Annotated in this window: 226 protein-coding genes (2 of these 226 running past the window's edge); 118 read left to right on the forward strand and 108 right to left on the reverse strand. The window is 45.7% G+C overall.

Annotation, left to right across the window (positions count from 1 at the left end):
- The 3 genes from DOM22_RS12785 to DOM22_RS12795 form a co-directional block, all read right to left on the reverse strand.
- Positions 1-285: the beginning of a TIGR02147 family protein gene (locus DOM22_RS12785; RefSeq protein ID WP_142700748.1), read on the reverse strand. 483 nt of this gene lie to the left of the window's left edge; 285 of the gene's 768 nt are visible here — the first part of the coding sequence; it begins with the start codon at positions 283-285; the stop codon falls past the left edge of the window.
- Positions 286-545: 260 nt separating this feature from the next.
- Positions 546-941, reverse strand: a complete 396-nt coding sequence (locus DOM22_RS12790; protein ID WP_142700749.1) for a hypothetical protein — start codon at positions 939-941, stop codon at positions 546-548.
- 9 nt (positions 942-950) lie between these two features.
- Positions 951-2,024: an endonuclease/exonuclease/phosphatase family protein gene (locus DOM22_RS12795; RefSeq protein WP_168196651.1), complete on the reverse strand. Its 1,074-nt coding sequence runs from the start codon at positions 2,022-2,024 to the stop codon at positions 951-953.
- Between the two features lie 464 nt (positions 2,025-2,488).
- Between DOM22_RS12795 and DOM22_RS12800 the strand changes: the two genes are divergently transcribed.
- The 6 genes from DOM22_RS12800 (at position 2,489) to DOM22_RS12825 (ending at position 6,874) form a co-directional block, all read left to right on the forward strand.
- A complete protein-coding gene (locus DOM22_RS12800; protein ID WP_142700751.1) occupies positions 2,489-2,989 on the forward strand; it encodes a hypothetical protein in 501 nt (166 codons plus the stop codon).
- Between the two features lie 72 nt (positions 2,990-3,061).
- Positions 3,062-4,000, forward strand: coding sequence for a hypothetical protein (locus DOM22_RS12805; protein ID WP_142700752.1), 939 nt, complete (start codon positions 3,062-3,064; stop codon positions 3,998-4,000).
- Between the two features lie 9 nt (positions 4,001-4,009).
- Positions 4,010-4,948 (forward strand): hypothetical protein, encoded by a 939-nt coding sequence (locus DOM22_RS12810; protein WP_142700753.1) that lies wholly within the window; start codon positions 4,010-4,012, stop codon positions 4,946-4,948.
- Positions 4,949-4,958: 10 nt separating this feature from the next.
- A complete protein-coding gene (locus tag DOM22_RS12815) occupies positions 4,959-5,903 on the forward strand; it encodes a hypothetical protein (protein ID WP_142700754.1) in 945 nt (314 codons plus the stop codon).
- Positions 5,904-5,940: 37 nt separating this feature from the next.
- The gene (locus DOM22_RS12820; RefSeq protein WP_142700755.1) at positions 5,941-6,354 is read left to right on the forward strand and encodes a hypothetical protein; all 414 of its coding nucleotides are present in this window, start codon (positions 5,941-5,943) and stop codon (positions 6,352-6,354) included.
- Between the two features lie 16 nt (positions 6,355-6,370).
- Complete coding sequence (locus DOM22_RS12825) at positions 6,371-6,874, forward strand: hypothetical protein (protein ID WP_142700756.1); 504 nt, start codon at positions 6,371-6,373, stop codon at positions 6,872-6,874.
- Between the two features lie 2 nt (positions 6,875-6,876).
- Here DOM22_RS12825 and DOM22_RS12830 read toward each other — a convergent pair whose 3' ends face one another.
- Positions 6,877-7,434, reverse strand: a complete 558-nt coding sequence (locus tag DOM22_RS12830; RefSeq protein WP_246845950.1) for a hypothetical protein — start codon at positions 7,432-7,434, stop codon at positions 6,877-6,879.
- A gap of 85 nt (positions 7,435-7,519) precedes the next feature.
- Positions 7,520-8,554: a SurA N-terminal domain-containing protein gene (locus DOM22_RS12835; protein WP_142700758.1), complete on the reverse strand. Its 1,035-nt coding sequence runs from the start codon at positions 8,552-8,554 to the stop codon at positions 7,520-7,522.
- A gap of 132 nt (positions 8,555-8,686) precedes the next feature.
- Between DOM22_RS12835 and mreC the strand changes: the two genes are divergently transcribed.
- From mreC to rodA, 4 genes are read left to right on the forward strand one after another with little or no spacing between them, the layout of a single operon-like run.
- The gene (gene mreC, locus DOM22_RS12840) at positions 8,687-9,745 is read left to right on the forward strand and encodes a rod shape-determining protein MreC (RefSeq protein ID WP_142700759.1); all 1,059 of its coding nucleotides are present in this window, start codon (positions 8,687-8,689) and stop codon (positions 9,743-9,745) included.
- On the forward strand, positions 9,745-10,284 hold the full coding sequence (locus DOM22_RS12845; RefSeq protein WP_142700760.1) for a hypothetical protein: 540 nt from the start codon (positions 9,745-9,747) through the stop codon (positions 10,282-10,284). Before mreC ends, DOM22_RS12845 begins: the two co-directional genes overlap by 1 nt.
- Positions 10,281-12,275 carry a penicillin-binding protein 2 gene (gene mrdA / locus DOM22_RS12850; RefSeq protein WP_142700761.1) on the forward strand — a complete coding sequence of 665 codons (1,995 nt, stop codon included), beginning with the start codon at positions 10,281-10,283 and terminating at the stop codon, positions 12,273-12,275. The genes DOM22_RS12845 and mrdA overlap by 4 nt, the downstream gene beginning before the upstream one ends.
- A gap of 2 nt (positions 12,276-12,277) precedes the next feature.
- Positions 12,278-13,402: a rod shape-determining protein RodA gene (rodA, locus tag DOM22_RS12855; protein WP_142700762.1), complete on the forward strand. Its 1,125-nt coding sequence runs from the start codon at positions 12,278-12,280 to the stop codon at positions 13,400-13,402.
- Between the two features lie 96 nt (positions 13,403-13,498).
- On the opposite strand, the gene DOM22_RS12860 is transcribed toward rodA, so the two are convergent.
- Positions 13,499-13,735 (reverse strand): hypothetical protein, encoded by a 237-nt coding sequence (locus DOM22_RS12860; protein ID WP_142700763.1) that lies wholly within the window; start codon positions 13,733-13,735, stop codon positions 13,499-13,501.
- Positions 13,736-13,866: 131 nt separating this feature from the next.
- Here DOM22_RS12860 and DOM22_RS12865 point away from each other — a divergent pair, with 131 nt between their 5' ends.
- A complete protein-coding gene (locus tag DOM22_RS12865; protein WP_142700764.1) occupies positions 13,867-14,172 on the forward strand; it encodes a hypothetical protein in 306 nt (101 codons plus the stop codon).
- 9 nt (positions 14,173-14,181) lie between these two features.
- Here DOM22_RS12865 and DOM22_RS12870 read toward each other — a convergent pair whose 3' ends face one another.
- From DOM22_RS12870 to DOM22_RS12885, 4 genes are all read right to left on the reverse strand, one after another.
- Positions 14,182-14,364: a hypothetical protein gene (locus DOM22_RS12870; RefSeq protein ID WP_142700765.1), complete on the reverse strand. Its 183-nt coding sequence runs from the start codon at positions 14,362-14,364 to the stop codon at positions 14,182-14,184.
- A 170-nt stretch (positions 14,365-14,534) separates the two neighbouring features.
- The gene (locus tag DOM22_RS12875) at positions 14,535-14,918 is read right to left on the reverse strand and encodes a hypothetical protein (protein WP_142700766.1); all 384 of its coding nucleotides are present in this window, start codon (positions 14,916-14,918) and stop codon (positions 14,535-14,537) included.
- Positions 14,919-15,008: 90 nt separating this feature from the next.
- Positions 15,009-15,392, reverse strand: coding sequence for a hypothetical protein (locus DOM22_RS12880; protein ID WP_142700767.1), 384 nt, complete (start codon positions 15,390-15,392; stop codon positions 15,009-15,011).
- A 142-nt stretch (positions 15,393-15,534) separates the two neighbouring features.
- A complete protein-coding gene (locus DOM22_RS12885; protein ID WP_142700768.1) occupies positions 15,535-17,025 on the reverse strand; it encodes a MerR family transcriptional regulator in 1,491 nt (496 codons plus the stop codon).
- Positions 17,026-17,604: 579 nt separating this feature from the next.
- Between DOM22_RS12885 and DOM22_RS12890 the strand changes: the two genes are divergently transcribed.
- Positions 17,605-18,333, forward strand: coding sequence for a lytic transglycosylase domain-containing protein (locus tag DOM22_RS12890; protein ID WP_142700769.1), 729 nt, complete (start codon positions 17,605-17,607; stop codon positions 18,331-18,333).
- Positions 18,334-18,407: 74 nt separating this feature from the next.
- On the opposite strand, the gene DOM22_RS12895 is transcribed toward DOM22_RS12890, so the two are convergent.
- The 4 genes from DOM22_RS12895 to DOM22_RS12910 all read right to left on the reverse strand — a co-directional run bounded on the left by DOM22_RS12895 (position 18,408) and on the right by DOM22_RS12910 (position 21,459).
- Positions 18,408-19,127, reverse strand: a complete 720-nt coding sequence (locus tag DOM22_RS12895; protein ID WP_142700770.1) for a hypothetical protein — start codon at positions 19,125-19,127, stop codon at positions 18,408-18,410.
- Between the two features lie 74 nt (positions 19,128-19,201).
- Positions 19,202-19,873 carry a hypothetical protein gene (locus DOM22_RS12900; protein WP_142700771.1) on the reverse strand — a complete coding sequence of 224 codons (672 nt, stop codon included), beginning with the start codon at positions 19,871-19,873 and terminating at the stop codon, positions 19,202-19,204.
- A 115-nt stretch (positions 19,874-19,988) separates the two neighbouring features.
- The gene (gene trxA / locus DOM22_RS12905; protein ID WP_142700772.1) at positions 19,989-20,315 is read right to left on the reverse strand and encodes a thioredoxin; all 327 of its coding nucleotides are present in this window, start codon (positions 20,313-20,315) and stop codon (positions 19,989-19,991) included.
- Between the two features lie 79 nt (positions 20,316-20,394).
- Positions 20,395-21,459: a hypothetical protein gene (locus DOM22_RS12910; RefSeq protein WP_142700773.1), complete on the reverse strand. Its 1,065-nt coding sequence runs from the start codon at positions 21,457-21,459 to the stop codon at positions 20,395-20,397.
- 97 nt (positions 21,460-21,556) lie between these two features.
- On the opposite strand from DOM22_RS12910, the gene lptF reads away from it, so the two are divergent.
- On the forward strand, positions 21,557-22,663 hold the full coding sequence (lptF, locus tag DOM22_RS12915) for an LPS export ABC transporter permease LptF (protein ID WP_142700774.1): 1,107 nt from the start codon (positions 21,557-21,559) through the stop codon (positions 22,661-22,663).
- Between the two features lie 203 nt (positions 22,664-22,866).
- On the opposite strand, the gene DOM22_RS12920 is transcribed toward lptF, so the two are convergent.
- From DOM22_RS12920 to DOM22_RS12930, 3 genes are read right to left on the reverse strand one after another with little or no spacing between them, the layout of a single operon-like run.
- Positions 22,867-23,808, reverse strand: a complete 942-nt coding sequence (locus DOM22_RS12920) for a DNA-processing protein DprA (RefSeq protein ID WP_142700775.1) — start codon at positions 23,806-23,808, stop codon at positions 22,867-22,869.
- Between the two features lie 40 nt (positions 23,809-23,848).
- On the reverse strand, positions 23,849-25,498 hold the full coding sequence (locus DOM22_RS12925) for a LysM peptidoglycan-binding domain-containing protein (RefSeq protein WP_371715235.1): 1,650 nt from the start codon (positions 25,496-25,498) through the stop codon (positions 23,849-23,851).
- 21 nt (positions 25,499-25,519) lie between these two features.
- Positions 25,520-26,044, reverse strand: coding sequence for a tol-pal system YbgF family protein (locus tag DOM22_RS12930; protein WP_142700777.1), 525 nt, complete (start codon positions 26,042-26,044; stop codon positions 25,520-25,522).
- Between the two features lie 314 nt (positions 26,045-26,358).
- On the opposite strand from DOM22_RS12930, the gene DOM22_RS12935 reads away from it, so the two are divergent.
- Positions 26,359-27,273, forward strand: a complete 915-nt coding sequence (locus DOM22_RS12935; protein ID WP_142700778.1) for a ComEC/Rec2 family competence protein — start codon at positions 26,359-26,361, stop codon at positions 27,271-27,273.
- Positions 27,258-28,016: a ComEC/Rec2 family competence protein gene (locus DOM22_RS12940; protein ID WP_246845628.1), complete on the forward strand. Its 759-nt coding sequence runs from the start codon at positions 27,258-27,260 to the stop codon at positions 28,014-28,016. The genes DOM22_RS12935 and DOM22_RS12940 overlap by 16 nt, the downstream gene beginning before the upstream one ends.
- Before the next feature lie 41 nt (positions 28,017-28,057).
- Here DOM22_RS12940 and DOM22_RS12945 read toward each other — a convergent pair whose 3' ends face one another.
- The 8 genes from DOM22_RS12945 to DOM22_RS12980 form a co-directional block, all read right to left on the reverse strand.
- A complete protein-coding gene (locus DOM22_RS12945; protein WP_142700779.1) occupies positions 28,058-28,522 on the reverse strand; it encodes a hypothetical protein in 465 nt (154 codons plus the stop codon).
- A gap of 149 nt (positions 28,523-28,671) precedes the next feature.
- The gene (locus tag DOM22_RS12950; RefSeq protein WP_142700780.1) at positions 28,672-30,753 is read right to left on the reverse strand and encodes a TonB-dependent receptor; all 2,082 of its coding nucleotides are present in this window, start codon (positions 30,751-30,753) and stop codon (positions 28,672-28,674) included.
- 24 nt (positions 30,754-30,777) lie between these two features.
- A complete protein-coding gene (locus DOM22_RS12955; protein WP_142700781.1) occupies positions 30,778-32,055 on the reverse strand; it encodes a lysine N(6)-hydroxylase/L-ornithine N(5)-oxygenase family protein in 1,278 nt (425 codons plus the stop codon).
- A 1-nt stretch (position 32,056) separates the two neighbouring features.
- On the reverse strand, positions 32,057-33,835 hold the full coding sequence (locus tag DOM22_RS12960) for an IucA/IucC family siderophore biosynthesis protein (protein ID WP_246845629.1): 1,779 nt from the start codon (positions 33,833-33,835) through the stop codon (positions 32,057-32,059).
- Positions 33,832-34,761, reverse strand: coding sequence for a GNAT family N-acetyltransferase (locus tag DOM22_RS12965; protein WP_142700783.1), 930 nt, complete (start codon positions 34,759-34,761; stop codon positions 33,832-33,834). Before DOM22_RS12965 ends, DOM22_RS12960 begins: the two co-directional genes overlap by 4 nt.
- 8 nt (positions 34,762-34,769) lie before the next feature.
- A complete protein-coding gene (locus tag DOM22_RS12970) occupies positions 34,770-36,548 on the reverse strand; it encodes an IucA/IucC family siderophore biosynthesis protein (protein WP_142700784.1) in 1,779 nt (592 codons plus the stop codon).
- A gap of 1 nt (position 36,549) precedes the next feature.
- Entirely contained in the window at positions 36,550-37,752 is a 1,203-nt protein-coding gene (locus DOM22_RS12975) for an MFS transporter (protein ID WP_246845630.1), read from the reverse strand.
- Positions 37,749-39,071, reverse strand: a complete 1,323-nt coding sequence (locus DOM22_RS12980; protein WP_142700786.1) for a PepSY domain-containing protein — start codon at positions 39,069-39,071, stop codon at positions 37,749-37,751. The genes DOM22_RS12975 and DOM22_RS12980 overlap by 4 nt, the downstream gene beginning before the upstream one ends.
- A 162-nt stretch (positions 39,072-39,233) precedes the next feature.
- Between DOM22_RS12980 and DOM22_RS12985 the strand changes: the two genes are divergently transcribed.
- The 3 genes from DOM22_RS12985 (at position 39,234) to DOM22_RS12995 (ending at position 42,885) form a co-directional block, all read left to right on the forward strand.
- Entirely contained in the window at positions 39,234-39,875 is a 642-nt protein-coding gene (locus tag DOM22_RS12985) for a hypothetical protein (protein ID WP_142700787.1), read from the forward strand.
- Between the two features lie 123 nt (positions 39,876-39,998).
- A complete protein-coding gene (locus DOM22_RS12990; protein WP_142700788.1) occupies positions 39,999-41,657 on the forward strand; it encodes a hypothetical protein in 1,659 nt (552 codons plus the stop codon).
- A 436-nt stretch (positions 41,658-42,093) separates the two neighbouring features.
- Positions 42,094-42,885, forward strand: coding sequence for a murein L,D-transpeptidase catalytic domain family protein (locus DOM22_RS12995; protein ID WP_246845632.1), 792 nt, complete (start codon positions 42,094-42,096; stop codon positions 42,883-42,885).
- A 90-nt stretch (positions 42,886-42,975) separates the two neighbouring features.
- Here DOM22_RS12995 and lpxC read toward each other — a convergent pair whose 3' ends face one another.
- Genes lpxC through ruvC form a run of 5 tightly spaced genes read right to left on the reverse strand, consistent with a single transcriptional unit; the run spans position 42,976 to position 47,028 of the window.
- Positions 42,976-43,887 (reverse strand): UDP-3-O-acyl-N-acetylglucosamine deacetylase, encoded by a 912-nt coding sequence (gene lpxC, locus DOM22_RS13000; RefSeq protein WP_142700789.1) that lies wholly within the window; start codon positions 43,885-43,887, stop codon positions 42,976-42,978.
- A gap of 19 nt (positions 43,888-43,906) precedes the next feature.
- Positions 43,907-44,911, reverse strand: coding sequence for an asparaginase (locus tag DOM22_RS13005; RefSeq protein ID WP_142700790.1), 1,005 nt, complete (start codon positions 44,909-44,911; stop codon positions 43,907-43,909).
- A 1-nt stretch (position 44,912) separates the two neighbouring features.
- Positions 44,913-45,947 carry a Holliday junction branch migration DNA helicase RuvB gene (gene ruvB, locus DOM22_RS13010; protein WP_142700791.1) on the reverse strand — a complete coding sequence of 345 codons (1,035 nt, stop codon included), beginning with the start codon at positions 45,945-45,947 and terminating at the stop codon, positions 44,913-44,915.
- Entirely contained in the window at positions 45,944-46,525 is a 582-nt protein-coding gene (ruvA, locus tag DOM22_RS13015) for a Holliday junction branch migration protein RuvA (RefSeq protein WP_142700792.1), read from the reverse strand. Before ruvA ends, ruvB begins: the two co-directional genes overlap by 4 nt.
- Entirely contained in the window at positions 46,522-47,028 is a 507-nt protein-coding gene (gene ruvC / locus DOM22_RS13020; RefSeq protein ID WP_142700793.1) for a crossover junction endodeoxyribonuclease RuvC, read from the reverse strand. The genes ruvA and ruvC overlap by 4 nt, the downstream gene beginning before the upstream one ends.
- Before the next feature lie 60 nt (positions 47,029-47,088).
- On the opposite strand from ruvC, the gene DOM22_RS13025 reads away from it, so the two are divergent.
- From DOM22_RS13025 to DOM22_RS13045, 5 genes are all read left to right on the forward strand, one after another.
- Positions 47,089-47,919 carry a tetratricopeptide repeat protein gene (locus DOM22_RS13025; RefSeq protein WP_142700794.1) on the forward strand — a complete coding sequence of 277 codons (831 nt, stop codon included), beginning with the start codon at positions 47,089-47,091 and terminating at the stop codon, positions 47,917-47,919.
- Between the two features lie 172 nt (positions 47,920-48,091).
- A complete protein-coding gene (gene efp, locus DOM22_RS13030; protein ID WP_142700795.1) occupies positions 48,092-48,658 on the forward strand; it encodes an elongation factor P in 567 nt (188 codons plus the stop codon).
- 91 nt (positions 48,659-48,749) lie between these two features.
- Positions 48,750-49,802: a hypothetical protein gene (locus DOM22_RS13035; protein ID WP_142700796.1), complete on the forward strand. Its 1,053-nt coding sequence runs from the start codon at positions 48,750-48,752 to the stop codon at positions 49,800-49,802.
- Positions 49,799-53,761, forward strand: coding sequence for a translocation/assembly module TamB domain-containing protein (locus DOM22_RS13040; protein ID WP_142700797.1), 3,963 nt, complete (start codon positions 49,799-49,801; stop codon positions 53,759-53,761). Before DOM22_RS13035 ends, DOM22_RS13040 begins: the two co-directional genes overlap by 4 nt.
- A 14-nt stretch (positions 53,762-53,775) precedes the next feature.
- Positions 53,776-56,559 (forward strand): outer membrane protein assembly factor, encoded by a 2,784-nt coding sequence (locus DOM22_RS13045; RefSeq protein ID WP_246845634.1) that lies wholly within the window; start codon positions 53,776-53,778, stop codon positions 56,557-56,559.
- 74 nt (positions 56,560-56,633) lie between these two features.
- Here the strand turns inward: DOM22_RS13045 and DOM22_RS13050 are convergent, their stop codons facing one another.
- Positions 56,634-56,912, reverse strand: coding sequence for a helix-turn-helix domain-containing protein (locus DOM22_RS13050; RefSeq protein ID WP_142700799.1), 279 nt, complete (start codon positions 56,910-56,912; stop codon positions 56,634-56,636).
- 185 nt (positions 56,913-57,097) lie between these two features.
- Here DOM22_RS13050 and DOM22_RS13055 point away from each other — a divergent pair, with 185 nt between their 5' ends.
- The 4 genes from DOM22_RS13055 (at position 57,098) to prpB (ending at position 61,281) form a co-directional block, all read left to right on the forward strand.
- Positions 57,098-57,856: an acyl-[acyl-carrier-protein] thioesterase gene (locus tag DOM22_RS13055; RefSeq protein WP_142700800.1), complete on the forward strand. Its 759-nt coding sequence runs from the start codon at positions 57,098-57,100 to the stop codon at positions 57,854-57,856.
- Positions 57,856-58,395: a DOMON-like domain-containing protein gene (locus DOM22_RS13060; RefSeq protein WP_142700801.1), complete on the forward strand. Its 540-nt coding sequence runs from the start codon at positions 57,856-57,858 to the stop codon at positions 58,393-58,395. Before DOM22_RS13055 ends, DOM22_RS13060 begins: the two co-directional genes overlap by 1 nt.
- Positions 58,396-58,499: 104 nt before the next feature.
- On the forward strand, positions 58,500-60,008 hold the full coding sequence (locus DOM22_RS13065) for an MmgE/PrpD family protein (protein ID WP_142700802.1): 1,509 nt from the start codon (positions 58,500-58,502) through the stop codon (positions 60,006-60,008).
- Positions 60,009-60,381: 373 nt separating this feature from the next.
- Positions 60,382-61,281 (forward strand): methylisocitrate lyase, encoded by a 900-nt coding sequence (gene prpB, locus DOM22_RS13070; RefSeq protein WP_142700803.1) that lies wholly within the window; start codon positions 60,382-60,384, stop codon positions 61,279-61,281.
- A 56-nt stretch (positions 61,282-61,337) separates the two neighbouring features.
- On the opposite strand, the gene DOM22_RS13075 is transcribed toward prpB, so the two are convergent.
- From DOM22_RS13075 to DOM22_RS13085, 3 genes are all read right to left on the reverse strand, one after another.
- Positions 61,338-61,880 carry a nucleotidyl transferase AbiEii/AbiGii toxin family protein gene (locus DOM22_RS13075; protein ID WP_142700804.1) on the reverse strand — a complete coding sequence of 181 codons (543 nt, stop codon included), beginning with the start codon at positions 61,878-61,880 and terminating at the stop codon, positions 61,338-61,340.
- 2 nt (positions 61,881-61,882) lie between these two features.
- Entirely contained in the window at positions 61,883-62,212 is a 330-nt protein-coding gene (locus DOM22_RS13080; protein ID WP_142700805.1) for a winged helix-turn-helix domain-containing protein, read from the reverse strand.
- A 148-nt stretch (positions 62,213-62,360) separates the two neighbouring features.
- Positions 62,361-62,609 (reverse strand): hypothetical protein, encoded by a 249-nt coding sequence (locus DOM22_RS13085; RefSeq protein WP_210415622.1) that lies wholly within the window; start codon positions 62,607-62,609, stop codon positions 62,361-62,363.
- 104 nt (positions 62,610-62,713) lie between these two features.
- Between DOM22_RS13085 and DOM22_RS13090 the strand changes: the two genes are divergently transcribed.
- Positions 62,714-63,160: an Lrp/AsnC family transcriptional regulator gene (locus DOM22_RS13090; protein WP_142700807.1), complete on the forward strand. Its 447-nt coding sequence runs from the start codon at positions 62,714-62,716 to the stop codon at positions 63,158-63,160.
- A gap of 56 nt (positions 63,161-63,216) precedes the next feature.
- On the opposite strand, the gene DOM22_RS13095 is transcribed toward DOM22_RS13090, so the two are convergent.
- Both DOM22_RS13095 and DOM22_RS13100 read right to left on the reverse strand, forming a co-directional pair.
- Positions 63,217-63,600: a DUF333 domain-containing protein gene (locus DOM22_RS13095; protein ID WP_142700808.1), complete on the reverse strand. Its 384-nt coding sequence runs from the start codon at positions 63,598-63,600 to the stop codon at positions 63,217-63,219.
- Entirely contained in the window at positions 63,600-64,820 is a 1,221-nt protein-coding gene (locus DOM22_RS13100) for a hypothetical protein (protein WP_210415623.1), read from the reverse strand. Before DOM22_RS13100 ends, DOM22_RS13095 begins: the two co-directional genes overlap by 1 nt.
- A 29-nt stretch (positions 64,821-64,849) precedes the next feature.
- Between DOM22_RS13100 and DOM22_RS13105 the strand changes: the two genes are divergently transcribed.
- Complete coding sequence (locus tag DOM22_RS13105) at positions 64,850-66,850, forward strand: hypothetical protein (protein WP_168196652.1); 2,001 nt, start codon at positions 64,850-64,852, stop codon at positions 66,848-66,850.
- A 271-nt stretch (positions 66,851-67,121) separates the two neighbouring features.
- Positions 67,122-68,384 (forward strand): hypothetical protein, encoded by a 1,263-nt coding sequence (locus DOM22_RS13110; protein WP_142700811.1) that lies wholly within the window; start codon positions 67,122-67,124, stop codon positions 68,382-68,384.
- A 121-nt stretch (positions 68,385-68,505) separates the two neighbouring features.
- Here the strand turns inward: DOM22_RS13110 and DOM22_RS13115 are convergent, their stop codons facing one another.
- The 4 genes from DOM22_RS13115 to DOM22_RS13130 form a co-directional block, all read right to left on the reverse strand.
- Positions 68,506-69,606, reverse strand: coding sequence for a hypothetical protein (locus DOM22_RS13115; protein WP_142700812.1), 1,101 nt, complete (start codon positions 69,604-69,606; stop codon positions 68,506-68,508).
- Positions 69,603-70,076 carry a hypothetical protein gene (locus DOM22_RS13120; protein ID WP_142700813.1) on the reverse strand — a complete coding sequence of 158 codons (474 nt, stop codon included), beginning with the start codon at positions 70,074-70,076 and terminating at the stop codon, positions 69,603-69,605. The genes DOM22_RS13115 and DOM22_RS13120 overlap by 4 nt, the downstream gene beginning before the upstream one ends.
- 152 nt (positions 70,077-70,228) lie before the next feature.
- Positions 70,229-71,941: a glutamine--tRNA ligase/YqeY domain fusion protein gene (locus tag DOM22_RS13125; protein WP_142700814.1), complete on the reverse strand. Its 1,713-nt coding sequence runs from the start codon at positions 71,939-71,941 to the stop codon at positions 70,229-70,231.
- A 127-nt stretch (positions 71,942-72,068) separates the two neighbouring features.
- On the reverse strand, positions 72,069-74,144 hold the full coding sequence (locus tag DOM22_RS13130) for an AarF/UbiB family protein (protein WP_246845635.1): 2,076 nt from the start codon (positions 74,142-74,144) through the stop codon (positions 72,069-72,071).
- Positions 74,145-74,370: 226 nt separating this feature from the next.
- On the opposite strand from DOM22_RS13130, the gene DOM22_RS13135 reads away from it, so the two are divergent.
- On the forward strand, positions 74,371-75,504 hold the full coding sequence (locus DOM22_RS13135; protein ID WP_142700815.1) for a DUF3943 domain-containing protein: 1,134 nt from the start codon (positions 74,371-74,373) through the stop codon (positions 75,502-75,504).
- A 51-nt stretch (positions 75,505-75,555) separates the two neighbouring features.
- Here DOM22_RS13135 and DOM22_RS13140 read toward each other — a convergent pair whose 3' ends face one another.
- The 3 genes from DOM22_RS13140 to DOM22_RS13150 all read right to left on the reverse strand — a co-directional run bounded on the left by DOM22_RS13140 (position 75,556) and on the right by DOM22_RS13150 (position 83,756).
- On the reverse strand, positions 75,556-78,075 hold the full coding sequence (locus DOM22_RS13140; RefSeq protein WP_142700816.1) for a hypothetical protein: 2,520 nt from the start codon (positions 78,073-78,075) through the stop codon (positions 75,556-75,558).
- Positions 78,072-80,576, reverse strand: coding sequence for a fibronectin type III domain-containing protein (locus DOM22_RS13145; protein ID WP_142700817.1), 2,505 nt, complete (start codon positions 80,574-80,576; stop codon positions 78,072-78,074). The genes DOM22_RS13140 and DOM22_RS13145 overlap by 4 nt, the downstream gene beginning before the upstream one ends.
- A 138-nt stretch (positions 80,577-80,714) precedes the next feature.
- Complete coding sequence (locus tag DOM22_RS13150; RefSeq protein WP_142700818.1) at positions 80,715-83,756, reverse strand: putative Ig domain-containing protein; 3,042 nt, start codon at positions 83,754-83,756, stop codon at positions 80,715-80,717.
- Positions 83,757-83,900: 144 nt separating this feature from the next.
- On the opposite strand from DOM22_RS13150, the gene DOM22_RS13155 reads away from it, so the two are divergent.
- Together DOM22_RS13155 and DOM22_RS13160 are read left to right on the forward strand one after the other, a co-directional pair.
- The gene (locus DOM22_RS13155; RefSeq protein ID WP_210415624.1) at positions 83,901-84,962 is read left to right on the forward strand and encodes a hypothetical protein; all 1,062 of its coding nucleotides are present in this window, start codon (positions 83,901-83,903) and stop codon (positions 84,960-84,962) included.
- Positions 84,962-86,332 carry a vWA domain-containing protein gene (locus DOM22_RS13160; protein WP_142700820.1) on the forward strand — a complete coding sequence of 457 codons (1,371 nt, stop codon included), beginning with the start codon at positions 84,962-84,964 and terminating at the stop codon, positions 86,330-86,332. The genes DOM22_RS13155 and DOM22_RS13160 overlap by 1 nt, the downstream gene beginning before the upstream one ends.
- Here DOM22_RS13160 and DOM22_RS13165 read toward each other — a convergent pair.
- Entirely contained in the window at positions 86,329-88,050 is a 1,722-nt protein-coding gene (locus tag DOM22_RS13165) for a PP2C family protein-serine/threonine phosphatase (RefSeq protein ID WP_142700821.1), read from the reverse strand. The genes DOM22_RS13160 and DOM22_RS13165 overlap by 4 nt on opposite strands.
- A 49-nt stretch (positions 88,051-88,099) precedes the next feature.
- Between DOM22_RS13165 and DOM22_RS13170 the strand changes: the two genes are divergently transcribed.
- The 6 genes from DOM22_RS13170 (at position 88,100) to DOM22_RS13195 (ending at position 93,633) form a co-directional block, all read left to right on the forward strand.
- A complete protein-coding gene (locus tag DOM22_RS13170; protein WP_142700822.1) occupies positions 88,100-88,873 on the forward strand; it encodes a hypothetical protein in 774 nt (257 codons plus the stop codon).
- A gap of 171 nt (positions 88,874-89,044) precedes the next feature.
- Positions 89,045-89,653 carry a lipopolysaccharide assembly protein LapB gene (locus DOM22_RS13175; RefSeq protein WP_142700823.1) on the forward strand — a complete coding sequence of 203 codons (609 nt, stop codon included), beginning with the start codon at positions 89,045-89,047 and terminating at the stop codon, positions 89,651-89,653.
- Positions 89,650-91,500 (forward strand): hypothetical protein, encoded by a 1,851-nt coding sequence (locus DOM22_RS13180; protein WP_142700824.1) that lies wholly within the window; start codon positions 89,650-89,652, stop codon positions 91,498-91,500. The genes DOM22_RS13175 and DOM22_RS13180 overlap by 4 nt, the downstream gene beginning before the upstream one ends.
- Positions 91,490-92,068, forward strand: coding sequence for a hypothetical protein (locus DOM22_RS13185; RefSeq protein WP_142700825.1), 579 nt, complete (start codon positions 91,490-91,492; stop codon positions 92,066-92,068). Before DOM22_RS13180 ends, DOM22_RS13185 begins: the two co-directional genes overlap by 11 nt.
- A 15-nt stretch (positions 92,069-92,083) precedes the next feature.
- Complete coding sequence (locus tag DOM22_RS13190; RefSeq protein WP_142700826.1) at positions 92,084-92,872, forward strand: motility protein A; 789 nt, start codon at positions 92,084-92,086, stop codon at positions 92,870-92,872.
- A gap of 2 nt (positions 92,873-92,874) precedes the next feature.
- The gene (locus DOM22_RS13195; protein WP_142700827.1) at positions 92,875-93,633 is read left to right on the forward strand and encodes a flagellar motor protein MotB; all 759 of its coding nucleotides are present in this window, start codon (positions 92,875-92,877) and stop codon (positions 93,631-93,633) included.
- A 41-nt stretch (positions 93,634-93,674) separates the two neighbouring features.
- On the opposite strand, the gene DOM22_RS13200 is transcribed toward DOM22_RS13195, so the two are convergent.
- Positions 93,675-94,091 carry a hypothetical protein gene (locus DOM22_RS13200; protein WP_142700828.1) on the reverse strand — a complete coding sequence of 139 codons (417 nt, stop codon included), beginning with the start codon at positions 94,089-94,091 and terminating at the stop codon, positions 93,675-93,677.
- A 182-nt stretch (positions 94,092-94,273) separates the two neighbouring features.
- On the opposite strand from DOM22_RS13200, the gene DOM22_RS13205 reads away from it, so the two are divergent.
- The 3 genes from DOM22_RS13205 to DOM22_RS13215 all read left to right on the forward strand — a co-directional run bounded on the left by DOM22_RS13205 (position 94,274) and on the right by DOM22_RS13215 (position 97,219).
- Positions 94,274-95,095 (forward strand): intradiol ring-cleavage dioxygenase, encoded by an 822-nt coding sequence (locus tag DOM22_RS13205; RefSeq protein ID WP_142700829.1) that lies wholly within the window; start codon positions 94,274-94,276, stop codon positions 95,093-95,095.
- A 166-nt stretch (positions 95,096-95,261) separates the two neighbouring features.
- A complete protein-coding gene (locus DOM22_RS13210; protein WP_142700830.1) occupies positions 95,262-96,428 on the forward strand; it encodes a bifunctional 2-methylcitrate synthase/citrate synthase in 1,167 nt (388 codons plus the stop codon).
- 545 nt (positions 96,429-96,973) lie between these two features.
- On the forward strand, positions 96,974-97,219 hold the full coding sequence (locus tag DOM22_RS13215; RefSeq protein ID WP_142700831.1) for a hypothetical protein: 246 nt from the start codon (positions 96,974-96,976) through the stop codon (positions 97,217-97,219).
- 51 nt (positions 97,220-97,270) lie between these two features.
- Here DOM22_RS13215 and DOM22_RS13220 read toward each other — a convergent pair whose 3' ends face one another.
- From DOM22_RS13220 to DOM22_RS13245, 6 genes are all read right to left on the reverse strand, one after another.
- Complete coding sequence (locus DOM22_RS13220) at positions 97,271-97,744, reverse strand: hypothetical protein (RefSeq protein ID WP_142700832.1); 474 nt, start codon at positions 97,742-97,744, stop codon at positions 97,271-97,273.
- Positions 97,741-98,844, reverse strand: coding sequence for a hypothetical protein (locus DOM22_RS13225; RefSeq protein WP_210415625.1), 1,104 nt, complete (start codon positions 98,842-98,844; stop codon positions 97,741-97,743). The genes DOM22_RS13220 and DOM22_RS13225 overlap by 4 nt, the downstream gene beginning before the upstream one ends.
- A gap of 108 nt (positions 98,845-98,952) precedes the next feature.
- Positions 98,953-99,513, reverse strand: coding sequence for a hypothetical protein (locus DOM22_RS13230; RefSeq protein WP_210415626.1), 561 nt, complete (start codon positions 99,511-99,513; stop codon positions 98,953-98,955).
- A gap of 73 nt (positions 99,514-99,586) precedes the next feature.
- Positions 99,587-100,174, reverse strand: a complete 588-nt coding sequence (locus DOM22_RS13235) for a S9 family peptidase (protein ID WP_142700835.1) — start codon at positions 100,172-100,174, stop codon at positions 99,587-99,589.
- A 98-nt stretch (positions 100,175-100,272) separates the two neighbouring features.
- A complete protein-coding gene (locus DOM22_RS13240; protein WP_142700836.1) occupies positions 100,273-102,429 on the reverse strand; it encodes an FUSC family protein in 2,157 nt (718 codons plus the stop codon).
- A gap of 72 nt (positions 102,430-102,501) precedes the next feature.
- Positions 102,502-102,858 (reverse strand): VOC family protein, encoded by a 357-nt coding sequence (locus DOM22_RS13245; protein WP_142700837.1) that lies wholly within the window; start codon positions 102,856-102,858, stop codon positions 102,502-102,504.
- Positions 102,859-102,884: 26 nt separating this feature from the next.
- On the opposite strand from DOM22_RS13245, the gene pepN reads away from it, so the two are divergent.
- The gene (pepN, locus tag DOM22_RS13250; protein WP_142700838.1) at positions 102,885-105,500 is read left to right on the forward strand and encodes an aminopeptidase N; all 2,616 of its coding nucleotides are present in this window, start codon (positions 102,885-102,887) and stop codon (positions 105,498-105,500) included.
- A gap of 86 nt (positions 105,501-105,586) precedes the next feature.
- Positions 105,587-106,768 carry a DUF2252 family protein gene (locus DOM22_RS13255; protein WP_142700839.1) on the forward strand — a complete coding sequence of 394 codons (1,182 nt, stop codon included), beginning with the start codon at positions 105,587-105,589 and terminating at the stop codon, positions 106,766-106,768.
- Here DOM22_RS13255 and DOM22_RS13260 read toward each other — a convergent pair.
- From DOM22_RS13260 to DOM22_RS13270, 3 genes are all read right to left on the reverse strand, one after another.
- Positions 106,765-107,421, reverse strand: coding sequence for a hypothetical protein (locus DOM22_RS13260; protein WP_142700840.1), 657 nt, complete (start codon positions 107,419-107,421; stop codon positions 106,765-106,767). The genes DOM22_RS13255 and DOM22_RS13260 overlap by 4 nt on opposite strands.
- A gap of 166 nt (positions 107,422-107,587) precedes the next feature.
- Positions 107,588-108,310, reverse strand: a complete 723-nt coding sequence (gene folE, locus DOM22_RS13265; protein ID WP_142700841.1) for a GTP cyclohydrolase I FolE — start codon at positions 108,308-108,310, stop codon at positions 107,588-107,590.
- A 61-nt stretch (positions 108,311-108,371) separates the two neighbouring features.
- Entirely contained in the window at positions 108,372-109,046 is a 675-nt protein-coding gene (locus DOM22_RS13270; protein ID WP_168196653.1) for a PilZ domain-containing protein, read from the reverse strand.
- A gap of 80 nt (positions 109,047-109,126) precedes the next feature.
- Between DOM22_RS13270 and DOM22_RS13275 the strand changes: the two genes are divergently transcribed.
- Together DOM22_RS13275 and DOM22_RS13280 are read left to right on the forward strand one after the other, a co-directional pair.
- Positions 109,127-110,299: a hypothetical protein gene (locus DOM22_RS13275; protein ID WP_246845636.1), complete on the forward strand. Its 1,173-nt coding sequence runs from the start codon at positions 109,127-109,129 to the stop codon at positions 110,297-110,299.
- Positions 110,300-110,307: 8 nt separating this feature from the next.
- On the forward strand, positions 110,308-111,099 hold the full coding sequence (locus tag DOM22_RS13280; RefSeq protein WP_142700843.1) for a hypothetical protein: 792 nt from the start codon (positions 110,308-110,310) through the stop codon (positions 111,097-111,099).
- Positions 111,100-111,101: 2 nt separating this feature from the next.
- Here DOM22_RS13280 and DOM22_RS13285 read toward each other — a convergent pair whose 3' ends face one another.
- From DOM22_RS13285 to DOM22_RS13305, 5 genes are read right to left on the reverse strand one after another with little or no spacing between them, the layout of a single operon-like run.
- Positions 111,102-111,617: a YceI family protein gene (locus DOM22_RS13285; RefSeq protein WP_142700844.1), complete on the reverse strand. Its 516-nt coding sequence runs from the start codon at positions 111,615-111,617 to the stop codon at positions 111,102-111,104.
- A 21-nt stretch (positions 111,618-111,638) separates the two neighbouring features.
- Entirely contained in the window at positions 111,639-112,637 is a 999-nt protein-coding gene (locus DOM22_RS13290; protein ID WP_142700845.1) for a cytochrome c, read from the reverse strand.
- Positions 112,634-113,317 (reverse strand): hypothetical protein, encoded by a 684-nt coding sequence (locus DOM22_RS13295; protein ID WP_142700846.1) that lies wholly within the window; start codon positions 113,315-113,317, stop codon positions 112,634-112,636. Before DOM22_RS13295 ends, DOM22_RS13290 begins: the two co-directional genes overlap by 4 nt.
- Before the next feature lie 6 nt (positions 113,318-113,323).
- Complete coding sequence (locus tag DOM22_RS13300) at positions 113,324-115,048, reverse strand: hypothetical protein (RefSeq protein WP_142700847.1); 1,725 nt, start codon at positions 115,046-115,048, stop codon at positions 113,324-113,326.
- Complete coding sequence (locus tag DOM22_RS13305) at positions 115,045-116,469, reverse strand: hypothetical protein (protein WP_142700848.1); 1,425 nt, start codon at positions 116,467-116,469, stop codon at positions 115,045-115,047. The genes DOM22_RS13300 and DOM22_RS13305 overlap by 4 nt, the downstream gene beginning before the upstream one ends.
- Before the next feature lie 133 nt (positions 116,470-116,602).
- On the opposite strand from DOM22_RS13305, the gene DOM22_RS13310 reads away from it, so the two are divergent.
- A complete protein-coding gene (locus DOM22_RS13310; protein ID WP_142700849.1) occupies positions 116,603-117,466 on the forward strand; it encodes a hypothetical protein in 864 nt (287 codons plus the stop codon).
- Positions 117,467-117,674: 208 nt separating this feature from the next.
- On the opposite strand, the gene DOM22_RS13315 is transcribed toward DOM22_RS13310, so the two are convergent.
- A complete protein-coding gene (locus tag DOM22_RS13315; protein ID WP_142700850.1) occupies positions 117,675-118,232 on the reverse strand; it encodes a transposase in 558 nt (185 codons plus the stop codon).
- A 724-nt stretch (positions 118,233-118,956) separates the two neighbouring features.
- On the opposite strand from DOM22_RS13315, the gene DOM22_RS13320 reads away from it, so the two are divergent.
- Both DOM22_RS13320 and DOM22_RS13325 read left to right on the forward strand, forming a co-directional pair.
- Positions 118,957-120,663: a DUF2785 domain-containing protein gene (locus tag DOM22_RS13320; RefSeq protein ID WP_246845637.1), complete on the forward strand. Its 1,707-nt coding sequence runs from the start codon at positions 118,957-118,959 to the stop codon at positions 120,661-120,663.
- A gap of 1 nt (position 120,664) precedes the next feature.
- Positions 120,665-121,174: a hypothetical protein gene (locus DOM22_RS13325; RefSeq protein WP_142700852.1), complete on the forward strand. Its 510-nt coding sequence runs from the start codon at positions 120,665-120,667 to the stop codon at positions 121,172-121,174.
- Here DOM22_RS13325 and DOM22_RS13330 read toward each other — a convergent pair.
- A complete protein-coding gene (locus DOM22_RS13330) occupies positions 121,171-122,670 on the reverse strand; it encodes an NAD(P)/FAD-dependent oxidoreductase (RefSeq protein ID WP_246845639.1) in 1,500 nt (499 codons plus the stop codon). The two genes, DOM22_RS13325 and DOM22_RS13330, sit on opposite strands and share 4 nt — an antisense overlap.
- Before the next feature lie 31 nt (positions 122,671-122,701).
- Here DOM22_RS13330 and DOM22_RS13335 point away from each other — a divergent pair, with 31 nt between their 5' ends.
- From DOM22_RS13335 to mgtE, 4 genes are all read left to right on the forward strand, one after another.
- Positions 122,702-123,328: a 2OG-Fe(II) oxygenase gene (locus tag DOM22_RS13335; RefSeq protein WP_142700854.1), complete on the forward strand. Its 627-nt coding sequence runs from the start codon at positions 122,702-122,704 to the stop codon at positions 123,326-123,328.
- The gene (locus DOM22_RS13340; protein WP_142700855.1) at positions 123,325-125,112 is read left to right on the forward strand and encodes an ABC transporter ATP-binding protein; all 1,788 of its coding nucleotides are present in this window, start codon (positions 123,325-123,327) and stop codon (positions 125,110-125,112) included. The genes DOM22_RS13335 and DOM22_RS13340 overlap by 4 nt, the downstream gene beginning before the upstream one ends.
- Positions 125,105-126,982: an ABC transporter ATP-binding protein gene (locus DOM22_RS13345; protein ID WP_246845640.1), complete on the forward strand. Its 1,878-nt coding sequence runs from the start codon at positions 125,105-125,107 to the stop codon at positions 126,980-126,982. The genes DOM22_RS13340 and DOM22_RS13345 overlap by 8 nt, the downstream gene beginning before the upstream one ends.
- 98 nt (positions 126,983-127,080) lie before the next feature.
- Positions 127,081-128,418 carry a magnesium transporter gene (mgtE, locus tag DOM22_RS13350; RefSeq protein ID WP_142700856.1) on the forward strand — a complete coding sequence of 446 codons (1,338 nt, stop codon included), beginning with the start codon at positions 127,081-127,083 and terminating at the stop codon, positions 128,416-128,418.
- 77 nt (positions 128,419-128,495) lie between these two features.
- On the opposite strand, the gene DOM22_RS13355 is transcribed toward mgtE, so the two are convergent.
- The 3 genes from DOM22_RS13355 to DOM22_RS13365 all read right to left on the reverse strand — a co-directional run bounded on the left by DOM22_RS13355 (position 128,496) and on the right by DOM22_RS13365 (position 132,360).
- Entirely contained in the window at positions 128,496-129,401 is a 906-nt protein-coding gene (locus DOM22_RS13355) for a hypothetical protein (protein ID WP_142700857.1), read from the reverse strand.
- Positions 129,402-129,562: 161 nt separating this feature from the next.
- Positions 129,563-130,342, reverse strand: a complete 780-nt coding sequence (locus DOM22_RS13360) for an SDR family oxidoreductase (protein ID WP_142700858.1) — start codon at positions 130,340-130,342, stop codon at positions 129,563-129,565.
- A gap of 113 nt (positions 130,343-130,455) precedes the next feature.
- Complete coding sequence (locus DOM22_RS13365) at positions 130,456-132,360, reverse strand: S8 family serine peptidase (RefSeq protein WP_142700859.1); 1,905 nt, start codon at positions 132,358-132,360, stop codon at positions 130,456-130,458.
- Between the two features lie 176 nt (positions 132,361-132,536).
- Between DOM22_RS13365 and DOM22_RS13370 the strand changes: the two genes are divergently transcribed.
- Together DOM22_RS13370 and DOM22_RS13375 are read left to right on the forward strand one after the other, a co-directional pair.
- Complete coding sequence (locus DOM22_RS13370) at positions 132,537-133,145, forward strand: DUF502 domain-containing protein (RefSeq protein WP_142700860.1); 609 nt, start codon at positions 132,537-132,539, stop codon at positions 133,143-133,145.
- Entirely contained in the window at positions 133,142-134,551 is a 1,410-nt protein-coding gene (locus tag DOM22_RS13375) for a hypothetical protein (RefSeq protein ID WP_142700861.1), read from the forward strand. The genes DOM22_RS13370 and DOM22_RS13375 overlap by 4 nt, the downstream gene beginning before the upstream one ends.
- Positions 134,552-135,232: 681 nt before the next feature.
- Here the strand turns inward: DOM22_RS13375 and DOM22_RS13380 are convergent.
- Positions 135,233-135,604, reverse strand: a complete 372-nt coding sequence (locus tag DOM22_RS13380) for a MarR family winged helix-turn-helix transcriptional regulator (RefSeq protein WP_210415628.1) — start codon at positions 135,602-135,604, stop codon at positions 135,233-135,235.
- Positions 135,605-135,783: 179 nt separating this feature from the next.
- On the opposite strand from DOM22_RS13380, the gene DOM22_RS13385 reads away from it, so the two are divergent.
- Positions 135,784-136,308 carry a biotin transporter BioY gene (locus DOM22_RS13385; protein WP_142700863.1) on the forward strand — a complete coding sequence of 175 codons (525 nt, stop codon included), beginning with the start codon at positions 135,784-135,786 and terminating at the stop codon, positions 136,306-136,308.
- A 104-nt stretch (positions 136,309-136,412) separates the two neighbouring features.
- The gene (locus DOM22_RS13390) at positions 136,413-136,757 is read left to right on the forward strand and encodes a hypothetical protein (protein WP_142700864.1); all 345 of its coding nucleotides are present in this window, start codon (positions 136,413-136,415) and stop codon (positions 136,755-136,757) included.
- A 133-nt stretch (positions 136,758-136,890) separates the two neighbouring features.
- Here the strand turns inward: DOM22_RS13390 and DOM22_RS13395 are convergent, their stop codons facing one another.
- Complete coding sequence (locus DOM22_RS13395) at positions 136,891-137,454, reverse strand: HEAT repeat domain-containing protein (RefSeq protein WP_142700865.1); 564 nt, start codon at positions 137,452-137,454, stop codon at positions 136,891-136,893.
- Positions 137,455-137,692: 238 nt separating this feature from the next.
- Positions 137,693-139,231 (reverse strand): leucyl aminopeptidase family protein, encoded by a 1,539-nt coding sequence (locus tag DOM22_RS13400; RefSeq protein ID WP_142700866.1) that lies wholly within the window; start codon positions 139,229-139,231, stop codon positions 137,693-137,695.
- A 54-nt stretch (positions 139,232-139,285) separates the two neighbouring features.
- Between DOM22_RS13400 and DOM22_RS13405 the strand changes: the two genes are divergently transcribed.
- Both DOM22_RS13405 and apaG read left to right on the forward strand, forming a co-directional pair.
- The gene (locus tag DOM22_RS13405) at positions 139,286-140,317 is read left to right on the forward strand and encodes a hypothetical protein (protein ID WP_142700867.1); all 1,032 of its coding nucleotides are present in this window, start codon (positions 139,286-139,288) and stop codon (positions 140,315-140,317) included.
- 55 nt (positions 140,318-140,372) lie between these two features.
- Positions 140,373-140,762 carry a Co2+/Mg2+ efflux protein ApaG gene (gene apaG, locus DOM22_RS13410; RefSeq protein WP_142700868.1) on the forward strand — a complete coding sequence of 130 codons (390 nt, stop codon included), beginning with the start codon at positions 140,373-140,375 and terminating at the stop codon, positions 140,760-140,762.
- Between the two features lie 7 nt (positions 140,763-140,769).
- On the opposite strand, the gene DOM22_RS13415 is transcribed toward apaG, so the two are convergent.
- On the reverse strand, positions 140,770-141,309 hold the full coding sequence (locus DOM22_RS13415; protein ID WP_142700869.1) for a hypothetical protein: 540 nt from the start codon (positions 141,307-141,309) through the stop codon (positions 140,770-140,772).
- A 200-nt stretch (positions 141,310-141,509) separates the two neighbouring features.
- On the opposite strand from DOM22_RS13415, the gene DOM22_RS13420 reads away from it, so the two are divergent.
- From DOM22_RS13420 to DOM22_RS13435, 4 genes are all read left to right on the forward strand, one after another.
- Positions 141,510-141,818 (forward strand): hypothetical protein, encoded by a 309-nt coding sequence (locus DOM22_RS13420; protein ID WP_142700870.1) that lies wholly within the window; start codon positions 141,510-141,512, stop codon positions 141,816-141,818.
- Positions 141,790-142,389, forward strand: a complete 600-nt coding sequence (locus DOM22_RS13425; RefSeq protein WP_142700871.1) for a GNAT family N-acetyltransferase — start codon at positions 141,790-141,792, stop codon at positions 142,387-142,389. The genes DOM22_RS13420 and DOM22_RS13425 overlap by 29 nt, the downstream gene beginning before the upstream one ends.
- 136 nt (positions 142,390-142,525) lie before the next feature.
- Positions 142,526-142,738, forward strand: coding sequence for a YqjD family protein (locus DOM22_RS13430; RefSeq protein WP_168196654.1), 213 nt, complete (start codon positions 142,526-142,528; stop codon positions 142,736-142,738).
- Between the two features lie 117 nt (positions 142,739-142,855).
- A complete protein-coding gene (locus DOM22_RS13435) occupies positions 142,856-143,461 on the forward strand; it encodes a hypothetical protein (protein ID WP_142700873.1) in 606 nt (201 codons plus the stop codon).
- Here the strand turns inward: DOM22_RS13435 and DOM22_RS13440 are convergent.
- From DOM22_RS13440 to DOM22_RS13490, 11 genes are all read right to left on the reverse strand, one after another.
- Complete coding sequence (locus DOM22_RS13440; protein WP_142700874.1) at positions 143,458-144,414, reverse strand: hypothetical protein; 957 nt, start codon at positions 144,412-144,414, stop codon at positions 143,458-143,460. The two genes, DOM22_RS13435 and DOM22_RS13440, sit on opposite strands and share 4 nt — an antisense overlap.
- Positions 144,415-144,445: 31 nt before the next feature.
- Positions 144,446-145,285, reverse strand: coding sequence for a type II secretion system protein J (locus tag DOM22_RS13445; protein ID WP_142700875.1), 840 nt, complete (start codon positions 145,283-145,285; stop codon positions 144,446-144,448).
- Positions 145,286-145,288: 3 nt separating this feature from the next.
- Positions 145,289-146,110 carry a hypothetical protein gene (locus tag DOM22_RS13450; protein WP_142700876.1) on the reverse strand — a complete coding sequence of 274 codons (822 nt, stop codon included), beginning with the start codon at positions 146,108-146,110 and terminating at the stop codon, positions 145,289-145,291.
- 9 nt (positions 146,111-146,119) lie between these two features.
- On the reverse strand, positions 146,120-146,791 hold the full coding sequence (locus DOM22_RS13455) for a PilW family protein (protein ID WP_142700877.1): 672 nt from the start codon (positions 146,789-146,791) through the stop codon (positions 146,120-146,122).
- A 25-nt stretch (positions 146,792-146,816) separates the two neighbouring features.
- Complete coding sequence (locus DOM22_RS13460) at positions 146,817-148,130, reverse strand: PQQ-binding-like beta-propeller repeat protein (protein ID WP_142700878.1); 1,314 nt, start codon at positions 148,128-148,130, stop codon at positions 146,817-146,819.
- Positions 148,124-149,329, reverse strand: a complete 1,206-nt coding sequence (locus DOM22_RS13465; RefSeq protein WP_142700879.1) for a hypothetical protein — start codon at positions 149,327-149,329, stop codon at positions 148,124-148,126. The genes DOM22_RS13460 and DOM22_RS13465 overlap by 7 nt, the downstream gene beginning before the upstream one ends.
- Positions 149,326-149,919 carry a pentapeptide repeat-containing protein gene (locus DOM22_RS13470; RefSeq protein WP_142700880.1) on the reverse strand — a complete coding sequence of 198 codons (594 nt, stop codon included), beginning with the start codon at positions 149,917-149,919 and terminating at the stop codon, positions 149,326-149,328. The genes DOM22_RS13465 and DOM22_RS13470 overlap by 4 nt, the downstream gene beginning before the upstream one ends.
- Positions 149,920-150,059: 140 nt before the next feature.
- A complete protein-coding gene (locus DOM22_RS13475) occupies positions 150,060-150,368 on the reverse strand; it encodes a hypothetical protein (RefSeq protein WP_142700881.1) in 309 nt (102 codons plus the stop codon).
- A complete protein-coding gene (gene pdxH / locus DOM22_RS13480) occupies positions 150,365-150,955 on the reverse strand; it encodes a pyridoxamine 5'-phosphate oxidase (protein WP_142700882.1) in 591 nt (196 codons plus the stop codon). The genes DOM22_RS13475 and pdxH overlap by 4 nt, the downstream gene beginning before the upstream one ends.
- 5 nt (positions 150,956-150,960) lie before the next feature.
- Positions 150,961-151,662 (reverse strand): FKBP-type peptidyl-prolyl cis-trans isomerase, encoded by a 702-nt coding sequence (locus DOM22_RS13485; protein WP_142700883.1) that lies wholly within the window; start codon positions 151,660-151,662, stop codon positions 150,961-150,963.
- Between the two features lie 138 nt (positions 151,663-151,800).
- The gene (locus DOM22_RS13490) at positions 151,801-152,187 is read right to left on the reverse strand and encodes a response regulator (protein ID WP_142700884.1); all 387 of its coding nucleotides are present in this window, start codon (positions 152,185-152,187) and stop codon (positions 151,801-151,803) included.
- A gap of 267 nt (positions 152,188-152,454) precedes the next feature.
- Between DOM22_RS13490 and DOM22_RS13495 the strand changes: the two genes are divergently transcribed.
- The 4 genes from DOM22_RS13495 to DOM22_RS13510 all read left to right on the forward strand — a co-directional run bounded on the left by DOM22_RS13495 (position 152,455) and on the right by DOM22_RS13510 (position 155,341).
- A complete protein-coding gene (locus DOM22_RS13495) occupies positions 152,455-152,859 on the forward strand; it encodes a hypothetical protein (protein ID WP_142700885.1) in 405 nt (134 codons plus the stop codon).
- A 48-nt stretch (positions 152,860-152,907) separates the two neighbouring features.
- Positions 152,908-153,597 carry a response regulator transcription factor gene (locus DOM22_RS13500; protein WP_142700886.1) on the forward strand — a complete coding sequence of 230 codons (690 nt, stop codon included), beginning with the start codon at positions 152,908-152,910 and terminating at the stop codon, positions 153,595-153,597.
- Entirely contained in the window at positions 153,575-155,032 is a 1,458-nt protein-coding gene (locus tag DOM22_RS13505; protein ID WP_142700887.1) for a HAMP domain-containing sensor histidine kinase, read from the forward strand. Before DOM22_RS13500 ends, DOM22_RS13505 begins: the two co-directional genes overlap by 23 nt.
- 87 nt (positions 155,033-155,119) lie before the next feature.
- Positions 155,120-155,341, forward strand: a complete 222-nt coding sequence (locus tag DOM22_RS13510) for a hypothetical protein (RefSeq protein ID WP_142700888.1) — start codon at positions 155,120-155,122, stop codon at positions 155,339-155,341.
- A gap of 192 nt (positions 155,342-155,533) precedes the next feature.
- Here DOM22_RS13510 and DOM22_RS13515 read toward each other — a convergent pair whose 3' ends face one another.
- The 3 genes from DOM22_RS13515 to DOM22_RS13525 all read right to left on the reverse strand — a co-directional run bounded on the left by DOM22_RS13515 (position 155,534) and on the right by DOM22_RS13525 (position 158,725).
- Positions 155,534-156,820: a putative Na+/H+ antiporter gene (locus tag DOM22_RS13515; RefSeq protein ID WP_142700889.1), complete on the reverse strand. Its 1,287-nt coding sequence runs from the start codon at positions 156,818-156,820 to the stop codon at positions 155,534-155,536.
- Between the two features lie 23 nt (positions 156,821-156,843).
- Positions 156,844-157,752: an ADP-ribosylglycohydrolase family protein gene (locus tag DOM22_RS13520; protein WP_142700890.1), complete on the reverse strand. Its 909-nt coding sequence runs from the start codon at positions 157,750-157,752 to the stop codon at positions 156,844-156,846.
- Between the two features lie 109 nt (positions 157,753-157,861).
- A complete protein-coding gene (locus tag DOM22_RS13525) occupies positions 157,862-158,725 on the reverse strand; it encodes an HNH endonuclease family protein (protein WP_142700891.1) in 864 nt (287 codons plus the stop codon).
- 140 nt (positions 158,726-158,865) lie between these two features.
- Between DOM22_RS13525 and DOM22_RS13530 the strand changes: the two genes are divergently transcribed.
- The 4 genes from DOM22_RS13530 to DOM22_RS13545 all read left to right on the forward strand — a co-directional run bounded on the left by DOM22_RS13530 (position 158,866) and on the right by DOM22_RS13545 (position 162,383).
- On the forward strand, positions 158,866-159,885 hold the full coding sequence (locus tag DOM22_RS13530) for a hypothetical protein (protein ID WP_142700892.1): 1,020 nt from the start codon (positions 158,866-158,868) through the stop codon (positions 159,883-159,885).
- A gap of 2 nt (positions 159,886-159,887) precedes the next feature.
- The gene (locus DOM22_RS13535; RefSeq protein ID WP_142700893.1) at positions 159,888-160,499 is read left to right on the forward strand and encodes a Crp/Fnr family transcriptional regulator; all 612 of its coding nucleotides are present in this window, start codon (positions 159,888-159,890) and stop codon (positions 160,497-160,499) included.
- A 231-nt stretch (positions 160,500-160,730) separates the two neighbouring features.
- Positions 160,731-162,068 carry an OmpA family protein gene (locus DOM22_RS13540; protein WP_142700894.1) on the forward strand — a complete coding sequence of 446 codons (1,338 nt, stop codon included), beginning with the start codon at positions 160,731-160,733 and terminating at the stop codon, positions 162,066-162,068.
- Positions 162,069-162,071: 3 nt separating this feature from the next.
- Positions 162,072-162,383, forward strand: coding sequence for a transcriptional regulator (locus DOM22_RS13545; protein WP_246845643.1), 312 nt, complete (start codon positions 162,072-162,074; stop codon positions 162,381-162,383).
- Position 162,384: 1 nt separating this feature from the next.
- On the opposite strand, the gene DOM22_RS13550 is transcribed toward DOM22_RS13545, so the two are convergent.
- Positions 162,385-163,047, reverse strand: coding sequence for a protein-L-isoaspartate O-methyltransferase (locus tag DOM22_RS13550; protein WP_142700895.1), 663 nt, complete (start codon positions 163,045-163,047; stop codon positions 162,385-162,387).
- 54 nt (positions 163,048-163,101) lie between these two features.
- On the opposite strand from DOM22_RS13550, the gene DOM22_RS13555 reads away from it, so the two are divergent.
- Positions 163,102-164,055 carry a hydrogen peroxide-inducible genes activator gene (locus DOM22_RS13555; protein ID WP_142700896.1) on the forward strand — a complete coding sequence of 318 codons (954 nt, stop codon included), beginning with the start codon at positions 163,102-163,104 and terminating at the stop codon, positions 164,053-164,055.
- Between the two features lie 119 nt (positions 164,056-164,174).
- Complete coding sequence (locus DOM22_RS13560; RefSeq protein ID WP_142700897.1) at positions 164,175-164,702, forward strand: DNA starvation/stationary phase protection protein; 528 nt, start codon at positions 164,175-164,177, stop codon at positions 164,700-164,702.
- 77 nt (positions 164,703-164,779) lie between these two features.
- On the opposite strand, the gene DOM22_RS13565 is transcribed toward DOM22_RS13560, so the two are convergent.
- The gene (locus DOM22_RS13565) at positions 164,780-165,049 is read right to left on the reverse strand and encodes a KH domain-containing protein (RefSeq protein ID WP_246845644.1); all 270 of its coding nucleotides are present in this window, start codon (positions 165,047-165,049) and stop codon (positions 164,780-164,782) included.
- Between the two features lie 247 nt (positions 165,050-165,296).
- Here DOM22_RS13565 and DOM22_RS13570 point away from each other — a divergent pair, with 247 nt between their 5' ends.
- The 4 genes from DOM22_RS13570 to DOM22_RS13585 all read left to right on the forward strand — a co-directional run bounded on the left by DOM22_RS13570 (position 165,297) and on the right by DOM22_RS13585 (position 170,095).
- Positions 165,297-165,731 carry a Spy/CpxP family protein refolding chaperone gene (locus DOM22_RS13570; RefSeq protein WP_142700898.1) on the forward strand — a complete coding sequence of 145 codons (435 nt, stop codon included), beginning with the start codon at positions 165,297-165,299 and terminating at the stop codon, positions 165,729-165,731.
- A gap of 172 nt (positions 165,732-165,903) precedes the next feature.
- Entirely contained in the window at positions 165,904-166,584 is a 681-nt protein-coding gene (locus DOM22_RS13575) for a response regulator transcription factor (protein ID WP_142700899.1), read from the forward strand.
- Positions 166,581-168,131, forward strand: coding sequence for a HAMP domain-containing sensor histidine kinase (locus DOM22_RS13580; RefSeq protein WP_142700900.1), 1,551 nt, complete (start codon positions 166,581-166,583; stop codon positions 168,129-168,131). Before DOM22_RS13575 ends, DOM22_RS13580 begins: the two co-directional genes overlap by 4 nt.
- Positions 168,132-168,187: 56 nt before the next feature.
- On the forward strand, positions 168,188-170,095 hold the full coding sequence (locus DOM22_RS13585) for a hypothetical protein (protein WP_142700901.1): 1,908 nt from the start codon (positions 168,188-168,190) through the stop codon (positions 170,093-170,095).
- A gap of 233 nt (positions 170,096-170,328) precedes the next feature.
- Here DOM22_RS13585 and DOM22_RS13590 read toward each other — a convergent pair whose 3' ends face one another.
- Complete coding sequence (locus DOM22_RS13590) at positions 170,329-171,345, reverse strand: HNH endonuclease (RefSeq protein ID WP_142700902.1); 1,017 nt, start codon at positions 171,343-171,345, stop codon at positions 170,329-170,331.
- Positions 171,346-171,712: 367 nt separating this feature from the next.
- Positions 171,713-172,423, reverse strand: coding sequence for a hypothetical protein (locus DOM22_RS13595; RefSeq protein ID WP_142700903.1), 711 nt, complete (start codon positions 172,421-172,423; stop codon positions 171,713-171,715).
- A 277-nt stretch (positions 172,424-172,700) separates the two neighbouring features.
- Here DOM22_RS13595 and DOM22_RS13600 point away from each other — a divergent pair, with 277 nt between their 5' ends.
- Entirely contained in the window at positions 172,701-173,009 is a 309-nt protein-coding gene (locus DOM22_RS13600; RefSeq protein WP_142700904.1) for a hypothetical protein, read from the forward strand.
- A gap of 195 nt (positions 173,010-173,204) precedes the next feature.
- On the opposite strand, the gene DOM22_RS13605 is transcribed toward DOM22_RS13600, so the two are convergent.
- Genes DOM22_RS13605 through DOM22_RS13615 form a run of 3 tightly spaced genes read right to left on the reverse strand, consistent with a single transcriptional unit; the run spans position 173,205 to position 176,189 of the window.
- The gene (locus DOM22_RS13605) at positions 173,205-174,956 is read right to left on the reverse strand and encodes a S8 family serine peptidase (protein ID WP_142700905.1); all 1,752 of its coding nucleotides are present in this window, start codon (positions 174,954-174,956) and stop codon (positions 173,205-173,207) included.
- On the reverse strand, positions 174,943-175,713 hold the full coding sequence (locus tag DOM22_RS13610) for a hypothetical protein (protein WP_142700906.1): 771 nt from the start codon (positions 175,711-175,713) through the stop codon (positions 174,943-174,945). Before DOM22_RS13610 ends, DOM22_RS13605 begins: the two co-directional genes overlap by 14 nt.
- A gap of 35 nt (positions 175,714-175,748) precedes the next feature.
- The gene (locus DOM22_RS13615; protein WP_142700907.1) at positions 175,749-176,189 is read right to left on the reverse strand and encodes a MarR family winged helix-turn-helix transcriptional regulator; all 441 of its coding nucleotides are present in this window, start codon (positions 176,187-176,189) and stop codon (positions 175,749-175,751) included.
- 226 nt (positions 176,190-176,415) lie between these two features.
- On the opposite strand from DOM22_RS13615, the gene DOM22_RS13620 reads away from it, so the two are divergent.
- Positions 176,416-176,856, forward strand: a complete 441-nt coding sequence (locus DOM22_RS13620) for a hypothetical protein (protein WP_142700908.1) — start codon at positions 176,416-176,418, stop codon at positions 176,854-176,856.
- Positions 176,857-177,052: 196 nt separating this feature from the next.
- Positions 177,053-177,463, forward strand: a complete 411-nt coding sequence (locus DOM22_RS13625) for a hypothetical protein (protein ID WP_142700909.1) — start codon at positions 177,053-177,055, stop codon at positions 177,461-177,463.
- Here the strand turns inward: DOM22_RS13625 and DOM22_RS13630 are convergent.
- Positions 177,426-177,875, reverse strand: a complete 450-nt coding sequence (locus tag DOM22_RS13630; protein ID WP_142700910.1) for a DUF2127 domain-containing protein — start codon at positions 177,873-177,875, stop codon at positions 177,426-177,428. The two genes, DOM22_RS13625 and DOM22_RS13630, sit on opposite strands and share 38 nt — an antisense overlap.
- 91 nt (positions 177,876-177,966) lie before the next feature.
- On the opposite strand from DOM22_RS13630, the gene DOM22_RS13635 reads away from it, so the two are divergent.
- From DOM22_RS13635 to DOM22_RS13645, 3 genes are read left to right on the forward strand one after another with little or no spacing between them, the layout of a single operon-like run.
- Entirely contained in the window at positions 177,967-178,971 is a 1,005-nt protein-coding gene (locus DOM22_RS13635; RefSeq protein WP_142700911.1) for a hypothetical protein, read from the forward strand.
- A gap of 8 nt (positions 178,972-178,979) precedes the next feature.
- Positions 178,980-179,693, forward strand: a complete 714-nt coding sequence (locus DOM22_RS13640; RefSeq protein WP_142700912.1) for a DUF481 domain-containing protein — start codon at positions 178,980-178,982, stop codon at positions 179,691-179,693.
- Positions 179,694-179,747: 54 nt separating this feature from the next.
- Complete coding sequence (locus DOM22_RS13645; protein WP_142700913.1) at positions 179,748-180,293, forward strand: DUF924 family protein; 546 nt, start codon at positions 179,748-179,750, stop codon at positions 180,291-180,293.
- On the opposite strand, the gene DOM22_RS13650 is transcribed toward DOM22_RS13645, so the two are convergent.
- The gene (locus tag DOM22_RS13650) at positions 180,290-181,747 is read right to left on the reverse strand and encodes a cache domain-containing protein (protein ID WP_142700914.1); all 1,458 of its coding nucleotides are present in this window, start codon (positions 181,745-181,747) and stop codon (positions 180,290-180,292) included. The two genes, DOM22_RS13645 and DOM22_RS13650, sit on opposite strands and share 4 nt — an antisense overlap.
- A gap of 151 nt (positions 181,748-181,898) precedes the next feature.
- Here DOM22_RS13650 and DOM22_RS13655 point away from each other — a divergent pair, with 151 nt between their 5' ends.
- From DOM22_RS13655 to DOM22_RS13685, 7 genes are all read left to right on the forward strand, one after another.
- Positions 181,899-182,228: a DUF1904 domain-containing protein gene (locus DOM22_RS13655; protein ID WP_142700915.1), complete on the forward strand. Its 330-nt coding sequence runs from the start codon at positions 181,899-181,901 to the stop codon at positions 182,226-182,228.
- A 93-nt stretch (positions 182,229-182,321) separates the two neighbouring features.
- Positions 182,322-183,797 (forward strand): aldehyde dehydrogenase family protein, encoded by a 1,476-nt coding sequence (locus DOM22_RS13660; protein ID WP_142700916.1) that lies wholly within the window; start codon positions 182,322-182,324, stop codon positions 183,795-183,797.
- Position 183,798: 1 nt separating this feature from the next.
- Positions 183,799-185,061, forward strand: coding sequence for a GTP cyclohydrolase II (locus tag DOM22_RS13665; protein WP_142700917.1), 1,263 nt, complete (start codon positions 183,799-183,801; stop codon positions 185,059-185,061).
- Positions 185,048-186,262: a URC4/urg3 family protein gene (locus DOM22_RS13670; RefSeq protein WP_142700918.1), complete on the forward strand. Its 1,215-nt coding sequence runs from the start codon at positions 185,048-185,050 to the stop codon at positions 186,260-186,262. Before DOM22_RS13665 ends, DOM22_RS13670 begins: the two co-directional genes overlap by 14 nt.
- Positions 186,263-186,285: 23 nt before the next feature.
- Complete coding sequence (gene upp / locus DOM22_RS13675; RefSeq protein WP_142700919.1) at positions 186,286-186,918, forward strand: uracil phosphoribosyltransferase; 633 nt, start codon at positions 186,286-186,288, stop codon at positions 186,916-186,918.
- Positions 186,919-186,924: 6 nt separating this feature from the next.
- On the forward strand, positions 186,925-187,557 hold the full coding sequence (udk, locus tag DOM22_RS13680) for a uridine kinase (RefSeq protein ID WP_142700920.1): 633 nt from the start codon (positions 186,925-186,927) through the stop codon (positions 187,555-187,557).
- 11 nt (positions 187,558-187,568) lie between these two features.
- Entirely contained in the window at positions 187,569-188,933 is a 1,365-nt protein-coding gene (locus tag DOM22_RS13685; protein ID WP_142700921.1) for an APC family permease, read from the forward strand.
- A gap of 3 nt (positions 188,934-188,936) precedes the next feature.
- Here the strand turns inward: DOM22_RS13685 and DOM22_RS13690 are convergent, their stop codons facing one another.
- A complete protein-coding gene (locus DOM22_RS13690) occupies positions 188,937-189,344 on the reverse strand; it encodes a group II truncated hemoglobin (RefSeq protein ID WP_142700922.1) in 408 nt (135 codons plus the stop codon).
- Between the two features lie 194 nt (positions 189,345-189,538).
- A complete protein-coding gene (locus DOM22_RS13695; RefSeq protein ID WP_142700923.1) occupies positions 189,539-190,000 on the reverse strand; it encodes a hypothetical protein in 462 nt (153 codons plus the stop codon).
- Positions 190,001-190,131: 131 nt separating this feature from the next.
- Here DOM22_RS13695 and DOM22_RS13700 point away from each other — a divergent pair, with 131 nt between their 5' ends.
- On the forward strand, positions 190,132-190,494 hold the full coding sequence (locus tag DOM22_RS13700; RefSeq protein ID WP_142700924.1) for a zinc ribbon domain-containing protein YjdM: 363 nt from the start codon (positions 190,132-190,134) through the stop codon (positions 190,492-190,494).
- Between the two features lie 2 nt (positions 190,495-190,496).
- On the opposite strand, the gene DOM22_RS13705 is transcribed toward DOM22_RS13700, so the two are convergent.
- Together DOM22_RS13705 and DOM22_RS13710 are read right to left on the reverse strand one after the other, a co-directional pair.
- Entirely contained in the window at positions 190,497-191,219 is a 723-nt protein-coding gene (locus tag DOM22_RS13705; protein ID WP_142700925.1) for a hypothetical protein, read from the reverse strand.
- Between the two features lie 105 nt (positions 191,220-191,324).
- Complete coding sequence (locus DOM22_RS13710; protein WP_168196656.1) at positions 191,325-191,774, reverse strand: LEA type 2 family protein; 450 nt, start codon at positions 191,772-191,774, stop codon at positions 191,325-191,327.
- A gap of 128 nt (positions 191,775-191,902) precedes the next feature.
- Between DOM22_RS13710 and DOM22_RS13715 the strand changes: the two genes are divergently transcribed.
- Positions 191,903-192,142 carry a hypothetical protein gene (locus tag DOM22_RS13715; RefSeq protein WP_142700927.1) on the forward strand — a complete coding sequence of 80 codons (240 nt, stop codon included), beginning with the start codon at positions 191,903-191,905 and terminating at the stop codon, positions 192,140-192,142.
- Positions 192,143-192,249: 107 nt separating this feature from the next.
- Here the strand turns inward: DOM22_RS13715 and DOM22_RS13720 are convergent, their stop codons facing one another.
- Positions 192,250-192,462 carry a hypothetical protein gene (locus DOM22_RS13720; RefSeq protein WP_142700928.1) on the reverse strand — a complete coding sequence of 71 codons (213 nt, stop codon included), beginning with the start codon at positions 192,460-192,462 and terminating at the stop codon, positions 192,250-192,252.
- Positions 192,463-192,651: 189 nt separating this feature from the next.
- On the opposite strand from DOM22_RS13720, the gene DOM22_RS13725 reads away from it, so the two are divergent.
- Positions 192,652-192,990: a hypothetical protein gene (locus tag DOM22_RS13725; protein ID WP_142700929.1), complete on the forward strand. Its 339-nt coding sequence runs from the start codon at positions 192,652-192,654 to the stop codon at positions 192,988-192,990.
- Between the two features lie 40 nt (positions 192,991-193,030).
- Here the strand turns inward: DOM22_RS13725 and dnaJ are convergent, their stop codons facing one another.
- The 3 genes from dnaJ to DOM22_RS20205 form a co-directional block, all read right to left on the reverse strand.
- On the reverse strand, positions 193,031-194,137 hold the full coding sequence (dnaJ, locus tag DOM22_RS13730) for a molecular chaperone DnaJ (RefSeq protein ID WP_142700930.1): 1,107 nt from the start codon (positions 194,135-194,137) through the stop codon (positions 193,031-193,033).
- A 155-nt stretch (positions 194,138-194,292) separates the two neighbouring features.
- On the reverse strand, positions 194,293-194,997 hold the full coding sequence (locus DOM22_RS13735; RefSeq protein ID WP_246845645.1) for a lipopolysaccharide assembly protein LapB: 705 nt from the start codon (positions 194,995-194,997) through the stop codon (positions 194,293-194,295).
- Between the two features lie 9 nt (positions 194,998-195,006).
- Positions 195,007-195,573, reverse strand: coding sequence for a type IV pilin protein (locus DOM22_RS20205; RefSeq protein ID WP_142700931.1), 567 nt, complete (start codon positions 195,571-195,573; stop codon positions 195,007-195,009).
- Positions 195,574-195,834: 261 nt separating this feature from the next.
- Here DOM22_RS20205 and clpS point away from each other — a divergent pair, with 261 nt between their 5' ends.
- From clpS to DOM22_RS13760, 4 genes are all read left to right on the forward strand, one after another.
- Positions 195,835-196,179: an ATP-dependent Clp protease adapter ClpS gene (gene clpS / locus DOM22_RS13745; protein WP_142700932.1), complete on the forward strand. Its 345-nt coding sequence runs from the start codon at positions 195,835-195,837 to the stop codon at positions 196,177-196,179.
- The gene (clpA, locus tag DOM22_RS13750; RefSeq protein ID WP_142700933.1) at positions 196,176-198,506 is read left to right on the forward strand and encodes an ATP-dependent Clp protease ATP-binding subunit ClpA; all 2,331 of its coding nucleotides are present in this window, start codon (positions 196,176-196,178) and stop codon (positions 198,504-198,506) included. Before clpS ends, clpA begins: the two co-directional genes overlap by 4 nt.
- Before the next feature lie 99 nt (positions 198,507-198,605).
- On the forward strand, positions 198,606-199,505 hold the full coding sequence (gene htpX, locus DOM22_RS13755) for a protease HtpX (RefSeq protein ID WP_142700934.1): 900 nt from the start codon (positions 198,606-198,608) through the stop codon (positions 199,503-199,505).
- Positions 199,506-199,553: 48 nt separating this feature from the next.
- Positions 199,554-201,641, forward strand: coding sequence for a lytic transglycosylase domain-containing protein (locus DOM22_RS13760; protein WP_142700935.1), 2,088 nt, complete (start codon positions 199,554-199,556; stop codon positions 201,639-201,641).
- A gap of 9 nt (positions 201,642-201,650) precedes the next feature.
- Here DOM22_RS13760 and DOM22_RS13765 read toward each other — a convergent pair whose 3' ends face one another.
- Complete coding sequence (locus DOM22_RS13765; RefSeq protein WP_142700936.1) at positions 201,651-202,160, reverse strand: hypothetical protein; 510 nt, start codon at positions 202,158-202,160, stop codon at positions 201,651-201,653.
- Positions 202,161-202,276: 116 nt separating this feature from the next.
- Here DOM22_RS13765 and DOM22_RS13770 point away from each other — a divergent pair, with 116 nt between their 5' ends.
- The 4 genes from DOM22_RS13770 (at position 202,277) to DOM22_RS13780 (ending at position 206,538) form a co-directional block, all read left to right on the forward strand.
- The gene (locus tag DOM22_RS13770) at positions 202,277-203,644 is read left to right on the forward strand and encodes a S8 family peptidase (RefSeq protein ID WP_142700937.1); all 1,368 of its coding nucleotides are present in this window, start codon (positions 202,277-202,279) and stop codon (positions 203,642-203,644) included.
- A 68-nt stretch (positions 203,645-203,712) separates the two neighbouring features.
- Positions 203,713-204,444 (forward strand): glycosyltransferase family 2 protein, encoded by a 732-nt coding sequence (locus DOM22_RS13775; protein ID WP_142700938.1) that lies wholly within the window; start codon positions 203,713-203,715, stop codon positions 204,442-204,444.
- Positions 204,441-205,913 (forward strand): hypothetical protein, encoded by a 1,473-nt coding sequence (locus tag DOM22_RS19940; protein ID WP_168196657.1) that lies wholly within the window; start codon positions 204,441-204,443, stop codon positions 205,911-205,913. Before DOM22_RS13775 ends, DOM22_RS19940 begins: the two co-directional genes overlap by 4 nt.
- Positions 205,885-206,538, forward strand: a complete 654-nt coding sequence (locus DOM22_RS13780) for a UDP-N-acetylglucosamine acyltransferase (protein ID WP_168196658.1) — start codon at positions 205,885-205,887, stop codon at positions 206,536-206,538. Before DOM22_RS19940 ends, DOM22_RS13780 begins: the two co-directional genes overlap by 29 nt.
- A gap of 33 nt (positions 206,539-206,571) precedes the next feature.
- On the opposite strand, the gene DOM22_RS13785 is transcribed toward DOM22_RS13780, so the two are convergent.
- A complete protein-coding gene (locus DOM22_RS13785) occupies positions 206,572-207,423 on the reverse strand; it encodes a hypothetical protein (protein ID WP_142700940.1) in 852 nt (283 codons plus the stop codon).
- A gap of 33 nt (positions 207,424-207,456) precedes the next feature.
- On the opposite strand from DOM22_RS13785, the gene lnt reads away from it, so the two are divergent.
- The 7 genes from lnt to DOM22_RS13820 all read left to right on the forward strand — a co-directional run bounded on the left by lnt (position 207,457) and on the right by DOM22_RS13820 (position 218,040).
- Entirely contained in the window at positions 207,457-209,070 is a 1,614-nt protein-coding gene (lnt, locus tag DOM22_RS13790; RefSeq protein WP_246845647.1) for an apolipoprotein N-acyltransferase, read from the forward strand.
- Entirely contained in the window at positions 209,048-211,381 is a 2,334-nt protein-coding gene (locus tag DOM22_RS13795) for a Smr/MutS family protein (protein ID WP_142700942.1), read from the forward strand. The genes lnt and DOM22_RS13795 overlap by 23 nt, the downstream gene beginning before the upstream one ends.
- Positions 211,382-211,398: 17 nt before the next feature.
- Positions 211,399-212,835, forward strand: coding sequence for a lipase maturation factor family protein (locus DOM22_RS13800; RefSeq protein ID WP_142700943.1), 1,437 nt, complete (start codon positions 211,399-211,401; stop codon positions 212,833-212,835).
- Between the two features lie 205 nt (positions 212,836-213,040).
- Entirely contained in the window at positions 213,041-213,544 is a 504-nt protein-coding gene (locus tag DOM22_RS20110; protein ID WP_246845648.1) for a hypothetical protein, read from the forward strand.
- 91 nt (positions 213,545-213,635) lie between these two features.
- Positions 213,636-215,384, forward strand: a complete 1,749-nt coding sequence (locus DOM22_RS13810; RefSeq protein WP_142700944.1) for a hypothetical protein — start codon at positions 213,636-213,638, stop codon at positions 215,382-215,384.
- A 311-nt stretch (positions 215,385-215,695) separates the two neighbouring features.
- Positions 215,696-216,739, forward strand: coding sequence for a hypothetical protein (locus tag DOM22_RS13815; RefSeq protein ID WP_142700945.1), 1,044 nt, complete (start codon positions 215,696-215,698; stop codon positions 216,737-216,739).
- A 545-nt stretch (positions 216,740-217,284) separates the two neighbouring features.
- Positions 217,285-218,040, forward strand: coding sequence for a hypothetical protein (locus tag DOM22_RS13820; RefSeq protein WP_246845650.1), 756 nt, complete (start codon positions 217,285-217,287; stop codon positions 218,038-218,040).
- Between the two features lie 74 nt (positions 218,041-218,114).
- Here the strand turns inward: DOM22_RS13820 and DOM22_RS13825 are convergent, their stop codons facing one another.
- Both DOM22_RS13825 and DOM22_RS13830 read right to left on the reverse strand, forming a co-directional pair.
- The gene (locus DOM22_RS13825; protein ID WP_142700947.1) at positions 218,115-219,284 is read right to left on the reverse strand and encodes a sugar MFS transporter; all 1,170 of its coding nucleotides are present in this window, start codon (positions 219,282-219,284) and stop codon (positions 218,115-218,117) included.
- Between the two features lie 3 nt (positions 219,285-219,287).
- On the reverse strand, positions 219,288-220,145 hold the full coding sequence (locus tag DOM22_RS13830) for a PBECR2 nuclease fold domain-containing protein (protein WP_142700948.1): 858 nt from the start codon (positions 220,143-220,145) through the stop codon (positions 219,288-219,290).
- 183 nt (positions 220,146-220,328) lie between these two features.
- Between DOM22_RS13830 and DOM22_RS13835 the strand changes: the two genes are divergently transcribed.
- From DOM22_RS13835 to DOM22_RS13845, 3 genes are all read left to right on the forward strand, one after another.
- A complete protein-coding gene (locus DOM22_RS13835) occupies positions 220,329-220,646 on the forward strand; it encodes a hypothetical protein (protein WP_246845652.1) in 318 nt (105 codons plus the stop codon).
- A gap of 396 nt (positions 220,647-221,042) precedes the next feature.
- On the forward strand, positions 221,043-221,354 hold the full coding sequence (locus tag DOM22_RS13840) for a hypothetical protein (RefSeq protein WP_142700949.1): 312 nt from the start codon (positions 221,043-221,045) through the stop codon (positions 221,352-221,354).
- Positions 221,355-221,386: 32 nt separating this feature from the next.
- Positions 221,387-222,670, forward strand: a complete 1,284-nt coding sequence (locus DOM22_RS13845) for a hypothetical protein (RefSeq protein ID WP_142700950.1) — start codon at positions 221,387-221,389, stop codon at positions 222,668-222,670.
- Between the two features lie 39 nt (positions 222,671-222,709).
- On the opposite strand, the gene DOM22_RS13850 is transcribed toward DOM22_RS13845, so the two are convergent.
- From DOM22_RS13850 to DOM22_RS13860, 3 genes are all read right to left on the reverse strand, one after another.
- A complete protein-coding gene (locus DOM22_RS13850; RefSeq protein WP_246845653.1) occupies positions 222,710-223,009 on the reverse strand; it encodes a helix-turn-helix transcriptional regulator in 300 nt (99 codons plus the stop codon).
- A gap of 122 nt (positions 223,010-223,131) precedes the next feature.
- Entirely contained in the window at positions 223,132-223,374 is a 243-nt protein-coding gene (locus DOM22_RS13855) for a hypothetical protein (protein ID WP_142700951.1), read from the reverse strand.
- Positions 223,375-223,485: 111 nt separating this feature from the next.
- Positions 223,486-224,094, reverse strand: a complete 609-nt coding sequence (locus DOM22_RS13860) for a matrixin family metalloprotease (RefSeq protein ID WP_142700952.1) — start codon at positions 224,092-224,094, stop codon at positions 223,486-223,488.
- A 309-nt stretch (positions 224,095-224,403) separates the two neighbouring features.
- On the opposite strand from DOM22_RS13860, the gene DOM22_RS13865 reads away from it, so the two are divergent.
- From DOM22_RS13865 to DOM22_RS20120, 4 genes are all read left to right on the forward strand, one after another.
- On the forward strand, positions 224,404-225,399 hold the full coding sequence (locus DOM22_RS13865) for an isocitrate/isopropylmalate dehydrogenase family protein (RefSeq protein ID WP_142700953.1): 996 nt from the start codon (positions 224,404-224,406) through the stop codon (positions 225,397-225,399).
- A 100-nt stretch (positions 225,400-225,499) separates the two neighbouring features.
- The gene (locus DOM22_RS13870) at positions 225,500-225,964 is read left to right on the forward strand and encodes a hypothetical protein (protein WP_142700954.1); all 465 of its coding nucleotides are present in this window, start codon (positions 225,500-225,502) and stop codon (positions 225,962-225,964) included.
- Complete coding sequence (locus DOM22_RS20115; RefSeq protein WP_246845654.1) at positions 225,964-226,431, forward strand: hypothetical protein; 468 nt, start codon at positions 225,964-225,966, stop codon at positions 226,429-226,431. The genes DOM22_RS13870 and DOM22_RS20115 overlap by 1 nt, the downstream gene beginning before the upstream one ends.
- The gene (locus DOM22_RS20120) at positions 226,409-226,882 is read left to right on the forward strand and encodes a hypothetical protein (protein WP_246845655.1); all 474 of its coding nucleotides are present in this window, start codon (positions 226,409-226,411) and stop codon (positions 226,880-226,882) included. Before DOM22_RS20115 ends, DOM22_RS20120 begins: the two co-directional genes overlap by 23 nt.
- Here DOM22_RS20120 and DOM22_RS13880 read toward each other — a convergent pair.
- Both DOM22_RS13880 and DOM22_RS13885 read right to left on the reverse strand, forming a co-directional pair.
- Positions 226,879-228,075, reverse strand: a complete 1,197-nt coding sequence (locus tag DOM22_RS13880; protein ID WP_168196659.1) for a HAMP domain-containing sensor histidine kinase — start codon at positions 228,073-228,075, stop codon at positions 226,879-226,881. The genes DOM22_RS20120 and DOM22_RS13880 overlap by 4 nt on opposite strands.
- Positions 228,076-228,232: 157 nt before the next feature.
- Entirely contained in the window at positions 228,233-229,132 is a 900-nt protein-coding gene (locus tag DOM22_RS13885; protein ID WP_142700956.1) for an Hsp33 family molecular chaperone HslO, read from the reverse strand.
- Positions 229,133-229,218: 86 nt separating this feature from the next.
- On the opposite strand from DOM22_RS13885, the gene DOM22_RS13890 reads away from it, so the two are divergent.
- The 3 genes from DOM22_RS13890 to pruA all read left to right on the forward strand — a co-directional run.
- Positions 229,219-229,710, forward strand: coding sequence for a phosphoglycerate mutase family protein (locus tag DOM22_RS13890; protein WP_142700957.1), 492 nt, complete (start codon positions 229,219-229,221; stop codon positions 229,708-229,710).
- A complete protein-coding gene (locus DOM22_RS13895; protein WP_142700958.1) occupies positions 229,707-230,294 on the forward strand; it encodes a fumarylacetoacetate hydrolase family protein in 588 nt (195 codons plus the stop codon). The genes DOM22_RS13890 and DOM22_RS13895 overlap by 4 nt, the downstream gene beginning before the upstream one ends.
- Before the next feature lie 113 nt (positions 230,295-230,407).
- Positions 230,408-230,686: the 5' end (the start) of an L-glutamate gamma-semialdehyde dehydrogenase gene (gene pruA, locus DOM22_RS13900; RefSeq protein WP_142700959.1), read on the forward strand. It continues 2,673 nt past the right edge of the window; only the first 279 of its 2,952 coding nucleotides appear in the window; the start codon lies at positions 230,408-230,410; its stop codon lies beyond the right edge, outside the window.

Raw genomic sequence — 230,686 nt, forward strand, 5'->3', positions numbered from 1 at the left:
ATCAGAATAAGCTTGAGGAGTTTCTTCGGCACCCAGAACACCCATTAAAAGTTTTTGCACTTGCAAGGGTTCATGGATCTCCAGACGGTCGATAATCTTCATCGCCATCTTGGTGGTCATGGGACGTTTGCCGCGCAAAAGAGCTGACAACGTGGAAGAATCCAAATCCAAAGACTTGGCAAAGGCGCGAAGCGAGTAAGATGGATTCTTACGACTGCGTTCAGCGAACACGGTCTGCAAATGATTGATGAGCATGGGGATGCTTTTAGTAGCGATTTGATTCATTTTCCACTTATTTTGCCGCAAGATGCGGCATTTCTGCCGCACATGTATTTTTTAGCCAGTAGGACTAACATGCCCCCACAGGAAAGGGGCACATATCGTTTCCGCTCGGAAATCACCTTCACAAGCTGAAACGATATGCACGTTTCCATACAGAATATGTATCAACAGATTTTGGTGGATGACTAACTTTGGAGCCGCAAAGTGCGGCAAAACTGCCGCAAGGACAAGGCAGGAATGGCGCCCGATCGACGCCACAAGAATTAAGGAACTAAGTCACAGCCACCGTAAACAATAACTTGGTCTTTGGCTGTTTTCAAAAGGCCTGCGTTTTCATAGGTGCGGCCGGTGTTTTCATCGCGGCCTGGTTTTCCAAACGCCACTTCCAGGATCACGTCGTCTTCAGCGATATCGGAAACCTTCATCGACAGGGCACCGTCTTTAATAAAGGATTCAGTGACGTATCCCATCACTCCCGGAGTTGTATAGTGCTCGTAAGTCACCATGTCGCCTACTTGGCCTATTTTTTCACCTTTAGCTAAAACCACCATACGAATTGTGGGATCAGTAAAAAGACAAATCAAAGTAGGCTTGCCAGCCTGGGCTGACAGACAAAACAAGGAGATCATCAAAGATGCTGCAACAGAAGTCAGTTTCACTGTGAACGCCTATCTATATAAAGAGAAGTATTTAAAGAACACGCCTTGCTGAGTAGCCATCTGATTCTTTAAAGTTTTAAGAGCCGCGATATAGTCTTTTAGATCGCGCTCGTCATTTTCATCGACCAGAATCTGCGTCGCTTGAGTCAAAAGCATCATCACGCTTTCACGGCGTTGATACATTTGCTCGGCCGTCAAAGTGCTGCCACCCTGTTCAAGATTGAACTGCACGCGCAAGCCATAGTGATCTGACAGTGGATCACGCAAAGGACCGCGCATATTGATTTCACCCGCTGTCGCCTTGATACGAGTGTCTGCCCCGCCTGTATTGGATACAAATATATAGTCTAAGATATGATCACCGGGAAGCCAGCTGTATGGGTTGTTTGCGCAGTAAGTGCAGTATCCTTTTGGGTAAGCTCCGCCCAACGTTTCTTGATAAGAATCGTGCAACCCCATCACCGCCATCATCAGCTGTCTTTCAAAGGAATTTTCATCCGCATTGAAATCGCCTGACATCAGCATCTTTAAATTCGGGTTCTGTAAACGCCAGTTTAAGATATCCAGAATTTGCGTGATGCGGATTGCAGAACTTGTGGGATGCAAGTGAGCATTGACGAAGTAAAAGTCCTCACCCATTTCAGGCAAGCGAGCTTGCACCACGTGAAAGGCCTTTTTAACGCCGAAGGTTTCGCGCACTTCATCCAGGAGGCCCCCCAGATTGTTGATGTTAAACTGATAAGTCCATGTGCCTTTGATCTCGCCGTCGAACATCGACATCACACCGATTTTATTGTCACGATTTGGCGAACTGATGGCGTAGTTATATTTTAGGGCGTTTTCAATTTGATCAATATTGGAATCATTCCAGACTTCTTGAAGCTGAATCACTCCACAACGAGGTGCCGCTTGCAGCAAAGAGCCGATCCAATCCATGCGCTCAGTGGTGTTAGGAGCATAAAGTGGTCCATAGGCATTGAAGTTCTGCATACAGAAATGCGGAGCCGTTGCCGACATCGCCATTTCTGCGCGTGCCACTGACAATCCCGCCAATACCAAGATCAATCCCAGAACGGTTCTCATGAACGCCCCCTCCGCCTTCTGATATTCCAATTTGAAATCCATTTGGAAGGATCAAAGCGTATGCGCATCTCCTATATGGAATCGATAGAAAACGCACTGAGTTATCCTCAACTCAAACCAGATTGCTTTTACGTAACAAAGATCACTCTATGATAACGAATGTGACGAGATCTGACCTCAGAACGTCTCTTCGACAGCTCGTCCCTAAAAATAGAAAAGTGATCCCCTAAGTATTTTTTACCCGGCATCAAAAAGTTCACGATGGCCACAATTCTTGAGTATTCAAGCACTTCCCATCCGTTGTTAACGGCAACCACCACCTTATGTTTACAAGTGGGAATCGCAAACCGCTCCCGTGGCACTCGAGTTGCTTTGTAAAACACTGAAAGCAATTTCAAAACAAAAAAGAATAAAGAGGTCCGGCAATAAAACCGGAAATCAAAGAGCAATAAAAGGGAGATAACATGAAAAAGGTAATCGCAGGTCTTTTGGCAACGACAATGATCACAGGTATGGCAGCAAAATCTTTTGCAGCAGACTCTTCAGCTCCATCATCAGCTTCTGCTGAGTTGAGCAAACAAGAGTTGATCTTGAAAATCCGCCAAGCTCAAGCACAACTTGAGCAAATCAATAAAGAGATGGAACAAGCAACTGACAACGGTCAACAAAATGCGACTGTAAACTCGGTAATGCGCCTTCTTGAAACTTTGGTTACTGGTTTGGGCGGTAAAGACATCGCTTTCGCAGCCGTTGAAAAAAACAAAGGCAAATTGAGCCGTGGTATTTCTCAAGTAATCGTAGGTGGCGCAACTCTAGTGGCTCACCAAGCGTACTTGAAAGAATTGGCTGAAAGACGTCAAACGACTTCTGAAGCTGAACTTACTAAGCAACGTGATGAAGTTAAAAAGACAATCTCTAGCTTGCAAAGCCAACTTGCAAACTTGATCGCTGAAGCGAACAAATAGTTTTAAGAACACAACGGGGTGGAACTTTCACCCCGTTGGATTGTTAAAATTATTAATAAAGTGGGATTTTTTATGAAAGCATTTTTCAAACCTGTACTAAAAGCAGTTCTGGCAAGCACACTGGTTATTAGTTCTTTAACTGTACCGGCTCACGCTGACGAATTAAAAGACTTGCCATCAGAACACCTGGCGTTTCGCCTTAACAACAACATCCAAGCCATCACAGAAATTCAATACAGAACAGAGTTGGTAAATCGCCACATACTGGCTCTGCAATCCAAATCCACAATCTACTCTCCTGAATCTATTTATCTAATTACCGGTTTCATCGCCGGATTGACAGGACTTACGATGGGAGTGTTGAGCTATGGAATCGAAACGGAATCATATAAGTATTTCCATATGCAAAAAACAAAAAACGACTTCTACGCTTTGCTTTCTGAATTAAAAGCAAAACTTAAGCAGTGCGCAGGCAGCTGTCACGCCGAAGATGTCAACCGCGAGCTGTTGATTATAAATGAAAAAATGAAATGGACGGCGATGACCATGCTTGATCACCCCATTTCCTTTCAAAGTGATCTTCGTGAGGAAATGCTAAAAAAAGTAGGTTCCTACGTTGAAGCGGCAAAATCTGCCAAACTAAATGTAATTAACGAAAAGATCTGGAAAGCATACGTCTCTAACACTGAAAAAGCTATAAAAGCAGAACTACGCTCCGGCCAAGCCGCAGCGACGATCGCTAAACTGGAAGAAAAAGTAGCCAGAAAAAAGTTTTCAAAATTTAGTTTGATCACTGGCATTGGCCTGGCAGGAACAGCTGCAGCAGCCTATACATGGAACAATATCACAATGACTGAAGATGAAATGGAATGGATTCGTATTCAATTTCCTCAGCCAGATGTCGACTCCAATTTGACGAGCTCATTGGAATACAACCTCTCATTAGCTGAGAGATTGGAAAAATTAGATACTGAAAACATCGAAATCAACGCACTTTTGATGGCGAAATAGAGGCAAGCAATGAAAGCACTTTTCAAACCCGTCCTAAAAGCAGTTTTGGCCAGCACCCTGGCAATCACCTCCATGACGGTTCCCGCACTTGCTGCCGATTTGAAAGACATGACGGCCAACGAACTGTCAGAGCGATTGAATGGCAATCTGCAAAGAATGACAGAACTTAAGTATCGCGCCGATTTGGTCAGCCGCGCAGTTCACGCGGAGGACAACAATTCGGAAATATATACGAAAGACACCGTCTATTGGATCACCGCACTCAGTTCCTTTTTAACGATTTCGGTGACAGGCGCAGTTTACCACGAGTGGGACACAGACCCCCATCAACTGACTCGCATGAATGAGAACAAAAGAGAAATTTTTGCCAAGCTTTCTGAGCTAAAACATAAACTGAAACAATGCGCCGGCCGCTGCCATGAAAATGATATTCGCCAAGAAATGAGCTGGCTGAATCAACGAATGAAAATGACGGTTTTAGCTCTAAAAAATGAACCTGTTACATTAAGTGGCGATCTTCGCGGCGAAATGCTGGTTCAAACTGATAGATACCTAAAGATTCTTAAAAAAGCCAAATTTTCGACAATGGATGAGAAAATGTGGAAGGCTTACCTGGAAATCACTGAGAAATCTTTAAAAACAGAACTAAGTGTGGGCAAAACCGCAGCGGTTATCGCTAAGTTAGAGGAAAAAGCGGCACGTGCGCGTTTCAAAAAATTCGGGGCGCTGGCAGGAATAACAGCAGCGGGTGCTGGCACTGCGGCTTATTTCTGGATGAAGTCTTCTATGACTGAAGAAGAATTGAACTGGATTGACAGTACATTTTCAGCTCCCAATCTCCAGGAAAAATATGACAGCAAGATTGAGTTCATTCTAAATGCAACAACAGAAGTCGAGCGTTTAGACATCGAAAACATCGAAATCAACGCTCTTTTAACGACAAGATAAAGGCGGAGTTATGTTCGCGAAACCCTTTCAGCAAATTTTCGGATTTATCTTGGGCGCCATGCTGCTATTTTCGAATATGGCATTTGCAGAAGGTTCGCAGTGTTCATCCGTATTCAATGAATCCACTGTTGCAGGTGAACGCGGTACAGATTTGAAACCCCTGGAATGGCTTCGAGGTTTGAAACAAAAGTTTATCACTTCAAAAGTCATCAAAGAATTCGATCAACTGAAATACGAAGAGCACTTTAATGAAATAAAAAGCCGCGACTTAAAAGTCGAAGAGGGCTTTGTGCCTAAGACTTTGGAAGAATCCATCGCTTACCTCGATGTGCAATTAGAGTCTTTGTCTATTTCAGTTGCAGAAATGCCGCCGGTGATGAGAACCAAAGCCTATAAAGCCGTCCAATCCATTTTGAAATCGAATGGTAAAAATGCCCAAGGTACGGCTTCAAAACTTGCAGATATTATCTTTCGCGGGAACTTTCAAAAACCGACAAGCTTTGCTTATCTTTTGACTCACTCACCTTCGCAAGCCTCGCGCGAGATGTTTGTACAAAACCTGGAATCGATCGCGGTCACGCAAATCGTTCTGCAAGCTTATGATTTCAATCCGGGGCCGCAAAAACCCGGTCTTATGTTTCGCATGACTCCGCAGTTTTTACGTAATCACAAGGAAGCAATCTCGACAGGCTTCTGGTCTGCAGTCAGCGTTGCCTCCAGCGTTCACATGGGCTCTGCGGATGGATTGTTTTTAAGCCCGTTGAATGTTTTTAAATTGAATAAAAACAGAAACATCATCGAGGGATCTTTTGTCAGAGATGGATTTGAAAACACGCTGGTTAAATTGGAACCAGAATTTCAAAGCAAGAACCAGTTCAACTACTTCTACTCAGTCGCGGTGAAAGCCTGCAACTGGTACATCATTGGGTCATTAGCTCTGATTTTCGTTCAATAAATTGAAACGAGTTACGTAATTAACAAGAGAGAGAATTATGAAAACTTTCAAAAAGACATTTATGAAATTCATATCCGCCGCAATGGTTGTATCCACTACACCACCGGCTTTTGCACAAGATGCCAATCTATCGCTATTGGAAATCGATGCAAAGATTGAAAGCAATCTTAACGCAATTAAGGATGCGAGCGCACGCCTGACATATCTTAATTCAGCCATTGCAATGATTAACAAGAAAACAAATGCGGCCGAAAGAAATACATTTTCCAAAACTGTCGCTTATGCAACAGATCCCGCAATAGCTCTTTCTATCGCCGGACTTGCAACCCTTGCCACGGCAATTCCGAATATCGACGTGTCTTCATCTGATGAAATAACGTCGATCAAAAGCGCGATGCACGAGTACCGCTGGTACCTGGAAGAATCCACAAAAAAAAACCAACGATTTTGATACAAGAATTAGATATGTGACAACAAATACTCCGCAAATTCGCGAACTGGAAGATAAAATCGCAAGGCTGCAAAAGCAGTTCAGATTCGCTATTGAGAGTGTGGGCCAGGCTCCGCTCGAAATCACTAAATATGCAGATGGCACTAACAAATTTATCTTAAAACCCCAGCAACAAAAAATTCTAAATTACTATTCGGCTATTGCTGAGTCCCGAGTCCACCAAGTTGTGGATGCCAGACTGGCAAAATTGGAGAAAAAAATCGCCGATAGTCACTCAGGTGGAGTGCGTAAAATGGTTCTAGGTGGAGCTCTCCTGATTGCCGGTGCGGGAGTCTATGGCTATAAATTTGTAAAGAGTGACCAGGAACTTGAAGACTATACGAATCTTATCGCTTCAATGCCCAAAGAGAGAGCCGATAACGCGGTAGAGGGTTTGTTAATGGAAACGTTCGATTTATCAGATAAAATTGAACGTCTATCGATGGAAAACATTGAGCTTTCGGCCCAGCTTCCTAAGTAAACTTAAAGGCTGATTGAAAAGGCGCGGGACAGGTTGTGAATGTGGATTTCGACAAGAATGCTGCCACTGTCCAACTCCCCGCCCTTATGCAAAGACAGTTTCGTCTGCAAATCTTGGAAGTTCTTGGCCGCAAGAACTTTCAACACTTTAAAGCCCTCGTGGGCAAAATCTGTTTCGCAATCTGGAGTTCTAAGCCAAACGAATTCCACCTTGCACAAGGAAGCCTCCGACGGGTCCGTCAAAAATCCTTCTAAAAAATGCGTGTGCTTGATCAATAAATTTTCCGGCGACTGATCATGGTTCCAAGCGAACCCCCAGCCCCGTTCTTCCTTAAATTCCAGACTGATCAGTTGCGCTTTTTCTTTTTCAGCATGCTCGATAAGGTTCAGTCTTGTCACCGCCATGATTTCCGCGAAGGCATGACTCAAGCTTTCGGACTTGGATTGAAAGACAGTTTGCTCAAGGTCTTTTTTAAGTTCTGCAAGCCATTGATCGACCAAAACCAGGTTTACGCTCATCCCCGACAGCGGATTGATCTCTTTCGAGAATCCAGCAGCCACCTTAAACAAAAAGCCCCGTCTTGCGGACGAGGCTGATTGAAGTACTATTGAAATGGGAATTTCACGTACGAATTGCAACACGCAATTACATTTCCATGATTTGCTTGTTCATTGTTACATGCGAGTTCTTACGGAATTGGTTCACCCAAGCCTCGAACATGCCGTCGCCACGACGCTTTTGCGTCATTTCAAGAACGTTCGGCTCAAGAGCTTTGCCCGCTTCCATTTTCGTGTCTTTAAGTTTCAACACGTATTTTTGATTTCCATCACGAACGATGCGTTTCAACAAAGGTTGAGCTTTCGTTAGTTCAAAGATGGATTCAGTTGCAACACGGCTAGTGATTTTAGGGAATTGGTCTGCACCAATCTCAACCAAACCTGTTTCTTCCCAGCCCGCTTTCATTTCTTTTAGCTGAGCGTTAACTGCGGCTTCGTCACCTTTTGCCAAAGCTTCATCCAAAGCTTTGATTGCCGCTTCCGCCTTTTCTTTAGTCATCGCTTTGATCAAAGCATCTTCGTCAATTTTCACGAAAGATACGTTGATTTTGCCACCGCGAAGCTCCTGCATTTTGCCTAACTCCGCAGCAGGAGTGCGATTCGCGATTTCAAACAAGTGACGCGTGCGGATATTAGAAATGTCTTTTCTGATTTTTTGCTCGAAGTTACCAGCAGAAGTACGGCTGTTTTCCAGGTAGCTTTTGTAGAATTCACGCTGGAACTGACCGTTTTGTTGAAAGAACGGAACATCCTTCATGATGAAGTCTGCAACTTCTTGGTCTGTTGCCAAAATGCCTGCCTTTTGCGCAGCTTGGGAAACAAGCTCCATACGCACCAAGTTCTCAATCGCTTGCTGGCGAAGAAGTTGACGCTGAGAGCTAAAGTCCATCTGGCTTCCGAAGATGTTTTTATAGTATTCCGCAACGCGGTTTTCCTCGTTTTGGAAGTCAGCGATAGAGATCAAAGTGTTGTTCACCTGCGCCGCAGAACCCACGCCCATACCCAGTTTCCCAGGGGCACCCATGAATACGAATGTAAGAATGATAGCACCGAAAAGAACGATCGCTGTGATGCTCTTTGCAGAGAGCTTTCTTTTCATTTTATCTGCCAAATTTTCGTTCATAAAAAATCCTTCCTAAAACTAACTTCAAAACAAGCCGCTTCATTACCTTACGATTTTTATTATTTTTCAAGGGGAAATTGTTGAATTTCTCAACTCGTTTGATAGCGTTGGAAAGTATTAGGTAGGTGACATTTGAATTTCTTCAACTTTGATCTCAAAAAACTGGTGCTCATCGGAATCGTTCTGGCTTTGCCACTCATTTCCATCAACATGCAGCAACGCCCTCAAGAATCCCATTGGTTGGTAAAACCATTCAGCATGTTAGGCAGCGCCGTGTCCGAAACATTCTATGGCTTCAGCCACGGGGTCAAGGACACCACGGCAATGTACTTGGATTTGATTAACATCAAGAAACAAAGCGAGCAATTGCACAGCACCAACAACGAATTGCAAAGCCGCTTGAATTCCATGAACGAGTTGCAAGTTGAAAATGATCGCCTGCGTGGATTGCTGGAGTTCAAACAGCAAACGAAAATGAAACTGACTTCCGCACAAGTTATCGGCCGTGACCTGGTGATTGATCACAACACAATCACGATCAATAAAGGCACACAAGACGGTTTGAAAAGCGGTATGGCCGTTATCACGACTGCGGGTGTTTTGGGTTATATCTTTAAGCCAGAGCCCTTCACTGCTCACGTGATGTTAATCACCGACCGTTACGCAGTGGTGGATGGTATCGTTCAACGCACTCGTGCGCATGGTATCGTGGAAGGCAAAAGCCAAACCAGCTGTGCACTTAAATATGTGGAACGCACCGAGGACGTAAAAGAAGGTGACCTGGTTGTGACCGGTGGCTTGGATAACATCTTCCCGAAAGGCTTTCCAGTTGCGATCGTGGAATCAGTTGAAAGAAAAACCTTCTCCGTTTCTTTGAAAGTTGATTTGCGCCCGGTTGTTGATCCTTACAAAGTTGAAGAAGTTTTCATCATCGTGGATTCCTCCAAAGAAGACTTTGGCGACAAATATGCTCCGCAAGCAGCGACAGGTGTTGAAGGAGCGGTTCCTAATGCAACTCCTGGCACAGAAGCTCCTCCGGTGAATCAAGCCTCCCCGGCTCACACACCGACATTGGCGAAACCAGCGACGACAGGAGCTACACCCGCCGCATCTCCAGCGGTGACTCCGAAAGCGACACCTAAAGAAACTCCGAAAGCCACACCTGCAACGAAGCCTCAGGAGAATCCGTAGTGAAAATCCGCTGGAATGCGACCCTAAACTTTTTAATCTTCCTGGCCGTATTGCTGGTCGTGGCAGGTATTCAGTCAACGCTGTGGTTTCAATTCTTTGGAAATGCGGCACCAGCGCCACTTTTGTGGCTGAATCTAATTGTATATATGACTTTGTATCGCAAACCTTATCCGGCGATCTTTACGATTTACGCTATGGGCGCGATTCTGCTAATATTTACAGCAATGCCGCTCAAGATGATGCTCTTTTCACTCTTGATCCTGTTCGTACTTGTTTACGGAATTAAAAGTCGCGTTTTCTGGAGTGGCTCTGGTTACTACACTATTATGTGTGGTTTCTCGGCAGTGGCTTACCACTTGATCTATTTCTGTCTTTCAATGGTGCTGGAAAAAAATCCGGCAAGCTTTGAAATCGTCGATCGCATTGTCCAGATCATCTTGACGCCAGTTTTCGCTCTTCCGATGTATTGGATCCTGGCTAAGATCGACAAAGTAACGACAGACGAGTTTGTGCATGAGCCCGGAGGATTTGATCTATGAGTACTTACGTCAGTAATCCGGATGAGGCTAAGGAATATCAAAGCCGTTACCGTCTGTTCTATATATTGATTGCATTCACCTTCAGTATCTTCACGATGCGTTTGTGGTATTTGCAAATCATCTCCGGTAACGAACTTCGCGAATTCTCGGAAAAGAACCGTATCAAACAAAATAAAATCACAGCTCCCCGTGGTTTGATGCTCGACCGTGAAGGAAAAGTTCTGGTGGAAAATCTGCCCGGCTTTGAAGTTTTGCTGACGCCTCAATATATCGAGGATCTGCAATCTTTGGCGGGAACTATCGGCCCGATCCTGGGTATGGATGCCGACAAAGTCGTTCAAAAAGTTCAAAAGAGCCGCAAACAAAATGGTCCTTTCGCGCAAATTCGTTTGAAAGAGAACTTAAGCCGCGAGGAAGTGTTCCGTTTGAAACGCGTGCGCCTGGACACTCCAGGACTTGAGATCCGTGAATCTATTGTTCGTTATTACCCGCTGAAAGAAAACGGCGCTCAGCTGTTTGGTTATGTGGGCGAGATCTCGAAACGTCAGATTCCAATCTTTAATGATCTCTATAAGAACTTCTTGAAGTTCGACCAAGGTGACATCGTTGGTAAGAGTGGCTTGGAAGAAACTTTGGAACGTGACATCCGCGGGACCGATGGTATCTCTTTCATCCAGGTCGATGCCCATGGTCGTGAGGCAGTGACACAAACTCCGAATATTTACGGCGAGCAAATCCGCGATCAAGTTCCAGTGCATGGAAACAATGCGGTTCTAACGATTGACCGTGATATTCAAGAAGCCGCCTACAAAGCGTTCAACGTCACTGGCGTTGATAACCGTGGTCACATCGGTGGTATCATGGTTATGAAAACCAACGGTGAAGTTTTGGCGTGGGTTTCTGCTCCATCTTTTGACCCGAATGAGTTTTCGACGGGTATTTCCCCGCAAACTTGGTCTCGCTTGATCAACGATCCGTTCAAACCGCTTCGTAATAAGATCATTCAAGATCACAACCCGCCGGGCTCTACATTTAAACCTTTGGTGGCCGTTGCGGCTTTGAGTGAAAAAGTCATCACTCCAACAACAATCGTTGCCGCTCCGGGTGTATTCTTCTTTGGTCGTCGTCCTTACCATGATGCTTTGAAACAAGGTCACGGTAACATCACGATCTATCAAGCGATCGAAGAGTCTTCGAACGTGTTCTTCTATAAAATGGGTATCGCCTTGGGTGTTGATAAGATGTTTGATTACATCAACCCTATGGGTATCGGTCAGAAAACTGGCATAGAGCTTTCCCGTGAAGTGGCTGGTATCATGCCGAACTCTGCGTGGAAGAAGGCCACCGTTGGTGAAGAATGGCAACCGGGTGAGAACTTAAGTACAGCGATCGGTCAGGGTTTTGTAACTGTGACTCCGATCTCGATGGCGGTTGCTTACAACGCGATTGCCACTGAAGGTAAAGTGGTTAAACCATTCATCATCCGCAAAGTTTTGGATCAGGATGGAAAAGTTTTGCGCGAAAACTTTCCGCAAGTGGTTCGCGATCTGCAACAACCGCAACCAAATGGTATCAAAATCACGCCTGAAACCTTTAAAGTCGTAAAAGAAGGTATGCGTCTGGTAGCCAACGGTAATAAGGGTACGGCCCGTTACTGGAAAGTTCCCGGCGTTGAGTTCGCAGGTAAAACCGGTACCGCACAGGTTATGGGTTTCTCCGCGGATCAAATCCATGCGAGCTGTACAGCACGTCCAATTCACATGCGACATCACGGCTGGTTCGTTTCTTATGCACCTGCTGAAAATCCAGAAATCGTTATTGCGATTCTGGCCGAGCACTCCTGCCATGGTAATACCGGCGGCGTGCCTATCGCGCGTGACATCTATAATACTTACTTTCAGAAATATCATCCGGAAGTCATTGCCAATGCGATCAAAAACAAAGGCGTGAAAAAGAAAGTCGAAGCTGCGGCGACGAGTGAGGGAGAATAATCGTGTTAAATTCATTACACGTCGAAGAGAGAACACTCTTTAAAAAACTCGACATTAACTTTATCGTGGTGATTCTGGGATTGAACATCATTGGTTTGATCAATCTGTACAGCGCGACTCACGGTCCGAGCTCCATCGACGTTTCCAACTTGTTCATCTCCCAAATCATGTGGTTGGTTGTGGGTTGGATTGTATTCCTGGTCATGACAATCCTGGATTACGCGATCGTCACCCGTGTGGCTTTGGTCATTTACGCGTTAAACCTCGGAGCGATTCTTTACGTAACGTTCTTTGGTAAAATTGCCTTGGGTGCCCAACGTTGGATCGACCTGGGATTCTTCAGATACCAACCTTCTGAAACCATGAAACTTGCTTTGATCATGTTGATGGCTAAAATCCTTTCCACCAAATCTACTCACGGACAAGGAATGGGCTTCAAAGAAATGGTCGGTCCATTGTTCGTTCTGGGAGTGCCCTTCGTTCTGGTAGTTGAACAGCCGGACTTGGGAACTGCTATGATGCTTGCTGCAATCGGTGGATCCATGGTTCTTTTCACCAAAGTCAGACGTTGGATCTTGGTGACTGCAATCGCCGCGGGTATCGTGGCCTTGCCGATCGCTTGGAAATTCGTCCTGCATGATTATCAAAAAAATCGTATCTTGACGTTCTTATCTCCAACGAACGATCCGCGCGGAACGGGTTACAACTCGATCCAGTCTAAAATCGCCGTCGGCTCCGGTCGTTTCTTTGGTAAAGGCTTTATGAAAGGAACTCAGTCACAACTTGAATTCCTTCCCGAGCGTCACACCGACTTTATTTATTCAGTGTTGTCTGAAGAGCACGGCTTTGTCGGCTCGCTTTTGGTGATGGGTTTATTCTGTTATCTGTTCATCACGGGAATTCGTATCGCCACCAATGCGAGGGATAAGTTCGGAGCCCTCCTCTCGGTCGGGGTCCTCTGTTACGTCTTCTGGCATATGTTCGTGAATATGGGGATGGTTATCGGTCTTTTACCGATCGTGGGCGTCCCGCTGCCACTGCTGTCCTACGGTGGGTCGAGCATGCTGACCACCATGGCCGGCCTGGGACTTGTCTCCTCCGTCGCCTACCGCAGATACCTGTTTTAGAAATACCAAACAAAAAGGCTTCGAGAAATCGAAGCCTTTTTTTTATTTAAGAATGATCGCGAAAGTGTCTGCCGCTTTTTGGGGAGCGCCACCATGTTAGTAATGATTGATTCGAACGCGGTGACCTTCGCTATCGATGACTTCAGAAAGTTGACCGGCGGGACTCTGCACCGGGCTGTTCCAGTCATCAATCTTAGTGCTTCCTTCTTTGCGATTAGGATTTACGACCAATCCCGGTGACTCAAATTGTGATGATTGATAGGGCTCCTCGAAATCCGATTCGTTTTCAAAGCCCGAGAAATTAAAATCTGTGGGAACTTGCTGCTTAGGCATGTAATCCTCCCCTTGTGATTTTTTAAGTTTAACCCAACTCAGATGAACCAGCAGAAAACTGCAATTTGGCACTGGCCTCGCAGCCTGCCCCATAGAGGCATAAGATAGGAGCAAACACAAAAGAGTAATCCATGACGTTGCATATCCGCTTTTACGATGATTTAAATGTCTTCTTGCCGCAAGTGTACCGCTATCGGGAAATCACCTTTCAAAGCTTTCAGCTCTCAACCATCAAGGAAGTTATTGAATCCTTAAACGTGCCGCTTTCCGTGGTGGATTTGATTTTGGTCAATGGTGAAAGCGTTCCGGTGAATTACGCCGTCAAAGAAAACGATCGCATAAATGTGTATCCGTTTTTCGAGGAAATCGAAATCGGATCCGAAGTTAACAAGGAAACGGAATCCCCGAAAAATTCCGCCAGATTTTTGGCAGGCTAAGAAAATATATTATTTCTTTTTATAATTTGGGTCTCGCTGATTGTTTTTAGTGGGATCCACAACGCCTGAATATTGCCCCTCTCGCAATCCTTCCATATCCCCAGATTGTTTCTTCTTCATTCCATTATCGCCCTGGTTTTCTCCAATCAAACGATCTGTTCCGGCGGGCTTATTGTTTTGACCACTTCCCATAACTCCTCCTCAAGGATTCTATAACTCTTTGATCAGTATAGAACGAACCAGAAAATTCGCTGTAGAACTGCGAAGAGACATAATTCGCATATTCAAAACGTCCAGTTTAAAAAATAAAAAAGCCACATTCGCATGTGGCTTTTTCTTCAAACAAATTTGTGCGACCGGGACTATTCGATGTCTTTGCAAATCATGCTAGACAAGATCAATTGTCCATCAGTTGATGATTTTAGATCTGCAGTAGCTGCGATTTTAGCACCCGTGTGCTGAGCATAAACCTGCAAAGTCTCGTTGCCGCTTTTTTCACATTTATATTGAGACGTACGACCGTTATCGTAATCAGCAGACTCACGAACACAGTTAAACTGATAAGGCGTCGAATCCTTGCCCGTTTTCCAAATCGCGATATGAGTCGAATCAGAACCATCCGCTTCGTGCACATGCATGCCATAAGCCGCATGACCATCTTCACGAACCTCTTTGCTTGTGCAAAGGAATGAAGCTTGTGCGGAAGTCGCGATCAATATAATGGAAGCGATAAAAAATGATTTCATAGGCCATCTCCTGTCTCTATAAATATTGAAACTCCAGAAACGGCCTGTGACTACGAAAAAAGCCTCTTACAACGCAAGAGGACGAGGGCGCTACTCGATAGATTTGCAGTACATGCTAGAAAGAAGCAATTGCCCCGCAGAAGATCTCAAATCCGCCGTCGCAGTGATCTTAGGACCTGACTTCTGAGCGTACACTTGAAGAGTTTTGTCGCCATTAGCCTGGCATTTGTATTGCGAAGTGCGACCGTTACCATATTCCATGGCTTCACGAACACATTCAAATTGATCTGCTTCATTAGCATGACCAGTTGCCCAGATAGCAATTTGCACATGAGTGTTTTCAGTTTCAGATTCATTCACAGTCATGCCATAAGCTGGCTTACCGTCGTCACGAAGCTCTTTGCTTGTGCAAAGGAAAGAAGCATGCGCACTTGTCGCGATCATCAAAAGGGAAGCAACCAAAATAGCTTTCATGGGCCATCTCCTAGTTCGAAATTTGAATCTGGCAACGCCAGATAATAAAATATGAACAGCCAGAGATAGCCTATGGGGCTGAAAAAATCCATCCAACGAACAGTCTTCCGGTAATTTTCACCCGACTCCTTAACTTTTGTGACTAGGCCTTCAGATACAGTGAGCCATCTTGGGTTTTATAGCCAAAATCCACCCAGGTGATCTTGTGCTTCTGTTCCCAATCACTAATGGCTTCTAAATATTCTTTCTCCCACAATGACTTCAAAATAGCGCTGCGTTTGAAAAACCACCAGCAGGTCACGGCATGAGCTTTCATAAAGACTTTAGTGACCTTGTCTTTTAATAAATCGCGCACCACAGGATCTGCAATTTTTGCAAGAATATCCGCATGGACATTTTCATCTTTTCTCAGAGCCATGCGAATGCTTCGAGCCTCGATAACGCTGACATTGGCAACTCTGGAAAAAATCAAATCCCAGTCTTCCATATAAATGAGTAAACCCTTGGTGTACTTTAGTTCCGGCAGATTCTCGGGACAATCCCTTTCCGTTCTGTTTCTGAATCCCAAAAAGTTTTCGCGTTGAGAGAGATCCCTTAACGTATCAAGAATCATTAATTCCATCGGATTGGCGATAGCCTGACTGCGATAAAAATTTTCTAGATCCCAACTGGCACGACTGTATTTGGCTCTGTCTTCCGCATTCATAGTAACAAAAGCATGAAACGTTTCATTGGGCTCACACCAGTAAAGACCTTTAGTGCCTAACCTTTGCGGCGCCGTCAAAATCATCGGATCCATATCAGAAAAGGAATCAAAATCAATTTGACCGACTTTGTCTTGAACCATTTTTAAAATATCTAAGAAGGGACTGCGAAAGGCGACGACTTCTAATCCACACCTGGCCGATAGTTCATCACACATCTTGCCGATTTCCTGCGAGCGGGAATATTCGACATCCATCCAAAACATTTTCGTATGAGAGAAGTATTCCGGCACCAATCCATACCGAAGCGGATTGAACTGCGAATACCCTTCCGAGTACAGCACTAAACTCCCACCTGAGTTCCCACGCCCCGGCCCCATCAGAATATTTTTACTTTTTGCATATTCAAAAACATTACGAAGACCGGAAATCAGTATTTTGTGGGGTTCTGAATACAAGGATACTTCATGCGCCACCTGTACTTCAGCCTGTTGATCCACCACTCCACGACGTTTTAATTTATTAACACTTTCAGTAACAAAGTTTTCCATAACTTGATTCCTCTCAGTTGCGGACAGTTCCCTGCCCAGTTTTAGAGAGGTCAAAATGGTTTCAAGACTTAAAATTTGCTCTTTCAGATTATGCAGATCCAAGCGACTCTCTTGAAGACGTCTCTCCAAAAAATCCTGCAGCGAACTATCACTTGTCTCCTTCAGCAAGACCTTAATCTCTTCAAGCGTAAATCCCAGCTGCTTAAACTGCAAAATAGCCTGAGCCTGCGACAGCTGCCCACGCCCATACACGCGATAGCGACTCTCACTGCGCGAAGAAGGCACTAAAAGCCCCTTCTCCTCATAGATCCGCAAAGCCTTCACCGAAAGCCCCGCCGCCTTACCAAACTCCGAAATAGAAAACCAATCCTTCATCATCGACCTCTAAATATAAGCCTCAGGCCCGCCCCAAGGGCAGAGTAAAGCCAAAAAAGAAAGATCCAGCCGCACCGCATACGTAACCAGGACCTGGCACCTATCCGAAGGCGAGTCCGCAAAGCGGACAAGCCAGCCCCCATCTCCCCAGCAAGTCAGCCAAAGGCGGACGAGCCCGATCGAAGCAAACAAGTCGTGCACAGCGCTTCGTCTCAAATTAGGGCTGGGCTGATGCATGCGTGCACGCAGTCGACCTCCGTCGGCGCATGGATGCGCGAACCCGCCAAAGGCGGGCGACGGTGAGCCCGGATGGCGTGTCGACGAAGCTGCATGCAGGCAGCAGACAAGCCCTAATTTGAGACGAAGCGCTGTGTTCCGACGAAGAACGTTTCAGAGTGAGAAGTCGCCCCGTTTTGGATAACTAATGATCTGACAGTGTCTAGAGATTGGTAGACACCGCCTACCTCACATTCGCCTACGTTCCATCTGATTCCTGCCTCAGTACAAGACTTCAACACTTTCGCGAACTTAGGGAGTTGGCCCACCCCCTGCACTAGTACCTAGATAACAGGAGGACGGGATATGAAAACGAAACATCTCAAATCAACACTCGCTTTAGTTACCGCCACTCTAGTCATGGTTCTTTTCAACAACTTTGAATATGTGAACTGGAGCAAAATCTTAAAGCTGCCAGTAATTGAAACGGTGAATGAAGCTTCACGCGTTGCCCATGCTAAAGAGTTGTTGGGAGGCCGCTATAAAGGTTCAGCCGCTCAAAAAATCGAAGGCCGTGTGGCTTTGAATTTGATGATCTATAAAAAGGTTCAAGGCTATCTTGAGCCGCAATGGAAAAACCGCGCAGGCGATATTTCCAGCGCTATCATCTCTGAATCTGACAAGTTCAACTTGGATCCAGTATTCGTGATGGCGATCATTAAAACAGAAAGCACATTCAATCCACTGACTGTGGGTAGCTTTGGCGAAATCGGCTTGATGCAAATCAAACCTGATACAGCTCAATGGATTGCGAACAAATACGGTATTCCTTGGAAAGGTAAGAAAACTCTTACGAACCCAGTGACTAATATCCGTATCGGTGCGGCTTACATGGACTACCTTCGTAAGCAGTTCCCAGGTAAAGCGAACAAATACGTGAGCGCTTACAATATGGGTCCTAAAAACGTTCGCCGCTTGCTAGCTCAAAACGTGGTGCCTGAGGAATACAACGGCCGTGTGATGAAGAATTACAAAGACTTCTACACAAACTTGGCTGATGCTCCAACGATTCAAACGACAGTGGCTACGAACTAAAACCAAAACGACTTAAAAACAAAAAGCCCTGGTTCATCACCAGGGCTTTTTTCATTTTCTGAATTTAGAGAAACTTAAAGCGCCGATAATTCCGCGCGAACGCGCTCTTTAGATTCCTCGCGACGGCTGACGTAATTCAGGATTTTGATAGCGCTGATAACGCCCACCACATTGTCATCCATGTCATAGATCGGAGAAAGATAAAGAGGTTTCATCGTCAAAATCATTTTATCGAAACCGAAGTTTTCAGTTACTAGATGAACCGGGATGATGTTTTCAACGTTCGTGTGAACCAAAGTTCCATTCGTTGTTGCTTCCTGGAACTGCAAGTATTTATCCGTGATCGATTGATCGCGGCTGAATAGTTCGTACCAAGGAATTGAAACCAACTCATCCAAAGAGTAACTGCAGCAGTCCATCAAAGAAATACTGCGGAACGTTTGATGACCTTCCGTGTTCACAACTTCAAAGCTAGTTTCGTCGTCCACAGAAGAAAAGAAATCAGGGTGTGTCTTCAAGCGGAATGCACTTAGAAAGCGCCACAAGAACTGCTTGTCAGAAATGCGCTCACCAGTGGAGTGCATTTGGAAAAACTCAACCCACTCCGCCAATGCGTTAGCAATCGGACCTTGCGCTTCTGAAGGCAAGCGATCAAAAGCCAAGCCAGGATAATCACCTTTGATAGAACGTGGCTTTTCAAGAAGAGCATGGAATTGCAGCAAAGACTCACGGTAGAGTTCTCTGACTGGATTTGATTCGGGAAGATTTTCAGAATTCAAAATATTTTCAAGCATATGCACCTAAATTCATTTCTACCACGAAAGCTGAGCAAAGCAAACAATCTCCCCTCAGATGATAACTAATGCAATCAGCCCCGGGCGGGCCTCAGACTCTGGCTTTTAAGGATTTTAAAGGCGTGAATCCCGCCAACCACAGCACCCGTCACGTCATACACCGGCGATAGATACATTGGTTTGATGGTCGTTGCCAGTTTCTCGAACCCTGAAATTTCCACAACTTCGTGTTCTCGAATCAAACCTGGTAGATCCCTGTGGGCCAAAGTTCCATCTGTAATGTTTGATTGAAGCTTTATGTAGCTATTGGTGATGTCCTCATCGCGGCAATACAGGCTCGGCCACGGGACAGAAATCACTTCATCCAAAGTGTAGCTACACACCGCCATAAACGACAGGCTGCGAAAGGTTTGCAGACCGGCACGATTGACCACTTCAAGGCAGGTTTCATCATCGATTTTAGAAAAGAAATCACCGTCAGGCTTTAAACGAAAAGCCCCTAAGAAGCGCCACAAAAGCTGCTTATCAGAAACTGAATGAGGGGTGGCATTCATTGAGAAAAAATCCACCCACTCTTGCAGAGCGAGCAGCACGGGGGCCTTATATTGCTCTGGAAGACTATCATAAGCATACCCAGGGTAGTTCCCTTTGAGCTTGTGACTGCCCTCTAGCAACTCAGCGAACTTCTTTAACGCTGTTTCATAGGGTTCGGCAGAGGTGGATATGACTTCAAGCAATGACTTCATGGAACAAGCGTAGCGAAAGCTACTGAGGATGTCGAATTATACGCAAAAAAAAGAGGGAACTTGAAAAAGCTCCCTCTTTTTTAATTTTAACTTTTTTAAACAAGCCTGTGTGGGCTTATGTATTTTTCGTCAAGAAATCAACGATAGCATCTTTCGGGTGGTTACCAACAAGTTGGCCCACTTCGCTGCCGCCTTTGAATAACAACATCGCTGGAATACCGCGAATACCGTATTTTGAAGGAGTCGCCGGATTCTCATCCACGTTCACTTTTACGATCTTAACTTTACCAGTTAACTCAGTCGCCACTTCCTCTAGTTTTGGAGCCAATGCACGGCAAGGACCGCACCACTCTGCCCAGAAATCCACAAGAACTGGAGTTGAAGAATTCAAAACTTCTGTTTCAAAAGAACCATCTGTTACTGCCGTTGTATTTACGCCCATAGAGGCCTCCGTATTAGAACAAATTACCATACTTAATTTGAGAACGGAAAAGATATAGTCAAGGTCCCCTAAGGAGCAATCACTTTTTAAAGAGGGCTTTTGTGAACTGTTGGCGCAACTTATCGAGATCGTTAATGGATTCCTTGTCCCACTCTGACGCGATGTCTTGTTGACGTTTGCGGGATTCCACACGGGTGATAGTGCTAACTGGAGCGACTTTCACATCCGCAACCAGGTTTGCGTATTTTTTCATTCGTTCCGCAAGCTTAGCGGTGGCGTTTTCAAGCTCTTGACGAGCTTTCGAAGGCGCAGCCTCGGGCTGAGCAGCTTCTAACTTGCCTTTGACGGCCTTAGCATCTGCGGCTGGGGCACCCGGTGTGCCGGTGTTTTCGACCTTTTCTACCTCAGGCGCGCCGCCTCCAAGAAGCTCTCTCTCCAGAGCTTTTAGGTCCACATCAGGAAAGGCCACTTCTTCGGGAGCGGATTCGGCTTGGGATTCAGAAACGGAGGCCTGAAACTTTGCACCTATTTTAAAGCGCGGAGTTTCCTTTTCTTCTTCGTTATTTAGCGTGAACTCTGCACCTTCACCTTGAGGTTCTTGATCGATGTTAAAGCCCATACCTGCAGGAACATTTTCGTCTTCTTCAGGTGAAGTTCCTTTAACAAAGATGGCTTCATTTTCCGTCGTGAATTTACCCTGCGCTGCCGCAGGCGAAAGAGGTTTTGTCGCCGGGCTTTCCAGATGACTGGCTTTGTTTAACTTTTCTAGCAGAGCGCTTTCATCCTGCCCTAGTAATTTGGCCAAAACTTGCACGATACGAAGTGGCGCGACCGGCGCTTCTAAAATCATATCGACACGCAGCTTGATCAAATCTTGGGGACTGGGTTTAAAACCTGCCGGAAAAATTAGGACAGCCTTACCACCCCAACGGCTCATCTCTTTCAAACGCTTGCCGACCCCCAACGAGGAAACCTTGGCTCCTTTACCGGAACCAATAACCACATCAGGGTTAAAGCTAATAATTTGATCAGAGACGGCGTACTCACTCGACAGACCAATGACGTCAAAACCCACTTTTTTCAAAGTCGATTCGACGCTCATGAGATCCGCGTAGTCTTCATACACCAGAAGAACCTTACTCATATCCTTCTATTGTCAGATATGCGGAGCTTTCGGTCAAACTACAGACTGGACGATGGGCGCGATGACTTACGATTTCCTCCCTACTACAATGAACCCCATGTTCAGTATCTTTAATGGCAAGAAAGCCGTGCAGTACATTTTTTTCGAGATGCTTCCAAGTTTCGTCCTCGGTCTTTTGGTTTTCATTTCCATCATCCTGATGTTCCAGGTTTTGCGTCTCACGGAGTTTGCGCTTGTCCACGGCGTCGCTTTAAAAACCATCGGTGAAATCGTGGGATATGTCGTTATTTCACTTCTGCCCGTGCTGTTCCCGATGGCTTTGCTTTTCTCGGTCCTTCTTACCTACGGTCGCTTAAGTCAGGATTCTGAAATCGTGGCGATGAAAGCATCGGGCCTGGCAATGGGAACTTTGATAATCCCGGCACTGCTCTTAGCTTTGATTGTCGGCATTGTCTCTGCACAGACCTCATTTGTGATCGCTCCTTGGGGAAATCGCCAGTTCGAGGTTTTGTTCACACGTTTGGCAAACACCAAAGCTACAGCCGTTATCAAAGAGGGAACTTTTGCAGAAGGCTTCTTTGATATGGTGGTTTACGCCAATGAAGTGGATTCCAAAAACGGCAAACTTCGCAAAGTCTTTATTTATGACGAGAAAAATGGCGATGTTCCTTTGACCGTTATTGCTAAAGAAGGAAGCCTTTTACCAGATCCTGAGCGTCCTGGTCAGGAAGTTTTGCTTCGTTTACAAAATGGTGAAATTCACCGTCAGGCGAAAACGCACACTAAGATTAGTTTTGACACTTACGATGTGCATTTTTCTGAACCGGATCAATATGAAGAACGCGCTAAGTCTCCGCCTTCTTTGACACTAGAAGAAGTAAAAAACCGCTTGAAACAAGATTTCAAAGATCCGGAAGAGCATCGTATTATGCAGACGGAACTTCACAAACGCTGGGCGATTTCTATTCTTTGCGTGGTCTTTTCTTTGATTGGCGTAGGCTTAGGAACAACAACCAATCGCCGTGCAGCGAAGGCTGGCGGTATGATTCTTTGTATCGGGATTATTATTTTCTATTGGGTGCTTTATGTCGCGGCCGAAGGTGCTGCACGCAGTGGTTCGCTTCCTGTCGCCATAGCAATCTGGGCGCCAAACATCATTTTCGGTGGGATCGCGCTTCAGTCTTTAAGAAAAAATTGGAATTAGAAGAGATCGTTTCAGCTGGAGGTTGGGGCGGTCTTAAAATAAGAGCGATGCAGCAGCATCCTTACTACCACGGTCATCCTTGACCACATCGCCCCTCCCTTGAATCAAATGGTAAGAGCAACTCCCCACCCCTTGCAAAAGATTTTTTTAGATCATTTCACTTTTTTCAGTACCTTTTTGTCATTCAAAATGAGCCACTATCCCTAGTGGGAATCGCTCGAAACACCCACAATACCTGCTGTTTTAAAATTGTCCGTCAATAACTCGGAGTGAAATAAGGTGGACAAATCTTGGGCATCACGCACCATTTGCGCGCCATCCAACAGTAAATCCAGGCCGCCTAAAAAATGCGGATCCAGCGGATGACCCGGCACAACCCAAACTGGACGCGAAAGCTCTGCGGCCTGGTGTGCAGTAATCAAAGTTCCACTGCGACGTCTTGCCTCCACCAATAAAGTGGCACAACCAAGCGCCGCAATCAGACGATTGCGATGATGAAAAAGACGTTTATGCATCACCTGCTGCGGATCGTATTCACTGATGAAACAGCCTCCCTGATCAAGCACGGGAGTGATCCATTCCCGCAAACTGCTGGGATACATTTCCCCTAGTCCCGAAGGTAGCACCACCGCGGTCGGAATGCTCTTACGCAAAGCCAATGAATGCGCTTTTTGATCTACTCCACGGGCACCACCACTGATAACCAACGGCATTTGCTTTTCTAAAAATAAAGCCAGCTCTTGTTCCATCCATTTTAAGGAATCCGCACTGGGCTCTCGACTGCCGACAATGGAAATCGAGCGCTCAATCATCCAACAAGGAGAGCCGCGATAAGAAAGCGTCAGTGGTGGCTCTGCCATACGATAACACTGTGTCGGAAATAAGGGATCACCATAACAAATGAACTGCATGCCCTGCATTTTCCAGCGCACAGTTTCGGCACACAGATCTTTAAACAAGGTAAAATTCTTTTCTAAAGAATCTCCTAGTTCGGGCAGATATTCCTGCATGGCCTGGCGGAGATAAAATTCTGTCAGACAACCGATCTGAGAAAGACGCAAATAAGTTTGATGAATTTCGTCGCGGTGAACGCGATACAGGGGATGGGATTTTATAAGTTGGGAGAGAGCATGGATTTCAGTCATAAAAAAAGGCTCTGCAATTTGCAGAGCCCTTCATTAGTGATTACAACTCAAGATCAAGGTCTTCAGATCCGGACTCCGGCGAAACAGGAGGGGCGCCACCTAAATCCAATTCTTCATCAATTTGATCTTTCGATTCTGGTGTATGACTTTCCTGAACATCAGGGCCTGCTGAAGCCGTTTTTGCTCCCACACCGACATAGTCTCCCAACAAGATATCTTCGTTAGAAGTCGTCACATAAGCTGTGGCAAAGTTTGGCGTCACATTGACGATTTTCAAGCTACCGATATTGCGATCATTCAAAACCGCATTGGCTTGACGATTGCGAAGGGCACTGTCTGCAAAAATTGTCAGATTTTGTCCCACCTGAAATCCGCGGGCCGAACCACCATCTAAGAACACCAAAGAGTTTGAACCAAACAAACCGCGTTTTTTTCCGAACTCCCCTCCCATGATTTTCGCATTGGCAGAGTTATTCACTGTACCCGGACGTGGATCGATCATTGGAACTTCGCCTGGAACCAGAACGGCGCCAACTTCCACCGGCTGAATCGCTTTTTTAACGATCGCGCGATAAATATTTTTTTCAGCATTCACTTTTTCTAGAATTTCTAAACCACCTTGAACTTCCACCATGCGGCCTTTACGACCTTTCACAGCGGGATCAAACACTTCGCCCATATTTTTCTGAACGATGTAGTTCTTTTCTTGGTTACCATTTAATTTTACATACACGTATTGGAATTCGTTCGCCGTTTGTGAATCCAGTTCCGTTGCAGTGATAGTTCCTGCGCCCGGAACTTCGTTATCTGCTACGAAATAAGTCAGATACTCGTAAGGGATCGGCATTTTATTTTCTCTGAATTCAATTTCCACAGCAGAGCTGTCATCAAATACACCGAAGCGACCTTTCGGCAAACTGTTCGGAAGTGAGCCAAGCACGGGAGTGTGCTTACGACGAGTTGGTGGCACCGGAGGCTCACTGATACTTGGTTCAACGATTTTATCACCTTCAGATTCAGCGACAGTTTCGCCTTCCTTACCTGCGACAGCAAGAGTTGGCGCATCCATCATCGTACCTGGATAGAATTTTATATTCATATCCGGAGTGATTTCATGGGGATTTAAAATCGATCCATTATTCAATGACCAAAGTTTCGGCCAGAAGTTTGGATCACCGAAGAACGTGTTAGAAATATCCCAAAGAGTGTTACCCTTTTCGACCTTATAAACTTCGGATTTACGAGCTCCAACGGCTTTGTCCCAAGCTTCATCTGAAGTGGGCTGCGCGTTGTACTTTTTGTAGATATTGTGGAATCGATTTTCTTTATTGAAATCCGGATCACTGCTACCTGCATCTGAAAAACTTGACGAAGCATCGGCATGAGTTGGTGCCGGCACATCGTTCGGTGCAGAAATTTCCGGAGTGGGTACATCAGGCGCTGCTGGGGGTGGCGGAGTTTCAACACTTTGCCCCGACGAAGAGCCCGGTTGAATTTCCGTAAATTCAGGAACACTCGGCTCTATGGGAGTTTCACTTTTTTTAGGTTCTAATACATCCAATGGATCTGCATCCCACGTTGTATCTGGTGGCGGTGCATCCTGACCGTGCGCAGTTTGGAATTGCACCAAAAGCGCACAGAATATAATCGTCAATGAGACTGAGAACTTCTTGTTCTTCACTTTTTGCATCCTTGCAAGTGGTGATTATTCTTAGTTGAACTGTTTCAGTTCAGCATCTGCTCTGAAGGATTCTGGGCTGCCAGGATATTTAGCTCTCACTTCCACAAGGGAACGTTTCGCAAACTGTGGCAGATTCATTTTTTTATATGTCATGGCTTTCGCAAATCGTGCACTCGCCGCTTTATCGCTGTTCGGATATTCTTTTTCGATGCGACCGAAATAGCGAATCGCTTCAGGGAAGTTGTTATGCTCAACAGCCATTCTGCCCGCCAGAAACAATGCATTATCCGCATAAGTGCTCGCTGGAAAGCGCGTCAAAAGGCTTTGTAGACGGCTTTTTAAGCCGATCTCATCATCGCGTTGAGAAGCGCTTACCATTTCAGCATACAGGGCCGTGTCAGATTGTTTCCTGAAATCTTGTCCCGTCAATTCCACCAACAGTGCTTGCTGTTTGGGAGTTTGTGCGGCGCCTTTGATTGTGTTTGTTGACTTGGCTGCTGCAGCCAAAGGTAAGCTTAAAAGTAGTGTTGCTGCCAATCGTCCTAGTTGCTTCATCTCTCGACACTCCTTGATCTTTTACCAGTATGACATGCAATCCAAAGTGCAAACAAGCAGACTTATCCACACAAAATGTTGAGTTATTGTAATGCTGGACCTTGGACCTGTTGAATTTCAAGGGTTTCAGCGATTTGCATGAAATTTAAGCACGGGATAAGCATATGATTTTACTGCCGTATTTTTTAAAATCGCACTGTTTTTCAGCGCTCTAATTTCAGATCTTACAATCCGACTTACACGGACGCAGAGGACTCACGACAGATTATTTTAGAAACCACGTCTGCGGCGCTTTTTGCTAAGTCCTCGAATTCATGATTATTCTTATTCTCCTTGCCTTGAGCTTGAGCAATTGCACGCAGGACACCATGCTGAATAATGCATCAAGCCTTTCTCAGAGTTATCAACAAAAGTGTCTTACATTCATTCCGCGCGAGTCAGAAAATTACTCTGCACTGACCTCAATAGTGTGTGGCGAAAAACTCAGCGATCAGAACCTGAAACAGAATTTAGTGAAGACATCACTGATTCATATATTCATCATTTCAGGTTCTCATCTTCTTTTGCTCGACGAACTTTTCGCAGTTTTAAGAATTCCATTTTTTGTAAGATTCTTAATTTTGAGCTTTTACTCCCTAATAGTTGGCTGGCAACCACCCGCCGTAAGAGCCTTGTCTGCATTGGGTTTGCGAGGACTTTTTAAATCTCGTGGTTGGAAATTTCCACCGGATTTGATGACGATGATTGCGGGATGTTTCACACTCGCGCTTTTTCCTGCGTGGTGGAACTCACCATCACTGCTGATGAGTTGGTGTGCCAGTTTGGCACTGGCATGGACATCGTTGCTAAAAATAAGAAATGTTTTTCATCGCTTGTTGTTCAATCAATGCGCAGTTTTTATTTTCATGTGTGCTCCACTGTGGGGCTTGAGTTCACTTCATCCCCTCGCACTGCTTTACAATTTGTTATTAGGGCCGGTGGTGTCTTACATTTTACTACCGCTAGGGTTTGCAAGCGTCATCATTCCATCGGTAGTGGCGGCCTTTGATTTTGTGATGACGGGCTTTGCACAAATCCTGAAATGGGCCTCTGAACCTGTTCCCATGGTCTCTGCGAAACAGATTTCAATATCCACATTATGGTTTTGGATTTTTGCGTGGCACATCTTTTTTCACTTTTTTCGATTGCGACTTCGCCAAGGAAAGGATGCTGCGTGGAGTGGGTGTTAAGATTTTCACTGTTCTCGATTTTGTTGATAACTTTCAGCGCCACACCCGTGGCAAATAAATCAGTGTTCTCATATCTCGTGATATGGAACGTCGGCCAAGGACAATGGGCGACGTCCATTGACGACACCACCTGCCGACATTTTGACGTGGGCGGCGAACGATTTCCCTGGGGAAAAATCGCCAAGCTTTGCCGCGATAAAAGTAACAAAATTTACCTCAGCCACTGGGATTGGGATCATATCGGTGCGTTAGCGAAATGGCCTTTATCGTGGCAGAGTTGTCTTGCGATGAGGCCGCAGGGAAGTTCGTCGCCGGGAAAAATGCGTCTGCTCGAAAAGTTTTCTGATTGCGCCGAGACGTTGGATGTTCCGCATTGGCAAGGTTTGACGGTTTTTAAAAAATCAAAAAAGTCTGCAGGTAAAGTCGATACAAATGCTGCAAGCCAGATTACGTCTTACAAAGGTTTTTTATTCCCCGGAGATTCACCGGTAAAAACCGAAACTCAATGGCAGAACTTACCTTGGGTGCGTGAAACGCGCGTGTTGCTACTGGGGCATCATGGCTCGCGCACCAGCACATCGGAAGAGCTTTTAACTCACTTGCCACATCTTAGTATGGCCGTCGCATCAGCCCGCTATGCCCGTTACAAACATCCCCATGCAGAAGTGATTTATCGACTTAAAAAGCACCGCATTCCCCTGCTTAAAACAGAGGATTGGGGGAATATTTGGTTTGAATATTAGAGTTCACTCGTGGTGAATATTAACTTCGTCAACGAAGTGATTTAAGGAGTGCATTTTTGAATGCCTTCAGTGTCGTTGCGGCATTCTAAAGGTTTTTTGCAAAAGTCATATTGGGAGGCACATAGCTGATTTGCACTCCCCTGGCCGTATTCGCCTCCCACACAGGCTTTGATGCCGTCACCGCGGTCTTTACAGCGCGTTGGGTATTTACAGTAGGAATTGTTATCGCCGCAAAGATCACCGTTATTACCGGCATTGGGAGACGAATCCAGGCACAACATCACTTTGTCGCCACGATCCTGACATCTTAACGGATAAGCGCACAGACCGGCCGCCCCCGCGCAGTTATCACCCTTCTTACCCGCACCCATCGTGGTTCCTACACAGACGACTTTGCCATCGCCACGATCGCGGCAAACACCGCTCCCGCGACAATTGCAATCAATGCCGATTGCGAAAGTGACGGAAGAAACCACAAGGCCGACGATAAAGACGAAATTTCTCATTCTTAAATCTTAGACGTATTCCCAATGAAGATGCAACTCACACATCGAATCAGCGTTTATTTCCGCTTCGGTAACCGCATGCAGCACGGAAATAAAAAAAGGCCCCGTTTCGGCGGAGGCCTTTTGTGTGTTTCATTATTTTAAATCTGTTACCAGAAGTATGTTACGCGCACGCCGAATTCGCGTGGCGAATTCACTTGGTAAACTTTTGTTCCATAGTAGGCGTTACTTGCATCGTAGGTTACATATTTTTGGTCAAGGACGTTACGGATATAGAACTCAGAGTTCAATTTCCATTGCGCCATTAAGTACGCCAAAGACGTATCCAAGTACCATTGCTCCGGAGCCGACTTGGTATTCGCAGCATCGCCATAGCTTGAAGACAAGTAGCGAAGTGTATTATCCCAGTTCCAGGCATCTGTCGGCTTAAAGGTATAGTTCACACTTCCTGTCCATGGGCTGGCGAAGGGGAACTCGTTACCGTCATAGTTTTGATTTAAAGGACCTTTAAAGTCGATGAAGCGTGTATGGTTGTAACCCACACCTGCCGTCAGCGCATTGTGGGCATTGATATTGTAAGTCGCTTCCAGTTCCGCACCGTACAATTCAGAGCTTGCCGCATTCACGATCGCTGAATTGTAGGGATTGTTCGCTGCGTATTGTACCAGAACCTGTTGATCCACCCAGTGAGTGTAAAACACGTTCGCAGCCACTTTCAGCTGATCTTGAACACGCTTATAGCTTAATTCAAAGTTATGAGTCGTTTCTGGGTCGTACTCGGCCACGGTTGACGTCCAACGATTCACGCTGACTCCACCCGTGCGATACCCTTGAGTATAGGAAATACCGTAAGAACTAATACCTTCCGTCAGGATGTAACCGATTTTAGGAAGCAGGATGCCGCCCTCTTCGTTTCCGCTGGCAGTTCTTGTTGAACCGTAAACGATGTAAGAATCGTATTTGTTCTGCATATACTCATAGCGAAGACCCAAGTTCAACGCATGATTTTCATTGAACTTATAAAGCATGGAATCAAAGATCGCATAGGTGTTTTGGTACTTTTCAGTTTTTTGACGAACTGGGATAGGACCTGGAGCTAACACGTTAAAGTTGTAGTCATCTTTGATAACGTAGTCATGATAGTGCAAACCCAAAACGTTCTTTACTTTTTCGCTTTGGTATTTGTACAGGTTTTCAACGCTGAGATAGCTGTCCTTATGATCTTCGTAACGAGTTCCCGCAGTCGCAGCCGAAGTTCCATCCGCGTCAGCAGTCGCATCTTGGTCACTTTGCGAGTAAGCCAGAATCGTTTCATTCGATGAGTTCTCGTTGATTTTTTTAGTATAACGAAGGCTGGTTTGTTGATTGTTCGTCAATGCACGGTTGTCGACATCTTCATAAACTTTATAATCAAAAGGATCTGTCGATTGCGAATATGTACCGCCAGCTTCATTGTTGAGAATTTTGATGTTCCAACGAATCTCGTCGAACGCATTCAATTTATAAACCAAATCCTGGGAGATATAATTCTTATCTTGACGTCCCCAACGATCATTGCCCGTCGTTACGTTTTCGATGAAGCCATCATAACGTTCTACGTTCACAGAAGTACGACCAAAAAGGTCTTCGCTTAGTTTATAGTTGGACACCACGCCGACTTCTTTGTAACCGTAGCTGCCAAAACCGGCTTTAGCTGCGCCCTCGGTCGCATCCGTGGCTTTACGGTGGAACAAAAGGATGTTACCCGCGAGCGAGTTGATACCTTGAGTTGTGGATTGAGCACCCCGATAGATTTCTACGTGATCCAAATCCCAGAAATCAAAAGCGCCAGCAGAGATGGCGAGATCCGTTTGGAATACATCGTCTACCAGGATCGATGCCAAGTTGTCTTTTTGATACCCTGTCACGCCGATATTGTTAATACCGCGAAGGCTGAAAGTATTGTCGTTCTTATTCACTTGAACGTTGGGAAGACCATTGATGGACTTCAAGGAGTCGGCCTTAACCCCTTTATCGTAGGACTCAGCTTGGATGACAGTAATGGACTCTGTACTTTCCAAGTAGGATTTGTCTTCTTTATTCCCCAAAATCTGCACTTGTTGCAGTTTGTAGGTTTCTGCGGGTTTTTCCGTTGTCGCCGTCTCTGGTGTCGTCTGTGGTGTTTGTTCCGCCGTCTGGGCATGCGCGAGGCTTGCCTGGATCGTGAACAATACTGCGATGAAAATTCTCATTACTGTCTCTTCCTTCTTTCCCTTTTATAATCCTTTATAACTAACAAAATTAGGAACCATTTTAGATGTTTTGTAGTGCTCTTTACCCAGCATGTCGTTCAAGATGGTCGCCGATCTCCAGGCCATCAAGCTCGTTTGCGGTTCAGAGATTCCATGCCCATGACGGCTAAAGTTCATGGCATAGATCTTATTCTGCGAAGGGCCCTTCCATTTCACAGAAAAGTTCTTCTGCAAAATAAAGCGGCCGGTGTTATCAAAATCAATCATGTGTTGAATCGGCTCGATGATGTGCGGGATGCGAGTTCTAAAGCCCGTGCTTAGAATCACGATATCAGCATGGTGCGTTTCCGTTTTGTTCGAAAACGTGCTGCTGACAGTCAGTTTATAGCCACTCCCGGCCTCTTCCAGGCGATCCATGCAACGCGAAGGCAAGATCTCTACGATCGCTTCACTTTGATGAACGTGTCGAAGTTGGTAGATGTCATTGTAAAGAGCTTCCAAATACTCTGGTGTATTTCCATCAGAAGCCATCTTTTGATGACGAACGATAGGATCTTTAAGGTTTTGATCCAAGCCAAAGAATTCTTCTACGTAATAGGGTGTGAAGTATTCGTTAACGAACGGAGAGTTATCTAGTGGCTCCAGGTTCGCGCGGCTGGAAATCAGACGAGTGCTGGATGGCTCGCCCCATTTGCCTTTAAAGCAGTTGCGGAAGATTTCAATCCCTGTCTGACCGCCACCAATCACCACAACGTTCTTACCAGTGACATCCAATGTTTTAAGATAAGGAGATTTTGCGTGAAATACTTTAGGACCGATGAAGTCTTTGGCAAAATCAGGAACGTTGGGAGTTAGACCCGTTCCGATACAGATATTGTCGGATTTAGCGATGTTGTTACCAGAACGAACCAGGAACTGACCGTCTTTGAAGTTTACTTCGTCGATTTGCGCGCCAAAGTTCAAACGGTGGTTCAATTGTTTGCTGACCCATTGGCAGTACATTTCAAATTCACGGCGAGTCACCACTTGGCGATTCGTATTCATGAAAGAGTAATACAAACCATTTTGAACCAGATAGTTCATGAAGCTATACGGGTTTGTAGGGTCCGCTCCCATCACCAGGTCTTTTAAGAAAGAGGTTTGCATTTCAGAATCTGCAAACATGATTTCTGAGTGCCAGTCGAAACTTGGTTTACCGTCAAAGAAAGCACTGTGGATCCCCGCAGTTTTATCTGCCAAGGCCGCAAGGCTTAGATTGAAGACGCCGATACCAATTCCTATAAGATTGTATTTTTGTTCCATCTTACAGTGCTCCTTTATTCAATCCCAACACAATGGGATTCATAAGTTCGTCACCGACCATGGGGACTGGGCGTTCGTGGGAGTCGGCATAGCCGATCTTGAAACGCACCTTATTTACCAGCACACGAGGCATTTTTTCCGCCAGAAGGTTGACGCTGTCATCCACATTCAGGTTTTTCCCCGTAGTTGAAAGATAATCGCGAAGGACTTCGCCCAGAATTCCGTAAAATTCGTATTCTGAGTATCCATCGCACTCCTGCAAAACTTCCGAGATAAAACGTAGAACCGTGACAAAATGTCCCGTGAACAAATCGTGAATCAAATAATTGCGAGGAAGCTGCAACAAATGGCTCGCCAAGTTAGCAGACTCCTCGACCAGAACAGAACCCTTCGCCACGCGAAGATCACCCTGGAAGTCTTTAATGATCAACCCCACCGGTGCGTGATCTTTAAGTTTCAAAACAATGTTTTGCCCATGGGAAACCAGGCCAATGCCGTATTTCAGTTGCAGGTGGTACAGCGGCACCACGACGACTTCGAAATACTGGCGAAGCCATTGTGACATGGTCAGCCCCGAAGCCTTTACGTAAGCACCCAACAATGATTTTCCATCGGTATCTTTATGGAAGAAACTGCCAGTCAAAACTGAAGTTTCTCCTACACCCGCTTTGGATTCTGCGCACTCTCTCCAGATGGCGCCCAAGTATTCGTGATAACGATATGGAGCCAAAGCCAATTGCCTATAGATCGGATGTTGAAAGCTTACGCCCGCTTTTTCACTTAAGACTTGAACGTTTTTAAGAACGTCGTCTTTCGCGCAGATGTCGTTCATCTTTTGCGACAGCTCACCACCCACTGGAATGTATTTCGCGGCAATACCACGGATGCTGGAAGTATTTAGGATCGTAACTGGAAGTTTGATATCCCAAAGACCTGGACGAGTGACGTTTGAAAGCGTACGAATCGAAATTTGCGGTTGATATTGGTCACCGAAAACTCCCAAAGCTTTGATCACGCCCGTGGAAAGTTCCGCGGCAAATTGAACCTGAATAAAACGATCCCACTGCCATGGGTGAACAGGAACGAAAACGTGCTCTGCCTTGTTGATTTCAAGTTCCGTAAGCTCTTGATTGAAACGTTTTAGTTCCGCTTCATCCATGGACTGCGCCAAAATAACGTCGGTGTTTACTCCTGGCATTTGGGCTGCCAAGGCCGAGTTTTTACGAACTGCCAACCACATCAAACGAATCAAAGGCTGACTTTCAGGTGCAAACTCTGCCAGATCCCCTTCACTCCACGTGATGCGGCCTTTATTCAGCAAAAGTTTGGGATGGCCATTGAGGATTGATTGAATTTTTAGGCCTGACCATTTCGTCATTTCAGTTGAAGTTTGTTCTGCCTGTTTTTGTTCAATGCGCAGGTCCGAAAACAATGTGTTGTGCATTTCTTCTAAGAAGTTCCCCAGAATAATGTCATCCATGCCAGTTTCTTTTTGGCAGTCGATAAAGAATTGGCCTGCGCTTTTGACCGGCATTTTAATGCCGTCAACGACGCGAACGATGGAATCAGCTTCGACTTTGATATCGGTCCAAATCCCCTGCCACCCCTGACAGTGGTATTCGATACCACTTTGCAATGCGAACACGAAATTTTGGCCGTCCGTCGTGGCTGGCTTCAGAATTTGCTCATAGCTAAGCTCCTGAAGGCTTTTCGCCACCAGGTTCTGATTGACCCGCACCCATGCAGATCCAGAATGAAGTGTGTTCGCTTTTAAATTCACAGGAAGTTCCCTAAAAAGAACTTTTCGCGGCGGCATTCAAGAAGGGCTGCACGTTTATGAGGGAAATCAAATTCCTTCACTTTTCTCCATGCGGGGAAAGTCTCAACATAACGAATGATACGTTGATTGTCTGAACGTGGTTCGGCCATGATTTTACGCGTGCGTGGTTCTTCCAGAAACAAGTAATGGCTGGCAGACTTTAGAATCGCGTCAGTATTTTTAAAGCCCAGGTATTCCATGTTTCCGATCAACAAATGGAAACCACGGTCGAAGGCTTCAGAGTCATAGTAAGGACCCAAACGGTCTTCAAGAGTCCAATACATCTCGAAATAACCAACAGGAACACCGTCAAACTCCACGAAGGTTGGAATGGAATGCAGGTCCACCAAACCTTTTTCCAGATATTCTTTAAGTTCTGCTTCTGGTTTTGCTAGTTCCCAAAATTCGTTCACATAGGGTTGATTGTGCCAGAAATGAAAAGTTTTTAGATCACGTTCGACATCGACCACACGGAAACTAATCGTCTTACCAATGCTTGGCACAAAGCGCGAATAAAGCAAATCCCCTGGACGTGGTTGTGGGCGAATGGGATGGTGAACATCGCCAGAATACATCCACTGCTCAGGTTTCAAAGTTTGCGTCCCATACGTGCACCACAATGCTGGGTTTTGATAAAAGTCGGCACGATGCGTGGCTGTTTGATTTACTGAAATCGTTTTAAGTTCCGGCTTATTCACAAACAGATGCTCCATGGCAACCAATGAAGATGCCGGAGAAGTTTCTTTTGCGCTCAGCTGAATTTTCTCGCCACTGTCTTCGATATTAAACTTTACCGTGACTTCAGGTCCTGAAACGGTCAGAACTCCGTCAGCTAGTTCTGCGGTAAAGTTCTTCTTTTCTTGAACATGCAAGTAAGTTTGTTTCATAAATCGTCCTAAGCCTCTGCTGTTATTGCCGCAGCAATGGGATTTTTAATCAGATTGTAAATAGCCAGTGGATTGGCCGTCGTGTTTTCGTTTAAATTTTGCAGACTGCAAGTAAAGTTGCCTTTGTGCCAGATTTCTGCCTGATCCAAAAGATAGTTCAAACAAGACAAGTCCTGCGGATTCGATGCACGAATAGCCAACAAAAAGTTACGCAAATCCATTACCAACTCATCTTCACTCACCCAACCGTCTGCAGCGATCGCGGCAATAACGTTAAAGGTTGAATTGATCATAAGGTAATACGCAAACAGGATATTGCCCTTATCATCCAGAATATTTCCGTTTTCCATTTTTAGGCTGGAAACATCTTTGCCGTACAATGAGAAGCCAAAGTGGCTGTAACCCGTCCCTTGGCAATCACGGAAGTAAGCTTTTTCTGGAAAATTAGCTTTCAGGCTTAAAATCAGATTTTGCTGATGAGCACCCAAAAGAATTCCGTAATTGGCTTGAGCATGCACTAAGGGCTTAACTGCCACTTCAAGATAACGCGCAAACCATTGCTGAGAAATCTCACGCAATGAACGATGAGTTTTTTCAGTTTCCTTACGAATGGCTTTTTGAATCAGGTTTTCACCACCCAAAGGGTTATCCTGAGCCAAAGTCGAAAGCACGACCGCTTCCTCATTGTTATTTTCCGTAAATGGATTTTCACGGCAGACCACAATAGATTCCGTCAAAATTTCGCCAGCCGCATCTTTTAGTGCCATAAATGCAGGTTCAAAGACGATGTGGAATTGCGGATGTTTGCGAGAAAACTCCTGAGCTTTCGAAGTCATAAAAACATCATAAACCTGCAGACCGCGAACCACTTCGACCGGAGTCAGGTGACGAATGGAATTCGTCAACCGCAGGGTTAAAGAAAACTTCATCATATACGGAGAATGCGCCCCATAAATCGAACGCAATGAAGTCGTCGGATACCACTTTTTGTCGGCTTGACCTAAATCAATCAGATCACCCTTTTGCAAATAGCTTTGTACCACCGGATTTTTCACCAGGTGCTGTTTTTGCCATGGATGCACTGGGAACGGAATAAAACCTGCTTTTAACTTAGCGGATGCCTGTTCTGAATTTTCAAAGTCATTTAAGAAAGCATCCAAAGTCCATTGTTCAACGTGGAACTTGTCGGCTTTTTCATTGGCGACCACTTCCGGTTTTGCCAGGAACCAGTTCAAAGCGAAACTTCCTGCCATTTCTGGAGAGTACTGGCGATAGTCGGCCTCATCGAAGCCTTCACGCATTTTCGGATACGGATGAAAGTTATGCCCGATCATCAAACCTTGCTCCGCCTGTTGGAAGTTCATCGGCTCAGAGTAAATGCTTTGCAAGTCCTCTTGACGGTGCCCCAATGCCAGTTCAATGTTTTCCATGCTGTTTTTTAAGCGTTCCAGAAAGACCGCATCATTGCCCAAGCTGTTCGGAAAAATGGTCGTTAAATGTTTCGCCAACTCTGAAGCGACCGTCAAAAAGTCAGCCTCTATCAGAACGCTGTCTTTTTGAATGAAGAATAAAGAATGATATTGATGACGCCCCATCAAAGAACTGCGCGTAAGTGGCAAGTACATGGCCGCGCCATCCTTCAGATTCACCACCAAGGCTTGCTTACAACCTGTCTTAACAGAAATGGCTGCCGGCGCCTCTATAATGGAATAATCAAACCACTCGCGGAAAAGAGAGTTAAAGAAACAAGAAGCTGAATGACGAAGAGAAAGTTCGTGCAAATTCATATTATGCCTCCCCAGCTACGACGGTGCGCTGGCGATAAAGAATGACAATGCTGACCATCATCAGAACAACCAATGACACCAACAGTGTTTCTAAGGAGAATATTTTAATTTTCAAAGTAAAGGCTGCTAAGGCTCCACCCACGGCATAACCGATCGTGTTCGCAGCACTGACGATGCCAGCTTTACGCCCCAAACCCACGTGCTCAGGATCCACCGCCGTCATCAACGTTAAGTAACATGGTGGAACCAAAGCAATCCCGACCGATAAAAACACAATCGCTGTCCAAAGTTGCGATTCCAGGTTCATCACTTGCAATAGAATGGAACCCGCAAGGAGCGTCAACGCCCCCAGAACCAAAGCGCCCTGCCAAGGATTTTTAAAGAACATACGTCCTAAGAATTGAGTGGCGACGGCAATAATAGCACTCACCAACAATAATTTGGCCATCAAGATACCAGAGTCCTGACTGGATAAAGAAAAACTGTGTTTCAGTATCACTGCCAACGATGAATTCAAAATACCGATAAAGCTTGTGAACAAGACGGCTAACAAGAAAACCCAGCGCATGCGATTAAATGCCAAGCCCCACGCAGAGACTCCGGATTCTTTCGCGACAGCAGATTTCATGTGCGGCGCTGGCAAACGAAGAGCCCACACATTCAACGCCAGCAATGCCATAATCCAGAACAAGAATCCTACCAAAACCTGATCCATGTTTTGGCCACCGCTGACCAAAACATAAATCGGCCCTAAGGAGCGACCAATGTTCAAGCTCATGGAGTTTGAGATCATCGCCTTCATCGCAGATTTGGATTCAGACAAATCCACTTGCAAAGCTTGCGCAACCGGCACCACAGCAGAAGCTAACAAACCATAAATCACGCGGCTGATAATCAATACCACCAGCACCGCAACGGGACCGATTTTTTCACCCCATTGAGTCAGTGCCCACAACATCAGAGTGGAAATACCCAGCCCCGCGAGGCCCGCCAGCAAGATCGGTTGACGACCGACCTTATCACTTTTCGCAGCCCAATAAGGAGAAGACCACAAAAACAAGAACGACCCGGCACTGAATGTCGCCACGACCGAGGACAGACTGACGTGCATCGTTTCTGCCAAATATGGCAAAAGCGTGAACAGCAGAATCTGCAGCGCACTGAACGTGATGGTATTAAGGTTCGCCAGGATCGCCAAACTCACGATTTGCCCCTTTTTCCACGCAAGACAACAGCTCCCGTCAAAATCAATGGAATCAAAAGAATGTAACCTGACGCCATGGCAAATGTGCCACCCAAAATAAAGGCTCCAATAATCATGACCGCGGTCACGACAAATAAAACCAAAGGAATTGCAAAACGGTTTTTAAACAAAAGACTATCCGACAGCTTGCGAGTTTCCATGGAAACCCCTTTGACCTGAGTGGCTTTTTTACGTTTGTACCAAATCACCAAACCAAAGATCGGCAGCAACAACGAGAAGATCGAAAAGCCCAACCAGACGATTTTCAAAAATAGCCCGCCGTAATTTCCAAAGTGCAAAGGCTCCGATGCCAAAGTGATCTTCATATACCAAGGGAGCTCACGCACTTCACCTTGAGTTCCCGTTGCGGCATCCACCACCACCAACTGAGTCATGCGCTCCGTTTGTGGCGTGTTCCCCACCATCACCACCAAGAAATGATTCGGCGGAGAGAACTGAGTATCCGGCATGGCGATGTAATCAACTTTTGCGTTCGGCAAAGCTTGTCCAGATGTTTTAATCACTTGATCCAAAACAGAAGCATTGTGGGCATGATCATTGTCACCGTGAATATCTTTGTACTGCTGATTGATTTCTTTCAGTTCCTGATATTGGTAAACTTTAATCAACGTCGAACTGATTCCCAAAAAGAAGCCCGTCGCACCAATAATCAAACCCCAAGCAAAGACACCGATACCGATGTAACGATGCATGTCTGAAAACCAATGACGAGGCGATTTGATGCGAACTTCACCGAAAGCGACTTTCTTGGCGAAGTTTCCATAAATGAAAAATCCCGAAAGCATCACAAAGAAATACAGCAAACCAATAAAACCCACATACATTTTCCCGTAAGAACCCAAGAAGAACTCACGGTGCAGTTTTAGCATCCAGTCCATGAAAGAACTTTTGCCGGCTTCCGCGTTCAACTCTGCACCGGTGCGCGAATCAAACATGAGCTTGCGGGCCCCACGGAACATTTTGGAATCGTTCATCCCCAGGCGCACATTTACGATGTTTTCGTGTTCGTCGTCTTTGAAAACAGCAAGAGGTCTTTCGCCGGGAAATTTCTTAAGAACATCCGACAACAAAGTCGAATACGACATTGAAGTCTGTTCCGCAGGCACAGCTACCGTCTCATGAACGGAACCTTCAACTTCTTCTTTGAAAAGTAAAATCGAACCACTGATGCTAAGAAAAATGAAATGCACGGCCACGAAGAGACCGAGATAAATATGGGCTTTGTAAAAGAATCGGAAGGCTTTTGTTTTTAATGTCATACGTATGGGTGAAATAGGTAACACACAGAGTGAAAAACCACAAAAATTTGACCTTTGTGAGGAGTTGTTGAAAACCTATTGGGAAGATATTTTCTGAGTGTCAAAATACCTGACAGCGCGACATAAATTGCCAAACATTTGTGAACTTGTTTTACTTTAAAAATGAAGAAACAGAAGGCTATTCAGGCCATCGAACAAGAAGGAATTTTGCTGGTGTACCCAATTAAAAACAGTCCGGAACCGGATTCGTTATGGGCCCACCTGTGGCCTCGATCCAAGATGGTTTGGGAGTGGGATGCTGATGCCGATCACAAGGTTTCTGACCTGTGGCTTTTGAAAGAGGAACTTTCTCGCTCTGGCAAAGTCGTCTATGCAAAATGGTACCAGAATCGTGCGACGTTTTTCTCTCAAGAAGCTTTTGTGAATATGCTGGCTTTTCAACGCAGCGAGGCCCCCCTTTCTCCGAACAGCCAAGTCATCTTGGAGGCCCTGGAGATGGACTCCCCCTTATCGACGAAGCAGCTGAAGGAAATCGCCGATCTGCAGGGCCGAGATATGGAATCCACCTACAACCGCGCGATGAAAACCTTGTGGCAACGCCTTTTGATTGTGGCTTTTGGTGAAGTTGAGGACTCGAGTTTTCCATCTACTGCGGTGGGTGCAAGCCGAACACTGTTTGAGCCGCTTTGGGAGCAGTCTTTGGCGATTTCCCCTGAAAAAGCAGAGGCTTACTTGATCAAAAAGTTAGGCGTCGAAAACAAATTTTGGAAGTTCGCCAAGAAAATTCAAGCTACCAAAACGTAATGTATACTAAAGATGCCATGAAAGTTCTGCAAATCCACAAATCCGATTGAGTTTCCAGAGCCAAACTCCATAGTTCGCGCTATAAACGGGCCCTCTTTTTCGCCCTTGAACTATGGAGTCAAAATGAAATCAACATTAGCATTGTTCTTACTCGTGTTGGGATCTACTGCCACAACATCAGTCCAGGCTGGCGCCCGCGACTGGCGCATCACTCAGCCCGCTTGGACTGAAGAACACGAATATCAATTCGGTCAGTTCGTTACTAAATTGGGAAATGCCGTTGAGAATCGCCGCTGTGCTACTGTGACGGAATGCCTGAACAGCCCAGCCAATATGTTTTACGGAACAGATCCAGGTGGACTTAAATTCTTCGCAGACTGCGCGGATCTTCCTTACTATCTTCGTGCTTACTTTGCCTGGAAAAGTGGTCTGCCATTTTCTCAAGCGACAGGTTTCACTGCAAATCCAGCAGGACCTGAAGACTTCAACAAAGACATTCGCTATTCCACAAACGGTAACTCCGTTAAGTATCGCAAAGATGTTTTGACGAAGAAAAATGCTTTACGCCGTCCGGTTTATCCTGACGCTGTTAGCTTTTTGAATTCTGATTTGATCAACACTGTATCGACAGCGGCTTACCGGATGATCGGTGATGTTCAGGGTGCCACATATTCTGATTTCTATCCTGCTCGCTTGGACCGCGTGGGTATTCGCCCAGGGACCGTGATTTACGATCCAAATGGTCACGTGGCGATCGTTTACCGTGTGACAGAAGCGGGCCGCGTTTTATACATCGACGCTCACCCTGACAACACTTTGACGATGGGTCTTTACACTTCTAAATTTATGCGTTCGATTCCTGGCCAAGGTGCCGGGTTTAAAAACTTCCGCCCTTTGCAATTGGTGGGCGCTGATATGGATAACGGCACTTACATCGGTGGCCGTATCGAGGCCGCCGACAACAGAAACCTTGCCGCTTACGGAACTGAACAGTACTACGGCAACGCCCCAGATCCAGGCGGCGATTGGAAAAAAGGTCAGTTCGTTTTCAAAGGCCAAGTCACTAACTACTTTGAATACGTCCAATTGAAACTGACTAATGGTGAACCCGTCATCGATCCTCTTTTGGATATGAAATTCGAAGTGATTGATATTTGTTCTTCATTAAAGGACCGCGTGGCAGCTGTGGAAATGGCAAGACGCGAAGGCATTCCTTTGAAACAACATCCGGATCGTCTGCCAGTGAATATCTTTGGCGCGACTGGTGAGTGGGAGTCTTACGCCACTCCTTCTCGTGATGCCCGTCTAAAAACATCATTCGTGGATATTTTGAATCAAGCGCAAAAAGCGATGAAGAAATATCGCGCCGGCGATCGCACGCTTCGCTATAACGGCGGAAACTTGGCGAAAGATCTTTTTGCGGTTTATGCGCAGGAAGCAACGATGTGTAAGTTCTCTTACACGACTTCAAATGGCCAAACTTTGTTGATGAATCTTGAGGCCGCCCGCCAAAGACTTTTCAACATGAGCTTCGACCCGTACCACTGCCCGGAAATGCGCTGGGGTGCTCGTAAACCACAAGAGCTTCAATCTTGCACGGATGATCAAAACAAACGTGCATGGTTCGACGCCGAAAGATGGTTGCGCAACCAAACAGATCGTCGCTATGACGTGCGCATGGACTACACTGTTGATCAATTGGGCTCGGGCCCAAAACCTGGTGTGGGAGCACAAACGGCGCCTGATATCGACATCGTCACTTACCTAAAATCCCAAATGTAAAACACTTTTATTGAAATCCCTGCTGGTTGTAGCGCGGGGATTTGGCGGAAGCGAAGAGGAGCCCTCTGCATTCCGCGACACGCCATCCGGGCTCACCGTCGCCGGCTTTGCCGGTTCGCGCATCCTGCGCCGACGGAGGTCGCTGCATGCAGAGGGCTCCTCTTCGCTTCCGCCAAATTTCGGTTTCATTCATTGGGAATTTCAAAAAAGGTGTGAGTGTCCTGAGGTTGCTTGACGCTTTGCTTTGTTTACGGTGGGTGTGAGATGGCACTTGGACGTTTTGAGGGGTGTTTCACTGGGTGTTCTTGCAAGTGTGCAATTAAAGTCGTGGAAAGTATGCAGAATTTACTTTGCGTGGTTGATTCTTCGGTTTTTCGCTTCTATATCCTCGAATAACGCACCAAATTTTGAACTGTCAGTATATCCGGGGGGATCTGTGAAAGTACAATTCGCTCTAATTATATGTGCCTTAGTTTCTCTGATGACGACGACTGCGATCGCAGCTCCTTCTTCAGCTGTGATGGCTAAAATTATATCTCAAGGCGTTCCCACAGATGCATTGGATCGCATGGTTCGTTTCTTGGACGAAAACCATGGTCGCTCTTTCCAACAGAGCACTTATGATTGCGCAAAATGGCCTGACAGCATCAGACCTTGTGACGATTCTGAACGTCGCCCGACAACATCCGTGGTAACTTTGGAATATCCGGAACTTGTATCTATCATCGACTTCACTCAGGCCTCCACGTCTCGTCGTTTCTTTTTAATCAACTTAAGAACCGGCGATGTGATTCGTTATTACGTGGCTCACGGCAAGGGTTCTGGCAGCAGCAATTACGCGACTAAGTTTTCAAACATCAAAGATTCCAAACAAACCTCACTGGGCTTTTATCTGGCGGGCGGAGTTTACTCCGGCTCCTATGGCAAAACTTTGCGCATGTACGGCCTTCAACCCTCCAACGATCAAGCTTATAACCGCGACATCGTTTTGCACGGCGCTTGGTATGTGGGTGAAGACTTCATCAACTCTAAAAATCCTAAAACAGGCCAACCCTTCGGTCGTTTGGGAGTAAGCTGGGGATGCCCTGCTCTTTCATTGGCAATGGCTTCTAAAGTAATTCCACAACTGCAACAAGGCAGCGTGATCCTGCACTACCATAAAGATCTGATGGAAGCCGCAATGACCGGCAACGAAGTTTCAGTAAACGAACCAACTAAAAAGAAATAATAAAAAAGGCGCTCCCAAAAGCGCCTTTTTTTATTTTCAAATTTCGAATTTTACTTCGGCACCGGCAACCGCATGCATCACAACAAACTCTTATCTAGCGTCGAGTGTCCAACCGGAGAATCTTTGAACCTCTTCTGAGATGTCGGCGCCCAGTTCTACGTGGCGGTATGATGTTGGGGAATCCCAGATCTTTTTAACCAGCTTGTTCATAACGTCGTGGCCTGCTTTGTAAAGTACCACATGACCCATCATCGGCATTTCCAAAGTCACTAGGTCTCCCAAGGCGTCCAAGGCTTTGTGACGAACGAATTCGTCAGCCCAGCGCAAACCATCGGGATTGATCACTGCCTCGCCGTCAAGGACGATACAGTTATCCAAGCTGCCACCTTTTGCCAGGCCGCGGGCCTGCAAGGCTTCAACGTCTTTTAAGAAACCAAAAGTACGGGCGCTCGCGATATCACGACCAAAAGATTGCTCATTGATATCCAGGTCGATCGTTTGTTTACCAATTTTAGGATGAGGGAAATCAATCGTCACTGTCACACGCAGGCCGTGGTATGGCACCACGTAGGCGTGCTTTTCACCTTCGCTGAAATAGATCGGCTCTGTGATGTAGCAATACTTACGAGGCTGATCTTGCTCGACGATGCCGACGTCCAGCAAAGCTTTTAGAAACTCTCCCGCACTGCCATCGCAGATGGGGATTTCCGGTCCGTCTAATTCAATAAAAAGATTATCAATACGAAGAGCCGACAAAGCCGACAAACAGTGTTCGATTGTTGCTACCGAAAACGCCTCGCCACCGATTGTGGTTTGATGACTGGTTGCCTGAACATTTTTAGCAGTGACTTTAAGTGAAGGCGAACCCGGCAAGTCCTTACGAATAAAATAAACGCCAGTATCTGGTGGAGCTGGACGGAACGTCAGCGTGCACGCATCCCCAGAGTGGATACCAATACCGTTTACCATTGTTTTTTTACGAATCGTTTTTTGTAAGAACATGAAGCTAGTTTATCACTAGCTACTGGGGCTTAGCAATGCGTAAGGTGCCGACCATATCACCCTTCCAATTGGTGATGTGAGGCTGAGTGAATTTTGAGAGAGCCTTGCCTTCATCCAGATTCATTCCACCCAAATGCAATAAAACCTGTGAGGCCGCAAACTGAGCCGCGCGACCCGCGCCATCAGCGACTTTCAGGGCGAAGGCTACTTTTTTATCAGGCAGAAAGCCTGCAAAAACGCCCTCAGCTCCACCTTTAATTATGGCACGACCCTGTGTCTTTTGAATCACACTTGTGGCGAAATCGTCACTACCAGCGATGTAAAAAGGATTGCTAGTCACCACGCGAGTCAGACGTTGGGCCGCTTGTTTTCGGCGCTCGTTTGTATGCTGATTGATGAATGTCGACATACCGATAGCAATCGCCTGCAATGGCACAGCATAGGTCTGAATTCCGCAGCCATCAATGCCTTCAGGAATTTTTCCATGGTCCACTTTCATCGTTTCCGTCAAAATATTACGCAATCTTTTTTGAGCGGCGTGATCGTGTTTTTCATAGCCGTGATAATCTTCACCCAAATGCAGACAGGTTGAAATCAGTGCGAGATGTTTTCCAGCACAGTTATTACAAAACGCCGTGGGCTTTTTATTATGACGGATGAATTCGTGAGCAGCGGCCTCGTTGTATGGCAGATGCGGACCACAGGCCAGCGCACTTTCTGCAACACCGATTTTGTGAGCCCACGCGGACAAGGCTTCCAAATGCTTAGGCTCGCCTCGATGGGAAGCACAAGCTAGCGCCAACCATTCATCTTTTAATTCAAATTTATCTGCAGCACCGGATTCAATCAAAGGCAATGCTTGAAGCATCTTGATCGCACTGCGCGGATAGGTGGCGTAATTGGTATTACCCCACCCATGCAAAAGATGACCAGCTTCGCTCACCACAGCCACCATGACTTGATGAACACTCTCGACCACATGTCCTCTGAGGACTTCGACGACGAGAGGCTGTCTTGTAAGCATATTAATTCTCCGCTTGGATGATTTCTAAAACTGATTTTTTTGCAGATTCAGTGATCACGCGACCGCGTTGAGTTTTTTGAATGAATCCTTCCTGGATTAGGAATGGCTCATACACTTCCTCAAGAGTGTCACGCTCTTCACTGAGCGCAGCAGCTATTGTATCAATACCTACGGGCCCGCCGGAATATTTTTCTTGGATCAGGCTCAAAATACGACGGTCCATAAGATCCAAGCCGTGCTTATCAACCCCTAGCTGATCCAGAGCATATATCGCAATTTCTTGAGTGACGACGCCATTGCCTTTTACTTGTGCATAATCACGAACTCGCTTTAACAGACGATTCGCAATACGAGGCGTTCCGCGCGCACGACGAGCCACTTCTGCGGCTCCATCATTGTCAATGTCCACATTCAGCTTACGAGCCGATCTGATCAAGATTTTTTGAAGGGCTTCTTTGTCATAAAACTGAAGTCTTTCTACAATCCCAAAACGATCACGAAATGGAGGATTTAATAGTCCCGCTCGAGTTGTCGCTCCCACCAATGTGAAAGGAGCCAACTGAAATTTCATTGAGCGAGCACCCAAACCATCACCCGTAACGATGTCGATGTAATAGTCTTCCATCGCCGTGTAAAGATACTCTTCCACATGACGGCTTAAGCGATGAATCTCGTCGATAAAAAGGACAGAGTTTGGCTTAAGAGAAGTCAGGATCGCCGCCAAATCACCTTTTTTGTCGATCGCAGGAGCTGATGTCATTTTGATATCAGAACCCATGTCGTTCGCAATGATTTGCGCAAGTGTTGTTTTGCCCAAACCTGGAGGACCTGAAAGCAAAACGTGATCCAAAGGTTCACCACGGAACTTTGCAGCCGCCACGAAAACTTTGATTTTATCTTTTACGATGTCTTGTCCGGAAAACTCAGCGAAATCCTGGGGACGCAATTCGTTTTCCCAAGCCTTCTCACCGCCACCACCGCTGGCGCTTTCAGTGATTTCATCCTCTAAAATACTGCCTTCGATAATGCGACTCATGACAAGTTTCCTGACAATGTTTGGAAGCCTTTTTTCACACCCTCTTCAACCGTGATAGTCATCGGAAGAGTAGAAACGAATTGATCCACCAATTGAGATTTGTAACCCAAGTTTAAAAGAGCCGAAGTGATTTGCGTCAAAGATTCAGACTTGGCTTTGCTGCCTTCATCGATGGATACCAATTTGCCTTTTAAGGTCAAAATGATTTGCTCTGCCGTTTTTTTACCGACTTTAGGCAAACCTGAAAGAGCTTTGGCATTTCCAGCTTCAATCATTTCCTGAATCTGTGCGGGACGACCGCCAGACAAAATGCTCAACGCCATTTTTGGACCGACACCGTTTACTTTTAGCAAAGACAAAAACAGATTTTTTTCTTCTTTATCGTGAAAGCCGAAAAGAGTCAGAGCGTCTTCGCGCACGTGCGTGTGAATCCAGACGATGATGTCTTTACCAAGCAGTGTTGTAAAGTCACCCAACGTACTGGCAGATGCCAACACTTCGTAACCCACACCTTGAACGTCAATCAGAGCTGAATCATTCAATACTTCAATAATTTTACCGCGCAAATAACCGATCATATACTCACCGCTCTTTGTATAACTGCGTTCTTTTTCATTTCAAAGGCATGGTAACAAGCCATAGCCAGAGCATCCGAGGCGTCGATGCGATTGATAACTTTAATATTTAGCATCGCCTTTAAAACAGCCTGCACATCTTCTTTCGTTGCAGCACCGGTGCCCGTGATACCTTTTTTAACCGAGCGAGTGGCGTACTCAGAAACCGCGGCTTTTCCCAGGCCGGCTTCGTACATGATCACTCCCCGTGCGTGACCTAATTTAAAAGCACTGTCTGCGTTTTTACCCAGAAAGATTTTTTCGATCACGACTTGTTGAGGACGATACTTTTCCATCACTTCACGAAAAGCAGAACCAAGCTCTGCCATACGCACAGGAAACTCCTGAACAGCATCAAGCAAAATCACGCCATGATTGATGTGCTCAATCTTGCCATTGCTGATGCGAACCACACCGAAGCCTGTAATGCGGGAACCGGGGTCGACCCCAAGAATCGTCAAACTCATACTTTTAATTTCATTCCGAACGTATTGCTAAGTCAATGAATGTGCACTAGAATCTGACGTATGCCGAAGATTGAAGCAAGCGCGATCGAAAAATATCAGAACATCCTCGCAAAGGATCCGACCTCTCAGGTCTTCGCCCCTCTGGCGGAAGCTTATAGAGAAATGGGACTGATGAAAGAAGCGCTGCAAGTTGTGACTGCGGGCGTTCAACGCCATCCGCAATTTGTCGGAGGATTGGTCACATACGCTAAAATTTTGCGCGATGCAGGCCAAATCAGCCGCGCGATTGAAGCCTTGAAAAAGGCCACAGGCTTGGCTTCCGAGAACATTTTGGCGCATCAACTTTTGGCCGAACTACAATTGACGAACAAAAATCCCAAAGAAGCTTTGAAGGCTTTTAAGATGGTTTTGTTCTTAAATCCTAACTCTCAATCCGCACAAAAAGCCGTGCAAAAACTGGAATCTCTGACGGCGGATGAGTACGACGAAGAAGTATTTTCGATGGAAAAACTTCCGGCGGTTAACTTGGATGCTCCAGTGATTGAAGCCACTTATCCGGGCACCAAAACCGGTGCGGCCACGGAAGTTTTCAAACCTCAACCGGTGCCTAGAAATAAGGCTTTTGAGCGCATGTTATCGCTAATTGACGCGTTCATTGTGCGCAACGATCTTGAAAAAGCTCACGCACTTTTAAAGGACACACGTGTTGAATTTGGCGATCATCCGGAGATTCAACGTCGAATGAAGACGCTGCAAGTTCGTTATAATGAACCTGACGAGCCAGTTCCCCTCAAACCACTTCTTCCGCGCGACGAAATGGTTCGCCAAAGAAAGATCGAAACCCTTCAGATGATGCTTCGCAAAATCGAAGACTACCGCTCCCTTATTTGACATTTCCTAAGTGAATTAGGCATATTAACGTCTTTGCATCGCAAAACAGAAGCGATATCAAAAATGCCAGCGCAAGGCGCGAAGAGGAGGCGTACTCCTGTACGTCGACGATGAGCAACGCAGTCGATGGTATTTTTGAGATCGCTTCCTAGCTTTATAAAGAGGTATTAGAATGTACGAAACATCAGATTTCCGTAAGAACTTGAAAGTAATGGTTGAAGGCAAACCTTACGTAATCGTGGATTTCCAACACGTGAAACCAGGCAAAGGCAATCAATTCACTCGCACTAAATTGAGAAACATGCTGACAGGCCAAAACCTTGAAGTCACTTTCAAATCTGGCGAGAAATTCGAAGTACCTAACGTTGAAAACAAAGAAATGAACTTCTTGTATAAAGACGACACGGGTTACAATTTCATGTCGAATGAGACTTACGAGCAAATCGCTATGTCTGACGAAGACCTTGGCGACTCTAAGTACTATCTAACTGAAGGCCTTAAAGTTGTGGTTCTTTTCTACAATGAAAAAGCTGTTGCTGTAGACGTTCCAAAAGCTGTGAATTTGACAGTTGCTAAAACTGACCCAGGTATCAAAGGTGACCGTGTCACTGGTGCCACTAAGCCAGCTATCATGGAAACTGGTTTGTCTGTTGGCGTTCCTTTGCACATCAATGAAGGCGATGTTTTGCGCATCGATACTTCTACTGGTGACTACGTAGAACGCGTCAGCCAAAAATAGTTCCTAACGCAAGATATTAAGTCTCCGCAAATACTCGTTTTTATTTCAAACTAGACGAGTAATTCTGTTTAATCAGAGCGGAGGCTTTTTTTTGTCTATTTTTGTTGAGTTGGAAATTCAAAATTTACTCAACGAGACCAGCGATCTCGACGAAGTCGCTGTACGATTGATCTCTAGTTTAGAGTCCTCCCCTGATCAAATTTCCTTAGACAATATCAATGCCCTGGCGCGATTTTTAAATCACAGCGGTCGTTATTTGCAGCTCGCAGAATTCGTGATCAAAAATATCGACAATGAAAACTTTCCGATTCCTTGGCCTTACTTCATGGAAGCTTTGGGACATGCGACCATCACTTTGGATGAAAAAGTCATCAACGCATTGATAGAAGGTATTCAGGAAAGTGAATCTGAAAACGAAGCAGCCCGTTCAGCCGCTTTAAATAAATATTCTCCCCTGCTGGGCGAATGGCGCTCGAATCGCAAGTACCGTATTCACAAAGATTTCCTAAGCAATAAGAAAAATCTTTTGGATCAATTGATTACTTTGCGCACGCAGCAGCTGTATGAACAAGAAAAAGTTTTACTGGCTCGTCTGCAAAAGCTTTATCCTGGAGACAGTGATGTGGCGCACGAGGTGCGCGAGCACCGCCAACGTCATGCTTTGGAAATTTTAGCGCGCAGATCTCCGCGCGCCCGGGATCCAAAACCGGAAGAGCTTTCTCCGAAAGATCCTGAAGTTGAAAAGGTTCTTTTGATTCTGTTGCAGTCACTGCGAGATCACGCAGAAGAAATGCCAGAGATGGCTTTTGATTTTGCTATTGCAGCTTTTATGTTTGAGGGATTTGAGACAGCGCTGGATATTTTACAATTCTGTGAAAACTCAGAAAGTGTCGCATGGTTCCGGCTGGAAGTTCTGCTGCAGTGTCGCCGCTTTATTGAACTCTTAAATGAAATTGCCCACGTGGAGCTGGCTTACGCCCATGAACCAGAAACATTCTTTGCAACCGCGTATTTGCGTGCACAAGCAATGTGGGGCATAGGACAAAAACATACTGCCGTTGAAATCCTGGAAGGCTTACTTGCCTCACGTCCGCACTATCGTGCTGGTAGCGCACTCTTGAGTATTTGGAGTGGTGGCCAGTGAAGCGTGTCTTTTGGATTCTTATCACTCCCACTTTAGGTTTTCTGATTCTTTGGGGTCTGGGGAATTGGTTTATCATCCCGCGCCTGGAAGTATGGGCTTTGCAAGAACTGCAAAACTATTCCAAAACTTCTTTACCCATGGAAGTTCAAGCAGATCGCTTGCGCATTCGTGTCCTCCGTCCGTCCCTGGCATTAGAAAATATTCGCATCCTTCCTAAAGGTGAATTTGCCAAGGTGACTGAAGTGGTTCGTGTTGCCCGCGCGAGCATTCACTTGGATTTCTTTTCGCTTTTAGGTGGCCGCTTGAATCTGTCAGCTTTGATGATTGATGCCCCTGAGACTGCAATCAATATCGATCCATTGATGAAAAAGGATTCAAAGCCTGAACCCTTGCCATTGGACGATATCTTTGCGATTACGGAAAAAATTCCTCTCCAAAAAATCTTACTGAACAATGTGCATGTTTTGGTGACCTCCGAAAAACTGGGCTTCAACATCGAAGCCAGCAACAGTGGTTTGCTTTTGACGAACATGGGCCGCAACATCACCGCCAAACTTGATACTCCGACATTGGCGGTATCTTTGAAAAAAGTGGGCCAGTTCTCGGGCTCCCTGGATTCTCATCTTTACCTTACTCGTCAGTCCTTGCGCGTTCTGCAACTCGGGGTCCGCCTGGATGAATCTGAATTTGTCGCTCGTGGTGAATTGACGGATTTCAAAAACGTGACACTGAAACCTTCAGGCGTCATCAATTTGTCAGCGAAAGTATCGTTGGCAGATATTTATAAAGAACTGCAGGATTTAAAACCGACAGTTTCTGTCCCAAAACTTGCCGGGACGTTGGATACCGAGATTGAAACGCGCTTTAATGGCCTGTCTGATATCAACGCCAAGGCGGATATCACGACTCACAGCCTGAACGTCGGAAAATTTGAATTGGGTGACGCCCATATTGAAGGCGAATATAAAAACAAAGCTTTCACGTTCTCTGAAGTTACCGTTAATCATCCGGCTGGAAAAGCGCTGTTGAATAAATCCCAGTTTCAGTTGAATGAAAACTACGATTTCAAATCCGTGGTTAAAGTTGAAACTTTGGACTTACAAAAACTTTTCGCTTCGCTGGATTTAAAAAGCATTCCCGTGGGTTTGCAAATGCAAGGCGTGCTTCCGTGCTCGGGTCACATTCTGCCGTCCTTCCAGGTTACTTGCGAAGATGGCGAACTGACAGGTCAAAACCTTTGGGTGAAATCAGAGAACAACTCCAAGGGTATGGAAATCGTGAACCTTAAAAACTTTAAGGTGACGGGTAAAACGCAAGTAACGATGGATGCGGTGACTTATGATACGAACCTTGCCATCGGCAGCAGCGTTGGTACCAGTGACGGTGTGATCGATTTCCACAAAGGTTTTAAGATCAATTATAAAACCAAGAAATTGGATATGAAAGATATCCAAAATCTGGCGCACTTAAGAATGACCGGTAATGCCAGCATAGAGGGTTCGACTCAAGGTGACTCGAATACAGCCACCATGGACATGAGCCTCAATGTTCGCGATTTTATTTTTGAAGATTTCAATCTTGGTAACGTGATCAGCAATGTGAAACTAATAAAAGGTCACTTGCTATTTGAAAATATTGCAGGCGCCCAGAATAAAACACAATATATCGGCGATTTGGATATTGATTTAAGTCACGACCATCTGGTGGGAACTTTTAGTGCTCCGACGGCGGATCTGGATGATATCGCGACGATCCTGGAAGGTATCTATAAATTCCCACTGACAGTTGCGGGAACTGGAGCTGCCAAAGCCACGGTTGAAGGTCCTTTGAATTTCTGGAGATTGAATTATTCTTTGGATTCGGCCTTCAAAAATGTTTCTGCTGGCGGCGAAAACTTTGATCAAATGCACTTTAATGTCGATGCCACAAACGGCAACATCAAGACCCGTAAAGTTCAGCTTTTGAAAAACAACTCGGTTGCGACTGTGACTGGCGGAATTAGCAACGAGAAGATTTTGAATCTAATCGTTGATGCGAAAAATTGGCGTTTGGAAGAATCCGACACGATCAATCGTATTACGACGAACATGTACGGCTCCCTAAATGCTTCCGCAGAAATTAAAAACTCTTTTAAAGACGCCCGCGTGAACGTTAAGGGTGCTTTGACGGAAACAGTTCTGGAAGATCAGGAATTGGAAAACTCAGCATTCCAAATGCACTTGGATGCAAAAAGCCTAGGTGGTCAGTTAAGCCTATTTGGTGATAAAGTTCAGGGTGAATTCCAATATCCTTTTGAAAATGCCACGCCACTAAAAATCCAAATGAAGACCAATCAGTGGACCTTCTCTTCCCTGCTTGCTTTAATCGGCGGAGCAAATCTGGCGAACGAGTACGAGTCTTCTTTGACTTCGACGATTGATCTGCGTTCCGAATCTGGGGATTTGTTTAAATCCACGGGCAAAATCCTGATTCAAAATTTCTATTTGAAACGTGGTAATTCCAGCGTTTCAAATACGGGGCCGATCGAAATCATCGCAGACAACGGCAATACTTCATTTAAGAACTTCATGCTGCGTGGCCCACACAATACGATTAAAATCACAGGTTCTAATTTTACTGCTGATCGTTTGAACATGAATATAGATGCCAAGGCGGACTTGCGCTTGTTGCAAATCTTTACTCCCTTCCTGGATGATTTGGGCGGCCCCTTACGCATGTCTGCGAGTGTCTCCGGAAAAGTTACGAAGCCTGAAATCTTGGGTACGGCAAACTTAAATAATGCCTTTGTGAAACTGAAAGGCTTCCCACACCCTTTGGAAAGACTGCAGGCGAATGTTTCTTTCTCGCAAACTCGTATCATCATCAACGAAATCAAAGGTCAACTGGCTGGCGGTTCCGTCACGGGTGACGGCAGTGTCATCATCAATGGTGTCAGAGATTTGCCGACATCTGTGCGCGCACATCTTGAGAATGTTTCGATGAATGTACCAGACCGCGTGCACACGACAGGTGATGCAGATCTTTTGTTCTCTGGAAAATGGTTCCCGTTTGTATTGTCCGGAACTTACCGCGTGAATGGCGGGATTTTTGAAAAAGAGTTTATCGAAGGCGGCGCCAGCGTTTCCAGCATCCAACAGAGCGCCTACCTGCCTAAAGTTTTGCGCGAAACTCAGTTCGAACCTGTTTTATTGGATTTGCAAATCAATCTGGAAAGACCACTGCCTGTGAAGAACTCCATGTTCGATGGAACTGTCACCGGCAATATCGCCGTCAAAGGACCACCAACCAATCCGGTTCTTTTGGGTAAAATCACCACGGAAAGACGTTCTAAAATTATCTTTAAAGACCGCCAGTTTGATATCTTGACTGCGAACGTGGATTTCACGGATCCAACGCAGATCAACCCCAATCTGTATGTATCGGCAACTTCTCGTATCAACGAATACGACGTGCAGTTGTTTGCTCAAGGCCCAGCTAAAAATCCGACGATCAAACTGACAAGTATCCCGCCTCTTTCTGAACAAGACATCGTTTCTTTGATTGCCCTGGGCGTGACTTCTCAAAGTATGGCAACGACGGGTCAGTCGAAAGCCCTGGCAGATCAAGCCGGTTTGGAAGTTGCCGGAGGAATCTTGGCTGGTGAAATCAATAAGCCTCTTGAAGCCACGGGTTTCAAATTCGGCGTAAGCTCCCAGTACGATTCTACTCGTAATATCAGCGTTCCTAAGATCACTTTGACTCGTCGTTTGACCGATAAAATGAAAGTGTCTGGCAGCCGTCAAGTGGGTGACGTTTCTGGTTACGATGTGAAACTTGAATATCTTTTGAATCCGAACTGGACAGCGGTCGGTTCGTTCGAAAATAAAAACATGTACGACAACAATACTTTGCAAAATACTCCTTCAGAAACTGAAAGTATTTTCGGACTTGATCTTGAATTTAAACGGGAGTTCAAATGATCCGGACTCTCGTAATGGCATTTGCTTTTTTACTATTTATCCACGCCTCCCCGGCCTGGGCGAAAAAAGCTTTGGATATTTCAAGTTTGCCGCCGGAAATTCAAACGGATCTGGTCCGTCGTTATCCGCAGATCAATAAAGACTTTATTGCCCTGGATGTCGTGGACGATATTTTGCGATACTTGCAACCGAAACCGCAATTTGACCGCCTGGTGGTCACTGAGGGAGCGGCAGGTTCCTATAAGCTTGATTACATTCATGCGAAACGTATTGGAGAAGTAAACTTTATCGGCAATAACTTTCTGTCGAACTCAGAAACCTCAGCGATCTTTACTGTCAAATCTGGTGATGTTTTTGATCAGCAAAGTTTAGCAGAGCTGGGTGAAAAGCTGCGCCTGCATTACCGCGATCAGGGGTTCTTAAACACCGTTGTCGATATTGAGATGCCACCTGGCAAAAACGACACCGTCGACATCAATCTAAAGATCACTGAAAACAAGCGCACCTTGATACACAACCTCATCGTGCAAAGCCCGAATGGGAAATTGAATAAAGACCTGGTTAACAAGCTGGATTCGCGAATTGATGATCCTCTGACGGACAAATATTTGGCGGATATTGTTAAAACCGCACGCAGCTTCCTGAATAAAGAGCGCTATGTTCGTGCTGACTTCGTGGGACCTAAGATCACTTATAACTCTGACGAATCAGAAGCGACCTTAAGTTATCGCGTGGATCGCCCTGAATCCTATGAATTTGATTTCAAAGGTCAGCGAATTTTCGGTGCCCGCAAACTTAGAAATGCCTTGGATCTGGACAACTATTACTCTGCCAATCCTAACATTGGAACAGAGCTGGCTGCGAAGTTGCGCAACCACTATCTGGCAGAGGGTTATGCCCGTGCCGAAGTAACTGCGACCGAAGAGGAAAAGGGAAATCAATTTTTACGTAAGATCACTTTCGAGGTCGAAGAGGGTCCGCGCGTAAAAATTCAGTCCATCAATATCAGCGGTAAGTTTAGCCGCAATCCGAAACACTATTCCGATATTATTCGTAACTATAGCTCCGTCACAGTTTCTGATGGCTATTACAATAAGGATGATATCGACACGGGTTTAAAGAATCTGGTGTTAGCTCTGCAAAACGAAGGTTACCTGCAATCCAAGATCGTTTCGACTCGCCTGACTTATAATAAAGAAAAAGATCAGGTTAACTTGTATGTGAATTTGGATGAAGGTCCTTTGACTTTGATTCAGTCAGTTTCCTTCCTGGGGAACGAAGCCTATAAAAATGAAGAGCTTTTGAAAGTCACAGGCTTGCAGCCGGGACCTTTAAAGCTCAGCCAGATCGAAGAAGCTGTTAAGAATATTAAAAACTTCTATCAGAAAAACGGTTATATCGAGATGCTTCTGCTGAACGAGCGTGAAGATCTGGTGACTTACGACGAAACCAACACCAAAGCGATTTTGAACTTTAAAATTTTTGAGGGGCCGCAGGTTCGCGCTGCCAGCATTATTTTAGAGGGCAATACGTTCACTCGTGATTACGTTTTATATCAAGAGTTGGAAGTTAAAAAAGGCGAATTGATTACTCCGCAAAAGATTGAGGATTCGATCTCTCACCTGCAAAGAACCGGTTTCTTTGGGACGGTAGAAGTTAAAACTTTGGAAGAGAAAACCAATATTGCGGATCGCACGGTCATTGTGCGCGTGACGGAGCGTGAGCCGGGAACGTTCAACATCGGTGCGGGTGCGACCAACGAGCGTCAACTGACGTTGCGTGGTTATACGGGTATCTCGTATCGCAACTTGCTGGGCACAGGCCGTGGGGTTTCGTTGCGTCTGGAAGGTAATTACAATATCGCGGACGTTAAGTATCTTGAGCACAAAGTTGTGGCGGGTTACTTGGAACCCTATTTGTTTGGTTCCCACATTCGCGGGCGTGTGAATATCACTCTTTCCAGTCAAATCACTGATTTTAACATTAAACAGGTCACGGATCTGAATCAGTACACGTACACAATCGAGAAAGATCTGACTTCAAAAATCCTCGGAACTTGGGATATCTATTCATTGGCGCAAGTCCGAGACTCCGGTTTAGATGAGACGTACCCGTACGCCCCGACTCAACAAGATATCGTCACGACAGGCCCCAATATTGACTTCGACTTCCGTGATAATCCATTCAATCCAACCGCAGGTACTTTTACTCGCGTGAATGCCGAATATTCGGATCCCGTATTTGGCGGTACTGAGACGATTAAGTATTGGCGTGCGGTTGCGGGTATTACTTTTTATAGCAAACTGGGCACAGCTCAAAAGCAGCCGATCGTTTGGGCGAATAACTTCCGTGGCGGTTATATCAAAAACTTAAGTCACTTGCCTGATACAGCCGATCGCCAAAACGGTATTCCTTGGGATAAAAAAGGTTTCACTCTGGGAGGGATTTCGACAGTTCGTGGTTACGAAGCTGGGACTGAGTATTTCCCGAATAACAATGACCTGGGAATTGCTGGCGGAAACAAAAAATACTATCTGACGACAGACTCAACCATGGGGCTGATCAAGTCTGAACTTCGCTTTCCTATTTATGGCTCAGTCGGCGGCGCGCTGTTTTACGACGGCGGTATCGTGCAAATTCAAGGACTGGAAATCAACGAACCTTACCGTGCAGCTACTGGTGCAGGATTCCGATACAACACTCCAGTGGGTCCGTTGAGCGTGGATTTGGCTTGGAAACTGAATATGCAACCGGGCGAATCCCCTTGGCGTGTGCATATTTCCATCGGTACCTTCTAGTAATTTTGAGGTATCTTAAACGGAAAAAGCCCGGGAGAACCGGGCTTTCGTGTTTTTAACTTGGGATTTTAAAATTAGCGAGCTTTAGAGCTTGCGAATTTGCGGCGCAGATCCTGAGTGACGTCTTGGATCGTTGCATTCAAAGTCACTTCGAAAAGGTCTTCCGCAGATACTTTGTAAAGCTCGCCCAGCTTTTTCAAAGCATTGATTGGCGGATGAGAAACACCACGTTCCCAGTTAGAGATGAACTGTGGAGTCGAATACCCTAGTTTATCAGACACGTCTCTTTGGGATAGGCCCGCAGCAACGCGTTTTGTTTTAAGAAAGTCAGCCAACATATTTTTTTGTCTCATATACCCGCCTGAAGATAATAAAGCATAAACAACTTTTCAGAATGTGACAAATTGATTTGATGAAAGAATCAAACCATACACTAAAAACAGTATACATCACTTGTGATAAATTCCGTCCTGTTTTTTCGCATAAGTTGTGTAAAATAACAAAATAATCCCGCAAAAAAAGGGAGGATGCCTCAAGTATGAACACCCGAACTTGGAACGAAACATTCAAAATCTCCAGCCAAAGTGTCAATGCCCGAGGGGTTTTGGGTCTTTTTGGACTGCTCAACCTAATTCAGGAAACTGCCTGGCTGCATGCTTCCCGTATCGGCTTTGGAGCCGATCAGATGGCCCGGGACAAGATGTATTGGGTTTTGACTCGGCAACACACCGAGATGAAGCGGTGGCCTGACTTTGGCGAAACGATTCGGATTCAAACTTGGCTCCGCCCGCCTGAGGGTGCCTTTGTTTTACGCGGATTTAAGATTTTCGACTCTCAAGATGAGTGTATTGGGTATTGCACAACCACTTTTTTGGCATTGGAGCAAGGCAGTGGTAAAATCCTGGCGGTCGATAAGATGCGCCCTTGGGACGATGTCATTTCCGAGGAGCCCCTGACTTTAGAAACTGAGAAAATTCCCGTTCGCGGCGAATACGAAAAACTCGCACAGTTCGCTGTCAGAAACTCCGACCTTGATATCAACCAACATGTGAACAATGCGAAGTATGCCCAATGGATTTTGGATTCCATTCCTTATGAGCTTCATAAGGTCTTGAAACTAAACTCGTACTCGGTAAACTTTTTGGCAGAGACGTATCTCGGTGATACCGTAGAAATCGAGAAAAGTCTGAGCGATTCCTCACAATCAGAATCAGGTGGCTCCACCGTTTATCGCGGGGTTCGCACCTCTGATGGCAAGAATCTTTTTACTGCTCGTTTGAACTGGGAGAGACGTTAGTGCTTGAGTTGAAACCGTATACTGAGACTGATTTCACGAAATTATTTAAAGTAGAATCTGAAGTTTACATAACCTCTGATGATGAAGTTATTCTTGAATATTTCCTTCTAGGCCCCACTCGCCACTTGTCCTTCCCACCTTTAAATGAAGGCGACGATGCCGTTCGTCGGGATGAACTTTGGAAGACCACGTGCCTGGAAGCGTTTTTTAGTTTTGACCTTGCGCCTGACTCCCCCTATTTGGAAGTAAACTGCTCCCCCAACGGAGACTGGAATGCTTATGCCTTTACCGGGTACCGCCAAGGCATGCGCGCAGATGGAACGGCCTCGATCAGTTTAAGTCACCGGACTTTGGAATCCGATCACGCCATTTTCCGGGTCAAAATTCAGTCACCTGCTTTGAAGCATTTCAAACAATTGGGCATCACTGCGGTGGTGGAGTTTTCTGACGGCTCGAAAGCTTATTATGCTCTGACTCACCCGGGTCCTCAGGCTGATTTTCATAACAAAAGCGCCTTTACGCACTCTCTCGTTTCTTGACCCTATTCTGGGGTCAAGTTAGCCTTGCTTGCTTTCATTTAATCATTAAATAACGCATTAGGTCTTAGGGGCTTAGTGCAAGCAAGAGTCTTGAAAGGATTCCCATGAAAAAACACACAGTGCGTGTTTATCCATCTAAAGAAAAATTGGATCGTAAAGATCAATTGGCTTGGAAAATTGCAGAGATCGCTTCTGACAATGCTCCAATCAAAGCTGATGTTGTCGATATGGTTATCAACCGTATCATCGACAATGCTTCTGTTGCTATCGCTGCAGCAAACCGTCGTCCAGTAGCTTCTGCTCGTGCTATGGCTATCGCCCATCCACGCAATGGTGGTGCAACTGTATTCGGTATGCCAAACGATCAAAAATTTGACTGTGAATGGGCTGCATGGGCGAACGGTACTGCTGTTCGTGAATTGGATTTCCATGACACTTACTTGGCTGCTGACTACTCTCACCCTGGTGACAACATCCCTGCTATTTTGGCGGTTGCTCAACAAATGGGTAAAAACGGTAAAGAACTTTTGAAAGGTATCGTAACTGGTTACGAAGTTCACGTAGACCTAGTGAAAGCTATCTGCCTTCACATGCACAAAAAAGATCATATCGCTCACTTGTGCCCCGCTCAAGCGGCTGGTATCGGTACTTTGTTGTCTCTTCCAACTGAGACTATTTTCCAAGCAGTTCAACAAGCGGTTCACGTGTCTTTCACGACTCGTCAATCTCGTAAAGGTGAAATCTCTTCTTGGAAAGCTTACGCTCCAGCACACGCTGGTAAACTTGCTGTTGAAGCAGTTGACCGTGTAATGCGTGGCGAAGGCGCACCGTCTCCAATTTACGAAGGTGAAGATTCTGTTATTGCTTACATGCTTGATGGCAAAAACGGTAAATACGAAGTTCCACTTCCAGAAGTTGGCGAAGAAAAACGCGCGATCCTTGAGACTTACACTAAAGAACACTCTGCAGAGTACCAATCTCAAGCATTGATCGATCTAGCTCGCAAAATGAAGCCAATGATCAAAAACTTCGACGATATCAAAGATATCGTGATTCACACTTCTCACCACACTCACTACGTAATCGGTACAGGTGCGAACGATCCACAAAAAATGGATCCAAATGCTTCTCGCGAAACACTTGATCACTCGATCATGTACATCTTCGCCGTGGCTCTTCAAGATGGCACTTGGCACCACGTTAATTCGTACGCTCCAGAGCGCGCGAAACGTGCTGACACTGTGGCATTGTGGCACAAAATTTCTACTGTTGAAGATAAACAGTGGACAGCTTGGTACCATGAGACTGATCCAGATAAAAAACGCTTCGGTGGCCGTGTAGAAATCACGATGAAAGATGGTTCTAAAATCGTTGATGAATTGGGCGTAGCTGATGCGCATCCAGCGGGTGCTCGTCCATTCAAACGTGCGGACTACATCCGTAAGTTTGATACTTTGACTGAAGGAATCATCACTAAAGCTGAGCGTGATCGCTTCATCGGTCTTTGTGAGAATTTGGAAAACTTGACTGCTGAACAGGTTCAACAGTTGAATGTTCAGATTCCTATCGACAAGCTTGTTAACAATAAGCGCGATAATAAAGGTATCTTCTAGTCTTCGGACGAAGACCGTCAGCGACAAGGGCTGGCCTTAGGGTTTTTACGAGACCCGGGCCTCCTGCCCTTGCCGGTGTGCATCTCCGATGCAGGGCCGTCCAGGCCCCGCGGAGGTCTCTACAAAACCCTAAGGCCAGCCCTTGGCGCTGCCTGTTTTGTTGAAATAGACGATCACTTTTTTAACGACTTTTATGCTGAGACATTTTTTCGTTTGGAAGTGGTATTGTTAGTGTTGATCTGGTTCATGGGCCTTCTTTTCAAATTTCTTTAAGCCTTGAATCTTAGATCTTTGATTTTATTTTTTAATTCCGTTGCCCTGGCTCACTTAGGATTTCGTTGAGATGGCCAGAGGTTTTTTTGGAGGTTCTTGTATGTTGTTTCCTGAAATTACTCCTGCTCAGAAGCGTAAGAATTTTCGCGATGCTTTGAAGACTGGTAAGCTTTTGCAGATGCCGGGGTCTTGGTCACCGCTTGCTTCTATGGCTATTGAGAAGGCTGGGTTTGATGGGGTTTATATTTCTGGGTCTGTTCTTTCGAATGACCTTGGATATCCTGACATTGGTTTGACTTCACTGACTGAAGTGGCTCAACGTGGTCGTCAGATTGCTCGTACCACTTCTTTGCCTACTATTATCGATATCGATACGGGTTTTGGTGAGCCTATGAGTGCTACTCGTACGGTTCAAGAGATGATTGAGATGGGGCTTGCTGGTTGTCATATTGAAGACCAGGTAAATCCTAAGCGTTGTGGTCACCTTGATGGGAAGTCTTTGGTTGGTCGTGATGAGGCTGCTCGTAAGGTTGCGGCGGCGGCTCGTGGTAAGAAATTGGACGAGAACTTTTTGTTGATTGCTCGTACGGATGCTCGTGCTTCTGAAGGTTTAGATGCGGCGATTGATCGCGCTAAAGCTTATATCGATGCGGGTGCTGACTGTATTTTTACTGAAGCTCTTGAGAACGAGAAAGAGTTTGAAACTTTCCGTAAGGCGGTTTCTGTTCCTTTGCTTGCGAACATGACTGAGTTCGGTAAAGGTCGCTTGTTCACTTATACTGAGCTTTCGAACTTGGGCTACAACATCGTGATCTACCCTGTGACGACTTTCCGTCTTGCGATGGGTGCGACTGTTGCGGGCTTGGCTGAAATTAAAGCTAAAGGAACTCAAGAAGGTTTGCTTGAAAAAATGCAAACTCGTAAGGATCTTTATGCTTTGACTCGTTATGATGAGTACAACAGCTTTGACCAGAATATCTTTAATTTTACTTTGAAGTAGTTTTTGGTTTTATAGATTTTAGAAATGGAAAGAGCAGGTTTTTGACCTGCTCTTTTTTATTTCTTACTTAGCTTTTTGTATTGTTCCAGAAACTGCCCGAACTTTTCTTCTGAGTTTTCATTGGCGGCCCATCTTCGAATCTTATCAATACTCACGGGCTGTTTTTCACAAATCCACAATGCATGAATAAGACTTCTGCGATCATTCCAGTGAAACCATGCTGACAATCGATCCATAACCGATTGTGTGGGCGACAACATTTGAATTGTCGTCTTTTGAACTTTCAACTCACCTTCGGGTTTAACTGGGATTCTATTCCCGATGGCGACGGGTCCTGTTGGAAACTCGACGTAGAGCTCAGAGTCTGGGTGATTAAAGTATCTTCCTTTTCTCTCAAAACCAATTTCAGCCAGTGCCTTTTCGATATTTTCCTGAGACGACGGAGAGATAAAATCTAAATCTTTCGATGCGTGTTTTTCATCTGTGTAAATGGAGACGCACGCTCCCCCGACAAGTACACAGGAGATGCTGTGTTTTTCGAGCTGTTGAACGACGGCCGCTGCAAACTGTTTACGACTCATTTCTTTTGAAATTTTCATGGCTAAATAACTTTATTCTTTTTACGGGGGCGTTTTCTTTTCATAAAGTACTTTTCTTGCTCTTCAAGCGGCATCATCATAAGAACTTTATCCAGCATGGCTTTCAATTCTTTTGCCAGTATCCATCTTGAATTTAAAGAGTACATGCGCAAGCGCCCCACTTCTTGGCCGACCAATATGTCCGCTTGCTCAAGCTTATTTAAAGTACGAATAACCTGGGTGTTGCTAATTCCAAATGTCTTAGAAATCTCCAAAGGGTAAGCCTCACCCTGCCCAGCAAGATAGATCAGACATTTCTCTGTGGTTTTGCTTCCGACTAATTCCGCCAACATAATTACCTACTTTAGGTAATTATCGACCTAAATTAGGTAAAACTCAAGAGGGAGGTAGCGTTATTTACCTATATTAGGTATTTTTTAACCTAATATAGGTAAATAGGACCATCGACTGGTCTTCCGTTACTTCCCCATTATTTTACCGCTACTTTGATCGCCAGAAATTCAGGGCCTTCTTTTTGAATTCGATCTCAAGACTTAGCTCTTCGGTAAGGGCTTCCACTAAAGGTTCTTTCTCGTCGAATTTTAGCACTTCACCTTCTCGGTAAATAGCATCGCTGGAGCATTTGTAGGTCACCCAGCCGATGCCGCTTGCGACTTTCACAGTAACCTCGTCGACTCTTTGTTTGAAAGAATCGGGACGCCACAACTCACCTTTATGAAGCTTAACCATATAAACCATATGCCTTATTTTACCTAATTGTGTTAACCTATTACAGGGTAAACACCTGAACCCCATAAGAAACGAATGGCATTAAGTTTTAAGCGGGAGAGACCATGCTACTGGATGAAACAGACAGAAAAATATTAAGCTTGCTGAAAGAAGACTCACGTATGCAGTTCGCGGAGATCGGCAAAAAGGTCAATCTTTCGGCTCCCGCAGTTCACGCGCGTGTGAAGAAAATGGAAGCCGGGAAAGTAATTCAGGGGTACTCGGTTGCGATTGATCCAGTGGCGGTGAATTCTGGATTGTGTGCGTTTGTGCGCATCGCGATTAATAAGGGCACGTCTTCAGGTTTAGCGAAGGATCTTAAAAAGTTTAAGCAGATCGAAGAATGCCATGGCGTTGCCGGCGAAGACTGCGTGATGGTAAAGCTTCGTGTCGGTACGACTTTGGAATTATCGAAATTGATAGATCAGATTCGCGGAATCGACAATGTCGAAAGAACTTTGACTGTCGTAGTGTTGGAAACCCACTTCGAACGCGGCCTACAACCCTCTTAAATTTCAATCATGCAATTTCCACTGCCGCAGCGGAAGTGGAAATTGCAGCTTTGAAACTATTTAGGAAAATGTTTGTAGTAAAGGTCCCATGAATCAATCATGGAGTTGTCGTCGAAGACGCAGAAGTCGTATTGGTCACTATTTTGCGCTTTTAGAATTCTGTTCTTAGCACCGACATCCCAGCAGTAAAGAGCCGCGGGATTTCCTGCAAGCGGAGTTGGATTCTTAGTCGGAGTTTTTGGTTTGGCGTTGAACGTCGTCCAAGCTTTGCAGTTTGGCTTGCCACCTTTGAAGCAAACTTCGTTCAGGTTCGCTTTTTGGTAAGTTTTAATTTTTACATCGTTGTACTTATCGTTATTGAAGTACTTTAATGTTTGGTCTGCGTGCGCAACTGAACCGATGACAACAAAGACAAGTAATAAACCTGATAACTTATTCATTATTTTTCCTCTTCCAACCAAACTAACTTATTCTCTTCATAAAATGAATTATCGATGACAGAGCGAGCATCAACCCACCCGTCGTTATTTTCATTTTGCCATTGCTTACCATAGCTATTTTGAATCTTCACAGAATAGTAGCACTTCTCTTTTGTTTTACCTGTTGGACAGAATTTCCTGTACCCAGTAATTACTGCACCATGATTCTCGTTGTAAGGATAGACGCTACCACTCACGCTTTTAAATTGTCGTTCACATTGTTTTGAGGGATTTTTTGCAGAACAGAACATTACAACTGTAGGAATATTTTTATCTAAGTTTTTAACAACTTGATCCATCATTAATTCAAATCCATCACTTTTAGACAAATTTTTTGGCGGATACGAAGACACTTTCATTGGCAGCTTCAACTCTACTGATTGCGATGAATCACTACATTTTTTAGGATACATCAACTCATTCAAAGCCTTTGCAAAAGAATCCTTCCCAAAGGATTGAAGAACTTTGGCATTGTCTTTATCTGAGTCCACGTTAAACGTTCCTGATACCTTCTCAGCTTCACCGGCCGCATAAGCGTCTGAAGAACAAGTAGGACATTTCGCTTTTTTTCGCACGTTCTTGTAGGATTCATAAAGTGCTAACCAGATTTGAGCTTGTGTTTCAGAATAACCGTTTGCAGTGCCACCAGCAGTAGCCTTAGATAGAAATTGATCCAGGGAAGCACACGCTTCGGAAGGCGCGCGTCCCATTCTGCCTGCGACAGCATCAAAAACTTTTTTGGGAGAGCCAGATTGCCAGAGCTCTTCAAACTCGGAGTCATCCATTCCCTCATCAATGGCATCACCATTGTACCTGGAAATAGCAACGGGAGAAAACCTTTGAGATTCCGGCATTTCGGAACATTTATATTCTTTGTTCGTTCTCTTTATCGCTACACAATTCCAATAGTTCAATACTGCAGCCGCAGAAAATCCATAGCATAACCCAAATGAGTCTTGCGATAGAACCGGAGGCATATCCTCAATCTCTTGGTCTTTCTGAATACTATAATTTTTATTCGGAAGCTTTTCTGGCGTAGCGTAATACGAGCTTGCAAAGGCAATATTTATGCTTAAAAAAGGCATTAGCCAAAAAACAAATTGTTTATGCATGATTAATTTTCTCACTTTGAGACAATCGATCAAATTAAATAAATAATTGACTAGTTTACCTCTCAACATTTCAGGACCTTCGTCCGAAGATGATATTAATGAGGGCGTTTTTCTCAATCCTAATCCTACTTAATTCATTTAATTCATACGCTGCTCCGGCAAAACAGCAGATTGTATTCTATACTCCTTTGCAATCGAGTGTAGTTTCCAGTGGAGATTATGAGGACATACGCATCGACGCTGACCAGGACCAGAGCATTGATCTTTGGGTACTGAAGAAAGGTAATACACAAATCACCGTGCGACTAACTGGAAAGTCAGTTAATAGCTTTACCATTAAGAAATTTTCAAATTCAAACGTTATCGAAGCGGAGTACCAGGTAAAAAATGACAGGTTCAGTCTTGTCGCAAAATCCGTAAGAAATCCTCGAGTCATGAATGGAAGCGCAGAAGAATCATCATGTGATGATTCTTTGTCGGATCTGTCAAAAAAAATATCTGATCTCTCACTTGTAAGTAAGGCCAAGCTCGGCGATGCCGCTGCAAAGGTAATTAAATGTGATGCCGCTCAACCAGAAGTTTCCAAAAAAATTCAGTCCGCTCTTTCAAGTCTCATCGTGGACAAAGAGCTACAAGCATGTATCTCTGGCGATAAGGTTCAGGCTATTTTTCCAAAAAAACAAAAAGCAGATATTCTATACTATGGAAAAAAACTTGAACTGGATTTGAAAAAAATTGGTGCTAATCAGGAGCCGCAAACGGATCTAATTACATGCGATTCGCAAGAGTCCATCGAGATTTTAAATGCGAAATACATGGAAAATGGGAATATTGCTTTTTCAATTCCAAAAGACTACGATCCATCAAAACTTTCGAAAGAGTCCAAACCTTTACTGTTACACGAACTTCTTCATCGGGTTGGAATAGTCAAAGACACAGATGTCGAAAAAATTGTTAACGTCTGTGTATTTAACATGGCAGTAACAACAACCCCGAGCGTCGGAGGTGGTGGCTTTGGTGATGAACAGCTAAAGATCAGCCACTCTGCAAATGATAATGGAAAAAAGAATAATGTCGTAAAAGGTGACGTCGAGAATGCAAAAGAAGTTAAGCCACCTGTCCGTGCGCCATCAAGCACAGCTGCAGACAAAGGTGGCGGCGGCGAAGGTGTAAACATCGCGAAGGAAGTTTCTGTCGCAGAAGTTAAACAAGCCGTTCCTTCTGCTGATAAGCTTGCAGTGAATTCAGTCAATATGACAGACGAAGGCAAGGCCCAAGCGGTTGCCGCGAGCCAACGCCAATCGGCACCAGTATTTGCTATGGCGGATCGAGCGATGGGGGTTATGAATACTCCGGCACTTGCCAGTAGCGATGATTCTTATTCTTATTCGAGCTCAACAGCTTCGAGCGATTCTAGCAGTTCGTCATCTTCCCGCTCCTCTTCTTCTCGATCTGGCTCTGGGCAGCGTTACCAAGCTCGCTACGAAGGATACGAGAGCAAAGCAGTGGCTGATTCCAACAAAAATTATGATGCACAAAAAGGCATCTATGTACCTAGTTCGAAAAACGGCATGAAGGTTGTCGAGGAAGTTGATCTCACTCGCCAAACAAATGCGGCTGATCGTACGGGTTCCGCACAGACAGCAACGAACTCCCGTAATGTTGCTTCCACGGGCCGAGGAACGGTAGCTCCCCGTGGTTCGCAGGCGGCTGGTGAAGAACAACCTGATTCTAATGAAGTGAACGTAGCCTCCGCTGGTGGTGGTTCTAGCGTGGGATCAGGCTCTGGCGGCGGCAGCGGAACATTCTATTCCGGTGGCGGCTCTGACAGAAAAACGAATGCGAATACGCGCCGAGGAGTAGCCTCTGGCTCCACTGGCACTGCTTCGGCTGATTCCCGAGAAGAAGTTCTCTCCCGCATTACGGGAACAAGCTACAAAGAAGTAAAATCAAAGCTTAGCACCTCGGAGTTTAAGAACTCCCTTGTGCAAAACCAAATTAAGATCGTTGATACCTATGGTAACGAAGTCGGTGCTTCACAAGCTCGTACAATCTTCCTGGATGATGGTAGCCGCTTTATCATGCAGCGAAGAAAATAATCTTGCGCCGATCGCCGTTTGCTTGCACAAAAGCGCCGCGCACTCACCGACTTTTACGAATATCCGCCCCATTCGCCCCATCCCACATTGAGACATTCCCAATAACTCCATGAAAACTAATTGGACAGGGTTCATTCACTGTCTAAATTTTAGTTTACACTTTACCTCCTCGTGGAAATTCAGTGTCGAACAGTTTGCAGTTGGTGCCGTTTTTGGGTGGGCGCAGTTTTGCATTACGAAGTCTTGTCTCTTATTACTCTGGGGAGGGTTGATGAGAAATCTTCGTGGGAATCTGGCCAAACTATTCATCCTGATCGGTTCGGCGGTTACGATTGTCTCATTTCAGAACTGCTCTAAGGCAGCCTTTAATATCGATGCAAAGGCAAAGCAGTCCGCTCTTGATAACGGTACTGTTTTCGGCGCTACAGACAGTGCCGAGTATCCAGACGAGGGTACAAACACTCCAGACAGCTCGGAAGACGACGGCACGAATGTGCCAGACGATTCCGCTTATTCAAAAATCAGTGTAACGCCAAACCCGGTTTGCGGACCTAAAGTTGGCGACACTTCTAAGCTTTCCATCCTTTCAACGACCAGTAAAATTGTCGGTGTCCTCTATAAATCGACGATGGGTTCAATCGCGGCAGGAGCAACGGTTGTTCAGGTTTATGACTCTGAAGCTTATTCAAAAAGCTTTAAAGATCAGCTGACGACTTCGAAAAACATCGAACTTCCTATCAGCGCTCCGCTGACAGAAGGTGTTTACTCTGTCGTGTTTTATGATGGTGCTAAGGCTTCCTCTCCTTATAAGTATTCAATGGATGGCGGCGCTAAAGCTGTAGCTCCTATACTTGATTCCGTGGCTGCGATGTTGGATGTGAACTCGGCATTCAGAATCGGTAAAGATGGTAAGCTTCAAGGTAAAGTGCAAATTGCAAACGTCCTTGTAGGTTTTGAAGGCGATGCTGCTTGTGCGAACGCTGATAAGATTGACCCATTGTTGTTGCAATTGAACACGAAATCACCAAAACCAATTTCTCTGACTTCTCCAGAGAACGGTGTGATGTTTGACCTTCTGGGCGCATTGAATAACCACAAACCAGTGAAGTCTGCTTGGTTCGCCTCTGCTGACACTGAAGACTACTTCCTGGTTCTGCCAAATGGCCAAGGTAAAGTTCTCGGTATCAACGAATTGTTCGGTGATGCGACCCTGGGCCCAGATAAAAAGTTTGCGAAACAAGGTTTTGCGGCACTCGCTAAGTACGATGACGACAAAGACAAAATTATCACGGGCGCCGACTCTGTATTCAGCTCACTGAAACTTTGGAAAGACGACAATCTGGATGGTATCGCTCAAGCTTCAGAGCTGCACTCTCTGGATGAAAAAGGTGTGATCGCCATCGACTTGAGATACGACCGCCGTTACAAAGAGGTCGACCAACACGGCAACATGGTTCGCTACAAATCAGTGGTGGTCATGAAAGATAACAGCTACGGATTGGTTTACGACTTGTACCTAAGATTTATTAAATAAATAAGAATCGAAAGAGAGATCAATAACAACAAACCGAATTAACCCTAAAAGCAAAAAGCCCGGTGATAAACCGGGCTTTTTCTTTTTATGCGGTGTCCACGTAAACAGGAACCGGGCACCGTTATTGGCCACCACGAAACAGATCAAAAGAAACTCCAATCAGTCCGTAATCAGTGCGACTTCCATCAAAGAGCCAAGGATAATACTTTGCAAAAACAGTGATCCCCAGAGAATGATCCCCTTCATCTTTATAAGCAGAGCCCTTCACAAAACACCAGTCTAATGAATAAGATGCATATACTCCTGGCGATAATCGAAAAGTTTCATCTTTATCTTCGAAGGCCTGGGCACGAACGTATCCCAATGAAGGGCCCACGTTTATAAAGCCAGTCAGGGAGTTTGAATAAAGTGACCGCCACACAGGCCCCGCTGAAAGAGTCCAAAGCCACGCTGACTTAAAGGTGTTCGCATTGAAATAGTCTGACGGATGAACATCCCCCAAATTCTGTGCATCGAAGTTAAAAAAACTGCCTTCTGATACTCTAAAAAAATTCGCCGAATAAAAAGCAAACCCATCGGGTTTGGAATTATTAAAAGTCGTTGCCGCGACAGGCGTAATCCCCACCGACACCAGATAGCTCAAAGAATATACTGAAGCCGGTGCTTCGGAATAGGTATCAGGGTCCTTTGCCGCCAATTTGTTTCTTTCAAAAATAAACTCTAAATTGCACTCTTCTGCCCCACCGACACTCACTGGAACCGAAACTTTTACTTCGTCCTGGTCTTTGAAATCCCACTTGCTTGGAAAGGCAATAAAACCCCATGAGTACCAATTGCTTTGAACCTCGGAAAACGTTCTTTCCGTAGCTTCCATCATAATTCTTTCACGCCCTCCAGAAAATGCCGCGGAAATTCGATTCCTTTCGACGCGAACCACTTTGGAAGAAGAATTGACGATTCCTAAAAAAAGAAAGTTAAAGCGACTGCCTCCCACTATTTTTGCTTCACTCAAAATTCCACATTGATTACTAAGCCTTGACGTTGTCATCGAAGCCGGATCTGTCCAGTCAGAAAGTTCTGAGGGCAAAAATCGGGGTATCAGACCGTATCTTGGAACGGATCTGGAACCAATTTCAGCGGTTATGAATTCTCTATCCCATTCACTACGCGCGTGGGACTGACAGGCAAGCAACATCATCAACAAGGCGATCAATGATCTCATAGGAAATCCTCGATTCTGTAGAGTCGCTCAAAGACAATATGATTTTTGGTGTCATTTGGTACTTCGATGGAAACAAAAGTATCCTTAAGACCCAATTTATTCTTTTCATTCGGAGACAAGTTCATCTCGCAACTCATTTTGATGACTTTGCGATATTTTAGAACAACTGTTCCTTCCGACTCCGGAGTGCGACAACGAAGAGACAGTCGTTCGTCATTGATCGTCGCAATCACTTTATCCAGCTGAATGGAATGATCGGCCTTTTCACCGTTGGAAATAAGAACCTGAATAGTTTTCTTGTCGCGCTCCCCGCCCCGGGATCTTAGGAATTTCCAAAGCTCGGGAGAATCAGAAATAATGAACGGCCCTCTGCTGACGATTTTATACTCGCCCACGTCGGAATAGTTGATTTTCTTGGTAGTACAGCCCGCCAGCAAAGCTGCACCCAACACTGCTCCTATAAGTTTCATACTTACCTCGTAAATCCAGTGTAATGATCCCGATCATTGAGGTCAAAAAACATAAATAGTAACAAGTTTATGATGCGGAAAATAAAAAAGCCCGGCGACAAACCGGGCTTTTTCTTTTTAATGGGGTGTACACGTAAACAGGACCTGGCACCCTAGTGGGAGCTGGCTAGGTCTACCACTTGATTGAAGACGAGGTGATCTGGTTTGGAGTCTTTGTTGTCCAAGCAGAAGTAACCAACCCGTTCGAATTGGTAGCGATTTTCTAGAGTGGCCTTGGCCAGGCTCTTTTCAAGTTTCGCGTTTTTGATCACTTTCAAAGAATCAGGGTTCAAATTGGATTTGAAGTCTTTGCCCTCTGGTACATCTTCAGGGTGCGCTACTTTAAACAAGCGACCGTACAAGCGTACTTCCGCGTCCACGCAATCGGTTGCGGAAACCCAGTGAACGATGCCTTTTACTTTGCGACCGTCAGCCAATGGCTTGCCACCCAAAGTTTCAACGAAGTATTCACAGCGAAGCTCTTTGATTTTGCCGGAAGCATCTTTGATCACTTCATTGCATTTAATCACATAGGCATTACGCAAACGCACTTCTTTACCAGGTCCCAAACGGAAGAAGTCTTCAGTTGGGTTTTCCATAAAGTCTGAAGCGTCGATGTAAACCTCTTTGGTGAAAGAAAGTTCGCGCTTGCCAAGATCTGCATTTTTCGGATGAACCGAAGACAAGATCGTTTCTTTGTGGCCTTCCGGAAGATTCGTGATCACAACTTTAATTGGATCAAGAACGGCCATTGCACGGTGAGAAACCTCGTCCAAGTGATCGCGCACGCAAGCTTCCAAGATATCAAACTCGATCAAGCTTTCAGCTTTAGAGACTCCGATACGTTTTGCGAAGCGACGGATGGATTCAGGAGTGTAACCACGTCTGCGAGCAGCCGAAATAGTTGGCATACGAGGGTCATCCCACCCGTTCACCAAACCTTCCTTCACCAGTTGCAAAAGCTTACGTTTACTCATTACGAAGTAAGTCATGTTCATACGAGCGAACTCGTATTGGTGAGGCTCACCAGGAACATCCACGTTTTCCACGCACCAGTCATAAAATGGACGGTGATCTTGGAACTCAAGGGTACAGATAGAGTGGGTGATCATCTCTTTCGCGTCAGAAAGCGGATGAGCATAGTCGTACATTGGGTAAATGCACCACTTATCCCCTGTGCGGTGATGGTGGGCTTTACGAATACGATACAACAATGGATCACGCATGTTCATGTTTGGTGAAGCCATGTCGATTTTTGCACGAAGGATGTGCTCCCCTTCTGCGAACTCCCCCGCACGCATGCGACGGAAGAGGTCCAAGTTTTCTTCAACAGAGCGGTCGCGGAATGGAGAGTTTTTACCCGGATGAGTGAAGTCACCGCGATTTGCACGAACTTCTTCTTCGTTTTGAGAATCGACATATGCTTTGCCGTCTCTAATAAGTTGCTCAGCCCACTGATAGATCTCTTCGAAATAATCAGACGCATAGAACAGGTTTTTGCCCCAATCATAACCCAACCATTTAACGTCGTTCATGATGGATTCAACGTACTCAGTGTCTTCTGTCTCTGGATTAGTATCATCGAAACGAAGATGGCAACGGCCGTTGTATTCCTGGGCCAACCCAAAGTTCAAACAAATCGATTTCGCATGACCTAGGTGAAGGTAACCATTTGGTTCCGGTGGAAAACGAGTCACCACTTCTTTCACTTTGCCTGATTCAAGATCTTTTTCGATGATTTGTTTTAGAAAATTCGCGCCCTCTGCAGGTGCTTTTTCGTTGGTCTTTGGAGCGGCTTTATTATTGGAATTATTAGGCTTATTCATAATCCATTAAGTACACTCCCGGCCCCCCGAGCTGTCAAGTCCAGCCCCCGAAGATGAGCAAGTTTACTGTGAAGTACGATCGCTAGCCACGGCGCTTCTAATGACAAACCTGATATCCAAGGCCCTTTTAGTTAAAAATATGCGAACAAGAAATCGGCACTGCCGGTTTAGGAGCCGCAGGCAGTGGTTTACTTAGGAATGCACGGCGTCCCGATTCCAACAACTCCAACGTTGAAAGACGATCTTTGCCCACCAGAGTGCCAATAACCTGACGCGGTCTTTGGATCGCCACTTTGGACATGATTTGAGTAAGATCTTTCTTACTCCCACTGTCTTCCAAAAGTTTTTTTAGAATAGTGAGGCCGCGATTGATATTGATGAAATCATACGGCAGGCGCAGACCGTGATTCAAAGACCACTTTGTCCACTCCTCAGCAGAGGCGTCTTCTTTAGTTTTAAAACCTTGCTTTACTTTTTCGGCCACCAAGGACTTAAACTTCGCTTCGGTCACAGTGTTGGCAGACTTATTACTAATGTCCCACAAAGATTGTCCAATGAGTTTGGAATTTTCTAGCGTCAACGCAGTCTCCAGCAACACAAGATTTTGCTGCATTTCCGACGTGATTTTTCCACCCATTCCGAAATCCAATAAGTTCACGCGAATCTTTTCGTCACCAAACTGCACCAGGAAATTTCCTTGATGGAGATCCGAGTGATAAAAGCCTTCGCCAAACAGAGTCTCCGTCCCCCACAAACGAACCAAGGCTTCGACGACACCTTGTTTAAGCTGGGGAGCAACGTCATTCCACTGTTTTGCTTCTTTATCAAGTTTCTGCCCCAGGACCATTTCCTGAACCATCAGCTGAGTCTGTGCTCCCAGCGGAGGATAGATTTCCGGGACGTGGAATTCGATCACATTTTTATGCCCCGAAGTTTCCATGAAAACTTCCTGATTATAACGAGTGGCTGCAAATTTTTGCCGTGCGACTGTGTCTTCCTGACTTAACTCCGCCGTCACCGTCGCCGTGATATCAGATACCAATGGCGCAATCTTTGGCATTTTCGCTTTGATCAATTCCGGATTTGTATCCAGAATTTCAGCGACTTCTTTTAAAATACGACCATCTTCCTGCACGCGCAGTTCAATATCGGGTTTGATAAAGCGAACGACAACATCTTGACGTCGACCATTGAACAAAATCTTAGCGCGGTGTACTTGCGCCATTGTTCCCACACCCAGTGGTTTTTGTTCAAAATAAATGAACTCGTAGTTTTTTCTTTCGGCTTTCAATAGTTCTTCCACCTGACGGTATGGAACCGAGCGAACGGCATCTTCCAAACGTTTAAACACGATTGTCATCTCGGGACTTAGATCCCCCTGACGAGCGACGATCTGTAATAACTTTTGCAACTGAGGGCCGGCATTCTGCACCATGACCTCAAATTTCTGCATGTCATTCGCCTGCAGATTGCCACCAAGGAACGATGACACGATCAGTTTTTTGGAATTCAAAGAAAGTCTTGCGAAGTATTCAGAGAGCATCGTCTGCATAACGATTTTTACAGCCGGATCCTGTGTCGAAGCGAGTCCCGAGGTGGCGATCTTTTCTCCGATACGATCGAACTCTTTCAAATGTCCTTGAAAGAATTTATCGCTGTTTTGCAAAAACATATGCTTCAGATTCTTTTGGCCTTCACTGCTTTTATTTAGCATCGTCATGGCGCGAGACATGATCAAAGGACTGACTAGCGCTTCTTTTCCTCCGGCCGTTTTTTCAGCCATGGTTTTCAATTGCTCAAGCTGCCATTCGATATAGTCATCGATCTGTCTTTGCACGCGGTAACTTGTGGCTTTAAAAATATGCATGGGACGCGGCCCATCTTTTTCAATCAGATCCAAATCCAAGCTGACACTTTGCGTGTCAGGCCACTGCCCACGGAAGGCCGTTAGGAATTCATTAAAACTTTTAACCTCGATATCCTGAACAGGTTTTTGGGAAACTGCTTGAAAGTATTTAATTCCTCGATCCAAGATTTTTTCCTGTTGCTCCATGCTTTCACCGGAAGCCATCAGGGCATAAGTCACTGCAAGTCTTTGCTCAAAAGAAAGATAAAGACCTGTGTCCTTGGGAGCTGCTTTGGCAAGAAGCCCCAGTGACATTAAGATCACGAATAAAGTGGTTTTAAGAAACTTACTCAACATACGCACTCTTTCAGCAAAAACGAAAAATAAGGAATGATCTTATTCATTTAGTGCACGTTTCACGCCGACCTCATCCTTATATACAGTGGTTGATGAATGTTTACTGGTTTTGCACCAGCCAACGATTGTCACTGGAATCTGAACTCTATGACTCCTTAAGAAGGCTAAGGTCACAATCTTGCAATGTTGCTCTTTCCGAAATCGTATTTTTAAAGGAGTCTAAGAAATGAAGACTGTTCTTCGATATATTACATTTGGCGTGGCGGCACTTCAGGTTAACGCCGCGATGGCTGGCAATTTTGCGTCTTTGCCTAAAACTCAGACAACTGCTTCTCCAGCAACAGCTTCAGCCCCTATCGATTGGAGCAAAAGCTCCCTCGATTATGTGACCCAAGGGAACGCCCAGAAAAACCCTGTTGAAGACCTGATGAATCGTCGCAAGCACTATACGCAAGACGATATCGAGCGCGTGACTCGTGCAAAAATGCAGGACGATCAAAAGCGCATGATGCTGAAGGGTCAGGTTATCAGTATCGATACCCGTGACCAGGAAGCGTGTCTAGCGATCCAAAAAGAACTGCAAGCCAATAAGACCTTGAAAGCGATGAATGACGTCAGCGGCCTTTGCGTGCAGGACAATCAAAAGCCTATCGCGACCGTGACGGTTCTAAGCCAGTCCAATGAAGTTCAATGGCAACGTGAACTGAATATTACCAAGTACACTTCCACAGAAAAGAACATCATCACTTCCACTCGTAACGTGGCTTTGGCAGCATTGGGTGTCGCGGGTGTTTTGTACTTGATGCCTGAGAGTGTCTCAAAATGGGACAAGTCTAAAATGAAGAACCTTCCCAAGAACTGGGAAGAGAACGTTAAAGCGGGCCCCCACATGGATAAAGACGACTGGATGATCAATTATATCGGTCACCCTTACTCTGGGGCTGCCTACTACCAAGTGGCCCGTAATGAGGGTTTAAGCATGATGCAGTCCTTTGGGTACTCGGTTCTGATGTCAACGTTCTTCTGGGAGTTTGGGGTTGAGGCTTTTGCCGAACAACCATCGATCCAGGACTTGTTCGCAACTCCCATAGTGGGTTCTATCCTGGGTGAGATTTTCTATCGTGCTGAGCTTAAGATCAAAGCCAACAACGGCGAACTTTTGGGTTCAAAACGCCTGGGTGCCTTCGCGATGATCGTGATGAATCCAATGGGTGTAGTAGCTGACAAGATCAATGACTTAATCGGTAAAGACGTCGTTCAAGACGCAAGAGCTCACCTGACAGTTCGTAAAGCTCCAACAACCAACGCAGAAATCGAGCGTGGCAATGTTTGGGGTATCGAGATGCAGTTTAGATTTTAATTAAAGAACAAATTTTAAAACAAAAAAAGCCCGGAACCAACCGGGCTTTTTTTATTCTGCAGGAAGCACACAGCGAAGCTCGCCTTGAACCGTGTCATTACTGACTGCAAAGTCATAACGAGCATTCCAACGACCACTCGACAAGAACATTTTAGTTCCCGATCCCGATCCTGACACCGGTCCCGTTTGACCAAAATTGTATGGTTGAGTGATCAAGGCTTTCGCCAAATATTCAGACGAAGGATTCGCAGTTACAATTGGTAGTCCCAGCGCCGGAATCAAAGCCGTTAAGTTTGTTGAATTATAAGAAATACCACCAGACGTATACTTGGTCACGTCGATGACATAACCCGTTTGACCACCCGTAATATCAGAAAGGAAATCTTTGTTACCGTTGTCATAAGGCGACATCAATCCCGTCGTGAGCTGCGTTGAGGTACTATATGAAATAATATCGCTGGTAAATCTGCGCGTATTAAAGTCTTGAACACCCCATCGCGAAACACAATCGATCGTCGCAAGAGCTCCTGGCATATACGTTCTAAAACCGTAACTTGTGCCACCAGAACCATCAGTAAAACGAATCATTTCCTTGTACGTCCCCGACAAGTTCAACATATCAGCAAAAGTTGTCGGCAGAGTATCAACCGTTGTTGCTGCATCACAACCGGCATAAGTTCCGTGATTCTGATTTCCTTGGAAGTAATTGGCATAAAAAGTTGCATAGCTAGAGTGCGCATAAGGTTCGCCCGAAAGTAGTGCTGGTGCCGCAATAACCACGTTTTCTCTCTGACGAACCAATCGCTTCGTTCCGTAATAGGCATCCGTGTTCGCGGAGCACATATAAGCAGCAGAAATTTGATTCAATTTATATGAAATCTTCCCGCGCTTACCGGGCAATGAGCGATCCAGATTTCCATTCGTGTCATAATAGCCTGGATCGTTGGTCAACATTTTGTTGGCCAATGTCACACCACTAACCGAGGTGTAAACATCAGAGGCTCTCATCCAATTGATATTGCCGCTTCCATCAGCAGACTGTGCGATGAAGCATTCATTATTACCATTTAAACTCGTGCCCAAATAGTAATAGACGTCACCGACTTTACCAATATCGGGCTGCGGAGCTTTAGTAGTGACGTTACCACCGTAGCCAATACAATCCCCATCCGTGTGATTCGCACCACACTTACCACCTTGAGAAGCCATCGTCCAATTGCAAGCAGTCTCCCAACGATCAACGAAAAGATTGTAACCGAAGTCATAGTATCCCGTTGGCAAATTTAAAGGGGATTTATTATGACCCGAACTGTAAGGCTGGCCACCAATACCTGAGTACACACAGCGATTTTTGTTCACCGGATCCGATATCTTATTCATTTGGATACACATTTCATAGTTCGCAGCATCGCGCTGAACCAAGACCATATTCTTTGGCGGAATTGGAACCAGCACGGAATAGCTTTCTAATTGATCCAAGCTCGATGGCAATGGTTCAACCCACGTTTCATTCGTTGCAGTATCCGTGTGTGATAAAGCCATAGAGTATCTATAGCGCGCCGGAGACGCGGCCACGTTCGTATCACGACAATAAATAACACCATTTGTTGGCGTCACCATACTACAAACAACACAGCTTGTTTGAGAGGTGTCGGTACAAGCCGTGGTAACAGAACTATCTAATGTTTTACCATCAACCGTTCTTAACACGACATATTTCGCAGACGTCCCTTGAGAACTGAATGCATTAAATGTCAGTTCAACAGAGCGAGCCGATGGCGACTGATTGCTACCCGATGGATGCACCGGAGCTGCAGGAGCATCCCCGAAAGCACGAACCGACATCACGTTTCTCCACTGAGAAGAGTCCGATCCGTCATTGTCATAACCAATGGTCATGGTCGGTGCCTTAAAAGTGACATCATTCCCATCTTCTTTGCCAAGAGACGAAATATAACCCTGAGCACTGATAATATAGTTATAACCCGTACGCAAACCTGTCACTTCTACACTGGTATCAGAGCCGCTGATCGTCGCTACGAGTGTCTTATTCCCGCCTACGCCCATCTGAGCATAGATGCGAATTTCATCGATTACAGTCGCCAAGTTCGCAAAAGATACCATCAGCGATGTGCGCGACGAAGCTTGCACCGAACTGATACCTGACCAGGAAACTGATTTCACAGTTTTTGTATTGCTGTCTTCAATACCATTTTGGTCAACGGCATTGACTTGATAAGTATAAATCGAGCCCCACGTCACCGTTCCATCCATGAAAGACGTCAACGACGGTGCGAGCGTTGTTAACAAGGTCTTTTTAGCACCTGAAACACGGTAGACACGGTACGACTTCACCAAATTCACGTCCGTCACCGCAGGCCACGAAATCAAAATTCCGGTAACTTTATTAACTGCGGCACTCACGCCAGAAAACTGGGCGCTGGTAATCGCACTCACGGTCGATGCTGTTGAAGTGACTCGATTAGACGAACTTAAACTGTCAAAACAACCCGCCAGCAAAAACGTAAGGGATGCAATCGCGACTGTGGAAGACTTAAATGACTTCATCATTCAGCCTCCACTGCACAGAATAAGTTACTGTAGTAACTGCGAGTCGTTGAACCAGCCCAGAATGTCGAATAACGGGAACTCAATCCCGAATGTGTTGAATAACTTGTAGCAAGCATATGAACGTTATACTGGATAGAATCCCCGGTACCATTTACGGGATAAGTACTCATTTGCCCCGTCAATTGGTACTCGGACATTTTTCTCATGTTTTGACTTGAGCTCAATGTCCACGCGCAAACTGGAAGTCCCATCGCCGGGATAAAATAAGATGTCGCACTTGTTCCACCACAAGGGATCCCCCAAGTCGCATAACCAAAGTACGCGTACCAACCAGCTGAATTTGTTGTATAAAAATAAGGTCCCAACGTACCATTGAAATGGAAAGAACCATGATCCGAGTTACCAGCATCCAAAGTCGACGTCGTCGCTTGAATCGTGATGGGAGTGGATGCGCCGCTCGTTCTTACGAATGTATCCGAGAATACAGTTCCTACACCAATTGGATCTTGAATACCAAAACGCGAAATACACTGATTGGTCGCAGGGCTTCCAATAAAGTGCTTCAAGTTTGCGTAGTTATCCCAGGCATTCAAGGAATTCCCGCCCACATTCATTGACACGAATGAATTGCCCGGAGCCAACCACTCGCTGATTGTCGTCGCACGTGTGACCGGAGTGTATAAATCCGGATCACAAAGAGGGTTTTTCGGTGCGGCCCCGGCCAGTAAAGAACTCATATAACCTGGTTCACCCGCGATGTACGGCAATGGCGTTGCAACCAAATATTCACGACGACGCAGCAAACGCTTCGTGCCGTACGCCGTCGACTGTACGTTACACATTTTGCTGCCGGCCGCTTGAGTAAAGATAGATACCGCAGGTCTATGCTTTTCACCGGTCGGTCCTGGATCATTAGTAATAGCTGATGCAATTTCAGCATCCGTCAACGAAGTCGTGCTACTTAATCCAACCCAACCCGATCCTGATTTCACATAACAAGAATCCTGCGTCCACCATGCTTTATGATGGCCATAGAATACGTTCCCCATCACTCCGAGGGCATTGCTCGGTGGAGTTGTACTGTTATCTACGGAATTCAAAACATCAACACAACCATTCGGACCGCATGTCGCGGAAGTTTTCGTCCAATTACAAGCAACGCGATAACGGTCCACCATCACGTTGTAACCGAAGTCATAGTAACCAGCATCATAGGACTTGCTTGGTTTTGAAGGACCTGTCGTCGCAGGAACTGCTCCCAAACCACTGTATACGCAACGCTGATTGTGACGAGGGTCACTGCTGGCGTTGATGTTTAAGCACATTTCATAGTTTGCAGCATCACGTTGCACCAAGACCATATAGTCTGGTGGCACGTGAGCTTTGACCGTATAAAGAGCCATGTTTGAACAGTCCGTGGTATTTTGGCATGGCAATTCCTCCGCATAGGTCGCCCCTGAAGAATCTGTTTTAACGACGGAGATCGCATAATAATATGTTTGCGGAGGAGCCGCTAAAGCCGTGTCTTCACAGTATGGAGAGCCGGTTACTTCACAAACTTTGCAAGAAGCAGTCGTCGTCGAAGTACAAGCTGTCGAAGCGGTCATATCAATCGACGTGGTCGTTGAGCGCACGATTTTATATTTGGTTGCGCCCGTCGCATTGCTAAATGGCAGCCAAGTCATATTGAACTGACGACCTGTTGGGCCACTGGTCGCATTTGGAGCAAGACCAAAACCACGGAAGTTCAAAACACCGCGATAGTAGTATGTCGTATCACTGGTTTTACCACTACCGAAACTGTCTGAATAAGTTTGACCAAGGACGAAGGACTCATTCCCATCTTCCGCAGCTAAGTAACTCATGTAAGCTCTTGCCGAGAATTTATAGTTTACCCCCGAGCGCAAACCTGTAATGTCGATGTTTTCGACGTTACCGTTTGCAGATGCCACAAGTGTTGCTGTGCCATTCCCATTTTTTGGCTGAGCGTAAATGTGAATAGAATCAAATGCCCCCGTACTGCCATTCAACGAAACAGTTGCTGTTGTTTTACCGGTGATAGTCACTCCCGCAATACCATAAAAAGTCACCGTCGAAACTTGTTTCGAATTGCCATCTTCAGCGCCCGACGTCGCATCAATTGCTTGCACTTTGTAAGTGTAAACCTGTCCTTCAGAAAGACTGTCCGAGTCTGTGTAAGTAGTTTGGTCCGCATCGACGGCACCAACAAGAGTCCACTCATTTACACCTGTTGCGGAGTTTGCACGAAGAGAATAAATATTATAACCAAGAGTCGAACGATCTGCTCGCGCCCAAGAAACTTTCACCGCAGAAGGATATCCACCCAAATTTTTTGCTGAAGTTGCACCGGCAAACCAAGCACTTGTTGATGCTGCTGCACCAGTGCTCTCGCGTTCCTTAAGACAACCGGAAATAAAAACCGAAACCGTTACCAAGAACGAAATCGCAACAACCTTGAACATATTGTATTGAGATTTCATAGCACTCCAAGCTCGCAAAAATCATCCCTGTTAAAAACAATTCACAAGGACTTATCGGCATTTCTTGAGTACTTTTTGAGCTTTAAAACGATTTTAAACAAAAATGAGGTCAATGTTTCTCTGGACGAGACAATCAGGTTATAAGCAACTCGAAGCAGCTGCTGCATTTTGGAACTTCATGATGATCTCACGTTGATATGTTCCACCACGACCATCTTGAACTTTCAGATAGTAGGTTCGCGAAACTATTCCGGTGCCTGTGTTAAGACATGAGGGAAGTTTGATAGTCCAGACGTTCGACGTGGTATTAATACTTCCTGGAGCTGAGGTCGTCGTGAATCCCAACGAATAGGAATCATTTGTACCGTCGGCATCCACGTAAGAAAGTGTATTCGTATAGGATTTCTGCCACGAATTTCCTGACTTAGAATTTTGTGCTAAATTGATACAGATAGTGAATGCCGTCGTTAATGAGTTTGCAGTACTTCCCGTACATCCGTTGCTTCCCGAAGTCAGGCCAATGCTCGTTGGAGCACGATTCGTGTTATCCACCTGAACCGTCACTGCAACCTGACTATATATAGTAGGATCATCTGTTTTGGTCACCGTGAAATTCAAAATGTAGGTTTTGCTAGTCCCAGGTAAAGGATTGTCCCCGTCCGTAAAATTCGTAGCAATATTATAGATGAAATCCTGATCGCCTGAACCTTCCACTGTGGAAGGCGCCTTGATCATGGCTGCGCGGCAGGAACCTCCACCGATCGTCACATAACAAGTTGGACCAGAAACGATATAAGAATAAATATTTTGCGCGTCCTGAGTTTTCGCAACAGCATGAAGCGTGATTGGCGTGGTCACTCCTTCAGCTGTCGTCACCATAGTTGTATCAATACCACCTTGTTGCACAGTCACAACCATAGGGGCCGGACTTGGGGCGATCACCATTTTGAATTTATGAGATGCTGAAACTCCGCCCACATCCGTTGCAGTTAACTCAACATAATAGGTTCCTGCAGTACCGAAATCAGGATTCCAAGCCCCCGTCAAAGCTCCCGAGGACAACTTGAATTTGATATTCATACTAAGACAAGTATCCGTATACGGCGATCCCAATCCCGTTGTATTGACCATACAAGTCCAAGTAATGTCTTCTCGGGAATCTTGAATATCCAAGTCAGGATCACTGAACATTTCCGCCACAGGAATCGACATCGTTTGATTTTCCGTACCGTCGATTTCATCGACGTTCGGAGACGTGATCTCTGTGATCGGGCGATTTGTATTCACGGTATCAAAATAGAAAACCTGTGATTTTGTCGCCATCAAGTTTTGATCTGTAGCCACAACCTGGAAGGAACAAGTATTTTCCGAGTCAAAGGCCGGATACCCATCCAAGCGCACTTCTCCGGTTGAACTATTAAATGAAATTGTCGTTGTACTGCTCCAGTCACATGAACTGTCACTGGACTGCAACGCAAAGGTCATCGCGGTCGGATTTGGATTTGGATCGCGCGCAACTCCTAAAGAAACCGAGAATGTAGTTCCTTCGATGAAACTGCCTCCTTGGGCATTCACATCCCAAACTGGCGGGTCATCTGTATTGGTTAAGTTAAATACGACCGTTTGGGTCGCCAAAATCATGGTACCGTCCAGATTTGAATCTGCTGAAGTATTATACTTCAACCTGAACGTAACCGAGAATGAACCATCACTGCCAATCATCTGCAGATAGCTCGGGATAAAGCTCCACACGAAACTAGGTGCAATAGGATTCGTAAAATCAGAAGTATAATTTGTTAAATTTCCGGCACCACTGGGAGTTCCGTTTTTGATTGTCGTGACTCCCACGACGGACAGAATCAGCGGATCCCCTTCTGGATTTGTGACAGGGATGCTGATGTCGGAAGAAATCCCCTCTGTAAATGCGCCCGTAATTGTCGAAGCAAATACAGGGATCTGCACAGAGTTCACCGTGATCGTTCCTTTGGCCACGTGAGTAGCCGACGTCATCGTCGTCACCAGAACTTCAAAATTATACGTATTGCCAGCGAGAGCATTCGTTGGTGACCAACGTAAAACTCCCGAAGAATTGATGGTCATACCTGAAGGGCCCGACACCAGAGAATACGTGACTCCCAAATTTGGCGTCGCCACTGGATTATCCAGGTCACGGCAATATGCTGTCAGACTAAAGGAGTTGATGCGATTGGCTTTCATCACCAACTGAATTGGTTCATTACAAACTGGGTCACGATTTGCGCGCGCGACTTCATAATGAATTTTGATTCTTGAACTGAGATCAGCACTGTCCGTAAACGTCGGATTGAAATCGACGGATTCTTGGTCTTCACTTGTGAAAGTATAAATCAATGGCGAGCCACTCACCGTTTCGGTGGAGCTGTCATTTCTTGTCAATAACCAAGAGGTCGGCTGTATGCGCGCAGTCGAATTCAAGGGGTTGACGGCCACAACGTCGGCAGAAATTGTTTCTAGCTGTTTCGAAGATTTTGCGCCGTAACCACTCGTCGTCAAAACCGGGCTGCTCCAAACATAGTAAAGAACAGCGGGAGCCCAATTATAAGAAATACTAAGGGAAGGATTTTCGCTCGCGAGGGTGTTGGTGATTTTAGCAATGATATCGTTACGGCTCAGTAGGAAAGTAAGAACTTGGGAATTAGTTTGAGTCCGGCAGTTTTGACAAACCAACTCCACGCTGTTTGCGATGGAATTGAAGGTGTTCTGAGAAACTTTGACGTTAGGGATATTAAATCCCCACTTCAACAACCAAAATACCGCAGTCGTTACGTTAGTCACAGTCACCTGCGAAGATAGCAAAGGGGCTTCAAAGATAAAATCGCCAGAGGGATGGGATTCTCGATACACTTTCACCGTCAGATCCAGTGGTTGAGGAACCGCTGGATCAGTGCGCACACCGTAATCACCTTTCGTCAATGTCGAGGGAATCACTAGGCTTCCATTTTCAGCACCTAGTTCAGTGACGAAAGTCCCCAAACCATAAGCATCCGTTGGAGCATTGTAGAATACGCGCGTGTTAGCAGTTCCCGAAACATAGTACTCAGAACTCGATAATGAGTTCTGAGAACCTGAACTACTCAGTTCACTTTTTGAGCATCCCAGAATGAGACACATCGATAGAATTGTTAGCAAATACGCGCGCATATTATCTTTTCGGTTCCCATTTACCGGTTCTTTAAGAAAAAACTGAATTCTGTTGACCTCATGAAGTAAGTTTTCACTACTGGCCTACCAAATTCGATTAGACGAATCTATAGTTTCATCATGATATGGGCTTTAACTTTCTTTTTGACGTTTTTGACTGGCCGGGCATCTTTCGCCCAGCAAACTGCCGCTCCTACGTTGAATGAAAAACCAAAATTAACAGACGAAGAAACCGAGCAAAGACTGGGTAAAGACTGGAAAGGGATCCTCTATATTTGTAATCCCTATTGTGAGTTCATATCAGTTCGCGAAGAGAAATCCTGGAATCCTCCCTTAGGAAAAAGGGATTCCGACTGGGAGCACACCAAGACCGTCGCGCAATCAGATCCTCTCTATCCCCTTTTAATTTCAAAAAATCCCGTCTTGCCATTCATCAATCGTAAGCTTCAGGCTTCCAATAAAGATGAAATCAAATCTGAAATTAAGCCTCCCAAATATGCCGCCTACAATTTTAACTGGGGTTATGCAGTTTCGGGTGGATTGCTGCTTTCCCAAAGCTCCTGGACTGGTAATACTCAGCTACAAAACGACCTGTCATCCGAAGGGGTGCAATACATGCCTTTCGTCCAACTCCAATTCATGAAAGGTCAGCCAACCAAGCTCTATTCTTTGTGGATTCAACACGAGATTTTTGGAAACTATGCGTCCTCTCCTGGCTATAAATCAAAGGACGTCAATCTGTCGGTCACCAATACGTCTTTAGGCTTTGGCTACCGTGCATGGCTAACTTATCCCGACTTCAAAATCGGCCCTAGCATTAGTTACGACACCGAGGCCTGGACAACGTCCATCAATTCTCTGCAGCACTTTTCATTCGACAGGCAATCATATTTGATCGGTGTCGCTGCGAAGTGGGATCACTGGATGTTCAATCTGGATACAGCTTTCATGTCCAAGATTTCCGAGCAACAAAAATTCCGACAAGACCCTTTTACTTTGAATTGGTACCGCCTGAAAATTCAGAAGTGCACTCCTGATATCAGTTTGTACGACATTACTTTCGGTGTTTGTGGAGGTGGAATGGTGCTGCTTGATCAACAAGAAGCCGCTCTTGCCAACAACATTCTTCTGTCGGAGACCAGCACAATGAACCGCACAGACTTTGGAGCTTACTTCTCGATTCGTATTGGTGAGGATCTATACTAATGGTTACTCAAGCAGCTCTTTCCTTCATTTTAATGCTCGACTATTCCGGCTCCATGGAGCAGCCACTGAACAAGACTCCCAAGATTCAGATCGTACAAAAGCAAGTGCATGCCCTCCTTTCCACAGCGCCTGTTCAAAGTAGCTCCGAAGCCATCGTGTTTGGAACCAAGCCAGAAAAAGAATGTAAAGACGTACGATTGATGAATGGAAAAAATCCAACGTTGCAAAAACAAGTCATGGAAATGAAGCCCGGGGCTTTTGGTAAGACTCCCCTGACTCAGGGATTCAGAACCCTGGTGGGCCGCTTGCAAAAATATCCCGGGACCAAAGCCGTGGTTATCACTGACGGTTCTGACACCTGTGGAGAAAATCCTTGCGAGTTTTTAAAAGAGGCAGACAAGAAAGTCAAAACAGATAAACCCTATGAGATCTTCATGGTGGGATTGGATTTGAAAGAAGACCGAAGCCAAATGCAATGCTTCAAGGATTTGAAACTTAACAATTTCAAGATTCACTTCTCTGATATTGATTCTAAAGAAGACCTGTTAAATCAACTAAAGGCCGCGCAATCGCTGAACAAAGACATCGAAACGGAAATCAAAGACTCGATGCGCACGGGCGGCACCAACATCAAAATTTACAAACTAAAAGGACAAGGAAGAAACTCCCGCCTCGGAAGTACGAACCCGCAGGATCAGAAACCACCGTCTCCACCGGCAATTATCGAGATCACGGGAGCGCCGGAAGAAGCTCATTTCTCCATCCAAAATGAAAAGTTCAATCAGTCTTGGGAAGGTCCCTTTGCGATCACAGTTCCATCGGGTGAATACAAAATTCGCTTTGAAGACGCTGCGAACGGCACGGAAATTACCTTTAAACTTTTGCCAGGAACTTTGACAAAAATTCCCTGGGCCCAATTAATGAAAAAGTCCGTCGGTGCAGTTGACATGAACGAAATGGCACTGACGCTTCAGTGGACGCCAGAGAACTCCACCAAAGAAATTCATGGCGATTTAAAGCCGATTGAAACGATTGCCCGACTGGACAATAAAGTCACAGCTCTTCCCAATATCCCCTTTGGAAAATGGAGCGTCGAGGTGATCTCTCCGCCTTGGCTAATGAAACGAATGCCGGCGAAATCCATCGTGATTGCGAATGGAATCAAAAACAAAATCAACATTTCAGAACTTTTTAAAGACGAAATCAAATGGGTGGATGCACCGCAAACTGCAGGCCCGCAAGTTATGGTTATTCAAAACAAAGACTCTCAGGAAGAACGTCACTTTCTTCCTGCGGGTCAGTTTAAACATATTCCGATTCTTAAAGATACAGAAGCAAACTGGCTGACTCCTGAAACACCTAAAAACTAGTGAGAGGGGCCGTTGATATTGTGTTTGACGATAAAGTAAGATAAATCATCGATTAAACCTGACTGCCCACGCCACTCATTGGTATCTTTCTTAGCCATGTTCAAAATCGCATCAGCCGCAAAAGAGTCATTCGTCACTTTTGTCAAAACTTTCAAAATCCGTCTTTCTTCAAAGGCCTTGTTTTCGCTATTCACGATGTCTTTAAGACCATCAGAATAGAACAAGAAGACACTGCCTGCTTCAAACGATAAAGACGTTTCCGTGAACTCCGCATCCAAGCTTTCACCCAGGCGAGGCCCGTTGACGGCCTCAAAGACATTTATATCGGTACGTTTCATACCATCTCGCGGAGTAAAGTAATACGTCGGCTCGTGGCTGGCATTACAATAAGTCATAGTGTTATCACGCTTATTGAAAGCCGCGATCAAGCACGTCATATTCAAAGCCCCGCGAGAAGTTTCAAACACCGCGCGATTCATCGCTTGCATCAATTGAGCGGGCCCCTGCAGGTTGGATTTAAAACTTGCCACGACGGCACACGCCGCGGACGTAATTAGAGCGGACTGCAGCCCATGCCCCGTCACGTCGCAAATACAAACAATAAAGTGGTCTTCCGTTTCAACATAAGTCCACCAGTCCCCACCACATTGACTTGCAGGTTCATAAAAGCCCGCAAATTGGTAGCGACTGTTTGAATAGATATCCAGAGGAAAGAATTTGCGCTGCAGATCTGAAGCCAGGACCATTTCGGCATCGATACGCGCCTTTTCCTCGTGCACGGACATAAGCTGCTTGATATGAGTCACCATATCATTGAAAAGTCCGGCCAACTGCCCGACTTCATCTTTTGAGCCCACTTCAAGATGCACATCCATTTGCCCGGCCCCGAAGTTCTGCATAGCATTTCTTAAGCGCACCACACTGCGGATCAAGGCGCCCGAAGCAAATAACGCTGCCATAATCGTGATCAACATCAAGGCTGCGGCGAAAATAATGCCACGATAAACGAAGAAATACGCTGCACGCTCTGGCGCCGATCTTGCCGTCATCGAGATGATTAATAAAGATTCATTGGGAATACGGTAAAAATTCAAAAGGTACGTTTCACCATCGCGTTTGTCTTTGATCTCAACTCGGCCCTTTTCAAAGCTGTTATCAAAGATTTCTTTAACGCCATTACCGACAATAGACATAAGTTCCCGGCCAATCGGGAATCCCGGAGGTCCAGCGATCACGTAGCCATCATACCCCACCAGGATGTTTTCGCTGATTCCGCGTTCCGCAAAGTAGGTCTCAAGACGACTGCGATCAAAGGCAAAAAGCTCATAGCTGTTTTTAAGCTTATGGCAATAGGTATAAACCATGCGGCCTTCAATTTCGATCCAAGTGATGCTGCGAAGGCCTGAACACATAGCCGCAGCATAGGTTTTAATGATGCTGATGGCCTCGTCTTTTTGTACTCGACCAGCCACATCTAAAACATTATTCATTGCCGTATCCACGTGCGCAACGAACAATGCCTCTTGTGGGTCGTTCTTCATACGCATCAGATTTAAATCAATCTGGCTGGCAATGTATCGCGACTGAAGCTGATTCCACTCATATACGAAAGCTTTTTTATCATCGACGAAGGTGACAACCGATAGACTTAAGAATACCAACAAACAGATTGTTGGTAAAAGAACCATCCCCAATAAAAGTTTAATTCTAAAGCTCATCGAAATTATTTTCTCAACATATTATGGGTTAGGCAATATCATCTGACCTGTGACCAATAAACGCTCAGAACTTATCCTTAAATTGTATGGCGTCTTTTCAGGATTTCTGATCCTTTATATTGCCTATTACTTTGCGACTCATACAAGTCCAATAAAACAAAAGAACTCTCCAGATGAGAATAAGAAGTATCCCGTTATCGGCAGAATCGTATTTCTAGACGGCGACGTTCGCATCCGTATGGCAGGAGAACTGCTTTGGCTTCCGGGTAAAGAAAACGACCTCATTCACGACAACGACAACGTCTTTACTGGCACGAATGGCAAAGTTCACGTTTATCTGACTCAACAGACGAATCTTTATATTTCCAAAGACTCCCTGGTTCGCATCACCCGTCGCAACAATCTGAACACCATACATTTAGATGAGGGCCAGGTTCAAATGTCCTCCGGCACCGACGAGTCTGCGGTTCTTCAAGTGAACGATCGCTCTCGCCTCCTTAAACTGACCGGTGTCGAAGAAAAAATCTCTTATCAAGGCGAACGCAGTCGGCAACGCCAGCAAAAAGCTAAACTGGCCGAAGCTCCCCAAGAATCTTTCTCGACCGCGCAAAGTGAAGTTCCTCAGGACCAAGGCCCATTGGGACCTGCTCCAAGTGATGAAGTCGAGGAAATAGCTGCAACTACAGAAAAAGTCGAAGAAAAAAAAGTTGATCTCGACGACGAGACGACGATGAGCTTTATTATTTGGCTTTCCATTGGCTATGGAGTCTTCTCGCTCCTTGCCGTGAAAGAGTTTTTGGCTATGCGAAAAAACGAAAGCTAGATAGAGCTTCAATTCTACTCCCATAAACTCAAATTCATTTTTCAAAATACTTTGGAGTCAGTGATGGGTTCCATAGCTCACATTTGAAAACAATCTCTCCTTTGGTCCACTGTGTAAAAGCTCGGTTAAGCCGATAGATCCTGAGAGGAATTTTGCTTTTCGGAGGAAACAATGGCATTGAACTGGAAGCTTCTTATTGCAACTTTATTGTTGGGCGCATGCTCATCAAAACTAGTTGTACAAAGCGAGCCATCCACTGCAGCCGTGTACATCTCCGCGACTGGCAAAGCCGATCGCGTAAAAGTTGGCGACACTCCCCTTGAGTTGACGGAGATGCAGATCGCTGAGACTTTGAAACTAAGCCCTGAATCTTCGAACTGGGTTGAATTCTCCTTTGAAAAGAAAGATCACGAAGCGAAAACAATCATGCTCCCGTCCAATCGCTGGGGCGAAATGACTCGTATCGTGAAAGTAAAGTTAAAACCTTCAGATGAGGCTTCAACGACAGCGACGAAGATTTTGAAATACTTCTTCAATGCTAAAAAATTCGTAGAAACTCGTCAGTTTGAAGCTGCACATCAGGAAGTCGACAAAGTTTTGGCTATCGACAGCCAAAATTCTCAAGCGATGACCATGAAAGCTGGCATCTACTATTTGCAAAGCAATATCGACGAAGCTCGTAAGCTTTATAAGAAGGCTTTAGAGATCGATCCGGGCTCCAGTGACGCGATTAAAATGTTAGAGAAAATCCAGCGAGATCAGGGAGGAACCGTCGAATGAGGTTGATTCTTCTCCTGCTCGTTTTGTTCACATCTCAATTCGCATTCGCCCAGGCCACAAACCTGGCATCTGACGTTGTGACTAAGCGTAATAACATTGAAAACGAAGTTCGCCGCAACCTGGAAGACTTGATCTCGACTCGATTGGAGAAAAAGACTTTCAATGTGGCTGTTCGTGCCCAATTAAGCCCTATTCAACCTCCTAAAAAAGAAAAAGAACCAGAGGCTGACAAGCTTCCGGAAGGCATGGACATTGGCTCCATCGACGTTCGTAACGTCGTTGATTCCTATGAAAAGAAAATCGAAGAATTAAAGCTTAAAAAAGAACAGCTTAAAGAAGAGAAGCAATTCCAAATTTCTTCGTTAGAAGTGTTCGTGGGCCTGGATACTCAAGCTTACCCTGAATCCTATGCCAAAGAACTCAATAAGTGGCTACAAGACCGTTTAACGAAAGACTATGGCAAAGTTGCCAAAGCAACGGTTGGCAAAATCAATCCTAAAATTGAAAAACCAAAAGATCCGATCACTGGTAAACCAGAAGCGACGCCAGAAACTTGGGCACAAATGCTACGCAAATGGGCCCCCGTCATCGCGGCGGGACTTTTGGCATTGGCACTATTCATCATGGGTCTTTTGCTAAGATCTGGTATGAATTCAATCGCTTCTGCACAAAAACCTCTGACCATTGAACAAAAAGGTGAATTGGCCATTGAAGGTACCGGTACAGACGCTTTGGGCGGTGGTGACGAACAAGAGCTTCTTCCTGCGCCAGTGAGTCGTCTTGCCAGCGAAGAACTTGATATGATGATCAAGAAAATTGCGTTCGTGTGCATGGAGATCGGTGCCAGAACCAATGAATTGATCAAAGTTTGGATTGATGCGAACGAAGAAGGCTTTGCAAAAACAGCCTTGCTCGTGGATTGCTTGATCACGGCACGCGAAAAAATCATGAAAGAAACTGGTGCGATGGCAGCTTTGCGCATTCCATTGGAACAAGACATGATTTCTAATTATGAAGAACATTTGGCAGAGGCCTATCGCAATGTGGGTATGATGGATGATCCTGAAAAGTTAAAAATGCTTAAGGGCATCTATTGGGATTTGATCAGTGTTCGTACGTTGGGTATCCAATCTTTGCGTCGTCCATTCGACTTCTTGAATCAGGCGGCTCCGTCTGACGTTAAAGAGCTTTTGGATCACCAACCGGATGATACCCGCGCTTTAGCTATGATGTATCTTCCTAAAGAAACGCAATCCGATCTATTAACCAGCATGGATGAGTTTAACAAATTGAATACGATCCGTAGCATGTTATTGAATGCCGAAGTTGATGTTAAGAAACTTTGGGATCACGATACGAGTGTGAAAGTGGTTGTTGAGTCGCAACAATCTAAAGAACAAACTCGTCTGGTCAATCTCTTCCCAAGAACATTGGAAGCGATCCAAACTCTTACTCCAGTCGACGAGATTACGACTTTACGCAAAGTTTCCCCATCGCTTCCTATGGATGGCCGCAACTTGAAACACAATTATCTGACGTTGGCCTTTGTTGATGAATGGAAACCAGACTATCTCCGTCGCTTGACGCAAATTGCGACGGCGGAAGAAGTTCTAAACTTGATTCGCGTGATCCCTCAAGCACAAGAGGCGATCCTGGCTCAGTGTCCTCCAATGATGAAGACAATCTTGTCAGACGATTTGAAACTGAGCTCAAAAGTGGATCTGAACGTTCAAAACCAAAAAGTAAAAGCTTTGAAAGCGAAATGGGCGAAACTTATCCAGTCAGAGAACATCACGATCGCGCGTCTGTATGTTGATCGTGAGATGGGAGAAGCAAATGTCGCTTAGATCATTGCTCCTTTCTTTATTGGTCACCTTCGCTATCGCACCAGCGGCTCACGCGGGATTCCGTGTAGCCGGTGGTTTGGGTTTAGGGTCGACGACAACCAGCAATGAGATCTCTGAGGACGAAGGCCCTCTGACGATGCTTATTTCTGTGGACTATGTTTATCACTCGAAGTTGCTTCTGGGCTTTGAACACTTGCGGTCCTTGTCTATGAGCCCTCCCGCAACTTCGAATGCATTTTCTGGGTTGTATTTTCAATGGTATTGGAATGCAGTTCCGACACCTTACTTGACCGCCGATAAAATGAATACGAATGAAATCATATTCCGAGACATCGGATATTTCTGGGGAACCGGCGTGGGCATTGCCCAATCAGCGAATCTTCCCGATGCAGAAGGAAAAACCTCGAATGCGGCAGGCTTTTACCTCTCCCCTCGCGTCGGTGCTGATTTACAGCTGACTGGCAAGATGGGTGCGCGCGGCGAGTTCATCATGGCAACGACGGTGATCGGCACAGGTACGATCACATCGATGTCCTTGATGGGTTCCTTGTATTTTAGTTTTAATTAATTAAGGAGTACGGCAATGAATTTATCAGCACTATTAGGTCTTTTGATGGCCTTCTCGGTTATGATCGGAGCGATGGTCACATCGACTGATAAAGCTAAGATCTTCTTGGATGCGCATGCCTTTGTCATCGTTATCGGTGGTACAATCGCAGCCAGCCTTCTAAGCTTCTCTGCTAAAAAACTCCTGGCACTGGGCAAAGTGTTCTTTAAAAGAACCCTGGGTAAAAATGACGACATCAACGTAGCCGTCAATGAGATGGTGGACCTGGCGAAAGGCTATCGCGAAAACGACAACTATCTTCGCGACAAACACGCGAGCTTAAAAACTCCATTTTTGAAAGAAGCGATCGGCATGTTGAACGAAGGTGCCATCGACACAGATCAAATGGATAAAATCCTGAATAAACGCGCCCACAACATGGCTCACCGTCATGAAGAAGATGCTGAGATCTTTAAAGCTCTGGCAAAGTTCCCTCCTGCCTTCGGTCTATTGGGTGCGGTTATCGGTATCATCTCTTTGATGGCGAACATGGGGGGCGCTGATGCCGCTCAAAAAATGGGCCCTTCGTTTGCGATTGCCTTGGTTGCGACTATGTACGGTATCGCGGTAGCAAACTTTATCTTTTTGCCACTGGGTGAGAACTTGGCAAAAGCCAATCGTATGGATCAAATCATCCGTCAAATGGTGATCGATGGATTTAAATTAATCCGCGATAAAAAGCATCCTATCGTAGTTGAAGAAAGCATTAAGAGTTACCTGCTTCCAAGTGAACGCGGTGAATCTGCGAATAAGAAAGCGGCTTAATTATGGGTTTGCGTAAGAATAACCTTAAAGCGGTGCCAGTGCCGGAAGAGCAAAAACCTCTTCACGAGCGCTATCCGGAACTCAATGATGATCATGAGTCCCAACCGCCGATTGTTATCAAAAAAGAAGAGGGCGAGGGTCCTTGGATCGTCAGTTACGCTGACTTGATGACATTGCTGATGGGTTTCTTTGCGATGATGTACTCGATGTCAAAGCCCGACGTCGCAAAATTGGAACAAGCTAAGAAAGCCAACACGGAAAGATTCGGCGGCCATTACGAAGAGCCTTACAAGGATTTAGAAAACGCCTTGAAGAAAACTTTGAAAGCCAACGGACTTGAAAAACAAGTGCAAATTGAATCCGGTTACGATGGCGTGACAATGACTTTCACAGGCACTCTGTTCTTTGAAAGTGGTGACTTCCACGTTAAGGAAGAAGCCGTCAACATCGTCAACAAATTGGCTGGCACCATTCAAAAAGACGCCAAAGGTTATAACATCAAAATCGAAGGCCATACGGACAGCGCACCCATCTCCCACCCTATTATCGCAAGTAACTGGGAACTTTCGGGACTTCGTGCCGCCCGTATCGCTCAGCTTTTTGAAACCAATGGTTTTGCAAGAAAACAGCTTTCGATGATTGGCATGGGTGATACCAAGCCGATTGTTCCGAATGAAAATACGGACGGCACTCCGAATCTGGAAAACCGATCCAAGAATCGCCGGGTTGTGATTAAGGTCTTTAAAGAAGTAACAGAATAAAAAAAAGCCCGGTGATGAACCGGGCTTTTTCATTTTATCAATTAGTAAACTTCGTTTTCCCAAACAAGATTCACGATGAAAGAAATTGCCGACAAGTGGCAGTAAGCCGTTTCTGAACGTGCCATCGTCCCACCATCTGCATCGAAATGCGCCTGGCAGCGCGCTTCCATAGTGCTTAGCAAGTCTTTATCAACTTTTGGCGGATTGAATTTAGCCAAGTTAGCTTCACATACAGCATAAGCACTTGCTGCCGTTCTCACGTCAAGGCTCGAACCCCAGGCACAAGCTTCCGCCAATTCTTTTGCTTCATAGCAATTTGAAGACTTTGAAATCAATTCCTGAAATACAGCTGGTTGATTCAAGATATCGTTACCTTGAGCATCCGTGCACTCACGTGCCATTGCCATTGGAGTTGCTGCCAAAACCACTACTGCGATAAGAGCTTTCATAGAGTTCATGTATAATTCCTTTTTTTTGTTAGTTAGTTCGTTACATGAACGGATATGCCCCATTTCTTATTGCTCTGTATAATAGAAGGATTCGAATCTATCCGTCTAAAATTTGGAATTCTCACTTCAGTACGAGGCCACAGTCATTCAACAATTGATCCGTATTATGTATCCAGTACGGAGGTACTCCTATGTGCGACGACGCACCAAAGTTTAATGGAATGCAAAGACGTCAACTCCTTGTTGCCCTTTTAGGGACAGGAGCAACTATGCTGCTTGCAGGATGCAGTCAGACTGGTTTTAGCCCTTTAACTTCTTCATCGGATGGAACAGATTCCAGCGATGGCAGTAGCGGCACCACGGGTGGTTCCTGCGTGCAAAGTGCAACAGAAACAAATGGTCCCTTCCCCGCCGACGGCAGTAATGCCGCAGGTGACGGCACCTCCACCCGCCTGGATAAAGTTTACACCGGCTCGCCCATCATCCGCCGCGATATCACGGAAAGCATTGCGGGAGTCCCACTTACTTTGAATATATCATTGCAGAATGTGCGCAACAGCTGTGCGACGATTCCGAATTATTATATTTATATCTGGCACTGCACTCCGACGGGTCAGTACTCAGCCTACACGGCGTCTAATAATGGCGGCTCGCACTCTAGTTTAGAGTCTTATTTCCGGGGAATTCAGCAAACCGATTCCAATGGTGAGGTGACCTTCACCACGATTTATCCGGGTTGGTACACGGGCCGCGCGATACATATTCACGCGGAAGTGTATGCGGGACTTGATGATGCCTCTCCCATTAAGATCACGCAGTTCGCATTTCCCATGAGTATTAATAAAGCGGTCGCCGCGCAAACGACCTATGGCTACAAAGGAACCTCAGGAATGATGGACAATTCATCAGATGGAATCTTTAGAGACGGCACCAGCACCGAGATGCTGACCGTCGCCTCAAACTCATCAACCGGCGGTTACACTGCCTCAATTGCAGTCAGAGTGTCCGTATAACTCGCCATTTCTCTAATAAACCTATCGAAAATCCCACCTGCCACACTGCCTCCTCCCCTCCTCCTCTTGACCGAGGGGGAGGCACGGTCTAGCCTCGAGCCATTACTTTACTTTAACTTAATGCGGTGCTTCTGCAGAATATGGCAGGCACCTTTTCGGAGGAAAAATGGCTGAATATATCAATCCAGATTACGTTCCAGAACCAGAGAAAATGAACGTAAAAAAAGGTCTTGATGGCGTGGTAATGGATACATCTTCTGTATCTAAAGTGAATCCACACACAAACTCTTTGATCTACCGCGGTTACCCAGTTCAAGACTTGGCTGAAAACTGCTCTTTCGAAGAAGTTGCATACCTAATGTACAATGGCGAGTTGCCAAACAAAACTCAACTTGCTGACTTCACTAAAAAAGAACGCGCAAACCGCGACATCACTGCAACTTTGTTGAACGTGATCAAATCACTTCCACAAAAATGTCACCCGATGGATTCTATCCGTACGGCAGTGTCTTTCATGGGTGCTGAAGACCCTCGTATCTGGGATTCTTCTCCAGCGACGAACTTGGACAAAGCGATGATGTTGTTGGCGAAAATCCCAACTGCTGTTGCTGCTGACTACCGTTTCAAAAAAGGTTTGGATTTCATTCCTCCAAAAGCTGATTTGACGATGGCTGAAAACTTCTTCCACATGTGCTTTGGTAAAGTACCTCAAAAAGAAGTTGTTAAAGCATTCGACGTTTCTTTGATCCTTTACGCTGAACACAGCTTCAATGCTTCCACTTTCACAGCACGTGTTGTGACTTCAACTCAATCTGATATCTACTCTGCAACAGTAGCTGGTATCGGGGCGCTTAAAGGTCCTTTGCACGGTGGTGCGAATGAAATGGTTATGCATATGATGAAAGAAATCGCTGATCCTGCAAAAGCAGAACAGTGGATGATCGATGCATTGGCACAAAAGAAAAAAGTTATGGGCTTCGGTCACCGCGTTTACCGCTCTGGCGACTCTCGCGTTCCGACAATGAAAAAGTACGCTCAAGTTATGGCTGACGTAACTGGCGAACAAAAATGGATGCAAATGTACACTGCTTTGGAAAAAGTTATGGTAGATAAAAAGAAAATCTACCCTAACCTGGATTTCCCAGCAGGTCCTGCATACTACATGATGGGCTTCGAGATCGACTTCTTTACTCCGATCTTCGTTATGGCTCGTACAACTGGCTGGTCTGCACACATCATGGAACAAGCAGCTGACAACCGCATCATCCGTCCTCTATCTGAGTACGTAGGTGCGGAACAACGTAAAGTTGTACCTTTGTCAGAAAGAAACTAGTTCCTAAATTCTATTTAGAATTTCTAAAGCCCACTCCAAAGAGTGGGCTTTTTTTTTACCTAATTCACATGGAAGATTGATCTCGGCCCTGAAGCTTCCGAGCACATCTGCCTCGGCTCCGTCGCTCTCCTACCCACTTCTCCGCGACACGCCATCCATGGACTCAACCGTGCCTCGCCTTTGGCGAGTGCGCGCCATCGTGGCGCCCACGGAGGTCGCTGCGTAGGAGGTATGAGCCCGCCGAATCCGAGTCAGCTGCACTCGGAATCTTCAGAGTGACTTCAAAGTTTTCATTTGAATTATGTAAAAGAAAAAGACTCGTACAGAAGTTTATGACGTTTCAAATCATCGTGAATAACTTTTAGACTTACTAAGTTTCAAAGAAAGAAGCTCTCTATTTACAGTAGTTTAGTGAGCGGCATGAAACCGCGTGGAGCGTTTGAAGAAAAATTCACACTGAAATTGTTGCGATGTCTTTTAGATAGGTTCAGCATCACGTTTAGATAACTGATTTGAACTTTGTTTAATTTGTTTGGAGGTATTTAATGAAAGTATTGAAAGCAACTGTAGCACTAGCATCTGTATTGGCATTCTCTTCAGCTTACGCTGTGGAAGCGGCTCCTTCTCAACCATCTATGGATGGTTCTTCTGTGAACAGCCAAACTGTTCAACAACACTCTGAAATCAAAAAAGATAGCAAAGGTGTTATCAAGAAAAAGAAATCTACAGTTGAAGAGCAAAACACTCAGCAAGTTCTTCCTGAATCTCAACAACCTGCTGCAGGCAAATAGTTGAGTTGGTTGGAGTCTCGTTTCGCAGTTATCGCGGGACTCCAACAGTTTTTACTGTTCAGTGTAAAATAGAATTTCGCCTTCGCGAATGATCTTCCCAAGCTCGCCGGACTCATCGTTACTGCGGCAACCTTGGACTTCACTCACCTGCCCATTTTTTTCCATGCGAATGTTGAAGGGTGATTTGCATTCTTCAGACCCGGCTTTAGTTTTTTTATAACTTTCAGCGAAATCATAAATACGATTGGCGATAGAGATATACTTGTCTCGAGCGATCTTACGGTTTTCAATTACTTTTTCATTCACGGCACTTTTGGCGCTAAAGTCAGCATCATTCAAGGACTGAAGCTGAAACAAATAGGCATTGTGGCGCAAAGAATAGTTAATACTGATCTTGTTCTCCGGCACTACTTGAATACCCGGCGGGATAAAGCTTTCTTCTTTGGCTGGTTTTGTCGCACAAGCGGCAAGCATGGCCACTGAAAGACATAAGATCGAATTTGAAAGCCATTGTGATTTGATCATCGTTGTGGACCTTTCAACTTAGGTGGTTCGAATCTGCAATAGGGTTTCACAGTTCCAGAGTTTGCACACTGCAATTCTTTTCTTAACAAAGTGTTCTTAGAAAAAATCGATTTCACGCGAATGACATCTGTTGGGTAATATTCCAGATTCACTTTTTCAAACCCTGAAGAGTCGTCACAAAGATCGCGAACAGCGTTAATGGCCGCGCGTGTTTTTTCTTCGATGCTGTACTTAGTTTGCATGCGCAGGAATCGGGCTAGAATTTCTGATCCCACCCAGTCCGCGAAAACTTCAGATGTTTTATCTTTATTGCCACATTGGGCTTCTTCTTTTTTGATCCACTGACTATCAACAAAGCATTGAACCAGTTCATTGTAGACAACCTGATTCAAATTCTCGCCCTGGATACCGCATGGATCGATGGAATGAGCCAACTCGTGGGCCATGCTAAAGATAATGCTAAATTCCGAGGACGTATTTAAAACATAAGCGCCCCCAACACGCACCCTGTGGATGGCTCCGTCATGACTCCGCTCATAATAGATTTCACTCTTGGTGTATAAGTCCGTCGCATCAGAATATGTGGTGCGATCTACAGGCAATTCCAAATTCACTTTGGAAATACGTTCGATCAAAGTCGCTTTATCGACATCGGAAAATGTTTTGGAACTTTGCTGCTTGATGTATTCAATCATTTGCGCGCGCACGAGTTCAAAAATACGGTGCAATTTTTCTTTGCGCTCTGGTGTATAGATGCGCGTGACCAGCTCGTCTTCAATTTGCTCCGTGGTCCAACCAGGATTGGTACGAACGATTCGACGCAAGACCCGCAACGCACGAATCTCGCCACGGTAATCCAAAGATGTCTCCCCTGTAGGATCCGCCACAGCATTACCTTTACAGATAGAGTCATAGCTTTTTTCACAAAAAAGTTCGTTGGCTTTAACAACGGGAGTATTTTCGGAGGCAGGTTTTTTTTCAATAGGAAATGAGGACTTTTCAGCTATTGGCGCTGCTGACAACATCGGGCCTTGCCTCAGGAAAAATCCAAAAGCGGCGGTGCCCAATACGATGCCCATAGGAAGGAGATACCGTCTCATCCTCATTTAAAAATGGTAGCAAAAAGAGCCACATCTGCATACGAGAAAGGCCTCTTTTTCATGGGACACTGGTTAAACTGATATTAAGTCCCAATTAGTTAATACCGTTTATTTAAGGGCCAATTGGATACTTTTTGAGTCAAAACGCTGACGGACTTTATTATATTCCGCCAGAACCGTTTTAAATTCTGAGGCGAACTTTGCCCCACCCATCGTTTCTTGAATGGCATTTTTTGAAACCGGCAAAGACAAAATATAATCACTGCGACGAACTAAGTTTTGAAATTCAAACTCGCTGACGCGATCGAATTTTTTATACTGCGTGTGTTTATCGAAAAGCATCGCCATGACTTGCAGGTGACTTTTCAGATCTTTGGAGAAAGTCTTTTGCAACGAAGATTCGTCGATACCACGCTTCCACTTTTGGATATAGCTAAAGCCTGCCGCATTCATCAAAGGTTCCAGTTGTGAATCAAGATTTTCAGCAGAAGCCGTGGCAGCGAACAAATCACTGACAACTTCACGTTGCCAGCTTTTGCTTACAGGGGAGACCTTTTGCGGCTGTCTCATTCTGATAAGAGCCTTTTTATTTGCAGCTTGAGCTGCAGAAAGCCCCATAAAAAGCGTCAGAACTACCATTACAACAACTTTGAACTTGGACAACATCACAGCATACCCTTTCGTTCGTACTCAATGAGTAACCATTTCAAGGGCCGTGCCTGATCTCAGAATGAGACGCGAACTATTCCTCGATATGATCCCAGAGCTTAAACTCACGGGAGCCAACAGCCTGAGGCAGACTGAACAAAGCCTGGGTCCACGCAACTGCATCTTGCGCTGTTGCTTCCGGCGCATGGTTCGCGATCTGGGTGATGGGCACCTCAACGCGACGATTGAAATCGGGAACCTCTTCATTTTTGGCGTGAATCACAATAAAGCCACGACATAGATTTGTGACTTCCAAAGCTTTGGCCATATACTCGGCTCCGACACTGATGCCCATTGCGACGATCTTGTCAGGATTGACGATACTGTGTTCTTTTAAAAAAGAGAGAGCCGCAACAATATCCTCGACCCTTTTGGTTGGTGATTCCCAGGACATCGGAGCCTCTTGGTCATCATTATAAAAAGCATGATCGAGCACCATGCACACGACGCCTTCGTCGCTGATGGCCCGGGCTAACTTATCAGAGATTTGTGAAGCTCCACCGGTCATGGCCCCTTCGATTAAAAAGGCTGCCAGGGGTTCTTCGTGAGGATTGTTGTCAGGGATAAAGAGGCCGGCTTCCAGCAAGCGATCCTCTGCCTTGAAGGTGACTGAGACTTTCATAAAAACCTCCCTCTCCCACGATATTAAACCCGCAGCGCGAAGAGAGGTGTAAGTCCAATGTTGCCTTACAGGGATCAAGACTGATTCTGGACTATTGTTTATTTCAAGGCGGATTTTGCGCGGCGGTTTTCCAGCAGTCTTTTAACGATGAACTCGCGTAAAGTGTTAAGGCTGTTCGTCATGCGATCTGTTTCATCAAAGAACAGACCGTACCGATCTTGTTCGGCACGCATTTTTTCTAGCTCCACAAACGCCGCACGTAAATCAGGATACTCGTTATTGGGAATCTCTTGGCCACGTAACGCCCGGGACAGGTTATCCAAGGTGATTTCAATTTTGTCGGCAAAGCTTTTAAAAATCTTTTGCTGTTCAGAATCCAGCGTAAATGGAGAAGCTGATTCCAAAGCCACCAGGGCATGGGCAAAACGATTTCCTGCGGCCGTCACTCCCGCCAAGAATTCACGATCTACAGAAGTGGATCCCCTTTCCCGCAGATAACGATCTTGTGATGCCATGTAATTGGCACGAGCCACTCGAGACTGTTGACGAAGCTGATCGCGATCACTCTCACTTGCTGGAGCTTCTCCAATGCTTAATGTTGCAATCGAATGAAAGGAGCGACGATATGTTTCCAACATTTTTGCCACCACATCAGAGAGCTGCGTTTTCTCCCACGTCGGCCACAGCATATATGCAAACATCGCCAAGACTCCGCCCAGGCAAGTATTCACACCGCGGGCCCAAATCACATCTTTCGGCGGCACTCCGGTCATCGCGACCAAAATCACCACCAAGGCACTGACAGAAACCGCAAAGATCCCGTAATTGGCCTGCCCCACCCATCTCATCATAAATCCAAAGATCACCATCAATGCAATCGCCCAACAAGGACCTTCCGGCATGATGTGAAATAGAGCTGTCGCAAGCAACAAACCTAAAATAGTTCCACCGATACGAAGCAAACCGCGATTAAAGGTCGATGCATAATCAGATTTCAAAACGATTGCCACCGTCATCGGGACCCAGTAGCTGCGATCCACCGAAATCATGTTGCTGATGATCTCTCCCACAGCGATACAAATCGCCAAACGAAGAGCATGACGAAATCCTGGTGACTGAAAAGTAAAGTTGGCTCTTAAGGTTGCCCAGACTCCACGGAATCTAAATCTCCATGGGCGCGCATTTTCATTGCGTTGCGATTCAACCATCCCCGCTTCCGTGGTTCGGGTCGCAAGTTCAATGACCGCACGGGATTGTCCGATGATAGATTCCATTTGGCGAAGGGCATCGCTTAACACCGCTCGCATGAATACAGACTGATTGCTATAGTCATTATCGCGAACTTTTGCCGTATCCAGCTCGAGTGATTTTAAATTTTCACGAGCCTCTTGGATCTGTTCTTCATCACGAATGATGACCGATACCTTTTGCAGCAAACTTTTCTCGATGGATAAAAAGTCCGCGATGATCTCGATGGAGGGATTTCCGGGATTTTCCCTTTCAATGCGATTTTTCAATCGTCCTAAAGACAAAATGCCCAAGCGCAAACGCTCGCCTTGAGTGAGTAGCGAACGATAGCGACGACCTTCCGGTCTTGAATCCTGAGAGATCGCACCCAAGTTAATTTGCGTGTGAATACTCTGCGCACTGCCACCGGGAACTTCTTCCGGTTTAAATTGCAAATCACACAACGAAGAAAGATCGACAAAGAATGTAGCTAAAGCCCTGCGCTCGGGACGATACCGTCGAAATGGCCACAACATCAAAGCTAGCAGAGCTTGAATTCCCGCTCCCAAAAGTGCAAACAGACTTAAATGAAAGGCTTGCGCAGGGTCCATCGGATGCGCACCAAACACCACGAAGGTTGCGATGGCGACAGTTCCTAAATCGGCAAGGACCGTATCTAAAACAATCAAGTAACCTGACGCAAATGCCAGTAAGGTCACTAAGGCTAATGAAACTATAAAATTGCCTGCAGAAATGGAAGCCAAGAATACCAACAGCACCGTGACAAACGCGGCTCGCGCCATACGTTTTGCGCGGAAAGCATAAGCATCGGAGTTATCAGAAAAACACGCATTCAGTGCGCCAAGAACGACGATCATGCCGATAGTGTTGGAATTCAGCCACACTCCAACTAGCATCGACAGACCAATTGCGATGGCGCCACGCGCCGCAACCCAGATATCTAAGCGTGAACGATCGAAACTAAAAAGAGGGCCCCAAAAAGAGGATTTGGAAGGAATGAGTGCCATAGTCCCATGCTACTCCCTTAAGAGAGCGAGACAAGCTTCGACTTGACGGTTTTGAGATATTAAATGTGAATCCTATTTCTGACAAAGTTCGATAGAATGACCATCGGGATCCAAAATAATGGCCTTTTTCCCGTCAGGCATTTCAGTGGGATCTAAAATCAGCAAGCTGCCGGGCACTTTTGCTAAATCAGCGACCGTGTTTTCCAGCTCTGTAATTTGAAACCCCAATTGAAGACTGGGAACCTGAGCTTTCTGTGCGGTTGGCAAAGAATAAAGGGAGAACTCCACCCCATCGTGCAGAGCACGGTAAACTTCACTCCCCTTATCCACCCGCACCATTTGGAATTTAAAGCCGACACAGCGATAAAATTCCAGCATGTTCTGTAGCTGGCCAGTGTTAATTGTGATAGAAGAGATTACCAAACTCATTGTTCTATTATCAGAAGCGAGGACTCATGAAACAAGAGAAAATTTATCTTAAGGACTATAAAGCCCCAGCTTTTTCAGTGGAGTCCGTGCACCTCGACTTCATTTTGAATGAGGACTTTTGTCGAGTTATCGCAAAATCTAAAATCAAAACTCTTACGAATGGTGTTCCCCTTCAGCTAAATGGTGAAGAACTGAAACTTGTTAGCGTAAAGATCAACGACAAGGTTCTTTCTGCCAGCGAATACCAACTGACGGATGAAGAGATGATCATCGCTTCTGTTCCTGGTGAGTTCACGTTGGAAATCGAAACTCAGTTGGAACCTCAAAACAATACATCCCTTGAAGGTCTTTATAAATCCAACGGCATCTTCTGTACTCAGTGTGAGGCGCAAGGTTTCCGTAAGATCACTTGGTTCTTGGATCGTCCGGATGTGATGACGTCATACACGGTGACTATCGAAGCCGATAAAGCAAAATACCCAGTACTTCTTTCCAACGGCGACCGTATGAAAGTTGAAGACTTGGGCAATGGTCGTCACAAAGCTTACTGGCGTGATCCGCACAAAAAACCTTGTTACCTGTTTGCACTGGTTGCTGGTGACTTGGGAGTGATCCGCGACACCTTCACGACATCTTCTGGTCGCAAAGTGAATTTGGAAGTTTATGCTGCTCACGGAAAACAAGAACGTTGCTGGCATGCGCTTGAGTCTTTGCAAAAATCTATGAAATGGGACGAAGAAGTTTTCGGTCGCGAGTATGACCTGAACGAATACATGATCGTAGCCATTGACGATTTCAATGCGGGCGCGATGGAGAACAAAGGTTTGAACATCTTTAACTCCCGCCTGGTATTAGCTGACACCAACTCGGCAACGGACTCTGACTTCCACGCGATTGAATCCGTGGTGGCCCACGAATACTTCCATAACTGGACAGGAAACCGTGTGACTTTGCGTGACTGGTTCCAACTTTCTTTAAAAGAAGGTCTGACCGTTTTCCGCGATCAGGAATTCTCGGCTGATATGACAGACCGTGGAGTGCAACGTATCGAAGACGTTGATTCCTTGCGCGCCGGTCAGTTCGCTGAAGATGCGGGTCCGAATGCTCACCCCGTTCGTCCTGAATCCTGCATGGCTGTTGATAACTTCTTTACGATGACGATCTATGAAAAAGGCTCAGAGCTGATTCGTATGATGCAAACGATTGTGGGTCGTAAAGGCTTCCGCAAAGGTATGGATGAGTACTTCAAACGTCATGATGGCCAAGCTGTGACGACGGAAGATTTCGCAGCGGCGATTTCTGAACCGAACGGAAAAGACTTCACCCAGTTTAAACGTTGGTACAACCAATCGGGAACTCCTGTGGTCGCGATCCAAGAGCGCTTTGATGACAAGTCTGGTGAATACCATTTAACTCTTGAACAGTCCTGCCCGCCGACACCAAATCAACCGACGAAAGAGCCATTCCACATTCCATTGATGATGGGTCTTTTGGATAAATCAGGACAAGAGTTGGCTTTGAACTGCGACAAGATCGAGAAAAACTCTGACGGTCAGCACGTGATCGAACTTAAAAATCAAAAAGAAACTTATGTGTTCAAAGGTTTGAAAGAGCGCCCGGTTCTTTCCATCTTGCGTGAGTTTTCAGCTCCGGTGAACTTGAATTGGGAAGCGTCTGAAGAAGATCTTTATTTCTTAATGGAAAAAGACACGGACTCTTTCAACCGTCGCGAGATCACACAAAAACTTGCGATGCGTTTGATGTCTGATTTGATTAAGCAATCACGCCAAGGCAAAGAATTGAAAGTCGATGCCCGCTTCATCAATGCGATGAAGACCGTGATGAATGATCCAAACATGGATTCCGCTTTCAAAGCTAAAATGCTGCAGATGCCAAGCCTTGCTGTCTTGGCGCAAATGGAACCGGTGTTAGATCCCGTAGCATTCGATAAAGCTCGCACAACTTTGCGTCAAGAGATCGCGAAAGCTAACAAAGAAACGTTACTTGCGACTTACAACAAGTACCACGGTGTGGAAGCGAAAAGCCGCAGCACGAAAGTATTTGGTCAACGCCTGCTAAAAAACCAGGCTTTGCATTACTTAGCTGATTTACGTGAACCAGCCATTTACGAAATAGTGGCTAAACAATACTGGGAAGCGCAAAACATGACAGACCGTATGACGGCACTGATGATTTTGGCGGACTCAGAAAGCACACACCGTGAAAAGGTATTGGCGGATTTCCACACCAACTGGAAAGACGATTCTGTTGTGATCAATAAGTGGTTCACCGTTCAAGCCCTGGCTCACCGTCCACAGATTTTGGACGAGATCAAAGCTTTGACTAAGAATCCAACGTTTAACATCAACAATCCAAACAATGTGTACTCACTACTTCGCGCATTCACGACGAACCTTGTAAGCTTTAACAATGAAAAAGCTTACGAGTTCATCGCAGATAAGATCATCGAGATCGATCCAAAGAATCCGCAAGTGGCTGCGCGCTTGTGCTCGGCCTTCAACTTTGTTGGTAAGCTGGAACCACAATTGAAGGACCTGGCTATGAAACAAATCCGCCGCATGGTGGATGTCCCGGGACTATCAAAAAACTCCCGCGAACTTTTGCAGTCAGCATTGCAATAACCGAATGTTCATAGGAATAGAGCCGTAAACTGCATGTGTCCTGGTCTGAATCTTGATCTAACAAAGATCAGAATCAGGAAGGGACCATGCAAACGAAATTAACCACGGCTCTATTCACGACCGTGCAGAACATTTTGACAGCCTTTGCCCTATTGGCGCCACTGGCTGCTAATGCCCAAGGCCCTTCCTGTTCCAGTGTCTTTACTGGATCTGACGCCCCTCCGATTCGCCTTCAAATTGATGGTTCTTTTAGAAAAGCCCCGGGCGGCACATTTATGGCTTTTCGCTCAAATGCCCCTCACTATTGGAACTGGCTTCGCGAAAACAACGTCCCCATCATGAGTGCCCGCGGCATCGTCACGGGGGACCCCCACATCCTGAATTTCGGAGATGTGCAGTTGAAAGAGGGCGGCGCAAAATTCGGCTTGATTGATATCGATGATGCGGGTGTGAATGCGCCCCTGGCCGGCGACCTCTTACGCTATTATATCGGAAATCAAATCTCACCCTATAAAGTTGCATCCAAGGACTTATTCAAAGCCTACGTGGAAGGTCTTACAGGCAAGAAAATGAATAAGCCCCGCTATCTGGAGAAGGCCCGCGACAAAGCTGATCGTGATTTTAAAACTCTTCAAGAAAATCGAATTTCAAAACTAATTTCAGACAATACGTTTGCTCCCGACTCGGGACTAACTGCACTTGAAAACTTTCCTGCCGACGTGCGCACACTGTATGAGCAGTCACTGGAAGTTTTTAAAACCGAGATGACTGGATACAAAATTCTGGATGTGGGTTATCGCACGAAAGAGTCTGGCGGAAGTCAGTACCTGCCCCGCTTTAATTTCTTAGTTGAAAAGGGTAAAGAACGACATATCTGGGAATTCAAATTAGAAACCACTCCTGCGATCTCGCTGTTCGTGCGTCAGCCTGATGCTCAATCCAGATTCAATTATGTCGTTAACGTTTACCGTCCATCTGAGCCCCTGGGTCCTTATCGTTTTGTGCAAGCCGGAGAACACACCTTCTTGCTGCGCGAACGCATTTTCAAGTCCACTGATTTGGATCCGGCACTTATCGCCTCAGATAAAGATGTGAAAGACGGAAAAGAGATGTCGCTCTTTATCGCGAATCGCATGGGACTTGCCCACGGCTCGCAATCGAGTGCCACAACTTTGTTGTTTTACCTTGAGCAACCGGGCGCCTTTGAAAGCCTTAACGCCCTGGCGAATCAATACATCAACACACTAAAAAAATTGAATAACGATTAATTAAAGACTTGCTTGCAGGTGCCGCCGCCAAGGTACAAAGCTTTGCTGCCGATTTCGAATTGAAATTTGCCGCTGCTAAGTTCAGCTTCCGTAGCGTTAATCACGGTTGATTTTCTGAAGGCTGTCTTTCCTGATCTAACAGTGATCTTGAATTTTGCAGCACTTTCTTCCAAGTCGGCACCGCTCCACTCTTGTTTTAGATTTTTCACAGGAATTCTGTAGGTACCAACCTTGGTCAGCGTGAGCTTACCACCGCCTCGGCTCTCAGAGCCAAAATTAGCTGTGCCCAGGCCGTCCCACGCAAGCACTTCGCGTGCGAGAGTTCTTTTAAGTTCTTCGGCATTATTGATATTTCTTTTGTGCTCGGAAAGGTCTGCTTGCGATGACATTCCTGATTTCACCGCCATCGCTTCAACTTCGTGACGAATATAGGAATCAAGCTCTGCGATCTTTCGGTGATTCTCTCTGTGCTTCACCATGTTTTCATCAACCACAGGACTCTCCGGCACGACATCGATCGTGACCGTCACATCTGTCGTCTCTAAAGAGTTCAAACTTAAACGCAGTTCTCCGTTTTCAATACGCGCTTCCATCGCCGCAAAAGATACGTGGGGAATAGCCAAAACCAATAAAGCGCAAAGAAGCTTGTTCACAGAAAAACCCTCTCAAATGTTAATCAGTTCGAATACATTGCTTATAGAGCAAATGACCGGCCAACATTTGGAGGAATACTTGAGTCTTAGAACGAATAAGGGGTGTTTCCAAGAAACACCCCTGTCAAAGTTCCGTTAATTGTCAGTTTGGAAAAATAAAAAAGGACTACTTCAGACGGCAGTGGTGAAGGAATTCTTCACGTGTCTCAGGCAAGGTTTTAAAGTGCCCACGGACATCAGACGTCGCTGTCGTGCTGTCAGTATCTTCGATACCTCTCATCATTACGCAGTAGTGTTTGGCGTTGATGTGAACAGCCACGTGGTCCGTATCCAACACATATTGCAAGCAATCAGCAATCTGTTTCGTCAGACGTTCTTGTACCTGAGGACGACGCGCAAAGTATTGAACGATGCGGTTGATTTTAGAAAGACCAATCACCTTTTTGTAAGGGATATAAGCCACTGTCGCAAAACCATCGATTGGCAACAAGTGGTGTTCGCAGAAAGACAGACATTTGATATTTTGCACCACGATCATTTGATCGTAGTTCATCTTGTTGTCGATCACTGTCATCTTAGGGAATTTGTGAGGATCCAGACCACCGAAAACTTCGTTCACGTACATCTTAGCCACACGCTTCGGCGTATCCGCTAGACTGTCATCATTCAAATCCAAGCCCAATACTTCCAGGATCTCGGTGAACTTTTCGGTGATTTTTTCGATTTTTTCTTCATTGCTAAGACCGTTATCGATCATTGGCGTTGGACGAACGTTGTCCAAAATATCTTTGGTACTTAGGACATGTTCGATTTCAGAATCGACAACTTTTTTTAGAGCCTTTTTGCCAGCACCCTGCTTAGTGATTTTTTTAGCTTTTGCTTTACTCACGGTGGTTCCTATCTTGATGAAATTCTTATGCCCTAAAAGCGGTCCTCAAGGAAGGGAAAGGTTAAACACTTTGCAAATTTTGACTGATAAGCCACTGACGAATCTGCTCTTGTTCATGGTCAGAGGTATCGACGAAATGGACTCGGATTTCGCTATGGCCAACAGCGATGACTTTGGCCTGACAAAGGATGCCGTCGATATCAGGAACCTCTACAGACAGCCTCTGGCCGACTTTAAACTTCTCTCGCGCTTGAAATACGGCGATGCGGGCCCCCGTATAGGACAAATCCAGGGTTTTACACTGATCCTTGCCCCCCAAAACAACGGGAATCCCCACATAATAACGATGGGCTGTTTGCCCCAACCAATGCTGGCGGCGATCCAAATCAGGGGATCTGGCAAAATACAGCCAGGCAATTCCGGCAACTACGATGGAGCTTACGATTTTAAAAGCAAAGGCCTCTGTCGCCAAAGGTGGCTCCTGAAAAAACATCAGATGCGAAAGATTGATCGCGATAAAAAGAGCGCACAGAACCAGGCCAACCAACCATAAGAGCTTGTGACGAATCAAAAAACTGACACCCGCCGCAAACACGACAAGCCAACCGATGATTTCAAGAGGCACAGTGGAGCCCGTGTGCATCGTGGTAAAATCCATGACTGGGATCACCATTAAAATAAATGCCGCTGGCACAATCACCCATGGACCGTGTGTTATTCCCACTGTTTTTCTCATAGCTAACTTATCGGCATCACGAATGTGGGAATACAGTTTTTTTGTTGCTTCCCCGGCTGTTCTAAATAGACTGTTTAACTGTGAGACATCTATTAAAAATACCATTTCTTATTGGCGCATTCTTAGTTTCAAAACAAGCCATGGCCTATCCTGATTTTATCGGATACGGTTATTCCTCTTGCATTACCTGCCACTATAATGGCCTTGGTGGCGGAGCTCTGAATGACTATGGAAGAGCCCTCTTTGCGACGGAAATCACTTCTCGCTCAGTGTACCCGGCCTCTATGGATGAGGAAGCTATTGGCGCCAGCTCTGGTTTTTTAATTACGCAGCCTTTGCCTTGGTATTTCCGTCCCGGCATTAAATATCGCGGCCTTTATTTTCAACAAAATCCCAATGGCTCAAACGAAGTGAACAAATGGGTGAACATGCAGCGCGATTTCAATTTAAATTTCTTCTTTGATAAAAAGCAGAACTTGGCGCTGATCACAACAGCTTCCTATGCGGATTTCGATATTCCTGAAACGACGATCGATAAATGGACGATGTACGCGAAAGAATTCTATTTGCGCTACAAACAAAGTAACAACCTGTGGTGGTATGCCGGTCAAATGGATAAAGCCTATGGTATTCGCAACGTGGATCACACGGCGGTGAACCGTTTCCCCGCAACGGATGTGGGCTTAAATCAATACGGTCAAACTTTGGGGGTGATGGCGCACTTCACTTATCCGACCTGGGATATCGCCGTGAATCCGTTCTTTGGAAACGTCTATACGGTGCCTGAGAAACGTCAAAAAGGTTTCTCCGTCGTGGGTGAATATCAAGTCTATGAAAAGTTTAAAGTGGGCGGATCTGTTTTAGCGTCAGAATCTGATGAAACACGCTGGCGCTTAGCCGGTGCGACCGCTCGCTGGGGACTTTCAAAGGGAAGCTCCCTTTTGGCAGAGGCCGGCCTTAAAGAGCAAACTCGCAAAGGCTCGAACTCAGATCCTGTGCTGGGCTCTTATGCTTGGGTGCAATCGATGGTCGCTATCGCACGCGGGTATAATATCTTAACGACGATCGAACAATCCCGAGACGACATTCAAAGTTCATCGGCTGAAAACTTGAAATACAGTTTTGGTCTTTTGGCATTTCCACTCCCCCGCACGGAATTCCGTTTGGGGCTTTCGAATGGAAAAACGAATTTGGATGGAACCGGTGTGGATGATTCCTGGGCCCTGCAAACGCAAGTGCATTTATCTTATTAGGAGCGCAAATGGGTAAAATGAAAATTTCAATCTTGCTATGCCTTTTGCTGACAAGCTCTTTAGCTTCTGCTCAACAACCTAAAGCCAACGGTAAAACGCGCATTCCTGCACAATCAACAACTTCAGAAAATACGACTCCGACCACGCCAGCGACTACAACTGCGACCGAAGGCTCAACGACTTTTGAAGACACTGCGGAAACACCAGCAGAAGATGCGACGGCGATCAATCCTGACGCTGAAACCGACTCAAATCAGGTTGGCGTCACCACCGCTCGTCCGCGTGGCATGCGCCTTCCCGTACAATCTGTGTCTTCTTGGGCGGCGGGTGTGACGACACTTCAGTGGAACGAAATCCTAACGGTTTCTCAGCTGGGCACGACGACAAAATCCAATATGAACTTTAATGGTGTGGGTCTGATTCTGCAGAAGGAAACATACTATCTGCAATGGGGATGGAACGTTGGCGGTATGCTAGCAGCGGGACGAGCGAACAGCGGGCCCTTTGCGAACGATGTGAAAATTGAACGCCAGGGTTTTACGATGATGGCCCTGACCCCGCGTATTTTCTGGCGCCTGACGAACAGTGTGAATATTGGTGGGACAGCGATGATTTACATCCGTAACATCGACCTTCCGACTGGTAACGGCGTAGAAATGACTGCAGGACGAAAAAACAATGCGGGTTTTTTGGCGGATATGAATTTAAGAATTTTTAAAACGTGGGATTTCTATCAAGCAATAGGCCCCATCAATGATGGAGCCTATCTTTGGAAAGTCGGCGTTAATTACCGCTTTTAAAACTATTTCTTAGGAGCTGCTTTTGGTGCTGCCGCTGCGGCACCGACTGGCACTTCAACGTGAACTTTCACGTCGTCTTCAGTTCCTACACCCATGTAGTTAACATCTTTGATACCGATATCAGAAGCTTTCACAACGAATTCAGCTTTCAACAAGCCACCTTCAACTTTGTAAGTTCCTTCAACATTCACTGGCTTGTTTTTGATATTGATTGTTGCTTTACCCTTGCCACCTTTACCAGTAGCAGTCACCAAAGTTGCAGTTGGGTATTTATCTGTCTCAAGGTATTTTTGAGTGTGCTTATCACGAAGATCAACGCCCGTTTTCAAGCTCTTCATGTTAACAACGATGTTTTGTGCTGAAACTTCATCGCCTTTAACTTGGGCTGTTCCTTTAATTTGATTTGTTTTCGCCTTGAAATCCCCCATTGGATTCAAAGTCACATCAAACACGACAGACTGTGCAAACGCACTAGAAACACCCAAAGTCACCATTGCTGCTGCAATAACCAATTTCATTAATTTCTCCCATGGTTTTATTTACTGAATGTTGGATATCCAATCATACACAGCTTGCAACTGAGTTGCACTCACTGTTGTACCATTGTCTGGCATATTTTTTGTGCCACCACCCTGGGAGCCTTTCATTCTAAAATAAAGCGACGAACTTAATGGTTGGCCTGCCTTAACAAAACCCCGGGTGATCATACTGGCTGCGGTCATATTTGAGAAATCTCCACGAGTCGAGCCCGCCCCATGGCAACTTAAACAGGAGGAATCAATAACAGCTTTTGCTGCTGCCAATTTTGTATCCACAGTCGATCCCGTCGAGCCACTGGAGTCGGCAAAAATAGCCGGGTCAAACATCACCTGACTCACGGAATTTGTCGTACCAATTAAACGAGACAAAGAGTTGAGTTGAGCATTATTGAGACGGTCATTAAAAAACATGTACTCATAAACCATCCCACCCGTTGTTCCAGCAACCAAAGTCTTGGTTACAAACGAAAACTCCTGAGGGCTTCCTGTTTTTGTAATTGTCATCGTCTGCACAATCCCATTCACTAACAATGAAAAGTCGTCAGGCTGCGCACCAGCTCGCAAGGCAATGACCATGCGTGTGCCCGTCGATGGAAGATTCACCGTGGCTTGAGCACTGTTACCGGCAGAAAAAGTACGACTGACTGTGATCTTGCCACTCGCAACAGAGACAGCCGTCTCCTCGGCATTCGCACTCCCAGAATAAGCGGTAAAGATCTTTCCGGTCATGGTACGATCTGCAGCGAAAACATAACTAAGCTTATCAGCCCCCGTATAGGCTTTATCGACTTTGCTGGGCTGACCTTGTTGATACCAACGCACCAAAGGACCACGAGATGGATCCGTCAGAATGGGAAGCTCCTGAGCATCCAGGTAGCTTTGTCCGCTTGCTAAAGAAGCCGATTCAAGAATCGCTTGCTGGACCGTGAAGTCACTGCAATTTTGAAACGAAAAAACCATCAGCGGGAGACCTAGAATCGGTACCCATTTCATTTTCATAACTGCTCCCATCCACTGGATTCACAAATCGCCAGAATCAAATATCTCCAGCGGTCAATACCAGCAATCGAAGGATTTTTTTCGTACATCATGCGATCTGAAGCCACAAGGCCTTGAATCAATCCTGGGTCCGCATCATCGCCGCGATAAAACTGACCGAACGCCAACTCAATGGAGGTTGCTGTTGGAGCCGAGCCCACGACACTGACTTTGCTGACGAAATTATTCACGAAAGTATTATTGGACAAAACAGTCTGACAGGCCTGTGACTTAAAGGCTGCTCGCAAAGTGTTTGTGCCTGTGTTCATTGGCGCAAGAATAGTCCCGTTACAATCATTGACACCAGTTTTGATGTCACATGGATAGCCAAATGCGGAAGTCTTGTTCTTAAACCATTGATTGGTGATATTTGTTAATGTCGTTTTTTCAGCCGCAGGGGAAGATGACGTTAGAAATATATCTTCAAACAAACTCGTCATGTAAACGCGATTCACCAGTAACGGAGATTGCGTGGAGGCTGCGGCCACGGCATTACCCGGATGCTCAGAACCCATGCTGTAATCCATGTCTCCAGACAGCGAAGAAAGTTCGAATGGCTGAGCACAGTTTTGAAAGGCTTGTGTTAGAACCAATCCAATTGTTAAACCTGCAACTGTGAGTGTGATACGTTTATTCATCATAGCCACCTAGACAACCTTCGGCATACCCACCAAGGATGTGATAACCCCGGTGGACTCGTTAAAGGAAATCATGGCAGGAGCTGTGTTCTCCCATGGATTCGATTCAACCCGCATCAAGCGTGACAAAGTCGACGTCGCCGAAGCCGTTGAAGGAACACCACTTAAGTATCCGCTGATCGCGGCTCCGTAACCGTTGGTACCATTACCTGCATTCTGACGTAAATTACCGATCACATACGGCCCGTTTTTAATGGCTCCCGAAAAAGCGCTCGTGACCATGCACGGATAACCATGCCCTGAGGACTGACCACTCATTGCTGCATTTCGCGCAAATTCTGCCGAAACCTGAATCACGGATTCCGACCACATATTTGCACCCGTGGAAGCTCTGCGAACCGTTTGCAAGCGATCGCGCATTTCCAAAATACCAGCCAAAATTCCTGAATAGAAGTTATGAGTCAGCAATAACGCCGTATAGGCACCGGTGTTGCCGTCCATGTCTGTATGCGAGAACGCCAGGTTCCCACCATTTACGAAAAGATTATTTACATCATCACCCGCGATGTAACTTGTGCGGATGCGAACGTTATTAAAGTTGCTCGTTCCAACTGAAACGGAAGCCGTCAGCTCTTTTGTCAGACAGTACTCTGCCAATGCCAATTGCTGATAGAAATCGTTATAGGTCAGAGCCGAAGTCATTTCACGCATATCAAAATCCGGAGCCAGCGTGAAATTTCTTTGTAAATTAAAACCACCACTGTTTACAAAACCGAAAATACCGAATTGTCCCGCAGGACCTGCCATTGATGAAGGAGTGACAGGCGCTTCAGAGATACCCTGGATCCCAGACATGCGAGCGGTCCCCTCCACCGCATTTTTATAACGATTCACAGCTGCATCCCAGAAACCATCGATATCGCTGATACCTTGTTTCATTTTTACTGATGCATTTTCAAGATTCTTGTTCAGTGTTTCCGCACCCAAACGGTTTGAACGAGCGTAGGCCTTTAAGTAAGACATCGCGTTTTCATAGGCGTTTTTATAAGCCTCTTTACCCGCCGTGGTCGTTGCAATCGCTGAGGACTGCGCAAAACCCGCCATCAACTCTCGCACATAACCTGAACCCACTTGGGTTCCCGCCTTATTATGCGAAGACGTAAAGCCGACATTGTTATTGCCCGTCATCACACCCGCAAACAAGCGTTCTGAAGAGTCCGCCAATAAACCATTCAAGCTTGGCAGTCCCGAAACCGGAACCTGCACCAGCAAGGCATTGGTGTCATGCCCGTCAAAGGCTGAACCAAAACCACGCATCACCATCATGTTATTTAACGCATCCGAGGCATTACGATTCCCACCCTGGCCATTTTTAATCGGCAAAGAAAAGATATGCGGGACATTCAGACCATTGTATTTAAAAGTTTTGTAGGCAAGCCCTGCGACTTTGCCACCACTGAAATTAAAAGCCGTGGAGACATAGGGATTCGTGACAATGTTATCCCCGTCATAAATTTTAACCCACTGGTCAAAGGAGTAACGCATCGGTCCTCCATTAATCCAGATGTTCAACAAAAAGCGTGGATCTGATTCTCCCGTCAAGGCTTCAGCACGAGCTTGTTGAATAAAGCCAGCACCAATTTTCATTGCTAGCGATTCCACAATGGAAGCTGATAAAACAGTTCCACCCAAAATCATCCCCTGCTTTAAGAATTCACGACGATTTGATCTCATTCGCTCCCCCGAGGATTAAAGGTGGCTTTATTATAATAGTTCGAGCGTAAAATCGATTCGACTAACTTTGTTAACGACTGCGTTTGGGAAAGTTCTTTTCCCAAAGTCTCCACAAACTTGCGGTCTTCCACATCCCGTTCAGTTAAGGCTTTGTTGAGAGGTGCATTTGCTGGATCCGTTCTGTCGTACAAAGACACATCGATACCCGTGAAATAACGGAAGTATTTTTTAGCTGCGCACTGATAATATTCCGGAAGCTCGGTCAAGCGTGCGCCCATCTCTTCAACGTTCGCGACATCGCGATTGATCAAGGTTCCATTGTAATAGGAACGAATCATCAGCTTACCCGTTGGATTTTGGCGATGATAACCGGCCACGGCCGTTGCCGACCAGGAATTTGCAACGGTTGCTCCCACAGTGAAATTACCCACCATGATAGATTTTTGCACATTGCCCTTCGCAGTTTCCGCCACCACCCAGTTGCGTGCGGTGGAAGCAAACTGATCCATCGTCGCGTGACAAGTAATACAACTTCCAGCACGACGGAATGGAACATCAGAACCGCTGCTGATGTAAGCCTGAATATCGCTTTCACGTAATGCTGGCAGCGAAAAGCAAAGCATGTTTTCCAAAGTCGTCTTGGCCCATTTGCGCGGCATTTTTAGAGCGCCGTCAAAAACCTGTCCCTTACTGTGACCGACATTCAAAAGAAAATAAGCTTGCTGACCCAAAATACCGCCACCCAAGGCGCGGTGAAGATCGATGCCTGTTTGTCCATCTACTTGCGTTGCTAAGCCCAAATTAGGTACGGAGTAATTCGCTAGAATCAAAGCCGAAGATCCCGGCACGATTCCAGAAATAAGTCCAGTTCCGGAATAAGGAGCTGGGACCACCGACGTCGAAGAAACGTTTCCTGCCGCATCTGTTTGTGCCAATGCAAACGTTCCCGTTGTTCCACGGACGGGTGCATATTTAACGGTGCCACGAAGGACATTGGAATAAAGCAAATCCGAAAACAGCGCACGAGTCAGAGTTAAAGCTGGCGTTGTCATCTCGATAAAGTCATTGGTATTGCTGTCGAATTCGTTTTGATAACCAGATATTTGGTCCTGATTGGCTGTGGGAAACCACGTGCGGTGAAATTGATAGAAGTTATTGAGAACTCTCACGCTCTCGGTGTCATTGACTGCTAAAGCTCCGCTGCTCGCAAGCTTACCTTTATTTAAAAGGGCGATGCAGGCATCAATGGCTTTGGTCTTGCCAGCTTTAATACTTGCCATAACGGTGCTGTTGGTTGGGACAGGGAGTCCTGTGAGCTGAGCATAGCAACGGGAATAAATCGCTTTCTCTGAAAGCGCATGTGCTGAATGAGAATATACAATGACCGCAATAAGCGCCATTGACCCCAGGAATGACTTCATTTTTCCCCCATTTTTAGTTTCGGTCACTTTGAGATTTTTTGTATATATATTTGCAAGATTCTCGATCTGAGACACACAAATGATGTTAGACCAGCTGATTAAGATTTTCCCAAATTGTGTCGATAGGTTGCGTATGAAAACACTGATTGCAACTTTGATATTACTAAGCCTGTCTATCAACGCGAACGCAGCCAAGGTTACTAAAGTATCTGGCGGTAAAGCGCTTATCGATCTTGAAGGCGACACAGCTCTTGTTGGCGACCAATTTTTCGTCATCGATAGCAGCGGCAAAAAACGCGGCCTTATTCAAGTTTCAAAAGTTCAAGGCGGTCGAGCTATCGCAACGATTTCAAAAGGAAATGTAACTCCAGGTACGACACTTCAGCGTTATCAAGGACGCATGAGTGCCGCTCCAAATGAAGTGAACTCTTCAAGCGGTGGCTCCACGACGGGTGGCGGTAAAAAAGCTTGGGGTTTGATGGCGGGCATGGTGAACAGTTCGATGAATGTGAAATCTTCAACAGCTTCCATGACGATGAGTGGCTCAAGTTTCAACCTTGTTGGTTACTACCAAACTTATCTTGATAAAAACATCAGCGTTAAAGCCTTGGCAGGTTACGAGACTTTGAATGTGACTGGCACTGCTCCATCGGGTTGGTCTGGTGGTACTTGTGCCGCTGGTTCAAGCTGTACAGCCGATATCGGTTATTTGGGTATGAATGTTTTGATTCGTTATTCGTTCGCAAGAACTAAAACAATGGAATTCACGGCCGGTGGTGGTTTGGGTTTCCTGTTCGCGATGCAAAAATCTTCAAACGTCTTGGACACTGCTAAAATCTCTACGAACCAAACAATCGTAGGTACTTTGGGTATGGACTGGCACTTGGACAGACGCACATATGTTCCAATCCAATTCGACTATGCAATGTTCCCGGACAACAACACTTCCAGCGCCACACAAATGATCTTGCGCGCGGGCTACGGTTGGAAGTTCTAAGCCGTTCTACAACAGAATAGCTTCATCGAAAAACCTCGCACCAGCGAGGTTTTTCTGTTTCTAAATCTCGAGTTCCCAGTCGTACGGAAAACTGCTGTCCGGCTTATTATCCATATCCTGCTCCCGTCCCTAGGTCATACCGGCACCCCTTCCGCGATTTGCTTCCGGTCAATGTACACGCCCATGTATTCCGTGAGAAATTTGTCACTCAACTCCAAAGTTCCTGCAGTTGCTCTAAACTGAGCCCCCGCAAACGAGTTTTCGAATAAGATCGACCTAAAGCCTCCAACTCATTTAGTTGAACGTAATCCCGAACAACCCGATAGGCCTTGTAGCCTCTGATCACTCGGGAAAACGGTCGATACCGCCACACTTTAACCCCTTCATGTTTCCGGCTGAAGGTATCGGTCAACACCTGCGCAAACTGCCCCGCCACCACTCGCAAGAAACTTTGCAACAGAATCCTTTTCCCCCGCACTAGCAAATGCACATGATCGGTCTGAACTGAAAACTGTTCGATTTTCACACCGAACTTCCGAGAATATTTTTTTAATAACGAATTCATCAGTGAAAAGTGACGAGGTTGGCGGAGTCCGTTTTTCACAGCCGTCTTGTTAACTTTAAACACGATATGCAATGGATCTTTACTTGAAAGAGGTCGCGCGCCCCGCCCTTTTGAAGACTTTCGCAAAACACCCCCATGACAATGACGATGTTTCCAGTGAGTGTTTATTCCGGAAAATGCCTGTTGTTTTTCTCGCTTCATTGCTACTCCCCCGCTGTTGAAGCATCATGACCGATACCCCCAAACGCCCAAATTAGAGTGCAAAACCAAGACGAGAGTGAGTTGAACCGTAACGACTGTCAGCAATAACAAAGTCGAATATCGGATATCTGATTCAACCTAGCCGAAATTTGCTTTCGCGAAAAAGATACAGCGATGATGGATGGATAGATGGATAGATGGATGGATGGATGGATGGATGGATGGATGGATAGTTAGATGGATCCACCATCGTACGGAATTTGGTTTTACAGGATTCAGAGGGGGCCAGCTCAGAGCCAGTGGGCCATGCCCCGCTCGTCTCCCCGGGGGTATCGGTCATTGCAGTTAATAGTAATTCATGACCGATACCCCCAGAACGACCTTGATTCAGTGGAGCACGTGAGTAAGTGAGTGAGTTTAAGTGTGTGTGTGTGTGTTGACCGATACCCCGAAACCCCGAATTCCGTATGGAAATTGGGGATTGGGATTTGGGATTGGGATTTGGGATTGGGAAAATATGCGGGGCTTGCTGGAGTTCGTGCGAGGAGGTGTCGGGGGTATTTTTGAAAAATGGGTGCTAGCGCTGGCTTTGAAGGAAATACCCGAAGTGTCAGGACTCTAGACATAAGTTAACCAGCTGTTTTCTTAGGGACACACTCTATTCGATCTCAGTTGGACCCCCTCTTGCATTGGCACAGGCATCTCTTTAGCGATGAGGTTTTCTGTGCTTCGAAAGACACCTAAATTATTTCTGCCCATGATCCTTGGGCTTTCCGGTCTCCAGGCACATGCCATGGATGCGGATCCTTACATGACCCAAGAGCATTTGCTGAACAAAGCCGTGCAAGTTCATGTCACCACACGTGGGATGAAATACTTTGATTCGGAACTCGCAAAAATCCTGGGCAACCTGGGTGTGAATATTGACGAGGGGTACTTCCCTGCTTTGTCGTACACTTTCGAAAAGCCGATCAATCCGGATGACTTTGCTAAAGACAATCCTGAAGAAGTGAAAATGTATAAACAGGTTCGCGAGCTTTTGACAAAATGGCTTGTGGGCTTTTCACTCAACGATCACCGCCCGACAATCGAAATCGGCGAATCAGGATACATTGCTAAATTCTCGCGCTTCTCTTTGGTGACAGATCAAAAGTTAATGGAAAAACTGGGCAAGCGCGAAGGTGCGATCCTGGCGATTGAACTGGAGATCAAACATCTGACGCTGGGAACGAACTCCGTCAAAGTCTGGGATATCAACAACGAATTCCTGGGTAAAGTGGGCGCTGAAGAAGTGAGCCTTTCTGCGGGTGATGCTAAAAACCCACTCAAAGTGCGTTTGCCGTTTTACCTGCGCATGAATGCATACGGCGCGTTGGAGTTCGAAGCCCTGGATGTTGAAAACAACTTGGACTCTATCCCCGTCAGCCTTCAGTACAAAAAACTTTTGGTTCCGCAGTTTGCGATCGAGATCAACGGTAAAAAGTTTTTGTTAAACAATAAAGAAATCGACAAGCTTTTCACGGAACAAGCTCCAGCAATTCTAGAGTCTGTACGTAAGAATTTGGGCGACTTTGCGCGCAACCAATTGCCCGCGATGCTAAATGAAAAGGCCAAAGAGTTCTTAAAAGGTAATTTGGACCAGGTCCAAAATATGGTACCACCGGGTAAAGAACCGAATGACACTCGCCCTGATTTCAAATGGGGTTTGCGCCTCCAGAATATTGGCTTGAAAGAGTCTTTGAATATTGAGTTGGGCGCTTACGCCGAAGACCCCGTGAATCCCCGCAGTTTGCCTCGCCCCGAGGACAAATCCCGTGGTCTTGTCACTTGGGGACTGATCCCACAAACGAAGTATGACATCGGTTTGAGCCTGGATCGTGGCCTGATAAACCGTATTTTGCAGCTTTCCTTTGAACGCCGTAATTTCGAAAAGATCGCCATGTCAGATGGTTCCACTTTGAGAATGATGGCGTCTCCTTTGATTGACTATGTAAAAGCACCAGTTGCGATGCCAATTAAGGACAGCGAAACCTGGGTTAAATTGCGTGTCGCGGTGGAAAACAAGCCAGACTCTATTTTCCTGAAAGAGAAGATCGTTGTTGAGTTCGATATTATTGCAAAATTGCGCCAAATGGCGGATAAGACCGGCATGCAGCTTGTGCTGTATTCCATCGATCCAGACAGTATGGCGATGGACGATAAGTACTTTTCAATTGCTGGTAAGCTTTTGAAAGGAAAAGTTCGCGACGGTATCAAAGATAAACTTCGCGAACAGTGCGCAGGATGGAAATCGAAAGAGGAAGCAATTCCTGGAGCTTTCCCTCTGCCACCGGAAATTTTAGGTATTAAATTAGATATCAATCGCGTACTCATGGACCCCAAAGGTCATTTAGTAATGTATCTGAACTACGCGAATGCAGGAGCGAAGTAATATGAAATCATTTAAACTTGTCATCATCAATGCTCTGACTTTGTTAGTTGGCTTGGGAATTATGACTGGTTCTTTTTCCTCGAAGTCTGCTAAAGCAGCAAAGTTGGAATCAGTTCCTTCTATTCAAGTGAACAAGCTTGGAAACTATAAAGGACAATACCTGACAGTACTTTACGCTGTCGGCTCCCGTCCGTTTATTTCCACAGACGCTTCTCAACTGAATATCTCTCAAGTGAAAGAATCCCGCACAGTTTACATCACAGGTGACACGGTGACGTTGCCACAGGTTCAAGTTGAAAAAGAAGGCTTCCGTCCTTCATACAACATTGTGGTGTTTGTGGTTTCTCCACAGCAAAATTATTCTTGGGTGAATGCCGATGGCTCATCTCCACAAGGGATGCCCGCTACCAGCAACCGCCTATCAAACAAATTCAATGCTGTGAACAAATCTGACGTTGATAGCTTTGTCGCTTCTAAAGGCGAACAAGCCGTGATGCCGGTAAATCTTTAAATAGAGATTGAATTGGCCGCTTGAATTCCAGTCTCGAGGGCACCGTTCAAGGTGCCCGGGAATTTCAAGCTTGTATGCTCTCCTGCAAATTGGAAACGCCCCCCGTATTCGGGCTCCCCAGCAGCTCCCCTAAACTTCATGTACTGACCTTTTTTATAGACCGCCATGGAGCCACCGGCCCAAGGGCGCTGCTTCCAGTTCACCATCTGATGGTTCGCCGGCGCTTGCGGCAATTCTTTATAGAACAATTCCAGATCAAACACCGCTTCTTGCTCCGCCCCGGCACCAGCATTGGCGCCGGATTTACCTGCACGCGAATAAGTCATTAAGGCCTTCGTGCCTTTTTGCTCGCGACTGCTGTCCCAGAACTTCTGCGACAAGAAATCACCGGTGAAGTTTCCAAGATTCGCCGCCAAGCCGTTTTTCTTATTCCAGAATGGGGAATTGAAACCCAACACACCTTTGCTGTGAGTGGCGTAAGTCAGATTCGTCAGAGCCTCTTTTTTCACTTCAGAAAAATGCAGTGAATCGATATTGTTCACTTCACGCAACTTTGAAAACGGCAGTGTGCAGATAATGTTGCGAGTTTTATATTGCTCACGACCCTTTGGAGTTTGGAAATTCAAAGTAAAGAGACCTTCTTTTTCAGAAATTTCCACCAGAGCGTGATTCATCTTTAAGCTGTAGTCAGGAATCACTCCCGCCACTCGGGACGCCAAAGTCTGCATCAGGTTTGTAAGCCCGCCTTCCATGCGATAGGTGTTTCTGCCGGCAAGCAAGCTGCTGCCTTCAGAATCTAGGGTGCTTAGGAAATGCAGTGAGGATTGTTCCGAGGCATCCACTCCAAAGCGCGACACCGCCTGGCTTTCGATCAATTCCAAAACCAGAGGGTCGACTTCACCCTTCCACGAATTCAAAAGATCTGCCAACGAAAGAGTGTCGTAATAAGTGGAACGGTCGTATACCAAAGAATTGCGATACGTGAGAATCGCTTCCTGATCTCTGAAAAGATCCGAGCGCACGCGGCGCAAAGGTGTCGCCAGAGTCTTAAATTTCGGGGCGAGATCTTGCACGCGATAGTTTTTCCCATTGAAGCGGAAATAGTGGGCTTCAAAGCCTTTGCGCGATTTTAATTCGACCGGATTAAGACTGAATTCTTTAGCCAGAGCGAAAACCGTGCGGTGGGACTCTTCGAAAAACTCTGCTCCCAACTCGGCCACCGGCTCTTCACCTGAAAACACAGAGACCGTCTGCACACGTCCACCAATACGCGAAGACGCTTCGAATAGGCGAAAAGGAACTTTATTCTTTTTCAGGGTGTGAGCGGCCGCTAAACCCGCAGCACCCGCCCCAAGAATGATGACTTCACCTTCTAGATTTCGTTTGTCACCCGTAAAAAGTCGATCGAGACCTGCGCAGCCCCCCAAAGCAAGAGAGGTTGAACTCAGTGCAGAAATTTTTAAAAACTCGCGACGACTTAAAGAACTTTTTGCCATCAATCCCTCACCTGCATAGAATGGCAACACTTTGGAACAGAAGCAAATCAATCTCTCAGCATTAAGACAATCCTTCGAGAAATTGGCGGAAAATAACTGGGCTCTCGCAGCAGACGTCTTTGCTCCTGATTTTTGCGCAAAACTCGCCCAAGAGTGTCAAAAGCTTTACTCTGAAGGTGAACTCAAAAAGGCCTCCATTGGTCCCACGGGGAACAAGCTGACAGCTGCGGAAATTCGTGGCGATTTTACCCTGTGGTTGGATGAGGGAAACTCCTCACTCCAAAAAGAATTCCTGAAATGCCTGGATATAATCCGCGAGGAATTGAATCAGTTTTTCTTTATGGGTTTAAAACGTGTGGAAAGTCATTTTGCTTTTTATCCACCTGAAGCTGGTTACGATAAACATATCGACAATCCCCGCGGAGCGAGTCATCGTAAAATCACTTTCGTGCTGTATCTTAATGAGTCCTGGCAAAAAGACCACGGTGGCGAATTGAGCCTGTATAATCCAGAGAAGCCTGATGAGTTGTTGGCTCGCGTAGAGCCCCACTTGGGCCAATTGATATTTTTTCGAAGCGAACTTTTCCCTCACCAAGTGGAAAAGAGCTTCAATCCCCGCCTGAGTTTAACTGGGTGGTTTAGGGACGATGCATTATGAGATCTTTGTTTTCGGAAGTAGTCTTCACCCGCCTTCATGCCCGATTTATTATTCTGGGTTGTTCATTATTGGCGGCACTGTTTGGCATCTTGGGTCCGTTCTTCCAAAAAGAATTCATCGATCAACTGACGCACACTCCATCAAAGCTTCATCTGTTTCAAGTAAGCTCGCCGTTGTGGTTTATCCTGGGAGCTTTTTTGTGTGTTCTTTCTTCCCAAGCGTTCAGTCAGCTGACGAATTACTTAAGCTCTAAAGAAGCTTTGTTCATGCAAAGGATCTTTGCGGAACGCCTATATTCCAAAACTTTAAATCTGCGAGTCGATACGATGAGCCACCGCCCCGTGGGCGAGATCGTGTCCCTGTATGCAACGGACGTGCAAGGTGCCACCGTGTTTTTGGATCAAACGTTACCGGCAGGGGCATCCACATTGTTTCCGCTGATCCTGTCACCCTTTGCGATTTCTATTCTATTTGATATCCCCTTATGGCCGACGATCTGGGTGATGATTGGGATCACTTGCCTGAATTCCTTTATGGCGTTTCGTCAGTCTCGATTCTTTTTCCGCTTTAAACAATTGGCAGCGGAACGCATTGGTTTGGTAAATGAGTGGATTCAAAACATTCGCACCATTCGCATCCTGGGTTGGATTCGCCATTTCGAAGACGGCATTTTTGCCAAACGTGAAGTGGAAACACGCAACCGCGTGATGATGGTGACAAACGGGCAGATCATGAATGCCATTTCGTCTTCAGTGACTTTTATTTTGAATGTGGTGACGTTGGGTTCTTTGGTTCTTTATACCAAGCAAACATTGACCAGTGGCGAGCTTTTGGCGCTGTTGTGGATTGTTGCCATCTTTTTGACTCGTCCGTTCCGCCAGATGCCGTGGTTCTTTACCTTCGCGTTTGATTCTTGGACTTCTTTAAAACGCCTGGAAGAATTCTTTTCCACAAAAAACAATCAGACCGATGGCACTGACATCGAAACAGCAGAACAAGCGGCTCTGGATGAAAAGTACGCTTTGCAAGTAAGGGGCCTGAATCTTCGCATCGGCAGCCGCCATATTCTTAAAAATATGACTTTTGATATCAAAGAGGGCGAATTTGTTGCGGTAGTTGGCGAAGTCGGTTCTGGCAAGTCGATGTTACTTTTGTCTTTGCTGCGTGAAACCGGAGCCCGCTTCCAAAGCTACCGCATTGGAGCGATGGACGCCCTGAAAGAGAAAAACAATTCCGTGCGCAGTAACTTTGCTTACGTTCCGCAAGAGGGCTTTATCATGAGTGCCACGTTGCGTGAAAACGTGGCCTTCCTTTACGATATTGATCCTGAGCGCGACTCCTTGGTTGAAGAGTCTTTGAAGCTTGCACAGTTTGAACTGAACACCGAGCGTGTAGAAAAGGGACTCAGCACCGAAATCGGTGAACGTGGCGTGAACCTGTCTGGCGGTCAACGCCAACGCGTCAGTTTGGCGCGCGTTCACTATCACGATGCTCCGATTTTACTTTTGGATGACTGCTTAAGTGCTGTCGATGTCGATACGGAACAAAAGCTATTCGATACACTTTTGATGGGCGCTTGGGAAAATCGCACGCGGATCCTGGTCACTCACCGCCTGTCCGCTTTGAACCGTGTGGATCGAATCTTATTCTTGGAAGAAGGGCGAATTATCGACCAGGGTACTTTCGAGGAGCTTTTAGCTCATAACGAAAAGTTCAGAGAGTACACAACATCTGTTGCCAAAGAAGCTACCACTCAAAAAGAGGGCGAGGTAACTCGTGACTAATCGCAATCAGCGCACTCAAGTGATCAAACCCAAATATCTGTCCGATGGCGAAGTTCGCAAAGAAGGTGGTTATAACAAAACCATTTATGAAACTTTGCTGTTTGCTTACAAGCCATTCCTTGCTCGCATCGCCGCTTGTATCGCTTTAGGCATTATTGGCCGTGGCTTGTTATTAGCAAACACCAATGTCATCGGTTATTGGGTGGACAGCCTGGTTGGCAAGCACTCCCCACTTGAGTCGCTTTCCTCAGTGCAAATCATTGCCCTGCTTTTTGTGATGGCGATTTGTGGATTTTTTATGACTTTGGTATTCCGCGTGGGTTTTTCGCGCCTGTCAGCTCAAGCCATTTCCAGTTTTTACGATGAAGTAACTTTACGCACTTCGCGTTTACCGATGGGATTTTTTGATAGCACTCCTGCCGGCCGAATCATCACACGCTTTTCCAGCGATTATGGCAACGTCTTTCGCCTGTTCGGTGGCCCCCTGGCCGAGTTCCTAAGCATCATCTTTGATTTGATCATGATGACCATTCTGATCACTGTCGCAAACCCGGTGTTTCTGATTCTGGTGGCCTTTATCGGTGTTTTGAATTTCTTTGTTTACAAACTAAACCAGGAAAGACTGCGCAAAGCCCGCCGTGAACTATCGGCGAGCCGCTCTCCAAGTATTGCGCACTTTGCAGAGACAACTCAAGGAGCCAGCACGATTCGCTCCTTCCGTCGTCAGGAATCATTTAGCGAACGATTTGAAAGCTTAGATCGCTATTTCCTAAGCCAAAAACTTTTCACGACGAAACAGCTGATCAGCTTCTCTTTCCAAATGAACAGCATGACAGCCGTTTTACTTTTGATCACCGGCGTGTCCTCTTATTTCATGATTGAAAAAGGCTGGGCCAGTGTGGGTTCCGTCGGGGTTGCTTTCACATTTATCTCTTTGTCAGGGAATACTGTGCAAATGTTCTTCGAGTGGTTGACTCAATTCGAAGAGGCCATGATTGGTGTTGAACGCTTGGATCAGTACATGCGCATGGATATCGAAAAAGGCAATCACCTGCCATCGACAGCGAAATTTGCAACGGGTCATCCGGTTTATGCTCCAGAAACTGAAAAATACCTTTCGCACCGTCGCCTGACTGACGATCGCTGTGCTTCGGTGGAAGTTAAAAACCTGTCCTTCCGTTACCGCGAAGATCTGCCCTGGGTTCTAAAAAATTTGAATTTTGAAGTGAAGGCCGGAGAGCGTTTGGGTATCGTGGGTCGCACAGGTTCGGGGAAATCCAGTTTGATCCAAGCTCTTTTCCATTTATACCCGATTGATCAGGGCCAAATCACCATCAACCACCATGCTCCGAAAATCAAAGACACGGATCAGGGAATGGATTTGAATTTGTATCGCCAATCCATGGCCTTTATTTCCCAGGAGCCCATTTTGTTCCAAGGGACCTTGCGCTTTAACTTGGATATCGAAGGCAACCACAAGGACGAAGCTCTGTTTGAAGTCCTGCAAAAAGTTGGTTTATTGGAATGGGTCCAGGGGCAGGTCCAGGGCCTTGAAATGAGAATTGAAGAGCGCGGTAAGAATTTATCCTTGGGCGAGCGCCAGCTTTTATGTATGGCTCGCTGCCTTTTACAGCAATCCCCGATTGTGATTATGGATGAGGCCACCAGCTCTGTGGATCCGCAGTCTGAAGAGATTCTGGTCCGTGCCACTGAAGAATTCTTTGCTGACCGTACACAGATCATCATCGCTCACCGTTTATCGACCCTGGCAAAGTGTGATAGGATTTTATGGTTACAGAATGGGGAAATTGTAGAGATGGGACACACGGAGGAGATTTTGCCTCGGTTTAAAAAAACAGAATTGGTATAAATAAATCTTCTCCCCCCTCAATTTAAAGTTTGCCGCGTCCGATTAAAAGAGGTACTCCTCGAGACACGACAAAAACTCTGCACGACGATGAGGTGGGCATGGATAACAACCAATCCCTCGACGAAACACTAGACGAAAACTCCGTGATCAGTTTGACGGATCAGTGGTCTTCATTGACCCCTGATGAGCGTCGTGAAAAGTTCAAAGAGCTGCCCCGCACCGATGCCGAGGAGCTCTTCCTCAATCTACCGACTCATGACCAGGCCGAACTTATTTCTGAAGCGTCTCACCTTGAGAAACGCTCTTGGGTGCGCTTACTTGCCCCCGATGACGTGGCCGATTTAATTCAGGAAATGGGTCCAGAGCACAAGGACGACTTGTTGTCGTTGTTAGATCCACAAACGAAACGTGAAGTGATTGCCCTGCTGGCTTATGCCGAAGATGCAGCCGGGGGTTTGATGAGCACCCGTTTCGTGCGTCTGCGAGCCGAGATGACCGTGGACGAAGCGATCAGCTATTTACGTATTCAAGCCAAAACTCACGTCGAGTCGATCTATTACGCTTACGTTTTGGATTCCGAACAGCACCTGGCTGGAGTGATCTCTTTCCGTGAGATTTTTTCTGCAGCTGCGGGTACAAGGATTTCTGAAATCATGCAAACCGAGGTTCTGAAGGTCCCACCAGACATGGACCAAGAGGAAATCGGTCGTATCTTTTCGCAACATGATTTGATGGCCCTCCCCGTTGTTGATGAACACAACGTGATGAAGGGTATCGTCACATTCGACGACGTGGCGACAGCAGTCCAAGAAGAAACCACAGAAGACATCCACAAACTGGGTGGGGTGGAATCCTTGGATGCTCCCTATATGAAAATCTCCATGTTCGACATGATTAAAAAACGTGCGGGCTGGTTGTTGGTGCTTTTCTTGGGTGAGATGTTCACAGCAACAGCCATGGGGTATTTCCAAACGGAAATCGAGCGCGCCGTTGTGCTGGCTCTGTTCATTCCATTGATTATCAGCTCGGGTGGTAACTCAGGCTCTCAAGCATCGACTTTGATTATTCGTGCGATGGCCTTGGGCGAAGTTCGTATCCGTGATTGGTGGCGCGTTCTGGGCCGCGAGTTGATGGCGGGCCTGGCACTGGGTGTGACTTTGGGATTGGTCGGCCTTTGCCGTATCCTAATCTGGCCTACCCGTGAAGCCTTGTACGGTCCGCACTATGTTCTAGTAGCAGTCACTGTGATGCTGAGCTTGATTGGTATTGTACTGTGGGGAACGATTTCTGGATCAATGCTTCCGTTTTTGCTTAAAAAGATTGGCTTTGACCCGGCTTCCGCTTCTGCCCCTGCCGTTGCCACGTTGGTAGATGTAACCGGCCTGATTATATACTTCTCGGTGGCTTCTGTTGTATTGCACGGGGTTTTGCTCTAACTTAATTTCATAATTATAAAAAGAAAAAGGCGTCTTGTTTCCAAGACGCCTTTTTTATTTTAAATTTATAGATGCAATTATTCTTTATCAGAGTCCGCTTCCGAATCGCTATCAGCAGCGACTTTCGCGCCCGATTTCATTTGCGCTTCTTCGTTCTTGTCATGGATGCGTTGCAATTTTTCGGCAGAAGTATCTTTTGATTTTGCAGCATCTTCCACCGCCGAGATCACGTTACCACCTTGGCTTGTTAGCATCAAAGTGCCATCACCAGTGACATCTTTGATCACATTCATATTAAGGATCGGAGCATCTACAACTTCACCCGCTGTATCCACACCCATTGTACCAATACGGTTTTGACCTTTTAGAACCAGGCTGTTAGCAGCGACGTCTACTGCGCCAGCAGCCACCATGTTCACAAGGTTCACGCTATCTAAGATAAGTTTATCGGCTTTGATTGCAGCACTGATCGTTCTAAGACCTACGTTACCGCAGATAAAAACAACTTTCGCGGTCATTCTTACGGAAGTGGCGTCTTTAACGTCGCCCAACTCTTTTGCTGTCAAACCGTTCGTATACGTTTTATCGATTTGGTCTTCAGAGCAACCCACATTCAAGTATGTTGATTCAGTTTCAGCTTTTTCAACGTCAGTATCTTTTTGATTTTGATTTTGGCTCAAGCTGTCTTGTGGTTTTGCTGTGACTTCAGCAACTTTACCGTCCAAAGCCTTACCACCCATTAAATTCAAAGAGATACCTGATTTAAGAGTCTTCCCGCCTTTTTCAGCATCGTCGACGACAAGGACACCCATGATATTGACTTTGCCGGGTTGGCCACCTGGAAGAACTTTTGAAGAAACCTCGCCCGTAGGAGCGCCATCGTTATTCGCATGGAGAGCTACTTTACTTGCTTTATCATCTTTAACCGCGCAAGCAGCAAGACACATCAAAACAGCAGTTGCCAAGAGTTTAGAAATCTTCATGAATGGCCTCCTTAACAAGGCGAAATAATACTTCCACCCCTTATTCAGCAAGATCCACTCCAGGCGGTTCAGCGACTCAGCTGGAACTGTTTTGATTTGAGAAAAAAGAACGACCCTCTAACGTCACCCGGTGACATTTATGGGCGCCAATTTTAGAAGACCTACAAAGAAGGCGTTCGGCCGCCATCGATCGGTAAATTGATACCATTAATATAAGATGCCGCCGGACTGACTAAAAAGGCAATCCCTTCGGCCGCTTCCACCGGGTCACCGATACGCCCCGCAGGAATCGTCTTAATCCATTGTTCTTCGATTTCATCAACGGAATTTCCTGATTTCTGAGCCGCAGCTCCCATCAACGATTCAATACGTCCTGTGCGAATATAGCCCGGCAGCATATTGTTAACCGTGATGCCGTAAGGCCCCAACTCCCCCGCCAAAGTTTTTGACCAATTCGCCATAGCTCCACGAATGGTGTTAGAAACTCCCAAACCCGGGATCGGATTTTTAACAGAGGTCGAAATGATATTCACGATTCTTCCGTATTGAGCGGTGCGCATGGCTGGCACCACCGTCTGCACCATCAAGTGCGCGGCTTTAAGATGGGCCTTGATCGGCGCTTCAAATTCTTCGATGGAGGCTTCCAGCAGCGGACCGCCTTTAGGACCGCCGGAATTGTTAATCAGAATCTGCACGTTTTCTTTGGCGATTTCGGGAAGGGTCTTTTTAAGAGCTTCGGTATCGGCAAGATCGAGCACATAGTATTTATGCCCAGCCCCACCCTTGAGGGATTTCATCAGATCTTTTAATTTGTCTTCGTTACGCGCCAATGCGATCACTCGCGCCCCACGCTCTGCCAGAAGTTTGGCAGTGGCTTCGCCGATTCCTTGTGAAGCTCCACACACGATGGCTGTTTTACCCTGTAGATCCCATGAACTCATACCCACCTCCACGTCGAAATCATTTCAACAAGGATTCAAGTCATCGGCAAAGCAAAAAAAGAGGCGCTTTATTCAAGCGCCTCTTTGGTGGTTACTCTTTTATTCAACAGGGATTATGATTTCACAAGATTAGCAGTCCATTGTTGAATCATAGCCAAAGTTCCCTGCTTCGCATTGGCGAATTGGACACCGTATGCTTGATTTGCTTCGCTCCACACGACTTGACCCTGAACCTCGATGACCTCGTTGCCATCTGGGCTTTGGATACGCATCGTAATGATGCCGCCTTTTTCCAGAGCCTGATCGGTGTTGAATGACAGACCACCTTGAGAGATGGAGTTCATTGAACCAACCAGCTCGCGATCGCCGACCATTACTTTGATCGATGATTGCATTTTGAAGCGCTCGTAGCGACGTTTGTTTTTCGGATCGTTTGCCATCGCACGCTGGCGAAGGACGAACCACACCGCCATCGGAAGCATCATCAAACCAAAGACCACACCGGCAGTTGGATTTGCGCCGCCTGCACCTGGGCCGCCATTAATAGCTGTCGTCACCAAACCACAACCTGTCGCGCCACCTGCTGACTCAGCTGATGCCGGATAACGACTTGCAGAGTACACGTAGCTTGGTTGAGAAGCTGTCTCCCCGTGACTTGCTTGAACCGCCGTAATCAACTTCGCAGAGTCAATACGACCACTTGTTGAAACGTAGTTTGCAAGACCTGCAATCACGTCAACATTGGCAAAAAGTTTTTGCTTAATCTGGTAACCCGTCAATTGCGGTTCTTCACGAAGCGCCAACGCTGCTACACCGGCAACAAACGGAGATGCCATAGAGGTACCAGACATATAGTTATAACCGCCACCTGGAACGGTACTTAGGATACTTTCACCCGGGCTTGCAATATGAACTGTGTTTTTACCATAGTTCGAGAATGAAGAGCGAGTATCAGAAGAACCCACGGATGCAACCGAGATTACACTTGGAAGATCGTAGTTCGCTGGATACATCGGCACGCTGTCATTGTTACTGTTATAGTTACCTGCCGCATTGACGATCAAAATACCATTGTTATAAGCCGCCGTCAGAGAATCCAACAACGCTTTAGAGAAGTTTGATCCCCCCCAAGAGTTATTGATAACCTGCGCGCCGTTATTCACGGCATAGTCGATCGCTTTGATCGCTGTGGCCGTTGTCCCCGTCCCATCAGCAGCCAAAGACTTCACTGGCATAATCACGATTTTTGATTCAGGCAAAGGACGTTGGAAGATATTAAGACCTGCACCCACAACGATACCCGACACGTGAGTACCGTGGTTGTTGTCGTCATTTACGTTGGGAGAGTTCGAGACGAAGTTCCAACCATTGATATCATCGACGAAACCATTTCCGTCATCGTCATAACCTGGTGTTCCGTTAGCTTCAGCCGTATTCACCCACAAAGCGCCCGAACCACCCGTACCATCTGCTTTATACGCTTTAAATACCGGATGCGTGCGATCAAGACCGGAGTCGACAACCGCCACGATGACTTTATTACTATTAGTGGAAAGTGATGTTGAAATATTCCAGGCACTTGTCACGGCCGTGTTATTTACAACCGTATTTGAAAACTGTGAATAAGACGTCGAATTCGTAGAAACCCAATTGTTGGTTACCAACGTTTGCAAAGCATAACCTTGGGAAGCGTATTCGGAATAAGAAGTCTGACCAGCCGACCAAATATAGTTAGGCTCTACGTACTCAATATCTGGATCTTGCTTAAGATCTTCAACCTCTTGAGAAGCCGTCGCCAAAGAACGAACAGAAACGTGATACATACCTAAACGGCTGTAAGCACCTTTCATAGTGACTCTTTGCGCAAGTCTTGAACGAACGCCTTGTTGGTTTACACCCGTTGAACTGTTACGCACTTTCACGATGTATTCGCCCGGAACAACAGTCGACATCTGTGCGAATGCTGCTCCACTGAATGCTACGAACGAGGCAATGAAACCTAATATAATGCGTTTCACGGTTTCTCCTTAAGAAATTGACCCTTAACTATTCGGTAAATGGTCTAGGAAAGATGAGTAGAAATGCGCATTATTTAGAGGCCCATTTTGAGACAAGCGTAAGGCCTTGAAGCAACTGGCCTTCCCTGATATTAATTTTTTACCGATACAAAGAGAGACAAAAGGACCATCCAGCTATGAAACAGCTTCAGAAAATTTTCTTGCAAGGGCTCGTAACTTTCCTGCCCATCGCACTTACGATTTACATCATCTATGCTGGTGTCTCTATCGTGGATAGCATCCTCGGGGATGCCCTTCGCCAAGTGATGCCAGTGTATATTCCTGGCTTGGGTTTCTTACTGACGATCGTTTTGATCTTCTTTTTGGGCTTCCTTCTGAATAACCTTTTGGCTGCGGGTCTTTTTCACAAACTTGAACAAAAGATGACTCAGGTTCCCTTGTTCAAAGCCGTTTACAGTCCCCTGCGCGATTTGATGAATATGTTCTCAAAAAGCGGCGGTCCCGGTGGTGCTATGCAAACCGTGGTTTTGGTTGATATCGCTGAATCAGGTATCCGTGCCATGGGTTTGGTCACTCGCGAAAGCTTTTCTGACATTCCTGCGATCCAAGCTCAAGCCAATGACCACGTATCTGTGTATATTCCGATGAGTTATGGTTTGGGTGGTTTCACTCTTCTGGTGCCTCGTAACCGCATCACGCCAATCGACATCCCGATTGAACGAGCGATGAGCCTGGCTATTACGGGTTGGGTCAAAGCAGATAAGCACGAGGGAGACAAGTCATGAGCGATGCATCTTGCGCTACCACTGTCAGCAAAGCTCTTAAAATCAACAACGACCTGACTCGCTATGGGGCTTTTGCCGAGATTGGTGCGGGTCAAGAAGTGGCACGTCACTTTTTCCAAGCCGGTATGGCGTCGCAGACTATTGCGAAAACTATTTCTGCCTATGACATGATCGTCAGCGACGAAATCTATGGCCGTGAAGCCCATGGTCGCTATGTTTGTGAATCCCGTTTAGAAAAAATGCTCGATCACGAGTATAAACTTTTGATTGAACGTCTGAGTGGCCCGCGTGGCGGCAAAACTTGTTTCTTTTCTTTCGCCTCCACTGTGGCAACGGCCTCCGTTGGATCAAGCAAGCAATCCCATGGTTGGATTGGGGTTCGCTTTCAAGCGACTCCTGGCGGTCCCGCAAATGAAATCATCCTGCATGTGCGCATGCTGGATCGTCACCGCCTGCAACAACAAGAGTCTTTGGGCATCTTGGGTGTAAATCTGATTTTCAGTGCTTTCTATGATTTGGCTGACACCGAAAACTTCATTCCGCAATTGGTGGAAAACCTTAAAGAAGGCCAAGTTGTTATCGACGTGATTAAATTCCAAGGCCCGGCTGTTGCTCACTTTGACAACCGCCTGATGAACCTGGAACTGGTTCACCGTGGCTTGGCTGAAGCGATCATGTTCTCTCCTAAAAACGAGATACTGAATGTTTCAGATGCGATCTATGGCAAAGCCCTTCTTATTCAGCGTGGGACCTTCCGCCCGGTTACGACAACTCATATTGATGTGATCCAAAAAGGCATGGTGCAAATGCGTGCCGACGTCAAAGCGATGGAAGGCAAAGACATTGAGGTTCTGCCGATCATGGAAATGACGATGCACAATTTGATGACCGATGGAGATGTCGACGAGACCGACTTTCTGCAAAGAGTGGAAACGCTGACGAGCCTGGGTTTTCATGTGATGATTTCTAATTTCCGTTTATTCTATACGTTGAAAAGATTCATTCGTCGCTACAATCAAAACATGCTGGCTTTGATTATTGGTGCTTCTCACTTGGAAAAGCTTTTCCAGGAATCTCACTATCAAAATCTGGAAGGCGGCTTACTTGAAGGTTTAGGCAAACTGATGGAACAAAAGACCAAAGTTTACGTCTACCCTCACAAGACGGCACAAATGTGTATGACGACGAAAAGCTTCTTCCCGCCGAACAACCTACGCCACATCTATGCTTACTTCGTGGAAAGTAAGCAGATTGTGGACGTATCTGGTTGCGACGAAACAGCGGATTACCTGCATTCTGGCGACGTCATGAAAATGATGAGCTCCCAAGATTCCCGCTGGGAGCAGTTCGTTCCGGAAAAAGTAGTTACCGCGATTAAATCGCGAAAACTGTTCGGCTATAAATAATCTTAATAAATAGACACCCGGTTTTATTCGTCGTGAGAGATGGTTTATTTCGGGTGTTCGTTTGCGCGAGTTTACGTGCGCTTTAAAGAAGAGTGTCTAGTGCAGGTTTGCACTGAAAATATCTAGTGCAGATTTGCAAGACAAGATAGCAATACAGAGTTCTCTTTATCATTCAGATCCAAAGTCATCTTTGCTTTGATCATTTCTAGTAGCTTAACCATTAATCAGCGCCTCCTTTCATTGCACCAATATACGGTAAAACCACCCAATATCTCCAACGCATATTAAGAATCCGAATATGTACAAAACGCATACCCCCAAAGGTACGGACACACTTTCTCCCCTAAGCCTTACGTCGAGTTCACAGCAGGTTTTTTCGGGAGAAAGTGTGTCCGTACCTTTGGGATTCTCAGTGCGTTGTCGTTTAATTCTCAATGGGCTTTCATAAACGAGAATGACTTTCAAAATCTTGGATCTCTGCCGACAGGCTTTTTAAGCTATAACAGTTGGAGGTCCCCGTGAGCCTAGTGCAACTTATCTCTGGAACCGAATGCAAAATCTCTGTCATTACGATGGAAACGCTTAATCTTATCAATGGGCTCTTGTCCCAGTCTACTTCGCGCCAAGAAGTTTACCGCTTATGTTGCAAAGCTGGCATTTGTCCTGTCACCATTCTCCGCCCTAAAAGATAGTCGCCCCCGTATCGGCTAACTTTAAAATCATGGATGCGGCTTTTTGGCAGGCCGCTGATCCCAATTCTTTTTCAAAGTGATTTTGAATCTGATCGTAGACTTTTATTAACGTCAGCGCTTTCTTTTTACCTTCGGGTTTAAGTTCGATAAAAAACTTACGCGCATCCTTGGGATCTAAAACTCTCTTGACCCAGCCTTTGTATTCCAGGTGCGAGAGGATGTGACTCATATTTCCGCGGGAAGTTTTAAACTGTTCAGCCAGACTTGAAGGACTGAGATCAGAACGCCCTTCAAAAAAAAGTGCCGTCAGCACCAACCCCTGCAACAGGTTGACGTCTTCTTTCTTAAGTCTTTTGTTCATATAGGGGATTGTCGCCTCGTAGGCTGAATTAATGGCAAATACAGGGCTGTGCTCGAGGTACTTTGAAATCTTCATAGGACGATTTTAGTTTAACTATTCAACTATTGATAACAAAAACAGTGTTTTTCTGATTTTTTTAAAGACCACCTCCCTTTATTCTTTCAAAAAAAGGGAGGTCCATGACTGCCGAAAAATCATTTATTCCGTCACTCGTTCTTAAACTGGGCAATAAAATCAGCCATAATATTGCCGCCACTTTGATGGGGGCTTTGATCATTGCAGCGGTTGCGCAAATCAAAATCCCCCTGCCCTTCACTCCGGTGCCGATCACGGGACAAACGTTTGGTGTAGCTTTGATTTCACTGTTGTGGGGTAAAACTCGGGGGTTTTCTGCAGTGGTGATTTATCTAATCTTTGCGACGACAAGCATAAGCTTCGGCCCCACCAGTGGTTATTTGATCGGGATGTTGGTCGCATCCTATTTGATGGGCGATCTTTCCGATCGTGGATGGACCGGAAAATTTTGGAGCACTTGGCTGGCTGCTTTCTTTGGTAGTTGCGTGATCTTGTCTTGTGGAGTTTTGGTTCTGTCGCTGTATATGCCTCACGATACATTACTGTTGACGGGTGTTTTACCTTTCCTCCCCGGGGACTTCCTTAAAACTCTGCTGGCGTGCTTTATCGTCAGACAGGTCGCACGATGATTCACGTCAACAGTGCCAAAGTGACTCTTAAAATACTGGCACTCCCCTTGCTACGGTAAGTTTCACCTTCGCTGATGAAGGCAACTACCACAGGGGGATTTTTTATGATGATGAGAACAACTTTTGCCGCTTTTATTTCGCTAGCGACACTGTTTATAACAGCCCCCTCCCACGCACAGTCCCGCGGACCTGAAGACTTGCAACGACGGGTTTATCAATTGGAGTCGACGGTTTATCAACTTTCGCAGCGTCTGGAGCGCTTGGAATACGGGGCGCCCGATCAAGGCAGTCGATGGTGGATTTGCACAGTGAAAGATTCAACCTGGGGAACCGTCTATCAGAACAAAGCGGAATCACGCCTTCAAGCGGCCGCGAATGCGACCAATAACTGCATCAGAGCCTCCATGGCAGCAAACTGCAAAGCACAACCCGTTTGCGAGCGCCTTTAAAAAATCCTTCGAAAAAATTTATTACAAAACACAGCGCGAAACCGCAGCGGTTCCGCAAGGCAGCAATACGATAGCAAAGCAGATAAAAATCTAATGCGTTTCTGAGTAAAAGCGTAATTAGAACTAAATTCTGTCAAGATAGTTTCGATAATGCGATTCGTGCGCCATCCAAAACGGCTTTCCGATTTTCATGGACTAGAAGTTTTCTAAGTTTCGAAACTGAAACGATTATCTTTAATTCTCCGCACGCAATGGCAGCATGCTGACGTACATACCACTGTTCATCAGCCAAGGACTTTATGATCGCTTTACCAGAGGATTTATCTTTTATTTCTACTAATGCATCAAGTGCATTGACTCGAATTCCACCACTGGGATCAGTCAACAGACGTCGAATGGCAGGCCCCGCCGGTTTGTACTTCATCCGCCCTAAAGCACGAATTGCATGAAGTTTCACTGTCATACGTTCATCTTTTAGAGTTTTCACCAGAAGCGGTGCGGCCCTTTTATCACCAATTGCTCCCAAAGCCTGAAGACTCCATTTTCTCGCACGCGGGCGAGATAAGTCCGATGCCGTCTTAATTAAGATGCAGACGGCCGGCTTCCCAATTTTACTGAGTTTCAAAATCACTCGTTCTGCAACTTTGTCGCTCGAAGTATCTAAATCAGAAATTAGAGATTGAATAGTTTTTGTCATAAACAAAACATAGTGCGAGGGATTCGGTCTGACAAGAAACCAAAATGCTTTTAATCCTCCTTAGGGATCACAATCAACTGATTTGCCAACCAGGAAACACAAGAAAAGCGATGTTTGGAATCAGGGAATCGTTTTGATCTCAATGAAATATTTCAGAAAAAAATGAAGCTCTACCCTAACAAAAAACCACGGCTTTTGAGACCGTGGCTTTTCGTTTAAATAACAGGTAAGGCCGTACCTAAACGCGGGATTCCAGGAATTCGATCAAGCATTGCACGGGTTGACCGGATCCACCGCTGCTGCCGATGGCGCCGTTTGCGCGATCGGCCCAAGCGTACACATCTAAGTGCGCCCATTTTTTGCCGCCGACAAATTTTTGTAAGAACAAGGCTGCTGTGATCGCACCGCCGAAACCGCCACCGGAGTTTTTGCAATCCGCAAATGGCGATGATAAATCACCCCAGTATTTATCGAACAAAGGCATGCGCCAGTTCAAATCACCTGCGCGCTGGCCGGCTTTGGTCAATTCGTTAGCCAAGTCGTCGTCGTTTGCGAAAAGACCTGCGATCTCGGCGCCCAAACCAACTTTGATAGCACCCGTTAATGTTGCCACGTCGATCACGAATTCAGGATCATCGGAACCTTTTTGTTTGCAAGCGACATCCAAAACGTCTGCCAAAACCAAACGGCCTTCAGCATCGGTGTTGTCGATTTCAACTTTCATTCCGTTACGAGCTGTGACGATATCGCCAGGACGGAATGCATTTGCATCCACTGCATTTTCCGCCAAAGCCAAATAGAAATCCAAAGGACCCGGGTATTGAGATTCAGAAGCCCACAACGCCAAAGCGATCACGCTGGCCGCTCCCCCCATGTCTTTTTTCATCAAGCGCATTGCCGACGACGGCTTGATATCCAAACCACCCGTATCAAAAGTGATCCCTTTACCGACGAAAGCGATTGGCTTTAGACCTGACTTTTTAGTTGGGCGGTATTTCATGTGCACCATGCGAGGACCATGGGTAGCGCCCATGCCTACTGACAAGTGCAAACCCATTTTTTCAGAGGCCAGCTTTCTATCGTCCCAAACTGTCACTTTCAAGTTTTTACCGAAAGGAAGTTTTTTCGTCGCCATTTCGGCAAATGTTTTCGGATTCAAATCATTCGGTGGCATATTCACCAAGTGGCGAGCCAATGTCACCGCACGGGCACGAACTGAGGCTTCTTTAATCAAAGCTTTATCGAAATCTTCAGAAGACTTGATCAAAGACACTTTCGGCATATCTGCAAGGTGTTTGCCGTCGACGAATTGGCGATAGTTGTAAGGAGCCATGTCCAAACCAACCAAGGCACCCAACTCTTGAGCTCTTTCAGTGCCAAAGAACTCAATGCGCAAAGCTTTCAACTGGTTGGCTTTGAAATGAGGAACCAAGGAGCCAAACTGATCACGGGCCCAAGTGTATGTCGCCTCATCCAATAAACCATCATGTCCAACCGAGTTTTTGCCTTTAGGGCGCAAAATCCAAACCGGCCCTTGCAGGCCCACGAAATAGTTAAAATCTTTGTCATTCTTTTTGATGGATTCCATTTGCCATGCCAGAGCATGCTCCTCCACCAAGCCTTGAAGCTTATTGGAGTCGTCGGCACCCAAGAAATAGACAAAGCCCGTCATTTCGTTTTTGGCTTTAAGTTCCTTGCCGATATCAAATGTTTCAATCCACGAACGGATTTGAAGCTTTGCAGATGCTTTTGGCGCCGCTGCCTTCTTTTTTGCCACGAGTTCCTCACTTTTTCTTTGTGATTAAGACAGAAAAATCCCTAAAATAGTAATATGACGTGGACCGAGACCACAAACCTTAAATTTTGCTTACTCAATGCAGAGAATCTGTTTCTGCTTTTTGACGAGCCGCCTACTGCTGAGGTCCTCAAGTACAATGAGCGTCAATGGCAAGGTCAGTCCATTTCCATTTATGAGAATAAGTCTTTAAAGAAGTGCCAGGACATCGCAAAAAGCCTGATCGAGATCAATGCCGATATCATTATGCTGTGCGAAGTTGGCGGCTTTGAATCCCTGAAAAACTTCAACCATCTCTTTATGAACGACGCCTACTCGCCCTGTTTGATTGAAGGAAACTCCGATCGTAATATCGACGTCGGGTTTTTAATACGCAAGGGACTTCCGTTTTACTTTGATCTATTGTCCAATAAGGCACGGTTGATCAATTATCTTTATCCCCATGAACGCCAAAGCTTGAACAGTGGTTATCAGGTCAAAGGCGGCAAAGTGACGACCAGTCATAAATTTTCCCGTGACGTCGTAGAGTTGCGCCTCTTTAAGCAAGACAAAGATAAACCCTTTATGATCTTGCTTTTAACTCACTTAAAATCACGTTTGGATCCGGAACGCATCGATCCAAACGGTTTTGAACGCCGCCAGGCAGAACTTCGCACGCTTTTGGAAATCTATCGCGAGCTAGAGGAAAAGCATCCGCAAATCCCCATTATGGTGGCTGGTGATTTCAATGGAAATGCCGGGATCTTAAATACCGACGAAGAATTTAAGGACATTTATACCTCCACGGGACTTAAAGATGTCTTTGAAGTTGCTAACTTAAGCGCTGAAGAGCGTGCGACTTATTATCAAGTTAAAAGCAGTGCCCGCACCGAGGGGCGCCAAATCGACTTCGCCTTTTTGTCACCATTGATGCAAACACTCTTAAAGCCGAACTCTGCCAAAGCATTCCGTTACCGAGACGAGCTGGGCAGCGAACGCGGGATTCCACAAAATATGGAAGCCAAAATGCGCATCCCATCAGATCATTATCCCATCGTGTTTGAAATCGAGAATATCGTTTTACGCTAATTGCGCACCCACAGTTTTCGTTGCCCCCATTCACGGAATTCGCTATTCTCTTTTTATGGGTATGCAGAAAACAGTTGTTCCAGAATTCAAAATTTCAGCCAAGGTCGTTTACGTTCCTTCCGAATCAAATACGGAAAAGGGCTATCACTTCTTTGCCTATAAAATTGCGATCACGAACCAAGGTTCTGCCCCTGCTCAATTGATGAGCCGTCACTGGGTCATCACCGACGCTTTGGGTAAAAAAGAAGAAGTTCGTGGCCCCGGGGTTATTGGCATGCAACCAAAAATCCAACCCGGCCAAACTTTTGAATATGACAGTGCTTGCCCTTTGAATACGACAACTGGAAGCATGCAAGGTCGCTATCACTTTGTTACCGAAGATGGCCAAAGCTTCACCGTGGACATCCCGGAGTTCTATCTGGTAGCGCCCACGTCTCTGCACTAGTTTGCTTTTATTGGCGCATTTCTTCCGGGGCTATTCTTTCACAAATTTTATCGCTGAGATCCTTAAGATCTGCGAGTTCATCTTTGCGTGGAAAATACTCCCTTAAAATAATCGTGCCTTGATCATGGGGCAGCCATGGAAGTTTAAGTTCCACGAACTCACCGCGGGCCACACGATAGGTTTTCTTAACTTCTAGTTCTAAATGGGAGCCCCAGGGAACACAGGTGTTGTCATCATACTCAAAGCCGCTGAAGTCCTCACCACGATATGCAATGAAATCAATTTCCAAGGCGTCCGGTTCTTGAGTGCCGGCCATCATCGAGCAAAAGGCGCGGTTTAAGCCCTGATCTTTAATGCTGCTCCAATAGGAGTTCACAATGCGGGCTTCACCGGGTTTTAAGGAAAATTGATTCATATAGTGATAGTTCCAGGCATTCACTTTGCCTTCGGTTTTCAGATACATGCAGCTAACATGATTGACGTCTTCGATGGCATACGAAACATGTGCTGATAACATCAATAGCGAACTCAAAATCATCCCGCGCATACATTCCCCTGTTCATTAAGAACTTAAATTCATTATTAAATCCGACCTCTGTCAACGCCTGCCACGAACTAACTAGGGCAGCGAATAGTTGCGGCCTTTTTTAGTGAGTGATGACAAAAAGGTCTAGTTTTTAAAAGCCGCTCTGGTAAACGCAAAGCGGCCTGTGTTAGACCCTAGCCACCGAAAACGAGGAGGCCCCGATGGCGGTATTTAAAACTCTTAGAGATCTGTTGAAAGTTCCCAAAAAAGAACTTTGTCTGTGCATGATCGTGTCTGAACAAGAGGGTGCCGAAATCTGGGTTAATGGCGAACAAACGGCTTTTGTCACTCCCCGCATGGTGGCGATTCCCCAAAATGAAGATGTGGAAATTGAAGTTCGCTTAACAGGTCACGAAACCCGTCGCGCGACGGTCCGCTCTCCGCAAAAGCTGAGTTATTACTATTGCAACCTGGATCGCGTTCCTCTTAGACTGGTACGCGATGAAATCGACAACCGTGCCACTTTATAAAGAAACAAAACGCCTGATCCTGCGTCACCTTGAACCCTACGACTATGAAAATTGGTCCCAAGCTTTCAGCAGCATGCGCCCACCACAAAGTGAGTGGGATGAAACCAGCTGGACACTTTCTGAACTGACGAAGGCCAAATTCAAAGAGAAATTGAAAAAAGAATTAAAACGCCGGGCTGCTGATTCAGCTTATGAGCTCAGCGTTTTTCGCAAAGACGATGGCATGCTGATTGGTCACGTGGCCATCGATGGCATCATCCGCGGAAATTTTCAAAATGGCGTTTTAGGATATCGCATCTTCAATAATTTTTGGGGAGAAGGATACGCTACGGAAGCTTGCTCGGCTGCGATGCAATTGGCATTTAAAGAATTAAAACTTCACCGTGTTGAAGCCTTTATTGAGCCCGACAACAAACCGTCACTGAAGGTGGCTAAGAAAATTAAACTTCGCAAAGAAGGTCTGAGTGTTCGTCGCGTGTTCTGGAAAAAAAAATGGATCAATCTTTCCGTATTTGCAGCAACCAGTGAAGATTACGGAATTAAGTATAAATTTCCACCAAAACAGAAATAAATAGCGCCCTTCGTCTATGTCATAGATCAAACAAAAGATTGCGAACTGACACCTTACCTAAAGTTCACTGGCACACACTCCTTCTGGGGATCAGAATCATATGCAGGATCTGATCCTCATAACAAAGGAGTTAGTTATGGCCCAACCAGCAACATACTCTCAGGCGAAATCGACTGCTTCGAATGCAGCCTCAAAACTGCAAAGCGGTTACAAAGAAATTCAAGGAAGAGCTCGTGAAGCCCTCGACACCTCTTCGGATTTCGTTTCCGATCACCCTGTCAGCTCAGTTCTTGGCGCTTGCGCCGTTGGATTTGTAGCGGGCATGTTGATCCGCTCACGCCGCTGGTAAGACAGCAACAAGGGCTTTTCCGAGGCACCCCATGGAAAAGCCCTTCGTTCATCTCCACTTCATCTAGATTTTTTTGATAACTCACAATCTCAATCAACAGCTTTGGAGGCGTTTTTCATGTTCAAAATTATTTCCAGCTTAATCGGACTTTTCATGGGCTCAGGTTCCCCTTTTGGTAAAGGCATGGGTATCGACTTTAAAGGCATTCAAGCCAGTGTCTTTGATGAACTCGCCGTGAGAGCCCGCAAACCCGTTTTGCTTTTATTGCTGGGGATAGGTTCGATCGTGTTCTTTTGTTTTGGTTCTTTCATGGCGATCCTGGATGCCACTCGTCAGTATGACCGCACCGGTCATATCTATGCCACTTCGACTCTTTGGACCGGCATCATACTCGCTGCGGTAACAGCCGGCGGCTATGCCTGGATCTTTATGCGTGAGTGGCCAGGACTTAAAAAAGTACATGCCCAGAAAAAAGCGGAAGAGGAAGCAGAAGAGCGGGAACGTGCTCAACAGGCCAATTATCAACCTTCCGATATCGAAGGAGCGATTGCTGCGATCCTAATGGATTTTGTTGAAAGTCGCCGAAGTAAACGTGAAACCCGTTATGCCGAGCGCGAACAACGTCGTGCGGAACGCCAAGCGCGGCGTGAAGCTCGCTTTGAGCAACGCGAAGCCTGGAGGAACGAACAAAGTTCATCCTCCCAAGAACCGCCACGTCACTAATAGTTTTTATATAAACGCCAGCCCTTCACGACAGCCGTGAAGCTGGCGCCACTGGATGAGTTCAACAAGGAACCCGAAAAGACGTAATTAATAGGATCCACAGTCGTCACATTGGACGTCTCCACAGGAACATCGAACTGAAATTGTTGACGCTGCTTCTGCGAAATACCTATCAATGGATAATACGTGAAAATATCAAAGTTGTTTCTGTGAGTTCTGAAACTTAACGAACTTCCCGGCGGCAAATCTGAATCCGCAAAGAAAACAATTTCTAAAGTGGCTTTCGAAGCCTTGGTGGGAACCAAAGGGTCCATTTGCAGATAAGTGGAGCTGCGATCGTTTTTATTAAAGCGATAATCTTTTTCAGTCAGAGGTGCGTTTAGATAAATGCATTCGCCATTACCGACGTCACGAAAGCGCATGATCTCACCGCTAAAAACTGCGATAAACCACAACATCTCACTTTTTTGCGTATAACCGGCTGGTAAAACCGGAGTGCCCCCAGAGGGAGTTCCTAAGAGTGCCATCCCCGTGCCGTCGGCTTTTGCGATGACATAAATATCAAGGCCTTTGGTAAAACTACGCCCTAAATTTCTGTCAATGCCACCAGCTCCAACAGTTCCTAATTGCAAACGCAATTGCCCTGTGATGGGAAGTGTATTGAGACTTTGTGGGCCCTGCATAATCACTGAAGGCGCAAGACCAAAGCCTTTTAACCGTAAAGTCGATTTGTCATAACGATCGAACGTCAAACCACGCTGACTGTAGGCATTGGAGTTGATGACAGTGATTTGATCACCACCCTGGACAGACTTGCCAGCAGTAGATGGGCCCAAGCTCTCAACAAGGGCCTTTTTTTCTTGAGGTGTTAGACTAACAGGTGCAGGAGCTTCCTTTTTTGTACACGCAGCGAAGCACAACACAGTTGCCAATACTAAGATTATTCGATTCATTGAACTCCCCACCTACGCCCCAGTTTAATTCTTACTTACTGCAAGAGCCACCGGCTCCGCCACCATCGCCGCCGCCGTCTTTGCCTTGACCGCCGCCGCCACCATCTCCGTCACGACCGTTACCATCGGAACCACCACCAGTGCCACCATTGCTTGCAACCTTCATACAGATCACTTTTCCGGAAGTATCCACACCCGTCATATAAGAACCCGTTTCGCAGATGAGATCTGCCGAGGCCTCTGTGACCGAGCCTGTGACAATCGTTGAGTTATTATTCTGATTTATAACGTTGTTGGTTACTTGGGTGTTGTAATAACTTGCCAGCGCAACCGTCACGGTGTCTGTGATCGGACGAAGCTCAACACCTCTCGCTTTGGATAAATCCGTGTGATAGTCGATTTGCACGAAGACATTCATCGCCTGCGCCTTTGGACAAGATGCCACCGCGGTAGCTCCACCACAGATCAACTGCATTTGGGAAGAAATTTTGAGTGGGCAAGATACATTCCACTCTTTACAAGGTTTCCCCTGAAGGTCGTAGTAAACATTCTTACCAGAAAGGGGCACACCCAAAGCGTCGACCAATTTAAAGTCTGACTTGGTCGTCGAACAGTTGTTCGTGTTTAAGCAAGTGCTCAGAACCGGATTTTCTGTCAGCATCGCGCTTTTCAGAATCGCCGCACCGTTGATGGCATTCATGCGCACTTGATTACGCATGGACTCAACACCGCTTTTAGCCGAATACACAGAAACATCTTTCTGCATTTTCACCATCAGCGTTGTCATGACGATGGATAGTAAGGCCACCAACCCCGTCGCAACCAAAACCTCTACCAATGTAAAACCTTTACTTGATAACTGGTTTCTCATAACTCACCTCGCGGAATAATTTCGCGTTGTTTTAAGTTCTAAAATTCTAAATTTAAAATCAGTCATAGGAACGTCGGCATTCACTACATTCAAGATATTTTCGTCCACGGCCAGATTCGGAACATCTTTAACTACGGAAATCACTTGTCCTGATTTCGCAGCCATCGGGACATAAAAGCGAACCACTTCTTGTCCGTCTGCGGAATTAAGAGCAATCCAGCCTGGTTTGCTTAAGCTTGAAGTTAGCATCAAACGAAATTCCACTTTGATGGATCCCATATTCTGCGGAACTCTGTCCTTTAACGAAAACTGCTTGGAAATTGCTTTAAAGCCATCATAACCCTGTTGGAACAGATACATGAACTCGCCATCACCCATGTCTTTAAAGGGTTGAATGGCGCCGTTTTTAACTTCGAAAGCACCTAGAGATTCACTTCTTAAAACGTAGAATTCCGGCAATACAACCTGTGACCCCATCGGGGCCATGATCAATTTGGCATTTTTGCCGAACTCTTGAGAAATCACGTACAACTCCACCGCACCCGAAAAGTTAGAAGGAGCAGAACGTAATACACCTGAAGTTAAGAAATGATCTGAAAGCTGGGCACGCAGTGGGCGCTGAAGCAAAATTGAAAGGATTTGCTTTTTGCCTAAGACAGCGACTTCAGATAATTTACCCGTTGGCAGCAAATCCACGATATTGCCCGTTTGCTGAAAACGGAAGCCTCGTTGTTGAAAGCCTTTACCATTAACAATTAATGCGTGGCTCACGGACGTGAACAGCGCAAAAACAGTCAAAATGGAAAAGACTTTAAAACACTTCATAAGCTTTCTCTAAGCGCAAATCGCTTTGTTATTCACTAAATCCACACCGCGCATCAACTGGCCAGAGGGACAAGTGAGGTTCTTAAGACTTTTATTTCCTTCTTGCGATCCTGTCAGCGGCAACAAAGATGTCTCAATGACTTCACGAAGTCCGTAGGTCGCCACCTTATTAGCAATGCCGGGGAAAATTTCGATCTTCGTAACCAAGTAAACTCCACCCGCATAAATGCATTGAGCAGCGCCACGGTTGCAAACAGCTTTTGCAACGGCAGAAACTTTGAAGGGACATTGGGCACTCCAGGGAGCACAAGCGGTTCCTTTATAAGTATAAAAAGAATTTGCCGAAGCGACTGGCTTGCTGTTCGGTAGAGCCAGGGAAAAATCCACTGTCGTTCCGTTCACACATTTCGCAGTTCCTAAAATACAATCTTTGATTCCGGCATTTTCAGGAAGAGTGGCACTGTAGTTCACCGCCACACGGTTTAGGGCCAGAATGCGCACATTGCCTTTAAGCTCTTCCAGCTCGGCGCGATTTTTTACCATTTCCAATTGTTGGGTCATTTGGTACATCTGAGTCGCAAACAAATAGCCGCCAACGCTTACGAGACCAATCACCACCATAAGCTCAACAAGAGTCATCCCCTTGTTATTCAACTTTTTAGTTTGCACGTTCTTGAACACAATCCCCCCGGATTGATTTCGAAGATTAATTCGCTGACAGGCGAATCACACTTCCATACTCCATGTTTATAAAAATATTGTTTTTATAAACCGTCGGAGCGCCCGTCATAAAACCTTTAACTGTCCATGTTTTTAAAACCTTGCCGTCCTGGGCACGCATCAAGCACAACTGATTCATTTCGCACATCTGCAAAAATGCCCATTCGTTTTCGGAAACACGAACAGCCGTTGCGCTCTGAAGATTGAGAGCTTTGGAGTCGAAAATCTCGTGTGACCACAAGACTTTACCCGTACCCATATTGTAAACAACAAAGCCCGATTTTTCACCATGATAGTTAATCCCAATGAGAGAACTACCAGGAACGATTGCAGGCGAAGACTGACTCACTCCGGGAATTTTCACCTGCCAAACAGGTTTCAAAGTTGTCAAGTCCACCGCCTCAAATCGAGAACCCCACGAAGAGAAAAATAATTTCCCGTCAGCAATAGTTGCAGTTCCCTTCATCGCGCCCCCCGCATCACCCGTCCATAGCAAGGCACCGGTATCCATGTGAAAAGCAAACATGCGACCGTTGTTTGCGCCCACAAAAACACGACGATGTTCAGGATCCAAAGTCACGCTGGAATGAATTTGCTCTCCCACCCACGGGCTTTGCCATTTGATTTCACCCGTCGTTCCGTTGAGGCGCGCGATATAACCATTCACATCGGAGGTTTCGATAGAAACAAAGAAATCGTTTTCAAAAAATGTCGGCGACGATCCCATGGCCTCGGCCAAACGAATAATCCAAATCGGCTCGCCATTTGATTTTTTCAGACAATAAAAGAAACCATTGTAAGAACCAAAGCAAACGCGGTCCTTGATCAGGATCGCAGAGCCGTGAATTCCGTTGTCCGTTCGTGAAGTGAAGAACTTCCAGCGTACCCTTCCATCCGGCTCAAACGCATAAAACCAACCGTCATCGCCACCAACGTAAATCCCTGAATCATCCACCGCAGGTGTCGCTTTGCTGGCGCGATGAACGGAATAATTGATTTCCTCAGAGGACCATTGAACTTTCATGTTTTGATAGTTCTTTAAAACCTCGTTCGAGAATCCCTGGCGATAAACATTGCCCCGGTACATCCAGGTCACATCTTGATCGGTTAGAACCTCGTTGCTGACACCTGAAGTAAGTTGCGGAACCATGTGATAAGTGCGTGACGGGCTGCCATCGTGATAGATCGAAGAACTTTGTTTGGACAGAGTAGGCAAATTCAATAGTACGAAGCCGCCAAAGCAGATCGTAAAAGCTGCGAAGAGAGTCCACTGAATAAGAGCGCGCCGTGATTTTACCATTGGATCCACTCGTTTCGCCCGAAAGAATTGAACTGATAATTTCCGGTACAGAAATCTTTGATATTCACAATTTCTTTAAACTCCGCATCGGTCTGACGACGCACCATCAAACTTAAACGGACATTTTTAAAATCCGGCTGGTCTTTTAAGGACTCGCAGGCCGCTTTCGCTCTAGAAAAATACAGATACGGTTCGCAGCGAATACGCATAGCTGAAGGCTGAAGACCCGAAGCAAATTCCTCATAGCGATCTTTGTATTCGGCGATCATGATGTGATCACACTCCACACGAGCGTCATACATATTTAAAGAAAGAACACGGCCTTCGCCGGTAACGGCAGCATCTTTACTTAAGAGCAACGGATAAAACTGGGCCGCCCAGAAAAGAAGAACCACAGTGACCAGGGCCCAGTGCGTTTCTTGATTTTTAACTTGAGCCTTGCTGGAAGCTTCTCCCCAAATCCAGCTCAAAGGAAAGATCGGAAGCAAGCATGACATTGTCGTCGGATAATAATAGCCGACCCAATACCAAGACGAGGCATGGAATAAAATAAAAAAACCGAAAACTGTCCAGGCCATCCAGGAACGACGCCCCAGCAAGAACCAGCTTAAGCCGACTTCCAGATAAATAACCGCCGAGCAGGCAATGACCACCAGCCACGAGGGCCAAGTGCCAACATCATAAATTGCTCCACCGGTCATCCATTCCAAATTGCGCAGCTTCAGCAAACCGGCCGCGCAATAGAAAGTCACGATCAGAACTTTTATGAAAATTTCTTTACGAGGAAAAAATAGATAAACGATACCGATGATGAACGGCATGTAGTGATAGTTCCCCATCAAACGATAATCGATCAGCAAGAACCCATACTTCACCAGGAACAGTGCGATCAGTCCAAAATAAGCGATCCGTGCTCGCCCCTTCAACATCAGTACGAAAATAGCAATGGCCAAACCTAAGTAGGCCCATAAAGACACCATCGCAGCGGTTCTATTAGGAAATCTCCAGAAGGAGCAGTCTTCCATAAAAGACCAGCACAACGGTGACGGCGCACTGTTCATGTAAAAATCAAAAGCCACGTTGTGATTCCAAAAATAGAAAGTCAGGAAATGAACGACCACCAGAAAAAATCCATAGATGCGCAAAACACGGCTTTGCTGAATTTCTTCGATTTGGCGGTTAAGATAGTTCAAAATCATTTACTTGCCTGGTAGGTCCCGGATTGTTGTTTCGTTGGTGCGCCTGTGCAGTTTTCAAATGTGGTGCCGACCAGAACAACTTTGTTCCAATCGATATTTTCAAACTTACAATTTTTAAACTTGGAGAAAATAATGCTCGCACCTTTCAACTTCACCCCGTCCCAATGGACATTTTCCAAGGTGACACTGTCCATTTGTATGGCGCGGGCATCGACATCTGTAAAGCGCACGTCTTTTAAAACGGATTGTCTAAAGTGCGCGCCACGCAAGTCGACGTGGGAAAGATTCACGTCGTTAAAGCGATAGTCCGTAAAATAAGCACGGGTAAATTCACTGTGCTTGATATTCAAACTATCCCAACTGCCATGCAGGAAGTTTACATTCCCCGTTTTTAAAGTTTCGATATTTTGATCTTTGAAGTTTTCTTCGAACAAAGTGACTCGACCGAACTCTCCACCACTGCGAAATTTTTCAACGATTTCATGAGGTGCTTTCAGGCGATCTTCGGGAGCACAAAACGCATCGGCCCACACCACTTGCGATGTGAAATTCAAAACACAGACGGCTAGCAATGAAAGCGACCGGATCATGTATTCCCCCGCAAAACATTTTATGCCATTTCACAGGGCGAAAGAATGACTTTTCCAAATATCGGGGGTGGAGTCCAGTTGAAATCTCAGACTGAAACGATTAGATAAACAAAGGTTAATAGGGAGTAATGATTTGGCAGCTAAGCCACGACTTTAATCGCGATAAATACGGCCACTCCGGCCAGGATCAGAAGGCCTGCCATAAAGGCAAGGTCTGCGATTTTCTCCAAAGCACGATACTTTGCCGAACGCAGACTCGCATAAGAGCAAACACATGAAATCAAGAAAACCACAATCGTCACCGCCGTGCACTCATCCAGAACGGTTGCTTCTGCTTTATCCATAAAATGCGCCATGGAAAAAATAAGAAAACAAATTCCCAGCAGATTCGCCGAGGTTGGCAAGATGTGATTGGCTAAAGATTCTTTAGTGTTATTTAAGTCGCTCATGGAGAGCGCATGAAGGTCTTCCACGTGCCTTCTTCAGTACGTTGATATATGAATCGTTCATGCAAACGACCATTGTGGCCGAACCAGAATTCGATTTCAGTTGGAATCACCAACCACCCGCCCCAATGAGGTGGACGAGGCACCGGTTGTCCTTCAAACTGTTTTTCATACTCTTGCACACGACGGGCGAGATGACCATAGTCTGGGATTTCTTCGCTTTGATTAGAAGCCCAAGCGCCGATTTGACTTAAGCGAGCGCGAGTTTTCCAGTAAGCATCGCTTTCTTCGGGATTTACCTTTACAGCCATTCCCGTCACGCGCACTTGTTGCCAGATTGCCGGCCAATAAAAATTCAAGCACACATTCGGGTTGTCCTCGATATCAAGGCCCTTGTGGCTATGGTAGTTCCCAAAAAAAACAAAACCCTCTGGAGTCCTGTCCTTCAAATAGACAATTCTCACAGAGGGAATGCCCCTATCATCCACAGTCGCAACTGACATCGCATTTGCTTCTGGGATTTGTTTTTCGATCGCCTCCTTAAGAAGGCGATCAAAATGAAGATAAGGGTCCATAGTTAGATCAAACATCGTTACTATTTTTTTGCTTTTGCAGCCGGTTTTTCAGCTTTAACGATATCCATCAATTCAACTTCGAAAACTAGAACTGAATTTGGTGGGATACCTGGGCGGCCTGAAGGACCGTAAGCAAGTTCTGGTGGGATGAAAAGTTTAGCTTTAGAGCCAACTTTCATCAATTGAAGAGCTTCTGTCCAACCTGGAATTACGCCACCAACTGGGAATTCAGCTGGTTGACCACGGTCGTATGAAGAATCGAATTGTTCGCCGTTCGTCAAAGTACCTTTGTAGTGTACTTTTACTACGTCTTCTTTTTTAGGTTGAGCGCCCGTGCCTTCTTTTTCGATGATGTACTGAAGACCAGATGCAGTTGTTTTTACACCGGCTGCAGTTTTGTTCTTCTCAAGATAGTCTTTACCAGCTTTAGCGTTTGTTTCAGCAGCTTCCTGCTGTTTTTTCATCGCCATTTCTTGAAGTTTCATCATCGCTGCTTGCATGTCTTCTTTAGTCATTTCGTTTTTGCCAGCAGAAGCATCTTTCAAAGCCTGCGCCAAAGCGTCAGAATCGAAATCGATGTTTTGTTGTTTCAAGTTGCCACCGATTTGTTGACCAATAGCGTATGACGCTTTTTTGATATCAGTGTCCAACTTTACTTTTCTAGTGCAGGCAGTAGATGCAGCAAGTGCAACAACAAGGCCTCCAAGTACTAACTTATTCATTCTATCTCCCCATTCAAGGTTGTTTATTTTCACAGACCACATATCTTGCGCTGATTTACGAGAATTTCAAACAGATGATGCGCGCTGACACGCGCGTTCTTTCGATAATGTAAGTTTGGCAGCACAATAAGCGCGCAGTTAGAGTGGATTTAGGAAGTCTTCAGATATTGCGCCGTACAGGGTTTTGAAATTTACGGGTTTGGCGATGAAACGCAGTGATCCCTGATCTTCGTTCCCTTTGCGGGAGTATGGTGCACTCATCTCGGTGCAGATATAAATTTTTACACGGGGAAACTTTTTTTGAACGACTTTAAGTAAAGCAAGCTCGTCCATATCGGGAGCGGTGACTTTGGAGATCACCAATAGCACTGGTGAACTGCCGAAATCTTGTAGCTGCTTGATACATTCTTGGGCATTTGCTGCGAGATGAAAATTGAAGTTCAGCGCAGAATTATTCTGCGACATCTCCTGTTTAAACAAATCCAGGAGTGCTGGTTCGTCATCTACGAACAACACATGAACCATCTAATCTACACTCCGACTTTCCAATGAAATTATGGCCTTGCATGACCCATTACAAAAGTGTGCTCTGCGTTGCGTAAATCAGCAAGCGTTTCTTACGATTTATGATTCTTAACTTCGAAAAAACTTGGGAAAATACAGATATTTGACTCCCCTGACTAGATTTAAAAGAGGGCCTGTCAAGCGCCCGTCCCAACCTGAGAAATTCGTCATGTCTGATTGCCTCAAAAGGACAAATCCCTGCACAATAAGACTAAAGGAACTCATATTATGCTCAGCCTGCTTTTACTGTTCAGTTTAGCAAATCCATCCTATGCACAGTCCAAAATCAAGAAACCCAACACCAATATTTATGAAGCAGAACCCTCTGAGGAAAAGCCCAAAGCTTTCTCGGCGAAAGTGCGCGTGGTTCGGGATATTTCTGACGAAGTGGAAGTGTTCTTTGATTCGGATGAAGCCCGCGGAGCTTACACTTTGCCACGCAAAATTTCTGGCTATGCAACGGTGTTAAAAACATTGCAGGACTCCGAGAAACCAGGCGGTCCGCCAGTGGCGGTTACAGCAGACTCGGAGAAAAGAATTCTGAGTGTGGAAAAAGGAGCTTCCAGTTCCGGCTCGGGTTCAGGTTACAAAAAGAAGAGCCAATACGATCCCGGTGAAATTCCTGACATCTAGCATTACCCTTACTTGCCATCCCAGAGGACAAGTGAGACTTTTTCTCTCATGCGAATTCTTGTCGTTGAAGATCAAGTTAAAATGGCTAACTTCCTGAAAAAGGGATTGAACGAAGTTGGATATGCCGTCGACATCGCGGAAAGCGGTACGTCGGCGGAGTCCTACATGGCTCAAGGCGATTATGACTTGGTGATTTTGGATGTCATGCTGCCCGATCAAAACGGTATCGATACAGCCCGACATCTTCGTCGCGACGGATACGCGGGTCCCATTCTGATGGTCACCGCTCTTTCGACAACCAAAGATAAAGTCAACGGCCTGGATGCCGGCGCCGATGACTATCTGACCAAGCCCTACTCCTTTGATGAGCTTCATGCCCGCGTTCGCGCCTTACTTCGTCGCAAAGGCTCAACCAATGGTGGAGCTGCCATCACTAATATTTTAAAATATGCCGACCTGGAGTTGGATCTTTTGCAGCGCAAAGTGCGCAGATCCGGCCAGGAAATTTCCCTGACCACGAAAGAGTTTGCGCTCTTGGAATACTTCATGCGCAATCCGGAACGTCCTTTGGGCCGTGTCTCAATAGCGGAGCACGTCTGGGATATTCACTTTGATTCCGAATCCAACGTAATCGATGTGTATATCAATCTTTTGCGCAAAAAAGTCGATGCCCCCTTCAACAAAAGACTCATTCACACCGTGGTAGGGACTGGCTATGTTCTTAAAGAGTCTCCGTAAGTTTTTTGCAAACTTAAGTCTGCGGGTGCGCCTTTCTTTGATTTTCGTGGTGTTCTTTGGAGCCACGACAATCCTGTTCAATATGTTTATCTTTAAAATGTCGATCGATAACCTTCAGCAGGATTTCGACGATGCTCTTTTCAACTATTCCGTCGATGTTTCGGAGGGGGTTGAAATTGGGGTTAAAGGCGATTTGAACTTTCCACCTTTGCGCTTGGACCATGGTAAAATCCTGCCGTTCCCCTTGGGAACGGCGTTGATTCAAGTTCGTCACAGCTCGGGAGCGGTTCTGGCCCGCGTGGGAAATTTCGGCGAGTTCAATCCTCCCTATAAAAAAGATTTCGAACGCATTTGGGCTGGTGAAGAAGCCACCTATCGCACGATCGAACACATTCACAATATCCCTTCAGCCGAAGCCGATTCGTATCGTCTGATTTCTTTTCCTTTGGATAACGTCGCAAAACCGCAGCTGTTACTGCAAATTGCCGTGCCGATGACCTTGTTGGAAACACAGATCAGCAAACGTCTAACTCTTTTAGAAGTTGGTATTCCCATCGTCCTGTTATTCGCGACTTTGGGTGGTTTGTTCCTTTCTGCACGCGCGTTGGCGCCGGTGAACCATATGATCGACATCGCTAAAAAAATCAAAGCCAGCGAGCTGTCCAGTCGCGTTCCGATTCCGGCAGCGAATGATGAAATTAAAAAACTTGCTTTAACTTTAAATGAAATGCTGGATCGTATTGAACAGGCCTTTCAATCCCAGGAACGATTCGTTGCCGATGCTTCCCATCAGCTTCTGACGCCTCTAACGATCATGCGCCAGGAAATTGAGCTTTTAAAATCGCAAAAGCAAATTGACGTGGATCAATACACTCGCAGTGCTTTGCAAGAAGTCGACAGCCTTGCCAATATCGTTCAAGAAATGTTGCTTTTGGCTCGTGCGGATGCGGGCTTGGGTGCGTTGAGTCTGCAGGAAATTTCCCTGGAAGAATTGGTTTTTGAAGCCCTCACCCGCTGTGAAAAGCTTGCAAACTCCAAAGGCATCAAACTTAAATTCAACATTAACAATGAGTCCAAAGCTGATCGCAAATCCGTTCGTGGCGATAAAGATCTGCTGGAAAATTTAGTTTTTAATATCATTGAAAATGCGATCAAATACTCTCCCAACAACGAAGTGGTTACCATCACGCTGGTTTGGAAAGATGATGTCAGCCAACTCTTTGTCCAAGATAATGGTCCAGGAATTCCTGATGATAAATTACCTTTCATCTTTGAACGCTTTTCTCGCGGAGCGGCCGTTGAAAATCGCGTCAAAGGATTCGGCTTAGGTCTAGCAATCGCACAAAAGATCGCGAATCTGCACGAAGCAAAGCTTAGTGCTGGCAACAATGAGAGAAACGGCGCGATATTTTCATTCGAAATTAAAAACATTTAATCTGTTTTTAATCATGGTTTTAACTCCCTTTGCTACGCTGATCATGTTTCCGATTAAGGAAAACATTAAGAACCACTTGGAGGTTTTATGAAATTGGTATCTCTAGTATTGTCTGTTGTATTCGCTGGTGTTGTTGCTCAAGCTAACGAAGCTGCTCCAGCTGCTGCTACTACAGCTCCTGCTGCTGCAACTACAACTGAAGCTGCTCCAGCTGCAAAAACTGAAGCTAAAGCTGACAAAAAAGCTGCTAAAAAACACGGCAAAAAAGCTGCTAAAGAAGAAGTAAAAAAAGAAGAAGCTGCTCACTAGTTTGAGTACTTCGAGCTTTTTTGCTCTTAGTTAAAAGGGAACCTTCGGGTTCCCTTTTTTTATGCCCAAAAGGCGCCTGCGAACTCCGAACAAAAAGGTACGGACTTACTTTCTCCCGAAAAATCAGGAATTACATGAAGTAAGCCTGTACCTTTGGGAGAAAGTAAGTCCGTACCTTTTTTTATTCCTGAATTATAGAATCCATAGACAAATGATTGCTACGGCTGTTGGCGCAAGAGCAGCAATGAGCAAGTTCAGTGGCTTAATTCCGCCAGGGAATTTGTGACTCAGGACCGAATATCCCGCAGCGTTTGGTGCGTTGGCAATGATAGTTAATCCCCCACCCGCTAAAGCTCCAGCTACCAACGCGTATTTACTGGAATCAGAAAGGTCAACTTGAGATCCCAAATACGTCAACGCTGCATTGTCTGTGATTGCTGTCAAAAGTGCGGCACCTTTGAATAAAACAGCGTCATTCATTTTGCTCAACAGTGGAGCGAGCCACCATTTCTGGAAAGAACCGAACTGAATGATCCCGCCCAGGAACAAAGAAACCAAAAGACTTTCTTTTAAGCGTAAAGAATCCTGATACCGAATCGTCACTGATGCGACACCTAAGAAGAGAAGGAAAATTCCCAAGAAAGCATTACGGTGGTGACCCGTGATGACGATTCCAGCGAGGAATAAAAGATGAATCAAAATGACTTGCCATGGGATAGAGGCCTGAGATCTTGCGAGGCGCGCTTCCACTTCTTTCAAAGTGATGCAACCCTCTTTAAATTCATTTCTGAAAATCAAAACCAGACCAATAGCATTGATAATCACCGCGATAGCGGCCTTCCATCCAAGGTGAGTTGCAACGAAAGTAAAATCCCAACCCCATTTAGATGCGACCATCAAGATCGGTGGTGCTGCGAAAGGCGTCAAGGCACCGCCGATGGAAACATTCACGAACAAAACTGCGATTAAAGCATAAATCAGCTTATTAGTTTCTTTCTGCAACATCGCATTCAACATAAAAGCTGTCACCGTCATGGCAGCAGGCTCTGTAATAAAACTGCCAGCCAACGGGCCTAAAATCATAACGACCGCAAGGTCCGTGGAAATAGCTGGTGTCTTAAAGATTTTCTGTACACCACTGCTCACCGCCAGAATCCCATGCCTTGCTACGGTCAATACAGGACGAGTGGAACAAACAACCATGATCGCGAAAATAAAAAACGGCTCGGTGAAATCCAATGAATTTTGGTAGGTGAGCGCCGAAGTCCATCCTTCCAAAGCAATATATACTGCCATGAACAGACTGGCCCAAATTGCAAACACGACTTCGATTTCGCCCAAAAGATGTAAAACCCCACGCATCAGGGAGTCTTTTGGAAAATGATGCGACCAGTGCAGGATTTTTCCCACCATGAATGTGTGAATAACCGCAACCGCAAAGAACAAAGTACCAAGGAGCTCAAGTGTCGTATATGTCATGAGTAGATTCTACTCACAGAATATTAAGCGTGTCTAAAAAAACTGCTCACAAGTTGCTGGATTTCATTTTTGAATTCCAACTTTTCCAACCAACGAGCCGGAATGGCTTGCGAGCCATAGAAAGCTCCACACAAAACACCTGCCACGGCTCCGCAGGAATCAGAATCATCCCCGCGATTTACCACAGACACCAAAGCGTCTTCCAGATTGTCGTACTTCAAGAAGGCCCACAGCCCCGCACAAAGTGTGTCGACGCAGAAACCAGATGTGGACAGATTATCCCAAGGAGTCTCAGGAATCGCTTTTAACTTTTGATAAATAAAGGGACTGATTTTTTCCGCTTCTGTTAAGGCAACGCCGAAAATTTCTTGTTTGATTTTTCCCGCCAGTGCCGCTTTCACGGTGGGAATGAAAATCAAATCTGTATCCACACAGTGTTGATGACCATGGGTCATTTTCGTTTGCGTGATCATGATCTCATGAAGACCTTGAGTTTTTTCACTGCCGTAAACTCCCACGGCATCTTCAGTCAGCAATGCCAGCGGAGCCACACGCATGATCGAGCCATTGCCTTGAAATTCGTTATTCACAAATCCACATTCACGCAAAGCTTTGCCGTCTTTCAGATTCTGCAAACCTTTGATCGTCGTAGTGCCAATATCAGGGGGATTGCTGGCAAACCAAGCCAGCATTTCAGATTTTAAAATGTCGAAGGAAATTTCTTGAGCGTTTTGAAGTGCGCGTAAAACACCCAACATCAAGTCCGTATCATCAGTTGCTTCACCGGGTGCCCAGTTAAATTTGCCTCCGCCAACGATTTCCGTTTTGGTATTCCAAGCGGGCTGTGGCGGCAAAAATTCCCAAGGAGCTCCAAGAGAATCTCCCGCATGAAGGCCCCACAACATCCCTAAAACTCTATCTTGATAAAACATCAAAACCCCTAGTGTGCCGATAAATAAGTTTTATCAAGGCGCAAGAAGGAAGCTGTACAAGTGTACAGCGACGAGGCAGCAACGCGGAGAAAACTTATTTAGCGGAACACTAGTGGCAAAGGTTATAGTTGTCAGCCATAAACTGTTTTTGTGCCTGCAACTCGCCGACAGAGTATTGGAACATATTCAGATCACAGCCATTTTGCTGGATTAATGATTCCACGGCCAATTTTTCTGGCGGTGTCAGTCCCAAATCCCAGATCAATTTTACTTTCAACCATTGTTGCAAGTACTGACAGCGGTAAGCTTGGTTTGGCGGCATGTAACCCTCTGGAGAGCTATCACTCTTAGACATGTTTTCATGTCCGTCTGTGGAAATAAGATGGAAATTGTTTCCTAAGAAGTTCGCGTAAAGGCAACGTTTAGCATAGTTCCATTTGTGCGCACCACTGACATAGGCATTTTTCAAAGGAACAAAATGATCGATTTGAATATCTGCGGCATCATTAACGGTCGCGCCTGTGTACGGTTCATCCCACTCGCCACTGCGAACAGTGCAACCTGCGGTATTGTAGGTCACTGGAACTTTGGAATCGCGAACTAAAACCAGGCCGCGCGTATTCAAGCAGGTATGATCTGCACTGGGACGTATCCAAGTTCCGAAATGCTGCTTGCGATTATAAGCCTGTCCTACATTTCCGAAGTCTTCGTTGTGATGATCGAAATGCAAAAGCGAAATAACGGCGGCTTTAATCTCAACCGATGGAGCAGCAGCGTCAAAAATGTCTTGGATAGTTTGCAAAGGGTCAACAGAGGTATTTGTGGGAGTCGCAGAGAAAGAAGGCAACGTCGTGACCGTGTAATACTCACTGAATCGCTGGTTGTTTCCACTCACATCAGCGAGCAGATCTTCCCTTGCATGTACACTCACCGCACAGATCGATACAAGCGCTCCGACTAGAAGCTTCTTCATCTCATGCCCCTCTTATTCACAAGACATCCTTGTCTTGTATTATTTGGCGTATATAACCATTAAAGAAGGACCAAAGTACTAAAGCAACATTATTATTGTTAGAGTTCTGTCAGATCCCTTGCAGCCTAGAAAGAGGCATTATGTTACGCGTTGGACGCTTCCGTCATCGTTTGCTTGACGAAACATTTTTGGAAAATCACTCTGCTCAAGCGGCGCGCTCGTTGATGCCTTTCGTGCAAATGTGGAAGTCGCAAAGAATCAGTGACGTGGAAATGGTGGGCGCCTATTTACTGACCTTCACTTTTCTACGCAGGCCCACGGATTTCTTAGGGGGCTTGCACAATCTTCCTCTGCCACAGAGTCATTCCCGTGGAGTGAGTGGAAACCTGATTGTTTCAACGCTGCGCCAAACTTTACCGGAAGAATTGAAAACAGCAAAAAGTTTGCGTCCCTTGGAAACCGACGACGACTTTGTGATGACCTTTACGGGCCACAGCTGGCGTTCGATTCCATTTTCAGTTCAAAAAAGCTTGAGTGCCTGGAAAATAGGATTGTACCCCTTGAATCTTTTGACTCATTTGCCGACCGCCGATGAGGTGTTGCTGATGCAAGCTCAAGGACAACGTTGCGTGAGCATGTTGCTAAAGCCCGAAGAGATTCATTCCTTTGTCGAAGAGGGCCGCGATGTTCTGGGATTTATTGTACATGACCTCGTCCATGCGGATCACTTCTTTAACGATCCGTTACGTGCTCAGGCTCAGGTTCATTTTTGTCAGAAGTTACTTGAAGTATTGAAGCTACCTGCGATTCAACACATGCTTTTCATCGACGACGTCTTTCGCAAGGAATTCCACTATCTGATGTCGGATATGAACTCCGTTCCGCTGCATTTACTTAAGACTTTGAAGGCGGTTTTGCTAGGATACTTTAAACGTCAGCACGATGCTGATATGAAACAGGCCCTACCGGTCACTTCAGAAAAGCTCTTTGCCGAATGCTACCGTCAAGTTTTAGAGGCCTGGAATTTTTCAGCGCTGGAATTTGCAGCCGCCCAACGCCTGAACACCCCACACTTCCAACATCCGACCGACAGCGTGCTTTTAGATCAAGCCCTCGGTAAAAATCATTCGCCAACTGAAAACTATTTGGTAATCTCTTAGGTATGCAACTTAAGGAACTTCTCGATAAAGCCCAGACCCTACGACGCTTCAAAGCAGGCCAAGTCATATTCGAAGCCGGCGGCGAACCCCAAGGACTCTATAAAGTCCACGAAGGATTGATCAAACTCGATTCAACCTCTGCCAGTGGTGCCGCTCACACATTAAGACTGATCGGCCCCGAAGGATTGGTTGGCTACCGCGCTTTATTCGCAGGAGAAAACTATTACGCCACCGCGATCGCCGTCGAAGAATCGGTGCTTTCTTTTGTCTCTAAAAACGAAATCTTAGCCCTTTTCCGCGATCACCCTGAAGCGGCCATGCAATTCCTGGAATTCCTGTCGCGTGACCTGCGTTTAGCCGAATCCAAATGGACCGGTCAAATGGACAAAGATGCGGCGGCGAGAATCGCAGACGCCTTGTTATTCCTGCAACAAAACTTCCCCCAACAAAATTGGACCCGAAAAGAAATTGCCCAATGGGCCGGCACAACTCCTGAGACCGTCATTCGAACTCTAGCTACTTTCGAAAAAGAAGGCATCATCGACCAATCCTCTGGAAGAACAATCCAAATAAAAAACCGCGAACTTCTCCTATCAAAGTCTGCAGAGGAATAATCTCCATTTCATTAGTCAGGATAAACACCTCCGATCCGCTCGAGCGGTCCTGCCTTGAGTGGCGCGCGAACAAAATTTCTAACAAGCAAGAAATGTGATCTGACTTAGTGTCGGGTGCCTTGTGTATAGTCAGAGCTTTTAGATAGAAAATTCGTTTTCCTTGTTTGCGCGGAACTCCGAGGTTTAGCCTAAGATCAGTTTTACCAAAGGCTCAAACTGATAGGAGGATTTATGCTGTCCCGATTTAATAAGGTGATTTTGGCTTCGGCATTTGCAGCAGGTTTTATTGGCTGTGCAAGCACTCCGCCGAACGTGGTTTCTATTCCTACGACTGCGAATCCGACGACGGAAATTGCTCGTACGGAAGAGATGTTGAACGATGCTCGAGCAAAACAAATGAATGTTCTTTCTCCTGATAACTTCAAAGACGCGGAAAAAACTTTAAACAAGGCCAAAGAATATCAAGCTAAGAAAAAACCGACCGAAAAAATTCTGGAACAAGTCGCCTATTCTCGTGCATGGTTGCAACAAGGCGAAAACAAATCTGATATCTCTAAAAAATCTTTAGGTGAAATCACAGACGCGCGTACGGGCGCCATCAAGGCCAATGCTCCGCAGATGTATCCTAAAGAGTGGAAGAAACTGGAAAGCAAACTGCAAAACATCACTAAAGATGTGGAAAATGGCAGTTTAACGGCAGCGGATAAAAAAGGAGCCGACCTGGTTGCTTCTTACCGCACGATCGAACGTGATTCCGTGGCGAAGCAATACTTGGGTCGTGCTAAAATGACTATTGATGAAGCTGAAAAAGACAAAGCCGTTGAAAAAGCGCCGAAGTCTTTGGCTTTAGCACAAGCAAAATACAATCAGTCCCTAAATTTTATTGGTCAAGATCCACGTAACACCGCTGCTATCGCGAAAATCTCAGAAGATGCGAATCGTGAAGCAGAACATTTGGCCGAAGTGATGAGCAAAGTAAATGCGGGTAACTCGGAAGCGTTGGTTTTGCAAAACGAGCGACAACAAAAAATGATCACCAGCCTGCATAAAGAAACCAAAGCACAGGCCCGTGAGTTGACGGCAGCTGAAAAACAATTGGAAGCAGCGAAACAACAGGAGGCTGAACTTGCTCGTCAACAAGCCTTGGCGGACACAGCTGACAAGCTTCGTAAAGAACTTCGCCCGAATGAAGCTGAAGTCTTCACGCAAGATGGTAAAGTCATGGTTCGCCTTAAAGGACTGAATTTTGCTAGTGGCAAGGCTAATCTGACTCCGAAAAATAAAGCGTTGTTGCAAAAAGTGGAAACTGCTTTGAATGACGTGCCAACAGCAAAAATCGAAGTGCAAGGTCATACAGACTCAACAGGTGCGACAGAAGCAAACATGAGAATCTCTGAAGCCCGTGCCAAAACGGTTCAAAAACAACTGATCGCAAATGGCGCATCTTCCAGTCAGGTTGACGCTGTTGGCTTGGGTGAAGAGCGCCCTATCAGCAACAACAACACGGCTGCGGGACGCGCACAAAACAGACGTATTGACCTTGTGATTGAACCTAAAATCCAGGAGTAGTTTATGACACATCTACCGGGCCATGCTTGGCAGGACTTGAAAAAAGAGCTGATGGAAAGATGGCATGAGCTGACGGAGAACGATCTAGACAGCACTTACGGAAACAGTCATTCCATCGTGGATTTATTGGAAAGAAAAGTTGGAATGAGAATCGAGGAGGCCAGCGAACGATTTGCTGAAATCGCTTCCCACTATCATCTTTACGATGAACCAGAGGAGGAGGAGCAAACTCCGAAGGCCGCAAAGGAAGAACGCACGATGGAGCTTTCACCTAAAAAGCCAAGTCCCCGTCCCGATGTACTACCGAAACCATAACTTAAGGAGTCCCGTCTTGCAGGCGGGACTCCGACTCGCGATTCACGGTCACAAATGAACAAGGAATAGAATTTAAAATTTGCTGCTCTCCGTGGGACTTTTTAATCAGCTGAAGCATATCGGCTTTCTTGTCCTCTTTTTTCACGAACACCATCAATCCGTCTTCTTTCAATTGCGCAAAAATCTTATCTGGCATTTCAGAAGAGCCGGCCGTAAAAATGATACGATCGAAAGGAGCTTCCGGTCCATAGCCCTCAAAACCATCGCCGGTGAATACTTTGGCATTGGTGATGCGCATTTGATCCAGAATCCCACGCGCGCGGTCTGCAACTTCGGGGATGATTTCAGAGCTCACAACTTTTCCCTGCGGTCCCACGATATAAGACATCAAAGCTGTGTTCCAACCTGAGCCCGCGCCTAGTTCAAAAACTTTGTGCCCAGGTGCAAGTTGCAACATATCCAAAATTCGCATCACGAAACTGGGTTGCGAAATGGTGGAAACAAAAGCGCCCCTTTTGTAGAGCAAGAGAGGTGTGTCTTCGTAGGCTTCCTGAAGGGTGTACTCAGGCACAAACAAGTGACGTGGATAACGGTAGTAAGCCTCCACAACTTGTTCTGACAGCGGGAGAGATTTTTTCAGAAGCAAATCCTGATATTGTTCCATCTTGAAATCCTTATTTCCCTTGCACGATAAAATCCCCAGAGGCACGATGAATTCATGACACTCACTCAACTGGAATACATTCTGGCGGTTGGAGACACGGGAAGTTTTAGCCAAGCAGCTTCTCAGTGTCACGTTACACAACCTACACTTAGCATGCAGATTCAAAAGCTCGAAGATGAACTCAACGTAATCCTGTTTGACAGAACAAGGCAGCCTGTTCGCCCCACCCAGATTGGTGAGTTGGTGTTAAAACAAGCACGCCTGGTCGTGCAAAGCTCACAGCACCTTCGCGAAATCGTCGATGAAAACAAAGGTGCGATCAGTGGAACTTTGCGAATCGGCATCATACCTACTTTGGCACCATATCTACTCCCACTGTTTCTGAATCAATTTATGAAAAAATTCCCGAGGGTTCACTTGGTAATCGACGAGTTGGAGACTCAAGCTATTGTAGATAAAATTCGCAATAACTCCCTGGATTTAGGAATCGCGGTGACGCCCATCGATGATCTCAATATCTCCCAGAAAGCTTTGTTTTATGAGCCCTTCGTCGCTTACTTTTCGCCTGGACATTCTTTGTTACAGAAAAAACATGTCGATGAATCAGATCTGTCATTAAATGAAATGTTATTGCTTAGCGAAGGCCACTGCTTCCGGGAGCAAAGTTTAGGCCTGTGCAAGAACAGAAAAAATTTGAATAGCTCCGCGAACTTTTCTTTTGAGGGTGGAAGCTTAGAAACTTTAAAGAAATTGGTCGACCAAGGTGACGGTTTCACTTTGTTACCTCTTTTGGCCGCCGACGATGTGGAGGATAAGAAACGTCTTAAACCGTTCTCCGTGCCCGTTCCCACTAGAGAAGTCAGCGTTCTCCATGGACCTCATTTTCAGCGCAAAGCACTGCTAACGGCGCTCACAGACACCATTCTTTCTGCGCTTCCTAAAGACATGCCTTTGACCCGTTCGAAGTCTCAATTCAAAGTGGACAATCCTTTGGGGCACAGAAGTTAGTCCGTGCTTTATGACATATAGAAATAGCCTATACATTTCATAACAAAAGAAGATTATTCATTTCCTTCAAGTGCGCCTATCCTGTGTCTGTCATTAGATACTTGCCCTAGGAGGAAACTATGAAATACGCAGCTCAAAAAGAATCAACAGCCAACCCAACCGTGCATACTTTCAATAAAGCTTCTGCGAAAAGCACACAGACTGCCGCACAGTCTGGCACCATTGAAGAAATGAAAAAAACTTTGGCCGATGAATATTTTTTGCAACTTAAAACCCAAAACTTCCACTGGAATGTGGAAGGACCTTTGTTCTTCTCTTTGCATAAATTGTTTGAAGAACAATACGAAGACATCTCGGAGTTTGTGGATCGCTCCGCAGAAATTCTGCGCGCCTTGAAATCCCCAGCTCCTGGAAGCTTTCAAGCCTTTAAAAAATTGTCTGATGTGGAAGAGTGCACTGATGAAAAACTCAGTTCGACAAAAATGATCGATATTTTAACAGCCGACCACACCACTCTTGCAGAACTCTACAAAGCCCGTCTGGAAACAGCGGAACAAGAAGAGGAGACGAGTGCTGTGACACTGTATGAGGACTTGATCACCTTCCACGAAAAAGCAGCCTGGATGATTCGCAGTCATCTCTCCTAGTGGCGCTGCTTTTTTAAACGCAAAAGGCACCTTGCTTAGGTGCCTTTTGTCTTTTTCAATATTATTCGTTGAAATTTTTAAACGACAAGTTCGATGATCGCACGGAATCCGTGATTTCCCGCCATGGCACCCAGAATGTTTCTAAGGGATGAGATGTTTTTACCTTGCGCACCGATGAGCTTGCCGCGGTATTCCTGAGGGAGATCAACTTTATAAATCGTGGTTTTTTCTCCGCAGGAAAAAGTGACTTCCACTTTATCCGTACACGAAGTCATTTCTTTCACCACTGTCGCCATAATTGATCCGATTCGTTGACGTGCTTCATTCAATTGTTGTTCGACTGTCACAAAAACTCCTACATACTACACAAGAAATTGTTGCTTCAAAATCGTTTGTCCGCAACAACAGAATATTTTCTGGTCCTACTGTTCCCCACCGCAAATGTGAAAACTATTCGGTGATACTCCACGAAATGTTCATATACATGATAACTCGGTTGGCTATTATTCAATTCGACAAAGTGAACGAGTTCAACTTTTCTTTTTCAAGGAAGTTTATTTGAATCGAGACTCCAACAACCATAGGAGGATTCAAATGATGAAAAGATTTACTCAACTAGCTGTTATCGCGGCCTTCGTGACTCCAGTCATTGCTCAAGCAGATCAGGCAGAATTAACAGTGGCGATGGCTGACTCCATCGTATACGCAAAAGCCGATGCACCTGATTCTTGTAAACAAGTTGATCTAACGGCGGAACAACAAACTGCTTTAAAAAATGCTTTCCTTGACTTCACGGCTGCAAAAAGACCACTTCGTCGCGACGTAAAAATGGCGTACCGTGATATGAAACGTGTGTTCTCAAGCTCGACTTCAACTCGTGAGGACGCTATTGCTTCCCAAGCAAATGTGGGTGCTAAGGTAACAGCCATGGGAAAACTAATGGGTGATTTCCACCTGAAAGTTTTCTTTGATATCCTAACTCCAGAACAACGTGATCCAGCGATGCGTTGCCTGGAAGACTTGAAATAAGTCGGCAACAATTACTTGAATTGTGACGAGGGCTTTCCTGAGGGAGAGCCCGTAGTTTTTTCTACTATATGTTGTCCCATTCTGAGACTTTCGTCCAGCTCCATATTCCCTCCACATTTATGTTTGAAAATGAAACTTAAGGATAAGGATCTATTTTGATACCTTAAGGTTTATGGCGACACAAATACTCCTCCTCGAAGACGATCCAATTTTAGGCAAAGCAATCCAGATGCAATTGGAGTTGGAACAATTCCAAGTTCATTGGGCGAAAACTTTGGCTGCGGGGCGGGAAATATTTAAAACTCAATCCGGGATTGATCTATTTTTGCTCGATGTGAACCTTCCTGATGGAAATGGTTACGAATTCTGCGAATGGCTGCGCAATGAGAGCATCAATACTCCCATCATGTTTCTGACGGCCCGTACGGACGAGGAAAGTGTGGTGAGAGGATTCGAACATGGTGCCAACGATTACATTCGTAAACCCTTTGGACAAAAAGAAATTTTAGCCCGCATCAAAAACCAGCTGAATGATCGTAAGCCGACGCTGGATCTTTTGCGCTTTGCCGGCTTAACGTTGATTAAAAATCAACAGGTTCTGAAAACCGAAACCTCCATGGTGACTTTGAACCGTCGAGAATTTGAAATCCTGCGAGTATTTTTTGAAAATCCGGAGACTATCATTTCTCGTGAAAAACTCATTTCGAGCCTTTCCTCTGGAGAAGAACTGTTTGATAGAACCGTCGATTCGCATATCAGTCACGTTCGTTCAAAACTTACAAAAAATGGTGTTACCACGGTCAAAATTAACTCCGTCTATGGACAGGGTTACCGACTGGAGAAATCGTCATGATCGTACGTTCCTTATTTCGTCGAAACTATTTTATCTTTGTTTCGATCATTATCGTCTTTATCTTCATGGCGTTTGGTTCGGCGTGGTTGGTTTCCTATTTGGACCGGCCAGCCCAGGTTCGCTATGTGAAACCACCGAACTATCTGTTTAGAAATTTATATGAGCAATTGGACAGCGATCCGATTGTGGCCTTTCAAAAATTCCAAGCCAGCAACACGTCTGATAACTTTCTTCGCTTTGAATTGATCGATGCTGCTGGCAAAAGCTTGATCGACGGAGCCCCCGTCTTGCCGCGTGCTTTGAGTGACGCGGAAGTAAGCTCTTTGGCTCAAGACAAAGCCGTTCGCTTCGGCGAAATGGAATTTGGTCCTCCAAAAATTGAAGTTTCAAAAACCAAATTTGCTGGAGTGTATTTCGTCCACAGATTTAATCCTCCTCCATTTGGTGGTGGACCAGGCATGCCTCCTCCTCCCGGCGGAGCTATGTGTGGACCGCGCCCCTGCGGTGGCCCCGGAGGTCCCCCGGGACAAATGGGTCCTCCCCCTGGAGGCCCTAGTGGTCCCGGCGGATCCTTCGTGGATCGTCGCAATCCGCTTTTTATCACTGTCGGATTTTTGATTATCTTTACATTGGTTTCTGTGGGTATTGCCTTGGTTTATCAGTTCTCGAGATATCGCGAAAGGGCACAAGAAGCCTTCAATGTTTTAGGCGAGCTTCGTCATGGCAATTTAGCAGCGCGTTTGCCTTCGAAAAAATTCGAGGAGCTTGCCCCCTTGGTAAATGCGTTTAATCAGATGGCCGGCGATATTGAGAGCATGGTTGAAAGCTTGCGCAAAGCGGACCAGGCTCGTCGCCAGCTCTTACAGGATTTGGCACATGATCTGCGCACGCCGCTGGCCTCTTTGCAAACTTTCCTGGAGACTTTGCAAGTTGGGGAAACTCGCTTGTCGGCGGAAAAGCGTCAAGAGATCGTGTCACTTTGTTTTTCTGAAGTGGAATACTTTGGGAAATTGGTTGAAGACTTGTTATTCTTGGCCCAGATAACCGAGCCCAAGTACTCTGCTGGAACTGAGGAGATTAATCTCTTGGAACGCGTGCAGGATCAAGTCACGGTGTTTAAGAACCGCTATCCTAATTTGGCATTTAATATCGACTGCACGATCGATGCTTCCAAGGCTCAGTTCATGGGATCTTCGAAATTGATTGATCGCCTGCTTAGAAATGCCTTTGAAAACTCTTCGTCCTTTGCGAAGTCTAAAATTCAAATCAGCATTTCTAATGGCGGACCGAAGCTGCAGCTTTCCATCAGCGATGACGGCCCGGGGTTTAGCGATACTTCGCTGAAAGAATTCGGTCATAAAAAAGCGAGTCGCAGTCTGACAGATGGTTCGTCTGGCAAACGTATCTCAGTCGGGATCGGTTCTGTGATTATGAGAGAAATCCTCCAGCTTCATGGAGGCGAACTTAAAGCCGAGAACATTATCACTGACAGTTCTAACCACTCGGTTCTTGGTGGACGTGTCTCATTTTGGCTCCCTAAAGCATAGTCCACAATCATTAAACACTTGCCCGTTACCTTTTATATATAGAAAAGGCGGGCATTATGTTTTCAAGGTTACTGATCACAGCAGCAATCACTTTCATAGCTCTACCATCACGGGCGCAGATGATGAATACTTCCCTGATGGGCACAGGTTATTGGGGTGGCAATCAAAACTGCGCCTACCAACAACGTCCTGCCCAGGCAGCAGTTGAATCCGACGAGGTTCAAGAAGCTAAAGAAACCATCAGCGAGCTCAAACAAGAGATCTCTGAAAAGAAAAGCGAAAAGAAAAAATACGATCGTGAAGCCGAGCGATCTAAGTCCGATATAAAAAAGAATATCTCTGAGGACTACGCCGACTTTATGATCGCGCATATGGAGAGTGCCCGTCGCTGTTCTGAGTATGTGAATTTTAACTCTTCGGATGATGGGTCTGAAATATCTGACGAAGGATCCGTACGCGCACCGCAAAGTGCCTCTTCCTCACGTCAACGTCCCGCTCCTCCACCGGAGGGTTTTGACGGGTCCGAACCTCCGAGTGATTTCAAGGCCGGTGGCGAAATTGCTGGATCTCGTAAGTCGTCACCTGCTGTGGCTCACGGTGGCAACTCAAATATGCTTGAAGTTCAGGCTTTCTCTTTACAAGAATGGCAAAGCTACTGCGATGCTCGCTCGAATGGCGCGGTCTTCACAGCGGTTTGCGACAATGCAAAATTCCGCGCTGACAGCTCACGTGGGGCCGCTTCCTCGTGCAAATCTGCGATCAGCTCCCTTCGTACGAATGCGCAAAAGTCTGCTCGACTTCAAGGTGATATAGAAAGCTTGACTCGGAAGCTGGAAATGGCTCAAGAAGATCTGAAAGAGGCTCGTCAAAATTCCAACGCTGAGGGTTCGGTTTGTATTGAGTGTATGGCTAAGAGCAACTCTTATAACTATCAAGACACGTCTTCAAATACGGCGAACTTGGTCTCAAATGTTGTTTTGGGTGCTGGTGCGATGTATGCCGGTTACAAAACGAATCAAATGGTGACCGAGAATAATGCGAACTTGGGCTACCCGACTCAAACGCCTTCGGTGATGAGTTACGGTTATCCGTACATTGCTCAAGGTCTTTACGGGATGATGAATAATAATTCCTCGGGCCAAGGTGGTTTCGGTTGCGGCGGTCAAATGACTGGCGGCATGACGGGTATGAACGGCATGTACGGGATGATGGGTTCTTCCGGTAGCAACGTGTTTGGTTATCCATCGAGCATGAATGGAATGACTGGCATGAGCGGTGGGATTTACATGGGCATGGGCTCGCCGTTTGGGAATTCTGGGTATGGGAGTTCGATGTACGGGATGAATGGTATGAACGGAATGATGGGCATGAATGGAATGTATGGTGCGGGAAATTCTATGTATGGAATGAACGGTATGAACTCCATGAATCCATACGCTATGAATGGCGTGAACTCAATGTACGGAATGAACGGCATGAACGGTTCGATGTACGGGAATACGATGAATCCCTACTCGATGTATGGAATGTCTGGATACGGCGCGAACGGTTTAAACACGATGTACGGTGCCAACGCTTACGGCATGAACTCTCAGTATGCGTCGATGTACGCTTTGCAGCAGCAAATCGCGCAGATGAATTATAACTTAAGCGCCATGCAATCCGCGACGGGTGTTTACAGTGGATATGGGGCTGGTTCAAACAGCTTCATTTCACCAATAGGTTTGACGAATACAACAACTTTGCCCGGCGGAGTGATCACGGGCTCTAACTACGGCACGACATACGGAACAAGCTACTCGTTGCCAAGCAGCTACCTGAACACGTCACTTTCCGGTTACAACTACGGAAACGTGTACACATCTCCCTATGCGACGACAAGTACAACAATTCCTGGTGTTGTGCCAATCCTAGGTTCGACAACAACATCCACGGGTTCCGTGATCTCAGGAACAGGCCGCTAAATTTCTCAGAACCTAACTTAGTCCAAAATTGAAATTACACCCACTTCCTCTAGTGAAGTGGGCTAGAATATTCATCGCAACATACAACTAATCTTTGCTCGCCTTTTTACCAACCTCAGCGCCAGTAAAACCGCTCTACCCAGAAATCCCGCGTCAAATACCTACTTCAACTTCCCCAGAAACACCAAAACATCATTACGATCCTAGCTTCTATCTGGCACACATTCACAACTTCAATGCCTAGAAATTCCCATGCGACGAGCTTCCGAAAGATTGTGCGTGCGACACAAAATTCTAAAGTTTTCCACGTCATTACCACCTCCCAAAGCAAGTGGAACTTTATGATCCACTTGCAGTTGATACTTGCTTTGACAACGCTCCCCGTTTTCATGGACAAATTCGCAATGGTGCTTTGCTTTAACTAAAAGCATACGTCGTGATGTTACCTTCAGTTGTTTACGCGAGTGCATGCGATTCTTTGCCCCGTTATCAGCAACAACCTTTTCACCAACTGCAAAGATGCTGTTCTCACTATCGGACTTATCTTTGCCCAGCCTTACTTTCTCGTTAGCCGTTGCAACAGCCTTCTCCTCTTGGTTCTTTTCAGAATCAATCAAAGATTCTGACTTTTCCTTTCCGAGCCGTTTTTTGATTTCTGCTTTCGCGAGGTACGAAATCAAATCTGCCCAAGACGGATTTGGAAGAACATGGGACAGTAGATCTTTTGCGTGCTGAAGTTCCTTCATCTGATCTTCCGTCAAAGTAATCTGCATTCGGGTTGAGTCATCACGTTGCGGTTTTAAAGTTTCGTGTTCTTGAACTGGCTGATTGAATTCCACGGCTAAAATCTTGTATGTCTCCACGCTGGATTTATTCTGGATTTGTTCCAGCAAAGCCTCCGTTCGCTCAACCGAAATCTTATTTCCACTTGCGATTTCAACATTTAAACACTTTTGAACATTTTGAAGCTGTGTCAGATTCAATGAACCGTTCTCAATAGCTTTGTCGACCTGCGGGACTTTCTTAAGCAATCTTGCCGCCTGAATGCGACGGTAAGCTGCATCTTCGGAGTAATGCAAATGAGATGTCATATATTTGAATAACGACGTATATCCCAAATCCAAAAACAGACGACGAGATTCAACTTCCACAATATGCCATAAAATCAAATGAGTGATCTTGCGTTCGGTGCGTGCAAGCTTTTCAACACGGTTTAATAGTTCGGTATTAGGCAATAAAGTTAAGTCCATGGTTTCCTCCGAAATGCATGTCACATCTAAGTTAGAAACCTTATAGCATGGATTTTTAAAGCGCGATTTTGCGCGACTTCAGTATTTCAAAAGCGCTCGGCGATTGCATTCGAGGAACGCATGAAACACTTCAGGATCAGATATAAGAAGAGAAAATGAACCGCTTGTGATGGATCTTGACTAGCAAATCTAAGCCGACCCAAGTGCAATTTAGAGACAAGAAAACCACGTCAAACACTTTTCAATTACGATTAACACATGACACAGCTTTTCCGGGTAGCGCGGGTAAATTCCTGCCCACCCAAAAACAAAAAACCCACACTCGCAAGAGCATGGGTTTCGATAATCCAATCAATATAAACTCAAACTAGAAACTTTGTGAACGAGCGACACCGCAACGGTTGTAAGCTGTCACAGAGAACGTCGCTGACGCCCAGTTGCTTGGCCATGCAGATGCGTTCAAGCAGCTGTAAGCTACGCCACCGATTGTGCAAGTAAGGTTACCAATGCCCGCACCGTTATCGAAGATATACAAAGCGCTAGAAGACGCCGAAGCCTTATTCAAAGTAAACGTCGGAGCTGAGTTCTGCTTCAGATTACAAACTTCCGTCACGTAGTCATTTGAATACGGATTGCTAACTGCAGGACGCAAACTGATCTTAATACCGTTACCATCAAGGTAAGTAGACGTTTGGTGATTGAACAAATAGATGCGTAGATCTTTTTGCGTCGTCAAATCACCACGTACTTGCAAAGATACGTAGAAATAAGAACCGCTTTGAGTGATGTAACCAATATAAGAAGCCGTCGCCGTTCGATCATATAGAACCCAATAGTAATTGGATAGATCACTAACGTTAGCTGGCTTTGAAATTTTCAAAGTGATGTTTTGACCCGCAGATAAAACCACTGGGCTGCCATTTGATGGGTAGTAAATATCACCAGTGTAGCCATCCGCTGCAACTGTGCTGGAGCCATCTTCAGTATTTCCTTGCGAGCAGTTTTGAAAGCTCACTGTAACCAGCGCCAAAGCTACAACAGTGCCGCCTGCAACCAATACTTTTTTAATAGTCTTCATAATTCACTCCCCCGTACCGCATTTACTGCATCGGCTAAAATTGGGAAAATCCTTACTAAAAAGAGTCAATTCCCGAGACATTTCAGCAACTAACTCAGCTGTTTCCAGAATCCCCCTCGGAGAAACCGTCTCACAATGAGACTCTTCGCCAGACCAATTATAAAAAACCTTCATCTCCATGGTCCTTCAACATTTCCTGCCTAGGATTAACTCATGGGGCCCGAGTCGAGGGACTCGATCAGCCCCCTACTTTTAAATATTAAAAAAGGAGTTCCAAATGAAAATTTCCAAGCAAATTCTGATGACTGCCGCTTCAATTATTTCTTTACACACAGCTTCGATCGCCTTCGCTCAAAGCGGCGGTCCTAGCCAAGAACAGCGCGAAGCATTCAGAGCCTGCGCCGATTCTGTTGGAATGGAAAAACCAGAACCAGGCAAAAGACCGACGGCTCCAACTGAAGAACAAAAAACAGCATTGGATGCATGTTTGAAATCAAAAGGTTTCGAACCACCAACTCACTTCGGTCGCCCAGGCGGTGGCCCACGCGGTGAAAGACCTCCAGAAGAGGTTGGAGGTGTTCAGTAATTAGAATCGCTTCAAAAATTAAGTATCTTCCTAGCTTCCAAAGATCCAGCCTTCACGGGTTGGATCTTTTTTTTTCTAAATTCTTAATTCCGAATGTAATTGAAAACAAAAATTGAAGCGGCCGAGTGGCTGACTTGGGCTTAGCAGACGACTGACGAGACCAAGGCAGATGCTCGGTCGCTTCAATTTTCGTCTTTAAGGTGCACCTGTGAAGTCGATAGACCACGAAGTGAGTGTACCGCTAACGGCGTCGGTGCGGCCGTCGATTACTTTCAGCGTCCAGATGCCTTCGCTGCGTTCTTGGTAGAAGGCGTTGGTTAAGAAAACGTCGTCGGCGTAGTCGTGGACGTTGGTCAGAGAGTTGTGCATGTTGACAAGGATGCTTCGCATGCCGGATGGAGATGTTAACTCCAGAGCTAATTGCGAAATATCGTTATGAGTGATGCTGACTTTGACTCTGACGCTTTCGATTTTCAAACCAGAACCATTGGCAATACTGATTTGCGAGTAGGCGGCACCGGCTAAGCTGCCGTCGCCGATGGGAATGCTGATAGTTCCGGTCGAAGTATAGCCCGGTTCAGTGTATGTACCAAAACTGCTGGTGTAGCTTTTTGCCATAGCAACGGCGGCATCCACATCGACTTTTCCGAAGCCGTACCAGTTGTGGAATTTAAATCCGGCACTATTCGTTTTCCATGGAAGCTCCCAGGAATATCCCGTCGGAACCGATGTGCCTAAAGGATGAGGAATAGTTCCCGTGGTCACGTAGTCCATCGGCACGGCGGTTTTAGCCAGGATGTATTTCACATCCCTCCACGTGAGATTTGAATTTGCAGAAAGCATCAATGCCACTGCACCAGAAATAGTGGGAGCCGCAGACGAGGTTCCATTAAAGGTCGCGGTATAATTACATTGAGAATTTGGTGAACTGCCTTTTTCAAAGGGCACATAAGTTGAAATACTCGACTGAGACCACCCTGCAGAACAGCCAGAGCGATCCGTCGTTATCATTGCGGGAGCGGCATACCCAAACTCCCCGCCAAATCCCGAAATCCAGATGTCAGCACCTGGTGATGAATAACTTGAAGAAACACCTTTGGCATTTAACGCAGCAACCACAATTTGATAAGGATTGGTGTTATCACCGTCAAAATTTGAATTCCCGATACATGTGCTGCTTGTGCTTTGACCGTTGCAATAAGTTTCAAACTCGTTCCCGGCAGCTTTAACCAAGATTGCACCTTTACCACTACGATAAGATGTAACGGCCGTTTTTAACTGCGCTTCGTAAGAAGGAGTCGGATCCGTAATTTTGTACTGATCATATCCCCAACTCATATTCAAAATATCAAAGTCAGTCCCCGTGGCCTGATTCAAAACCTTTGCCGTGTCTTGAGTGACCATCGCAGAAAGCAGGTTCGCTGCACTTAAAGCAGCCTTAGGAGCCACACCGCGAGAACCCACGCCATTTCCACCCACAGCCGCGATAATCCCGGCAACAGAAGTCCCGTGGTTGTCATAGGAAGTTGGAGCCGTGGTCTTATCATGAGGAGGAGCCGTCGTCGTCACATAGGACGATCCCATAGCACCCAAATAGTAATCGCGAGATCTTGCGACAGAAGTTTGGAAGTTTCCCGTCAAATCTTCATGAGTGTTTTCCAAGCCATCGTCAGAAACACGGACCTTGATACCCTCTCCCAAGATTCCCGCACTCCAGGTGGCACGCAGATTCATATCAACACCGGCAGTACCGCCGGACTTAGAAACTCCCGCCTGACCACAATTAGCTAGGAACCAAGCATAACCAAATAAAGGATCGCCACCATCATTAAAGCAAGAATCGGCAATTTCAAAACCACTGCCGTTGCAATTCGCGAGCATCATCGTCAGCGATGTACCACCGAAAGCGAGCAACAAGACTGTTAAAAACTTTTTAGTTTTTAACATAGTTGCGACTCACGATTTCCAGTTCCGCTTTAGCGACACGCGGATCTCTTTTAAGAACGTTAACGAATTTTCCAAGGTCAAAATTAGAAGTGGCCGGAGTTACGAAATACAAATGCAAATGATCGAAACGGTCCATCACTTTGAGACCGTATTCTTTTTGAATTTTAGATAAGGTCGCATTGTCTTTTAAGGTCAGCATCACACGACCTGGGACAATCCCGACATTCCCCATACGCTCATCAAAAAGCACCAAAGGGTTTTTCTTTTCAAAATTAGCGTCGTCCCCGTCCATGCGCCCGTCTTTCACGATGACATAGCCACCGTAGCGACCCACCACATCTCCCTCATATCCCGCATAATCAGCGGTGGGAACCGCACGGACTCCGGTCCATACTTTCCAAGCCGTGGAATTGGATCGGAACAAAAGATTTTCTTTCAGGACTCCCACATCGGGGCGTAAAGGGGCTGGACGAGAGTTCGTATGCTCGTCTCTGGCGACTCTTTCGCGCGCTTGCATTTGACGTGGAGGTTCCGGATTTGCAACTGCCGATGTTGGGGCTGGTTGCGTAGTTTCCGTTTTTGCCGATGCGCCCGTGGACGTATTGATCGAGTGATCCATCTCTGACAAGCGCTCAGATTGGGCTTCATTGGCCTTCACTGTGGACTTACCCAAAGTGCTGATGCCTTCGCGTTGACCCTCCCGAAATAGGAAGGCCGCTAATACTGCAATACCAATGATGATAAGGCCCTTTTTCATAGTGGACTTATCGGCACTTTTCTCAGATTACATCACTATATATTCTTGCTCATGACCCCGACCAGCTGGCTCATACGGGTCATTAGGTTCCCTAAATTGCGTTTCTCATCGCTATTAAACTGGGACCACAAGCGACTGATGTTCTCGTTGTATACCGGCAGGACTTTCTTCATAAGTTCGAGTCCTGTTTCCGTTAAAACGATGCGATAGGAACGACTGTCCCCCGCATTTTGTTGGGGTTGGATCCAGCCGGCTTGCTTGAGATTTGAAATGATCGCCGAAATCGTCGCGTTCGTTACTCCCACAGCCTTCGCTGTCTCGGTTGGAGTCATCCCTTCCGGACTATTATATAGAAGGTTCAAAATCACAAAACGTGTAGTCGTCAGTTTGTATTCTTGAAAAAACTCTTCCAACGCCGTCTCAAAATCGATCGTTAACTTACTGAATAATATATGGAGCTGCATTTCTTCAGACATACTCTTCTCCCCGAGCAGGTTTGTTATAGAAACTTTATCCCCCAAATGTTGCAGAATTGTGGAATTGGACACACTGACGACTGTCTAACGTTTTTCGTCGTTTTAATTCGATGCCCCATGTTGATACGTTTTAAACGATTTTAAGCGAGTTAGCACATGGCACGGGATGGCATGGACCTTGAGTAGTACCTAGGTGAGACGTTTTTTTTAACTAAAGAGGGATTATATGAAAACGAAATATTTGCTTACGATTTTGCTGACAGGAATGACCTTATTTCTCGCGAACTGCTCTAAGAGCAATAGCAATGGTGCTTCCACTTCCAATGGCACTTACAACTCTTGTGCTGCTGGTTCTGTTTGGGTTACTCAAACGAACTCTTGCTTGCCAACAGCTGTATGTACTCAAAATGGTTTAAGCGCAGACTATGGTTATAACCAAGCGACGAACCAATGTATCCAAGGTACTTACTCTAATGGGACTACAACTTCTGGCTCACCAACATGCAACGGTATGTCAGGTTATGTATCTGTGAACGGGACTTGCTTGCCTGAACAAGGTTGCACTCAGTACAGAGGCCAAAACGGTGTCGCTTACTACGGTTACCGCTCGAACGGATCTCAATGGGCATGTTATCCACAAGGCTACAACGGTCAGTGGTATAACTAAGACCTCAGCTGGCACGAACAAAGTCAGCGGGTTTCCCTCACCTTAAAAACTTTGGCTGACCCTTTACCGGGTCGGCCGTGTCTGTTCCTGCACTTTCAAATGACAACCTTTCCAATCTGAAATTTGCGCTAAACCTTACAACTTCCCTATACTCCGATCTCCATCCAAACTTTCTTATGAGAATCCGGAGCACCTTATGAAATCATGTTTTAAAATTTTCTTCGCAGTTCTATTTTTTTCACCCCTTTCACAAGCCATCGAACTTAATATTTTACAGCCCAACTACCGCTGCCAATCCAAAGAGTTCATCACCGACAATACTTTGGCTCTGATCGTTTTGCAGGACAAAGTTTCCGGCCTGAATCATATCGAAATCGAACAAGCCTGGTTCGGGGGTATTCGCAGAGCTTACTTTGAAGTTTCTGAACGAGTTGAAAAAAATGGCGATCGCCAGCCCGTGATCTTTGAGGGTTCTGGTATAAAATTAGCCATCGAGCACGCTGCATCCACAACCTCAGAGCAACACCCTCTGCAAGCGGTCTTGCAAATTCCGTTAGGTAATGGCGAAGTTAAAAGTGAAATGCTGATTTGTGAGTCACTGCTTTAATCGTATTCTTTCGCAGTTTAATTGAAATCAAATAGCCGACGATCATGATATTTACAGCTGTGATGACAACTTTCCACCACGCATAACCTTCGGCTATTTTGATTATCTCAAACGGCAGATAAATTCCCCCAGAAAAAATCGCCAACCACTCGGCCCAGGATCTTTCCTTACACAATCCATAGGCCTCAATAAAACGAATCACCGAATATAACATGGCCAGCACCACCAGCTCCCAAAGATCTCGATCATTTAAGTTGTTAAAAATTTCGATAAAAACCGATGTGTAGTAGGAGCTGTTTTCGAGTCCTAAGTGATGCGCTATATGATGGACATTCGCGACGCCAATTCCCAGGAGGACAACGACTCCTCCTTTGGCAGCTTCAAATACGGCAACTAACTTCAATCCACGCATCTATTCAAACTGCCCGTTTCAGAGTCAACAGACACTATGTATTCACGCAGGAACTATTGACGATTTTCGAGCTTTTCCTTGAACTCACTATGTGAAACATCTTAAACATTTTCATATTTTTATTATTCTTTCGTGTCTCTTTGGTTCCTTCGCCAACTCTGCTGAAGAACAAATTTTAAGTCCCCGGACACACCTTGAAGGAAAGCCTTATCCGAACTTTACGCAAAAAGAGACAGATTCCGAAGCAGCACATCGCGAGTGGGAGTGGAGCCTCCCCATTTTTGCCCAGCGGGTGATTGATAAAGGCTTTAACCTCCCCCGTCCCTATGGGTTGAGTTTGATTTACGCGCAGCTTTCACAAGGGTTCAATATTGAAAACCTAAAAGTGGCCTTCGATGGGGCGGCCGATTTAACACCGGTCGACTTTATTAATTTTAACAATACGCAAGTGAACAATACCACTTGGCAATTGAAACTCGATGCGTGGCTTTTTCCATTCTTAAATCTATTTGGGATCCTGGGATATATTCATGGGGATGGCAATGTGCCTTTGAATATTGCTTATAAGGACATTTATAATATGGTGCTGCCAGGGAATCCCTGTGACGTTGGCAGTCCCCCAGCATTTTGCCAGGGATATATCAATGCCATCGCACCTATTAACTTTCACGGTTACAGCTTGGGTATCGGAATTATTCTGGCGGGTGGATACAAAGACTGGTTCTTTGCTATGCCTGCGACCTATGTTGAAAGCGACGTGAACGTGTCAGACACCAACCCTCGCGCGATCAACATCACTCCCCGTATTGGTTACAACATTAAAACTGAGACTCACGGCAAGTTCGGTGTTTACCTCGGTATGAACTACTTTAATTCCGATGTCACTTTAAGCGGCACCTACACTTTACCATTATCAGGAACTTCTATCGGCAGAGACGTGCCGGTGCGCTATTCCCTGAAAGAAACACCACTCGATAATTGGAATGCTGTCGGCGGAGTGAATTGGGAGCTGAGCGAATTTTGGTCCGTCGTCATGGAAATCGGTCACAGTCCAAACCGTGACACCACCACATTTAATTTTGCTTATCGCTTTTAGGGAGAGCTATGGTTTTGCTACTCATTGCCCTCGCCTCACTGATCGGAATGCACAATACAACTCCGAACCCCGCCCCACTTCCGTTACATATCGAACTGGATGCTGGGGTTTTGGCAGTCCGTGGTAAGAACAACACTCAAAGCCTCAACTCCAATTTAGACGTTCAGTATGATTTTGGCCGAAATACCTTGAAAGTTGCAGGCGACTTTTTGAATTCATCCACTGAAGGAGTTGACTCGGCCCTGCATTGGACTGCCGGTGCAAGATACGAAAATGAGTTCATCCCCGCTTCTCGCGTCTACTTGGACTATTATTCTGAAGCCGATCCGTTTATTGGGTATGTTCAGCGCAATAACGAAGGCCTGGGGTATCAGTATGCGATTCATAAAGACTCCACTGTTTTTTGGTGGGCTGAACTGGGTTACCTACACAGTGACACCAATATCGTACGCCAAGGAGATGTCTATGAGAACAAAGCGCGCTTTGCTTCAGGAGCTACGTGGCGATTCGACAAGACTTGGTCTCTTGACGGTGGACTAGAATATCTATTCAACTTAACTTATGCGAATGAAGATCTGATGAGTTATGAGTTCGCCTTGACCAATTTGATCAACTCAAAATTTGCGATTCGCACCGCCTATATCATGCGCCATATGGAAAATCCCTATCAGGGATCCAGCTATCAAGGCACCACAACACTAAGTCTGGTTGCAACATTTTGATGAGAATTGACATCACAGGTGTCAATTTCAAGCATGTTTTGTATATTGTAAGTCATGGACACAACAGCTTTAGAAATTTTGAAATTTTGGTTTGAAGAAACAGAACCCCGCCTGTGGTTTGCAAAGGATCAAGATTTTGACAGTCTGATCCGTCAGCGTTTTTCCGACATTTATGCCAAGGCGGAAAACTGTGAGCTGTACTTGTGGAGAAAAAATCCTCGCGGCCGTCTGGCAGAAATCATTATCCTGGATCAATTTTCCCGCAATATGTTCCGCGATACTCCGCGAGCTTTTAAGAATGATACTTTGGCTCTCGCTCTGGCTCAAACAGCCGTGGCCTCAGGGGATGATCAAAAACTAAAACTTCAAGAACGTGCCTTTATCTATTTACCGTACATGCATAGTGAATCAGAAGCGATTCACCACGAAGCCATGCGTCTTTTCTCGCAACAGGGCTTAGAAAATAATTTAGAGTTTGAGTTGGCTCATAAGAGCATCATTGATCGCTTTGGCCGATACCCTTACCGCAATGAGATCTTGGGAAGGGAATCGACCCGCGAGGAACTGGAATTCTTGAAAATGCCGGGCTCGAGCTTTTAAGCAGCTTTTTTACCTACAACTTCAACCGCAATATTATTCACCATCAACTCAAGATTACTTGCTTGGGCTGACATCTCTTCAGAAGTCGCAGCGGTTTCCTCGGCAGCAGCCGAGAATGCTTGCGTTTGACGCTCTAATACTTCCATGGACTTATAAATTGATTGAATGCCATCAGTTTGATCACGAGTCGTCGCCGCGATCTCCTGATTGAGTACACTCACCTTCTTCACCGAAGAAACAATCTGGCTGAGCACTTGATCGCTTTTCACCGCGAGGTCCAATGAGATCTTGGTTTGATTTACGTTATTAGTCACAACCAATTTAACTTCCTTGGCAGCCTCTGCTGATTTCAGGGAAAGACTGCGAACGGCATCGGCCACGACTGCGAATCCACGCCCCTGCTCTCCTGCACGAGCGGCCTCCACTGCCGCATTTAATGCCAGCAAATTCGTTTGAAAGGCGATGTCATCGATAATATCCATCGCCGAGGCGATTTCATTTGAGATCTTAGACATGGCATTGATGGATTCCATCAAACGACGAATCTCATCGGCTCCTGTCGCCGCGCCCTCTTCAGATTTCTGAGCCAGGCCAGCAGCCTGATTTGCGCGTTCCTGATTTGCCCCGACGACTTCATTAAGGTTTCTTACGGCACCCAGTGTGTCTTCGATTTTTGCAGCGGACTCCACCGAACCCTGGGCCACATTTTGTCCCGCACTGGAAAGCATGTTCGATGCTTCCTTCACCTGCTTAGACGCATCACTGGTGTCGAGTACTGTGCGCGACAGAAATTTCATCAACTGATTTGAGAACGTTGCAAACAGAGCAAAGGCCAAAAGCGACGCCATCCCAAAGCCAATCATCACTTTCATGCGAAAAGTGTGTACCAAAGTTTCCACGTCATCGACATATACACCCGTACCAACAACCCATTTCCACGGTTTGAACTGACGAACGAAACTGATTTTAGGCTCTGGCTTTGGCGAACCTGGCTTAGGCCACATATAACTGACAAACCCCTCTGCCGCCGGAGTCTGTGCCATCAACGCAAACTCACGAAACAAATGTACGCCATTCGGGTCCGCCATTTCCCCCACGTCTTTACCGTTAAGTTCAGGCTTAATCGGATGCATCAGAACGTTTGGTTGAAAGTCATTCACCCAAAAGTACTCTTTGCCGGAATAACGGAATTTAGAAATGGCCGCCAAAGCTTGAGCCTTCGCTTCATCTTCGGTCAACTTTTTTTCTTCAAAAAGTTTGTAGTACTGTTCGATCGTATTCGACGCAAGATCCACAGTATTGCGTAACATCACGCGACGATCTTCATACATATTGTCGCGCACCAGTGGCATCAAATAAAACAGAACGATCGCCCAAAGAGGAATAATGGCAGCGACAAGCAAAGCCAATGTCTTAAACCGATAGCTGCGACCTTTCCAAATACGTACATTCATGAAAATCCTCCAAAAGTTTTGTAACCCGAACATATTCGGGTGTTTCAACCCGGGGCTGAAGAATTCTCTGACTATGTCGAGGGATTCTAATTTTATTGTCCCACTTTGATATATCCTCGAGTAGAATGACGGCAATAAGGAACACATAGCCATGCCTCACTTACGATTTCGCGGAATGAAAGAAGAACACATCTCAGAACTCAGCCGATCTCTGGTTAAAGATCTGGCCCAATCCATCGAAACTTCTGAAGATAATTTTTCCTTTGAACTCGTTCAGACTCAGTACTTTTCAAAAGGCAACCGCGGTGGAGCTTACCCCTTCGTTGAAGTTTTGTGGTTCCAACGCTCGCAAGAAATCCAAGATAAAAGTGCCAAGATCATCACAGAGAAAATTAAGAAGCTGTGTCCACAAGATGACATCGCAGTTGTCTTCGTACCACTAGCCAAAAACAGCTACTATGAAAACGGCGAGCATTTCTAGTTGCTCATGAAATTTTCTTAATTTGATCAATCTTACCGTTTATCAATACATTCTGGTTTTTAAAAGTTAAGTAATAAAAGCCAAGAGAGTATTATGAGCGTTAAGATTCCTCTTCAGCCGATTCCGGTTTTGAACTTTATTTCTGGTCATTTCAAAGCAGGTAACGGATTTAAACAAAACATCCATTCCCCTCACAATGGGGCATTGATCGGCGAAGTCCATCACTCTACAAAAGACGATGTTCAGCACGCCGTGCAGGCCGCAGTCATTGCACAAAAAAAATGGGCTGCGACGCCAATCAAGGAGCGCAGCAAAGTTCTCTTTAACTTGAGACAGGTTTTATTGCGCGACCTTGATGAAATCGCACATCTGAAAAGCTCTGAATCCGGTAAAACTTTTCTTGAGGGTAAAGCCGGGCTTTTAAAAGGCATCGAAGTTTTGGAGTTTGCGACGTCTCTGCAAAATCTGGATATTGGTGGCAAACTTGAAGTCTCTCGCGGAGTGACTTGTGAATACCGCAGACAAGCTCTGGGCGTTGTAGCCAGCATCACTCCCTTTAACTTTCCTGCGATGGTTCCGTTCTGGACAATTCCCACGGCGCTGGCTTTAGGAAATGCCTATATCTGGAAACCTTCTGAAAAAACCCCTCTGACCTCTTTAAAGATTGCGGAAGCCATGTCTGAAGCCGGACTGCCTGAGGGAGTTTTTCAAGTTCTGCAAGGTGGTATTGAAACTTCACAAGCCTTGATCGACGATCCAGATATCCAAGCTATTGCATTTGTGGGATCCACCCCCGTGGCGCGCCAGGTTTATCAGCGCGGCACTCAACTGGGAAAACGTGTTCTTGCCCTGGGTGGAGCAAAAAACCACATCGTTCTTTTACCCGATGCTCAACCTGAAATTGCAGGCCCGGGAATTTCTGATTCCTTTACTGGCTGTGCAGGTCAACGCTGTATGGCTGCAGCTGTCTTATTGGCGGTCGGTGATGTGGAAATTCATATTCAAAAAATTCTGGAACGCGCCCGCTCTTTAGAGCTCGGTAAAGATATGGGAGCTTTGATTAATAAATCCCAGATAAAATTCTTAAATCAGCAAATTCAAAAAGCTGTTCAAGAGGGCGCTAAAATTTTATTGGATGGCCGAAACGCCGTTCCTCCCCTGGGGCAGGAAAATGGCAACTGGATGGGACCGACAATTTTAGATCATGTTTCTCCTGATCAAGATATTGCGAAGCTGGAACTTTTTGGCCCGGTTCTTTGTATCATTCGCTGCAAAGATATTTCTGAAGCGATGGGCATCGAAAACTCATCAAAAATGGGCAATGCTTGCTCCGTATTCACTTCTTCTGGGGCTTTGGCTGAAAAAGTCATTTCGATGGCATCCACAGGAATGGTGGGCGTAAATGTCGGGGTTCCGGTACCGCGCGAGCCATTTTCATTCGGAGGAATTCAGGAATCCAAATTTGGTCACGGCGATATCACGGGCGTTTCTTCTTTAGATTTCTGGTCAAACCTAAAAAAAGTCACCGTCAAATGGGACCAACAACACGACAATAATTGGATGTCATAATATGCACGAACCTAAAAGATCACCTCACGTCGTACTTACCTCGCACTCGAGTCACGTTTTCAAAGAAAGCTTACCGATCCATTGGGGTGCCACAACTCCGATGGAACGCGGGCCCATCATCGGTTCTTTGACGGATACAAAAAAAAGAAATGCCATCGGAACTCATAGCGGAAGTTACACAGTTTACCGTGCGCTTTCGATTGCGCAAAAACGTTATTCCACTTCCCACCGCCCGGATTTAAACAACACGCAAAGCCCGGTGAAAATCGGTCCTTTTCCGTCGTGGCAGGATCCTGACAAAATCGTGTCGCTGGATCCCTGGGGTTTTGACGTGCCGATGCATTTTAAGGAAGCATATGCCTGTGGCTATGATGTGCGCCCCACAATTGCGGTGACTCAGGCTCGCTTGCAAATTCCTGAAATTAACGAAGCGATCGACAAAGGCCGTCTAAAAATTGACGGTAAAATTATCACTGAAACACGCGACATCAAGGTCACGAAAGTGGCAATTGAACCCGTGTGGTACTTGCCCGGGATCGCAAAAAGATTAGGCGTTGAGGAAGGCGATCTTAGAAAAATTCTTTTCCAGGAAACAGGCGGCATGTTCCCGGAACTTGTCACTCGCCCAGATTTGAAAGTGATGCTGCCACCGATCGGCTCCACCACAGTTTATATTTTTGGTGAAACCGCAGACCTGGCAAATCCTGAAATCGAGCTCACTTGTCGTGTGCATGACGAATGTAACGGATCAGATGTGTTTGGTTCAGATATCTGTACCTGCCGCCCTTATTTGATTTATGGCATCGAAGATGCTGTTCGCACCGCTCAACGCGGAGGCGTGGGACTTATTGCATACTACCGCAAAGAAGGCCGCGCCCTCGGTGAGGTCACGAAATTCCTGGTGTACAATGCTCGTAAACGTCAAGCCGGAGGAGATTCCGCAGCGACCTACTTCCATCGCACCGAGTGTGTCGCCGGGGTTGAGGACGCGCGATTCCAAGAGTTGATGCCAGACATTTTGAATTTCTTTGGAATTACGAAAATTCACAATCTGCACTCGATGAGCAATATGAAATACGATGCCATCGTGAAAAGCGGCATCACGGTAGTGAACCGCATTTCTATTCCTGACAATTTAATTCCTGCCGACGCGCAGGTCGAAATGGAAGCAAAAAAGGCGGCCGGATATTTTAATCCCGGCGCTCAGAAAACAGCCCAGGAGCTGGCTATGGTTCAAGGAAGGGGGATCGATGAGCAATACTAATGATCAAGCTATCGACGTGAATTTCTTGCTTTCCCCGCAAGCAGTTCGCCACTGTGCCGAAAAAATATTGGATTTAACCATCAAAGATCAAACCCACTTTCGCTACCATCCGGAAAAAATGCCTGCAGTTGTGGATTATGTTCTGCAGGTGATTCGCGAAAACTATCCGGAACTAAATATTCCGTTTCACTCTCGGTGGGGGCACTTCCGGGCAGGAAATGTGGATCGCACGTTGTGGTTGAAAAAGCGCATCCAACATCTAGATCCCTTAGAACAAGCGCGTATCAAACTTGATCTCGTTATTCCTTCGGTGTTGTTGGATGCGGGTGCGGGCAACATTTGGTCATTTAAAGAGGAAAGCACGGGAAAGATCTTCCAGCGCTCAGAGGGGCTGGGAATCGCCAGTTTCTATTTATTCATCATTGGTTATCTTTCCGATGATCTGGACGAACCGTTGCAAGCTACTGACTTGGGCTTACAAACATTAAGCCGCGAAGCTTTAAGCAAAATCTTTCAGGTTACGGAAAGAAATCCACTCGTGGGTGTCGAGGGACGCCTGCAACTGATTCAAAATCTGGGGCGTACAGTCGCCGAGAAAAAGAATATTTTCCCACTGGGTCGTCCTGGGAGCATGGTTGATTATCTAAAAACGAAATACGGCATGAAGATCACAGGTCCTCAGTTGCTTCGCGCAGTTCTGGATGGCTTGGGAGATATTTGGCCCGGCCGCTTGCAAGTAGATGGCGTGAATCTGGGAGACACTTGGCACTATGACAAAATTCCAGGGGGCCTTGCTTGCTTCCACAAGCTTTCTCAGTGGATGACTTACTCATTGATGGAGCCCTTGATGGAAGCTGGATTTGAACTAACGGACGTTGATCAACTAACGGGTCTTGCGGAGTATCGTAACGGCGGCCTGCTTTTAGATCGTGGATTGATTTCTTTGAAAGATCCTAAACTTGCTGAGGTCTCTCACTCCCCTGATTCTGAAATTATCGTGGAATGGCGCGGATTAACGGTCAGTCTCCTTGATCGTATCGGTCAGGCTGTTCAGAAAGAACTGCATAAGAATCCAGCGGATTTCCCTTTAGCAAAAGTCCTTGAGGGCGGCACTTGGTGGGCGGGCCGCAAAGCTGCCAAAGGGCTTCGTCCCGATGGCTCCCCTCCTTTGAAAATTCAAAGTGACGGGACTGTATTTTAAATTTTTAAATCGAGGTTTTTCAAATGCACGCACGCACCAAAGTTATCAATCATCCCCTTCTGCGCCATAAGCTTGGGTATTTACGCGATCGCAATACCTACTCTCACGAGTTTCGTGAAATGGTGAAAGAGGTCACCAAGATTTTAGTTTATGAAGCCATGAAAGACTGGGTTCATATGGAAAAAATCCATATCGACACTCCAATTGCAACGGCGACGGCTTATCGTATCAGCAACCCTCCCATTGTAGTTTCAGTGATGAGAGCCGGGAACGGAATGCTGGATGCCGCTTTAAGCATGATCCCTTTTGCCAGCACCGGCTTTATTGGTATTTACCGAGATAAATTCATCAATAATACGGTGGAGTACTACTTTAAAATGCCTCAGGAAGTTCTAGGCAAAGAAGTGCTTCTGTGTGACCCGTTGATTGCTACGGCAGACACCATTATCGCGGCCATTGACCGCCTAAAAAACTATGGAGTCGGCCGTATCAAAGTTTTATCGATTCTGGCAAGTGAACAGGGCCTTGAAAAGATCCATCATTTTCACCCTGATGTAGAAGTGTTGACTCTAGATATAGAAACAGAGATGAATGAAGCCGGCTATCTCGTCCCAGGCTTAGGCGACGCGGGAGACAGGCTCTTTCAAACCAAGTAGGTACTCATGAATACACAGTGGCAACGACCTCATATCATCGGAGTGGCTGGCGGCAGTGGCTCGGGCAAAACCTATTTTGCCCGTGAACTTCAAAACCTCTTGGGAAAAGATCATTGTTCAATCCTGTATCAGGACAACTATTACCATGACCAATCCGCGCGCTTTGATGGGGACGGTGGCTCTGTAAATTTCGATCATCCAGAAAGTTTAGATTTTGCTCTTTTGGCAGCGGGCCTTCGTACCCTCAAACAGGGTAAAACTCTTTCCGTTCCTCTTTATGACTTTGTCACTCACACTCGCAAAGTCGAAACTGAGTCCAAAGAACCAACAAGAATCGTTTTAGTTGATGGCATCTTAATTCTTCACTCACCAGAAGTGCGTGCAGAGTTAGACGAAGCCATCTACTTTGATACCCCCGAGTTCATTCGCTTTGAACGCCGCTTGCAACGCGATGTTGAAGAGCGTGGCCGCACTCCAGAAGGAGTGCGCAAACAGTTTGATCTTCAAGTCCGTCCTATGCACAATATGTTTGTCGAGCCTTCGAAAGAACACGCTCACCGAGTTATCAAGGATCACGAGGACTATCATCGTGCCTTAGCGCAAGTTCGCTTGCACCTCGCAACTAAATTCAATATTTGAAAGGCACCCTGATGAACCAAAATTCCGAAATGACCCGAACACTTGGCTTTATTCCCGTGTTATCTCTGGTCATCGGAACGATTCTGGGAACAGGGGTCTTTCTTAAAGCTGCAATCATGTCCCAATATCTGGGAAATTCCATGTGGGTTCTCATCGCCTATGTCGTGGCAGGCCTGCTGTCTTTGGCGGGGGCTTTGACTTACGCTGAGATCGGAATTCTTTTTCCACGCGCAGGTGGCGAATACGTGTATTTGAAAGAAGCTTTCGGGGAAATGCCCGCCTACCTTTACGGCTGGCAAAGATTCTGGGTCAGCGCTCCCGGCACAATCGCAGCCTATGCGGTGGGAACCGCAACCTTTGCAGCACCCATCTTGAACCTTGATTGGATGGGTGGTCAAAAGGGCTTTGCCGTCATCTTGATCATCGTGTTCTCCTGCTTGAATTGTTTGAACGTACAACTGAACGGCCGCCTGGCATCGGTTATGACTTTCTTAAAAGTCGCGATGCTGGTCTTTATTATCGGTGGCGTGATATTCCTGTCTAAATCAGGCACCCAAGAAAACTTGATGGCGTCGGGCACCGCCTTCCCGGGTTTCAGTGCTTTTGGTGCCGCATTGCTAGCGGCGCTATGGGCTTACGATGGCTGGAACAATATGCCGATGGTGGCCGGTGAAATTAAAAACCCCTCGCGCAACATCCCTTGGGGATTAGGCTTGGGAGTTTTAGTGATCCTGGGACTGTATGCCTTGATTCACTACTGCTATTTTTATGCTTTGCCTTTTAACGAAGTACTGACGGCAAATTCTAAAGTAAACCCTCAAGCTCTTCCCGTGGCGGCGAAAGTAGCACAAAGCTTTATGGGTCCCGCTGGAGTGCTGTTCTTAGGTATCGCGATGATGTTCTCGGCGATTGGTGCTATGAATGCTTCGATCTTAACGAACGCCCGTGTGCCTTATGCGATGGCGAAAGATGGTTTGTTTGCGACCTCTATGGCGAAGCTTCACCCTAAAACAGAATCACCTTACGTGGCGATTCTGGTGCAAGCGGTGTTCTCGGTAATCCTGGCGATGTCTGGGTCTTTCGATCAGCTGACGGACTATGTGGTTTTTGCTTCGTGGATTTTCTATGCTTTGGTGACGGCTTCTGTTTTCAAATTCAGAAAAACAATGCCTGATGCTCCCCGCTCTTACAAAACTTGGGGATATCCCGTGGTGCCAGTGGTGTTCTTGATATTGGCTGTGCTGTTATTGATTAACACGCTTTGGACAAGCCCTCAGGAAAGCATGTGGGGCTTGGTGATCATCATGGCCGGCGCTCCGGTTTACTATATCCAAAAAAAATACTTCACGGTGCTCCCCCAAAGAGCGACTGAGTAAAGCCTATTCTTCTTTGGCACCAGGTTCTGGCTGATTTCTCATATGATCAGCCAGATTCAAAAGGGAATGCAAAAGATCACTTCTCATGGGCTCCTCAATCCCCACATCTTCAAACGCATGAACCATGCAAAGCATCCATTGATCACGTTCAGATTTTCCGATAGCAAAAGGAAAGTGGCGCATGCGCAAACGAGGGTGACCAAAACGTTCCTGGAACAAACTAGGCCCGCCCAACCATCCCGATAAAAACATAAAAAGTTTTTCTTCAGAGCCGCGAAGGTTTTCAGGATGCATATCACGAATCGCCTTCACTTCCGGCATCGTATCCATGATCTCGTAAAAGCGCTGGCAAATCTTTCTTACCACCGGCTCCCCGCCAATCAATTCATACATCATTTTTTCCTGAGACATAATCCACCGCACTTCAAGTAAGTCGCGGTGAACCCTACTATTTTATAAGAATGGACGCAACAATCTTGAAAATATTCATTCGCCAACATCGCCCAGAAATGGGATAGCTTGAAAATATTGGCGTAATCAAGGCGCCAGGAGGAAGGCGTACACCGTACGCCGACGACGTAGCAACGCAGAGTACGCCAATATTTTTAGTTCATTACTTGGATTTCGGCTGTGGCGCTTACTACCTGTCCATCGCTGGTGTGCCCATAAACAGTCAAATATCCATCTTTAGCCATTTGCCCAAACGGAACGGCGCCACATTTCATATTGCAGAATGTCTGAGCTCTCTGCCCCGGGAGGATATTTTCATCCAACCCCAAATCGCGCAGAACTTGGCCGGTATATGTGCAAGTATATCCCGTATCCCCGGTTCTAAAAGTCAGGCGAGTGGGATAGAAATTTTGGTCCGTATTATTGGTTACGTACAACTCAGAAATACTCACATGAGGAGCCGATAGATCGTGTTCACGACCGGCATTCATAGCCGTGCAGCTGGTCCCGCGAGCTGGGATCGGATACAAGTGATTGTTCGTTTCCAAAACGATAGAACCTGCCTGAACATTAAGGGATGCTCCTAATGTCGCTAGTAAAACCAGAATAGACTTCATACTAAATCTCCTTTGTTTATGAAGCTAGCGACGTGACTGTGAAATCGCAAGGGCCGATCGACGCGCCAAATTTACAATGGTGAAAGAATTAAGTGTTGAATATCAAGGCATTATGTTTCACATTGTTTTTCATGAGCAGCGAAAACAAATGTCCTCAATGTGGTTCGGAAAATATTTATGAAGATGGCAACCTTTGGGTTTGCCCAGAGTGCGCACACGAGTGGAGCGCTCATGCAGCTTCCGCGGGTGCTGCTGACTCTGAGGAATCTGGTATTAAGGTTTACAAAGACGCCAACGGAAACATCCTTCAGGATGGCGACACTGTTGTCGTAGTAAAAGATCTTAAGATCAAAGGATCTTCGTCCGTCGTTAAAGTGGGAACGAAAGTTAAGAACATCCGTTTACAAGACGGCGGTGACGGTCACGACATCGCTTGCAAAATCGATGGCTTTGGCGCGATGAATTTAAAGTCTGAATTCGTCAAAAAAGCTTAAAGCTAAGGCCAAGGAATATACGGAACATCCTGACAAAGAATCGGCAACGCGTTCGCCTGCAAAGGCGCCGCGAGCTCGTCGATCTCTGCAAAATCCTTTAAAAGTATAATGTGAGTTCTTAAAACTGTGCGCGAAAGCATCTCGGTCGAGAGCATGTTTTTCGCTAGTGCTTTTCGCTCGTGAACGGGCGTCAAAGCAGCCATGCGACGAATAGATTCCAGAATATGTCGGACCATGCAGTTATAACGGGGCGCCTGCTCTAGATCCTTGATCTGGCTATCTGCATATTCGGCAAGTGACATATAGGCTTTGGCTTTAAAGAGCTCCAACAAGTGAGATTTAATCGCTGTGATATTAGGCTTGCGATAGTTATGCAAAGAATCGATGCCTTCCGAATTTCTAGATTGAAACTTCGGCGTTTTAGACATCTCGATCAGATCCTGACAGATGATTGGAATACCCACCGCCTGATAAGGAGCTGCCCAAGCATCAGCAAAGGGAACAGCCACCATCAGCTTGCGCTCGAGCCAAATCAATTTATCTGAAACAGGTTTCGACTTGCCTTGAGAGAGCTTCATATACAAAGGTTTGCGCTCTTTATTCAAGGCCATGGCTTCACGAATATGTTCGGTCATACAAGGACGTATGTCTTTTGCGCCCGCCCAGGAAAGGACCGGGGCCACAAGAATACATAAGCTGAGCAAAAGCACAGAAAAAGCCATCATCGCCCTTCTATATCACTCCTCGGAGTCAGGCTCACTTTACACTGAGTACACCTTGTAATTAAACCTCGAGTGTCGAGACTTTGAACAGTTGCCAGTGCAGGAACGTTATTTCTTAAGGCCGCTCATGTTGAATTGGCCTTTTTCATTAAAGGGAATGGTGAAACCTGAGACCTTGGCACTCCCCTCGATTTGATAGCCCACGTCCTCGCCGCCCAGAACTTTCGTGATTCCGCCGATGGCTTTTAAAAAGTTCACTGGCAGAGGTACTTCCACCTTGGCTGTTTCACCTGCTGGAATTTTTGTTTTCTTGTCGGAGCGCGCTTTCGCGAATTCTTTTCCGTCGAGCTGAATTTCGTAAGTCATCTCCTCGACATTCAGGTCAATTTTATTGGGATTTTTAACACTCAATACGAAAACCATTGTTGTCGAAAGAGCTGTTGTATCCTGAAAGTGAATCTCCGCCAGATCGATCTCGGGTTTTTGCGCATATCGATTTTGCAGATAGCTGCAACCGCCTAAAAATATCATCAGAATAATAACTGCAATATGTTTCATACAAATCTCCGTGACCGGGTTTATCATCGCAATGATCGCAGGCACTGTCAGCTGTAAAACAACAACATCCTACCTCATCTTCTTTGCTCAGTGGGTTAACTGAGACAAAATGAACCCGGGAGGAATTTATGAAGTATTTATTGGTGTTGATTATGTTTTGCAGTCCTATTTTTGCATTTGCGGACCACCATGAAGATAAAAATGAAGTGAAGCCAGATCAAGTTGAGCCGATGGATCAATCACAAAAAAAGATGGATTCGGAAATTGGTAAAAACCGTGTAGGACCTGCTCCGACAAATAAGAAAGCTAAAAAGCCATTTGCCAGCAAAGAAGAAAAAGCGAAAGACGATAAGAAATCAGCCTATTAAAAATGCTCCGAGAGGGCGCAAGTCCTAAAATTCTGGAATTAGCCCTCTCGGCGAAACTGCTTTTATCTTCTATTCAGAAGCGAACGGCGCAGTTTCGAAAATTTATACTACTCTTCTTCGTCTTCCATCATACTGCTCCCAGATTTTCTAGAAGAGCTCAGATTGGAAGTACCTTTGCGTGAACTAGAGCCTGAGTTGACATCTCGACTGCTAGTTCCTGCTTTTTTATCAACGTTAAAGGAGCTGTCTCGTGTGCTGCTTGCACCGCGATTGCTACTCGAACTTGATTGTTGTTTTGAGTTTGTGTCACGGGTTGCCATAAATGCCTCCGTTCCGATGTGATTTCATCATAGGCCTATTTTTCGTCAGTGGAGTATTTTTCAAGACGAAGGTGCGAGCAGTTCTCTGTCTTCGCCCAGAAGAATAAGAATAATTTTTATTTAGATTGTGAGTAAAAACAAAACGATTAAGCGATCAATTGGAGTAAAATTGGAAACAGGGGGTGACCTATGCAAACCACACCTTTTGCAAACGAGAACTGGGAAGTTGTCAAAGCCATGGTCCACCGTCGCTGGGATGAAATTTCCGACGAGGAATTAGATGCCACTCAAGGCGACGAACATGCGGTGATTGATTTACTCGCCGATAAATATCATCTGGAGCATGAAGACGCGGAATCCCGCTTCGAAGCCGCCCTCGCCGAAGAAGATCAACAGTTCCATGCCGTCGACGAAATCCGCCGCGCCGAAATTCGCTTCGAATCCGACGGCGGCCGCGTGGTGCCACACTTTGAAGATGTTTATGGAGACTTGAAGGAGATGAAATCTCCTTCGAAAGAAAAGCATTGATTCTTGCGGAGAGATGTATCCGCAAGAACCGTTTTAAGTTTTACCCGAAAAGTTTTTTCCCAGCCGCGCTGACTTTTAAGCCGTTTTCTTTGGCGATTTCGCGCAGATGTTTTTCTTCTTCTTTAGTCAGTTTATCCGGAAATTCAACACTCACATGATAGTAAATGTCACCGCGACGGTTTCCTCTGAGTGATGGCAAACCCTCACCCGAAAGTTTTACGTTGTCGCCGTTTTCACAACCACGAGGAATTTCCACAGTCGCTTTACCAGTGACTGTTGGAACTTCGACTTCACCACCCAACAACATTTGCACATATGGTACGGAAAGATCACCGATCAGATCATCTCCCCGACGTTCGAACTTGCTATGAGGTTTCACGCGAATCTCAACGTAAAGGTCACCAGGCTGTCCACCCATGTATCCGCCCTCACCCTCAGTTGCGACACGAAGACGCGTGCCTGTGTCGACACCAGGAGGAATGTTCAGGCGAATCTTCTTATGAACTGATGTGCGGCCTTTACCTTTACATGGCTTACATGGATTTTTCACCACAGTCCCTTGCCCATGACAAGTTGGACAAGTGGAAGCCATCGCAAAGAATCCCTGAGAACGCACAACTTGACCAGAACCACCACAAGTGTGGCAGGTTTCCGGATGGGACCCTTTTTCAGCACCAGAGCCATTGCATGTTTTGCAGTTTTCGTCGGTATCGAATTCGATTTCCTTTTCAAGGCCCGAGATCACGTCTTTAAGTTGAATCTCTGTGACATAGCGAAGATCTGAACCACGACGTGGCTCGTTACGATTGCGGCGTTGTTGACGAGGTCCGCCCCCGCCACCAAACAAGTCTCCAAAGATGTCCCCAAAGTGCGAGAAGATGTCTTCTGCATCCTGGAAGCCACCGCCACCACCGCCACGGCTGGTAAAAGCATCGTGACCGAAACGATCGTACTGAGCGCGTTTTTGTGTATCGCTCAAAACCTCGTATGCGCCAGCTGCTTCTTTAAACTTTTCCTCAGCTTCTTTATTGCCGGGATTTTTATCAGGATGGTACTGCATCGCCATCTTGCGATAAGCTTTTTTGATAGTGTCTTGATCAGCGCCTTTTTCAACGCCTAGAATTTCGTAAAAGTCTCTTCGAGCCATGCGGGTTCCACCATTAACATTACGCGCAATTTTTAATGATTAAAAATATGGTGATTCATCGGGATTCGTCAAACGCCTTGTGAAAATAAATGAACTTTATAGCCACATATTGACTTTTTTGAAGAGAGATAACGGCTTAAATCTGCCGCTATACCCTATTTATCCATTTTTTTGGTTTTCATGCTCTTGATTTTATCTTCAAGCCTTTTAACCAAACTCTCATCCTGATTACTCTCTCGCATATCTTTCAATAAGTTTTCTGCAAGATCAAGGTTGCCAGAATCCGAGTACAGGCGCCCTGCCAACGATCGTGTCCAAGCAGGAGCTCCATGCTTCGCTGCCTCTATCAATAAATCTGCAGCGCGCTTGTTATCTTTAACCTCATACATATAATGATATGCCGCGCGATAAAGAATCGGCCAATCGGTCGGAAATTTTGAAACGGCTTTTTCGAAAATCTTCGTCGCGCCGTCTACATCAGTAATCAAGATTGTCAGAGCCAAAGAACCTACAGCATACGGCGCCCTAAAACTGGGAGATAAGTTTGTAATGGCATCGATCATTTTGTAAAGCCAGGAATTACTTACGCAAATTGATACGCCACTAACGGTGCCGGCTAGGGTATCGCAATAATCCATATCTTGAATTGCTCGTATCCACATCATATCGGCGATGATTTCTTGAAACCCAAAAGCGAAGCGTTCTATAGCAGGCGGAGGCGCAATAAATTTAGCTTTCGAGACATGACTGGAAGAAAATTTACTATTTTGTGAAACAACTATAAGCATTAATGCAAAAATCCCAAGCAAAATGCTCGGGATCTTTGATAGTTTAATCGAAAAACTATTGAATGCCGTCAAATCTAAGTCCTATGGAATACCGTTAACTGTATTAACCATTCTTTTAGAATCGTCCATTGTCCAAGTATCATCAACAGTAGCTGTTGAGTGAATACGAGCAAGAGCTGCTGCAGTGAACGCTGTCTGAGTTAACGAAGTACTTGGCAAAGTTGCTGTAACCGCAGAACCATTTGCACCATTTAGCATCGTACATCCACGAGTCATTGCACCGTTAGCACCACAATATGTTTGTGTCTTGGAGAATGCCGCAATACTTGCTGCAGGAGTGTTGAAACCGTTTGCAGCAGTAGCAACAGCCACGTTACTTTCAAAGCCTACGTTGTAGCGTAATTGACCTTCAGGAGAGTAACCGATAGCTCCGAAACGAGGATCGTAAGAAGTATACTCAGCATAGAATGCTTTTTCGGAAGTATACAACGAAGCCAAGTTCGTTTTTGCTTCTGTTTGACGCGCTTTCGCGATGTATTTGTTAACTGCTGGTACTGCGATCGCAGCCAACACACCGATGATCGCCACAACGACCATCAACTCTACGAGCGAGAAGCCCGCTTGGGACGTTCTAGTAGTTCTTTTCACTTAAGACCTCCATTAGTCTTTTTATTTTTATGAAACGTTTTAACTGACCTATTGCTTATCGACATAAGTGTGTCAAAGCTGAACCTTGAAATCAAGTCCTCTTAACCAAAGTGACTTCATGGAAACGGAATTTTGTTTTCTGATACACCATGAGTTGTGAGCGAAAATGAGACGAGACTTTGCTCTAGCTTTTTATTCTCCCCTGGACTTGCCATCATCAAAATCGTGCCCATTCTGAGACAAGAGGTAGAATAGATCCATATGGCAAATGATAACGGAAATAAAAACGGGAACTATCCATATTCATCTCCGGAGGGAGAAGCTGGGGTCCAGCTCGTCCCAAAACTAGACACTCCGAAGATGTATAAAGTGATTCTACTGAACGACGACTACACTCCTATGGACTTTGTCGTTCTTGTATTGCGTCGGTTCTTCGCAAAATCAGAGGAAGAAGCGACGAAAATCATGTTAGATGTACATAAGAAAGGCGCTGGTGTCGCAGGAGTCTATAGTCTAGAAATAGCTGAGATGAAAGTGATGCAAGTAAATCAATTCGCCCAACTTAATCAGAATCCCCTTAAGAGCACACTGGAGGAGGAACCATGATGAGCCGCGAGCTTGAACGCAAGTTAGCTGAAGCCACAGAACTCGCAAAACGCAATCGCCACGAGTTCGTAACCCTTGAACACATCCTGTTGGTTCTTTCAGAGTCCCCAGTCATGGTGGAAATTCTGGAAGCTTGTGCGGTCAACGTGCAACGCCTTCGCCAGGATCTACGCGAACATTTAAAAGTGGGTATCCCACAAATTACGGATGAACAACTAGGTTCGTACGGTGGATTTGATTCCTGGAATCCAGAGTTTACTCTAGCCTGCCACCGTTTGATTCAACGAGCTGCTATTCAAATGAAAAGCGCGGGTCGTAATCAAATCAGCGAAGGCAGTCTTTTGATATCTTTGTTCTATGAACAAGACAGTCATGCGACTTTCGCCCTCGCTCGCCAGGGGCTAACTCAATTCGATATCATTAATTATGTTTCTCACGGCATCACAAAAGATGGAAAAGACCATGATGTTCCTCCATCGGCGGCTCCTCGCTCATCGGAATACAATCAAGAATCATTCGAGGAAGGCCGCGGCTCTCCCCTTGAGAGCTTCTGTGTAAACTTGAATGAAAAAGCAAAAGCGGGAAAATTAGATCCCCTTATTGGTCGCGAAGATGTGATCGAACGCGCGGTCCAAGTTCTTTGCCGTCGCACTAAAAACAATCCCCTGCTAATCGGCGAACCGGGAGTCGGTAAAACTGCCGTTGCCGAAGGTCTGGCTCAAAAGATAGTGGCCGGAGAAGTTCCAGAAAAATTGAAATCTGCAGTGATCTATTCTTTGGACCTTGGTGGGTTGCTGGCTGGTACTAAGTTCAGAGGAGATTTTGAAGGTCGCCTAAAAGCGGTTGTAAAAGAAATCGCCAAACGTCCTCATACGATTCTTTTTATTGATGAAATTCATACGATTGTTGGAGCCGGCGCCACCAGCGGTGGCTCAATGGATGCATCCAATCTATTGAAACCCGCCCTTGCGAATGGCGAGATCAGTTGCATTGGTTCGACGACCCATCAAGAGTACCGTCAGTATTTTGAAAAAGATCGCGCCCTGAACCGTCGTTTTCAAAAAATCGACATCAACGAGCCTACGAACGAAGATTGCATTCGCATCCTGACGGGCCTTCGTAAATCTTACGAAGACTTCCATCATGTGAAGTATTCAGATGCAGCCTTACGAGCGGCTGTTGAGCTATCCCAAAAACATATTCACGGAAAACTCCTCCCCGACAAAGCGATCGACGTTTTGGACGAAGCCGGAGCTCACTTCCGCTTGAAAGATAACACCACTCAAGAGATCAGCATTGATACGGGTGAGATCGAAGAAACAATCGCTAAAATGACGGGGCTTCCGATTGCGACGATTTCTTCCACTGAGAAAACTCAATTGCGTGATTTGGATAAAAAAATCAAAGCCCTTATCTTTGGTCAAGACGACGCCATCGACCGCTTAGTTGCCAGCATTAAGTTTGCTCGCAGCGGATTGGGTCGTCCGAACAAACCTATCGGCAGCTTCCTTTTCACCGGCCCTACTGGCGTTGGTAAAACCGAAGTCTGTCGTCAGCTTGCCCAGATCATGGGGGTTCATTTTGAACGCTTTGATATGAGTGAGTACATGGAAAAACATGCGGTCTCTCGCTTGGTGGGCGCACCTCCGGGATACGTGGGATACGAAGAAGGTGGTTTACTTACGGAAGCCGTGAGCAAACACCCCTACTGCGTTCTTTTGCTTGATGAGATCGAAAAAGCTCATCCAGACATCAACAATATCTTGCTGCAAGTGATGGACGCCGGGCGCCTGACTGACAGCAATGGCCGTGTTGCTGACTTTAAGAACGCCATCATCGTAATGACATCCAATGCCGGTGCTGCAGAAACAGCGCGTGGAACCATAGGCTTAGTTGAAGAAAATCGCAGCCTTCTTTCGATGGATGCAATTAAAAAGACTTTTGCCCCTGAGTTCATCAATCGCCTGGATGCGGTGGTTTCTTTCCGTGATCTTTCTGACGAAATGGTTCTAAAAATCACTCAGAAATTTGTGGATGAACTGAAAATGGTTCTTCTACAGAAAAAAGTGGAAATGAATGTCACTCAAGATGTGATCAAATGGTTGATGAAAAAAGGTTTCGACAAAGTTTATGGTGCTCGGCCTCTGGCAAGAACAGTCGACGAACATCTGAAAAAAGCTTTGGTTGATGAACTTCTTTTCGGCCGCTTAATGGATGGTGGACGTGTCAATGTGGAGCTCGACAAGGACATTTTGCGGTTCCAATTTAGCACCACACCCAATGGTGGACAGGGTCAAAAAAATCAAAAACAGCCAGTTACAACGTAGTCGCTTTAGCACCTCTTCTTAACAGATTTGAAGAGGTGCGCATATTGACAATCCCTGGAGAGATATCAAAATTAAGGTGTCTCTTAAAGGAGTTAAAAAATGTCTTTTTTTAAACGTATCGGTTTATTCATTCTGACCAACTTGATGGTGATGGTTACCATCGGGATCGTCTGGTCTATTATCAGCAGCGTATTCGGGCTGAACAAACTGAACAACTACATCCCCTACATGATGGTTTTCTGTGCTGTCTGGGGTATGGGTGGGGCTTTTATATCTTTGATGATGTCCAAATGGATGGCAAAGATGTTTCATGGCGTTCAAATCATTGAACCCAACAACCAAAATCCACAACTTCGTCACTTGGTAAACACAGTTCATGATATCGCTCGTCGCGCACAGCTTCCAAAAATGCCTGAAGTTGGTATTTATGAATCAGCAGATATCAACGCCTTTGCAACCGGTCCTTCTAAATCCAACTCTTTGGTGGCGGTTTCTACAGGTCTTTTGCAAAGAATGAATGAAAAAGAACTTGAAGGCGTTCTAGCTCACGAAGTGGCACATATCGCGAACGGCGACATGGTTACTATGACCTTGATCCAAGGTATCGTGAATGCGTTCGCTATGTTCTTCTCTCGTATTTTGGCGAACATCGTCGCTTCAAACGTCGATGAAAAACTACGTGGCATTGTTCACTTTGCCGTTGTTATCATTGGTGACATCGCCTTTACGTTGCTGGGATCATTTGTTGTAAACTACTTCTCTCGTAAAAGAGAATTCCGCGCAGATGCCGGCGGGGCGAAATTTTCGTCACGCGAGAATATGATTGCAGCCCTTGAAAAATTGCGCACAGTGTATGATCTGCCAATTCCACCAGAGGAAGGTCAAACAGCGACGCTGATGATCTCCAACCGCGATAAAGGCGGCTTGGCTGGACTTATGATGACTCACCCACCGCTTGAAGTTCGTATCGAAGTGCTTCAACGCGGCGGTCGTCTGTAATTTTCAATTTCTTTGCTTACGAGGCATGAACGGGCTTAAGCTTATTTCATGCCTCGTTTATTTATTGCCCTCTCATTTCTTTCAGTTCTTATGGGTTGCGCGACCACCTCGCGCCAAGACACACGCCTTGAAAAAAGATTGATACCGCAAGACAACCCTGAATGGGTTCGCCTGTATCTTGAGGCGGCAGAAAAGAAAACTTCTGCGCCGAAAATTTCCTGCGCAAATTATAAAGAGCTTTCAAATCATCAGGAATTTCCGATCAAGGATTTGGCTTTGCTTCGCGCCTATGAAGTCTGCCCGGTTGATGAAAAATTAAATACGCTTCCGGAGAGTATCAATCCTTGGTATGCGGATTTATTCGCAGATATCAAACTTAAAGAATCTTTGGAGACACCGGATCTGAAAGATGATCTGGATGCTTACTTGGCAAATGCCAGCGTTGAAAGCAACAAAAAGAAAAAAGAAGATTATCTTCAAAAAGCCTTGGCAGCCGCCAAGAAACTTGCGTCACAAGAATACGTGGCTGAAGTTCAATCCCAGCTATACAAAACTTCTCCCCGCCTAAACCCGGCACCTCCGTTTAAAGAGTTAAGTGCTGTGGCCATGGATTTTAGGTTTAATCGCGATTTCGATGAAGCCCTGGGAGTGTATAAAAAGATTCTGTCTTCCAAAGAAGCATCAACTGACGACAAGTTCCAGGCGACCAAAAACGTCCGCATGACTTACAAGGTTGCGCAACGTCGCCAAGAATACATCAATGCGACTTCTGAACTTGTGAATACTACGAAAAAGCAATATCGCGAGAATAAAAAAGATCGCAGAGCTTTGGCCCGCTATCACGATGCCCTGGTCCTACTTGCCCGAACATTATGGACCGAAGATCAAACATCGATGGCAGTAAAAACTTTGACCGAAGCCAATCGTCAGCTTCGCGGCATTTATCCGATGGATGAAGTCTACTTTATCCAAGGACGTATCGAAGAGGAAAAAGGTCATTTTGAAAAGGCTTTGGAATTCTATGAAGAAAGTTATAAACAACCTATCAGCCAAGCGGGACTTCGCGACAAACTGGCATGGTTGAAATCCTGGAACTATTATAAACTGCAACGCTTTGAAGAGGCCGCAACAAGTCTGCAGCAGATGCGTGACACCGTTAAAGACCCCTCTGATAAAATGCGCGCTAAGTTTTGGTTGGGCCGGGCTTTAAAAAATTCCAACAAAGCTACCGAATCCACAGCAGAACTTGAAAGCCTTATTAAAGAAGATCCATTGGGCTATTACGGGATGATGGCTTACCGCGAACTCAATCGCGAATACCCTGCCATCAAAGGCAACGCACAAGAATCTGCAAGTGCCAGCATTTTGGGATTAGATGAACTTCAAGGCCGCCTTCGCTTGCAGATTGAATGGTTGATCGCGGTTAACGAAAAGCCATTTGCTGAAAAAGCTTTAAATCAAGCGTCCGATGATCTTAAAAAAGCCGGCATTACTTCTGAAAAAACTTGGCTGACGATGTTTTCAGCCTATGCCCGTGCAGGTCTTTACTTGCCTCTGTTTTCAACTTTAGGTTCTTTGCAACCGGAAGTTAAAGACCGCTTGCTTAATGATCATCCAGACTTATTGTTCCCTCAACCCTATCGCGAAATCGTAGCTGGTGCCTCTCAAAAAAGCGGCATCCCGCAAGAGTTTATCTATGCGATCATTCGTCAGGAATCAGCATTCAATCCTGAAGCTCGCAGCCCGGTTGATGCTTTTGGTTTGATGCAGTTACTGCCAAGTGTATCTAAAAATTTAGCTGCAACTTACAAGTTGGAATATAAAGAAGCTTTGGATCTTTACAAGCCCGAGATCAATATTCCGCTTGGGGCATTTGAACTTAAGACTTTGATGAAGAAGTACAATAATCAATATATTCTGGCGGTTTCCGGTTATAATGCCAATGACTCCGCTATACGAGGTTGGTTAAAAACTCGCTACCGGGACGATTCTGTTGAATTTATTGAAGAGGTTCCTTACGAGGAGACTCGAGCTTATATCAAACTAACTATGAGAAATTACGTGTTTTATGATCGCTTACTTCACAGTCAAACAGCTGTGAAGTTTCCTGAAGAGCTACTAAGTCTAAAAAAGTAGACTTAATATTTAAGGCCAATCGCAATCCGTCGAAGTTCCTGCTGAACTCACATCAGGCACTTCGATCGGAGCGATATCTTGATTCGTCAAATCCGTAACCGTAGAATCCCCTGAAGTTAATTGCAAACGCAATGTCGTCGAATCCAATTGGCGCAGAGGAAATCGAACTGTTTTAGGTGAAACCGTTCCGCCCGTCACAATTGCAACAAGTTCATTTTCTTGAGATGAAGTTTCATCGCCGGCTTCAGCTTCCCAAGTCCCCGTCATTTCACACAGCGTAGGCACGCCGTTTACGATCTGCACGGATTGAAAAGTGAACTGGCTGCCATCAGCTTTCAGAAATATCTTGTTATATATAGATAAGGACTGACCGTTTAAAGTGACTAGACCATCCTGACGATCGTGGTAAGTCACGTCACTGCTTAAGCTGCCAAAGTCAGCCGAACCACTGCCGCCACCGGGCTGGTAAGAGCAGGCACCCATAAAACCACAAAGCATCAACAATAATGAGTATTTCATATTCACCTCATCGGTCGAGCTGGACTCACCTTTAATTGTCTCACTTTGAGGCGGCGCTTTCTACTACACCTCGACTGGATTCTGCCGATAAGCCCAATGGAGAAAGGGGAATCTTCATGTTTTCTCGCAAGTGGTTGTTAGCATCAGGTGCTGTCGGCGTGATCTTCTTTGGCGGTCTGGGTGCATACTTATATTTCTCAGATACATCCTCCCCGTCGCGCTCCCAAAGCTCCAGTAAATTCAACAAAGAGGGTCGCCTTTTTGAGACCTCTAAAATCACTTCGCAAACAGATAAAGTCGAAGATGAACCCAGTGCCTTATTCAATGATCCCGCAATCAGCCAAGCTTGGGGTTTAAAAAAATCTGATGCTGCTCGCGCTTGGTCTGTGACTCGTGGAAGTAAAGATATCGTAGTCGCAGTCATCGACACCGGCATCGATGAACACCACGAAGACTTGGATAAAAATCTTTGGTTAAATCCTGGAGAAACTGGCAAAGACGCTCAAGGCCGCAACAAAGCCACCAATGGCATCGATGACGACGGCAATGGCTTTGTCGATGACGTTCATGGGTGGAACTTTGTTTCTAACAACAACAAGCTCGACGACAATCACGGCCATGGAACTCATATCGCAGGGATCATTGGTGCTGAAGCCGGTAATGGTAAAGGTATCACGGGGATCGCTCCAGAAGTGAGCATCATGGTATTAAAGTACTATGATCCAAAAGTACCCAATACTGATAACTTGAAAAACACAGTGGCAGCGATCAAGTACGCCGTAAAAATGGGCGCTAAGATCATCAATTACTCTGGCGGTGGTACGGAGTTTTCTCAAGAAGAGCATGATGCCGTTCAAGAAGCGGAAAAAGCCGGCATACTCTTTGTCGCAGCGGCTGGCAATGAGCGCTCAAACTCTGACCAACATCACTACTACCCTGCAGATTATAAGCTTAGCAATATCATCTCGGTAACGGCTTACGACCCATCCGTTCAAGTTCTGAATTCTTCGAACTATGGTGTTGAGACTGTGGATATCGCAGCTCCAGGACAAAACATCTTGTCTTGCTTACCAGGGAACTCCTACGGTTACATGACCGGTACCTCTCAGGCCACAGCCTTCGTAACTGGCGCTGCTGTCCTAGTGATGGCAAACAAACAAGGCGCTTCAACTGCCGTTGAAGTTAAAAAATATATCCTGGCAACCGGCGATGCACAAACACAGTTGGCATCTAAAACTCGTACATCCCGTCAGTTAAACCTCTACAAGGCTCTAACAATTCTGGATCAAGGTGTATCAGCTTCAGGAGTGGTCACGGTCAACGTGGATAGCATGCAAAAAATGGGTGGTGATCCTAACGAAGCTCCAGCAGGGGCTGCAGTAAACGACGTCAGCCGCTTTGGTCGCTCCCTTCTTAATGCAATTGGGAATAAACCAAAACCAAGTCGTGTCGGTACCAAAACAAATGACGGGGAAAACTTCTAACAACTCGACCTTAGTCTCTCTACCAATTGGCAATAGAGAACTTTTAGCAAATCTGCAATAATTCTATTATGAATTTATCGCAGAGTTCTATTTTATTGGTGGTAGTGAACTACAACCAAGCACAAGAAATTGGTTCATTTCTGACGACAATTCAATCGTATTGGTCGCAAACTGATACAGTAGTTGTTGACGATGGCTCATCAGATTCATCCCCACTTATCGCTAAAAGTTTGGGTTTTAAGGTATTGAAACACGAAAAGAATGAAGGCGTAGGCTCTGCCATTCGGAGTGGAATCGTTTTCGCCAGAGACAATGGATACGAAGCTGTTCTTATAATGTCATCAAATGGAAAAATGGTGGCGAAAGAAATTCCCCATCTGGTAAAACCAATTATCGATGGTACAGCAGATTATGTAACCGGAAGTAGATTTATTGCCGGCGGTAGTTCTCCTGGCCTGACTCATTTTCGTAAACTATCTATTCCTGTTTTTTCTGCGATCTGCACTTCACTCCTCTGGCGCAAATTTTCGGATATTACATGCGGCTTCAGATGTTACAAAATCAGTTTTCTGTTTGATGGCTCATGTGACATTCACCAACCCTGGCTTTCGCGTTACGAGATGGAATACTATATTCACTACTGGGCTTGCAATACCCCCGGATTGCGCATCATCGAAGTGCCGGTAACGATTAAATATTCTCACCTTGCAAAAGATCGACAAAGTAAAATACGTCCCATCATCGATTGGTGGTCAATGGCGAAACCACTAATTCTCTTACGGCTAAAACTGAAAAAATGAAAAAGCTGAAGTATTGCCTGATACTGGGCAGCTTGATTATTTTCGCAATTATATTTCCGTCTCGTTACTTGGGCTCGACATCCGGTGTTTCAACCACTGGCGGCGACTATAGCGTTCACCTTAATATCAACGCGCACATCGATAATTTAGATTTATTCCCATCACTTTCAGACAAGACCGAATCCCTTCACTCGGTCTCTAAGTACTTACCTATCTACCACGGGCTCCTCGGATTTCACATTACCGCCAAGTTTTTGGAATTCATGGGCATCCCGCTTCCCGGCGCCTACGGGCTAATAATGGATTTAAGCCTCCTAACAATACTTTTGATCTTTCTATTTATCGCAATAGACAATATTAATCGCAAAGACATCTTGATTCCATTCGCGCTAAGCATATTAACCGTCCTCCTTTTCATAAAATATTTTCTCACAGCAGTCGATGCAGCCTATTACTCACAACTTTTCTCTCATGCTCTAATTTCATTGGCCGTCTATCTGTTCACACTACAAAAAAGAAGATCTGCATTGGTTTTAATTTCGTTCGCCATATTCTGCTACCCCGACTTTTTGCTTTGGTTCATCCCTGTCGCTTTGTTTTCCAAAAGATGTCGTTCGTTCAGACCGATCTTATTTGGAATTCTCCTAATCTTGGCAGTCGTACCATTTAAAAGAGCAAACCTCAGTGGCCCCACTCTGACTTCAGCTTCTGTCTACTTTACAACCTTAGCGTTCATAATTTTTTTCATTTCAGGAATATGGAATTGGAATCGTAACGCCGCGATTCTAGCCGGTGCTTTCGCCGTTTATTCTCTCAGCCTATATCTAGGGACCATGAAATTTTCAAATCCGAGCTACTATGCTGTAAAGCTAACCGGCTTTTCGTATTTACTGCTGCCATACCTTTTACTAACAGTTCCAATTCGACTTACATTTTTAAGAAAACTCGTCCTCGCTGCCATCGCATTCGCTCTAGTTTACGAAGTATCTTCTTCACACTATGATATCCAGCCCTTTGTCTCCAATTCCGGAAATTTTCAAAACCTAGATTATTTACGAGCAAAAAATGCTTCTATCGAAATTCAAAAAAATCTTGCTGGAAAATGCATAGATAGAACTACTTACAAAATTCCCGCACAAGATAAAAACAGCTTTCTCTCTTTGGCTGCATTCAATGGAGTTCTCACGAGCTTTGATATCTACTCTCTCAACCTGAAATCATCATGGCTAAATAACTTTTACAACGGAGGAATTAACGGCTCCCAGGGAATGCTTATACAGGACCTCCTAAATGAAAATCTATCCGTTTGGGTCAAAAAGCTTGAAACAGAGATCCAAAGAACTAACTTGGATCCAGACTTTTGCCTCGCATCCCCAAAGAACCAAGCTAGCTTCTTTGCAAAAAGTCAGTATTTTGAGAAACTTTATGAGGGAGCACAATTTGTCTATTTCAAGCCTCAGAAACGTTAAACACGCCAATCAAATTCATCCGACTGCAATCATCGACGAAAGCGCTGTGCTAGGTGAGGGTAATTTTATTGGGCCATTTTGCATTATTGGCAAAGACGTTATTATTGGGAACAACAATAGACTTGAGGCTCACTGCTCTATCGGAACTCCTCCTGAACACAAAGATTTTTGGCACGGAACGTTCAAGTCTGTTGAAGTCGGCGATAACTGTATTATTCGCGAATACGCCACCGTGAATTCCGGAACGATTAGAAATACTATCATCGGTAACAACGTCAGCTTGCTGCACGCCAGTTATGTTGCTCACGATTGTATCGTTGGAGATAACGTTACACTTTCGGGGAATGCTGCCATGGGCGGCCACTGCACTATTTTTGAAGGCGCTAATATCGGGCTCAATGTATCAATTCACCAATATAGTTTTGTCGGACACTACAGTATGATCGGCATGGGAACTGTGATTACGAAAAAAAGCCTGATCGAACCAACAAAGACTTACGTGGGTAATCCAGCTCGATTCTTAAAAGAGAATCAACATGCGATTAAGAAAAACAATCTAAATATAAAAGATATCGAGAGATTCCATAGAGAATTCCACGCCGCCCTGTCGGCACCGAAGAAATAAAAAAAGGCAGTCCAAAGACTGCCTTTTTTGTTTTTAATCCATGAAATCAGAAAGCGAGAGTCGACCGCGGATCATTACGATCAGGCCGACCGCCATACACGATAGGGCCACGCCCACACCGACAAGATTGCGGTGTCCAAGGCTTAACATTCCCCACAGAATCAAAAGACCACTTAAAGCAAACGGACCGATGTAAACCCACTTCATCCACTTTGGACGATCGGCGTGAGCCGGGTTTTCAACTTTCATCGTCGACTTTTGCGAGATCCCCACCATCATCATGCTGTTGATACGCGCGATCATCTGATCACAAAGAGCATCACCACCTTGAGCGGCTTTGATCTCTTCGTACTTCATCATCGCAAAACGGAAAGCATCAAGCTCCCCACAACTTTTGATGAAGGACTCATGAAGATTCATGTCTTCGAAATTTTCTAAAACGTTTTTCCATTTGCGCACCAAACTTGGCTGGGCACGCAAACTAGAATCTTGAGGAAGACCTTCCAAACGCTCAAACAGCACGTGACAAGAGTAGCACTCCTGCGCACGACGACCGTTCAAAGCGCCACATTTTGGACAGGATTTCATTTCCTGGCTTTGCACCTGCTCTGCCGTGGGTTCAACGACAGCACTCACCGTTTCTTCCTTGAAGGAAGCCAGCAACTCTTCTGCTGTCACTCTTTGGTTTTGCTGTGCGTTGGACTGATCTTTCCCCGGAGTTTCCACCATAAACGTCAGCACGTTGCTGGCATCGATGGGTGGATAGTCGAAACCGAAACGATTGTCGCAAGAGATGCACTGAAATACCGGAGTCTCCGTGTGAATATCTTCACTCGCAACTTCGTACAACTTAGCGCATGATGGGCATCGAACTTTCAATTTCACGTGGACTCACTCACTCTTTGTGTTACTAATACCATGATGAAGAAAGCCGTTCAATTATTCAAGCATAAAGCCTTCGATTTACGTTGGGCATTACTCTCGGGAATTTTGGTTGGAACAAGCTACATTCCCTTTCCTCCTTGGGCTTTGCTTTTCTGCTATGTTCCCCTCTGGATTTCTGTCACCGACAACAATTCACTCTCTCTGAAACGCACCTTCTGGAGTGGATGGCTGACGCAATTTGTGCTTTCTGCCATTGGTTTTCACTGGATTGCCTACACTGCACACGAATTCGGAGCTATGCCTTGGATTATTTCCTATTCGGCATTGCTGCTTTTTTGTGCTTTCATGCATCTCTACATTCCCGCAGCAGCAGTGGCGGGAGTTTGGTTACAACGAAAATTCCAATTTTCCAGAACCCAAGCATTATTCTCGATTGCCTTGCTACATGCCTTACTCGAGCGCATTTGGCCGGTCATCTTTGATTGGCACTTAGGGTACACTTTGATCGGCGCCCAGATCCCGGCTTACCAATGGGCCGATGTGATTGGCTTTGCGGGACTTTCCGCTCTGATTCTGCTAGCCAACGCCTGGGTGGCGTCGATCTGGATAAGCTTCCGTCAAAAACGCCAAGGCCTCGTGCAAACGGTGGCATTGGTGCTGATTTTGGTTTTGCTGGTCGCTGGCGGCAGTTTTCACAAAGCTCCATGGGATCACTTTGATCGCGAGTTCAAAACAACTCTGATCCAAGCCAACATTGGCAATTCGGAAAAAATTCAGGCCGAGCAAGGCCGTGGTGCTCAGGAATTCATCACCCGTAAGTTCACGTCGATGACGATGGAAGCGTTTGCGAAATTTCCAGACACGGATCTTTTCGTATGGCCCGAAACCGCGTTCCCGGATTATTTGGATCAACGACTGTTAGCCCGTAAGCACACACAAATTCTTGCGAGTGCAATGACGGGCCTTGATCGCCCGATCCTCGCGGGTGCTTATTCGCGCAGTCCCGTTTTAGATCCTCACCGCGACGAAGCGACATTCAATGCTTTATTCCTGATAGATGCCAAAGGTAACAACCTGGATGCACCTTACTTGAAAACAAATCTTTTAGCTTTTGGGGAATACCTGCCTTTCAGCGAAAAGTTTCCGATTTTATTAAAATGGCTTCCGTTCATTTCAAACTTCGGCCGAGGCAGCGGCCCACGGGCCCTTGCGTGGAATCGCACAACTGAAAGCATTCATTTGGGTGGTCAAATTTGTTACGAAGGATTGGATGCAAAATTCTCCCGCGGCCTGGCAGAAGAAAATTCTGACATCCTGGTCAACGTGACTAACGATTCTTGGTTCGGAAAGACTTTTGAACCCAAGCAACACATGTATATGACTTTGGCTCGAGCGATCGAGACCCGTCGCCCCTTGATTCGCTCCACCAACACGGGAATCAGCACGGTGATTTGGGCCAACGGTGACCTTCAACAAACTTCTCCTATTCATGAAGAATGGTCGGGGCAGTTTACTGTAAAATATCTGAAAGATGCTCCGCTGACGGCCTATGTGAAATGGGGCCACTTGGATTGGATCGTTCTTTTGTTCGCGCTATTCGGCATTGTTCTAACTGGAGTCCTTCATGCAAGATCTCGCCGTCCTTGATTGGACAGAAATTTTAGAGAAAATTAAATCACACGCCACAAGCGAAGTGGGACGCGAAGCCGTTTCTGACATGAAACCGCTCAACTCCGCTGAAGAAGCTTACGTGAGCTTTCAAGAAATTGCCGATGCGACAGAAGTTTTAAATCAGGGCGTTCGCCCTTACATGCAAAGTTTGGATTTGTACTCGGCATGGATCGCGCGTTTAAAAAAGAAGGCCGTTCTAAAAACTTTAGAAATCAAAGACGTGCGAAACTTCTGCATGGAAGCCTTGGCTTTGAAAGAAGCATTGGCTCCTGTGGAAAACACGTGGGCTAAAAAGATTCATGATAGTTTGATGGATGCGGAAGAACCGCTTTCAGCGATCGACCAGATCCTGACACCCGGCGGAGAGATTCGATCCGATGCGAGTGAAAAACTTTATAATCTTTTTAAAGAAAAAGAGCGTCTCGCACGTGAAGTGCAAAGCACCTTAGATCGTCTGGTGAAAGATCACCAGATGGAAACCGTGATCCAAGATAAATTCGTTACAACTCGTGATGGCCGCTGGGTTCTTCCGGTTCGCGCGGGAATGCAAAGCAAACTTCCGGGAGTGATCCATGGATCCTCCCAAAGTAAGCAAACGGTTTTCGTTGAGCCCGAAAAAGTTATTCCGACCAACAATCGCTTACGCCAAGTGGAAGCCGAGATTGAAGATGAGATCGAAAGACTTCTAACCGAACTGTCTCACTATCTATCCTCTCAATCGACTGACATTGAAAGCACCCGCGTTTTGATGGAAGAAGGTGACATCCGCTTCTCGCAAGCGCAGTTCACAAATCAAATCAATGGTCACCCGATTGAGTTTTCCACTGACACGATGGAACTGATCGAAGTTCGCCATCCTCTTTTGCAATTGAGTGGAAAAAACGTTGTCTCTAACACAGTTCTTTTTGATGGCAAAAAAAGCATTCTGCTTTTAAGCGGCCCCAATGCCGGCGGTAAAACTGTGCTTCTGAAGTCCATTGGCCTTGCCGCCCAAATGGCTCGCTGTGGACTTCCGATTTGTGCGAGTGAAACTTCACGCATTCCATTCTTTAAAGATGTTTTGATCGGCATCGGTGACAGTCAAAGTGTTGACGAGGAGCTTTCAACATTCGCAGCGCATTTAAAAATTTTAGGAAAAGCAGCTTCCGTCAAGGGCCACCAAAACCTGATTCTGATTGACGAGATCTGCGGATCCACTGATCCGGAAGAAGGAAGTGCTCTTGCCCGGGCCTTCATTGAAGAATTCTCGGCCAATAACGTGTTCGCAGTTATTACTTCTCACTTAGGCCCATTAAAAGCCGGTTGGGATGAGGAAAGTCGCGTCCTTAACGGAAGCATGGAGTACGATCCAAAAACGGGCCGCCCGACTTATGGATTCTTGGCAGGTATTCCAGGGGATTCTCTGGCAATTCAAACCGCAAAACGCGTGGGCGTTGCACAATCAATTGTTCAAAGAGCGATGGACGTATTAGCTCCTGCCACTCGTGCCCGCCTAGAAGGCTTGGAACAAATCGAGCAACTGAAAAGCGATATCGCGATTCTTCAGGAACATTTACGCAAAGAAACCAAAAAAGCCGTTGAAACCAAGAACAAGTACGAAGGCCTGCTTAGTCAGTTCAACAAAGACAAAGACGAATGGCTTCAGCGCACTGTTAAAAAGGCAGAACGCAAAGTTGAAGAAGCTATTGCTCAGGCGAAGGTGGCGGAAACATTCAAACGTCATGCAGCTCTGCAAGAAATCAAGTATCAGCTTCCTGAAATCGTAAAGGCGAAACCGATCATTCAAGCCGGAGCTCCGCAGACGGCAGAGGAATTTGCAAAAAAATTCCCACCGGGCTCAAAAGTTTTTGTTCCGACGTTGAATCAAGACGGTATCGTACAAAGTGCGCCGAACAATAAAGGTGACTTGATGATTTTATCCGGTTCCGTGCGTTTGCAGGTGAATTGGCAAAATCTACGTCTGCCCGGCAAGCCTCAAAACCCTACTTCGCAATTGGTACGCAAAGGATCCAGCGGATTCTCCGTATCTATGGCGGATGACGATCGCACCCTGGATTTACGAGGGAAAACTGTGGAAGAAGCGTTGCAAGAACTTGAGGTGGCTCTGGATAAAGCAGCTACCACCCGCGAAGATCGTTTAAAGATCATTCATGGTCATGGCACTGAAGCATTAAAAAAAGCGGTACGTACTTACTTGTCCCGCTCCGTTTATGTCAAAAAGTGGAAAGCAGGCTCACCGGAAAATGGGGGCGATGGTATCACTTGGGCAGAAATCGGTGAATCTTAATTTCTGAGGAGGGTCTTGTGAATCACTACCTTATTGCAAGTTGGGTGGTAAGTAAGGCCCTCGCACTGACTTACTTTGTTGCGTTTCTTTCTTTATCCGTTCAAGTCCTGGGTCTCTTTGGTTCCCGCGGGATTCTTTCCATCGACCATCTTTTAAATATTCTGGATAAAGAATTGGGTGCTTCGCGCTTTCGTCACTTCCCTTCTTTTTTTTGGTTTGCCTCTGGAGACTTCACATTAAAAGCGGCCTGCCTGATTGGAATGCTCGCTTCGACCCTGGCATTTTTGGGATTTAGCCAAACCTGGATGCTGCTTCTTTGCTGGCTGCTTTATCTTTCGTTTTGCAGCTGTGGGCAGGTGTTCTTGTCCTATCAGTGGGACAACCTTCTTTTGGAGTTAGGGGTCATCGCCTTATTTTTTGCGCCTTTCACTTTCGAGTGGCGACCTTTTGCTGCTTATGAAATCCATCCCATGGTGATGGGCTTAGTTTGGGTGTTACTGTTTAAACTGATGTTTTCTTCGGGAGTCGTGAAACTTGCGAACAAAGATCCTGACTGGAAGAACTGCACTGCCTTAAGATTTCACTATTGGACTCAACCCCTGCCCAATCCAATCGCCTGGTTTTTAGAAAAGGCACCGCTAAGCTTTCAAAAGTTCAGTTGTCTGCTCTTGTTTTTTATCGAACTCATCGTGCCATTTTTTATTTTTGTTCCAGGCCCCGTTAGCTTTATCGCGGCCTGCCTGTTAATTTGGCTGCAAGTTCTGATTATTTTAACTGGAAACTTTGCATTCTTTAATTTACTGACTCTGGGCCTGTGTGCCTCCGTTATCGCCGACCCCTTCTGGATATTTGAAAGCACCTCATGGATATTACCCGTCGGAGTTTCCACTGAATTCGCCGTGGTGGCTTTGGTTGTTCTTCTTCCGGGAAACCTGTTTTGGATTTATAAGACCGTTTTTGAATCCAGCAAGTCTTTGGATTTCATGCTGCCGTGGATGCGCTTTCTTTTTCCCTTTAGAATCACGAATCCCTATGGTCTTTTTGCGGTGATGACAAAAACTCGCCCCGAGATCGTTCTTGAAGGCAGTGATGATGGGCACACTTGGCTTGAGTATGAATTTAAGCATAAGCCCACAAAGCTCTCCCACCGCCCGACGGTGATTGCGCCTTTTCAACCGCGCCTGGATTGGCAAATGTGGTTCGCAGCTCTGGAAAGTTTTAATGAGAATCTGTGGCTGCAAAATCTGGTGACTCGCTTGTTTGATGAAAGCCCCGACGTGCAGGAACTTTTGAAGCATGATCCATTCAACGGTAAATCACCAAAGTTACTGCGCTTTGTGCGCTACCACTATCTCTTCAGTTCGTGGGAGGAGCTAAAATCTCAGCATATATGGTGGAAACGAGGACATGCTTCCCCGTATTCTCCGATTTTTGAGAGGGACGAAGAGTCCTAAGCATCTTAAAGTGCCGGCTCAGGGTGACTAGGAAAATGACAGCTGTCTAAACGGTCACACGGTATTTTCACTCTCACGAGCACTGACTTCTTGAAAATCAAGTGGTCGTATCAAGAGAAAACGGACCAAAAAATAAATTGGAGATTTTTCCTGGAAACTCGCAAAATGGTTTTTAGGGGAAATTCTAACCAAAGGCTAGGTAGTCATGCACAACTATCGGGACTTTATCTTACGCGAACTCGAAAGACGTCAAAAAAAGAATCCGTCTTATTCGCTCAGAGCATTTGCCAGAGATCTGGAAATGCCCAGCTCACGACTCAGTGAAATACTGAATCGTAAAATGGGACTTTCCGAGGCTAGGGCAATTAATCTGGCGGAGAGACTGAATCTTTCACAACCAGAAAAGGAGTATTTTATCGACTTAGCACTCTCTGAACACGCGCGTAGCGCTGTGATGAAAGAGATGGCTCTACGTCGAGTCAAGGCTCGAACTGAGTTGATGGGAACCATCGAAACTCGGGATCTCAGCGGTTTATCTGAAGGCGCTCATATCGCCATCCAGATCAAACGCGAACAGTATGCTCACGCTCTAGAGAAGATTAAAACCTTCCAAGAGCAGTTAGCGAAAGATCTGGAAACTCCTTCTGAGAGTGATTCGGTCTACAATTTAACTGTTCGGCTGATCGAACCGGCCACAACTAACGAATAATAACTAGACCCCCTCAAAGCTTTTTGAGGGGGATTTCTGCTCGAAAATCGTTCAAAATATTCTGATATGACTCCAAATACAGGATATGAACGTGAGTAAAGCAAGATACACAGTTGCCAGTATTGGCGTGGCCCTTGTCATTGGATATTTCTCGGGTAAGAAGTACTCTGATTTCTCTCCCAGAAAAACCGTCAGCGAAGATCTTGCAAGCTCTAGCAGGATTGAATTCGAAACTCTTAAATTAAGAGCTTTCCCAAGCCCAGATAAGCTTGAAAAAAAACCTATGAGGTCACTCAAAGAAGCAACGGACTTCATCGCTCCTTATCATGAGCGCCAGGACTTCAAATGGCATCCCAGCTATGCTGTCTCCTCGCCTAGCTTTGACTCTAAAAACCGTCCTTACTTCCGTTATAATGATCGCCAACAGACAGTCCCTGTTGCCAATGGCTTCCAAACTCTTCGCGATGGCTCGTGGACTCACTTTCCTTTCATGGCAAGTCAGCTGCTTCCGTTCTATGATCAAAAAGCCCAGGATATTATTTTAAACTCTGTTCAGGATATTTTGTGGGACCCGAAAATGGCGGTCTTCGACAACTCCGATCGCATGTACACCGTGCTTCGCTTGAAAACCACAGTGTTTAATAAAGATACGTCCTATGTGATGATGTATTCTGATGATCAGGGTTTGAACTGGGCAGCGTTGCCACTAGTAGGAACGAAAGACACTGCTTGTGTTTTCAGAGTCCTTGGAACAAACAACTGTCCCCTGCCGCAACTTTATGATTTGGAACGCCCTTACAACCGTGCCCCGTTAAGTCGACCGCCAGCGATGCTTTACTTTTTAAGCGACGGCAAATTACCGGGCTTTGAGAAAACATACTCTTGGCTTGGGACGGTGGGGAAACTTTATCTTCAGCCTATTTCTAAAAACTCCCAGGGAAAACTCGTTGCTGAAAAGCCCGTACTCCTAAGTCTTAGCGCTCAAGAGATCGGCTATCGTAGCGGCTCTTCACCTAAGATCATTCGTTCCGGTTCAAAATATTTTGTCACGTGGCTTGAAGCCAATCGCGACTTCGTGCCTAAACTTGATCAAAAGGGTAATCCGATCATTCCTAAACCTGACCAAAACAACAGACCTTATTCCGAGATCTGGGTTGCGGAATACGACCTGAAAACCAAAAGGGTCACTAAGAAAGCTGTTTTAAAATCCTGGCCGGTAAATGATACTCACAACCAACCTGGAATTGTTCGTACTTGGGATGGAAATTTGATCGTCGTTTCCGGGGGGCATGGTTCTCACTTTACTTCGGCATATTCTTTAAAGCCCGACTCTGTCTTGGAGTGGAGCAAAGAAGAACCGATGAACACTGCAGACACAGGTTACAAATCCAACTACAGTTCGCCGCTTTGGACTGGTGGCAGCCAAACTTATATCTCCATGATGATAGGTGCAGATGATACGGTTCACACTGTTTATCGCCAGTGGATGCATGATAAGAACATTTTCGATTTTGAATACTTCGGCGCCCTCGTTTATCAAAATGGTAAGTTTGACAGAAAGTCGAATTCCTTTCAGTGGAACAAAGCTCGCGTGCTCGTGTATCCAAATGCTCCCGAATACACTCACTGGTACCAGGTGATGTCGATGGATCGCAAAGACAATATATATGTTGAGTACAGCAACATGCGACCGTACCCACCGTATCTGGTGAAAGACGCTAAGGGACAACCGGAATTTATTTCCCCGTACCTTAACAACGCTCTGATGCGTTCGGAGAACAGTGGGAAGACTTGGTCCCTAGTAAGTGATGATGACCTGAAAAAAGCGCAAACAAAGTAATCAATTAATTTCAGAAAAATCCAGTTGTAAACATTTGCCCGAAAGAAAAAATACGATGCTGATTCAGTCTGAGACAGAATCCATCGTATTTTTCTTTCTTATGTTAAGTGTTCGACGGTTCCCTCTTGAAATTCCTAGTGAAAACAGAAGTCCCGTCTCGAGAAAGTACGTTTCATTGACCTCATAAAATGAGAATTGTTGGAAATGTTAACTACTCTTTTTACAGTGTTACTCACGTATACACCGGCGACGATTTTAGGCCCTCTCGGGTTGGCACATCCGATGCAATAGACCCTCGCATAGGGGTTAATATGAAAAAGACAAATGCAATCATCTCGATTCTCTCACTAGCTGCTTTATCCGCATGTGCTCCACAAGACATGAGTTTTTCACAGTCCACTTCCGCATCGTCTACTTCTGATGCAACGGACTCAATTATCCCTTCTCGAGGTTTGTCACAAAACTTCGATATTAAGGAGAACGCGAACATCGATATCTTATTCGTTGTCGACAACTCTCCTTCCATGCTTGAAGAACAAGCGAATATGTCTTCTAAAATCAATGGCTTCATGAATCTGGTGTCAGGTCTAAGCTGGCAAGTCGCTTTGACGACGACAGATCCTCGCGTCAATACAGTTGATTCCAGTGGTGCGAACCAACCTTGGGGTGACGGACAATTCCGTCCCATGTTGAATCGCTCATTCCTTAAAAAAGGCGACACGACGGACACGGCAGCTCAAGCTGCACTTGCCGACGCTATCAAATTGGGTGCGAATGGTAGTGGTGACGAACGCCCTATCAACAACATCTATAGATCTATGGAGCGCTCTGAAAATGCGGCCTTCTTCCGTAAAGATTCCAATCTAGTTGTGATTATTATCTCAGACGAAGACGAATGCAGTAACGGTAACTGCCCTTCAAGCTCTGCTGATACTAAAAAGTCTCAACCATCCAACTTGATTAGCATGGTTCAGGCGAAATTTGGTTCTGAAAAAGTTATGATGGTGGACTCTATCGTAAAAGCTCCTTCAGACTCTTCTTGCTCGACTGCTTCGTATGCTCCGATCACTTCTTCACTAGCTAATATGACTGGAGGAGTGCTGGGTTCAGTGTGTGCTTCAGACTATACTTCCATCTTGTCTAACGCTGGTAATGCCGCAGTGTCTTTGGCAAGATCGATTTCTTTAAGCTGTAATCCAATTGACTCTGACAATGATGGTAAAATCGACTTCGTGTTGAAAAATTCATCGGGTGTTGCGATCACTACGGGTTACTCAGTGAGCGGTAAAATTGTTACCTTCACTTCTTCATTGCCAAACGGTTCATACTCAGCCGACTACCGTTGCGCACTGTAATTGAAATACTCTTAAAACACGTTTTATTAATAAAACGGATTTTCCCTAAAACCCCAACCATAGTGGTTGGGGTTTCTTTTTTTCTCCGTCGTAGTTCAGTTCGGTTCGACCCGCGACGAGTTTGGGTAATCCCCACATTCCGCGACACGGCATCCTTGCCTCACCGTCGCCCGCCTTTGGCGGGTTCGCGCATCCTGCGCCGACGGAGGTCGCTGCATGTGGGGATTACCCAATCTCGACGCTGGTGATTCGGATTGATACGAGCGTGCCAATAAGAAACCTGTCACAGAGAATTGGCTTCGATTGAAGATTCATTCAATTAACAAAACTGGTTTTTGGATTTTCAATTTGCTTCACTTTGAGATGGGGACCGTTGGTGTCTGCCGTTTCTGGGCATGTTTGGCGTATTGGATTGAGATTGTGTTTTTCAGAGGGAAAATGCAGTTGTAAGTGGTTGGATTTGTTTGGGTAATTTTGTTGTTTCATTGTGAAATATGGCATTCATGTTGCTCTATAGTCTTGTGAACAGTGTGCAAGGGGGCTTTATGAAAACGATCACTACTCTGAAAAAATATATGATGGTTACTATGTTGGTTGCAGGTGCGGCGCTTATGACGGCGTGTGGGTCATCTGGTGCACAATCGACGGATTTGGCTAGCCGTGGTGTTATTTCTTCTGTGTCTGAGTCGGATTCTAAGGCTCTTGCTGTTTGTAACTCTACTTCAGGGACTAATTTGGCGGTACGTCAGATGGCTTATACTGAAGGGAACTCTTACCGTATGGATCTGGTTTGGTTGAAGCTGACGGCTCTACCGACGGATTTTTCTTCTGGTACTTCTTATATCGCTTTTTGGAAGTGGTTGGCTAATTCAAATGGTTCTACTTATTTGGATTCTTCTGCGGTTCCAGTAGCTCTTTATGATTCTCAAACTAAAAAGTTTCTTACGAACTGGGGTACTTCCATTAAATGGACTGATATCTCTTCGATGGCCCTATCAATGGGTTACTCTTCCCCTACTTCTTTCTTTGGACGCGTGATCATTCTTGCGAACCTTAAAGATACGAATGGTGAGTTTGATGCCTTGAAAGTTTCAGTTTACAATTCTTCGACTAACAAATCAGTGAACGAGATCAATGGACTTCTGCCACTGTTCTCTGCAAACCCAAATGCTTACGCAGTTGAATCATCTGGCGCTGCTCGCGCTGGTGTGTTGCAACAGCTTCACCCATTCTATTCTTACAGAAGCACTGGATACACGACTTCTCAGTTCCAAAGCATGGCACAAAACTATTGCTTCTAATTTTGAAGCAGTCCTGAATTTACCCCCAAAAACAGACGCCAACCTGGTCCCCCCCTAGGTTGGCGTTTTCCTTTTTAGGCGATGTTGGAATCATCCTGAGGCTGATGGCGCTCAAAGAAATACTCGTAGCTATTAACAAGAAGAAACGACAAGAAACAATAGATCGGCCCCAAGAGCATCGCAAAGGCAATACCGTTGTTATCGGTAAAGTGTCCCACCATCAAATGCATTCCGACCAGCATCATTGAATCCGTTGCCATCATATAGGAAACTGCGGAATCAAGATCCGTTGGAAACTTTGTCGAAATCCAAGTGATCGCCAAAGGGTAAAATGGCGCGACCGTGAAACCTGCAATGGGTAAAAAGACCGGATGAAGATAAACGCCGCCAAAAGTGCAAAGAGCCGTCAACACCAAAGAAATCGAAAGCTGCGCACGCAGACTGATTGGAAGCTTAATCAAGGCGAACAAAGATCTTCCCGTTAGCATGCCGACAAAGAAGTACGTCACATAAAGACTTGAGTGCTCCATATCATAGTTCGCGGTTCTGCGCATGAAGAGTGCTAAACGCGACGAAATCATGATCTCGGCACAGACACAGAAACTCACCATCAAGGCCAAAAACATCTGCGGCTTAAAGTTGCGGGCTTTGTTGAGTTTATGATTCTCTGGAACGAACTCTGCTTTTTGATGCAAGTTATCGTGGCTGCCGTGACAAGTATAAATCAACAGAATCAGCGGCACGATTGTAATGCTGCCAAATGTCCAGCGCCAGCTCCCGGTCAAATATTCAACAGAGGCTGCAATCAAAGGAGAACAAAAACTTGCCACCCCGTACATCGCATGCAGACCGGATAAAAGCTGCTGCTTACGTTCTTCGCTGGATCCCAAAGAAACCAGGACATTGGGAATCAAACCCACGATCCCCAAACTCATACCGAAAAAGAGGGAAAACACCAGGAACACATAAAAATGTGGTGCCGTCGCCAGCCCCACCAAAGAGATGATCAAAGCAATCGCCCCGCCCCTTAACACCGTTAAGCGATCAAAACGTCGCAGCAAATGCCTGGCAAGATAGCTGGAAAGAAAACCGGAGATAGAACTTAAAGCAAACATCCATGATCCCATGGAATCGTTCACTGCAAATTCTTTCATAATCTCCGGAAATAAAGGTCCGCGCACATTATCGCTCAGACCAAACACGAATAAACTAATATAGGACAGGATGATATAAGGCCAAATCATTGGTTAGTGCGAAGACTCCTGGCTTACTTCTTCAGCCTGTAAGTTTTCACCTTGGCGATAGCGATCCACCAAGGCTTCATCGTTGGTCGGGAATGAGAATAACAACGAGTGAACATTGGTTTCTTCATCTTCTTGAGTAACAGCAACATAAACCAGATCTTTAGTCTCATGATCTGGGAATTCTTTGATAAAGCTCACCAGAACATGACCTTCGGTATCTGTTTTTCTCCAGATTTCATCGGCGGTTTCAATTGTTTCTTCACGAAGCTCCGCAAATTCTTGAAACTTTTCCTGAGGAATGTCTTTATCCGTACGCACTTTCATCATCGCCTGGTAAAGCCCCACCGCCAAAGGATCGCCCTCTAGCATCGCATCGCCTTCGATCGCGCCTTCAGAAGCTTCAGCATAACCACGGTCATACACCATTTCTTGCTTTTGATACTGATGCCAAACGTGGGAGTCACGGGTTGGGAAATGCATGAATACGAAGGTTGGGTATTCTTCCTCTTCCGCCATATAACCGATGGCGATGTATTTAAAGGCCGTCGCACCCTCTTCGAACTCACGGATGAAATAATAAACCGCGTAATCATCGGAAGCCGAGTTATCCATCCAAACTTCATCTGGGTCATCCAATGTGGACTCCAAATAATTTTCGCGGGACATTTGATCTTCGTCAGAGAAGTCATCAGGAGTTCGATAAGATTGATACTCATCCTGAAACTTTTTGATCATCGTTTCAAAGTAACCATAAAGATCTTGTTCGGTTTCAAAGATTAGACCGGCTTTTTCATCAACGACAATGTACTCTTTTTCAGTGATAGATTTGGCTTTTACAGGACGAGTTTTTGCTTTGGCCATCGTGGCTCCTTATTGCCTATTATTGAGAGAAATCTTGCCTCGCAACAACAGGAAAAAAATCTGACACGACAAGGCCCGTCATGACCCCGATTTTTTCCTCTTGCAACTCTTAGATTTCTTCCTCACCATCGAAAATATGTTGAGCTGTGAAATTTGGTCCTATCAAGGCGCAAGGAGGCGATCTTGGCTAATTTAGAAGAAACTAGTCTTGAACGTATGGAAGCTCTTCTCTCTCATTCCGCAATGGGTGTTCACGTATTGTTCGATAACACGACCATCGCGAATGTTCTTAAAGAAGTCACGGACGACAAAGACTTCTACAGCTTCGACAAAATGAAAAAGGTCCAAGACGTGATGACGGAACTCATCGCGAAGAAAACCTATTTCGAGAAGATGGCGTACTTGCAAGCCTTGGACTCAGAAAGTTACCAGATGCTTGTCAGAGCGTATTTTCACATTGTCGAAAATACGGTCCGCGCCAATCACGAACACTCCCACTAAAATCCGTTTCAAAAAAACGGATTTTTTTTAGCTCCGCAGTAACGGAGCCGCATTGCTTTTGCTTAAAGCCATGGCATCCCCCTCACATCTGACACTTTTTCGAGCGAAAGTGTTTAATACCTTTCCACTTTTCCAAACATTTTTGGCGATTTTTGAGATCTTGAAATTTCTGTCGATTTCTTAGAGTCCTAATTCGACATCGAAATCGAAAAATAATGCAACGCGGAATTCCAATGCTATTCTGTCGTTATGAAACTAAGTACCACGACGGCTCTTAAATTAAATTCGCCGCTTATGCAGGATGCACGAACGTCGAAAGCAATGTGCATTGGATGCGCTAATTTCGAAATTCCCACTCCATAATGTTTTCCCACCGCAAAGCCGATAAGGGGTATTGTGAAATATCGACGTCTCTTATCGGCTTTCTTTATTTTCCTGGCTCCGGTACTCAGTCATGCTGAGTACCGCGTTTTCGTTTTAAAGATCAGCAAGCGTGCATCGACGGGAGCTGCCGCCGCCGACCAAGGCTTTCGTCTGGTTGAAAGCACCCTGGACCCCGTTCAATATCGTTATTTCTATCCCGTCGCTGCTGATGAAGAAGTCACTTACATCGATACCTGGCGTTGTTATGGCAGGACTGGTGGAATGACTCCCCACTGCCCCAACCCGAAAGGCCAGATTCCCTCTTCCGAGAGTCCAGCACCTTAATCGGATTGCCTCTTTTTGATACACTAGTAGATATGTCATCTATCGACAATTCTACGCGTAAATCTCAACAGGCCGAGCTGAATGAACTTCAGACGGAGTTCAATCGTAAGAAAAAACAGATTAGCAAAGAAAATGATGATCAGTTGGAAGAACTGCGCGGCCATTACGCTGAGAAAAAAGAAAATGTGCGTGAAAGCAACGAAGCTGCGATCAACCACATCCGACAACGCCAAAGAGAAATGGTCGATGAATCTGTCGAGCAGCGCCGTCAGCTTTCCGAAAACTACAACACACGTACAGCGAACCTGCAAAAATCTTACGATGAAAAATTGAACGAGACCCGCGACAAACGCCAGCAACAGCTGGCGACAGTTCAAGAGGACTCCGGCAAAAAAATCAAAGAAACCGAAGACTATGCGCAAAATCAGATCGGCGCGATTCGTGAAAAATCTGCCGCAGATGTGCAAAATGCCAAAGAGCGCTACAACAAGGATATGAAAGAGATCAATTCGTTTGCCGAGAAACGTCTTGAGAATCAACGTACTTCCAATGAAAAAGCCATCAGCAATGAAGTTGAACGTGGTAAAAATGTTCAGGAAAATCTACGCGTAAAACAAGAAAAAGAATTCGCCGAAGTTCGGGAGCGTGGCGAAGGCAAAATCGCTGCTCAACAACAAGTTCAAGAAAAGAAATTAGCCCGTTCTGATGCCGATGCTGAAAAACGCTATGAAAAAAATCAGCAGCAATGGGACAGCAAAGAAAAGAATCTGAATAGTCAGTACAGCCAGCGTGTTATGCAAAACAAAAAGGCTTACGAAAAAGAGCTTAAAAATCAGCACGACCATTTCCAAAGCACATACGTTAAAAATAATGCCGCAAACCGCGAGTCCTTAAGTATCCAGGAAGAAATGTATGCTAAGGAACTAGCTGCTACCCGTGCAGAATTCGTAAAGGAAGCCGGCAAATACCAAACAAAAGAAAACGATCCCTTTTATAAAGTTGAAAACCGTGGCAGCGTACTCCAAGAATCCTCAAACTTTTATGTTCTAAGAGCATTCGTGCCTGAACATGAAAAAGATGCTGTTCGCGTGAACATTCAAAAAGACAAAGCCATCGTGGCTGGTCAACGTGCATTCAAAGACAAAGTTGAAGACGAATCCAAAGCCGTAAGCTCCAGCAGCTTTCAAACCTTCCGTGAGGAATTCAATTTCGACAAGCCCATTATCGCCGAGGGCATGACCCGCGAGCGTGATGGCGACTTCGTGGTTTACACAATCCCAAAAGGTTCAGCTACCGGCTTTAGCCGCAAAGCCTAATCAAATTATTAGCAAAAAAAAAGGGACCGGATGGTCCCCTTATGACAGCTCGAACTTAGGCACTTGGCAAGGATTCAGAAGATCTTCAAGAAAGTAAGCCGCTAACTGATGACGTCCCTCTACGGATGCTTTCTTGTATAGAATCAATGCTTGTTGTCTGACGGTAGTCTCTGATGTTCCACGAGTTTGAGCAATAGCTCGCAGACTGAGACCCTTAAGCAGCAACAGACCGATGTCACCTTCGGTTTTCGTAAGACCCCATTTTTGGAACTGGCGCGAAACGATAGGATGAATTCCGCCAGTCGGGATACATACGTGTGCACATGTTGACTTAATCATATCCTGCATGGAGTTCTCCTCTGAAGAACATCAAATGCGAAAATTTCTTATATGTCATCTAACATGTGTTTGAAGGTAATGAAAAACTTGTAACTATTTTGTCAGGCTCAATTAAATGACGTTTAGGCCTTCAAAAGATAACGCACTTCGCGCATAACGAAACTAAATCTTGTTTGGATATCGTAAAGCATTTCAAGATTAGAGTGCAATTGAGCAATGGCATCGACTTCTTGAACAGGCTTGTCCGAAAGTTCGTGGTAGCTCGTGTGAGCAATGGGTTCAGAAGAAACAAAAGAGTCCATGAATGATTCAGCAACTGTGTTTTCTTCAACTTTTACTGTTTCATTTTTATTTACTACTCTCATCGTGAACTCCTGATTCTGCGCGCCTTTTGAGGCGCCGACATAAAAGTCTATTTCTAAAAAAAGACTTCTCAACTTAAATAAACTTACATAAAACTTTTACAAGCCGAGTCACTAGTACTCGCACTTCAGATCCACTGTATCCTGGGAGGCAAGCTCCGTGCGGTCGTCACCGTTTTTCAGGTAAGTCGCCATCACTGAAGCACCTTGATCATTATGTTTGAGACCCAAAACATGCCCCATTTCGTGAAGCACTAATGCCTCAATATTTACAGCAGAGTTGGATTTGCCCTGATTCCAATAGAACGTGAATTTCGTATTAACGCGAATGTCAGTTTCTTTGATTTGGTCACCGTTCCACAAAACAGTTGTACGAGCTTGCTCTGAAAGCTTGTCGTTTTCCCACGTATCCATGAAATAGATCACGTTTTTACCGTCTTGAATGGGCTTATTAGGACCGGTAATACGAGGAGATGTGACGATATTAAATAATCGACGACCGGAGTTGCGCTCCCACGTTTGGGCTGCACTAACAATCGCTGCCACGTATTGTTCTGGAACAGACTCGTGAAGATACATCGTCACCGGCACATCGGCCTTCCACGACACGCGCTCACCATAGGCATTCTGTACGAAACCACAGCTGTCCTGAGATTTCGGCGCACAGGCTTCTAAGGTCAAAGCCATAACAACTAGCGATGCAACGCCAATCCACTTCCACATGAGCGTGTCCTCCTGTCGTTACCTATTACAAAGAAAGGACCACCCTGTTCCATCCGCGGGACATCACTAACTCGCTGAAATTCCATACTTTTTAAATAATTACGCTTTTTGGCATTCTGCCCGTGAGACGGGCACTCGGCTGTTAACGACACAGTCACCACTCCAAAACGTTGCTAAATATACGTATTTATTGACAATTTAGGTGTCTAAGTTTTTGCCACTCTCCCGCCGCAAATGGGGAGTTTTAAAACCAATATATTGAGGTTTGAGCCCAACCTTGGTAAAAATGAGCATTCTGAAAGGCAAACTATGATGAAACTAACTGTGATCCCAGGCGATGGTATTGGCCCCGAAATTATGACCCAAGTAATCCGTGTTCTGAAACACGTGCATGCACCCTTCGAATATGAAGAGCATCAAGCCGGTGAAATCGCCCTAGCAAAGTTAGGCGACCTTCTTCCTCAAAATACAGTGGATTCCATCAATAAAACTCGCTTGGCAATCAAAGGCCCGACAACAACGCCAGTGGGGGGCGGTCACAAATCCATCAACGTGACAATGAGACAGAAATTCGATCTTTACGCTAATGTCAGACCTGTTCGCTCACTTCCGGGAGTTCAATGCGTATGCTCTGACGTGAATTTGACGATTGTGCGCGAAAACACCGAAGATCTTTACGCTGGTATCGAGCGCATGGTTGATGAAAACACGGCGGAGTCTATCAAACGCATCACTCGTCGTGGTTCTGAGAGAATCGCACGTTACGCGTATGACTTAGCTCAGAAAACCGGTCGCAAACAAGTCGCCATCGTGCACAAAGCGAACATCATGAAAATGTCTGACGGCTTGTTCTTGAAAGTCGCACAAGAGGTCGGCTGGCAGTATCCAAATATCGCAACGAAAGACGTGATCGTAGATAACGCCTGCATGCAGCTGGTAACTCGCCCACAACAGTTTGATGTGATCGTTACTGAAAACTTGTATGGCGATATCTTGTCTGATTTGTGCGCAGGTCTTGTTGGTGGTTTGGGTGTTGTCCCTGGCGCAAACATCGGTGAAAAAGCAGCGATCTTTGAAGCCGTTCACGGTTCGGCACCTGATATCGCAGGACAAAACAAAGCCAATCCCACAGCGCTTTTGCAATCGGCAGTGATGATGCTTCAACATATTGGCGAGCACGGAAAAGCCGACTCTATTATGAAAGCATTGATTACAGCATTGTCTGATATCAACGCCCGCACAGGCGATTTGGGTGGTAAAGGCACGACTCAGTCCTTTACTGATGCGATTATTCAAAAACTGTAGTCGCACCCTACTCAATTTGACTAGCCCGCCTCTTAAGGAAAAACTTAAGAGGCTTTTTTTTTTACTTAACACTTGGACTAAACATCCTTAGCATTAAGGCATGAAAAAATCGATTTTACTACTGTGCGTGTGCTCCCTTCTTTCTGCCTGTGCGACCAATCAAAAAAGCCGTTTAGCGACCACTCTGGCCGGAGTGGGTGTGGGTGCTGTGATTGGAGCGTCAACAGCTCCAGAAGATGAAAGAGCCGAGCTTCATGCGATGTATTGGGGTGGTATAGTCGGTGTGGTTGCCGCAGTGGCCGCAAATTTCTATTTCAATGATAAAACCGATATGGACATGGTTCGTTTAGAAAACGAAAAAATGAAAGCGCAGCTGGATTTCTTTCAAAGCGGCACTGCCACTTTGTTAAAAGAAACCAAAGGCGCCGCGGATAAAAAGTATTTCCAAAGCGGCAAAGCCAAAATCAAATTATACAAAATTGATCAGTGGGTGGATGAGGGGCCGAACAAAAAATACCACCGCGACCAGATGATTGAAATCCTGCCACTTGAGAAAAACGACTAATGAAAAAACACCTTTGGCAGATCTTATTTGCAGCAAGTTTTTTATGGGCCTCCGTCGTGAGTGTTCTTTACTGGCAATTAAGATCAAATCCCAGGGTGATTGCGATCACCACGGACATGTCGGGGGCTGACAAAGACCGCCCGCAAAATTTCCAGCTGAGCGAGATGGAAAAAGTCACTTTCATGCGCCAGTACCTGGATCGCTATTTTACCTATGACTCTAATAATTTCTGGCAATCTCAGACGTCTTTGACTTTCTTGATGTCGCAAAATTTGCGCGAAAAACGCATCCAAGAAGTGCAGCGCCTGCGTGATAAAATTCAAAGCAAGTCTTTGAACCAACGAAGCTTGCTGCTGTCGTTAACGAATACGGGCGGCAATCAGTACCGCGCCCTGCTCTCGTTGCAAAATCAGCGAACAACAGGGAAAAGTAAATCAGCTCTACGTGGCTGTGGATTTAGCGATTGAAGATACGGAACGAACTTTAGAAAATCCTTGGGGTTTGCTGATCACGAAGATGGAAATCCCTCAGACTTCGCCAGAGGCAATGCTCATCTCCGGAACTTTGGGCATTCGTGAAAAAGCGCCACTCGTGATTACGTTTCCATGTGCCATCGAAAACGTAGAAGCGGTCCCTGATTCAGTGCTGGAAACAAAAATCACCACTCTGAACGTGTCAGAAATTCAACTGACTGCTGCCAAAAAATTGGAAGCGCCCGTGGCGATGACGGCTTACTGCAAAGACCGCGAATATCATTTCAATGTCGCTTACACAGAAAAGGAATCAGATCTTTTTAGAGCCTTCACCGTGGATCTTGCGATTGCTCGCAAAAAAGACCCGGCAGGTGCCGGGCAAAAGAAAAAAGATATTTATGATAAAACTATCGAAAATGTTTTAGGAATTAAAATCGAAAACTAAGAGATTTTTTCTGTCGTGTGGGCAGTGATTTTGGGAATGATCATGATCACTTGAGTGCCCACTCCCACACGAGAACGAAGCTGCAAATCACCACCAACCGCCTGCAAAGCTTTGCGAGCATCAAACAGCCCCAGACCATTGCCGTTTTCCTTACCGAAGCTTTTTCCTTCTTCCATTAATTGCGGAAGAATATCTTCAGGAATACCGCTGCCATTATCCATGATTTGTAAAAGCCAGTTTTGATCGCGATCAAGCAAGGAAATACTGACGCTCGCTTCAGATTCTGGAGCCGCCTCAACCGAGTTATTCAAAATATTTCCCAGAACTCGCAGCAACTTGATCTCATCTAAAGGCACAATCAACTTTTCAGCTTTCACGTGTTGATGCCAAGTGAACTCGATATTTGGATAAGAAAATTTAAATTCTTTTAAAATACGGTCTGCGACCTGAATCACGTCAGCGCCATTGACCACTTTTTTGGTATTCGCAACCTGTGCTGGAGATTGCTCCTCTTGCTTCATTGCACGGCCACGCTGCAAAAGATCTTCAGCGATCCCACGAATGCGACCCACTGCAAGTCCCAGAAGTTCTTTCTTTTCATTACTCATTTCGTGAGAAAGTTGAGTTAAAGTCGTAAGTGCCATCAACGGCCCCCGAATATCGTGCGCCACTTGACGGGAGATTTCAGAAATTTCCTTATTGCGATCCAACTCTGATTGCAGTTTTTGCTCTTGCAGACGGTTCAAAAGTTCACGTCTTGAACCGAAGGAAACAAAGACCAAACCTAAAAAGATACCAATCAAAAAAATCGGCGAAGAAACTGTTTTTAAAGCCAGATCCGCACTGGAATAACAAACTTGCACCTGTCCCGCTGGCAACGAGAACAAAGTGATTGGAATGTCATTTTCAAAAGCACACATTCCATCACGTGGTTTCACAGAAACCTGCGCGACCGAGCTGTGAACTTCTTTAAGCTGACCCAGGATTTTATCCAGCAAAGTGGAATCTTGCTTTACCAGCAAAGACTTTGCAATGTCCTCTTCCCAGATCGCAAAATACTGGGCAACCGCACCTTGCGCACGGCGGACCTCAACCACGAAGCTAAGAACAGAGATCGCCAGGATGGCCGCCATAAATGCCGACATCCAGGGCCAAGAGCTGCGTTTAATAAGGTTTAAGGATGGTCTTATCATACCCCTAAACAAAGCAAAGACTGCTCCACCCCGCCGCCCACCACCGCGCGTTTGGACGCCAAAACTATCAACAAGTGACATTTATCGAATGACGCCTCAAAACGAGTTGTCTCAGAGTGATACAAATAAAAAAGGGAGCTTTTCGAGCTCCCTTTTTTTAGTTCATCGATTCACGATGTAACAAATTTTTTAGATCCTGCACTTCTTCGAGTGAAACGTCGTAAGGTTTGCCGCACACTTGGCAAGTCACGTGGACTTCTTCTTTTTTATCCAGCATGTCTTGAAGTTCTGCCTCCCCCATCGCTTCCAGCGCGCGGATCACGCGAGCCTTCGTGCATGGACAAGAGTATTCAACAGTATAGTCATGCTCAACTTCTTCGTAAGGAATGCCTTCCATGAAGGGAGCTACCAGGTCGACACAAGTCGCACCTTCGTTCAACATTTTCGAGATATTCGGTTTTTTCGATTCGTAATTAGAAATGATTTTTTCAACCATGTCTTCTTCCACTCCTGGCATCACTTCAATCATGACTCCACCTGCGGATTGGACTTTTCCGTTTTGATCCAGGTACACGCCCAAAGAAACCAAAGAACGAATTTGATGGGATTGGTGTAAATAGTGAGCGATGTCGTCGCCGATTTCACTGCTCACCAGTTCCACGGTTCCCTGGAAGGGTTGTTTTTGGAATGGTTGGTGGCGAGCCACTGTCAAAAGACCGATACCGATCGCTTTTTTTAGGCTCAAGCCATTGTCGTAATTTTCAGGTTGGTAGTGTGGATTTGGTGTGTAACCACGCACATGACCTTCATAGCTTGCCTCTGCATAGACGCTGCTCAAAGGACCATTCCCACGGAACAAAAGACCGACCTGTTGCCCATCCTTCAAGTGTGATGCCATCAACAAGGCTCCCACCATACCGCGGCCAACTGCTACTGTCGCCAAAGGATAGGTATCTTGTAGATCCTGCATGTGTCGAACAACTTCCGTTGCATTGACTGCAGCGATACGCACTGTCAGATCTTTGGAGACAAAGCGGTGAACACGTTCTTTACCCATGACAAACTCCCAAAATAGATAGAAAATAACAGCCGAAACTAACAAAGCGTCACTATAAATTCAAGCTTCAATAGCAGAGCCGTATTATGAAGATTTATATCTTTCGCCACGCCCAAAAAGCCATGGATTTCTCTGGAGATCCCGACCTGACTCCCGAGGGCCATGGTCAGGCGTCGACTCTTTTGGATTTAGTCCTTAAAAATGAAATGCCAAAACCCACTCAGCTTTGGGTTTCCCCACGAAAACGGACTCACAGCACCTTTCGTCCTCTATCAGAACAACTTAAGTTGCCCTTGGTAGACCAGGAAGCTCTTTTGGAACAACAAAGCGATGAGTCCTTGCAGATCTTCCGTCGACGTATTTCCAACCTTTTGGAAAAGGCAACGGAAGCGGAAAATGATGTGATTTACATGTGCTCGCACTATGACTGGGTCATTGAAGCCATGTCGGTCATCCCCAGCGAAACGGATTTGTCAGACGACCGCTTTAGCCACTGGATACCTTGTCAGTGCGTGGGTTTTGAAATTTCCACAGACGGAATGTTTAAATTTCTTGAACTGAAAAAGGTTTCCACATGATTCAAAATATCTGGGCCATCGGTCGCAACTATGTCGAACACGCGAAAGAATTGGGTAACGAGGTTCCAACGGAGCCATTAGTATTTTTGAAAGCTGGCAGCTGTGCGACCGTAGCTCACTCGGAAATACATCTGCCGAAATGGGCGACGGATGTTCATCACGAAGTGGAGATCGCTTTGCAATTTGATGAAAACTTGCAGATCTCCGCAGCCTGTGTGGCTTTGGATTTAACCGAACGCACCTTACAATCGAAGCTAAAAGCCAAAGGCCAACCTTGGACCTTGGCAAAAAGTTTTACTGAAGCTTGTCCGATTTCAAAGTTCTTCCCCGTGGGAGATTTGGATGAGCTTCGGAAAATCGACATCAAACTGATGGTCAACGGCGAGCTTCGCCAAAACGGCAATACGTCGCTTATGATTTTCTCCTATGAAGAGCAGATAGACTATGTGCGTCAACACTTCCCTGTTGTGGCGGGAGACCTGCTTTTAACTGGAACCCCCGCAGGAGTTGGGCCCGTGAAACCTGGCGATGTCTTGGTGGCGGAAATTGTGGGGAAAATCACTCACAAATGGACCGTTAAATAGCGCGCGCCCGCTCCATCTAATTTCCTTGAAAATCTAAGCCTGTAGAGCGAATATTCCACGCAATCATATTGAAGAATTGCGGGCCCTTTTCGCTCGCACACAAAGGCTTAGTTATGAACGATATCCAATCGAAGATCGTCACTCGTGGCGAAGAGATCATGAAACGCATGGAAGGCCAATCCAAGGCTTCCATCTTCTCCAAAGATTTCTGGTACGGCTCCATCATGGAATGGAGTATGAAAAATGAAAAATTCAAAACCAACATGTTCCGTTTCGTGGACGTGCTTCCTTCTATCAACTCGGGCGACGAAGTGGCTCGTCACTTGAAAGAATACTTTGCTGAAGACGGCGGAAAACTTCCTCCAGTCTTCAACGTGGGCCTTGGCTTGGGC

The organism is Bdellovibrio sp. ZAP7 (assembly GCF_006874645.1).
GTDB lineage: Bacteria > Bdellovibrionota > Bdellovibrionia > Bdellovibrionales > Bdellovibrionaceae > Bdellovibrio.

Bases quoted from the DNA above. Each gene is read 5' to 3' on its own strand.
- DOM22_RS13140 (WP_142700816.1), bottom strand. From the start codon at position 78,075: ATGATGAAGTCATTTAAGTCTTCCACAGTCGCGATTGCATCCCTTACG.
- DOM22_RS12950 (WP_142700780.1), bottom strand. From the start codon at position 30,753: ATGAGAATTTTCATCGCAGTATTGTTCACGATCCAGGCAAGCCTCGCG.
- DOM22_RS13585 (WP_142700901.1), top strand. From the start codon at position 168,188: ATGTTTTCAAGGTTACTGATCACAGCAGCAATCACTTTCATAGCTCTA.
- htpX (WP_142700934.1), top strand. From the start codon at position 198,606: ATGTCTTTTTTTAAACGTATCGGTTTATTCATTCTGACCAACTTGATG.
- DOM22_RS13895 (WP_142700958.1), top strand. From the start codon at position 229,707: ATGATTCAAAATATCTGGGCCATCGGTCGCAACTATGTCGAACACGCG.
- DOM22_RS13625 (WP_142700909.1), top strand. From the start codon at position 177,053: ATGAAATCATGTTTTAAAATTTTCTTCGCAGTTCTATTTTTTTCACCC.
- DOM22_RS13640 (WP_142700912.1), top strand. From the start codon at position 178,980: ATGGTTTTGCTACTCATTGCCCTCGCCTCACTGATCGGAATGCACAAT.
- DOM22_RS12945 (WP_142700779.1), bottom strand. From the start codon at position 28,522: ATGAGAAATTTCGTCTTTATCGTCGGCCTTGTGGTTTCTTCCGTCACT.
- DOM22_RS13615 (WP_142700907.1), bottom strand. From the start codon at position 176,189: ATGTCTGAAGAAATGCAGCTCCATATATTATTCAGTAAGTTAACGATC.
- DOM22_RS12970 (WP_142700784.1), bottom strand. From the start codon at position 36,548: ATGAATTTGCACGAACTTTCTCTTCGTCATTCAGCTTCTTGTTTCTTT.
- DOM22_RS13590 (WP_142700902.1), bottom strand. From the start codon at position 171,345: ATGGACTTAACTTTATTGCCTAATACCGAACTATTAAACCGTGTTGAA.
- DOM22_RS13300 (WP_142700847.1), bottom strand. From the start codon at position 115,048: ATGAGATCAAATCGTCGTGAATTCTTAAAGCAGGGGATGATTTTGGGT.
- DOM22_RS13425 (WP_142700871.1), top strand. From the start codon at position 141,790: ATGAAATCGACAACCGTGCCACTTTATAAAGAAACAAAACGCCTGATC.
- trxA (WP_142700772.1), bottom strand. From the start codon at position 20,315: ATGGGCGTAAATACAACGGCAGTAACAGATGGTTCTTTTGAAACAGAA.
- DOM22_RS13420 (WP_142700870.1), top strand. From the start codon at position 141,510: ATGGCGGTATTTAAAACTCTTAGAGATCTGTTGAAAGTTCCCAAAAAA.
- DOM22_RS13205 (WP_142700829.1), top strand. From the start codon at position 94,274: ATGTGCGACGACGCACCAAAGTTTAATGGAATGCAAAGACGTCAACTC.
- DOM22_RS13715 (WP_142700927.1), top strand. From the start codon at position 191,903: ATGAAGTATTTATTGGTGTTGATTATGTTTTGCAGTCCTATTTTTGCA.
- DOM22_RS13555 (WP_142700896.1), top strand. From the start codon at position 163,102: ATGACACTCACTCAACTGGAATACATTCTGGCGGTTGGAGACACGGGA.
- DOM22_RS13770 (WP_142700937.1), top strand. From the start codon at position 202,277: ATGTTTTCTCGCAAGTGGTTGTTAGCATCAGGTGCTGTCGGCGTGATC.
- DOM22_RS12955 (WP_142700781.1), bottom strand. From the start codon at position 32,055: ATGGAACAAAAATACAATCTTATAGGAATTGGTATCGGCGTCTTCAAT.
- DOM22_RS13065 (WP_142700802.1), top strand. From the start codon at position 58,500: ATGAAAAAACACACAGTGCGTGTTTATCCATCTAAAGAAAAATTGGAT.
- DOM22_RS13245 (WP_142700837.1), bottom strand. From the start codon at position 102,858: ATGAGTTTGGTAATCTCTTCTATCACAATTAACACTGGCCAGCTACAG.
- DOM22_RS13830 (WP_142700948.1), bottom strand. From the start codon at position 220,145: ATGGCCAAAGCAAAAACTCGTCCTGTAAAAGCCAAATCTATCACTGAA.
- DOM22_RS13145 (WP_142700817.1), bottom strand. From the start codon at position 80,576: ATGAAATCTCAATACAATATGTTCAAGGTTGTTGCGATTTCGTTCTTG.
- DOM22_RS13525 (WP_142700891.1), bottom strand. From the start codon at position 158,725: ATGAAGAAGCTTCTAGTCGGAGCGCTTGTATCGATCTGTGCGGTGAGT.
- DOM22_RS12935 (WP_142700778.1), top strand. From the start codon at position 26,359: ATGATTATTCTTATTCTCCTTGCCTTGAGCTTGAGCAATTGCACGCAG.
- DOM22_RS13515 (WP_142700889.1), bottom strand. From the start codon at position 156,820: ATGACATATACGACACTTGAGCTCCTTGGTACTTTGTTCTTTGCGGTT.
- DOM22_RS12875 (WP_142700766.1), bottom strand. From the start codon at position 14,918: ATGAAATCATTTTTTATCGCTTCCATTATATTGATCGCGACTTCCGCA.
- DOM22_RS13855 (WP_142700951.1), bottom strand. From the start codon at position 223,374: ATGAGAGTAGTAAATAAAAATGAAACAGTAAAAGTTGAAGAAAACACA.
- DOM22_RS13435 (WP_142700873.1), top strand. From the start codon at position 142,856: ATGTTCAAAATTATTTCCAGCTTAATCGGACTTTTCATGGGCTCAGGT.
- DOM22_RS13660 (WP_142700916.1), top strand. From the start codon at position 182,322: ATGAGCGTTAAGATTCCTCTTCAGCCGATTCCGGTTTTGAACTTTATT.
- DOM22_RS13055 (WP_142700800.1), top strand. From the start codon at position 57,098: ATGAACACCCGAACTTGGAACGAAACATTCAAAATCTCCAGCCAAAGT.
- lnt (WP_246845647.1), top strand. From the start codon at position 207,457: ATGATGAAGAAAGCCGTTCAATTATTCAAGCATAAAGCCTTCGATTTA.
- DOM22_RS13760 (WP_142700935.1), top strand. From the start codon at position 199,554: ATGCCTCGTTTATTTATTGCCCTCTCATTTCTTTCAGTTCTTATGGGT.
- DOM22_RS13520 (WP_142700890.1), bottom strand. From the start codon at position 157,752: ATGTTTTATCAAGATAGAGTTTTAGGGATGTTGTGGGGCCTTCATGCG.
- DOM22_RS13710 (WP_168196656.1), bottom strand. From the start codon at position 191,774: ATGAAACATATTGCAGTTATTATTCTGATGATATTTTTAGGCGGTTGC.
- DOM22_RS13685 (WP_142700921.1), top strand. From the start codon at position 187,569: ATGAACCAAAATTCCGAAATGACCCGAACACTTGGCTTTATTCCCGTG.
- DOM22_RS13580 (WP_142700900.1), top strand. From the start codon at position 166,581: ATGATCGTACGTTCCTTATTTCGTCGAAACTATTTTATCTTTGTTTCG.
- DOM22_RS12910 (WP_142700773.1), bottom strand. From the start codon at position 21,459: ATGAGTAAGGTTCTTCTGGTGTATGAAGACTACGCGGATCTCATGAGC.
- DOM22_RS13390 (WP_142700864.1), top strand. From the start codon at position 136,413: ATGATGATGAGAACAACTTTTGCCGCTTTTATTTCGCTAGCGACACTG.
- clpA (WP_142700933.1), top strand. From the start codon at position 196,176: ATGATGAGCCGCGAGCTTGAACGCAAGTTAGCTGAAGCCACAGAACTC.
- DOM22_RS13470 (WP_142700880.1), bottom strand. From the start codon at position 149,919: ATGATCCGGTCGCTTTCATTGCTAGCCGTCTGTGTTTTGAATTTCACA.
- DOM22_RS13225 (WP_210415625.1), bottom strand. From the start codon at position 98,844: ATGAGACGGTATCTCCTTCCTATGGGCATCGTATTGGGCACCGCCGCT.
- DOM22_RS13200 (WP_142700828.1), bottom strand. From the start codon at position 94,091: ATGAACTCTATGAAAGCTCTTATCGCAGTAGTGGTTTTGGCAGCAACT.
- DOM22_RS20115 (WP_246845654.1), top strand. From the start codon at position 225,964: ATGAAAAAACACCTTTGGCAGATCTTATTTGCAGCAAGTTTTTTATGG.
- mgtE (WP_142700856.1), top strand. From the start codon at position 127,081: ATGGATAACAACCAATCCCTCGACGAAACACTAGACGAAAACTCCGTG.
- DOM22_RS13510 (WP_142700888.1), top strand. From the start codon at position 155,120: ATGAAATTGGTATCTCTAGTATTGTCTGTTGTATTCGCTGGTGTTGTT.
- DOM22_RS13490 (WP_142700884.1), bottom strand. From the start codon at position 152,187: ATGGTTCATGTGTTGTTCGTAGATGACGAACCAGCACTCCTGGATTTG.
- DOM22_RS13085 (WP_210415622.1), bottom strand. From the start codon at position 62,609: ATGGTTAAGCTTCATAAAGGTGAGTTGTGGCGTCCCGATTCTTTCAAA.
- DOM22_RS13630 (WP_142700910.1), bottom strand. From the start codon at position 177,875: ATGCGTGGATTGAAGTTAGTTGCCGTATTTGAAGCTGCCAAAGGAGGA.
- DOM22_RS13485 (WP_142700883.1), bottom strand. From the start codon at position 151,662: ATGAATAAGTTAGTACTTGGAGGCCTTGTTGTTGCACTTGCTGCATCT.
- DOM22_RS13860 (WP_142700952.1), bottom strand. From the start codon at position 224,094: ATGTGGAAGTGGATTGGCGTTGCATCGCTAGTTGTTATGGCTTTGACC.
- DOM22_RS13080 (WP_142700805.1), bottom strand. From the start codon at position 62,212: ATGTTGGCGGAATTAGTCGGAAGCAAAACCACAGAGAAATGTCTGATC.
- DOM22_RS13195 (WP_142700827.1), top strand. From the start codon at position 92,875: ATGGGTTTGCGTAAGAATAACCTTAAAGCGGTGCCAGTGCCGGAAGAG.
- DOM22_RS12795 (WP_168196651.1), bottom strand. From the start codon at position 2,024: ATGAGAACCGTTCTGGGATTGATCTTGGTATTGGCGGGATTGTCAGTG.
- DOM22_RS13505 (WP_142700887.1), top strand. From the start codon at position 153,575: ATGTTCTTAAAGAGTCTCCGTAAGTTTTTTGCAAACTTAAGTCTGCGG.
- DOM22_RS13315 (WP_142700850.1), bottom strand. From the start codon at position 118,232: ATGAAGCGAGAAAAACAACAGGCATTTTCCGGAATAAACACTCACTGG.
- DOM22_RS13610 (WP_142700906.1), bottom strand. From the start codon at position 175,713: ATGAAAAAGGGCCTTATCATCATTGGTATTGCAGTATTAGCGGCCTTC.
- efp (WP_142700795.1), top strand. From the start codon at position 48,092: ATGTACGAAACATCAGATTTCCGTAAGAACTTGAAAGTAATGGTTGAA.
- ruvA (WP_142700792.1), bottom strand. From the start codon at position 46,525: ATGATCGGTTATTTGCGCGGTAAAATTATTGAAGTATTGAATGATTCA.
- DOM22_RS13645 (WP_142700913.1), top strand. From the start codon at position 179,748: ATGGACACAACAGCTTTAGAAATTTTGAAATTTTGGTTTGAAGAAACA.
- DOM22_RS13105 (WP_168196652.1), top strand. From the start codon at position 64,850: ATGAGGGCGTTTTTCTCAATCCTAATCCTACTTAATTCATTTAATTCA.
- ruvC (WP_142700793.1), bottom strand. From the start codon at position 47,028: ATGAGTTTGACGATTCTTGGGGTCGACCCCGGTTCCCGCATTACAGGC.
- DOM22_RS13605 (WP_142700905.1), bottom strand. From the start codon at position 174,956: ATGTTAAAAACTAAAAAGTTTTTAACAGTCTTGTTGCTCGCTTTCGGT.
- DOM22_RS13885 (WP_142700956.1), bottom strand. From the start codon at position 229,132: ATGGGTAAAGAACGTGTTCACCGCTTTGTCTCCAAAGATCTGACAGTG.
- DOM22_RS13130 (WP_246845635.1), bottom strand. From the start codon at position 74,144: ATGTTGAGTAAGTTTCTTAAAACCACTTTATTCGTGATCTTAATGTCA.
- DOM22_RS13795 (WP_142700942.1), top strand. From the start codon at position 209,048: ATGCAAGATCTCGCCGTCCTTGATTGGACAGAAATTTTAGAGAAAATT.
- DOM22_RS12805 (WP_142700752.1), top strand. From the start codon at position 3,062: ATGAAAGCATTTTTCAAACCTGTACTAAAAGCAGTTCTGGCAAGCACA.
- DOM22_RS13380 (WP_210415628.1), bottom strand. From the start codon at position 135,604: ATGAACAAAAGACTTAAGAAAGAAGACGTCAACCTGTTGCAGGGGTTG.
- DOM22_RS13600 (WP_142700904.1), top strand. From the start codon at position 172,701: ATGAAAATTTCCAAGCAAATTCTGATGACTGCCGCTTCAATTATTTCT.
- DOM22_RS13865 (WP_142700953.1), top strand. From the start codon at position 224,404: ATGATGAAACTAACTGTGATCCCAGGCGATGGTATTGGCCCCGAAATT.
- DOM22_RS12865 (WP_142700764.1), top strand. From the start codon at position 13,867: ATGACGTTGCATATCCGCTTTTACGATGATTTAAATGTCTTCTTGCCG.
- ruvB (WP_142700791.1), bottom strand. From the start codon at position 45,947: ATGAGTCGCATTATCGAAGGCAGTATTTTAGAGGATGAAATCACTGAA.
- DOM22_RS13115 (WP_142700812.1), bottom strand. From the start codon at position 69,606: ATGAGATCATTGATCGCCTTGTTGATGATGTTGCTTGCCTGTCAGTCC.
- DOM22_RS13305 (WP_142700848.1), bottom strand. From the start codon at position 116,469: ATGAAGTCATTCCTGGGGTCAATGGCGCTTATTGCGGTCATTGTATAT.
- DOM22_RS12895 (WP_142700770.1), bottom strand. From the start codon at position 19,127: ATGCTTGAAAATATTTTGAATTCTGAAAATCTTCCCGAATCAAATCCA.
- DOM22_RS13670 (WP_142700918.1), top strand. From the start codon at position 185,048: ATGAGCAATACTAATGATCAAGCTATCGACGTGAATTTCTTGCTTTCC.
- DOM22_RS12860 (WP_142700763.1), bottom strand. From the start codon at position 13,735: ATGCCTAAGCAGCAAGTTCCCACAGATTTTAATTTCTCGGGCTTTGAA.
- DOM22_RS13415 (WP_142700869.1), bottom strand. From the start codon at position 141,309: ATGCGCGGGATGATTTTGAGTTCGCTATTGATGTTATCAGCACATGTT.
- DOM22_RS13775 (WP_142700938.1), top strand. From the start codon at position 203,713: ATGAATTTATCGCAGAGTTCTATTTTATTGGTGGTAGTGAACTACAAC.
- DOM22_RS12890 (WP_142700769.1), top strand. From the start codon at position 17,605: ATGAAAACGAAACATCTCAAATCAACACTCGCTTTAGTTACCGCCACT.
- DOM22_RS12920 (WP_142700775.1), bottom strand. From the start codon at position 23,808: ATGACTGAAATCCATGCTCTCTCCCAACTTATAAAATCCCATCCCCTG.
- DOM22_RS12980 (WP_142700786.1), bottom strand. From the start codon at position 39,071: ATGACATTAAAAACAAAAGCCTTCCGATTCTTTTACAAAGCCCATATT.
- DOM22_RS13620 (WP_142700908.1), top strand. From the start codon at position 176,416: ATGAAAACGAAATATTTGCTTACGATTTTGCTGACAGGAATGACCTTA.
- DOM22_RS13450 (WP_142700876.1), bottom strand. From the start codon at position 146,110: ATGAAGTGTTTTAAAGTCTTTTCCATTTTGACTGTTTTTGCGCTGTTC.
- DOM22_RS13445 (WP_142700875.1), bottom strand. From the start codon at position 145,285: ATGAGAAACCAGTTATCAAGTAAAGGTTTTACATTGGTAGAGGTTTTG.
- DOM22_RS13375 (WP_142700861.1), top strand. From the start codon at position 133,142: ATGAGCGATGCATCTTGCGCTACCACTGTCAGCAAAGCTCTTAAAATC.
- apaG (WP_142700868.1), top strand. From the start codon at position 140,373: ATGGGTATGCAGAAAACAGTTGTTCCAGAATTCAAAATTTCAGCCAAG.
- DOM22_RS13235 (WP_142700835.1), bottom strand. From the start codon at position 100,174: ATGAAAGTCTCAGTCACCTTCAAGGCAGAGGATCGCTTGCTGGAAGCC.
- DOM22_RS13355 (WP_142700857.1), bottom strand. From the start codon at position 129,401: ATGAAGATTTCTAAACTCTTGGCAACTGCTGTTTTGATGTGTCTTGCT.
- DOM22_RS13100 (WP_210415623.1), bottom strand. From the start codon at position 64,820: ATGTTGAGAGGTAAACTAGTCAATTATTTATTTAATTTGATCGATTGT.
- DOM22_RS13095 (WP_142700808.1), bottom strand. From the start codon at position 63,600: ATGAATAAGTTATCAGGTTTATTACTTGTCTTTGTTGTCATCGGTTCA.
- DOM22_RS19940 (WP_168196657.1), top strand. From the start codon at position 204,441: ATGAAAAAGCTGAAGTATTGCCTGATACTGGGCAGCTTGATTATTTTC.
- DOM22_RS13150 (WP_142700818.1), bottom strand. From the start codon at position 83,756: ATGCGCGCGTATTTGCTAACAATTCTATCGATGTGTCTCATTCTGGGA.
- DOM22_RS13475 (WP_142700881.1), bottom strand. From the start codon at position 150,368: ATGAGCGACTTAAATAACACTAAAGAATCTTTAGCCAATCACATCTTG.
- DOM22_RS13440 (WP_142700874.1), bottom strand. From the start codon at position 144,414: ATGAATCGAATAATCTTAGTATTGGCAACTGTGTTGTGCTTCGCTGCG.
- DOM22_RS13090 (WP_142700807.1), top strand. From the start codon at position 62,714: ATGCTACTGGATGAAACAGACAGAAAAATATTAAGCTTGCTGAAAGAA.
- DOM22_RS13190 (WP_142700826.1), top strand. From the start codon at position 92,084: ATGAATTTATCAGCACTATTAGGTCTTTTGATGGCCTTCTCGGTTATG.
- lptF (WP_142700774.1), top strand. From the start codon at position 21,557: ATGTTCAGTATCTTTAATGGCAAGAAAGCCGTGCAGTACATTTTTTTC.
- pepN (WP_142700838.1), top strand. From the start codon at position 102,885: ATGAAACAAGAGAAAATTTATCTTAAGGACTATAAAGCCCCAGCTTTT.
- DOM22_RS13820 (WP_246845650.1), top strand. From the start codon at position 217,285: ATGAAAACGATCACTACTCTGAAAAAATATATGATGGTTACTATGTTG.
- DOM22_RS13575 (WP_142700899.1), top strand. From the start codon at position 165,904: ATGGCGACACAAATACTCCTCCTCGAAGACGATCCAATTTTAGGCAAA.
- DOM22_RS13160 (WP_142700820.1), top strand. From the start codon at position 84,962: ATGGTTACTCAAGCAGCTCTTTCCTTCATTTTAATGCTCGACTATTCC.
- DOM22_RS12990 (WP_142700788.1), top strand. From the start codon at position 39,999: ATGAAATCAACATTAGCATTGTTCTTACTCGTGTTGGGATCTACTGCC.
- DOM22_RS13650 (WP_142700914.1), bottom strand. From the start codon at position 181,747: ATGAATGTACGTATTTGGAAAGGTCGCAGCTATCGGTTTAAGACATTG.
- DOM22_RS13180 (WP_142700824.1), top strand. From the start codon at position 89,650: ATGAGGTTGATTCTTCTCCTGCTCGTTTTGTTCACATCTCAATTCGCA.
- DOM22_RS13360 (WP_142700858.1), bottom strand. From the start codon at position 130,342: ATGAGTTCATGGGATCTACAGGGTAAAACAGCCATCGTGTGTGGAGCT.
- DOM22_RS13725 (WP_142700929.1), top strand. From the start codon at position 192,652: ATGCAAACCACACCTTTTGCAAACGAGAACTGGGAAGTTGTCAAAGCC.
- DOM22_RS13255 (WP_142700839.1), top strand. From the start codon at position 105,587: ATGCAAACGAAATTAACCACGGCTCTATTCACGACCGTGCAGAACATT.
- DOM22_RS13880 (WP_168196659.1), bottom strand. From the start codon at position 228,075: ATGATAAGACCATCCTTAAACCTTATTAAACGCAGCTCTTGGCCCTGG.
- DOM22_RS12985 (WP_142700787.1), top strand. From the start codon at position 39,234: ATGAAGAAACAGAAGGCTATTCAGGCCATCGAACAAGAAGGAATTTTG.
- DOM22_RS13290 (WP_142700845.1), bottom strand. From the start codon at position 112,637: ATGAAAATGAAATGGGTACCGATTCTAGGTCTCCCGCTGATGGTTTTT.
- DOM22_RS13270 (WP_168196653.1), bottom strand. From the start codon at position 109,046: ATGAGAAAAACAGTGGGAATAACACACGGTCCATGGGTGATTGTGCCA.
- mrdA (WP_142700761.1), top strand. From the start codon at position 10,281: ATGAGTACTTACGTCAGTAATCCGGATGAGGCTAAGGAATATCAAAGC.
- DOM22_RS13280 (WP_142700843.1), top strand. From the start codon at position 110,308: ATGGGTAAAATGAAAATTTCAATCTTGCTATGCCTTTTGCTGACAAGC.
- DOM22_RS13430 (WP_168196654.1), top strand. From the start codon at position 142,526: ATGGCCCAACCAGCAACATACTCTCAGGCGAAATCGACTGCTTCGAAT.
- DOM22_RS13340 (WP_142700855.1), top strand. From the start codon at position 123,325: ATGAGATCTTTGTTTTCGGAAGTAGTCTTCACCCGCCTTCATGCCCGA.
- DOM22_RS12885 (WP_142700768.1), bottom strand. From the start codon at position 17,025: ATGATGAAGGATTGGTTTTCTATTTCGGAGTTTGGTAAGGCGGCGGGG.
- DOM22_RS12900 (WP_142700771.1), bottom strand. From the start codon at position 19,873: ATGAAGTCATTGCTTGAAGTCATATCCACCTCTGCCGAACCCTATGAA.
- DOM22_RS13540 (WP_142700894.1), top strand. From the start codon at position 160,731: ATGCTGTCCCGATTTAATAAGGTGATTTTGGCTTCGGCATTTGCAGCA.
- DOM22_RS12925 (WP_371715235.1), bottom strand. From the start codon at position 25,498: ATGCAAAAAGTGAAGAACAAGAAGTTCTCAGTCTCATTGACGATTATA.
- DOM22_RS13125 (WP_142700814.1), bottom strand. From the start codon at position 71,941: ATGAATAAGCCTAATAATTCCAATAATAAAGCCGCTCCAAAGACCAAC.
- DOM22_RS13025 (WP_142700794.1), top strand. From the start codon at position 47,089: ATGCCGAAGATTGAAGCAAGCGCGATCGAAAAATATCAGAACATCCTC.
- DOM22_RS13690 (WP_142700922.1), bottom strand. From the start codon at position 189,344: ATGTCTCAGGAAAAAATGATGTATGAATTGATTGGCGGGGAGCCGGTG.
- DOM22_RS13720 (WP_142700928.1), bottom strand. From the start codon at position 192,462: ATGGCAACCCGTGACACAAACTCAAAACAACAATCAAGTTCGAGTAGC.
- pdxH (WP_142700882.1), bottom strand. From the start codon at position 150,955: ATGTTTGATCTAACTATGGACCCTTATCTTCATTTTGATCGCCTTCTT.
- DOM22_RS13295 (WP_142700846.1), bottom strand. From the start codon at position 113,317: ATGATGAATAAACGTATCACACTCACAGTTGCAGGTTTAACAATTGGA.
- DOM22_RS12810 (WP_142700753.1), top strand. From the start codon at position 4,010: ATGAAAGCACTTTTCAAACCCGTCCTAAAAGCAGTTTTGGCCAGCACC.
- DOM22_RS13120 (WP_142700813.1), bottom strand. From the start codon at position 70,076: ATGAAACTTATAGGAGCAGTGTTGGGTGCAGCTTTGCTGGCGGGCTGT.
- DOM22_RS13385 (WP_142700863.1), top strand. From the start codon at position 135,784: ATGACTGCCGAAAAATCATTTATTCCGTCACTCGTTCTTAAACTGGGC.
- DOM22_RS13890 (WP_142700957.1), top strand. From the start codon at position 229,219: ATGAAGATTTATATCTTTCGCCACGCCCAAAAAGCCATGGATTTCTCT.
- DOM22_RS20110 (WP_246845648.1), top strand. From the start codon at position 213,041: ATGCACAACTATCGGGACTTTATCTTACGCGAACTCGAAAGACGTCAA.
- DOM22_RS13530 (WP_142700892.1), top strand. From the start codon at position 158,866: ATGTTACGCGTTGGACGCTTCCGTCATCGTTTGCTTGACGAAACATTT.
- DOM22_RS13845 (WP_142700950.1), top strand. From the start codon at position 221,387: ATGTCATCTATCGACAATTCTACGCGTAAATCTCAACAGGCCGAGCTG.
- DOM22_RS13545 (WP_246845643.1), top strand. From the start codon at position 162,072: ATGACACATCTACCGGGCCATGCTTGGCAGGACTTGAAAAAAGAGCTG.
- DOM22_RS13005 (WP_142700790.1), bottom strand. From the start codon at position 44,911: ATGCTTACAAGACAGCCTCTCGTCGTCGAAGTCCTCAGAGGACATGTG.
- DOM22_RS13330 (WP_246845639.1), bottom strand. From the start codon at position 122,670: ATGGCAAAAAGTTCTTTAAGTCGTCGCGAGTTTTTAAAAATTTCTGCA.
- DOM22_RS13165 (WP_142700821.1), bottom strand. From the start codon at position 88,050: ATGAGCTTTAGAATTAAACTTTTATTGGGGATGGTTCTTTTACCAACA.
- DOM22_RS13655 (WP_142700915.1), top strand. From the start codon at position 181,899: ATGCCTCACTTACGATTTCGCGGAATGAAAGAAGAACACATCTCAGAA.
- DOM22_RS12870 (WP_142700765.1), bottom strand. From the start codon at position 14,364: ATGGGAAGTGGTCAAAACAATAAGCCCGCCGGAACAGATCGTTTGATT.
- DOM22_RS12800 (WP_142700751.1), top strand. From the start codon at position 2,489: ATGAAAAAGGTAATCGCAGGTCTTTTGGCAACGACAATGATCACAGGT.
- DOM22_RS13110 (WP_142700811.1), top strand. From the start codon at position 67,122: ATGAGAAATCTTCGTGGGAATCTGGCCAAACTATTCATCCTGATCGGT.
- DOM22_RS13595 (WP_142700903.1), bottom strand. From the start codon at position 172,423: ATGAAGACTATTAAAAAAGTATTGGTTGCAGGCGGCACTGTTGTAGCT.
- DOM22_RS13825 (WP_142700947.1), bottom strand. From the start codon at position 219,284: ATGATTTGGCCTTATATCATCCTGTCCTATATTAGTTTATTCGTGTTT.
- DOM22_RS12815 (WP_142700754.1), top strand. From the start codon at position 4,959: ATGTTCGCGAAACCCTTTCAGCAAATTTTCGGATTTATCTTGGGCGCC.
- DOM22_RS13210 (WP_142700830.1), top strand. From the start codon at position 95,262: ATGGCTGAATATATCAATCCAGATTACGTTCCAGAACCAGAGAAAATG.
- DOM22_RS13175 (WP_142700823.1), top strand. From the start codon at position 89,045: ATGGCATTGAACTGGAAGCTTCTTATTGCAACTTTATTGTTGGGCGCA.
- upp (WP_142700919.1), top strand. From the start codon at position 186,286: ATGCACGCACGCACCAAAGTTATCAATCATCCCCTTCTGCGCCATAAG.
- DOM22_RS13500 (WP_142700886.1), top strand. From the start codon at position 152,908: ATGCGAATTCTTGTCGTTGAAGATCAAGTTAAAATGGCTAACTTCCTG.
- DOM22_RS13050 (WP_142700799.1), bottom strand. From the start codon at position 56,912: ATGAGACAAAAAAATATGTTGGCTGACTTTCTTAAAACAAAACGCGTT.
- DOM22_RS13215 (WP_142700831.1), top strand. From the start codon at position 96,974: ATGAAAGTATTGAAAGCAACTGTAGCACTAGCATCTGTATTGGCATTC.
- DOM22_RS13075 (WP_142700804.1), bottom strand. From the start codon at position 61,880: ATGAAAATTTCAAAAGAAATGAGTCGTAAACAGTTTGCAGCGGCCGTC.
- DOM22_RS13325 (WP_142700852.1), top strand. From the start codon at position 120,665: ATGAAATCATTTAAACTTGTCATCATCAATGCTCTGACTTTGTTAGTT.
- DOM22_RS13045 (WP_246845634.1), top strand. From the start codon at position 53,776: ATGGCATTTGCTTTTTTACTATTTATCCACGCCTCCCCGGCCTGGGCG.
- lpxC (WP_142700789.1), bottom strand. From the start codon at position 43,887: ATGTTCTTACAAAAAACGATTCGTAAAAAAACAATGGTAAACGGTATT.
- DOM22_RS12820 (WP_142700755.1), top strand. From the start codon at position 5,941: ATGAAAACTTTCAAAAAGACATTTATGAAATTCATATCCGCCGCAATG.
- clpS (WP_142700932.1), top strand. From the start codon at position 195,835: ATGGCAAATGATAACGGAAATAAAAACGGGAACTATCCATATTCATCT.
- DOM22_RS13495 (WP_142700885.1), top strand. From the start codon at position 152,455: ATGCTCAGCCTGCTTTTACTGTTCAGTTTAGCAAATCCATCCTATGCA.
- DOM22_RS13550 (WP_142700895.1), bottom strand. From the start codon at position 163,047: ATGGAACAATATCAGGATTTGCTTCTGAAAAAATCTCTCCCGCTGTCA.
- DOM22_RS12930 (WP_142700777.1), bottom strand. From the start codon at position 26,044: ATGAAGCAACTAGGACGATTGGCAGCAACACTACTTTTAAGCTTACCT.
- DOM22_RS13870 (WP_142700954.1), top strand. From the start codon at position 225,500: ATGAAAAAATCGATTTTACTACTGTGCGTGTGCTCCCTTCTTTCTGCC.
- DOM22_RS13465 (WP_142700879.1), bottom strand. From the start codon at position 149,329: ATGATTTTGAACTATCTTAACCGCCAAATCGAAGAAATTCAGCAAAGC.
- DOM22_RS13405 (WP_142700867.1), top strand. From the start codon at position 139,286: ATGACGTGGACCGAGACCACAAACCTTAAATTTTGCTTACTCAATGCA.
- DOM22_RS13240 (WP_142700836.1), bottom strand. From the start codon at position 102,429: ATGGCACTCATTCCTTCCAAATCCTCTTTTTGGGGCCCTCTTTTTAGT.
- DOM22_RS13460 (WP_142700878.1), bottom strand. From the start codon at position 148,130: ATGGTAAAATCACGGCGCGCTCTTATTCAGTGGACTCTCTTCGCAGCT.
- DOM22_RS13560 (WP_142700897.1), top strand. From the start codon at position 164,175: ATGAAATACGCAGCTCAAAAAGAATCAACAGCCAACCCAACCGTGCAT.
- DOM22_RS13370 (WP_142700860.1), top strand. From the start codon at position 132,537: ATGAAACAGCTTCAGAAAATTTTCTTGCAAGGGCTCGTAACTTTCCTG.
- DOM22_RS13535 (WP_142700893.1), top strand. From the start codon at position 159,888: ATGCAACTTAAGGAACTTCTCGATAAAGCCCAGACCCTACGACGCTTC.
- prpB (WP_142700803.1), top strand. From the start codon at position 60,382: ATGTTGTTTCCTGAAATTACTCCTGCTCAGAAGCGTAAGAATTTTCGC.
- DOM22_RS13705 (WP_142700925.1), bottom strand. From the start codon at position 191,219: ATGATGGCTTTTTCTGTGCTTTTGCTCAGCTTATGTATTCTTGTGGCC.
- DOM22_RS13665 (WP_142700917.1), top strand. From the start codon at position 183,799: ATGCACGAACCTAAAAGATCACCTCACGTCGTACTTACCTCGCACTCG.
- DOM22_RS13220 (WP_142700832.1), bottom strand. From the start codon at position 97,744: ATGATCAAATCACAATGGCTTTCAAATTCGATCTTATGTCTTTCAGTG.
- DOM22_RS13310 (WP_142700849.1), top strand. From the start codon at position 116,603: ATGAAAACACTGATTGCAACTTTGATATTACTAAGCCTGTCTATCAAC.
- dnaJ (WP_142700930.1), bottom strand. From the start codon at position 194,137: ATGGCTCGAAGAGACTTTTACGAAATTCTAGGCGTTGAAAAAGGCGCT.
- DOM22_RS13765 (WP_142700936.1), bottom strand. From the start codon at position 202,160: ATGAAATACTCATTATTGTTGATGCTTTGTGGTTTTATGGGTGCCTGC.
- DOM22_RS13815 (WP_142700945.1), top strand. From the start codon at position 215,696: ATGAAAAAGACAAATGCAATCATCTCGATTCTCTCACTAGCTGCTTTA.
- DOM22_RS13570 (WP_142700898.1), top strand. From the start codon at position 165,297: ATGATGAAAAGATTTACTCAACTAGCTGTTATCGCGGCCTTCGTGACT.
- DOM22_RS12835 (WP_142700758.1), bottom strand. From the start codon at position 8,554: ATGAACGAAAATTTGGCAGATAAAATGAAAAGAAAGCTCTCTGCAAAG.
- udk (WP_142700920.1), top strand. From the start codon at position 186,925: ATGAATACACAGTGGCAACGACCTCATATCATCGGAGTGGCTGGCGGC.
- DOM22_RS13185 (WP_142700825.1), top strand. From the start codon at position 91,490: ATGTCGCTTAGATCATTGCTCCTTTCTTTATTGGTCACCTTCGCTATC.
- DOM22_RS13395 (WP_142700865.1), bottom strand. From the start codon at position 137,454: ATGACAAAAACTATTCAATCTCTAATTTCTGATTTAGATACTTCGAGC.
- DOM22_RS13695 (WP_142700923.1), bottom strand. From the start codon at position 190,000: ATGAAGTCTATTCTGGTTTTACTAGCGACATTAGGAGCATCCCTTAAT.
- DOM22_RS12880 (WP_142700767.1), bottom strand. From the start codon at position 15,392: ATGAAAGCTATTTTGGTTGCTTCCCTTTTGATGATCGCGACAAGTGCG.
- DOM22_RS13135 (WP_142700815.1), top strand. From the start codon at position 74,371: ATGAAGACTGTTCTTCGATATATTACATTTGGCGTGGCGGCACTTCAG.
- DOM22_RS12965 (WP_142700783.1), bottom strand. From the start codon at position 34,761: ATGAAACAAACTTACTTGCATGTTCAAGAAAAGAAGAACTTTACCGCA.
- DOM22_RS13850 (WP_246845653.1), bottom strand. From the start codon at position 223,009: ATGATTAAGTCAACATGTGCACACGTATGTATCCCGACTGGCGGAATT.
- DOM22_RS13700 (WP_142700924.1), top strand. From the start codon at position 190,132: ATGAGCAGCGAAAACAAATGTCCTCAATGTGGTTCGGAAAATATTTAT.
- DOM22_RS13285 (WP_142700844.1), bottom strand. From the start codon at position 111,617: ATGAAATTGGTTATTGCAGCAGCAATGGTGACTTTGGGTGTTTCTAGT.